Here is a 230686-nt window from a genome sequence, read left to right as displayed (position 1 = left end):
GAAAGTAGTAGCCATTGGGGCCCATCCGGACGACATCGAAATCGGGATTGCCGGCATGACGGCCAAATGGACGAAAGAGGAGATTGAAGTCGTTTACGTCGATTTGACGAAAGCGGAACTATCTTCTAACGGAGATGTTGAGACAAGACAACAGGAAGCGAAGGAAGCGAATTCGGTGCTAGGTGTACGCCGGCTCAATCTCGGATTTTCTGACCGCGGAATCGACGGGGGGGCTGAACAGCTGGCGGCAATCGTCACGCTCATTCGTGATGAACGTCCGACCCACGTGCTTTACCCGTATGAGGTCGATCGGCATCCGGACCATGCCGCTTGCGCGCACCTCGTGACAGAGGCGCTGTTTAATGCCGGTATCCGGAAATATTTGCCCGAACTTGAGGCGTATCGTCCGGAAAGCGTGTACCAATATATGATCAATGCGCACGTCGAGCCTGATGTGTGTGTGGACATTAGTGACACAATCGAAGTGAAGATGCGGGCACTTCAATGTTACGCGAGTCAGTTCACTCCGATGGACGGTGTGAAGACACCGCTCACAGATGCATACGTAGAACGTGTCATTGCCCGGGAACGTCATTTTGGAAGTTTAATCGGGGCTTCCTATGCAGAAGGTTTGAAGCGTGTACGGCCATATGTCGTGAAACAGGCAGGTGACCTCGCATGACGTATCGAATTGGGATTTTATGTTACCCATCGGTCGGAGGGTCGGGGATTTTGGCGACAGAGCTCGGGATGAGACTCGCTGACAGAGGACATGACGTCCATTTCATCACGAGTAGCATGCCGTTTCGTTTGAATGACTACCATCCGAATATTACGTTTCATCAGGTCGAGATCAACCAATACTCGGTCTTTCGGTATCCGCCGTACGATATGACATTGTCTGCAAAAATTGCGAGTGTGATCCAAACGTTCGGGCTCGATGTCATCCATGCCCACTATGCGGTGCCACATGCCGTATGTGCGGCACTTGGTCGAGAGATGGCAGGAGTAAAGACTCCAATCGTCTCGACGTTACACGGTACCGATATCACGGTACTCGGTGAGGATGAAGAGTTGAAACCGGCCATTTTATATGGGTTGCGCCAATCAAACGCAATCACGGCGGTCTCGCATAGCCTGAAACAAGAGACGGAAGAGCGCATCTCAAGAGATTTGAAAATCCAAGTCATCCATAATTTCATCGACGAATCCGTGTATGTCCCGCTACATGACCCGACGCTACGAGAGCGTTACGGTCTGGCGGAAGATGACCGTGTCGTCATCCATATATCGAATTTCCGCCCGGTAAAACGTGTCGACCTCGTCTTAGAGGCGTTCGAACTGATGGATGTCCCTCATAAGAAACTGTTGCTCGTCGGTGACGGTCCCCTCATGGGAGCGATGCGACGACTCGTGAAAGAGATGGGACTCGAGAATCAAGTCATCTTTGCCGGGAAGCAGGAACAAGTCGCGGCCCTCCTTTCCATTAGTGACGTCCATGTATTATTATCGGATAAAGAAGCGTTCGGACTCGTCGCACTCGAAGCGATGGCGACAGGCGTCCCTTCAGTCGTGAGCGATGCAGGAGGGCTTCCTGAGGTGGTGACGGACGGTGAGGACGGCTTCGTCGTTCCAAAAGGTGAAGCGACACGAGCCGCGATCGCGATGCAACAAGTGTTGACTGATCCGGGTTTACATGACCGCTTCCGTCTGAACGGATTCGCGAAGGCACGGCGTTTTGATTCAAAGGACATCGTGACACAATATGAACGTTTGTATGAACAGGTGGTGACATCATGACAGAATGGGAATATGCGAAACAAATCATCGAAACGATTGAACAACATGGCGGAGAAGCGTATATCGTAGGTGGGGCCGTTCGTGACTACGTACTCGGTAGTCTGCCCGACGATATCGATTTGGCCACGTCCCTTTTCCCTGAAGAGGTGATGATGCTGTTCCCGAAATCGGTTCCGACCGGGATCGAACACGGAACGGTCACCGTCATCATCGATCACCGTCCATTCGAGGTGACGACATTCCGTTCTGAAGGATCGTATTCGGATTCGAGACGTCCGGACAATGTCGCGCTCGGCGTGTCGCTTGAGGAAGATTTGTTACGTCGTGACTTCACGATGAACGCGATGGCGTTCCATGATGGACAAGTCGTAGACTTGTATGGGGGGCAGCACGATCTTGAAGAACGAATCATTCGGACGGTAGGCAGTCCATTCGAGCGTTTTAATGAGGATGCCTTACGAATCATGCGCGCGCTCCGATTCATGTCGCAACTCGACTTCGCCTTACATGGTGAACTGCGCGAGGCGGCGAAGGAACTCGGCCATAAGCTCGAGCAGATTGCGATGGAACGGATCGCAATCGAGTTTGAGAAACTGTTGACCGGACCCGCGTACAAAAAGGCTTTGGCTGAAATGGTCGACCTCGGCATACACCGCTACTTACCGAACGTGTCGACCGAATTGATGCGACAGGTTCAACAGGATGAAAGGACGCCGGTGGATGCGGCCAGTGGATGGGCGCTCTTCTTGCATCACGCGATTGACGATACATGGCTCGTCCCATGGAAACGTTCGAACGTCGTCAAACGGGAGGCGCGTACGCTCGCGCGGTTATGTGAGACAGGTCTGAACGAGATGAACATTTATGCGACGGACGAACATCTACTTTCAACTTATTTCAAGATGCACGGGGAAGAGGACCTCAGTCATGAACTGAAGCAATCACTCCCAATCCAGTGTCGGAAAGAACTGAAGTTTAACGGCCGGGATGCCCTTGAACTCGGTGCACGAGGAGAAGCCATCAAACAGTTGCTGGCCAACCTTGAGCGACGTGTCATCTTGCAAAAGTTACCGAATCACGAGACTGTATTGAGAGAGGAGGCGAAACGATGGCTTCAACGCGCGGGCGTGTCTTGACGCTTTTACAAGATGGTGAGGTATGGAGCGGACAAGAACTGGCACGACAATTAAATATTTCACGTACCGCTATTTGGAAACATGTCGAATCACTCAAACAAGACGGCCATGCGATCCAGACCATACCTCGAAAAGGATATCAGTTGCTTGAACAGAGCGACCGATATGATGAACCGGCGTTCGTTTCATTTCGAAAGGGTAGGTTTGGGCAAGCCGTCTATGCTTACGACCAAGTCGATACGACTCAGCGCATCGCACATGAACTGGCACAACAACATGTCGCAGAGGGGACGCTCGTCATCAGTGAGGAACAGACGGCCGGGCGCGGCCAACTCGGTCGCAACTGGCACAACCCGAAGCACGTCAATATCGCGGCAAGCGTGATCTTAAGACCGGATTTACCGATTCGGGACGCATCAAAGCTGACGTTGATGGCGGCAAGTGCGTTTGCGAAGGCGTTAAGTGCGCGACACCTCGACGTGACGATCAAATGGCCGAACGATTTATTGTTAAACGGTAAAAAAATCGGAGGCATCTTGACGGAAATGCAAACGGAAGGTGACCGCATCCAGGCCGTCATTTTAGGGTTTGGGATGAACGTGAACGGCGAAACGATTCCGACTGAGTTGGCGCATCGGGCGACATCGCTGTATTTAGAGACCGGGACGCGGTATCATCGCAGTGAGTTATTGGCAGATTTATTGGCAGAACTCGAGACCGAGTACGACCGATTCCTTGAATCTGGATTTGCACCGATTCGTTTGAACTGGATGAAACATGCCGCTTATTTAAATGAAACGGTCACGTTGAACGTCTCACGAACATCGCGAACAGGAATGATGCGAGGCATCTCTGACGAAGGGGCGTTGCTACTGGAGGCGGATGGAACGGTCGAATCGGTCTACTCTGCTGAGATCGCGGTGTGGAATGATTGATGAAAGCGGGACCATCGACTATACTTAATGTATCGGACGCTATCGATTGCTGAAGTGTACCGTGCTTGCAGACCGTCACATTTAATTGTCTGCCTTGATCATTTTGACAGGGACAGAAGGACACTAACTCATGAAAACCATGAACGTTGTTTTTCGTGCGCCTTCTTGCCATTTGTGTAAGAAGGCGTTTATTCTTTCCTGTCTCCACGTTTAGGAGGAGAAACAGATGCACACGATGACTTCATTGTTAAAAAAAATGAACGAAGAAGAAAAGCTCGTCATGTTAACGGCGTACGATTATCCGTCAGCCAAACTTGCCGAGGCGGCGGGGGTCGATTTAATTTTAGTCGGTGACTCACTTGGGATGGTCGTACTTGGCTACGACTCGACAATCCCAGTGACGATGGAGGACATGCTCCATCATTCAAAAGCGGTACGCCGTGGGGCGAAGAACACGTTCGTAGTGGTGGATATGCCGTTTGCGACCTATCATGGAGATTTTGATCGAACGCTTCAAGCAGCAGCCCGCTTGTTCCAAGAGGCACATGCAGATGCGATCAAACTAGAAGGTGCCGGAGACGTGCTCCATACGATTGAGCGCCTGACGCAAGTCGGGATGCCGTGTGTCGCCCATCTAGGGTTGACCCCTCAATCGGTCGGGGTGCTAGAAGGATATAAAGTTCAAGGAAAGTCCATCGAGGCTGCCGAAACACTCATACAAGATAGTTTGGCTGCGGAACGTGCCGGTGCGAAGATGCTCGTCCTCGAGTGTGTGCCGCACCAGTTAGCAAAACGCATCGCAGAAAAATTGACGATTCCGGTCATCGGAATCGGAGCCGGTGCGGATGTCGATGGCCAGGTGCTCGTCTATCATGACGTCCTAAAGTATGGTGTAGACCGCCTACCTAAATTCGTCCAAGCTTATGCGGATGTGAACGAGATGGCGACGGATGCGATTCGAACGTATGTCAATGAGACGAAAACCGGTCAGTTTCCTCTAGAACGCCATACGTTCACGATGGATGAGTCGTTACTCGACTCGTTGTACGGGGGGAAATGATGAAGATCGTATCAACCGTAAAAGAGTTACAACATGCTTTACCGCTTGAGCAAACAATCGGTTTCGTTCCGACGATGGGGTATTTGCATGAAGGGCATATGAGCCTTGTTGAGAACGCGCGATGTGAGAATGATTTCGTCGTCATGAGTATTTTTGTCAATCCGACACAGTTCGGGCCGAATGAAGATCTCGATCGTTATCCACGGGACTTTGAACGAGATGAGAAGTTGGCACGTGAGGCAGGAGTCGACCTGTTATTCTACCCGACGACAGAAACGATGTACCCACTCGATATGGCGCGCGTCACCGTCCGTCACGGGGCGGATGTGCTTTGTGGGGCAAGTCGACCGGGTCACTTCGATGGTGTGTTGACAATCGTCTCAAAATTATTTAATCTTGTGCGACCGACACGTGCTTACTTCGGTCTGAAAGATGCCCAGCAAGTGGCCCTGATTGAAGGATATGTCCGAGATTATTTCGTCCCGGTCGAAATCCGACGTTGTCCGATTGTGCGTGAGGAGACAGGACTTGCCAAGTCTTCCCGGAACGTCTATTTGACAGATGAAGAAAAAGAAGAAGCAAGTCAAATTTATAAAGCGTTGACGGTAGCGAAAGCATCGCTCGAAGCGGGGGATGACCCAAAGAAGGTCAAGCAACAATTGACGGACCGGTTAGACGAGATTCCGAACAGTCAAATCGATTACGTCGAGGTCGTTGACTACCCGACGCTCGGAGTCGTCTCAAACGACTCGACAGAACTATTGCTCGCGGTGGCCGTTCAGTTTGAACGGGCCCGATTGATTGATAATGTGATTTGGAAGAAGGGGTGAATCTGATGATTCGTACATTTATGCACGCGAAGCTTCATAAGGCAACCGTGACAGAGGCAAACTTACACTATGTCGGTTCAATCACGATCGATGAGGATTTGATGGATGCGGTCGGTATCATGGAAAACGAGCACGTCCACATCACGAATAACCATAACGGCGCACGAATCGAGACATATGTCATCAAAGGAGAACGCGGTTCGGGGGTGGTTTGTTTGAACGGTGCGGCCGCTCGTCACTTCCAGGTCGGTGACGTCATCATTATTATGGCGTACGGTCAAATGACCGCGGAAGAGGCAAAAACGCATCGTCCAAAAGTCGCTGTATTGAATGAGCAAAATGAAGTTGATCAACTTCTTTACGAAGAGATCGCTCATACGATTTTATAAAAGACTCGGGGATGTCTATAGAGGCATCCCCGTTTTTTCGTCGTTCGTTCTATGGTAAGATGAGACAGACAGAAAGCACGAGCGTGCCAAAGATGGGAAGGATGTTATGGACACGTATGTGATTGTGGATATAGAGACAACGGGTCATTCCGTAAAGTCCGGTGATGAACTAATTGAGTTTGCGGCGGTCGTCGTACGAGGTGGTGAAGCGATTGAGCGCTACAGCACCTTGATTCGGCCGAGTCGACCGATTCCACCCTTTATCACGCAATTGACAACGATTCGGGATGCCGATGTTAGTGATGCACCCACATTTGAAGAAGTGATTCCCGACATTTGGAACATATTAGATGGACGGGTATTTGTGGCACATAACGTTGCATTTGATTTAACTTTTTTAAACGAGAGTCTTGAACAAGCTGGGTATCTTCCGTTTCAAGGAAGGGCGATCGATACGGTTGAAATGGCTCGTATTCTTTATCCGACGCTTGAAAGCCATACGTTAGAAGCGTTGGCAGATACGTTCGACCTCATACATACAGATGCGCATCGAGCGCTTAGTGATGCAGAGGCGACAGCCGAGCTCTTCATTCAAATGCTCGATCGATTACGAGATTTACCGGTCGTAACGTTGAAGCGACTCCGCGATTTATCCGAATCATGGACGAGTCATATCGAACCGTTACTCGATGAGGTCATTGTGGAGGTAGGGATCCGTCCAGATGATGAATCACGGTTTGATATCCATCGGAAGATTGCTTTACATCGTCCGAATGATACGTTCGTCCCAGCAATAGAGCGTGAACCGTTCGAACCGTTTCTACATCGTACGATTGAAGAGACGCTTCCTGCGCTATTTGAACAGTTCGAACCGAGACAAAGTCAATTCGAGATGATGCGTCACGTGTATAAAGCATTAGATGACGAAGAGACGTTATTGGTCGAAGCTGGTACCGGAACAGGAAAGACGTTGGCGTACTTGATTCCGAGCGCGCATCACGCACTCGAGACGAAACGTCCTGTCGTCATAAGCACACATACAATCCAATTGCAGGAACAGCTACTGAATCGAGATTTGCCCGTGCTTCGACAGATTTTTCCTGAAATTGAATTCACTTTGCTAAAAGGAAGACGAAACTATATCGATTTACGTAAATTCGAAATGTTGCTTGACGAATCGAATGACGGCCTATTGGCGTCGATGTGTAAAGCGATGGTTCTCGTCTGGCTAACTGAGACAGAGACAGGAGATTTAGAAGAACTTTCATTCCCTGGGTCTGCAACACATGGACCGGCATCGTTCAAACGATTGATCCAGGCCGATTCCTCAAGTGAGTTTGGTCGTTTTGATCCATGGTATAGTCGTGATTTCTTCACAAAAGCTGTCTTACGCTCGAAAGAAGCCGATTTAATCGTGACGAATCACGCCTTACTGTTTTCTGATTTACAGCATCAGGCAGGTATTTTGCCGACTGATACACCTCTTGTGTTAGACGAGGCACATCAAGTTGAGGAAGTGGCCTCTCATCATTTTGGTATGACATTTGATGCGATTCAATTCGATCGGTTGTTTAAATGGTTCGGGTATGGAGCGGATGGTAAATTCCATTCACGTATCATTCAGTTGGCCGATTTGACATCTGTCACTGAAGAAGCAGAAGCGTTCAGTCAACAGATTGATGCATCGCTTACACGGGTGGAGGAAGAACTTGAAGATCTATTGACGGCACTCCAGTCGCTTACTAGGAAGAAAGAACCTCGACAAACTGTTCGTTTCGAACGGACTGGCGCTTCATTTAGACCGATTCGAGAGGTGGCAAATCGACTCGAAGATAAACTTCGGACGCTTCGGACGTCTATCAGACACCTCCATCGACTGTTAGATGAGCGTAAAGAGCATATGACGTTTAAACAACGTGCGCTACTAAGCGACTTGAAAACGTTGATTGGAGACGTTCGAGAGCTAGAGGGTGTCATATATGAAACGATGTTAGCCCAGGATGACGATTCAGTCAGTTGGGTCGAACTGAATTTAGGGAACCGAAAGTTGACATCGGTATATACGCAACCGGTCGAAATCGGACCTCTTCTACACGAGCGACTATTTAAAAAGAGACCGACGATTTTGACGTCGGCGACGATGACGGTCTCAGGGAAGTTCAGCTTCATGGAACGACGGCTCGGACTAGAAAACGAATCGGTCAGGAGGGTCGTGTTGCCTTCTCCATTCAACTATAAGGATCAGACGAAACTGTTTGTACCGAATGATTTCCCACTGATCAATGACGTGCCGCTTCCTCAATTTGTAGACCAGACGGCAAGGTCGATCGTTCAAATCGCGAACGTGACGAAAGGAAGAATGCTCGTCCTCTTCACTTCTAATGAATTGTTGCGTCTAACGTATGAGCAAGTGAAAGACCACCTAGATCCTTCTTATACGCTTCTTGCGCAAGGCGTCAGCGGAGGTTCCCGAAGCCGTTTGACGAAACAGTTCAAACGCATGGAACAATCGATTCTCTTCGGAACAGCTAGCTTTTGGGAAGGCGTCGATATACCAGGCGAGGCGTTGACGTGTCTTGTGATCGTCCGACTCCCGTTTGCACCTCCTGACCAACCTGTCATGCAAGCAAGGTCCGAAAAAATTGAATCGATGGGGAAGTCTCCATTCTTTGAGCTATCACTTCCTCAAGCGGTCATTCGATTCAAACAAGGGGTCGGTCGATTGATCCGCTCAAGCGATGATTACGGTGCCATTTTTGTGTTCGACCGTCGTGTCGAGACGACGCGTTACGGCAAACAATTTATCAACAGTTTGCCTAAGGTGGACCGGGTTGAAGGGTCTCTGGAAACGTCACTGGCAGAGTTGGAGCTGTTTTTAGATGAGAAGGAAAAGTCAGTGGCACGAAATGATAGATAACGCTAGGCATCATGATGTTATCGTTTTATAATGATACGTATAGTGTTTTTGGAGGAGGAGTCAATATGAACTCGAATATTGAGACGCTGGCGAGCGTACGCATTGAACCGACTGCGGACGTTTACAAGATTGTCGACTTATTGAATCGGACTTTAAAAAGTCAGGATTTAATGTTCGGTTTGTCACTAGAGAAAAAAGTGAATGATCCGAAGAAAGAAGAGATGGTCTTCACCATCTATCGTACAGAATGACGAAAAAGTCAAAATGGATCGTCTCTCTGCTGGCGGCACTTGTTGGTGTCGTCCTTGTCTTTAGCGTGATGTATCGATTCACCATCGGCCACACAGAGATTCAAAAAGAGAAGCTCATCGAAGCGGCGACGGAGCGACTGGCTGACGAATCCCCAAACCTGAAGGTAGGTCGAGGAGAACTATTCAACGGAACAGAAACGTACGTCGTCTTTACAGGAACAGACAAGATCTGGTTTGTTCCATTGAATGACAAGTTAGATATAGAGGAACGTGAGGTCGGTGAAGTTGGCGTGACGGATGTCTGTTCACGTTCGGTCGAAGAGACGGGCGGACAACTGGTCAGCTGCAAGGTCGGTTTTGACAAGAGAGCATTGATTGAAGTGGTCACAAAAACAGAGACGTCGTATACGTATTCATACTACACACTACAAACCGGGGAATATATCCGGCGCGTCCAATTGTCCGACCAAAACATATGACGAATCAGAGGGGGATTATCGTGGAACATCTATTAGCGAAACGTGTGAAGCAACTCACACCGTCGACAACATTAGCGATCACAGCTAAGGCGAAGGCGCTCAAGGCTTCAGGTAAAGATGTCATTGGACTGGGGGCAGGCGAACCAGATTTTAATACGCCAGATCGAATCATCGATGCAGCGTGTCAAGCAGCTCGTGAAGGTGATACAAAATACACACCTTCAGGCGGTACGGTCGCCTTGAAAGATGTCATTATAGAAAAGACGAAACGCGATAGCGCATTGTCGTTCGAGCGCAACGAAGTAATGGTCGCCTCTGGTGCGAAACATGCCCTTTATGCCTTGTTCCAAGCCATTCTAGATGAAGGGGACGAAGTGATTGTCCCGACACCATACTGGGTCAGTTATCCAGAGCAAATCAAGTTGGCGGATGGTGAGCCCGTGTTCGTCGACACGAATGAAGAGACTTCCTTTAAATTGACGCCGGAACACCTCGAGCATGCGATTACAAAACGTACGAAGGCCGTCATCTTAAACAGCCCTTCGAATCCGACGGGAATGATTTACACGAAAGAAGAGCTACAGGCACTCGCCGATGTCGTTCTTCGGCACGATCTCCTCGTCGTGAGCGATGAGATCTATGAAAAACTGATTTATGGTGACGCAACGTTCGTATCGATTGCGACACTCCCGAATATGCGTGAACGAACCATCATCATCAATGGGGTCTCGAAGTCTCATGCGATGACAGGTTGGCGGATCGGATATGCCGTCGGCGATGCAAAAATCATCAGTGCGATGACAAACCTAGCTTCGCATTCGACATCAAACCCAACGTCAGTCGCCCAAGCTGCTGCGGTGGAGGCATATAACGGATCACAAGATGATGTTGAGATGATGCGTCAATCGTTCGAGGAACGACTTGAGATTGTCTATGATCGTCTCGTCAACATTCCTGGGATCACTTGCTTGAAGCCACAAGGCGCCTTTTACTTATACGCCAATGCAAAGGTTGCCGCTACAAAGAGCGGTTTTGACACGGTCGATGCTTGGTGTGAGGCTGTTCTAGAGGAATCAAACGTGGCACTCGTCCCTGGTTCTGGTTTCGGGCAGGGCGATTATGTTCGATTATCATATGCAACTGAATTAAAACGCGTTTTAGAAGCGCTCGATCGAGTAGAAGACTTCATTACGAAGCGCACTCGATAAGCGAAAGGATGGAAATGAACATGACAACTATTTCGATTAACCAGTTTAAAGACTATGAAGGCCAAACAGTCCGCGTTGGGGCTTGGATCGCCAACAAGCGTTCTAGCGGAAAAATCGCTTTTCTTCAACTACGAGACGGGAGCGGTTTCGCTCAGGCGGTCGTTGTAAAAGCCGACGTTGCTGAAGAATTGTTCACTCTTGCCAAAGGTGTGACACAAGAAACATCTGTCTATGTCACAGGAAATGTGAAATCAGATGGCGGACGTACGCCACTCGGATTTGAGCTAGAGGTGACAAACCTAGAAGTGATTGCGGAGTCTGTCGATTATCCGATCACACCAAAAGAGCACGGAACGGAATTTTTGATGGACAACCGTCACTTATGGCTCCGCTCACGTCGCCAACACGCAATTATGAAAGTCCGTAATGAGATCATTCGGGCAACATATGAGTTCTTCAACAAAGAAGGATTCGTCAAAATCGATCCGCCAATCCTGACGAGCAGTGCGCCGGAAGGGACGACAGAGTTGTTCGAGACAGACTATTTCGGTCAATCTGCTTACCTCTCACAGACGGGTCAACTGTACATGGAAGCGGCTGCCATGGCGCTCGGTAAAGTATTCTCATTCGGCCCGACGTTCCGTGCAGAGAAATCAAAAACACGTCGTCACTTGATTGAATTTTGGATGATTGAGCCAGAGATGGCGTTCTTCAATCATGACATGAACCTTGAGATTCAAGAGCAATACGTCTCTTACATCGCACAGTCAGCACTTACGAACTGTAAGAACGAGCTTGAACTTCTCGGACGTGACCTTGAAAAATTGGCGCAAGTGAAGGCACCATTCCCACGTGTCCGTTACGAAGATGCGATCAAATTCTTGAAGGCAGAAGGATTCGATGACATCGAATACGGCGACGATTTCGGTGCACCGCATGAGACGGCGATTGCTAACGCACACGACCAACCGGTCTTCATCACGCACTGGCCAAAAGAAATCAAACCGTTCTACATGAAAGTAGATCCTGAAAATCCAGAACTCGTTCTTTGTGCAGACTTGATTGCACCAGAAGGATATGGAGAAATCATCGGGGGGTCTCAACGTGAAGACGACTACGATCGTCTGAAAGAAGAGATCATCAAAGAAGGTCTCGATGAAACAGAGGCATACGACTGGTATCTCGAACTTCGTCAATACGGTTCGGTCCCGCACTCTGGTTTCGGACTCGGCCTTGAGCGTACGGTCGCTTGGATCAGTGGAATCGAGCATATCCGCGAAGCGATCCCGTTCCCACGTTTATTAAACCGAATCCACCCTTAACGATTGATCGGGGAAGACATCATGTCCTCCCCGATTGATGTGTCTTAGAAAGGAAGTGCGACATGGATGCACATCAATTGATCCAATTATTCGAGCAAAGTCCGGTCGTCATTCCGCGAAAACTGTTCACTGATGCGAGACGACTCGATTTATCACCTGTCGAGTTCAGTCTGATCGTCCATCTTCTTGAAATGACCGGGGAAGGGATTGTCATGCCGCTCCCGAGCGAGTTAGGGAAACGGTTGAATATCTCTGAAAATGAGGCGAGGTCTGTGCTCCTCGGTCTGTTGCAAAAAGAGTTGATTGCCATTGAGGCTTCGAATCATGGGGAACGGTATAGCCTGCTGCCGCTTTTTGATGCGTTGCAAGGTGAGGAGAAGGTCTCTTCACAGCAGACGTTGAACGAAAACATCATCCATACGTTTGAGCGAGAGTTCGGGACAATCACCCCGTTTGAGATTGAACAAATCGTCGGATGGATGACCGAAGATGGCTTCAGTGAAGAGCTTATCATGGCCGCACTCCGAGAGGCAAAACTGCGAAATGTGCGAAATTTCAAATATATGGATAAAATCCTGCGCGTGTGGCAAGACCATCACGTCGAGTCGCTCGAGGATGTTGTGGAATATCAACGGAGGAACAAGTGATGTTGACGAGAGTACAATTACAAGAAGTGTCAGATACGATGGTGCAGATGTTCCCGGACGCTCATTGCGAGTTGACGCATCAAAATCCATTCGAATTGGTCGTCGCGGTCGCGCTTTCCGCACAAGCGACGGATGCGCTCGTCAACAAGGTGACACCGGGTTTGTTTGAAGCGTTTCCGACTGTCGAGGCGATGGCGGCGGCTGACGTATCCGAGATTGAGACATTGATTAAACGGATTGGTCTCTATCGGAACAAAGCAAAGAACGTGAAGGCACTCTCAGAAAAAATTGTGAACGAGCATGGGGGCATTGTTCCTTCTGACCGATCCTCACTGGAGGCCCTCCCAGGTGTCGGTCGCAAAACAGCGAACGTCGTCTTGTCCGTTGCATTCCACGAACCAGCATTCGCGGTTGATACACATGTGGAACGGGTGTCCAAACGTCTCGGCATTTGCCGATGGAAAGATAACGTCCGTCAAGTCGAGGATACGTTGATGAAGAAGTTCCCGCGGGATGAGTGGTCTCAACTCCATCATCAATTTATTTTCTTTGGACGCTATCATTGTAAGGCCCAGCGACCTGCCTGTGAGACGTGCCCGCTCCTTCATATGTGCCGAGAAGGAAAGAAACGGATGAAGTCCACAAAAATCACCTGAAAAAACGCATCGACACGTGCTGTGTCGATGCGTTTTTTAATGGTTCCAAGGATGGTCGCTCCACTCACGACGCTTTTTCGTGATTGGTACCTTTTTGAAGCCCCAGTTTCGGAAATCTTGGTCCGGACTTTCTTTACGGATGTAAATTTTGTCCTTGATGGCTTTAAAGATTCGGTTCTCGTCCCCATAATGGACGAACCGTGGTTTTACCTCGATGACACCTCGACGAACGCGTGAGAGTGGTAGACAAACGAGGTCTGCGATTTCTAGGCCAGATTGATACATCGTGTTCTGCTTTTCAGAAAAGATGAATCCTTTAATTTTTTGACGACTTTTTTCGACATCGAGATGGACCGTACCCGAGTTAAAAATATCAAAAAATGCTTTTTGAATGAGTAAGTTTTGATAATCATCTCGTGATTCAAGGACGACACGGGCACTGACCGCCTCAGTTTCTTCTAAAAACGCATAAAAGGACTTCATCAAGTGCGCGAATGCGACGACATACGGGTCCTTTGGCGTTGAATAAAAGTCGTGTAATTTCTGTTTATCGACTTCGACACTGACGATTGTACAATCGATTCCCCGTAAAAAATCAGGAAGCTTATCCCAGAAATCACGAAGCATATCAATCGTGATCCCATCTTCTTTCCCATAAGGATGCTCGGCCTTCAAAATCTCTTTTAAGTGCAATGGGATTTGCTCGGTATGAAAGACGTCTCGTTTGAACGTTCGAAGACGCCGCTTCAACTCACACGGTAATCCAGTCTCATCTGCATCGATTGAATATTTGTATTCCATCAGGACACCAGTCAAATTAAATTGTGTGTTTCCTTTCGGTGTGCCTGTCTCATCGACGAACATGACATACTTCTTTCCACTTTCCATCCAATCCCTCCAAAACGACTCTATATCAACGATTTCAAGTCACCCAATTTATTTCCAGACGGCATTTCCAGCTGTCCATTGCACACTCATTGCACACTTTATGAGGTTTACCAAGTGTGGAACTTGGTTAATCATAATAGGTGCCATTACTACAGAAAAACATCAGACGATTCATAACGAGAGCTTTTCAATTTGGATACACAATCGCTTACATACTAGTTTAACATACCGGAGTTTGGTACGATATGTGTTGCGGTAATTCCACATAAGTGTCGACCGACAGAAGTCGACAATCAGACCTGAGACGGAAGGAACGAGTGGACCGACCTGTTAATATGTATGTATGGGGTGACGACATTGTTCCATTATCCAAACGGTAAAAAGGCGAAAGTGACAAAGACAACAAAGGAAGAAGGAATTTCGAAACAACCATCGAATTCTCAAACCTATGCGAATCGCGGAATGAATTTGGAGACGCTATTGAATGAAACGAATGAGTTTTATCGGATTCATCATCGAGCTGTCATCCATAAAAAACCTACGCCTCTTCAAATCGTCAAAGTCGATTATCCGAAACGAAGTGCTGCCAAAGTGACGGAAGCGTACTTTAAGCAGGCATCCACAACCGACTATAATGGCGTATATCGAGGCAAGTACATTGACTTTGAAGCGAAAGAAACGAATAATAAAACATCGTTTCCGCTCGGAAATTTCCATGAACACCAAATTGAACATATGCGTGAGTGTGAGCGTCAAGGAGGGGTTTGTTTTGTCATCATCCGCTTTAGTCGCTATAATACGCAATATGTATTGACCACAGAGCAACTTGTTCAGTGGTGGGAACAACGATTGACGGGACGTAAATCAATTCCGCTCAGCTTTATTGAGCAGGAAGCGATTGAAGTTCCGACGAGAGCCTTACCGTCGATTGATTATTTGACGGTGTTAGATCAATGGCTCGATTGAATAGAAGGAGTGAACCATGAATGGAGCGAAGTAGGGTCGCACGTCGACAAGATTCGACGACGAATAAACGTAAAAAAGCTGGGAAACAGCCAAAGACGAAGAGTAAGAAACCGATGTGGAAACGCATCTTTTTATTAGGGTTTATCTTATTTATTGCAGCGGTCATCGCATTTGGTGCGTATACGGTATATGCGATTGCGACGGCACCCGAGCTCGACGAAGAGAAGCTCGTCGACACGTATCCAATTCAGTTGATCTCTGCTGAAGGGGAACCTCTTGAAGGGGCCGGTCAGATTAGGGAGTATGTCTCGATCGATGATATTTCCGAAGTGATGCAACAAGCGGTCGTATCGATTGAAGACCGTCGTTTCTACGAGCACAATGGAATCGACATCCGTCGGATTGGCGGTGCGGTCATCGCCAACCTGACGGACGGTTTCGGTTCAGAAGGTGGGTCGACCATCACGCAGCAGTTAGTGAAGCAATCGTTCCTCTCGCAGGACAAAAAGCTGAAGCGAAAGTTGCAAGAACAGTGGCTTGCGCTCAAACTCGAACGAGAGTATACGAAAGAACAGATTTTAGAAATGTACTTGAATAAAAACTACTATGGTACGGGTGGCTACGGTGTCCAAACCGCATCGAAACGCTACTTCAATAAACCGGTCTCTGACGTCAACTATCAGGAGGCGGCAATTCTTGCGGGCCTTCCACAGCGTCCGAGTGCGTACGATCCGATCAATGGTGACCAAGAGTTGACACGCTATCGTCAAGAACAAGTGTTGTCCGCCATGAAGCGTGACGGTCATATTTCGGAAGAAGAGTACAATGAGGCGCTTGATGTTGAGATTGCCGACGTCATCTCGCCGGGTGAAGAGACAGAAGAAGAGTCGTTCACCCGTGCGATTTACTCACGTGTCCTCTCAGAATTAGAAGACGACTATGGCCTTGAACAGTCAGATATTTATGGCACAGGGCTTAAAGTGTACACGTCGATCAATAAAGATTTGCACACGAAAATCAATAGCGACATTAAATCGAACAACGTCAACTTACAAACAAATGGTTTCCCTGAAGACTTGAGAATGGGTGCGACGGTTCTCAATACGCAGACAGGTGAGATTGTCGCAATCGTTGACAGTCAACAGGCGAAACAAGGTGACACGACGTATCGTGACTATTCAAATGAGAAATATCCGATCGGATCGACGGCTAAACCGTTCTTCGATTATGGTCCTGGAATTGAAAATGGGCAATGGTCAACAGGGAAAATACTTCTTGATGCCGAGTTGGAGGGCGTGTACCAACCAAACAACTATTATAATGGCTTCCGTGGTCCAAACACGATGCGTCAATATTTGAAGATTTCTGCGAATACACCGGCAGTTCGTGCATTCCAAGAAGTGCGGGATGAGTATGGACAAGAAGCGATTGAATCGTTCGTCAAAAATGTTGGCATCGAACCTTCATATTCTGGCGATCAATTAAATGAATCCAACGCACTCGGTACGGCTGAGGCAAGTACGACGCAAATGGCGGCAGCCTATGCGGCACTCGGTGCGAACGGGATGTATACGAAACCTCACTTGATTCAGAAGATTGAGTTCAATGACGGTTCGAGTATCAACTCGCCAATCAAAGCGAAGCAGGCGATGGAGGATTACACGGCATACATGTTGACGGACATGCTCCGTGACGTGGTAAGTGCCGAGGGCGGAACATATGTACCTGGCGCATTCCCTTGGGACGTGGCAGGAAAAACGGGAACGACGAACGAGCCGAACTCGACGAACCCGAAAGACAAATGGTTTACAGGATACTCATCGGATTACTCAATCTCCGTGTGGACAGGGAAAACAAAAGATTCGACAGTCGCTTCATTTGACCCGGACCATGCCCAATACTATTTCGAGTATATGATGCAACAAGTGACGAACGCGACGGGTCAACCCGATCGTTTCCAACGTCCAGACTCAGTCTTATCACTCGGGAATGAACTTTATGTCAAAGGGACGAAGCCAAAGGATCTTCAACCTGAGAAGTTGGTAGCTCCGACTGGGGCGAGCGTAAATTATGACGAAAGTTCACAGGCTGGTTCTGTCTCATGGTCATTCGATTTTGATGGTGCACAAGCAGATGGCTATTCAGACATCTCATTCACTGTGACGCAACAGTCAGCCGATGGTGGTGAACAAGTCGTTGGGACGACCGGAGAAACGAGTGTGGATATCTCGAACTTGCCAGAAGGAGAGACGACGTTCACAATCGTCGCCAAAGCGACGAATCCGCTGACGGGTGAACAGCAGTCTGCCCCAGCGCAAGCGAGCTATTCAATCGAACCGGAGGAAGAGCCGAAAGAGGAAGAAGAAAACACGTCTGAAGAAGGCAGCAACGAAGATGGGTCATCAGACGAAAACAATGGCAATAGCAACGAAGAAGATACGAATGACGATCAAAATTCAGATGAACCAGAGACTGATGGAGACACAGGCGAAGGGACAGATGAAACGGTTGAAGAAAACGATTCAGATGCCCCGTTAGAAGGACAATCCAATGACGAATCATCTGATACGAATCGTGGGAACGGCAATGCAAACAACGAAAACGACTAAAGGGAACAGGGCGACATTGTGCGCCCTGTTTTTCATGTGACTTTGTTATAATGAAAAGAAAGGGAACAGGATGGTGACACATGGTTCAACTCTCTTTAAAACGTAAGATGAAAGTATTACTTGTCATGGATCGGCTACAAGACGATGATTTTGGCATACCTCTTTGCGGACATCTCGGGTTAAAGCTCGCACATCAGTTGTTAGAAGAGTCCATACCATTCGGTCGTCTCATCCATGATCAAACCGTCGCTGAAGCGATTGGACATCCTTATTTAAAACGTATCGGTGTCGAAACGATGTTCACGGGTGATGAATCTTATTATCAGGATTTACTTCTTGGCAACCGTCAAACGTTATCGACAGATGAAGACTATTATAAAACGGTGCAACGTTATGCCAAACATCTATTAGCGGTTCATTCGAAATGCACGAAACTACATACCATTGTCTTGTTCGGTCGATCGACGCAGCGTCTGTTTTCAGACGTGCTCACCCGCCTTGAAGAAGAGAATGAGCATGTCGCAACAACGTTTCAAAACATGACGATTTTAAAAATGCCCGCTGTATCGAGGATGATACGAGATGAACGGATTCATCAAATCCGCCAAGTCGTCATAGAACTTGCACCTTCACATGTTTAAGGAGAGAAGGTGAAATGATGCGTAAATCGCGTTCTGTTGAAGAGATGATTCAAGAGTTGAGAGGAGACATGAGTTTTTATAAAAACGTTTCTCATTGGCACACGGTCGATGCACGTCCGGCACAATATGCACCTATTCCAGAGCAAGTACCGGATCAACTGATGAAAGTGTTGAAGCGCCGGGGAATCGAGCAACTTTATACGCATCAGGCCGAAGCCGTAAAACAAACGGCTGACGGTCACTCGACTGTCATTGTCACGCCGACTGCGTCAGGAAAGACGCTTTGTTATAACTTGCCCGTCTTGTCAAAGATGATTGAGAAACCGACTGCCCGCGCACTTTATCTGTATCCGACAAAAGCCCTCGCCCAAGACCAGAACAGTGATTTGATGGAGATGGTCGAGGCGCTCGAAGGAAACTTACGTTGCTTTACGTACGATGGGGATACGTCTCCTGCTGCTCGTACGAAAGTGAGAGATGCGGGAAATATCGTCATCACCAATCCAGATATGTTGCATTCGGGGATATTACCACACCATACGAAATGGATTCGATTGTTCGAAAACTTGGAGTACATCGTGGTCGATGAGTTGCATACGTATCGTGGCGTGTTCGGTAGCCACGTGGCGAACGTGTTCCGCCGCTTGAAGCGAATCTGTGCTTATTACGGGAGTCACCCGAAATGGATTATGACATCAGCGACCATCGCGAATCCACGTGAACTCGCTGAAGTGTTGACAGAAGAAGAAGTCGTATTGATTGACCGAAATGGTGCACCACAAGGAAAGAAACATCTCGTCTTCTATAATCCACCTGTCGTCAATGAAGCGCTTGGCATTCGTCGAAGTGCGACGCTCGAGACGAAACGCATCGCCTCAAAACTCGTTGAGGCGAACATTCAAACAATCGTGTTCGCACGGTCGCGTGTACGTGTCGAGGTACTGTTGACGTATTTGCAAGAATTGACACGTCGAGAGCTCGGACCAAAGTCGATAGTCGGTTATCGTGGCGGTTACCTCCCATCTGAACGCCGAGAGATTGAACGACGGTTGCGAAATGGCGAAATTAAAGCGGTCGTTTCGACGAATGCACTAGAACTCGGTGTCGACATCGGGCAACTTCAAGCGTGTGTCCTAAACGGTTATCCTGGAACGGTCGCCTCGCTTTGGCAACAGGCTGGGCGTGCGGGTCGACGTCAGTCTGAGTCGCTCGTCGTGTTCGTCGCCTCCTCCTCATCGCTCGACCAGCTCGTCGTCGAACAACCCGATATGATTCTAGATCGTTCGCCGGAAGCGGCCCGTCTTGACCCGAACAATTTAATCATCTTAGTAGACCATATCAAATGTGCCGCATTTGAACTGCCGTTTCATAAAAATGAACGGTTCGGGACGGTCGACCCAGAAGAGGTTTTGGAGTTTCTGACAGATGCACACGTGCTACATGAGCGGGCTGATAAATATTATTGGATGACGGATTCATTCCCGGCCCACGACATTTCGCTTCGTACGAGTGATCAAGAAAATGTCGTCATCGTCGATCAAACCGCAAAACATCAAGTGATCGGTGAAATGGACACGTTCAGTGCGATGACGCTATTGCACGATGAGGCGATCTATTTGCATGGTGCCGAGCAGTATCAAGTCGAGAAACTAGATTTTGAAGAGAAGAAGGCGTTTGTCCGTCGAGTTGATGTTGATTACTATACGGATGCGAACTTAGCAGTGGAGTTGAAAGTACTAGAAGAGAATAAAACGGATGGGGCGAAGACGTTTGGGGAAGTGTCGGTCATCGCGATGGCCACACTGTTCAAAAAGATCAAGTTTGGAACGCACGAGAATATCGGATCGGGTCCGATTCATCTGCCGGAGCGCGAACTGCATACGACGGCGACTTGGTTCACATTAGATGAACGATTCGCTTATTCGGAGGCAGACCTTGAAGATCAACTCGAAGCGGTCAGCGACTTATTCAGACGCCTCGCACCACTATATCTCATGTGCGATACACTCGATTTGTTCACGACCATCCAAATGAAGTCGACGCACACGAATAAGCCGACCGTTTATTTATACGATCGCTATCCCGGTGGCATCGGACTAAGTGAGGCACTTTACAAAGATGCGGACATGGTACTTGAGGCAGCAGAGCGGACGGTACTTGATTGTCCATGTGAAAGTGGATGCCCTCGCTGTGTCGGCATCGTTGGATACGGGGATTTCAAACATCAAGTCATCCGTCAGTTACAAGCCTTGAAAGGATCGATATGAAAGCAAAACTATCTAGACTAATCAAAACGAAAGAGCCTGTCGAATCATCACGTGTCACGTCACCCGATGAGGTGGAGCAACAGAAGTGGGTCGAACAAGGTGGTGAGATCTTAACGTTCGAAGGGGAATGGTGTGTCCGGATTCACAAGACGTATCCGCTCGACGAGGTGTATCACGACTTTGAGTTCGGTGAAGCGAGACAGATGATGCATCGGACTGAACATCCGTTCTTCACGGTCGACCTAGAACCGGAGCATGTCCTCTTTATGGATACGGAGACGACAGGGTTACGTGGTTCTGGTACGTCGATTTTTTTGATCGGATTTGCCAGAATTCGAGCGGAACAACTTGAGATGGTTCAATACGTCTTACCTCATCCTGCGTTTGAGACGGCCTTCTACTATCATTTTCTACAAGATATTGGAGATGAGGTCCGCTTCGTCACATATAACGGGAAGTCATTCGACTGGCCTCAAATCAAGACGAGGCACACGTTCGTCAAATCAAAGGTCAAGCAGTTACCTTCTGTCGGACATGTCGACCTGTTGCATGCGGCGAGACGATTGTTGAAACCGAGATTAGAGTCGGTCTCACTTAAAGCGGTCGAAGCATATTTTGGACATGGTCGAACCGACGACCTACCTGGTTTTTTGGCCCCGATGCATTACTTTCAGTATGTGAAGGAACGAAATCCAGAAATTTTATTACCTGTCCTTGAGCACCACCATGCGGATTGTCTGAGCCTTGTCTCCCTTTATACACGGCTCGGTCATCTCGTCATGACGCCACGAACGGATTACGGAGAGGAACGTGCGCATTGGCTTCACGACCTCGGGGAGCAAGAGAGTGCGCTGAAAGAGTTCGAGCAACTGTCGAGCCCTTCAAAGCGTGCTGTCATGCGTCAAGCGATGCTGTTGAAACGAACCGGGCGAATCGAGCAGGCCATTCCATTGTTTGAATCGCTGCATACAATCGAAGGCTATGTGGAACTTGCCAAATATGCGGAGCATAAAAAGAAGGATATGGCATTAGCGATCGATTATACGAGACGTGCCATGGAACTGCTCGAGCAAAAACGGGCGGTATTGCGCCAAACAATTAAACGTGAGCAAGACGAGCTGGAGCATCGTTTGGCTCGTCTAGAAAGGAAGCAATCATGAAAGTAGTAGCCGTCACAGGGTATCGTCCACATGAACTCGGCATCTTCAAGGCCGACCATCCAGGAATAGAAATCATTCAGGAAGCCTATCGGAAAAAGATACTTGAAGTGATCGAGCTTGGTGCGGAATGGTTCATTTTTAGTGGGACGAACGGTTGTGAATTATGGGCAGGACAAGTATTGTTAGAGTTAAGAGAATCATATCCGATTAAGATTGCTGTGTTTCCTCCGTTTTTGAATATGGATGAACGGTATAAGCCGTTTGAACAGGAGTTGTTTGTGCGATTGCAACTTGAGGCGGATTTTTTTGAACCGCTGACGAACCGACCATATGAAGACCCGAGTCAGTTACGCGCAAAAACGGCGTTCTTTTTAGATAAGGCAGAAGGATTGATTACGCTTTATGACGAAGAAACGGAAGGAAGTCCACGCTTTCTAGTGGATGGGGCACGACGTAAGCCCAACATGGACGTCTTTTTGATCACACAGGAAGATTTACGCGTCATCGAGGAAGAAAAACAATGGGAACAACAATGGGAGTGATACGATGCAAACAGAGCTAACCGCGGAAGCAATTTATAAACAAGAATTCAAAACGGCGCTGCGAGGTTATTCGCAAGAAGAAGTCGATCAATTTTTGGACGTGGTCATCCGTGATTATGAAAAAATGACAAAAGAAATCGAGCGTCTTCAAAAAGAAAATGATTCGTTGCGTCGGGAGCCTCTACCTGTAGCAGAACGTGCCAAACCGACGCAACCGGTCGCCTCAAACTATGACATGCTACGCCGCATTTCAAATCTCGAAAAAGCGGTGTTTGGTAAGCAAGTCGGGCCAAGCGAATAAAGAATAGGGGGGTGGAGTCCATGTTACAAGTGCTAACGGCCACAGAAAAACAACCTGTCAAACAACAGACGAAGAAATTGTTTCGTATGAAAGAAGAAGTAAAGCAAGCACCGATTTGCTATACAGACCGTCTCGTCGAAAACATCAGACAAACATGTCGTTTTGATTGGATGATGATTGAACATGTCAAACTCGGGGATGATCTCGTTCATTACGTGCTCGTCGGCCCGAAAGGTGTTTTCTTGATTCAATTGAACCGAACTCCAGCCCCTGTCCATATGACGAACCGGGAATGTCGGACGGAGACCTCGATGGGATGGAAACATGTTTATCCGCATCCTGTCACAGAATTAGAACGGATGACCAAGCAAGTCCGGTCTCGTCTAAAAAAAGAATGTGGTCATGTCATTCCGGTTTACTCTTTTTTAATTTTCCCTGAGACGGAACGGCTGAAGCTTGAACGGGTCAAGTCAAATTGTGGTGATTCATTCGTCCTTGTCGACCAAGTCATCAACAAAACGAAACTTGAGACTTTGACGGAACCGCTCGTTAAACAAATCGCCTACTACTGTTCAGAAAGACAAGTACATAAATAAAAAGATGGCCGAATTTGATTTTCGGCCATCTTTTTATTTTAAAAGCTCCCTCGCTTTTGCTGCATCCTCTCGATGGACGAACAAGGCGACGCGATCATCTAAATTTTTTGCGAGCGGTTTTAGCAATTTTCCTGTCGGAAGCCCTTGTTCTATACGACAAGTGATTCCTTGTTCTGTCAGGTAGTGATAATCCCCTAACAGTTCTTCTCCTTGTTTTCCGAACGCTTCACCGAAGCGCACCCATCTCAAGTTACGAATCGTTCGAATCGTGACCAAGATGATAAACAATGTTGCAAGTGCAATGATCAATAGTGTTTCCAATACGTTCAACCCCTTCTTTACATAAGTTTAATTGGGTGGAGAGTTGAAAGCAATATGAACCGAACGTTATACTGAAATGGAAAAGAGGGGATTTTATGAAAAAAACGATTCAGTCTAGACGAGAGGCAATCTCGCATCTTGAAAATCAACAAGTCCTGTTCATTCGGATTCAGAACGGTCAAACGGGCATGATCAAGTCCACAGAAGAAGGAATCGTCGTCGCCATTCCAAACGAAGAAACTGGGAAGATTGATTTTCGCAAATTAGAGGATATCGAAGCGTTCGAAGCGTTTTATGATTTGACACTTTCAAAACCAGGTATCTTATATGTGAACGTTGGAGAAGACAAGTGAAATAGAGAGCCTCCCAATTTTAGGTGAGGCTCTCTATTTCGAATGTTCAACGTGACGGTAGCCATGTGGATAGCTTGTCTTTTAACGGTTTCAACCGAACGTGATGTTGTTTGTGTAACAAGTAGCCATCAGGTCGGATGACCAAAATCCCTCGCTTCATAAAGAGCGATTTTGCGAGTTCGTTTCCTTGGTCGAAAAATGGACGACTCGTCCTCGACAAAGTGATTGTTTGAAAGAAAGGTTGATGCTCGTTTAAGTAGTCATAAACAGGCGTCAAATCACGTTTTCCATCATCGAATAAAAGTACTTGAAATCGTCCATCGGCGATCTCGGATATCTTCGTCCGAAATCCGTCATCTGCTCGTAAAATCTCCGTTTCAGGAAAGATCTTTCCTTCAGCTACGCGACGGAACGGGACGCGAAGTGCCTTCGGATAGGATAAGTGGAGCTGTGAGATGCGTTCCGTAATTTTTTGATTGACGAGATTGACACGCGTGAAGACGTCAGCCCCGATGGCTTGAAACGGCAATAACATCGGTAACGTCGTCTGAAGCATTTCGGTCGCAATGTTCGTCGTTTGAAGGACGTTACGAGCCACATGCTCCCGCTCATCTCGGTAAGTGGAGACGACTTGATGTGGTGCACCGGCTTTTAAATGTAACCATAGTTTCCATCCTAAGTTGAACGCATCTGCAATTCCGGTGTTCATTCCTTGTCCACCGACGGGAGAGTTGATGTGTGCCGCATCGCCCATCAGGATGATGCGATTATGGATGAAGGCATCCACCATTCGATTATGAACGCGAAACAGTGAAAACCATTCAACATCATGAATGGTGACAGGCATTAGACTTCGTTGTTCGACGAGTTCTTGAAGATCTGACTCTGTAAACGACTCGTCAGTTCTCAAGTTCCCGGTAATCCGAATCGTTTCGTCTGTGAGTGGAAACACTTCTAGTACGCCTTGGTTTGAGAAAAAAATGTGAACCTCTTCTTTAGAGATTGGCCAGTCTGCCTTTAAATCAGCAAGCACCCATGACTCTTTGAACGATTTTCCGCTGAACGGTAGAGCGAGCATGCGACGAATCGAACTATTCGCACCATCGGCCGCAACGACATACCGCGCTTCGACGGAACGATTCGACCCATCTACAGCTTTCAAGTGAGCAATCGTACGAGACGGGTATTGTGTAATGGACGAAAGTGTCTGTCCTCGTCTCACGGTATGACCATGCTTTTTTAAGGCGCGTTCTAATATCTGTTCTGTCTCATTTTGACGTAGCAACGTGACGAACGGATATGGACTGACGAGTTTTGAAAACTCGAGCTTCGCCGTCCACTGACCCGAGAAATATAGATTCCCTCGTTCAATCGTTCTAGCCCGTTCGAGTACTTCTTGAGCGACATCTAATCGAGAAAACACTTCGATTGTCCGAGGTTGAATGCCGATGGCTCGTGAGTTATCCGATGGGGTCGTTTTTTGATCGATAATTTGAAATGAAACACCATATCTCGCTAGAGTGAGAGCGAGCGTCAGCCCGGTCGGTCCCGCACCGACTATTAGTACATCTACTTGTTCCTCCACGATGATCAACTCCTATCATTAATAATGATATTTCCGACATTGGAAGCGACTAAACGAAAAGTAGGGTATAGAGAACGATACAAGATATTCAATGACGGAAGGTGAGTGAACATATTGCGACGATGGATCACGGAAGAACAGATTCGAGATAGTTTTACAATGGAGGAAGACTATGAGCAGACAGCTGCGGTGCTCATCCCGCTCGTGGAAATCAATCGCGAATGGCACGTCATCTTTGAAGTGCGTGCGCATACGATGCGTCAGCAGCCTGGAGAGATTTCTTTTCCGGGTGGGCGTCTTGAAAAGGGAGAGACACCGGTCGAGGCGGCTGTCCGGGAGACATGCGAAGAGCTTGAGATTTCCTCGAGTCAAATCGAGGTGATTGGAAAGTTGAAACCGCTCGCTACACCTCAAAGGCAACTGATTTATCCGTTTGTCGGCATCTTGTCGGAGTATCCGAGTGTTGAGGGGACGGATGAGGTAGATCACTTGTTCACGGTCTCTGTTTCGACGCTCCTTATGATCGATCCGTTCCACGGTGAGATGGAATGGACGATGAGTCCCGATCAAAATATTCCGCTTGATCGGCTAGCGAATGCTAAAGCGTATCAAAAACGGGTAATAAAAATGAAAGAACCATTTTATGAACATGAAGATTACATCATTTGGGGATTAACTGGTAAATTTCTGACACAGTTCATTAATCGGATAAAAGAAAACGTATTCAAACCGATATAATTTCGTTATAATGATAGAAACAAATTTAGATTGGAAGTGAATGGGTGTGTCTGAAGAGTTCCTCGTAGGTGATATCGTGAAGTCGACTCGTGAAGGATGGGTCGCTGAAGTGACTGCCGTACTGACCAATACCGTGATTGGAGACGTATCAATCATGGAAGAGTTTCAACAACTCGGACTTGAGTTTGAAAAACAAGTATTACTAAAATCAGAATTGGAACTGATTGAACGCGCCAGCTGATTTTTTTCCGAAAGGGATGATTCAGGTGTCCATTGACAAAAAGGTACGTGAATGGCAAGAGGCGGGTTTGTTGGACGAAGCGACCGGTAAGAGACTAGTCGACTATGAGTATGAACAGCGGGCGGCTAGTGAGCGACAAAATCACAAGCCGCCCGTTTTAATCATTGTCGGATCGATTTTATTGGCACTCAGTCTATTTAGCTTTGTCGCGGCCAATTGGCAGGTGATTCCTGACCTATTAAAAATCGGACTGTTCCTTCTATTTATGGTCGGATGTTATGCGCTGGCTGAACGAGTACGCTTGAAAGCTCCTAAGTATGTCACATTATTGAGGGTACTGGGATTTGCCTTCTTTGTTGCGACCATGGCCGTCATCTTTACGACATACCATTTGTCGGGCCAGGTGACACTTCTATTTTGGATCATCCTCGCGATGGCGATACTCCACCGTCTATTGTATAAACATGTCTTCTTCACCATCATTGCTGCGATTGCAGCATTTGTAGCCGTTACGAGTAGTTTTGATGGGATCGGATTCATATTGATTGTATTTGGTCTCATCGTTTCATGGGCATGGTTCCATTTCACCGAAGAGACATTCGATCGAACATTTGCATGGTTGACTGTTTATGGTCTTCTCAATTTGATTGGACAATATGCTGACTATGAAGGTAGGTTGTGGCCACTTTGGTCACTTGTCATCTTACATGTGTTCCTGTTGTTCTATCGTGAACGAGCCGCCTGGCAGGCAACCTACTTGTTTGTCGCAGCCGTTCTCTCCATCGGGTATTTGATTCATGTCACTGAGCGTTGGCTTTCTCAAAGACCGCCTTCAATCTTTGAGGCGACGCTTTTGTCGATTGCTTTCGTAGCCGTCTATTTGATTCATAGGCGAAGCGACCTTCTATGGGTAAGTTTTCTTGCGATCGTTCCGTTCGCATTATTTGAAGATACAGGAGTCTTACTAGCTATCATCATTGAGGTGATTGCTCTGTCTTACCTCATTCGTCAAGATATGACAAGGCAACCGACCACGTTCGCCTTTATCTACTTCTTAGTCGTTCAACTGACGATTTATTTCATTTATGTATGGGATCGCCTTGATATATCACTCTTCTTCTTTATCGGTGCGTTAATCGTCTTTGCGTTGTCGCTCGCATTATGGTGGCGTAACCGAACGAAAGGAGACGTGACGACATGAGACGAATTTCTAAATGGACGATCCCTGTTATACAAGTTTTTATCGCCATACTATTTGTGATCCTCGTATACGCTGTCTCATGGGTCGGGGAGACATATACGTTTGAGGGGACTTCCTATGAGCCGTACGATCCTTATTTTGGAGACTCTATCTATTTAGAGTATGATGCGCTCAAAGGACGACATGACGTCGATACGGGGACAGTTTACGTATCATTTCAACAAGGGGACGATGGCTTTGCAACGATTGATCGAATCGAGTCAAATCCGTTCTTTGGGGGCGTTCGGGCAAACTATTTCGATCGAGTCGTTTATATAGAAGAAATGAACGTGTATCGCGTATCTCAAGATGAGGTTGAAGCGGTCGAAGGCGAGCAGTCGTTCACGGTACAAGTCGATATCGCACCGTGGGGCATGCTAAGAATGTATGATTTAAAGTCAAAATAATAAAAGAATATGATGACAAGAAGATTACAGATTTGTTACACGCTAAGTTGTAACGATTCTGTAATTTTTTTGTGAATGCTATATATATCAACGTTTTTTTCAATTGTTACAATCTGTAACCACTTTTTTGGACATATGTCAGGAATGTTTCACTTCGATAAAATGACTACTTTGGTATTGCATGTCGTGGTAAATTAACATCTGTTCGTTACATAACGAGAAAGGTGATGACCTTACTACGATGAAATTAATAAAATATATGATGTTCTTCGGAGCCGCAATGATTGGCATGTTCACTTGCACTATACAAGCGGATGCTGCCCAAATCGGGATCGGAACGGAGCAGAAGATTGTACAAAACCCAATTGAGTTAGAACGACAGGCGATTGAAGAAGAGCGAAAGAAAGAAATCGCGCGTCAAAAAAAGATTGCCGAGGAGAAACGTTTAGCTGAAGCAAAACGCCTTGAAGCAGAACGTCTTCAAAAAGAGAAAGAGGAAGCAGAGAAGGCAAGACTTGCTGAACTTGAAGCGAAACGAAAAGCTGAGGCAGAACGTAAGGAAGAGGCGCGGGTTGCAGCCAAAAAGGCATCTTCAAATCAGTCGGTCAACGCGACACCGGTATCCACGACGACAAGCAAAAATGTGTTGACGGTTGAATCGACAGCATACTCGAATGATGTTGTTGATAATAAAACATATAGCGGTCGAGTTTTAACTGCAACTGGTCATGATGTGACGGATTCCATTTATTATAATGGGATGCGAATCATTGCGGTCGACCCATCGGTCATCCCGTTAGGTTCGAAAGTCCATATTCAAGGTGTCGGTGATGCCATTGCCTTGGATACAGGTGGTCGAATCAAAGGTCACATCGTTGATTTGTTGGTCGATTCTAAACAAGATGCGATTCAATGGGGGCGTCGACATATTCAAGTCACTCTCTATTAATTTGGAAGGTTCTCTAGTCATGAGAACCTTTTTTTGTTTAACATAGTAGAGAAACGGGCAAAATACTATTTGAATTTCCATTATTGGAAACAGTCGAGGAGGGATTAGGTTGATTGAGTTTCAAGATGTATCTAAACGTTATGAAGACGGGACATTAGCCGTCAAAGAGTTAAGCTTAACGGTCCAAAAAGGAGAAATTTTTGTGTTGATTGGACCATCCGGTTGTGGAAAGACCACGACGATGAAGATGGTGAATCGTCTCATTGACCATACTGATGGCAAAATACTGATTGATGGAAAAGAAATTTATCAATTCGATATTTACGAACTACGCCGAAACATCGGCTACGTTCTACAACAGATTGCCTTGTTTCCGCATTTGACAGTGGAGGAAAACATTTCAGTCGTGCCTGAACTGTTAAAATGGAAAAAGGAACGCACAAAAGATCGAGTGACCGAATTGATGAAGATTGCCGGGCTTGATTCGAAGTTGCGTTCTAAAAAGCCTTCTGAACTGTCGGGCGGACAACAACAACGAGTCGGTGTGTTGCGCGCATTAGCGGCAGACCCGGACGTCATCTTGATGGATGAACCTTTCTCAGCACTTGATCCAATCAGTCGTGGACAGTTGCAGGATGACATAAAACGATTGAATGATGAACTCGGAAAGACGATTCTCTTTGTCACCCATGACATGCAGGAAGCGATGAAACTAGGGGACCGGATCGCCTTGATGAGAGATGGGGAACTAATGCTCGTCGGGACACCAGAAGAGATATTAGCAAGTGACGATCCATTCGTTCTAGAATTTACACAACGCGGAAGAGGTGAGGTAGATGCTTGAGACGTTCCAAAATAGACAAGGCCAACTTGTCGAGGCGCTGATTGAGCACTTGCAGCTCTCGGTCGTATCGCTTTTGATTGCCGTACTAATTGCCGTACCACTCGGAATTTGGCTGACGCGGCGTAAAAAAATTGCTGAGACGGCAATCGGTGTCACTGCAATCATTCAAACCATTCCTTCTCTAGCACTCCTCGGATTGATGATTCCGCTTGTAGGAATCGGAGCGTTACCTGCAATCATTGCGCTCGTTCTATATGCGCTTCTTCCGATATTACGAAATACGTTCACCGGGCTGAACGAAGTAGATCAATCCTTACTTGAAGCGGCTCGAGCTTGTGGGATGAAACCGAATCAAAGTTTGATGAAAGTCGAGCTTCCTCTTGCTTTGCCCGTCATCATGGCAGGGATTCGTACAGCGATGGTACTCATCGTCGGAACGGCGACGCTTGCCGCCCTCGTCGGAGCAGGTGGTCTTGGTACGCTCATACTGCTAGGGATCAACCGCAATGATAATTACTTAATTTTACTTGGAGCCATTCCAGCCGCTATTTTGGCACTATTGTTTGATTTCTTGTTGCGTCAGATGGAAGGGGCAACTGCGACACGCAATAAGACAAAGTTGATTGCGGCCTCTACTGTGCTCGTGCTCATCATCGTCACACCGCTCGCATTCGGTCGCTCGCAAGAGACCGACCTCGTCGTTGCGGGTAAACTTGGACCGGAGCCGGAGATTCTCATGAACATGTACAAGCTGTTGATTGAAGAAGAGACGGATTTATCTGTATCCGTTAAACCGAACTTTGGGGAGACGACGTTCGTATGGGGGGCCCTCCAATCTGGTGATGTCGACCTTTATCCTGAGTTTACCGGGACGGCACTCGCCAGTCTCGTCAAAGAGACACCTGAGTCGAACGATGCCCGTGAAGTTTATGAGCAAGCGAGAGACGCACTTGCAGAAGACGGGTACGTGATGCTCGAACCGATGCAGTTCAATAATACGTATGCGCTTGCGATTCCTCGTGACTATTCAGAAGCAGAAGATATCACAGCGATTTCAGACTTGCGAAATGTCGAATCGGATATTCAGGCTGGGTTCACCCTTGAATTTACGGACCGTGAAGACGGGTATCCTGGATTGCAGGACGAATACGGGTTTGATTTCCCATCCGTCGTATCCATGGAACAAAAATTACGGTATCGTGCCATCTCTCGCGGAGATGTCAACTTAGTCGATGCCTATGCGACTGACCCTGACATTGCCGAAAATGATTTGGTCGTGCTCGAAGATGACCGTCAGTTCTTCCCGCCGTATCAAGGGGCACCACTTTTAAAAGAGGAAACACTTGAAGAGTATCCAGAAATCGAAGATGCGCTGAATCAGTTAGGCGGAAAAATTACTGATGAAGAAATGTCTGAACTGAATAGACGTGTCGCCTATGGAAATGAACGTGCTTACGACGTAGCGAAAGATTTCTTGGAGCAGGAAGGGTTGTTATGAGAGCGATGATCATATCAAACCCGAAGTCCGGAACGAGCGAAACGATGCTCGGTGAGGTCATCGGAACGATTGAATCGCTCTATGAAGAAATCATCATTAAGAAAACGCAACAAATCGGGGATGCACTCCGGTTTGCAAAAGAAAGTGGAACGTTCGACCATCTGATTGTCATCGGGGGAGACGGGACACTAAATGAAGTAGTAAATGGATTGATGACGTTAGAGCGTGCCGATCGTCCGACAGTAGGGATTATTCCTGCCGGTACGTGTAATGACTTTGCTCGAGCACTCGAACTGCCGATTCAACCGTCACAGGCTGCGGAAATCATCCGTTCGACTCACGAACAACATGTCGACGTCATTCAAGTAAATAACATGTATGCACTCAACTTCGTTGGAGTCGGTTTGATTGCGGATGCGTCCCGTCAAATCGATCCGGATGAGAAAGAATCTTTAGGGTCAATCGGATATTTTTTAGCTACGATTCGTCAGTTTCGCGAGGTGGATCCGTTTGAGATTGTTTTACGCCGAGGGAATGACATCCTATTTGAAGGGAATGTGAGTTTTCTTTATGTAGGAAACGGAAGTTACTTGGGGACAGTCCCGACAAAACTAGAAACGCAATCCTTCTCTGATGGACTGTTAGAGGTTGTGCACAGTTCGGCCATCGGTTTTCCGATGATCAAGCAATTGCTGACCCAACAGCTCGGCCTTGATCAAAAATCGACGGAATGGAACCATTTTCAGACTCAGCAAATCGAAGTAGGCTTAACAGAACCTCAAATCATTGATGTCGATGGTGAACATTTCGAATCTGATCAACTGTCGATCACCATTCAAGAGCAGGCACTTACATTTTTTACACCATAAAGCATCAACAGAGAAAAGTATTCAGACTTTTCTCTGTTTTTTGTTGTTCTGACCTTTGAACCGTGTTAGTATTTCACTATTATTATGAAAATGAAATGAAAAACAGGAAGTAGGGGTATTCATGGCGCAAAATTCATTCGCCTCAAAAATTGGATTCATACTAGCTGCCGCAGGTTCGGCAATCGGCTTAGGGGCGATCTGGAAATTTCCATACGTCACCGGGACGAGTGGAGGCGGTGCCTTTTTACTCATGTTTCTGGCATTCACGCTCTTACTCGGTCTCCCATTATTAATTGGCGAGTTTATCGTTGGTCGTTCAACTCAAAAGACCGCACTGCTCGCATTTAAAAAACTAGGACATGGACGTTGGTCCGTCATTGGTTATCTAGGTGTAACTGCATGTTTCTTGTTGCTTTCCTTCTATAGTGTCATTGGAGGCTGGGTCTTGATTTACATCGGACTTGGGTTGAGTGGCGCTTTGAACATACAGTCTGCAAGCGAGTTTGGTGAGGTGTTTGAACGTGTAGTATCGACACCGGAAATCGCCGTCCTCGGCCAGTTCTTATTCCTCTTAATCACGCTCCTCATCGTTTTACGTGGGGTCGAGGGAGGAATTGAACGAATGAGTAAGATTTTGATGCCACTATTGTTCATCAGTTTCTTAGTTCTTGTCATCCGTTCGTTGACGCTTGACGGGGCGATGGAAGGAGTTCGTTTCTTCTTACAGCCTGATTTCTCTGCACTGACCGGGGAATCGGTCCTATTCGCACTCGGACAAGCCTTCTTCTCCTTGTCGTTAGGTGTAGCGGCGATGCTGACATACGCGTCCTATATTAAAACGAGGGGGACGTTGAATCGCTCGGCGAATATGATCGTTTTATTAAACATCACAGTGTCAATCTTGGCAGGTCTTGCCATCTTCCCAGCAGTCTTCGCATCAGGACTTGACCCAGCCGAAGGTCCAGCATTGCTCTTCGTCGTGTTACCGGCTGTCTTCAATCAAGTGCCGCTCGGTGGATTCTTCATGGTCTTGTTCTTCTTATTGTTTGCATTTGCTTCAATCACATCATCAATCGCCATGTTAGAAGTTGTCGTCGCTGGCGTGACCGATCGCTTGAATGAAAAAGAATCAGCATGGTCAAAAAAGAAAGTGACAGTAGTCGCAACCCTTCTCGTTTTCATTGTCGGTGTGCCTTCTGCATTATCATTCGGTATTTTGAATGAGTGGCAAGTCTGGAATGGGCGTACGTTCTTCGATACGATGGATTATCTCGTCAGCTATATTTTGATGCCGGTCGGGGCACTATTGACGTCCATCTTTGTCGGATACATCGTCGATCAACGTATTTTGAAAGATGAAATTCAAACATCACAACCGGGAATGAAGCTTTATCCAGTTTGGCATGCACTTATGCGTTATATCATCCCTGTCACAGTAGCTATCGTCATGGTTTCGACGTGGCTGAACGTATGAGTATTGAACCGTAGGCTCTAGTAGTCTACGGTTTTTTTAGTCGTGCAACGGGAAAGTAGTCGATATAGGTACTTGATTTACACCTATGGACGGAGGGACCATGGATGATTGATATGCTAAAATGAATGGGATGTCGAAACTTTTTTTGACTGGTTCCGTAATGTACAATAGAAGTAACATGAGATGAGGTGAACAGAATGAAAACATGGATGAAATGGGCCCTGACAGGGGTGGTCATATATTTTGCCATCAGCGTATTCGATTTCTCCTGGTTATTCATTATCGTAGGTGCGTTCGTCTTGAATGAAATGTGGTCGACGAACAAGCGTAAACAACGTCAGCGAACTCCGACAATGGTCGCGAAGCGTGCAAAGAAAAAACTGTTGCTCGATGAGGACGAACCATTCTCTGGTTCAAGGATCTTAAAACCGATTGAAGAACCTGTATCGACACGCCAATTTGAAGCGACAGATGATTTAGAACTTCAGTTTTTGCAACGAACGATTGAACAGGGATATGAAAAGCTCCAGCAGATTGACCGCATCCTTCCCGACATTAAGGATGTCGAAGTCCGACGTGAAATGAAAGCTGTTTCGAAAGAAGCACACGACTTGTTCGAAGAGCTTTTCGAAAACCCACAGGATGCGAAGCATGTACGAGACTTGTTCACATTTTATCTAGACTCACTCGTCTCGGTCGTTTTGAAATTTAAAGAACTTGAAGGAAAACGGGTCGTCATTCAAGAAGAGACTCGGGAGCAATTAATCACGAATATGCGACTCATTGTCGATAAATTTAAAGAACAGCGCGGACGTCTCTTAGAAGATGACGCCGTAGACTTTGAACGTGAACTGATCATGATGGAACGAGTCTTGTCTGATCAGCCGGAAGGGAGAAAGAAACATGACTTCATCGAATGAAACGAACTGGCAGTCATGGCCGGAAGAAGAGTTGACATCTGATACGAAAACAGAAACAAAAACAGATACCGAGGGGTTTAGTGATCCGTCTGTGGAATGGTCGTCCGTTTCACAGACGCATGAGGTGCCAGCAATTCAAGCCAAACCGGACGTACCCCAGGAGCATCGTGAACGCATCACACGATTGGCAGAATCGATCGATATCAAGAAGACGGATTCGGTCATGTTATTCGGATCAAACGTCCAGCGTGAACTCTCGCAGTTCTCTGACCAAATTTTAACGGAAGTTCGGATGAAAGATGGTGGGGAAGCAGGGAAACTATTATCTGATTTGATGCAAAATGTACGAAAAATGGATCCAGATATGCTTCAACCCGAGAAGAAGAGCTTTATGGATAACTTGCCGCTCATCGGTCGGGCAAAGAAGAAAGCCGAAAACTATAAACTTCAGTTCGAAAAAATGAACGTTTATTTAGAAGAGGTCATTCATAACTTAGATCGCGCCAAATTCGGGCTCATGAAAGACATCACGATGCTTGATCAAATGTATGACAAGAATAAGCGCTATTTTGAAGAGCTAAACGTCTATATCGCCGCGGGCGAGACAAAGCTTGACCATGTCCGCGAAAACGAGATTGCACCACTAAGACAAGAAGTAGAAGTGTCTAAAGACCAATCGAAGCTCCAACAACTGAACGACATGATCCAGTTGGCAGACCGTTTTGAGAAAAAATTGCATGACTTGAAGTTAAGCCGTACGATTAGCCTCCAAATGGCACCCCAAATTCGAGTCATTCAACAGAACAACCAAATTCTTGCTGAAAAGATTGAATCAGCGGTAGTGAACACAATACCGCTTTGGAAGAACCAAGTCGTTCTTGCGCTCAGCCTAACTCGACAAAAGACGGCGTTACGGATGCAACAAGATGTCACAAAGACGACAAATCAGTTACTCGAGCAAAACTCGAAGATGTTGAAAGACTCCTCAATTGAGATCGCCGAGGAGAATGAAAAAGGAATCGTATCTGTGGAGTCACTGAAAGTCGCTCACGAGAATTTACTTTCGACGTTGGATGAGACGTTGCGCATTCAACAAGAAGGGAAACAAAAACGTCGTGACGCCGAGCGTGAACTCGACCGCATGGAGCATGAATTGAAAGAGAAGGTCATTGAGATTGCCTCGAAAAATAAAGAACTACCGAATGACTCAAGTTATTGAGGAAAGAAAGTCTGTGAACTCAGACTTTCTTTTTGTACGTCATATTAAGGAGGGGACTTCGTGGAAAAACAACGATTGTGGGATGAGACGTGGTTGTTGTTCGCAGATATGATGGCCGAGCGGCACTCAAAATGTGCATCTAAAAGTGTGGCCTGCGTCATCGTAAAAGATGAAAAGCCGATTTCGATCGGCTTGAACGGGACCCCGTCAGGTCATACGAATTGTAATGAAATTTATATGAAGCAAGAGGATGGGTTTTATAAACACATGGACTACGTGGCGTCGACTGATCTAGATATGATGAACGAGCCGGCACGACTCATTCGTGATGGTGTGACATATGTCAAATGTACAGATCCGTATGATCACCATCACTGGTCGAAACAACACGAAATTCATGCCGAAATCAATGCGATTGGAAAATTGGCTGCCGATTCAACGAACGCCTTTGGTGCAACAGCATATGTTACGCATTCACCGTGCCATGCCTGTTCGCTCGCCTTGATTGCCGCACGAGTCGCACGTGTCGTCTATGCGGTCGGTTATGAGCATGGCGACGGGTTAGAGTTAATGCGCGAAAGCGGGATTGAAGTGTTACATATGCCACTTGAAAAAGTGTACAAAAATTTATTGTAAACGTTTTCATTAAGTGATATATTATTAATGTACTGCCAATGGTGTTTTACTCTTCCATTATTCGCCCCTTCTCTAAGGGGCCTTTTTTTGTTCAATATGAAGTGAGACATATTTTACACATAATGTTCAATATTTCACAATATATTCTCTGAAATCTCATTTATAATGAAATTAGATTCAAGAGAGGGGAATTTGATTATGGAAAAACTCGTTCGTTTTACAGATGGTGCATATGAAGTAGAAGCCTTAATCACTTTGGAAGAAGTGTGGGAAGATAAATTCGCGATCGGCATGCATAAGGAATTGGCAGTGAAATCGTTGACGATCAACGGCAACGAAGTGTCTGAAATAAAGCATGTTCGTGCGTTACTCCGTTTCTATCCGACTCTTGGCGTATCAGGCATCTTGTTGGCACTTGATAAAGCGGCAGCAGAAATCGTTGCCTTATCGGACGATAAAGATCCGGCGCTTGAATATGTCGAGCTCGTGGCTCTCCAAATGGACGAATCAGCGACAAATGACTTAAAAACGTTATACGCAGCGATGTGATTAAAAGGGTGAAATCTTCACCCTTTTTTATTGCAACTATCATTTGATGTGGTATGATGTATACAGATGAAGAAATGGAACGCCATATCGTTGTCAACCATAGCATGGGGATCTAGATTGCTAGATCGCTGTCAAAAGCCACGTTCACAGGAACGTGGCTTTTTTTTGTGCAATGACATCGAATCCAGATGCAACATCGTTTGCGAGATGTGCGTCCGACCCTAACGTGAATGGAATGTGTAACTGATTGGCGATTTTTGCGAGACCTGTAACGTAAGCCTCACCGCAATCAGGCTTTCTTAGCCCGGCCGTATTGAAATCAAGCCCGAATCCTTGGTCGGCGATCACACGCAAGAGACGTTCTTCCTCTTGTTTTACTAGCGAACGATCCCAGTCATAGTTCTTTTGATATTTGATTGGGAGGTCAAGATGACCGATTCGAGCGACACGGATGTCTTCCCACGGGAAGACGAGACTACGTGCAATCGAGTCATAGTAAGCTTTCGTGACGTCCTCGAATGAACCGAGCGTTCGAACAAGGTCGTCAAACGTTTCAGCAGAATAATCGACGGGCATGTATAGATTATCTACATATAAGAAGTGTTGTGACAAAATGACTTCATCGAGTAACGGTGCGTACGGTTTTAGTAAATCAATCGTCTCTTCTTCTAGATGTGGCAACAAGTCGACCTCTAGCCCGACTTTTATGTCAATGGAATCCTTATAATGTTGTTTCATCTCATGCAACGTATCGAGGTAATCAGGAAGAAGGTCAATCGACATCGCTGAATCTTGATTCGGTACAGGGTCGCTGAACGCTCGGGGGAATGGCGCATGTTCTGTGAACGTCATCGTTTGCAGGCCTTTCCCGATCCCGACTTGAATATAGTGTTCAATCGGGTCTTTCGTGCCGTGTGGACAATACGGTGTATGCACATGACCATCATGGGTGAAGTTAAACATTGGTTTCACGTCCTTTTCAGTTCAATCGGTTGACAGCTGTGACTGTGTTTGATAAATTTAACACAATACTTTAGTTTGGTAAAGTGATAACAAGATAAAGGGTGGGTATTATGATTTGGTCTAATTCGAAAGGTTCGATTCCAGAAGGCTGGTATGAACTTCAATCAGGAGATGTCATCCGTCCGAAACGATGGATGTTGTCATTTTTAGAGAAGGCGGAAGCGAGCGGTTATGCAGTCATCGATCCACCGCTACTCGAATATTATTCTCATTATCAAAACTTGGCGCTCTTTGACGAGTCGGCTTATTATCGATTGTTCGGCAATGACGGGGAACTTCTCGTCATGCGGCCTGACTATACATTACAAATCGCAAGAAAGTTGGCAGACGGGGATCAACCGATGCGTGTCGCTTACGCTGGTGCCGTCTACCGTCGGACTGTCAAACATTCGGGACAACCGCATGAACGGCAACAGCTCGGACTCGAGTGGGTCGACGGAGAAGAGAGAGATAGTCATCTGATTGAATCTTTTCTCGATATGACAGAAGGAGTCCTGCCGAATGACCGATTAACAATCAAAATCGGATCTGCCTCTGTCATCTCGCTCATTGCGAAAGAAACGGGAATTCAAGAGCGGACATTCCGAAAGATATTGGCTCTCCGCAATTTGGAGTCATTACGTGAACTCGCTGAGACGTATCGCTATCCATTGATTGCGAAACTACCATTCTTGATTGGGAACTCTGCACTTGAAGAGCTGCAGGCTGACGCACCGGTATCATTAAAAGAAGCAATCGATGAAGTCGATGAGGCAGTAAAACATTTGCGTGCGATCGGATTGAGTGTGTCTTACGATTTCGGTCAGACCGGAGATTTTGACTATTACTCTGGTTTGACTGTGACAGGTAGTATCGAAGGGAAACGTGTCCTATCGGGGGGACGGTATGATTCGCTATATGGACATTTTGGACACTCAAGACGGGCGTTCGGGATGTCACTTGATTTAGAGCAGTTAGATGAGGTGATCAAATGAAAGTAGCGGTCGCGAAGGGACGAATCGAAAAGGCGGCCCGTCAATATTTCGTTGAACGTGATTTACCGGTATGGCCGGAAACACGTGGACGCGAGCTGACGGTACAAGTAAGGAATCATGAATTTATTTTCGTTAAAGGGGACGATGTCTATAAGTATGTGATGCACGGTGCGGCGGATGTCGGTATTGTCGGTGGCGATATTTTACGAGAGAAGACGCCTGGTGTGCTCGAGGTCGTCGATTTACCGTTCGGTCGCTGTCGGATGGCCGTATGTGGACCGATCGCGCGAAGTAACGGGACGAAAAAATTAAAAGTGGCGAGCAAATATCCAAACATCGCCATCTCACACTTCGCATCGAAACGACAGAATGTGGAAGTCATCGCGTTAAATGGTTCGGTCGAACTCGCACCGCTCACAGGGCTTGCCGATTGCATCGTCGACATCGTCGAAACAGGTGCGACATTGGCCGCGAACGACTTAGAAGAATATGAGACGATTTTTTCCATCAATGCAAAGTTCATTACGAGTGAAACGGCTTTAGCGGATCAACCCGACGAACTGAAGTCATGGATTCGAAAGCTCAGTCAGGGGGAGAATGTATGAGTACAGAAACGAATCGGTCACGGCGTGAGGCATGGTCAGAGGCGGTGAAACCGATTGTAGAATCAATCGAAGCGCGCGGGGATGAGGCACTTTTAGAATGGACGCGACAATTTGACGGTGTCGACACAATCGAATCAATCGATTTGTCCCGTTTTACCCCCCCACCAGCTTATGAAGAGTTGACGGAAGCGTTGACGCTGGCGGCTGAACGAATTCGAGCGTTCCATGCTCACCAAGTGAGACCAGATGAGAAGATCGAAGACACGATGTTTCGACTCGGTCGGCGATATATGGCACTTGATTCCGTCGGTGTTTATGTACCGGGCGGGACAGCCGTCTATCCATCGAGCGTACTCATGAACATCATTCCGGCGAAAGTGGCCGGTGTGAAACGAGTGGTCATGGTCACCCCACCTAAAAAAGACGGCATCGACATCTCCCTATTGATTGCAGCCAAAATCGCCGGAGCCGATGAATGTTATCTCGTCGGAGGCGCACAAGCCGTTGCCGCACTCGCATACGGGACAGAAACGATTCGTCCGGTCGATAAGATTGTTGGTCCCGGTAATGCGTATGTCGCGACAGCGAAAGCGCTCGTATCTCACATTGTCGGCATCGACTCGGTCGCCGGACCGTCCGAGGTGTTGATTATCGCCGACGAAACGGCGAACCCGAAATGGGTCGCTGCCGATTTGCTCGCACAAGCGGAACATGACGTGGAGGCGACGGCGATCGCACTCGTCACGTCAGAAATCCTCCGTGATCAAGTGGAGCAAGAGCTTGAGAGACAACTGACGCTATTACCACGCCAGGAGATTGCAAGAGAGTCATTGAAACGAGGTGGTGTCTCGTATCGGACAATCGAAGGAGCAATCGAGTATGCGAACACGATGGCTGCCGAGCACGTTCAGCTCGCTGTCAAAGATCCTGAGACGTTGATGAGAGCGATTCGACACGGTGGGTCATTCTTCCTCGGACACGAGGCTGCGGAAGCGTTCGGAGATTATATCGCCGGACCGAACCACGTCTTGCCGACGAGTGGGACGGCCCGATTCTCGAGCGGCCTGTCGGTTGACGACTTTTATCGTCGCCAAACGTTCCTCGAGATGAAAGAACTTGATGAGACGGTTACAAAAGCTGCGATTCGAATCGCCAAACAGGAACAATTAGAAGGACATGCCCGTGCGATGGCTGTTCGGATGGAGGACAAATGAGACGAAATTATGAGAACATCCCTCGTTATGTGCCGCATGCCGTTTCAGGATACGCGCTCAATCAAAATGAAAGTCAATATCCGCTACCAGAACGGCTAGAACTAGTGATTCGAGACGTGTCACTCGAAGCACTAAGCCGTTATCCGGTCGAAGAATTACTGGCTTTAAAAGCGAGTTATGCCAACTATGCGGGAGTTGAGGCGACACAACTGATGGTCGGGAGCGGTAGCGACGAGCTATTGGCCATCTTAAGTCAAGCCATTTTAGATACGGAAGAGCGTGTGGTCGCACCGGCTCCAGACTTCTCGATGTACGGCATTTACACACAAATTGCGAGAGGGCAGTTCACGCAGCCGAGTGAGAACGGTTTGAGTTACGAGTCACTCATCAAAGTCATTCAAACGACTGAGCCGAAGCTCGTCTTAATCTCGAATCCGAATAATCCGACCGGCAAGATGTGGACACTTGACGAACTGTCTGACATTGCGACACGTGTCCCTTACCTCGTCGTAGATGAAGCGTATATCGATTTTACGATGAAAGATTCATTTGTATCACGGTTGAACGAACATGCGAACGTCATCATTTTACGGACGTTATCGAAAGCGTTCGGTCTAGCGAACCTCCGGATTGGGTTCATGATTGCATCTGAAGAAATCATCGAACAGATCGACCGCTTCCGTTCACCGTTCAATGTGAGCGGACTCAGTGCTGCGGTCGCCAACGTTGTATTGCGTGATGAGACGTATATCCAAGAGTCGATTCGGTTCCATTCGGCGCAACGGGAGAAATTAACCGAGTTGTTACGACCAATCGGTGAGATTTTACCGAGCCGTGCCAACTTTGTCTATGTCAAAACCGATGACAGTGAGGGATGGGCATCCCGCTTCCTAGAAAAAGGCGTCCATGTACGTGCGTTTCCGGATGGATTACGTGTCAGTGCAGGGACAGATGAGGCGTATGCCTATATCAGACAAACGATTGAAGAGGTGAATTCTGTTGAGAACAGCTGAACTAAAGCGTGAGACGAAAGAGACAAAAATTGATATTCAATTAAATCTGGACGGAACCGGTGAAAGTTCGATCCAAACGGGGGTCGGCTTCTTCGATCACATGTTGACGTTGCTTGCCTTTCACAGTCAGATGGACTTAAGCGTGAAAGTGGAAGGCGATACGTGGGTCGATGCCCACCATACGGTCGAGGATGTCGGGATCGCACTCGGTCAGCTCATCGCCAAGTCACTCGGGGACAAAGTCGGGATCCGTCGCTACGGGTCGAGCTATATGCCGATGGATGAGACGTTAGCTCGAGCGGTCATCGATGTGTCAGGGCGTCCCTTCCTCGTCTATCAAGCGGACATTCGCAATCCGAAACTCGGTGATTTTGATACCGAACTCGCCGAAGAGTTCTTTCGGGCCGTTGCCATGAATGGTCGACTCACACTGCATCTAGCTGTCCTTTACGGGTCGAACTCACATCACATGATTGAAGGGTTGTTCAAAGCGTTCGGACGAGCACTTGCCGAGGCGGTCTCGAGCGATGGGACGAACCGTCTCCCTTCTACGAAAGGATGGATTGAAGGATGAAAGTAGCGGTCATCGATTATGGTATGGGAAACGTATTTAACGTCGAACGAGCGTTACAAGCCATCGGTTGCCACGTCGTGATCACGAACGATGCAAATCAAATTGAAGAGGCGGACGCGATTTTACTTCCTGGGGTCGGGGCCTTCCCACAAGCGATGCAATCACTCGAACAGACGGGGCTCATCCCGTTATTGCAAAAGATGGCGACGGAAAAACCGTTTTTAGGGATCTGTCTTGGGATGCAGCTCTTGTTTGATTCGAGCACGGAAGGCATGCCGACGAAAGGTCTCGGGTTGATTCCCGGAACGGTCGAGCGGATGCGTGCGAAGCGCCTTCCACACGTCGGATGGAACTCGATCCTTCGTGATGAGGATGTCTACTTTGTCCATTCTTATCATGCCGTGACAGATGATGCCTACATTGTGGCGGAAGCGGATTACATGGGTGAGAAAGTTCCCGCAATCGTTCAAAAAGGGCTCGTCATGGGCATGCAGTTTCACCCGGAAAAGAGCGGGACGTTCGGTCTCAGTTTACTTCAAGAATGGAAGGAGGCGGTCGAGCGTGAGATTACTACCCGCCATTGATTTGATTGGAGGCAAGATTGTCCGTTTGACAGAAGGCGACTTTTCAACTGAAGAGCAATATGGTGACCCGTATGAACTGTTAAAAACGTGGCAAGGGAAAGTCCCGATGATTCACTTGATCGATTTAGAAGGGGCCAAGGCAGGGGAGCCGCGTCACCTAGACGTCGTCCGCTATGCGAAGTCTCTTGGCTTCCTCGTTCAGACAGGAGGCGGGATTCGTTCAGAAGCGTCACTTGAGGCGGTCATGGAAACAGGTGCGGACCGTGTCCTGTTAGGGACGAAGGCGTTCACGGATCCTGACTTTTTAGACAAGGCGATTGAAAAGTATGGCAAACGAGTCGCTGTGGCACTCGATGCATATGACGGGAAGGTCGCCATCAACGGATGGCAGGAAGCGACAAAGCTCGATGACATCTCGGTCGCCCAAGACCTCGTCAAACGAGGCATTGAGACGATTCTATACACCGACATCGGGTCCGACGGAAAACTGAGCGGACCGAACGTTTCTCGAATGAAGGCGTTACGTCAAATCGTCGACGTCACCCTGATCGCTTCAGGCGGCGTGACGACCGAAGAGGACGTGAAGGAACTGAAGATGGCCAAAATTGATGAGGCGGTCGTCGGCAAAGCGCTCCTCTCCGGTAAAGTAAGTATCGATGAACTGATTGAATGGGAGGCGCGTTATGCTTAAACGCAGAATTATTCCCTGTCTCGATGTGAAAGAAGGTCGTGTCGTCAAAGGGATTGAATTCGTTCAATTGCGTGACATTGGAGATCCGGTCGAAATCGCACAATATTACGATGAGTCCGGTGCCGATGAACTCGTCTTTCTCGACATCACCGCAAGCACCGAGCGACGTCAGACGATGCTCGATGTCGTCAGTGCGGTGGCAAGGAAAGTATTCATCCCGTTGACGGTCGGTGGTGGGATTCGCTCACTCGAGGACATCTCGTCACTATTAAAAGCAGGAGCGGACAAAGTATCGTTGAACACGCTCGCTGTCGAATCCCCAAGTCTCATTCGGGAAGCGGCCGATCGTTTCGGTTCGCAATGTATCGTCGTCGCAATCGACGTGAAATTTGAAGACGGCGAATATTACGTGTACACATATGGTGGAAAACAGAAGACAGACCTGTTGGCAGTCGAATGGGCGAAACAAGTGGCCGCACTCGGGGCGGGTGAACTCCTTGTCACGTCCATGAACCAAGACGGAAAGCAAAGCGGGTATGACCTTGCAATTTTGGAGCGATTGCGTGAAGTCGTCGACATTCCGATTATCGCATCCGGTGGGGCAGGCAATGCCGAGCACGTGGTCGAAGCGTTAGAGAAAGTCGATGCCGCCCTTCTCGCATCGATCTTACATGACCGAAAAACGACAGTAGAAGAGGTGAAGCACGTATGCACGAATCACAACTTGCCGATGCGGTTCGTTACGACGAAAATGGACTGATTTCAGCCATCATCGTCTCGGACGAAGACGGTGCGGTTCTCATGCTAGGATATATGAACGACGAGGCCATCCGAAAGACGCTTCGTGAACGGGTCGTCACGTTTTGGTCCCGATCAAAGGGACGGTTATGGATGAAAGGGGAGACGAGCGGCAACACACTGGACGTCGTCAGCATCCACGTCGACTGTGACCAGGACGCGCTTCTCGTCCGTGTCCACGCGAACGGCCCGACATGTCATACCGGAAATCGAAGCTGTTTCTTCACGGAGGTGAGCGCATGATTCATGAGTTGGAGAAATTGATCCAATCAAGAAAAGATGAACCGAAGGAAGGTTCTTACACGACGTATCTGTTGGATCAAGGTGTAGAAAAAATTGCGAAGAAGTTTGGTGAAGAATCGTTCGAGGTCGTCATTGCCGCGATGACAGATGAAAACTTGGTCGAGGAGTCGGCCGACCTTCTGTATCACCTGCTCGTCTTATTGGCAGCAAAAGGTGTCCGTTTAGAGGACGTGGAGGAACTGCTCGCCAAGCGTCACGGGACGACAACACCGGCGAAACCTCGTCGAGACGTCACGGAATGGTAATCATATAGTCACAATGTTCAATTATTAAGTAGACGAATGGGTTCGCATAATCGCGAGTCCATTCGTCTATTGTTCTTAAGTTAAATGCCTAACGCTAACACGAGGTACCCCACGACAATGGCAATCACTGTGCTAGCTACTGTGATGACAAGGGCATCTTTTTTATTCGATGCTAAAAGTGGGAAAATCCCGTCCCCACTCGTGGCAATTGCAGATGCAATGAGTGCCGCGATTGGAAACTGATCGATGGTCGTGAAAGCAACGGCGACAGCGATCATCCCTCCGCAACCAGGTGTCGCCCCAATTAGCGCGGCGATGACTACGACAACGATTGCCGAAGAGGTCATCCATGACTCGAATGCGTCAGGTCCTACCAATACATCGATGATATAGTTTGCTACGAACAGTCCGATGAATACATATGTGACAACGAATGCGATGTCATAGACGGCATGTCTCAACGTGGACATGACTCCATCTTTTTTGGCACAGCCGATCCCTTTATACGTATATTTATACACAACGTAGTAGACAATACTAAAAATCGTCAGCGTCATGGCGACTACAACAGATAACTTGTCGAGCGCATCAATCCCGCCACCCCATAAAGCCATGACGGAACTCGGGATTAAAATCATGCTCATCAAAAGAATGAGATAAAAACCGTATGTTTCGATGAAACGATGTGTGAGTGTCATCACACCTTCTGCATGTTCACGTTCACGCGGTTTAGTTTCAGTAGGAATCGTCGCACTGTTGATTGAGATACCGAGAGCATCGATCGCGTAACCGATCGATATACCGACGACGAGTCCGACTGCGTTCACGATGATGAACGCCGATAAGTTTGCTGTGACACTTGCCTCGGCTGAAGCTCCGAGTAATACAAAAGACCCTTCGCCGAGCGTTGTGATGAATGCGGCAAATAGACCGCCAAAAGTTAAGTTCTTGTTTTTATACAGAGATGAAGCAACAATCGTCCCTCCACATCCAGGGATGACCCCAAGCAGACCTCCGATAATCGGTTGTGCCCAAACTGGACCGATCGGTTTTTCTCCATTTAGTTTTCCCCTCGAAGCATTCGTTAATAAAGCGATCCCGATAATCGAGATTGCGACGTATCCACCGATTGCTCCTGCAGCCTCGATGTTTTCAATCAAAAATGCCCATAAATCAAAAGTCATGGTGCTCACCTCAATCGCTAGTTATAATGACAGCCTTCATTACAACCGATAACGATTATCATTGTCAATATAAAACGTAATTGTTACGTTTTTGTTCACTTAAGATGATAAAAAATGCAAACAAAAAACTCGGGCAGTAGGCCGAGTTTTGGAAACAGAATGATTACCGATTGACCGAGGCAGCCATGCGAATGTATGTATGACGTCGCCCTCGAATCGCAATCGAGAGGGCTTGAATGTTATCCGGGACGGCAATCCCAGACAATCCGGCATCACCGATATGAACGATATCCGCTCCGCCACGCTTCGATGAGAGTGCGATGTCTCGAATGGTCGCAACGTCAGCCCCTTCTTGTGACGTTCCGATTGCCGCTAGCGTGAGGGCACCGAGCGCTTGTAGTTCTTGCACGAGTTCATGGAACGCCTCTTCACGAACACCGGGTACGGTTCCAGGTGCGGGTAATAAAATGATGTCAGCCCCGGCTTCGACAAAACGGATATAAGCGTCACGGTCCAACACATTTCCGACACCAGCCTGATGCATCTTCCCGGCAATGATGACGCCGACAAACTCCCGTCGTGCCTGAATGATCGCTTGTTCAATCGCTTCATTCGTGACCCCGGTATTCGGGTTGCCTGTCAGACAGACGAAGTCGATGCCGAGCTCTGATGCCTTTTGGAACGCCTCAATCGAAGCGAGTCTGCCACGCTTCACTTCATTCATCTCAGACGACTTTTCTGAAAAATCGACAGGTTCTAAGTTGATTCCAATCGGTAGGCCGACCAAACGCTTTAATTCGAGGATGGGATGGTCAGATATCTCTTCACCAGGCATCTCGCCGAACAACGCATGACTCTCTAGCCCTTTAATATAAGGGTGGAATACATCCACCATGTTCAGCAAAATCAAATCGGCCCCGAATGCTCGCGCGAGTTCCGCGTTCGTCACTTCCGGATAGAGCGGTTGCACCGTCGGGATGACCTCGGCCATGACCGTTCGTCCTTCCGCTTTTCGAATCGAATCGACTAAATCTTGACGATTGAACGTAATAAAATCACTTGCCCGACAGTCTAATATCCGTTTCATCACATCTACCTCCTTCTTCTCATCATAGTCTCTATTCCCTAAACCGTCTGAAAATCCTCTATACTAATTCATGAGGAGGGATATTGATGACAGAAAAAGAAAAGATGATTCGGGGAGAACTGTATCTCGCTAGTGATGAGACACTCGTCGAAGACCGAAAGCATGCCCGGCGGTTGATTGAGCGATTCAATCGTTCAGGAATCGACGATTTGAAAGAGCGAAAAGAGATTCTCGGTGCGTTACTTGGTTCGACGAAAGAATCGTATTATATCGAACCGAGCTTCAAATGTGATTACGGGTACAACATTCATTTGGGAGAACGCTTCTATGCGAATTTTGACTGTGTCTTCCTAGACATCTGTCCGATCACGATCGGGGATGACTGCATGCTCGCACCGGGCGTACATATTTATACGGCGACACACCCGATCGACCCGATTGAACGCATCTCGGGATATGAGTACGGAAAACCGGTGACCATCGGGAACCGGGTATGGATTGGCGGTGGGGCCATCATCAATCCGGGTGTGACGATTGGAGATGAGGCCGTCGTCGCGTCCGGTGCCGTCGTCACAAAAGATGTACCGCCTCGGACGGTTGTCGGAGGGAATCCGGCGCGTGTGATCAAGACGATCGACTGACAAAAACTCCTGAACACGAGGTTCAGGAGTTTTTGACGTTCGTGGACTTAATGTATTGCTGAATCGCTTCAAATGTACGAATGAGTGCCACCTCGTCACCGATTGTCACTCGAATCCCCGTCGGTTGTTTCGACGTATGTACGTTCAAGTCAGTCAAATGGGTCCACACCGCTTCAGGTTGCTCTAACTCGACATACAAGAAGTTCGTCGTGGCAGGGAGGACATGACCGATTGATTTAAAGGCTTGGGCCCACTTTTGCCGCATCTCGTCATGCCATTCGATTGTTTCTTGAAGATAAGTCGCATCTTTTAAGAAGATATTGCAGATTTTCGCACTCACTCCGCTAATGTTAAACGGGGGGATGAACTGGCGGAAATAGTGTGCGAGTTCGCTATTTGTCACCATGAATCCGATTCGTACGTTCGCCAATCCGAACGCTTTTGACATCGTGCGGAGCACGATGAGATTCGGAAGGGTGGCAATGAACGAAATCATGCTTTTATTTGGTGAGAAGTCCATGTACGCCTCGTCCACCACGACATACGGAACGAGAGAGGCGAGATGTGTCAACTCATCTACGGTCCACAGCTTCCCGGTTGGATTGTTCGGATTTGAAAGAAGGAGAAGCTTCGGATGATATGTCTCAATCGCTTCTACCATTCCTTCATACGATAAATCAACGGCTTGAATATGACGACCGTGTGCGATGGTCGTGAAGATTGGATACATCGAAAAGTCAGGTGCCGGAGACAAGACGATGTCATGTGGAGCGAGCAATGCTTGCGTCACGACATGAATCATCTCATCACTGCCGCAACCGACGAGTAGTTGCTCAGATGTGACGCCAACGTACGCAGCGTAGCGTTCGAACAATTCATTGATCGGTTCGACCGGATACTCGTGTAAGTCATCATACGTCACCGAGTCAAGCTGACTATTGATTCGGTCAGGTAACGGGAACTGACTCTCATTTTGGTTCAACCGATGTCCCGTCGGATAGACGACGGGATAAATCGGCAGCTCGACCTGTCTCATTCAGTCGGCTCCATCGAGAACCACTTTTTCACCAGTTCATCGATTTCACCTGACTCCATCATCTTGTTCAACTCTTCGTTGAACTGGTCACGTAACGCATCATCTAATTTGAAGGCAGCTGCCGATCCTTTTTCGCCATCCTCTTTCAGAGCGAATGTATAGAAGTTGTCATCTTGGTCCAAATATTTTTGTGCGACCGTGTCCTCGATGACCATCGCATCGATTCGACCGGTGTTCAATTCTTGAACGATTTCAGGAATCTTGTTCAATGATACGAGTTCAGCGTCAGGAGCTTGTTCTTTTGCGATGTTTTCTTGAATCGAGGCCGTTTGGACGCCGATTTTCTTCCTAGACAAATCTTCGATTGCCTGAAGGGACTCATCTTTTGTCATAATCAAGTTTGTCGCAGAAAGATAGATGTCTGAGAAGTCGGCGTTCTCTTTACGCTCTTCTGTTGGTGTCATCCCTGCCATGACGAAGTCGACACGCCCGCTGTTTAAGGCTCCGAGTAAGCTACCGAAGTCCATATCTTCAATCTTCAATTCGTAACCGAGGCGTTCTGTGATCGTCTCCGCGATTTCAATATCAAATCCGACAATCGCATCACCGTTTGCCGTATCGACAAATTCATATGGGAAATAATCGGCGCTCGTCCCCATGACGAGCGTTTTTTGCTCTGTCGCTCCACCTTCTGTCTCTTGACTACATGCACCAAGTAATGATGCGCTCATGATGAGTGTGCCTGCTAATAACCACTTTTTCATATGTATAATGCCTCCCTTTTGTAGATGAGATTAAGTGTATATGCATAATTATTAATTGTAAAGTATAAAAATGCAAAAAATCAAAAAGAGAAACGCTTTTGGAATGAAAGCGTTTCAAAATGATTTCAAGTAGTTTCTGACTGCCCGGGACGATTTCAAATGAATCAAATTCGGTTGCTTTGGATGTTGTTGAATTTTTTGTAACAGTTGTGGCCGTTGGATGTCAGGAAAGATCCAAACCCATTTCAGGAATGCCAAATCAAGTTTTTCCTCACAAGATTCGCCCATGTCAGGTCGGGTTCTACCACGATAACGGGCGACTCGCTTGAGGACGCGGTATATACAAACGAGGCGGGGAAGGTCAATCAAAATGACGGTGTCTGCTGCCTGTAGACGTAAGTCGAGCGTATTCCCGAAGTTTCCGTCAATGATCCATTCGTCTTTCTTCACGAGTTATCGTTGAATGTCGATTCGTTCTTCTATTGACGCCATCACCCATCCTGGTCTCCACATAAGGGCATCCAAGTGATAGACATCGAGGTGTAATCGTTCACCGAGTTGACGGGCAAGGGTAGATTTCCCCGCACCGCCAGAACCGATGATCATGATTCGTTTCATATCGACACTTCTTTTGACTTATTCATCCTCCAATACGTTCCATTTCTTTAATTGACCGTTCTCTTCGTAAATGACCCGAAACCCCATCTGTCCGATGACGAGGCGTTGTTCCGAGCTGAACATGACAATCGGATAGTTCGTGGAGACGGGTTTGTCCGTTTCAAAAACAGGACTATGTGCCTGCATCGCGTAATAGCCGTCCGATCTCGTGTTGGCTGCTCCTGCATCGATTTGTGTCACATGGTCAAACCCTCTCAGTCTGAGCACATAACTGTAAGATGTTCTTGCTCCCTGTTCGAGGCGCCATTCTTCGATAATCGCTGATTTGTCATTGATTGTTCGTTCTTCCATGACTTTTTGCGCCGTATACTCTTTTTCGTAAGGAATCATCTCTTGAATGTTGACAACGGTCATCGTTGCGAGCTTGAGTGAGTCTTCGGATGGTGGAGTAATCAATATACCGATAAAAATGAGGATTGGAATCAATAAATAAATCATGACACGACTGCGCATTTTCATCACCTTACCTTTTCAGATGAGAACTATTTCTGCATAAGAGAATCAGTTCCCTTTAAAAGAAATTAGGAATGTCAAAAACCGATTCATTTCTTCATTTCTTTAAACGAGAGGGTATGATACAGAGAGGAGGGATGTTCATGAAAATCGGGGTCATAGGTGGTGGCGTGGCGGGTTTAACGGCAGCTGCGCTCACACAGCAGGAAGGGCATGACGTAACCGTCTTTGAAGCATCACGTGAATGGGGTGGATGTGCCGGCAAGTTTCAACGGGGGGATTACTTGTTCCCGGCAGGTGCAACGCTCGGGATGGGATTTGAACGAGGAGGGGTTCATCAGCGGGTTCTCGCAAACTTGGGAGAATCGGTCGAGGTCACTTTACTCGACGAAGTGATGGACATTCATCTACCTGGCGTGTCCCTCACGTATTATCGTGATCGTAACCGTCTGCTTCATGAGCTCAGTCACGTATTCCCGGAGCATGATGAGGCAATCCATGCGTTTTTCCGTGAAGTGTGGGGAGACTTTGAGAAGATTCGCCCGTTGTTTCAGCAGTTACCTGCACTTCCACTTCGGACGACATCAGACATAGTTTACGCGCTGAAAGGTTTCCGGCCGAACCAATTCACAGCACTTCTGAAACTCCAGCGACCGCTCGGTGACACGTTAGAACGTCATGCACTGAACGGGACGATGTTCGAGAAGTTCATCGATGGCGTCCTGCTCGACAGTTTGCAGACTGGAGCGAAGAAATCGAGTCATTTACTCGGTGCTGTGGCGCTATCGGTCTATCATGAAGGAGCGTACTATGTGGAAGGTGGGCTGTATCAATTGGCTCATGCGTTAGAGCGCGCTGTCCGAACGTTTGGTGGCGAGACGAAGTTAGGGAGAGACGTCCAGTCCATCGAACGGGTGACAGATGGATGGCTCATCACCGATCGGAGAGGACGACTTGAAATAGTCGATGTCATTGTTTCCGCCATCCCGATTGAGCGGACGAGCGAACTTCTTAGAGGACAGGAACAACGACGCTTCAATCGACAGTATCGTAGACAGTTGAAGCAGTCGCAATGGGGCACGTTCAGCCTTTATCTCGTCTTGCCTGAAGAGGTGTGTCGACAGAAACCGCTGTTTCAACAAATCTATCATGAGCGATTACCGAGTGGGCATGCGTTCATTTCCATGTCCGCGCCGGATGACGTGTTGCGCACAGAAAAACCGGAACGAACCATCACGGTATCCACACATATCGATTTATCGGAATGGCGACATTGGAAAGACCGGGCAGCGTATGAGAAACTAGAACAAGATTGGACCGATCGTCTCGTCAACGTCGTCGCGACTGCGTTTCCCGCTTGGGACCGTAAGTCGTCACTACTTCTTCCTGGTGGACCTGGGGCATGGGTGAAGTATACGAAGCGTCCACATGGGGCGGTCGGAGGCTATGCCCAGACACCGAGTCAGGCGCTGTTCCGTGCTGCGAGTTATCGTACGGACTTACCTGACTTTTACGTGTGCGGGGATACTGTATTTCCGGGAGCAGGGACGATTGGCGCGATGACGAGCGGATTACATGTCGCCCGGGCACTCGGGGTGACGATTGATTAGGGGGATATTGATGAAGAAAAAAGCGTTTGATGAACTGACAACGATGGAATTGTATCGCTTACTGGCATTACGAACTGAGATATTCGTGGTCGAACAGAACTGCCCGTACCAAGAGGTGGATGGAAAGGATGTGGCAGCCATCCATTATTGGATGGAAGAAGATGGAGAGATTGTCTCTGCCCTTCGCGTGCTGACGGAAGCATCTCCGGTCGCCATCGGACGTGTCGTCACGAAAGCGACGCATCGAGGGAAAGGGTATTCCCGCCTCTTGATGGATGCGGCAATCATGGACTTCGGACACGAGACGCTGTACCTTCAAGCCCAGACGTACGTTGAACCGTTTTATGCATCGTTTGGCTTCAAACGGACGAGTGACGTATACGAAGAAGACGGGATTCCACATGTCGATATGTTGCGTGAATCCTCGAATCCCGCTAGTACCGTTTCCGAATCGTTCATGTTAGAATGAGAAAGAACATTCACGTGCCATTGAGCACGATTCCATCATAGACATAAAGGGGTTTACAATGGTGACCGATCAACAAGTAATTGCAAAAGCAAGAGAATTGGCAGACGTATTAGCACAAACACCTGAAGTGGCGCGTTTCAAGGAAGCGGAAGCGAAAGTGAACGGAAGTGACCGCGTACAGACGTTGATTAAACGAATCAAGTTCTTACAAAAAGAAGCCGTCAACTGTAAGCACTATGGCAAGACGGAAGCACTTGCGAAAGTCGAGCAAAAGATTGATAAAGCGATGGAAGAACTTGACTCGATCCCGGTCGTTCAAGCGTTCCAGGAAACACAAGTCGAAGTGAACGATTTGCTTCAATACGTGACGGTCACGCTCGCGAACTCCGTGACGGACCGTATCATCGAATCGACGGACGGCGACGTCCTTGCAGGGAAGACAGGGAGCGGCATGGCGGCTGAACAAGCACGCGGCGGCTGCGGATACTAAAACGACACAGCTGGCCGATGGTCAGCTGTTGTACTTTCTAGAGGTGAATCAACATGCAAGAAGTCCATCAGACACCAATGATAAAACAATATTTCTCCATCAAGGCAGACTATCCGGACGCCTTTTTATTCTATCGACTCGGTGACTTTTACGAGTTGTTTTTTGAAGATGCGCAAATCGTCGCAAAGGAGTTAGAGCTCACGCTCACTTCAAAAAATGGGAAGCAGGCTGAGCATCCAATCCCGATGTGTGGCGTTCCGCATCATTCCGCGGCAATCTACATCGAACAACTGATCGAAAAAGGATTCAACGTCGCCATCTGTGAACAGACGGAAGACCCGAAAGCGACGAAAGGACTTGTGAAGCGGGAAGTCATCCAAGTGATCACGCCGGGTACATACATGGCGTCACTTAGTGAAAAAGAGAACCGATATCTCGTCGCCATCTCGGACGTCACAGGCCGATTCGGAATTGCTCGCGGTGACGTCACGACGGGGGAATCATGGTTGACGACGCTCTCGTCAGAAGAGGCCGTCTTACGGGAAATCGAAGGATTGCTCCCGAACGAGGTCATCGTCGAGGATGAACGGTTAGCCGACTTGTTACGTCAGACCGGGATCCCTCTATCGATTCAAGTGGACAAGCGGGACAGTCCGCTCGCACAAGGTGCGAAAGACGATGCGCAACGAACGGCATTCGAGTTGTTGTTCGCTTATCTCACGAAAACACAGAAGCGGTCGCTCGACCACTTGCAACCAGCTGTCGCCTATGAGGTCGAGCAACATATGCAACTCGATGCCAATACGGCCCGAAATCTTGAGTTGTTCCGTTCAGCTCGTTCAGGGGAACGGAAAGGGTCACTCCTTTCACTCCTCGATGAGACGACGACGGCGATGGGTGGTCGATTGTTGAAACGTTGGCTCGAACAGCCGCTCTATACGGAGCAAGGCATCAAAGAGCGACAGGACGCCGTCGAGAACTTGGTGGACGACTTCATGTTGCGCGATCAACTACAAGAAGAGCTGAAGCGAGTCTACGATATCGAACGCCTTGTCGCGAAAGTCGGGTACGGGACGGCGAATGCGCGAGACCTCGTCCAATTACGCGACACACTCGAGCGGATGCCAGCCGTCCGGTCACTCTTACAAACGGTGAAAGCCGATCGCTTGCAGCAAATCGAACAGAATCTCGACTCGTTCGAGACGTTGAGTGAACAGCTTCGGGCTGCCCTCGTCGATTCACCCCCGATCTCGACGAAAGAAGGTGGGATGATTCGTCACGGATATTCGGAAGAGCTCGACGAACTGTTAGAAGCGAAAGCGAACGGGAAAACGTGGATTGCCAACCTCGAACAACAAGAACGCATCGCAACCGGCATCAAGTCGTTGAAAGTCGGGTATAACCGCGTATTCGGTTACTACTTGGAAGTGACGAAAGCGAATGCGAAGTTGCTCGAAGAAGGGCGTTATGAGCGGAAACAGACGTTGACGAATGCGGAACGATACATCACTCCAGAGCTGAAAGAGAAGGAAGCGCTCATCTTAGGAGCGGAAGAGAAGAGCTGTACGCTCGAATATGACTTGTTCGTCGCACTTCGCGAAAAAGTGAAGACGTACACGAAGGACCTTCAACAATTGGCCCGTTCACTCAGTGAGTTGGATGTTCTCCTCGCCCTTGCCGTCGTGGCCGAGAAACGAGAGTATGTGCGTCCGGTTACAGCGACCCATGTACAAATCGAACGAGGACGACACCCTGTCATTGAGACGGTCTTGCCACGAGGTGAGTATGTCGCCAATGACTTGACGCTTGACGACACACGTCAAATGTTACTCATCACGGGACCGAACATGTCCGGTAAATCGACGTATATGCGTCAATTTGCCTTGATAGCGATCCTTCATCAAATCGGTTCATTCGTCCCGGCAGAAGCGGCGGAACTTCCGCTCTTTGACCGTATCTTTACACGAATCGGTGCGGCGGACGATTTGGTGAGCGGACAGTCGACGTTCATGGTCGAGATGACCGAGACGCGCCAAGCCGTCACTGAGGCGACGGAACATAGTTTGATTTTATTAGATGAAATCGGTCGCGGGACGTCGACGTATGACGGAATGGCGCTCGCACAGGCAATCGTTGAATATATCGCCTCGTCAATCGGCGCGAAGACGCTCTTCTCGACGCACTATCATGAACTGACGGTGCTCGAAGATTCGATTCCGACACTTGAGAATGTACACGTCCGGGCGATTGAACGGGATGGACGAGTCGTCTTCCTCCATGAGGTACACCCAGGACGTGCCGACAAATCATACGGGATTCATGTGGCGGAATTGGCCGAACTTCCGGATTCATTGATTGACCGGGCCCGGACGATTCTGTCAGAGCTCGAGTCGGAAGCGACGAAACCGAGTTTGAACGAGCAACCTGCTCCACCTCCAGTGGAAGAGGTCAGCCAGTTGTCGCTGTTCGAGTCGAATGACGCCGTACGGGAGCAACTGCTTAAACTCGATTTGTTGGCAATGAATCCAATCGAAGCGATGCAGGCACTTTACGAACTGCAACAGACCGCAAAGAAAGGGTGAGTCGATGGGAATCATTCGAGAGTTACCGGAACAGCTCGCGAACCGAATCGCTGCCGGGGAGGTCGTCGAACGACCTGCTTCCGTCGTCAAAGAATTAGTCGAGAATGCGATTGATGCCGGAGCGACGAAAGTGGACGTCGACTTACAAGAGGCGGGCATCCGTCTGATCAAAGTCCGTGACAACGGGCATGGGTTCCATGAAGAAGACGCGGCGCGAGCCTTCTTGCGACATGCGACGAGTAAGATTCGGGACGAGCATGATCTGTTCCGGATTCGGACGCTCGGCTTCCGTGGTGAGGCACTCGCTTCAATCGCGTCGGTCAGTTACGTGTCGTTGAAGTCAAAGCGAGCAGATGAGGACGGCTTTGAGATGACGCTCGAAGGCGGTGTCGTCCAAGCGACAAATCCGGCGGCGACGAACGTCGGGACTGAAATCGCGGTCAGTCAGCTCTTCTTCAACACACCGGCCCGTCTGAAATATTTGAAGACGTCAGCAACAGAACTCGCGAGCATTACCGATACGTTGAACCGTTTGGCACTGTCTCATCCAGAGATTCGTTTCACGGTCTTCCATGAAGAGAAAGAGTTGCTACGAACGAACGGGAATGGGGACTTGAAACAAGTCATGCTCGCCATCTATGGTCGCCAAGTCGCCGCACAAATCGTCACGGCATCGAGTAAGACGAACGACTATACGTTGAGCGCGCATCTCGTGCGCCCGGAAGTGACCCGTTCGAATAAGCAATATGTGACCCTCATCTTGAACGGGCGAAGCATCAAAAACTTTGCACTGACCCAAAGCGTGCTCGAAGGCTATCATACGCTCTTACCGATCGGTCGCTATCCGATTGCCGTGCTCGAGGTGAAGATGGACCCGATGTTGATTGACGTGAACGTCCATCCGACGAAACGTGAAGTGCGCTTGTCAAAAGAAAAGGAACTATGTCAGCTCATCCGAGAGACCGTTCAATTGACGCTCCGGGAGCAACGTCTCATTCCGTCTGTGAAACAAGAGCCAAAGCCGAAACGAGAGACACCGTCTGAACAGTCGAAACTCGATTTTTCGATGGAGCCACAACCTAAACAAGCAGACACCGTTGAATGGAACTATCCGATTCCTCGGGAGCGGAAAGAGTCGCTCACGTCACCTTCCCAGTGGAACCCGGCGCCACTCGTTCATGAGCCGGAGGCAGAGATACTCCAGGCAGAACAGGTCGAGGAACGCGTTCGTCAGTCCGAACGTCTTCCGGCGCTTGACGTGATCGGGCAATTGCATTCGAGTTATATCATCTGTGGAGCGGAAGACGGGATGTACGTGATGGACCAACATGCCGCCCAGGAACGCATCAAGTATGAGTTGTTCTATGAACAGTTAGGACGTCCGGAAAAAGAGTATCAGCTCCTGTTGATCCCCTTAACGTTAGAGTTCACGCAAGAAGAGACGCTCGCCATCGAAGAAGTGCTCCCGCTGCTAGCGGATGCAGGCATCACGTTAGAACCGTTTGGCGGTAACACGTTCCTCGTCCGCGAGATTCCGACGTGGTATCCGCAACACGATTTAGAAGGCACGATTCGCGACCTGGTGGAGATGGCGATTCAACAGCGTTCGATTGACCTAGCAAAATATCGTGAGGAAGCATCAATCCTCATGGCGTGTAAACGATCGATTAAAGCGAATCATCCACTCAATATGGAGATGATGCGACAATTGATTGATGATTTAAGTCGTACGACGTCTCCTTTCACGTGTCCGCACGGTCGTCCGATTCTCGTGAAATGGAGCACGTATGAGCTCGAGAAGTTGTTTAAACGTGTCATGTAATCGTCTTGTTACCTCGTTTTAATGAGATGTAACGTTTATTCACGACTTCACATGGGAAAAGTATACACATGTCACGCAACGCATCGAGGTTGAGAGGTGGCTTTTTCACTGCCTCACCCTCAAGATGTCGACATGAAATGTATATCCATGTAGGAGGAAAAGAAAATGACGAACAAACTTCAAGTATCAAAACGAGAATTACGCCCACGCTCACTACGCACGAAGTTGCGTAACGAAGGAAAAGCGTTAGGTGTCGTCTACGGCTATAAAGTAGACAGTACGCCAATCGTGTTTGACGAGATGGACCTTCGTAAAATTCTTCGAGACCATGGTGACAACGCTTTGATTGAGCTCCATTACGATGGAAACAAAATCAACACGCTCGTGCACGGATCGGAAACGAACCCGTTCACTAACTTCTATCAGCACGTCGAATTCATGGCTGTGAAGATGGATGAAGAGACAGAAGTTGAAGCGGATATCGTCCTTGTTGGCGACGCGAAAGGCGTCAAAGAAGGCGGATATCTTGCCCAGTCACTTTATAAAGTGACGGTCGCTGCGACACCGGCCAACATCCCTGAACGTATCGAACTTGACGTGTCAGACCTCGAAATCGGTGATTCGGTGACGGTAGCAGATCTTCCGAAAGACAAATCGTACACGATTGTCTCGGAACCAGACATGCATATCGCAACAGTGAATGAGCCGGTTGCTTCTGAGGAAGAAGAGACGGAAGAAGGTTCAACTGAAAGTGAAGCGTCAGAAGTAGTTTCAGAAGAATCGACTGAAGATAAAGAATAAGAGTTGCGTTCGTGTCTATAATCGTGACACGACTCGATTGAGAGGAGCATTGTCCCAAAGAGGGGGCAATGCTCCTTTGTGTATGAATCAGGGCTGTTTACTGAACATTTTTGAGCAACCGAGTTTCAGGTGTCGGAACCACTTTTATTATTTCTTTTTAGGCTAGCTTTAAATGCGCCAATCATTTTTTTGAAGAAAATTAATAAAGTATATAGAAGAGCTAAATTAAACAACAGTCCAAATAGTTCAAAACTGTAATCTCCCTGTCCTAAGTTCCCTAACCAGCGGGCTGGAAATCCAAAATATTTGTATGGTCCCTCTTCTGTAATCCCGATTTGAGGAAGAAAAGAAAGGATCATTACAATAATAAAGCTTATAGAAAATATCTTAAAATTGAATGTAGATCTAGCTTTTATCATTTTCCAACAAAGCCCTTTCTGTTATTATTTGTAGTTCAATCATCCGTTTTTCAGCTTCCAAATCACACTAACATTGTACTGGAAAATGAATGGAATCCAAAGCTGTCACCATAAAAATGTATGAGAGACTCATCGAGGTATTTTATATTTACCTTTTTATGAAAACTCTAATTTCTCATAATTCGAGATTATACATTTCTCCCAAAAATCGAGGGATTTTTTATTTGTCACAAATCCGCCATATGTAAACGATTACGATATGAACACTCTGTCAATTCCTAAAAGAGAGGATTGCCAACAGAGACTGTACAGTTTATATTGTTAATGATTTCACATATTTGAACTATTACTTCCTATTTAACTATCAGAAAGAAGGGTTTGTGACATGGCATCAATGGAAATCCATGCACTCGAATCATTACGGAAAAAAGCGCAGGCTTCCTCGCAAATGATTCATTATCGCCCAATGGAGTATTTTTTACGGGCGATGTTAGCCGGAATCTTCATCGGGTTTGCATCAATCTTCACCTTGAAAGTCGTCAACGGTATGTATTTGGCGGAATCTCCGTTCACGACACTCATCGGGGGCTTCTCGTTCGGGATTGCGCTCGTCATGATCATCTATGGGGGAGCGGAGTTGTTCACGGGGAACACGATGTATTTCACAACGTCGACACTTCGCGGCTATACGACGCTCAGTGATACGATGCTCGTCTGGTTGCTCTGCTTCGTCGGGAACGCACTTGGTGGCATCCTTTTTGCCTTACTACTTGCACCGACTGGCGTCATCCAAGAACTCGGGATGAACAACTGGTTGTTCGCTGTCGTTGAGGGGAAAATGCATCATACGACGGTCGAAATTTTCTTCCGCGCCATCTTCTGTAACTGGATGGTCTGTCTCGCTATTTTCTTACCGAAACAAATGAAAAATGAGTTCGCTCAAATCTTCTCGATGATTTTCCTTGTCGCCGTCTTCTTCGCATCAGGATTTGATCACGTCATCGCCAACTTCGTTCTGTTCGCCTTGACGCTTGTCGTCCCACATCCTGAGTCAATCAGCATGGCAGGTGCAATCCACAACTTGATTCCTGCGACGTTCGGTAACATTATCGGTGGCGCCCTCTTCATGGGAGCGATCTATACATGGCTTAATTCGAAGGGTCTCCGTGAAGCACAAGAGTTGGAGGAAGAAGTCGAATTGAAAGTTGTGAAAGCTGTTAAATAAATGACGTTTGTCACATATAACGTAGAGCCTTGTCTTATCGAAGACGAGGCTCTTTTTTATCGTATGCGCACACGTAAACTGTCACAATATCGACTCGTGACCATCGAGAAAAAAACATGTCATAATCTATATATAGGATTTTAATTATGATTATGAATGTTTTGAATCCATATATAGTGAGGTGAACGGTTATGAAATTACTGCAGTTGTATGAGGATGTCTGCGTCTTACCCGACCAAGACTTGGTACAAGAGAATGCGAATGTGGACGGCAAGTCCCCGCTCGGGAAATTAGCACGACTCTCCTCAGAAGTGTCAAAAGAATTATCACAGACGTATTTAATGTCGGAGCGGTCAAAACAGGCCGTCACTGACAACTATCTATACGTGCACGATGCCGACTACTACATCACAGGCTCGACGACTTGTTGTCAAATTCCACTCGGTCAATTACTGAGAGGTGGATTCCATACAGGGCATGGGACAATTCGACCACCAAAGGACATTCGCTCCGCCATGGCACTCGCGTCGATCATCCTTCAAGCGAATCAAAACATGCAACATGGGGGGCAGGCATTCCCGATGTTTGACGTCGACTTGGCACCATATGTCGAGAAGACGTATGAGCGCCAGCTGAGCCGACTCCAATCCTTGCCTGTTGACTTGGACGAGGCGCAATTGGAGCAACTCGCGGAAGAAGAGACGATCTCGGCAACGTATCAGGCGTGTGAGGCGTTCATCCACAATGCGAACTCGATGCACTCACGAGGTGGCGGTCAAGTGCCATTCGTCTCGATTAATTACGGGACGGACACCTCAAAGTGGGGACGTATCCTCATTCGGGAATTGCTTCGTGCGACAGAACGTGGATTAGGGAATGGGGAGACACCGATTTTTCCGATTCAAATCTTTAAAGTGAAAGAAGGGGTCAATTTTAACGAAAATGACCCGAACGTCGATCTCTTTCGCGAAGCGTGCCGTGTCACGGGGAAACGGCTCTTCCCAAACTTTTCTTTCATCGATGCACCGTTCAATGCGACGTACTACGATGGCACACATGAATCTGAAGTGGCGTACATGGGATGCCGTACTCGGGTCATGGGAAACCGGCACGGAGAGGAGACGTCAATCGGACGTGGCAACTTATCCTTCTCCACACTCAACTTGGTGAAGATGGCACTCGTTTCGGAGTCGCTCTCTGACTTTTACCGCATTCTAAACCGATATGTCGACATCGGCATCGAGCAGTTAGTCGAACGCTTCGACTATCAATGCACGCGTCGCGCTGAAGAATTCCGATTCCTCTACACACAAGGCGTCTGGCGTGGAAGTGAACAGTTACATATGCAAGATGAAGTCCGAGACGTGTTGAAACAAGGCACGCTCTCACTCGGCTTCATCGGACTTGCCGAAACGCTGAAGGTGTTGACGGGTAGTACACATGCCGAGTCGCGTGAGGCTGAACGACTCGGTCTCGACATCGTCACGCACTTGGCCAATCGCATGCGTGTGGCAGCCGAAGCGTACGATTTAAATTTTTCGTTGCTTGCGACACCGGCAGAAGGGCTGTCAGGTAAGTTTGTCATGCGAGACCAAGATGAGTTCGGGATGATTGACGAGGTCACGAATCGTGCCTTTTACACGAATTCATTCCATGTGCCGGTCTATCAAACTGTATCGATCCGTGAGAAAATCCGAATTGAGGCACCGTATCATGCATTATGTGACGCCGGACACATCTCTTATGTCGAAGTCGATGGGTCTCTCGCCCACAATACGGAAGCGGTGGAATCGATTGTCCGTTTGATGCGTAAACATGATATCGGCTACGGTTCCATCAATCATCCGGTCGACCGTTGCGGAAATTGCGGGTTAGAAGGACTGATTGACGATGCCTGTCCGACGTGTGGCGAGGATACAAACATTGAACGAATCCGTCGGATCACCGGTTATTTGGTCGGGACGATGGACCGTTGGAATACGGCGAAGCGAGAAGAAGAACGAGCGAGGGTGAAACATGATGCGCATTCTATCCGTCGTTGAAGAATCTGTCGTCGATGGACCAGGGATTCGGACGGTCGTTTTTACTGCCGGATGTCCCCATCGCTGTAAAGGTTGTCATAACCCGTCTTCCTGGAATCCAGCGGGTGGCGAGGAAATCGAAGTCGAGGAACTCGTTCAACGTATCAAACTGAGTGGATGGGACGGGGTGACCATCTCAGGAGGTGAACCGTTTCTTCAACCGTCAGAATTGGCGAAACTCGTCATGGCGTGTAAGTCGCTCGGTAAAAATGTGTGGGTGTATTCGGGTTATACGCTTGAACAGTTAGAAGCGATGAACGATGAAGCGGTTCAAATGGTGTTAGATTACGCCGATGTCCTTGTAGATGGGCGATACGAACAGTCGTTACGTGACATGGGACTACGCTTCCGGGGATCGAGCAATCAACGAATCATTTTCTTGAACAAAGTGTAATCGAGGCAGAGATGTCTCGATTTTTTGTATAATAATGAAAAAGGGGGATTCTTGATGAGATGGTGTAGCTTTGAGATGCAGGAAGAACAACGAGTAGGGATTGTCGAAGGTGATTTCGTCTACGATGTCAGCAATCAAGTACATACGACAAATTTATTAGAAGTGATTGCGCGTGAATTCGAACCGGACATCGATTTGGACGTGGCGCCCTCACACCGAGTGACGGATGTGAAATTGCTCGCCCCGTACCGTCCGCTGAAGAATGTGATTTGTATCGGGAAAAACTATGAAGAGCACGTGAAAGAGATGGATACAGCAGGAGCCGGGAAACTCGTCATTTTCACGAAAGCACCGACCTCGGTCATCGGTCCTGAGGCTGTCATTGAGCGGCATCCAGAACTAACGGACAAACTTGACTATGAGGGTGAGCTCGCCGTCATCATCGGGAAGACGGGACGAGACATCGAATCGGTCGAGGAACACATTTTCGGTTACACGATTTTAAATGATGTGACAGCACGGGACGTGCAAAAAGAACATGTCCAATTCTTCCGCGGCAAGTCGTTCGATACGTTCTGTCCGATGGGACCGTTCATCGTGACGCCGGACGAGCTCCAGTTCCCTCTCCGAATCAAAACAAGTGTCAACGGGGAGACGCGTCAAGATGGGACGACAGCCGATATGATTCGTCCGATTGACGAGCTCATTCGGACGCTCTCGAAAGGCATGACGCTCGAAGCGGGTGACATCATCGCGACGGGGACACCAGCGGGGGTCGGGCACGGCATGACGCCACCGACTTACCTACAAACAGGGGATACGGTCGAAGTGGCCATCGGAGGACTCGGTACGTTAAGAAATGTGATCGTCTGAATGAAATGACGTAAATTGTGAAGAATCTTGTAATTCATTTATCATTTTATAAATGAGTGTTCCTCTTCGATATAGTAAGGGTAGAAGATAACACAGAGGAGATGAATCATTATGGATCGTCACGATCAACCTAACGAACACGATCAATCAAATAAACGTGATCAATTACATGACTCAGAACAACAACAAGATTGGTTAGATACAGAACTCGGTTCATCCAACCGGGAAGAGACAATGGTACGGACACAGACGAAACCATCATTCGGCAGCCATATGTTTCCAGGGTTTGTCGGCGGGGTCATCGGGGCAGTGTTGACTGGCGCAATCGCCTTCCCGTTCCTCGACCAAACCGCTACAAGCGTGAGTGACACGAATGTGACCTCGCAAGGGACTCCGGTCCAAACGTCATCGAACGTGTCTGATTCTTCGGTGACGAATGCCGTCGCGACCGCTCAGCCGGCCGTCGTGACCGTCAACAACTTCGCCCAAACCGGCTTCTCAAGTGAAGCGGTCGAGGCTGGAGTCGGGTCAGGTGTCATCTACAAAAAAGAGGGTGACTCGGCATTTATCATATCGAACCATCACGTCGTCAATGGGGCAGACAGGTTGACTGTCACCTTCAATGACGGCACGACGGCAGAGGCGACGCTCATGGGAAGCGACGCCACATACGACTTGGCCGTCTTGAAAGTAGACGCTGACAAAGTACCTGCTGTCATTTCAATCGGAAAATCGAGCGAGTTGAAACCGGGTCAAACGGTCATCGCAATCGGAAATCCGCTCGGACAATTCGAGAACTCCGTGACGCGCGGCGTCGTCTCGTCGACGTCACGTCTCGTACCGGTCGATACGGATGAGAACGGTCAGGCCGATTTCAACGCCGAAGTCATTCAAACGGATGCGGCCATCAACCCAGGTAACTCGGGTGGCGCGTTAATCAACGAAGAAGGACAACTCGTCGGGATCAACTCGATGAAGATTGCGACGGCAGAAGTGGAAGGGGTCGGATTCTCCATCCCGGTCGACATCGCCCTTCCGCTCATCAATCAAATCGAACAGACGGGAGAAGTGAATCATCCATCGCTCGGCGTATCGCTTCGTGACGTATCAGAGTTCCCCCCAGGTTACTTGACGGAACAAATCAATTTACCTGAATCGGTGACTGCCGGGACGATCATCGTGGAAGTCCAACAAAACAGTTCAGCCGCGAAAGCGGGTCTTGAGGCACGTGATGTCATCGTGAAAATCAATGACAAAGAGGTCAGCTCGTTCATCGACCTCCGCAGTGAATTGATTCGGGATACGGACGGAACGGTCGACATCGAATACGTCCGTGACGGAAAAACGGAGACGGTACAAGTCGAGATTCAAAACGCGAACGGTTCTGCATTGTAAATGGTGGGCATGATGCCCGCCATTTTTGCTATGCTTATACAAAAGGAGGATGAGATATGGTTCGAATCTTATATGGGGTGTTACTCTTCGGGGCAGGGATGTTACATTTTGTCAGAGAGAAGGCGTTCATGTCGATTGTTCCGAAGTCTTGGCCGTTCCGTCGGTTGATGGTCCAACTGAGCGGAGTCGTGGAAGTCGTCTTCGGCGCGATGCTCTTACTCAACAAGGGGACATCGTTCGTGAAACGGACGTTGCCGGCATTCTTTATCGCCGTCTTCCCGGCAAATATCAACATGGCTGTAAAACCGACTAAAATCGGTGGCAAAGTAATTCCGAAATGGATCACATGGGGCCGACTCCCACTTCAATGGGTACTCATCAAAGGTGTGAAGAAAATATAAAGGTGAGGTGATACATATGACAAGCGTATTGAAATGGTTTGAACATTTTCATGCCCATCCAGAAATCAGTTGGAAAGAAGTCGAGACGACGCGAACGATTGCATCTATCTTATCGGACTGGTCCATCCCACATCGGACATTTGAAGATGTGACCGGGGTGATCGCGGAGATTGGATCGGGGGAAGACGTGATTGCGGTCCGGGCCGATATCGACGCGTTATGGCAACAGGTAGATGGGGTGTTTCGTGCGAACCACTCATGCGGACACGATGCGAACATGAGCATGGTGCTCGGTGCGCTCGAACAGTTGAAGGACGAGCCGTTACAGAAGCGAATCCGGTTCATCTTCCAACCGGCCGAAGAGCAAGGAAACGGTTCGCTTGCCATGATTGAGCGGGGGGCGCTTGAAGACGTGACGCAATTGTTCGGGATTCATTTGCGTCCTCAAGAAGAGTTGAAGAAAGGGCAATATGCGGCGGCGATTCAGCATGGGGCTGCCTTCTTCTTGAAAGGAGAAGTGCTCGGAGATGATGCACATGGCGCGAGACCGCACCAAGGTCAGAACGCACTCGATGTCATCTTCACGATTCAACATATGTTAAAAAGTATTTATTTGTCGCCGTTTGAGCCGCACTCTGTCAAGTTGACAAAAGTCCACGCCGGGAGTGACAACATGAACATCATTCCAGGGAATGCGACGTTCTCGATTGACGTCCGTGCCCAACAAAATGAAGAACTGCTTGAACTGCGCAATCGTGTCGAGGACATGCTACATCATGTCGGACAACTTCATCGCGTGAAAATGGTGTGGGAATGGCAAGACTTCACACCGGGAGCCGTCGTCGGGGAACGCTCGAGTCAAATCGCTTCGCAGGCGATCGAAAAACGCTTCGGCGAGTCGGCTCTCGTCGAGAGAATCGTCACGTCAGGTAGCGATGATTTCCATTTCTATACCGTCGAGAAACCGACGCTAGACGCGACGATGATTGGAATCGGGGCAGATCTTGGACCGGGGCTTCATCATCCGCATATGACGTTTGACCGTGACGCCTTAACTGACGGGGCAATTGTGCTCGCGGATGCACTCTTGCTTGCGGCAACTAGATAAACGAGAGCCGGGCGCAATCGTAAATCGTTGTCAAAAGGAACAATCGAGGCCGAGGCTTCTGGACATACGATTGAGCGCATGGCGGTCATCGAACAGGAAGAACCTGTTGCGGCATATGCGGCTCAATAAAGCGATTCCCGGTCGTCAATCGACCGGGAATTGAAATTTATAGACGGTGCGCGGACGACCTTGGCTGTAGCTCATCTCTTCGCCAATCCGATGAACGAGTTTTGCATCAGCCATTTTTTTGATTATTCGCTCTGTCGTGCGACGTGTCACGTTTAAATGGTCGGTCAACTCTTTCGCTGTGAAATCGAGATGGTCCGTCGAAAAATGAATGAGCTTTTCGATGTTCGCCGGACTCATACCGGTCTGTTTCATCATGTCATAGACACGCGTTTGCGTGACGCGGAAATGAATCGGTGCCGGTTGCTCGGTGAACGTCATTCGTTTTGAATCATCAACGATTCGTATAGTGGCACTGCTTGTCGTATGAAGGGCAAGGTCGGCATGCTCAAAGGCGCGTTGATAATCTGACCCATATCCGATCCCTACATGACCAGGGGTGTCCTCTGACAAGATGAAACCGTTTGACATGGCGGATTCAACCTTTCCTTTATTTGATAAAAGGACGATACCGTCTTGGGCGGTCTCAATCAATCTACCGCCGAAACAGTGATGTTTTCTCACATGGTTGAGCGTATCTTTACTTGCATCCGAGTAGAGGAGCACGGCGAATTGTGACTGGTCTGATTTGTTCAAACGAATCTGTCGAATGAAATCATGGAAGTGGTGGAGAATCCTATCTTTTGGCTCAATCATGAGTTGACTAAAAAACCCATTTCCCACTAAGTGACGATGGACTCGCTCTACACTCGTCAAAGCGAATCGTGTCGTCCCATTTCGTTGATGCTGTTCATGAAACGCGATCAACTCTTCATAATTCATATACGGACTGAGTTCTTTCACTTGCGGTGGCGACATGTGGCTTGGAAATGATGCTAAAATCGATTCAAGTCGTGACGCATCAACGAGGTCGATGGAAAGCTCTTCGGTTCGGAGCTGCTCAGTCAACGTCACGTATAAGAGTGACGTCAACAACACGACATCATCTTGAACGACGTGATGGGAAAATGGAAGGGTCGCTTCCTCCGTCGCATACGTATATGGGAATGAACCGGAGAAGAACACCCCGTCAAAAAATAGGAGTTGCGTAGCGATGTCTTTCGTTTCTCGCGGGTCATCATATGGAAACCCTTCGATTCGGACATCAAATAGAGAAGAACCTTTCTGTATATGGTGTATAAACGATGATGAGCCGACGACGGCGATATGGATGGACATAAAAAATCCCCCTTGCAATTTAGCGACTATATAACGACAATATAGAGGAATGAGCAGTTGGAGTAAAGGAGTGATGAACATGAATATTCAAAAAATAGAAATTTTCTCGGTTCGCTTTCCATTAAAAGTACCATTCATCGTCAGTTATCACCGATATGATGATATGCCGTCTGTCATCGTCAAAATGACCACTACTTGTGGACTTGTCGGTTTTGGGGAAGCTGTGGCGGATGAACATGTGACAGGTGAGTCCATTGAGAGTACGGTCAGCGTCCTCCGTCATCTGCTAGGACCACTCTTAATCGGAAAAAATCCGATGCATCTAGAGCATATTCATGACGAGATGGACCGTGCGATTCGTGGTGTCCCAGCTGCAAAAGCGTCACTCGATATCGCGTGTCATGATTTGATCGGGAAAAAGCTGAATCAACCAATCTACGAATGGGTGGGCGGTCGGTATCATGAATCATTCCCGGTCACACACGTCTTAAGTATCGGAGAGCCGACCCATATGGCACAAGAAGCGCTCAGTCAAATCAATGAGGGCTATACGGCCGTGAAGATGAAGGTCGGGGTCGACGCACAAACGGACGTGGCACGTGTCAAGGCCGTACGAGAAGCCGTTGGACCAAATGTTCCGATTCGGGTCGACGTCAACCAAGGGTGGATCAACGCGGCCAATACGGTCCAAGCGATGCGTCTACTCGAACCGTACGGAATCGATTGGGTCGAACAACCGGTTCATGCGAATGATTTTGAAGGGATGCTCGAAGTGAAACAAAAAATCTCTGTCCCGCTCATGATTGATGAAGGGCTGAAAGACATTCATGATATGAGACGCCTTACGATGATGCAAGCAGCCCATAAAGCAAACATCAAGTTGATGAAGTGTGGTGGCATCTATCCGGCGAAGAAGTTGGTCCATATGGCAGAGATGTCTGGAATCGAATGCCAAATCGGTTCAATGGTCGAATCCTCGATTGCATCGAGTGCCGGGTTCCATGTCGCTTTCTCAAGTAAAATCGTGAAATCGGTCGAGTTGACGGGACCCCTCCGGTACGGGAAAGACGTCGGAAACTTATCATATGATTTACCGATCATCTCGCTGAACAATCGGCCGGGACTCGGAATAGACGTCGATGAGGACGTGTTACGTGACTTGACGACAGCATCATACGTGATTGGAGAAGAATCAAATGTGGCAAGGAGAGATTAAAGGTCTTCTAGTTCAAGTTCGCGAAATGAGCTTGTCAGATTTACCTGAACTGTTGTCCGTTCAAGAAGCGGTCATCCATGCGCTGGATGAACCAGAACATTATCAATCGCTATCAGTCGAAGAGTTCACAAAACTATTGACGGATCGGACGATCATCGGGGCGACGTCTGAAAATCGTCTGATTGCGTTCCGGGCCATGCTGATCCCACCGATTGACGATGAACATTTAGGACGAGATATCGATTGGGCGGGAGATTCGCTCGAGCGTGTCCTTTATCAGGAAGTGACAAACGTTCATCCGGATTTTCGGGGGTATGGGTTACAGACACATCTCGGAAAACGATTAATGGAACAGTGCGAGACCGATGAGCGCTTCGATGTCGTCTGTGCAACGGTCGCACCGTTCAATATTCCAAGCATGAAGGACAAGTTCTACCTCGGTCTCCGAATCGGGGCGTTGAAAGAAAAGTATGGCGGGAAACTCCGATACATCTTTTACAAGGAGTTGCATCGTACGTGGCAACCAACTTCTAAGTCGATGGACGTGCCGATGAAAGATCGGGAAAAACAAGTAGAACTTCTTCAGGAAGGTTGGCTCGGGACTGGCTTAATCAAGCGAGATCAATGGATCGTTCGATATGAGAAGTAAAGAAATCCTCGTCAACTTAGCTTGACGAGGATTTCTGTTACTCGAGGACGAATAGTACGTCATTCGCAAATTTTTCATACGTGCGGTCGCTCGGATGAAATTGATCGGACGCGAGATCTCTTGATAAGTCAGAGATATAAGCGAACGGGTCGATCACATCGATCGCTTGCGCATTAGCCAACTGTTTTGCTGAAGCGTTCCAGTCGAGGATGAGTTGATTGAAAGCTTGTCCATTCTCATCGTTTTGGAACGGGTTGTAAAGACCGATATAGACGATGGTCGCAGAGTCGTTCAGCGAACGGATTTCAGAAAAAATCGTTTCGAGATTCGTCTTCGCATCCGTGATCACTTGTTGGATGTCGACGGATTCAAAGTTGTCGACGTTCTCGCCACGGTTAAATAAATCATTTCCGCCGATAGTCAACGTGATATATCTGGCATTCTCGATTGTCCGGCGTACTTCCGGTTGCTCAAGTTGAACGAGCAAGTCTTCTGTACGTGCCCCAGACACGGCCAGATTTTGCGTTCGGATGGATTCTTCGAGGGAATCGCTGACAGGTTGGACATACCCGGCACCGGACGTCGAACCAACACCACGTGTCAATGAATCGCCGAGGGCGACGTAAGTTTCACCTTCAGGATCCGGTCGATTTTCTTCGCTCACGGAAAGTGTGCGTTCCGGCGGATTGACGATATCTTGATAACCAATCCAAAGACCGTATATGGCGATTCCCGTCAAAAGAACGGCGCCACTTAAAAATGCATACCATTTCGACTGTTTCATGGGCTGACCTCGCTTTCTATACAAACATCATATCAAAAATATAGCGATATGCCCTATGTGAATGTTCGAATAGGACAGATTCGATTTTGTTCGTTAGAATAAAAGAAGAGGTGAGACAATGGAACCGACGTTAAAGTTACATCAACTGACAAAAGTGATTGGAAAGAAGACGATCATCGATAACATTTCGTTAGACGTGTACCCTGGAGAGGTCTTCGGCTTTTTAGGACCGAATGGTGCCGGGAAGACGACGACGATTCGAATGGTCGTCGGTTTGATTAAACCGACGAAAGGAAACGTATCGATTTGTGGGTATCGTGTCGACAAACAGTTCGTCCAAGCGATGAATCAAATCGGTGCAATCGTCGAGAACCCTGAGTTGTACAAGTTTTTATCCGGACGTGAAAACTTAGAAGCGTTCGCTCGCATGCTACCCGATGTTAGTGAAAAACGGATACAAGAAGTGATCGACCTCGTCGACTTGACCGCCCGAATCGACGATAAGGTGAAGACGTACTCGCTCGGGATGCGTCAGCGGCTCGGGATTGCACAGGCGTTATTGAACAATCCACGCGTCCTCATCCTAGATGAGCCGACGAACGGACTCGATCCGATGGGAATTCGAGATTTACGACTTTTCATCCGTCGCCTCGTTGAAGAGACGGGATTGAGTGTGCTCGTGTCGAGTCACATCTTAGCTGAAATTGAACTGTTAGCGGACCGCGTCGCGATCATGTCGCGAGGGAAGTTAGTGAAAGTAGGGACCGTTCACGCCTTGATTGAAGAGCTCGCATCGACGGTCGACCTGCATGTCAATAACAGTTTTGACGTGTTGCCAATCGTTAAAGAATACGAAGGGATTGACCAAGCGGATGTTATTGACGAGCGAACGATTCGTATTTCAATGAATGTCGAGGAGACAGCGAAGTTGAATCGCTACTTGGTCAATCAGGACATCGAAGTGTTTGGCCTTGAAAGACGGGTACAAACGCTAGAAGACCTCTTCATTACGCTGACTGGTGGTGATCATATTGCCTAATCCATCTATATTGGGTCTCATACGTAACGAAGTGTTAAAGATTCATCGTAAACGCAGGTTGATGGTCGTCTCGATTATTTTGGTCGTACTCGTCTCGATGTTCACGTATGCGAACTATCGTCAAATCGAGAAGCAACGTGAGGAACAAGGAACGATTGATTGGCGAGTCGATCTCCAACAAGAGATTATCGATACGCAAAACCGGCTCGCTTCCGCGAACGTTCAGGACGAGTTCCGCCAAATCTTAGAGTTCCAAGTACAACAAAACCAGTATTATCTCGACAATGACATCAACCCGAACTACCCAGGGGCACCGACATTCATGCGTGTCTTCTTCTCTCAAGGAACGACGCTCGTCTTGCCACTCTTCATCATCGTGCTGATGGCAGATATCGTCAGTGGGGAACATAATGACGGGACAATCAAAACATTGCTCTCAAGACCGGTCAGGCGTTTTAAAATTCTGCTTGCCAAGTGGCTGACGACTCTTCTTTATACGTCCATTTTGATTTTTGTGACGGCCCTGGTCAGTTACGCCATCTCCGGTATCGTTCTTGGATGGGATGGATGGACCGCTCCGATTCTGACCGGTTTCCAAGCATCTCCGACCGGGACATTTTCGACCGATTTCGTGCATACGCTTCCGATGTGGGAGTACTTGCTCATGTCGATGGGGCTGTCTTGGCTCGTCGTCGCTGCGGTCGGTACCATCTCCCTCATGATTTCGGTCTTGGTAAAAAATACGGCGACCGGAATCGGTGTAATGATGGCAGTGCTTATTTCTGGTCCATTATTGACGTCGCTAGGGTCAAACTGGGATAGTTCCAAATATCTTGTCAACGTCAACTTCGGACTTCATACCTATTTGGAAGGTCAAGCTCCTCCTATAGAAGGGATGACGTTACCATTTTCTCTCATTGTCATTCTCGTGTGGTCGATGGCTGCACTAGCGTATGCGTTTTATCACTTTACACAAAAAGACGTCTACTGATTCGATAGTGCCACTCTCCTAAGTGGCACTATTTTTTTATGGTTAGAATGAGGATGATATGGAATATAGTGGTACAAATGATTCATTATTATGAATTGTCAAAATAATCAAAAAGATGGATACAAAGCACATGCGGAACTGTGTAAAGTAAGAATCATCACAAAGGAGGGAAACACATGAAAAAAGTAGTATCCACATCTTTGATCGCAGGTATCTTGCTCGTACCACAGTTGGTCGGGGCAACGGAGTTGAAGTCGGGCACATTGACGAAACCATCGGAAAACACACCGACGACGATTGTAAAGGAATACGTCAAGTCAAAAGGTGAGTTCAAAACGATCAAGTCCACATCAGATGAAGTCGGAAAGGTCGTCAAATTACAACAAACGGTTGATGGTATACCTGTATTCGGCGGGATTGTTGTAGGAGTTGTGAATGAAGATGGTCAATTGAAGACGGTTGTTGACGATACGAAACAGGTGAAAAACCTACATAAGTCAATCAAACTGAGTGAGAAGAAAGCCATTGCGAGTTATAAGAAGCTTGTCGGCCATGAAGGGGCTTACGAGCTCGAACCGGAAGCGGAACTAATCGTCTATCCGAATGGCGACAAATCGGTGTATGCGTACGAAGTGACAGGGACGATTCTAGAAGCGGATGAGCCATCTCGTTGGACGTATTTCATCGACGCCACAAACGGTAACGTTCTGAACAAGTTCAATCAGCTTGCACATGTGAGTGGAACGACGTATACAGGGACTGGAATTGATGTACTAGGTCAAAGTCAATCGTTTAAAACGACGAGAAGCGGTTCGTACTATTACCTTCAAGATTCGACGCGTGGCAAAGGGATTTACACGTATGACGCGAGAAATCGAAATATCCTCCCCGGGTACCTTTGGGCGGATGTCGATAACATTTTTAATTCATCGTACGATCGTGCCGCTGTCTCTGCGCACGTGAATGCTACAAAAACATACGATTTTTATAAAAACTTATACGGTCGGAACAGTTACGACAATTACGGGGCCGCATTGAACTCGACCGTCCATTATGGCAGTCGGTATAACAATGCGTTCTGGGACGGAAGTAAGATGGTATACGGGGATGGGGATGGCTCAACGTTTACTTCGCTTTCAGGAGCACTTGACGTCGTCGCACACGAATTGACACACGCCGTCACAGAGTATACGGCTGGATTGATTTATCAAAATGAGTCAGGGGCCATCAACGAAGCGGTGTCTGATATTTTTGGGACTGTCGCTGAGTATAGTGTCGGGTCAAACTTTGACTGGTTGATTGGAGAAGATATCTATACACCAGGTGTCGCCGGAGATGCGCTACGATCTATGTCAAACCCTGCGGCATATGGAGATCCTGATCACTATTCGAAACGCTATACGGGCACCCAAGACAACGGTGGTGTTCATATCAACTCCGGTATCGTCAACAAGGCCGCATACCTCTTAGGGAACGGCGGATCGCATTACGGAGTTTCTGTGCAAGGTGTAGGGGTCATCGCGATGGGAGATATCTACTACCGGGCCTTGACGGTTTACTTGACACCGAGCTCGAATTTTTCAAGTCTTCGCCAAGCGGTCGTTCAATCGGCAAAAGATTTATACGGTACGACGAGCCCGCAAGCGGTATCGGCTGCGAAATCGTTTGATGCTGTCGGAATTTATTAAGAATGAAATCCTTTCCGAGTCTCGGAAGGGATTTTTTCTGTCAGTTTGGGGTAAATCAAGTGAGAATGACGAGTGAAAAGGAGAAACAAGATGGAGACAAATGAATACATGGCTGCACCGAACACACATATACAGTTAAATGATTTCTTTACCCATGTCGAAAACAAACCTGATGATTCCAAATTGAGAGACGAAATGATTCCAAACAGTGTGGAACGGTTGAAAGAGCTACATTGGCGGCTCTACGCCGAGAGCAAGACAGGCATCATCGTCGTCCTTCAGGCACTTGATGCGGGTGGCAAAGACGAGGCGATCAGCTACATCTTCTCAAATCTGAACGCACAAGGTCTAAAGACAAATGTGTTCCAGAAGCCTTCTGATACGGAGAAGAAGCACGACTATTTGTGGAGAATGCATGACTTGTTGCCAGAACGTGGACAGGTCGGAATATTGAATCGGTCTCACTATGAAGAAGTGATTGCCCCTCGAGTGCATGATTTGTTAGGGGATGAGGTGCTACCGGATCAAGAGAATAAAGAAAAGGTATGGGAGATGCGTTACCGTCAAATTAACGATTATGAACTGTATCTGAAAGAGAACGGGTTTGAAGTCATCAAGTTCTTTTTCAATGTTTCGAAAGACAAACAACGTGATCGTTTGCTTGAACGACTAAAGGACCCGAAGAAAAATTGGGAATTCTCGTTTAGCGATGTGGAAGAACGTCAATACTGGGATGATTATCAACAGATTTTTGCGGAGATGATCACGCACACTTCGACTGACGTTTCACCTTGGTACGTGTTGCCGGCAGACGATGAGTGGTTCAGCAGATATATCATTTCATCGGTCATGATTGAAGTTCTCGAGCGCATCGCTCCACAATACCCGACTTTTTCAGATGAAGAACAAGAACGAATCGATGAGGCGATCAAAACACTTGAGAACGAGTAATGCTTGACGTTCTCGTGAACAATGAAAATACCCCTTGCGCTGAAAGCGAATTCAAGCTAAAGTGATACAGTAGATTAGAGGTCAGACATCTGTACAAAGGGGTAATGAATGTGGGTAACGTAAGTTTATTATTTGGTGGCGTCGCGCTATTTTTAAATAGTCTTGTCCTTTTAGGGAAAGTCGACATGAAGAGTGCCGGTGTGTTCAGCTTGTTCACCGGGATCTTGCAAACGTTTATCGCCACGTGGTTATTGATCGGGGCAAGTCCTGAAGAGCAGTTTGGTCTCGCAAGCATTTATCTGTTTTCATTCACTTATTTATACGTTGGTGTGACATTTATTTTGAATTTAGACGGTCGTGGAGTCGGCTGGTTCTCGTTGTTTGTTTCAATCGCAGCATCATTTTATGGGGTGATGGCGATTGCTGGCGGCGATTCAATGGGTGCGTTGACGTGGTTCTTCTGGTCGCTATTATGGGCGCTCTTCTTTTTCGGGATGGGACTCGGGAGACCGAACGAGGCCATCACGGCACGTGTCGCCCTCGTATTGTCGTGGTTGACGCTGATCGTCCCGGCGATGGTTGGCATGGCCGGCCTCATGAACGGATTGTATGACATGATCTGGTGGGCGGCGAGCGGTACGGCAGTCCTGTACTTCATCGTTTCTGTCAAACGTACGAAACAAGCAGTGGAAGTTACTTCATGATGAATAATATTTCGAGGTCATCGAGCGCGATTAAATCGTACCCGATGACCTTTTTTATGCAATGGAATATGATGAAAATAACAAAATAAATTCGTTATAAAATGAGGTGGATTAGATTGGTAGCACTCGAAGCGTTGAAAAGACGTCTTGTTAACGGTCGGCTCGAAGTACAAATGGAAGAAGGATATGTGGACACGTTACATTTTTCATTCAATGCGCCCGCGACGGAAATCGAGATCAAGCGATTGACAGAAAAGATGTCAAATGACGTTATTCAATTTTTGAAAAACCATAATGGCGCTGAATTGTTTGTCCATCCGACATACGGTGGAGGGATTCAACTCTTTAGTGTGGATGAAATCATCGAGTATCGTGAAGTATGGGAGTGTCCTGAACGATTCATCCCTGTCGGTGCCGGGAGAGATGGGGAATGGATCGTTTGCGAGGTCGTCAATGAACATGAAAACTACATTTGGGTCGGAGAATTTTTGACTTACACAGATGACATTGAAAAACTTCCGATGGATTATACACGTTGGTTCGATTATTTGATTGTCGCCCAAGGTGCTCACTTTTGGGATTGGTTCAGAGGTTAAAGGATCATGATTGACTGTATGATTTGAATCATCCTTTTATTGGCTCCGTCCTTGTAGCATCTTTCACGCAGCGGACATTGTTTACATAGCTCGATGTCGAAGAAGTGAGTCTCCACCTGGATCTGTCCGACATTTGAACGTCTGTCACGTATCTTCCGAGTCGCTATGTGTCCGATCGGCTTGTCGAGGAGTTCATCACTGTCCATGTGCTGACGAATTGATGACATCATCTTACGGCGCGAGGTCGGGCATCATTGGAATCGCCACCAGGATGTTTGGTTGCTGTCAGTGACCCAGACGTACAGTGTCGCCCCGAAAGGCACGTCGACTCCCAGGGGATTAGCGGGCAAAGGGAGACCCAGCAGCTGAAGGCGATGCGGCTCCCTGACCGCCCCCAGGAATGCGACGTGCCAAAGAGGGCGACAACAGCAAAGACAAGGAAAGTAGATGAGCGTCATTCTTGGGCGGGACGACGCTCATTTATTTACGAGTGTGCTTTTTTACAATTAAGTTGTGTCTAAAATGTGAAAAGAGGGAATGTGGAAGCTAAAGGAGGCGAAAGCAGATGAGTGATGGTCTCGTGTTATTACTCGGATTACTTTTATGTGGTTGGATGCTGTTTGCCATCGTATTTGATGATAGAATAAAAAGAAGAATTTGATGACCCGTCTCGCGAGGAGACGGGTTTTTAATTGAGGAGTGAGATGTATGAAAAAAACCCCTGTCGTCGTCATCGTCGGTCCGACCGCCGTTGGCAAAACGAAGACGGGCATCGAACTAGCAAAAGCGTTCGACGGCGAAATCGTCTCGGGTGATTCGGTTCAAGTATATCGTGGCATGGACATCGGTTCGGCAAAAGTAACGACAGAAGAAGCCGAAGGGATCCCGCATCATTTGATTGATATATGTGATCCGGATGACGCGATGAGCGTCGCGATGTTTCAGCAGTTAGCACGTGCCGCCATCGATGATATTTATGCCCGTGGCAAGTTACCGATTATCGTCGGAGGCACAGGTCTATACATTCGTTCGATTTTATATGATTATGAGTTTGTGGAACGACCTGTAGATGAGGGGTTACGGGCTGACCTCGAACGGATGGCAGAAGTCGAAGGACGTGAGGCACTATATCAGAAACTAGTGCAACTTGACCCGAGCCGTGCTGAAACGATTCATCCGAATAACGTTCGTCGCGTCGTGCGTGCGCTCGAGGTGGCGATGCAAGGCGATACGCAAACGATGGACAGTGCACCATCTGAACATTATGATTACCGGTTGTTCGTCCTTCATGCAGATCGTGAGCTATTATACGACCGAATCAATCAACGTGTCGATGCGATGATGGAAGCGGGACTTGTCGAAGAAGTCGAACGGCTGTTAACGAAAGGATATCGTGATTCGCAGGCGATGCGAGCCATCGGATACAAGGAAATCATTCCATTTGTCGACGGAAACATTTCGAAAGAACAAGCGACGGACTTGCTTAAACAGCACACGAGACAGTTTGCGAAACGGCAACTTACGTGGTTCAGACATCAATTTGATGGAATTTGGGTAGATATGGGTCGAAAATCATTTGAACTATCATATAAAAATATTTATGATGATGTAGAGGGGTTTTTTCGAAAATTCCGATTATTTTAAAGAGATAAAGACTAGGGGGAATTGAGCATGAAATCAAGCTACAACATCCAAGATCACTTTTTAAATCAACTCCGTAAAGAGATGGTGCCAACGACCGTGTTTTTAGTAAGCGGTTTTCAAATTCGAGGTGTCATCAAGTCATTTGATAACTTCACCGTCATCGTCGAGTCGGAAGGCCGTCAACAATTGATTTATAAACACGCCATTTCGACATTTTCACCGGCCCGTAACGTGACGTTATATGAGCCAGATGCAGTGGAAGTAACTGAAGGATGAGCATAAGAAAAGGAGCGGCCCGGGGACCGCTCCTTTTCTTATGCCGTTTTTGTCGTTCCCGGTTGTTTGATTGCCTCGAGAACACGCTGGATGGCGCATCCGCCGAGGAGTGAGTCCATTTGACCACAAATCTGGGCAGGCGTAGAGCGATGTAACAAAGCATAGGTTCGTTTCCATGCGCGCTCAGCTGATTGAACCCGGACGAGAAGGTCGGCGTGACTTAGTTCTTTTAACTTATCGATATTCAGTCGATTCGTGCGCGCGAAGGCTGAAAGGACAACTGCCTTTGCAAGCGGAGTCTGTAGTGGATAACCAGACAATTCAAGAGCAGCCATTGCTCCTTTCATCTCATGCTCAACGATTTTGTCAAGTGACTCATCTTTTGCATAAGGATTACCTGAATGGTGAGCAAGAGACTGTTCTAAGTCTTTTACTTCCACCGGACAACTAGACGCTTGTAAAACACGTTCGATTGACTGTTGCTCTTGTGCATAACGTGTCGCTTCCCCCGAGGCGATGAAACGTTCGTACGTGTCGATTAATGAAATCATTGTCGTTTCCCCCTTTATCGAACTACCTTTATCGTACCAAGAATCGTAAGCGCTTTCAATATGATGAACATGAATTTGGGACCTTACTAGAAAGTATGTTCGCCTAATAAGTAGAAACACGATACAATGTCAGAAGACGCGAGGAGGGAATGTGAATGAACTACTACCAACAAATTGATCCGGTCATCGGTTCATCTGCGAATCACGAAAGATTTCAAATACCGCAAATTGAAAAATCAAAGGAACGACTAGACCAGCTGCCAGACGGTGCGCCTGTCCAAACGAAAGCGCTCGTCAGCACGGTCGAGGTGAAAGAGGGCAAAAGTGGTGCGAAGTGGCTTCAGCTTACTGTCACGACATCGAACGGCATGATGCGTGCGAAGCACTGGCTCCGTGGGAATGAGAATGAGCTTCTCCCAATCTATGAATCGGGAGTCATCGAATTTTCTGGGAAGATTGATGTCTATCCAAAACCGGATGGTGCGAAGTCGATTACAATCGATCGCGTCCATCCCATCTCAAAAGATGAAGCCATCTCGTTGTTACCAGGGTTACCAGGTGATGAGACGATGGACCAGTTCGCTGCTGAACTGTTCAGTATCCTCGATACGTTGTCACCCGTCTCTCAACAAGTCGCATACGGACTGCTCGATCTTGTCTGGGATGATTTTGTTTTATCACCAGCTGCACTATACCATCATCATAACTATGCAGGGGGATTGTTGAAGCATACCGTTTGCATGCTTCGTCTCGGATATCGGATTCAAGAAGAGGATGATTATTTGGCAACTGTGTTTCGTATCATTAAAGAGGCCGAGCAGTTGCATAAAGTCGACCTTTGGAATACGATGAACGGTGTGAAAATTGAGCAGGCATATAAAGGAGCGTTCGAATCGATGTACACGGCCTGCGAAGCGATGGCCGAACGGAAAGAACCGTTGAACTGGGATGAGCTCGCATTAGGGATTCTCTTCCATGATATCGGAAAAATCTATGAGTATAGTCATCTGTTGTCGAGTCCGAAACGCTTTGAGAAGCTATCTCCAGTCGAAGGCACGAGTGAGACGACCGGTATCTCCATCAATCCGCTAGGGGCGCTGATTGGGCACATGCCATACGGTGGACTGTTATTCGAAGAGACGCTACGTCAGGCATCGACTCGCTTACCGGTCGACGTCCATCATCGAATCTGGCACATGATTTTATCGCATCACGGAAAACGCGAATGGGGTTCTAGTGTATTGCCGATGACAACGGAGGCTTGGATGCTTCATTTGATTGATTTATTAGATGCGCGCTATGAGAAATGGGCTCGCGCACACGAAGATTTGTAAGAAAAGGGTGGTATCATGATTCCAGTACAACTAGTTACCGGGTTTTTAGGAGCAGGCAAGACGACGTATTTGAATCGCTTACTCGCTGCGACAGACGAAAAAATCTGTTTGATCGTCAATGAGCTCGGAGCGGTCAACATCGATGAACAGTTGATTGTAAAGATGGACCAGGAGCAGATTGAACTCTCGAACGGGTGTATCTGTTGTTCCATCCAAAATGATTTGAGTAAGACGTTTTATCAACTCGTGGCGAAAAAAGAGACGTTTGATCGAATCGTCATCGAAACGACAGGTGTCGCCGATCCCGCACCGATTATTCAGACGATTTACTATGATGAATATTTGCGGCAACACTTCAAAATGAGTGCCATCTTGACCGTCATCGATGCTGGTCAGATGGATCGTGAGCTGTTCAAAGAAGGAATTCATCAAATCGCGTACGCCGATCTAATTTTGTTAAACAAGACGGATTTAGTCTCGAGCGAGGAGTTAGAGCACGCTCGTGAACGAATCACTCAAATCAACCCGACCGTCCGCATAGTGGAAACGGTCCAAACGGAAGGTGACTACGAACTCCTTGAAGACACGTTCCAGTTGTCACGTATCGACGAACAGACGCTAAGTCGATTGACGGCGACGAGTGAGTCGGTAGCCTCACTTCGCGCCATCACATTGAATGCCGATCGTCCGCTCTCTCGTGAACGGGTGACGCGATACGTGCGCGAAGTGTTGATGCATTATGAAGATGCGATTTATCGCATGAAAGCGATTGTCCGATTAAATGATGAAGACCGAAAGTTCGTCATTCAGGCGACGAATCAGTTGATGGGTGCGACGTTTGCGAATGAAGTGCACGAAGGTGACCGTTCTGTGTTCGTCTGGATTGGAAAGGAACTGGACAAAGATGCACTGGCAAGGGGATTAAAAGCATGTGAGGTGGAGCCTAATGAAGCTCATTTTAGTTGATGGATTTAATTTATTGTCACGATATTACTTTGCGACGGAGCGGAGACGGGCCCAAGACCCTGAAGTGACCGTGAAAGGATTGCTTCGAAAGGTGGATTCCTGGACGACGGACTTCACTCATATCGCCTTCTTTTGGGACGGGACGCGAGAATCTACACATCGTTATGCCTTGTACCCCGAGTATAAGGCGACCCGTAGCGGATTGCCCGAGCCGCTTTTTGATGACTATTTAAAAGTAAGGGCAGCCTTGGACGAACGGGGCATCCTACAGTCGGAAATGACCGGCTATGAGGCTGATGACCTGATGGGTGCGGTGGCGACGGCGTTTCCGGGAGAATCATACCTCTATTCGTCAGACCGTGATTTACTTCAGTTGCTGTCACCGAACGTGTTTCAGATCATACCGAAAAAAGGGGAAGAACAACTCGTCAACGAAATGACGTTCGAATCTATGTACGGTGTGAGACCGAAACAGTTCGTCGATGTGAAAGCGCTCCAGGGAGACACGTCTGACAACATTCCTGGCGTTCGTGGCATCGGACCGAAGACGGCGACGATTCTGATTCAGTGTTACGATACGATTGAAACGCTTTATGTGCATGTACAGAATGAAACGCTAGAAGCTCCACATCAAAAGTATGCAAAAAAACTAGACGGGCATGAAGAAATCGCGCTCTTATCAAAACGTCTGTCACAAATTGACATCTATGCACCTGTCAGTACGGATTGGGAGGCGTATCGGTTTGGTTCACATCTATTTTGACGCGGCGACCAACCAGACGACTGGAGACAACGGCATAGGGGTTTGGATGAAGACATCAGACGGTACGGTCTCGACGTTTAAACAACGAGTACAAGGGCTGACGAGCGTCCATGCGGAATTGGCAGCGTGTGCTTTTGCGCTTGAACAGGCTCATGCACTGGAAGGTGAGACTTCATTCATGCTCTACTCCGATGCCGAGGTGATCGTCCGTGCACTGGAGCAACGTTTCATGAAAGACGCTTCAGCGAAACCACTTTTTCTGAAAGCATTGATTGCGTACGATGAACTACCACACGTATTTATAAAGTGGATTCCGCGGGCAGAGAATCGGGCGGATTCGGTTGCGCGTGAAGCATTGAACGGTACGGTTTGAGCGACTAAGGTCATTCTTGGTCGCTTTTTTGATGGAGTCATTTCTTTTTAGATGGTTTTTCGCTAAAATGAAAGCGTAGTCAATTAAAGAGGGGGAATTTACAATGGATTATCGGATTGAACGGGACACGATGGGGGAGATTCAAGTTCCGGCAACTGCGAAATGGGGAGCTCAAACACAACGCAGTCTCGAGAACTTTAAAATCGGTTCGGAAAAGATGCCGCTTGAGATTGTATACGCTTTTGCCATCTTGAAAAAAGGCGCGGCTTTAGCGAACGCCGAACTCGGTGTACTCGATGAAGAGAAGGCGAAGGTTATCGCGGAAGTGGCGGATGAGATTATAGCAGGACAACATGATGCCGAGTTTCCTCTCGTCGTCTGGCAGACCGGATCAGGGACGCAGTCGAATATGAACGTCAACGAAGTCATCGCCCATCTTGCGAATGAAAAGTTACAGGCGCGTGGAGAATCAATCACGATTCACCCGAACGATGACGTCAATAAATCACAGAGCTCGAACGATACGTATCCGACCGCGATGCACATCGCAGCCATCCTGTCTTTACAGGACGACGTCTTGCCGGCGGTCGACTCGCTTTACGAAACGCTCTCACAAAAAGCCGAGGCATATATGGATATCGTCAAAATTGGTCGGACGCACCTTCAAGACGCGACACCGGTCACACTCGGTCAAGAAATTAGCGGGTGGGTAAGGATGCTCGAACTATCAAAACAGATGATCGAGCGGACGGTTGAACCATTGACCGAGCTTGCACTCGGCGGAACGGCGGTCGGGACAGGAATCAACGCACATCCTGATTTTGGTGACGTCGTGGCGAAGAAAATCTCTGAAGAGACAGGCAAGTCGTTCGTCACGGCCGTAAACAAGTTCCATGCTCTCACAAGTCACGACCAACTCGTCTTCGCACACGGTGCCCTCAAAGCGTTAGCGATGGATGCGATGAAGATTGCGAACGATGTACGTTGGTTGGCTTCAGGGCCACGTGCAGGAATTGGAGAAATCACGATCCCCGAGAACGAACCGGGTAGCTCGATCATGCCGGGTAAAGTAAATCCGACACAAAGCGAGGCGCTCACCATGGTTGCCGCGCAAGTGCTCGGTAACGATGCGACGATCGGTTTTGGTGCGAGTCAAGGGAACTTTGAACTGAACGTCTTCAAACCGGTCATCATGTATAATTTCTTGCAGACATGTCGTCTCCTGACAGACAGCTTACATTCTTTCAACGAGCATTGTGCAATCGGGATTGAGCCGAACCTAGATGTGATTGCAAGAAACGTCGAGCAATCGCTTATGCTCGTCACTGCTCTAAATCCACATATCGGCTATGAGAATGCAGCTAAAATTGCTAAACTGGCTCATAAAAAAGGTACTTCTTTAAAAGAGGCAGCTTTAGAAACCGGATTGTTGACCGAGGAACAGTTCAATCAATGGATTCGTCCAGAAGACATGACATCACCGAACTTAAAAGTGAATAAATAACATTTAGCGGTCGAAAGGCCGCTTTTCTTATGCCATTTTAGGTCATAAGACCTATGTATATGTAAAACAATAGAAAATAAATAAGGAAATAGTTGTATTTTTTGTTGAGAAGTCGCATAATCGAAACATAAGAGCATTCAGGGAGTACGGATTTAGGGGGGACGGATATGGAGCAAGGCCAACTCACTGAACGAATACATATGATTTTGAAAAGAGTATCGGAGTCAAGACAAATTCCAAAAAGCGATATCGAGTTCCTTCTTGATTGGATGAAGAAGGAAGTTCGGCAACGACGGTTAATGCACTTGTTAGAAATCTTTAGTCGTGTCGAGAATGACGTGAAGGAGTTGCCGAGTGTCCTTACGCAGTCAGAGGCACTGATCTTGATCTCCCCTGTGAAACGATATATCCATACAGTTCTAGGAATTGAACAAGAAGATGAAGATCTAGTTCTCATTTTATCAGCAAGCTTTTCGACATTTAGTCGCTATAAGTCGCGTGTTGAAAAACTTGGGGCGCGTCCTGTATTTTTGCAAACCCTTGAAGAGGCGGTCGAATATGATTATGAGGACGTTCCGAAAGCCATTATCATGGACGTTGAACTGTGGCCTCAGTTTAAAGAACGCGACATTCAATCATTTGTCAGCAAGATGAGAAAACTATACGTTCCACTAATCGTCATCGGAACGAATGAGCATTACCGCCTCGCAGCGTACTCGTATGGATTTGATGACTATTGGGAATCGTGGGTCCCGATGGAAGAACGATTAGTGCGACTTGGGTTACATATTGAAAAATCTCGATTGGTTTCGAAGGCGTTGCTCGTGGACGAGTTGACAGGGGCGTTCAATCGTAAATATTTGAAAGCGACCTTTTCACGTTTCATCTCGAGACTTGAACGCTCGGGGGAAAGCTTTGCGATTGCCTTGCTAGATATCGATCATTTCAAACAGTTAAACGATACGTTCGGTCATTCGTATGGGGATGACGTACTCCACCGCGTATCTGAAGAGATTCGTCACGCAATCCGGTCGAGTGATGAGCTCATCCGTTATGGTGGTGAAGAATTTTTGATTCTTTTAAATGTCTCTGATCGAGCCATCGTCGAGTCCGTATTAGAGCGGGTCCGGACGCGGATCGAAGAGATGGAGTTCCCTTATGACCATCACGTGACGGTATCGATCGGCTACACACGCGTCTGTCAGACAGGTTACACGCTCGGCGAGTGGTGTGCCTATGCAGATGAGGCATTGTATAAAGCAAAACGGGATGGTCGAAATCGGGTCGTCCGTTATTCCTCGGCAGTCCGTGAAGAGAAACGGCTCGCATACGTGACGATGTCCGCAAACAAATATTTATCACTCGCGGATCGACTTCCAAAAGAACATCGTCGATACGAAGTCGTTTACCGTCCGTATGAAGCATACTCGTGTAACAACCATATCGAGATGTTTGTCTTAGATGCTACCCGAGATCAAGAAGCGAGAGGGACACTCTCTGCGGTGAAGGAGCAACGGGGAAAATATAGCCATATTCTTGCTGTATCGAAGCGTACGGCATCTGAACTAGAAGCGATTTATGATGATTATGCAGATGAAGAACAAGATGAGGTCATCACAAGAAAAATTGAACAATGGCTTGAAAAATTGCCGGATTAAAAAGCAGACATCCATTAATCGATGTCTGCTTTGTCGTATTGTTTGAATGTGAAGGCATATGCGTGTCTCTCGTCTTGAGGGTGATCGGTCGTACTCGTGACCGTCCATTCCCCGGTCCGTTCAGGATAATACGTGTCTGCCTCAAACGATGCATCGACTTCTGTTGCGTAAATGCGACTCGTCATCGACATCGTCTGCTCATAAAGCGTAGCGCCACCGATGACAAACCACTCTTCCTGTTGACTTGCTTCAAGAAGACGGTCTAAATCGTGCCAGACATCGACTTGATCTGCTGAGAATGAGGCATCAGACGTGATGACGATATTACGCCGGTTTGGCAACGCTTTACCGATGGACTCAAACGTCTTTCTTCCCATCACGACGGTACCACCGGATGTGATGTTCTTGAAATGTTTCAAGTCATCCGGCAAGCGCCATAACAAATCATTGTCTTTTCCGATTTCACGGCCTTGCCCATATGCGACGACGTGTGAAATCATACGCTCACTTCTCCTTTAATATGTGGATGTGGATCATATCCGAGAATTTCGAAGTCCTCAAAACGGAAGGATTCGATTGACGGGACGTCCCGGACAATGTTGAGTTGTGGCAACGGACGCGGCTCACGGGACAATTGAAGTTCTACTTGTTCGAGATGGTTATGGTAAATATGTGCATCACCGAGTGTATGGACGAAATCCCCAACTTCAAGTCCGGTGACGTGGGCGACCATATGTGTCAGTAGTGCGTAGGAGGCTATATTGAACGGCACTCCTAAAAACGTGTCGGCACTTCGTTGATACAATTGACATGAAAGTTTCCCATCAGCGACATAAAACTGAAAGAGCAAATGGCATGGTGGTAGTGCCATCTCATCGAGCTGTCCAGGGTTCCATGCCGAGACGATCAATCGTCTCGAGTCCGGATTCGTCTTAATTTGATTGATGACTTGAGCCAATTGGTCAACGGTCGAACCGTCCGGACGGGGGAAAGAACGCCACTGCGATCCGTAAACCGGTCCGAGATTTCCTTCTTCATCTGCCCATTCGTTCCAAATGCGAACCCCGTTTTCTTGAAGGTAGCGCACGTTCGTCTCTCCAGAGATGAACCAAAGAAGTTCATGGATGATGGAGCGGATATGTAATTTTTTTGTCGTGATGAGCGGAAATCCTTCTTGTAGGTTGAAGCGCATTTGATAACCAAAAACGCTCGTGGTGCCGGTGCCGGTGCGATCTTCCTTCACCACACCTTGGTCGAGAATGTGTCGACATAAGTCGTGATACTGCTTCATTCGTGATGTACCTCCTTCTCAATCTTCTACTACTAAAGGTATCAATAGTAAGGAGGAAACACAAGATATAGTATGAGTGAATGAAATGAATCCATATTCTGAAAAAACAGTTATGCGTCTTCGTTTTCGCACTACTTCGTTTCGGGTATAATGAGGAATGAATAAAAGGAGGGGTATGATGAAACTACAAGGAAAGAAAGTCCTGCAACTTGTCAGTCATGACTTCGAGGATTTGGAACTTTGGTATCCGGTACACCGTCTTCGTGAGGAAGGCGCGCATGTGATCCTCGCCGGAGAGAAAGCCGAACACGCATATATCGGAAAGTATGGTGTACCAGCGAAATCAGATGTGGCGTTTGATGATGTGGATATCACATCGTTCGATGCGATTCTCGTGCCGGGAGGCTGGTCACCTGATTTGTTGCGCCGATTTGAATCCGTGAAAGGGTTCGTCCGCTATATGGACGAGCAAAAGCGACCGATCGGCCAGATTTGTCACGCTGGCTGGGTGTTGATTTCAGCGAATATTCTAGATGGAGTGAACGTGACGAGCACTCCTGGAATTAAAGATGATATGGAAAACGCCGGTGCGATTTGGCATGATGAGCCGGTCGTCGTCGATGGTCACATCATCTCGAGTCGCCGTCCGCCAGATTTACCAGACTATATGCGTGCGTTCATTGACGTGTTCGCAAAACAGTAATCGAACAATAAAGGAGCAATACAACATTGAACTTAAAATCGAACCCTTTACTGCGTAAATCAATGCAGTCTACAGCTATTAGTGCCGAACCGATGACGAAAGCGGGAACGTGGTCTAAAGTGTTTACGCTACTACTCCTTGTGACAGCGGCAGCCGGTGCGACGTGGCTTGTCGTCCCGACAATTGGGGAAGGACTTTTATTCCCGCTCATGATCGGGTCACTCATCCTCGGCTTTGTCTTTGCCTTGGTCATCACATTCAAACCGAATACTGCGCCTGTCGTCGCGCCACTTTACGGAATCGTCGAGGGTGTCTTCGTCGGAACGATCTCGTATTTCTTTGAAGCGATGGTGCCCGGTATTGTTGGCCGAGCTGTCATGACGACGTTCGTCGTCGCTTTTGTGATGTGGTTTGTCTACACGACAGGTCTGGTCAAAGTGACGCAAAAGTTCAGAGCCGGAGTCATGGCAGCCATCTTCACTGTCATGTTGTTGTACCTCGTACAAATCGTCATGAGTCTATTCGGTTCAGGTCTTGCGTTTATGACGGGTTCAAGCCCGCTTGCAATCGGTGTCCAGTTCGTCATTGTCATCGTCGCCTCGCTTGCGCTCGTTTTAGATTTCGACTTCATCGCACGTCAAGTCGAGGCACAGGCACCGAAACAATTGGAATGGGTGGCGGCGTTCGGATTAATCGTCACGCTCGTCTGGTTGTATATTGAATTGTTAGACTTGCTTTACCGTCTAGCGATGAGAGAATAAGAATCAGTCATCGATCCATTGGGTCGATGATTTTTTAACGAAAGGATGTGTCGATCTGTCTTGACATGACAGATTCATGATGATGAAAATTGTGATTATCGGTTCGGGAATCGTTGGGATTTCAACAGCGTATCATTTGGCTGGAAAGGCTGACGTGACCGTCATTGATCGTAAAGAAGAAGGGCGGGCAACGGATGCGGCGGCCGGGATCGTATGCCCGTGGATCGCACAGCGACGCAATAAAGCTTGGTACGCCCTCGCAAAAGGAGGCGCCAACTATTATCCTGAGGTCGTCAAAGATTTGGAGTCTGAAGGTGAAACGGACACTGGATACAAACGTGTTGGGACGCTTGCACTCCATGAAAAGTCAAAACTCGACCAGATGATGGAGCGGACCCTCATCCGCCGAGAAGAGGCACCGGAAATCGGTGAACTAAAACGATTGAATGCCGATGAAGCGCAACGTCGTTTTCCTCCCCTTTCAGATGAATGGGACGCGCTCTTCGTCTCAGGTGGAGCTCGCGTCGATGGTGGCCGCTTCCGGGCAGCGCTTCAGCGAGTCGCGAGTAAGCGTGGGGTGAAGTTTGTGTATGGCTCGGCACGTCTCCTTGACGGAGAAGAGATTGGTGTCGAGTGTGACGGTGTGTCCTTTGAGGCAGATGAAATTATATTAGCGACCGGCGCGTGGCTGCCTGAGTTGCTGCAACCGCTCGGGTATACTGTACGTGTTGACGGGGAAAAGGCACAGATTGTCCACGTTCAGTTAAAAGGAACAGATACCTCGGATTGGCCGGTCGTCATGCCGCCACGGAGACGTTATTTACTCGGATTTGCTGATGGGAAGGTCGTCATTGGCTCAACACATGAGAAAGGCAAAGCATTTGATGCCCGACCGACGGCGATCGGCATACACGAAGTGTTGTCTAAAGGATTGGAATCGGCACCAGGACTTGCGGAGGCAGAGCTGATTGAGACGAAAGTAGGCTTTCGTCCGGTCACACCGAACTCGATTCCCATACTCGGGAGAGTACCGGGGGCTGAAAAGTTAGTGGTCGCAAACGGGCTGGGCTCATCTGGGTTGACGGTCGGACCATTCATCGGGAAAGTGTTGGGCGACCTTGTCCTTACCGGTGATTCCGAACTAGATCTATCGCTTTATCCGATCGAGGAGTTTATATATAAAACGTGAGAAAGGGTGGCTGTCTGAAAAGTAGACAGTCACCCTTTTAGCGTTTGATGATTCCGTTCAAGAAGAAATGAAAATAATCTTCCATCGTTTCTTTCAAGTCCCCGACTGAAAAATGAGGGTCAGACAGGATTGCCTGTTGGATCAACTGAACGTAATGAAGATAGGATGCCGTAGACAACGTCGCATCAATTCTTCCTTGTTGCTTACCGTACTCAATCAACCGGGCAAAAGAATCGTATCCTCTTGCAGAAAGCTGTTCCCAACTTGGGTCTTGTTGAATCATTGCGGTGACGGTTTCGTCAAATAGGACTGCCATCTTGATTTTTCGCTTTAATATATCAACGAGTAACGAATCGAATGGAGCGTTCGACTCGATTGCTCGATCAATCCAACTCATCTGCTCTTCGGTCATGAGTTGTAACACTTCAATTATGACTTGCTCTTTCGAACCAAAATAATTATAGATGGATACGGGCGAAACCGTAGCTTGTTTGGCCAGTTCGTTGACTGTGAAGCGAGATTGTTTTCTAGCCATCAAATCGGATGCGGCGCGTAAGATCGCTTGTCTTTTTTCGTTCGTGCGCTTTGTAAATCCATTCATCTGTCGGCTTGCTCCTTTCCTTTGTTTTGTAACAAATATACCATTTCCATTTCAAAAAAGAACGTGATATACTAGTTTTGTAATCATTAATGATATATATTTCAAAAAAGGAGGGTTTAATTTGATTCATATACAGCAATTGACGAAAAGGTTCGATGCGACGCATGGCATCTTTGATGTGTCACTTGACGTATCACCAGGCATGATCTTTGGGTTCATTGGACCGAACGGTGCCGGAAAGTCTACGACGATTCGACACTTGATGGGTCTCTTGAAACCGAATGAAGGAAACGCATCAATTAATGGATTCGACTGCTGGCAGGAAACGGAGAAGGTAAAACAATGCGTCGGCTATTTACCAGGCGAGATCAATTATCCTCAAAACATGACCGGTGAAGAAATCATTCATTTGACGCGACATTTACACAAGACGGATGCGGAGCGTGAACGGAACCTTCGCGAACGCTTTTCATTTGATGAGGCGACGAAAGTTCGGAAAATGTCAAAAGGGATGAAGCAGAAACTTGCCATCATCACCTGTTTTATGAAAGATGTACCTGTCTATATTTTAGATGAGCCGACGAGCGGACTTGACCCGCTCATGCAGGAACGGCTAATTGATTGGTTGATTGAAGAGAAACAGTCAGGGAAAGCCATTCTCATGAGCTCCCACCATTTTCCCGAGATGGAACGGACGTGCGATCGTGCCGCATTGATTAAAGACGGACGGATCATAATCGAAGAAGATATTGAAGAGCTCCGGCAGCATAGTGTGAAACGGTATCGCATCGAGTTTTCTTCAGAGCCCGAAGCGATTCGATTCGCAGAAGACTCAGCAGTTCGAGACGGGTTGCAAGTTGAAGTGGTCATAACGAAACCGGAAGACTTGAACCGACTCATCCGAACGTTGGCGAACTACGAGATTCGGTCACTTGCAAGCGGTGCAGATGAGCTTGAACACCTATTCATGCAATATTACGGGGAGGCGACATAAATGTTAATTCGTTCCATGTTCAAACAGAATCGGAGCTGGATTCTTGGATATTCGATCGGGACTAGCGTATACCTGTTCTTTTTAGCTGCCATCTTCCCATCCATTCAAGAAACAGGCTTAATCGAAGCGAAACTAGAGTCATTACCAAAAGAGTTGCTCGACGTCTTCCAAATCGATGCAACGATGGCGATGGACAATATACTAAATTTATTGTCGAGCAACTATTACGGATTGATTTTCTATGTGCTCGCGGTTCTGTTCGCGCTGACGTTTGCCTCGAAGTTACTCGCAAAACCGGTCGATTCGGGAGAAATCATGCTTTATATGGCGGCGCCAATCTCTCGTGTCACATACATCATCTCAAGTTTTGTCATTCTTCTCGTGGCGGTCGGTCTCTTTGTCGGGCTGAATGGACTTAGTCTAATGATGGCAGACCTCTTGTTCGATCTTCAAATCGACTATTCCGTTTTATGGATGCTTCAATTAAACGGAGCGCTCATGCTGCTTGTATTAGGAGTCGCAGCTTACATGACGGCGAGTTTGTTCGATGATAGTAACAAATCGTATATGGTGACGGGTGGGATTTTCACTTTCTTCTTAATCGTGAACATCATCAATGGGGTAAGCGAACAGTTCAAATGGATGTCAAACATCTCTTTCTTCTCACTCTTTGATGCACCAGCAATCATGCGTGAAGAATTTTGGGGAGTGCATTTCATTTGGCTCTTCGGTTTACTGTTCATTTTATCTGCGTGTTCGTTCATCCGCTTCACTCGAAAAGATTTGACGATTTAGTTTTTCAAAATAAAATGTCGGGTATGATACAATCAGCTCGATAGAAGAATAGGGGGATGAACTGGATGTTATATGCTACGTTAAGAAACAAGGTGAAAATTCCGATGATTGGCTTTGGAGTGTGGCAAGTCGACAATGATACAGAGGCTCCGGCAGCTGTCGTCGAGGCCATTAAGACGGGCTATCGTCACATCGATACGGCTGCGATTTATAAAAACGAGGACGGTGTCGCAAAAGGGATTAAAGTTTCAGGGGTCGACCGCTCAGAATTGTTCATCACATCAAAAATCTGGAATGATGATATTCGTGAGGGGAAAACGAAAGAAGCGTTCGAAGATTCATTGGAACGTCTTCAAACTGATTACTTGGACCTTTGTCTACTCCATTGGCCTGTAGATGGATTCGTCGAGGCTTGGAAAGACCTGATTGAATTATATGAAGCCGGGAAAATCAAGGTGATCGGCGTGTCTAACTTCAAAGAACATCATCTTGAAGCGTTAAAAGATGCAGGACTGATGACTCCATTTATCAATCAAGTGGAACTTCACCCGCAACTGCCTCAACCTGATTTGCTGGACTATTGTCAGGATGAAGGCATTCAAATCGAGGCATGGAGTCCGCTCATGCAAGGGAAGTTCTTAGACATTCCCGTCTTTGCCGAGATTGCGGAGAAGCATGGCAAGACATCTGCGCAAGTTGTGCTGCGTTGGCACCTTGAATCAGGGCATGTCGCCTTGCCGAAATCGGTGACGCCACACCGCATCCGAGAAAATTTCGACGTGTTCGATTTTTCTCTCGATGCCGACGACTTGGAAAAAATTGATCAAGTGGCGACCGGTGAACGGCTCGGACCGGATCCTGACGATATTGACTTTTAATGAGAGGGCTCGCGCTTGCGGGCCCTTTTCTACGTGTAGAGTCACATAGATGCGGGTATTGAATATTATGTTACAAAAGGAGGTGTGTGATCTTCATATAGAAGATCGGAAATATGGACTTATCAAAATGGCCGATTGTGAACTGGGTCGCCTTTTTGGCGATAGTCGTCATCAATTATTTTGCGAGCGGTGATAACGCCGCAGTTTCAGACCGAATCGATATTTTCTTCAAGCCGGCGGGATATGCGTTCTCGATATGGGGTGTCATATACGTCGCCTTGCTCGTATGGCTCGTCCTGCAGTTGAAAAAAGGGACATCGGCGAATCGACAAGCCGAGCGAATGAAGGCCGGATTTTTAATCTCCTGCGTGTTGAATGGTTTATGGCTCCTTGCATTCACAAACGAGTGGTTTGTCACTTCGCTTATCATCATGGTCTCTTTCTTAGCTTCTCTTAGTTGGCTATACTACACGGCGTTCAGGACATCTACTAGTTGGCTCGATCGCTTCCCGTTCTCGATCTACATCGGGTGGGTATCGGTCGCGACAATCGTGAATGTATTCGTCGTCATGAAGACGGAGGAGATCACCTCGTTATTAGGACTCGATGAACTCGCCTGGGCATCACTCATGCTCATGGTCGGTGTCGTACTGGCCCTCGTCTTTATGTGGTGGCATTATGACTTCATCTATCCGCTCGTATTTGTCTGGGCGTATATCGCAATATTTGCGAGAATTGAAGAGGGTACATTGTATGTTGTAATTGTCAGTGCACTGACGCTACTCGCTATCGGATATATTGCCTTGATTTTGTGGAAGCGACCAAAATCATTTCTTCATCATCCACGAAAAACGGTAGAGTAACTGACAGAAAAGGATGTCGATACGGCATCCTTTTTTGCGTTCTAAAGAACCTATAAATAAATAATAATCATGGATATTTATTCTTTATCGAATATAACTAAAAACGAAAAAAACCATTAAAAAACCTTATGTATGCGCTTTCAAATTAATCGACTTGTATTTTTGATATGCAAAACTACATGCAACTCACTTGATTTTTCAGAATATTTAGAACAAAATATGAATTACGAAACTGTGAGTGGAAGGAGTCGATGATATGAGTCGAGTTGGTCTGTATGATTCAACATTTGAAAAAGATGCATGTGGAATTGGACTATACGTCAATTTACATGGACATAAAAAGCATGACATTGTTCAAAAATCACTCTCGATGTTATGTAAGTTAGAACACCGAGGAGGACAGGGTGTCATCGATGCAGGTGATGGTGCAGGTATCATGACTGAAATCCCACATGATTTATTCACACAAACGATGAACCTTCCGTCACCTGGTCAATATGCTGTCGGAATGGTTTTTTTTCAGCCGTCAGACAATCAGCTTCAAGAAAAGATTGCCATGATGGAACGAATGGCGGATGAACTAGATTGTTCGACGATCGAGTGGCGGCAAGTTCCTGTGGACCCGACTCAAATCGGAGAACATGCACGGGTGACGCAACCCGTCATTTATCAATGGTTCATCTCGTGTCCGTTTCTTCATGACGACTCAAATGAGCGTGTATTCTATGAACTACGTCGACAAATCGAAAAAGTCGAAACATTGAACTTGTATATTGCAAGCTTATCGACAAAGACGATTGTATATAAAGGTATGTTGACGCCCGACCAAATCAGTGCATTTTATTTAGATTTACAATCGCCCCATTATAAAAGCACTTTTGGCATCGTCCATTCGCGTTTCTCTACGAACACGTTTCCGTCATGGGAACGGGCTCATCCAAACCGAATGATTGTCCATAACGGGGAGATCAATACGCTTCGCGGCAATATTGATGCAATGCGTGCGAGGGAAGGCGTCACGTCTACTGATTTGTTCGAGGATGTCAATCATCTATTCCCTATTCTTCAAGAGGATGGCAGTGATTCTTCCATGCTCGATAACGCATTTGAATTCTTCACTCGAACCGGTCGGTCAATCGCGCATACGGCGATGATGTTAATCCCTGAGCCATTCGTTGAAGGGAACATGGAACCGTTCAAACGTGATTTTTATCAATACCATTCTTCGATTATGGAGCCGTGGGATGGGCCGACAGGTGTCGTTTTCACTGATGGCAGGCAAATCGGAGCAATTTTAGATCGGAACGGGCTGCGTCCGATGCGTTACGTCGAAACATTAGATGGGGAATTGATTTTGTCATCCGAGACTGGTGTCATCCCAGTTGATGCGGAAAACGTCAAATCGAAGCAACGTCTGAGACCTGGACAGTTGTTGTTGATCGACCTGGTGGAAAAGCGGTTGATTCCGGATCGGGAAGTTAAAGAGACGATTGCGAAATCGGAGCCATATCACAAATGGCTTAAACAAATGATGGTCACCGAAGACAGGGGCATTTTGGAAAAAGAACTACCAGAATTAGAGCGTGTACAACGTGCATTCGGATATACAAAAGAGGATATTGAGCAATATTTGGTTCCACTCATTAACGAAGAAAAGGATCCGATCGGGTCGATGGGACATGATCAGCCGATCGCCGTCCTCTCGGTACGTCCACGTTCGCTATTCCATTACTTTAAGCAACATTTCGCACAAGTGACAAACCCACCGATTGACGCATTGCGTGAGAAGATTGTCACCGCAACCTTCACATGGGTCGGTCCTCAAGGAGACCCGGTTCACACCGGGCGTGGTCATGCGAAACGTATTTGGTTGGAGCACCCAATCATTGACGGCGCAATTCTCGCTCAAATTGAAGAACGACTGAACGTCAAACGGATCGACACGACGTTTACTGTCAATCTAGAGTCATCGCTCCACGAACTATTGGAAGAAGTCAGTCAAGCTGTACGTTCTGGGGCAAACAGCATCGTCCTTTCCGATCGCTCCATAGATGCGACACGTATCGCCATGCCGGCCCTACTCGTCTTAAGTGCGGTTCACCAGCACTTGATTCGGGAGAACTTGCGATCGAACTGTAGTCTTATTTGTGAGAGTGGGGAAGTCCGAGAAGTGCATCAGGCAGCGACTTTAATCGGTTATGGGGCAGACGTGGTGTATCCTTATGTTGCCTATGCGACAATACAACGTTTGGTCGAACATGATCAAATTTCGCATTCACTTGAAGAGGCGGTCCGCTCGTATCAAAAAGCGGTCGTCGAAGGAATCGTCAAAATTATGTCGAAAATGGGCATTTCAACGATTCAAAGTTATCGGGGAGCCCAGATTTTCGAGGCGGTCGGATTGGATCGTCAGTTGATTGAAACCCATTTTCGAGGTACGACGTCTCAACTGTCAGGCATTGGATTTGAAGAGTTGGAAGAAGAAGCGAAAAATCTACACGATGCGGCATATGAGCTCGATCGTCCGCTTGAAGCAGGGAGTGAGTTCCAGTGGCGCGCAGACGGGGAAGAGCATGCGTTCAATCCGAAGACGATTCATTTGTTGCAACGGGCCTGCCGTGAGAATGAACGAAAGTACTATGATGCCTACGTGAAGATGCACGAGACATCGGGACAGTTCATTCGTCAGTTGTTTACGTTCAATACACAGCAATCAGTTCCGATTGAAGACGTAGAGCCGATTTCAGCGATTGTAAGACGATTCAAGACGGGTGCGATGTCATTCGGCTCGCTATCGAAAGAGGCGCACGAGACGCTCGCCATCGCGATGAACCGAATCGGTGCGAAAAGTAACTCAGGTGAAGGTGGAGAGCACCGATCTCGTTTCGTGGCGGATGAACACGGGGACGAGCGAATCAGTCGGATCAAACAAGTCGCAAGTGGACGTTTCGGGGTGACGGCAGAGTATCTTTACCATGCCGATGAGATTCAAATCAAGATGGCACAAGGGGCGAAGCCTGGGGAAGGCGGTCAACTTCCGGGCAACAAAGTATATCCATGGGTCGCTGAAGTGCGCGGCTCCGTTCCTGGTGTCGGTCTGATCTCACCACCCCCGCATCACGACATCTATTCCATCGAAGACTTGGCTCAGTTAATCTTTGACTTAAAGCATGTGAACCCGAACGCGAAAGTCAGCGTCAAGCTCGTTTCAAAATCTGGAGTAGGGACGATTGCGGCGGGTGTGGCAAAAGCGAATGCCGATACAATCGTTATCAGTGGCTACGATGGGGGGACGGGTGCCTCTCCAAAGACGTCGATTAAACATACAGGGCTTCCTTGGGAGCTGGGGCTTCTCGAGACTCATCAAACGCTTGCGTTGAATGGATTGCGGGGAAGGGTCACGCTCGAAACAGACGGCAAGCTCATGACCGGGCGAGACATCGTCATGGCTGCCATTTTCGGTGCTGAAGAGTTCGCATTTGCGACAGCCCCGCTCGTCGTCCTCGGATGCATCATGATGCGCGCCTGTCATTTAGACACGTGTCCGGTCGGTGTGGCGACACAAGACCCGATCCTTCGACAGAAGTTTATGGGGAAACCAGAACATGTCGTCAATTTGATGACGTTTTTGGCTGAAGAAGTGCGTGAGATTCTAGCGTCACTTGGGGTGACCTCACTCGACGAAGTAATCGGGCGAACGGACTTGCTCGAAGAGAGTGAGTGGAAGACGAGTCATCCGAAGGCGAGACGGTTGGACTTGACGCCGATGCTGTCGATGCCGACGCCTCTACCTGAACGTGTTGACCTACCCCATCCCGCGTACCGCTCTTATGACCATCGAAAACTCATTCCAGCGGTCTCCCGTTCGATCAGCTCGTTGCAGCCGACATTCTTTGTCGGTCGGATCCGCAACACCGATCGTGCCGTCGGGACACAGTTAGGGTTTGAAGTGACGAAAGTGCATGGTCAGGTCGGATTGGCGGATGACACGATCTCGCTTCGCCTCAGCGGGTCGGCCGGTCAAAGTTTAGGCGCATTCCTTCCGCGAGGGATCACCATTTCTGTCATCGGAGATGCGAACGATTATATCGGGAAAGGATTGAGCGGGGGGAAACTGGCGTTAATCGCTGAAAAGCATGCGCCATTCGATGAGAGTGAGCAGATGATTGCCGGAAACGTCTGTCTATATGGGGCGACAAGTGGTCAGGCGTTCTTCAACGGTCACGTCGGCGAGCGATTCGCCGTTCGAAATTCTGGAGCGACGGCAGTCGTCGAAGGGGTCGGTGATCACGGATGTGAGTATATGACCGGCGGGACCGTTCTCGTGCTTGGTCAGATCGGACGAAACTTCGCTGCCGGTATGTCCGGTGGTATCGCGTATATTTATGGGGAACAAGCGTATGACCGACTCGTCAACGAGGAACTCGTATCCGTCACTCGGGAAATGAGTGACGAAGACATGGAACAGATTTATGCGCTACTCGAAGCTCACCAGTTCCATACGGACAGTGTCAAAGCTCGGACGATTTTAGAGTCGTTCGAACAGTCGCGCTCTCAGTTTGTGAAAGTCGTTCCGAGAGATTATGCGAACGTTTTAGATGTGATGCGCCAAATCGAGGCTGATCGCCCGGAGTTGAGTGAGGCCGACCGAGCGCTTGAGTTATTCAGGGTTGTGACTGGGGGAGGTACCGTATGAAATATAACTTTTTGAACATCGCGCGAGCGACTTTACCGGAGCGTCAAGTCGATGAGCGAGTGAAAGATTATGAGGAATATGCGTCGCGACTTGATGATGAATCGGTCAAACAGCAAGCGGCGCGTTGTATGGATTGCGGCACACCGTTCTGTCATGTCGGGGATTTGATTGGACAAGAGACGATCGGGTGTCCGATTCACAACTATATACCAGAATGGAACAAGCTCGTGACGAAATCAGATTGGATGGGTGCGTATGAGCGGTTGATGGAGACGAACAACTTCCCAGAGTTTACAGGGAGGGTTTGTCCGGCACCGTGTGAGGGATCGTGTACACTCGGAATCAGTGAAGATCCGGTTGCCATCAAATCGATTGAGCGGACGATCATTGATCGTGCGTTCGAAGAAGGGTGGGTCAAACCGAGACCGATACATCGGAGAACCGGGATGACGGTCGCCATCATCGGGAGCGGTCCTGCTGGTTTGGCAGCAGCCGATCAACTGAACCAACTTGGACATTCAATCACCATCATCGAGAAGGCGGATGAAGCGGGAGGACTGCTCATGTATGGTATCCCGAATATGAAGCTTGATAAAGACGTCGTTCGTCGCCGCATTCGACTACTCGAACAAGAGGGAATCGTCATTCGGACGAATGTAGAAGTCGGTGACGACGTGACGGTCGAGTCGCTTCGGGACGATTACGATGCGGTGATCTTTGCGACAGGGGCTCAAAAGCAGCGTACGCTAGGGATCGATGGGGACGATGCACGTGGGGTCGAAATGGCAATGGATTATTTGACCGCATCGATGCGTGAACGAAAAGGATCAAACCTGGCTCCCGAGTATGATGCCAAAGATAAGGATGTCATTGTCATCGGTGGTGGGGATACTGGTGCCGATTGCGTGGCGACGGCGATTCGTCAAGGTGCAAAATCGGTCGTTCAATTTGGCAAACACCCATCAAAAGGATTGCTTCGCGCGCCTGAGAAACCTTGGCCGCTTCAACCCGATACGCTCACGACCGATTATGCGTATGCTGAATCACTTGCGGTCTATGAGAACGATCCGAGAACGTATTTGATTCGTTCAAACCAAATCATTGCGAAGGATGGACGTGTCACCGGGATTGAGACCGAACGGATGACGAAAGTGGTCAATCCGGATGGACAGGCGACATTTTTTGTGGAAGAAGATTCAGTGGAGACGTACCCGGCAGATCTCGTCCTCGTTGCAATCGGATTTGAACGACCAGAGCACGAACTACGGAAGCTCGGAGTCGAGAAGACGAAAGATTTTCAAACAGAAACGGATAACGTCTTCGTCGCCGGAGATGCAAAACGTGGTCAAAGTTTGATCGTATGGGCGATTCGTGAGGGCAGGGAAGTGGCAGAAGTCGTCGATGCGTATCTCGATACTTGCAAGACGGTATTAAAAACCTCATCATAAAAAGGAGCGACAGCCGTCGCTCCTTATCTTTTGTTTAGGAGGAGTTTTATGTTCACCGAAATCCTCATGTATACGGGAATCTGGTTCATCCTCATTTTAATTTTGTTAGGAACCGTCTATTCACGTCGGAAAAAATAATCAAAGGACCATCGCGGCAATGACACCAAACATGATGAGCGGAATGTTGTAGTGTAAGAACGTTGGCCAAACCGTCTCGCGTAAGTGGTCGTGCTGACCGTCAGCGTTCAATCCGCTCGTTGGACCGAGCGTCGAGTCACTCGCGGGACTACCCGCATCACCAAGTGCACCCGCAGTCCCGATGATGGCGATTGTCGCCTCTACAGAGAAACCATATTGTACACAGAGCGGAACGAAAATGGCCGCGATGATTGGGACGGTCGAGAAACTCGAGCCGATCCCGAGAGTGATGACGAGCCCGACGAGCAACATGACAAGCGCGGCAATAAGTTTCGAATCGCCCATCAAATCGCTCGCTCCATTGACGAGCGGCTCGATTGCGCCTGTTTCACGAATGACGGCCGCAAACCCGCTAGCGGCAATCATGACGAAGCCGATGAAGGCCATCATGCGCATCCCACTTGTGAAGATGTCGTCGGCCTCTGACCATGGGATCAGGCGGAAAATAGAAAGTAAAATCAATCCTGTCACGGCAGAGGCGATCATCGACTCCGTCTGCAATTGGACGACGAGGACGATGAGAACGACTGCGAGCGTCAATCCGATTTTCAATCCGCTCATTTGGCGAACTTCATAATCTGTCGGACCGAGGGCGATCGTTTCATACGTTCTTGGTTTCCGGTAGTGAATGAACGCCGCAATCAATCCGACGACCATCCCTAATGCCGGAATGCCCATAATCGAGATGATGTTGACATCTCCAACGGTCAAGCCATTCGTTTCAACACTCGAAATTAAAATCTCGTTCAAATAAATACCACCGAATCCGACTGGTAACAACATGTAAGGCGTTACGAGTCCGAACGTCAAAATGGTCGCCACGAGACGGCGGTCCAGCTTTAGTTCGTTGAACAGGACGAGTAGCGGTGGAATCACGATCGGGATAAAGGCGATGTGAATCGGCAAAACGTTCTGCGAGCTGATTGACAGCAATAAGAGAAGCGACAACAAGAACGCTTTCACAATCATCACGCGTTTTCCTGACACGTCACGACCTGACATGGCAATCAATTTTTCTGCCAAGACGTCAGGTAGACCCGTTTTAGATAAGCCGACGGCGAATGCGCCGAGAAGCGCGTAACTAAGGGCGATGCTCGCTCCACCTCCTAGCCCGTCACTGAAAGCGGTCAACGTATCGTTAAATCCGAGCCCTCCGACAACTCCCCCTACAAGCGCTGCCAATATTAGCGAGAGTACGATGTGCACCCGACTGATCGCAAGTGCGAACAAGACGATGACTGCGAGTAATACTGCGTTCATATGAATCCAACACCTTTCACATATTCTTTCTCTTGGTATCACTTTAATATGATAAAGACTTTTTGAAATTTAACATATGACGAGACGCTTGTCAAATAAATCATGAAAAAAGCGATAACCTGTGAAGGTTACCGCTTGGACGTCACATGTCGACATTGTGATACACTTGGCGAACATCTTCCAAGTCTTCGAGTACGTCGATTAATTTTTCAAATTGATCTTTTGATTCGTCATCGAGTGACACGTCGTTCTGTGGTAACATCGTCAGTTCGGCAACGGCGAAATCTTCGATCCCAGAAGCTCTGAACGCGGTCTGAACGGCATGGAACGCTTCAGGTTCGGCATAGACGATGACCGTCCCGTCCTCTTCGATCACGTCCCGTACGTCTAGGTCGTGCTCCATCATGAGTTCGAGGACATCATCTGCCGACATTTGATTGACACCGATGACGGCTGTCGCATCGAACATATAGGCGACCGAACCACTGACGCCCATGTTTCCTCCGTTTTTACCGAAGGCGGCACGTACTTCTGAAGCCGTACGGTTGACGTTGTTCGTTAACGTGTCGACGATAACCATCGCACCGTTCGGCCCGAATCCTTCATAGCGAAGTTCATCAAAGTTTTCCTCGTCGCCACCTTTTGCTTTGTCGATGGCGCGATCGATGATCGCACGAGGTACGTTATACGTTTTCGCGCGCTCCACGACGAACTTCAATGACTGGTTCAACTCAGGATCTGGTTCCCCTTGACGGGCGGCCACATAAATCTCGCGACCGAACTTCGCGTAAACGCGACTCGTGTTGGCATCTTTGGATGCCTTCTTCTCTTTAATGTTGTTCCATTTACGACCCATTACATGTCATCTCTCTTTCCATTTGTACGTAGATTCATAAGTGATTATATAAGAAGTTTCCTGAAATGACGAGTAAAGTTTTACTCGTCACCTTTGTCCATCTTCTCGACAATCTCGGTGAGTGTCTTCAAACTTTCGATTAGTCGGTCCGTCTCATCTTCGTTTAAAAAGGCAAGGCGTTCCTCAAAGAGACTCCGAAACGAGTCTCTCCGCTCTAGTAAAATACGCTCACCTTTATCCGTCAGTTGGTTCCAAATGACGCGGCGGTCCCGTTCGTCGGGTACCCGCGTGATGTAGCCTTCATTCAACAGTTTCGTGATGAGAGGGGTGACGTTAGGTGGTGCGATGGAGAGTGTCTCGCTGATTCGACCGTTCGTGACAGCTCCTTCGTCTTCAATCAACATCAACAGATGAAAATGAGAGAAGTTCAAGTTTGGGATTTGAGGAAAATCAGATCGACGTAACAGTTTACGACGAATTAAAGGTATCAGTTTGACAAACTGATCCGCTGCATCTTGTTTCGGCATAATAGATTCACTTCCTAGTCAGGTTCTATGTATATTATACACGAGTGAGGTGCAGTTGAACCTCAAAACGGGTTGGTGTGACGAATGATACATCATCAAGTCTATATAATCTTCACAATCAATGTAAGCGTTTACATCTATGAGGCGCTCGTTTTTCATGAAAACGCATACGATTTTACTGAGGAGTTCCATAAAAATCAAGGGCTATCAATAAAAGATAAAAAAATATTGTGAAAGAGTTCACATTGTTGTCACCCACAAATCCATGAAAACATTGTATTCTATGAATGTGAAGGAAAGCACAATCTCTTGTAACAGTCACCACATCGTGCTTCCATCAAGTCAATATGTTCATTAAAAGCTCTCACTTATGAGGAGGAACCTAACATGGCAGTCAAAGAGAAAGCAAAAGTGGAAACAACGGCAGAACAAATGGTGGATACACTCGTTTCGGGTGCTCACGCCGCACTCGATACGTTAATGACGTTCGACCAAGAGAAAATTGATCACATCGTACAAGCGATGGCGCTCGCAGGACTTGAGCAACACGTCGTCCTCGCGAAATTAGCTCATACAGAAACAGGTCGCGGTGTCTTTGAAGATAAGATGATCAAAAACATCTTTGCGACAGAATATATTTATAACTCACTCCGTGGAGAGAAGACGGTTGGCGTTCTTGAAGATGATGTTCAAAACGGAATCACATACATCGCAGAACCAGTTGGTGTCGTTGCAGGGGTCACGCCAGTAACGAACCCTACTTCTACTACAATGTTCAAAGCGATCATCGCGATCAAGACACGTAACCCGATCATCTTCGCGTTCCACCCATCTGCTCAACAGTGTTCAAGTGAAGCGGCACGAGTCCTTCGTGACGCAGCCGTAGCAGCAGGTGCTCCTGAAAACTTGATTCAATGGGTTGAAGTCCCGTCACTCGATGCAACGAAGGCGCTCATGAACCACCCAGGTGTTGCGATGGTTCTCGCGACTGGTGGGGCAGCGATGGTCAAATCAGCATACTCGACTGGTAAACCAGCACTCGGTGTCGGACCAGGTAACGTTCCAGCTTATATCGACAAAACGGCGAAAGTGAAACGTGCCATCTCTGACGTCATCCTTTCGAAAACATTCGATAACGGGATGATCTGTGCGTCTGAACAAGCAATTATCGTCGACCAAGAAGTATATGAAGAAGTGAAAGCAGAAATGACGGCGCTTGGCTGCTACTTCTGTTCACCTGAAGAAAAAGCGAAGCTCGAGACACTCGTCATCCGTACGGACACTTGCGCGGTCAACCCAGAAATCGTCGGGAAGCCGGCAGCGTGGATTGCAGAAAAAGCAGGTCTCAAAGTGCCGGCTGATACGAAGATCTTGATCGCTGAACTTGAAACAGTTGGCGCAACAGAACTTCTTTCACATGAAAAATTGAGCCCGGTTCTCGGTGCCTACAAAGTACAGTCACGTGAAGAAGGGTTCGCCATCGCTGAAAAAATGCTTGAAATCGGTGGTCTCGGTCATACAGCGGTCATCCACTCGACTGACGACGATGCCATCCTCGATTTCGGCCTCCGCATGAAGGCTTGCCGTATTATCGTCAACTCTCCTTCAGCACATGGTGGGATCGGTGACCTATACAACGAAATGACACCATCACTCACGCTCGGTTGTGGGTCTTACGGTAAAAACTCCGTCTCTGAAAACGTGACGGCGAAACATCTACTCAACGTGAAAAAGGTGGCGAGACGTCGCGTGAACATGCAATGGTTTAAAGTACCTGAAAAAATCTACTTTGAGAAAAACTCGGTGCAATACCTTCAATCGCTCACAACGAAAAAACGGGCGATGATCGTTACTGACGAAATGATGGTCAAACTCGGATTCGCTGATAAAGTCATCAAAAACTTGCCGGCAGGTGTCGAATACCGCATCTTCGACCAAGTTGAGCCAGATCCATCTGTTGAAACGGTCATGAACGGTGCCGAAGCGATGCGTCACTTCCAACCAGACATGATCATCGCACTCGGTGGTGGATCACCGATGGATGCCGCGAAAGGAATGTGGCTCTTCTACGAACGTCCAGAAGAGAAGTTCTCAAACTTACGCCAAAAATTCATGGATATTCGCAAACGGACGTACAAGTTCCCGTCACTCGGTAACAAGTCAATGTTCGTTGCCATCCCGACAACTTCTGGTACAGGTTCTGAAGTGACACCGTTCACTGTCATCACTGACAAGAAACGTAACGTCAAGTATCCGATCGCTGACTATGCGATCACACCAGACGTCGCGATTGTCGACCCTGAGTTTGTCATGACCGTCCCAGCTTCGATCACAGCAGATACAGGAATGGATGTTATGACGCACGCAATCGAAGCATACGTTTCAGTCATGGCGAACGATTACACGGATGGCCTTGCGCTCCGTTCAATCAAGATGATCTTCGACTACCTACCAAAAGCGTATGAAAACGGTAACGACGCTGAAGCTCGTCAAAAAGTACACAACGCTTCAACGATGGCAGGTATGGCGTTTGCGAACGCGTTCCTCGGAATCAACCACTCGATTGCTCATAAAATCGGTGGAGAGTTCCACGTACCACACGGTCGTACGAACGCAATCCTCATGCCGCACGTCATCCGTTACAATGCGACACGCCCATCAAAACTCGCGGCGTTCCCGAAATATGAGTCATTCATCGCTGATGAGCGTTACGCAGAAATCGCACGTTACCTCGGTCTTCCAGCAAGCACGACTGCTGAAGGTGTCGAGTCGCTCATCCAAGCAATCATTGAGCTCGGTCAACGTTTGAACATCAAACTCTCGTTCAAGGCACAAGGTATCAAGAAAGCAGAACTTGATGCGAAGATCGACAAGATGGCGGTCGACGCATTCGAAGACCAATGTACGACGGCGAACCCGAAAATGCCGCTCGTTGAAGAATTGAAAGAGATCATGTACGCAGCATACGAAGGCGTATAAAATCAACATTTACAAGTGGGCCCGTTCAACTCGAACGGGCTCATTTTTAGGCTGAAAATCAAAGGAAGTTGGCATGCGTTAACGGAGAAGGATACGTTCGAACGCCTGTCGGAAGATGGGTTAACGGATGCGGTCGATTGGTTGCACAGTTGGTTAACTGACTGACCGGATAGATGTCGCTGTCTCATTTGATGGTGACATATTTTTTTGAATGTCGGTTTCGGGTATGATAGTAATGGAGGCGATACGATGAAACAAGAGATGACGATTACGACAGCATACGGTACGATTGCAGGTACTTTTTTATCCCACGAGGAGCCTCGGGCGACCATCGTCATGTTGAGCGGGAGCGGACCGAGTGACCGTGACGGCAATATGGGTGGCGTTGGTTTTAAGACGTACGCTAAGTTGGCAGAAACATTGTATGACCATGGTTATAACGTGTTTCGGTACGACAAGCAAGGGATTGGGAAGTCCGATGGTGACTTCAATAAGGTTGGATTGCATGATTTAATTCATGACGCGATTCTCGTCGTACGTACCATTCGACAGTTAGCCGATGTGAATCGTTTATATCTGCTCGGACATAGTGAAGGTGCTGTTCTTGCTCCTGCCGTTCAGCTTGAGACGAAAGCCGATGGATTGATCTTATTGTCCGGTTTCCATGAGTCGTCCAAGAAAATGTTTTTATACCAGGCAGATGCACTGGCGAAAGACATTGAGCGTGTGAAAGGGTTGAAAGGGTTGTTTTATCGTATGACGGGAGTGGCGAGAAAGGTAAGGCAGCGTCAAGACGACTTACTGGAGCGGTCCTTACGAACGAACGTGTCATCTTTCAAGTATCGCGGGCAAGTCGTGAACGCGAAATGGATTCGGGAGCATGCCTCGTATGATGTGCGGGAACGGTTGGAGCATGTGACCGTTCCGGTGCTTGCAATTACAGGTGAACGTGACGTTCAAGTGCCACCTGAGCATGTCCATATGATTCAGACGAAAGGAGAAGTCACGTCTTCCATCATCGATGACATGAACCATCTCCTCGTTGAGCGGGAATCCCCGCATTCTCTCCTCACGCTCCATAAAGAGTATCGGGAGGCAATCGATGCACCCATTCACCCAAAACTCGTCCACGAAATGGTTGAATGGTTAAAAAAACAGTCATAAACACAAAAAACGGTCATTATATGACCGTTTTTTGTGTTATAATTGTGACAATTTGAATGAAAATGAATGTTTTTGAATGATTTTAGTTGTTTTTATAATGAAACCGCTTTATATTAAACATATGGAGGGAACAAGATGTTAACGAAACAACGACATCAGTTGATTTTGCAACGCTTATCTGAGAAAAAGGTCGTCAAGCTAAAAGAACTCGTCGATTTAACACGTTCGTCTGAGTCAACGATTCGTCGAGATTTAACGGATCTTGAAACGGAAGGGTACTTGGCGAGGGTGCACGGCGGGGCGACACTCATTTCGACTCCTGACGAAGAACCGACTTTTGAAGAGAAGCTAGACCGGTTCGTCGATGAAAAAGTTGCGATTGCCCAAAAGGCCGCCACGTTCATCGAAGATGGGATGTCCATCTACTTGGATGCCGGGACGACGACACAAGCGATGGTTCCATTTTTAAAAGGAAAGAAAATCGTCGTCGTCACAAACAGTCTACCGATTGCGAATGAATTATTTGATCTTGATATTAAGACGTTTGTGATTGGCGGAGAATTGAAGCGTTCCACTCAGGCACTTGTCGGGTACAACGCACGCGAGAGTATGATGAATTATCGCGTCGACCTCGCGTTTCTCGGAATGAATGGGATCGACCTTGACGCAGGTTACACGACCCCGGACCCGGAAGAAGCGCTTGTCAAAAAAACGGCAATCGAATTGGCACAAACCTCGTTCGTACTCGCGGACGCATCGAAGATCGGGAAACGAACGTTCAGCCGAGTCGCGACGTTAGATGCCGCACAATTGATCACATCAAGCGATGAATCAATGAGTTCCATCCAAACAATCACAAAGGTGGTGAATGCGAAATGATTTACACGTTAACACTCAACCCTTCTATTGATTACTACGTAACATTACCTGAAGTACATCTAGGCGAAGTGAACCGAATTGAAGAGACGACGGAACGCGCAGGAGGTAAAGGAATTAACGTCTCCATCGTTCTCCGGGAATATGCACAAGAAACGAAGGCACTTGGTTTCATCGGGGGGGCGACCGGTGACTTCATTAAAAAGTCACTCGTCGATCACGGTGTACACACCGATTTCGTAGAGGTGAATGGGAACACCCGGATCAACGTCAAGATTCGGGCGAAAGAAGAAACAGAACTGAATGCGAGCGGACCGAACATCACAGAGCGCGAGCTCGAACTGTTGACGGAAAAGTTCGATCAAGTTCAAGAAGGCGACATCGTCGTCCTTGCGGGTAGTATCCCAAGCAACCTACCAGACTCGCTATATCGGACCATTGCCGAATCGATTCGTGAAAAAGGTGCCGACTTTGTCGTCGATACGACGAAAGACGCCATGCTCGAAGTGCTCGCGCTCGAACCACTGATGATTAAGCCGAATCATCATGAGTTAGGTGAACTGTTCGATACAGAGATTCAGACATTCGAGGATGCCCTTCCTTATGCGGAACAGCTCGTCAAACGTGGTGCGAAAAACGTCATCATCTCGTTTGCGGGTGACGGGGCACTACTCGTCAATAAGGACGGAGCTGTCACAGCGAACACACCGGTCGGGAAACTCGTGAACTCGGTCGGTGCTGGAGATTCACTCGTCGCTGGATTTGTCGCGAACGTGAGAAAAAGGGGCGAACGAGAAGCATTTCGATACGCGGTCACGACAGGAAGCGCATCCGCATATACGTTCGGCTTATGTTCGAAACAAGAGATCAATCGCTTGATCGACCAAGTACGACTCACGCCACTCAAACGAATGGAGGAAACAACATGAAAATCACGGACTTGCTCCAACGCGACACGATTCAATTGAATCTAAGCGCGAGTTCTAAACGTGAGGTCATCGAAGAACTCGTCGATGTCCTCGACCGCGCCGGTAAACTATCCGACCGCAACGGTTATCGCGATGCAATTCTAAAACGTGAAAGTGAAAGCACGACTGGACTCGGTGAAGGGATTGCCATCCCTCACGCGAAGACGAGTGCCGTCAAAACGCCAGCAATCGCATTCGGTCGCTCGGAAGGCGTCGATTACGAAGCGCTAGACGGACAGCCAAGCCGACTCTTCTTCATGATCGCGGCAGGAGAACATGCCAATAACGAACACCTTGAAACGCTCTCAAAACTTTCCGTCTACTTGATGGACCCTGATTTCCAAGACCGTCTTTACGCAGCCGATTCTGAAAGCGATGTCATTCGTGCCATTGAAGAAAAAGAAGCGGCAGAGGAGAAGCCTGAAGATGTTAAGCAGGCGGACGAAGACGCACCGTTCATCTTGGCTGTCACGGCTTGTCCGACAGGGATCGCGCACACGTATATGGCCGCAGACAGCTTGAAGCAAAAAGCGGAAGCGATGGGTGTCGACATGAAAGTCGAGACGAACGGGTCAACTGGCGTGAAGAACGAGCTCACACGAGCGGATATCGACCGGGCGACAGCGATTATCGTCGCAGCCGACAAGGCTGTTGAAATGGATCGTTTCGCCGGAAAACGCGTCATCGAAGTACCGGTCGCACAAGGGATTCGTAAACCTGAAGAACTCATCAATCGTGCCGTCAATCAAGATGCGCCGGTGTATGAGGCTTCAAAAACGTCTGGTGCACCGAAAGAACAACGCACAGGTGTGTATAAACACTTGATGAGCGGTGTCTCGGCGATGCTGCCACTCGTTGTCGCTGGTGGACTCTTGATCGCCATTAGCTTCTTCTGGGGTATCAACTCCGCCAACCCGGATGACCCGTCTTACAATGAGTTCGCCGCACAGTTGATGACGATCGGTGGAGCGGCATTCGGCTTCCTCGTTCCGATTCTCGCTGGGTTCATCGCGATGTCCATCGCCGATCGTCCAGGTCTCGCACCTGGTCTCGTCGCAGGTGTGCTCGCAAGCGAAGGGAACGCCGGGTTCCTCGGTGGTCTCATCGCCGGTTTCTTGGCAGGTTATGTCGTCCTCTTCCTGAAAAAAGCACTTGCAAAATTGCCTGCTTCACTTGAAGGGATTAAGCCAGTCCTCTTGTATCCGTTACTCGGTTCGTTTATCTCCGGGATGATCATGTTGCTCGTCGTCAACGAACCAATCGCGGCACTCATGACATGGTTGATGGATACGTTGAATAGTATGAGTGGCGCAAACGCCATCCTTCTTGGAGTCATCGTCGGTGGGATGATGGCAGTCGATATGGGTGGACCGATCAACAAGACAGCTTACGTATTCGGTACGGCAGCCCTTACGGCCGGTAATCAAGAAGTCATGGCAGCCGTCATGGCTGGGGGAATGGTGCCACCACTCCTCGTCGCACTCGCATCAACCGTGTTCGCACGTCAGAAGTTCTCGAAACAAGAGCGTGAAGCTGGGAAGACCGCCTATATCATGGGTGCGTCGTTCATCACGGAGGCGGCCATTCCGTTTGCGGCTGCGGATCCGATTCGCGTTCTCCCGTCGGCTATCCTCGGTTCCGCGCTCGCCGGCGGATTGTCTGCATTCTTCACGATTCAATTGCCAGCGCCACACGGTGGAATCTTCGTCTTCCCGCTTCTTGAAGGAGCTGGAAACGTCGCGATAAGCATGGGGCTCTACGCCATTGCTATCCTAGCAGGTGCCCTCGTCGGTGCATTGCTCCTCTCGTTCTTGAAAAAACCGTTAACGACATCAACATCAGTTCAGTCCAAACATGTTGCATGATCAATGAAGAGACGTTGCCTCGTAGGAGGTGGCGTCTTTTTGCTTGAGAAACCTTCTAAAATAACACAATCTCGGATTGCAAGTTGGGGATTTGTGGTAAACTATTTGTAAAGCTTCGGGTAGGAGGGGGTCACATTGGACATTCGGATCGCCAAACCAGATGATGTGTATGGGATTGCGAGAGTGCGTGTGAACGGCTGGCGTACGACCTATCGGGGGATCGTCCCGACCGAGTATTTGTTAAAGGTGACGTCCGGTTCCATTGAATGGGCGGAACGATTGCGGACTGCACTTCGCCGTCAAGAAATAGCCGGTTTTGTGGCGATTGTGGATGATGAGATTGTGGGATTCGTTCTGTATGGAGAAGAGCGTACAGGTGAATACCCAAACTACACGAACGAAGTGTATGCCATTTATATTTTAGAGAACCATCAAGGGAACGGAATCGGTTCTGCTCTCCTTGAGCATGCCGTCCAATCGATGTGTGAGGCAGGACTATTGATTTGGGCGCTCGAGATGAATCCGTTCCGCACATTTTATGAGCGAAAACAAGGACAGGTCATCGACCAAAAAGATCGGGAGTTTGGTGAACTGTTACTCCGTGAAGTGGCGTACGGATGGGAGACGACCCGTCACGATTCGATTATGGGTGCCTAAGCTTAGAGACTGTAGAATATTCTATGGTCTTTTTTTGTATCAATTGGAGCTTTTTATCTACAAGCGATATATTCTGCTTTTGAGCTGCAACCATAAACATACATGAAAAATTTAATGCTTGGTTTTCTATGTTCAATAAATCATAGTATTGTAAATCTAGTTATAATAAGGCAATACATAATGCTACAAAAAGTGTTATGACATAAAAGTTGTCATATTACTTTATCAAATTTGAAATTTGGTTTTTATGGGGCGTAGAAAATGATGAACATCGAACAAGAAATTCAAAGGATACAAACTATGGCACGATCGTCAAAGCAACTTTACCTCGCGATTCAAGACGCCAAAAAATTAGTCAGAGAGTACCCAGACGAATTCATCGCCTGGACGACTCTCATTAGTGCTGAAATGGATACGCCGGAAGAAGACTATGAAAGTGCATCCAAACACTTATTCGAAGCATTTGATAAGTTTCCGGAGCATTCGATTTTCTTCGCCCTCGGCGTATATCTTGAATCAACTTTCGTCTGTCCAGTATTAGACGAAACAAAGATTGAGAAGATCGAGTCGATGCTCGATAAAATGGATGCTAAGTCAAAAGGGATCCTCTACTATTCAATGGCTAATCTACATCAATTCGAACGTCCAGATCAGTATGAACCGTATCTGTTAAAGGCGATAGCGGAGTACCCAGAATTTCCTCATTACTATCTTGATCTTGGACTTTACTATATCTCAAACGAGAATATTGAAAAGGGAAAGCTATATATAAAAGAAGGCTTGCTTAGAGTAAAAGAGTGTTTCAATGAAGCATCGCCCCTAGAATTTGAAATTTCTTTATATACGTTTATCGATGAAGAAATCGGTGGACTTTATATGTTCGATGAGTTTTACAAGGAATATAAAGAAATGTCCTCATGAATCAATTAAAAATAGTGTTGTTCCATTATTTAAACTCTTCTATACTGAATTGAACAAAAAATTCCAAATGAGGGGTTGGGAGACTTTGAACCATAGAAAAATTTGTATCAAGTTAAGCGGAGCCGCTCTAGCCGGTGACGGAACGAGTAATTTTGATGAGATGAGTCTCAGTATGATTGCAGAGGAAATTTTATCTCTCGCAAAGAGTGGGGTCGAAGTGTGTGTCATGGTCGGTGGGGGAAATCTCTTTCGAGGGAATCAAGCAGAAGCATGGGGCATCAATCGAGTGGAAGCTGACAGCATCGGGACACTCGGGACTGTCATGAACTCATTAATGCTACGTGGTATCTTAAAACGAGATACTAATCAAGAAGTACGCGTCATGACGTCGATTCCAATGCCTAGTGTCGCTGAACCATATATTCAACTTCGAGCAATCAATCATTTGAAAAAAGGGTATATCGTCATTTTCGCAGGCGGTAACGGTCAACCGTTCGTCTCTTCAGACTACCCGGCTGTTCAGCGTGCGATCGAAGTGGGTTGCGATGCCTTGTTCGTGGCAAAAAACGGTGTCTCCGGCGTATTTGACCGAGACCCTCGATTGGATTCGGACGCTCGTCAATATGAAACCCTTCACTATAACGATGTCATCGCTCATAATTTAAAAGTGATGGACCAATCGGCATTACTTCTCGCAAGAGATCACGGTTTGCCAATCCATTTGTTCGACTTCAAGGAGCCGAATGCCATCCATCGGATTCTCCAAGGAGAGACCATTGGAACGATGATTCATCACCATGACACGCAACTTTTGCAGAAATGAGGGGACGATATGTATAAAGTAACAGATGGTTACGTCGTCGGGACAAATGGAATACTTGTTCCATATTCGTATCTTCAGCCGGATTCGTCTTCTGACACACTCGTGATTTTGCTGCCGGGATATGGATATACGAATGATTCCCCGATGTTTCGATATACGACAGCACTTTGTTTAGAGAATGGGTTGAACGTTCTTGAGGTCAACTACAACTATCGGGATGAGCGGTATGATTCAGTCGATGTATCAGTGGCGATTGTTGACGATGTTCGTCTCGTCATCGATCAATTGCTGCAATCCCATTCATTTAATGAGTACATAATCATCGGAAAATCGCTCGGTACGATTGCGATGGCAAGTGAGCTTACCCGAAACGTGTTTCACGATGCTAAACTAGTTTGGTTGACACCTTTATTGAAACAAGACGACATATACGAAGCGATCTTGTCTCATAAGGGAAAACAGCTCATTGTTATGGGAACGGCGGACCACCATTATGCAGATGAACGAATTAAGCATCTTGATCGTCAGGCATTGACTGAACTCGAGATTGTCGAACAGATGAACCATAGTCTCGAGTACACAGGAAACACTTATCGGTCATTACGATTACTCGAGGTACTTCTCAAGCGAGTTGAGCAATTTATCACCACCACATAAATCGTAGAGAAGTAGCATGTAGTCACGATATCTTTTAGAAGGAACCAAATGAACTACGAGGAACTTGACGAACAATCGGCGTACTAAAGATTTGCCATACAAAAGGAGATGACGCGATGCGTCACCTCCTTATTTTTTTACAATTTTTCAATCACCGTCAACGGGTCGACCCGTTCTGTATAATCGGCAGGGACGTCACTGAATGAAATCGTTCCGTCTGATTGGATGATGAACGTGGCCGGTTTCGGCAACTGCCAATCCTCGTTCCCGTTGTGGGCGTCGACGTGAAGTCCAGACGCTTTATAAAGGTCGATCAAGTAATCCGGCATGTCAAAGACGAGGTCGAAATGACGTGCGATTTGATTGTCGATATCACTTAACACGTAATAATCAAGTTCGTTCTTTTCTTTCGTTGAAAGGGAATGATCCGGAGTTTCCGGACTGATGGCGACAAGTGTCGCTCCTTTTTCTTCAATCGTTGCCAACTCTCGCTGATAAGCGCGAAGCTCGAGGTTACAGTACGGGCACCATCCCCCACGATAGAAGGTGACAATCACTGGTCCCTTTTCAAGTAAGGACTTCAACTCCACCTTTGTCCCGTCCGCATGTGGCAGTTCAAAGAGCGGTGCCGATTCACCGACTGCTAATCCGGACGCCATTCCCGAATCTTTCAGTTCTTGTGTCGCCTGCGCCATCAATCGTTGCTTGTCAGCGGGTGCCTTTTGCTTGAATTGCTCTTTATACGATTTGATTTCATTCAATAATGTACTCATTATTTTACCCCCTTTTCCGATATGGTAACTTAATTGGATGTGAAATACGAGTCACAAGGGTTGGCTAACATAAAAATGATGAAACTCCATTTCAAAATATAAAAAAGATTGTTGATTACTTAAATCAATCATCAAAATATAATAATCTCAACCGATATGGTGTATACCCAAGGAAAAATAGTTTTTAATGATGAAAACTCCTTGGATACTTCATGATGACGATAGGAGATGCTACATGAAACAGAGGCGTACGATCAGTATCAAACAGAAGTTAATTGTATTATCAGTGGTATTATTACTTGTTCCAGCGACATTGATTGGTATAGTCGCATATACACAAGCGAAAGGTAAAATTGAGTCACAAATGATCCAGTCTGCCGATTCAGGTGTTGACCGCATGAATAACGAGGTGGCGAACCTGATCGAGCCGATTCAGACCGATATCTCGTTCTTTGCGAACCGGATTGATTCATCGATTTACGAAGAAGGAGAAGAGAATCAGGCGTTAGCAGAAAAATTTACTGAGTATTTAGAAACGCATCCTAAAGTGACAAATATTTATTTTGCCTCCACGGCAGGCACGATGACGATTTATCCCGTGCAGGAGTTGCCGGAAGGGTATGATCCGCGGACCCGACCGTGGTATGAAGCAGCTGAGTCGAGTGGACAAGACGTCGCCATTACGAATCCGTACGTCGATGCGGCCTCTCAAAAAATGATGGTCACAGTATCGAAACAGACAGCAGACGGTAGTGGAGTTGTCGCCGTAGACGTCGATGTGAATGATATTGCTGAAGTGGCCTCGACTATTCAAATTGGTAAAGAGGGCTATATCGCCATCTACGATCAAGCTCAGCAAGTCGTCACCCACCCGTCGACTGCTGTCGGTGAGAAAGTAGCTGAATCTTGGATGGAACCCCTTTTCGCGAAAGGTGAAGGAATCATGTCTGTCGATGAGAACGGGGAAGGCGTGGAGAAGGCATTCGTGACAAACCCCGTAACCGGTTGGAAGATTACCGGGACGCTCTATGACGGTGAGATTCAAGACGAGACGGTCGGAATCCTTTGGACGACAGTATTCGTCATCATCGGGATGTTCGGTATCGCCGCGAGTCTTTTATACTTCGTCCTTCGCTCCATCTTACGTCCGTTGCGTTTGTTGACCGAAGGTGCCGAACGAATCAAATCAGGTGATTTGACCGAACCAATTGCTGTTCAATCAAATGATGAAATCGGTCGTGTGTCGGATAGTTTCAACGAGATGAGCGCCTCACTCCGTATGGTATTGCTACGTCTTGACGATTCAATCAGTCAAGTGGCGGCCTCATCGCAAGAGTTGATGGCCAACTCGTCGCACAACACCGCTTCATCGGAACAGATTGCCCGTGCGGTTGATCAAATGGCAGTCAGTGCCGAAGGGTCAAAGAGCCAACTTGATGATAACGCGACATCTCTTCAAGCGATCACCTCAGGGATCATGCGAATTTCGGAAAGCTCAATGGACGTTTCTGAACTGTCTCGTGAAACGTCGAATGAGGCAGAGGACGGGTCAACGACGGTGAGGGAGAATGTGAAGCAGATGCAAGCAATCGATTCGTCTGTCGTGACGTTCGAGGGTGTCATTCATTCTTTGGCACATCGCTCGAACGAGATTGGAGACATCGTCACGGTCATCAACGGAATCGCAGAACAGACGAATCTGTTGGCGTTAAACGCAGCGATTGAGGCGGCCCGAGCTGGAGAGAACGGAAAAGGGTTTGCTGTCGTTGCGAGCGAAGTCCGTAAACTTGCCGAACAATCGCAACAGTCGACAAAACAAATCGCGTCATTGATTGACCGAATCAAACATGAAACGGAGCAGTCTGTACAGCTGATGCAGGAAGTATCCACTCACACGAAAGCCGGATTGGCATCGTCCGAGTTGACGGCAGACCGCTTCGAAAAAATTAAAGAACGAACAGTCGCAATGACGCCTCGTATCGAAGACGTGACCGCAACCGTCGAGGAGATCGCGGCGAACGTTCAGGAAGTTGCGGCGACCGCCTCGCAAATCGCCAGTATCGCCGATGAGAACTCGAACGTCTCGAAACAAGTGGCGGCGACGACGGACGATCAGTTGAGATCGATTGAGGAAGTGTCTCAATCTGCGAAAGCACTCGCGACGATGGCCGAAGAATTACAAGACCTCGTCTCGCGTTTCAAATTATAAAACGAATGAGGCAGAGCGCCCCGCTCTGCCTCATGTCGTAGTTATAAGATCGGACTTAGAAGTCGTGACACACCTTCTCGAGCGCGCACCGTCCATTTCCTGTTTTCATAATCTTCCATCGTATACGTCCGACTGACCGCAACGTCTGTCTCAAACAAGGAGATCAGTTCGAGGGCGACTCGTTCGTCAAAGATCAGCGCATTCACCTCGAAATTGAGACGGAAGCTCCGTGCATCTAAGTTCGTCGTCCCGACCGTCGCAATCTCCTCGTCGACGACGAGCGTCTTCGCATGTAGGAATCCTTCGTCATACAAGTAGACGTTCGCTCCATAATCGAGCAACTCACCGAGGAATGACAAGGAAGCCCACATGACGAACGGGTGGTCCGGTTTCCCAGGGATCATGATGTCCATCTGAACTCCGGAATAAAGCGCCATTTTACAGGCGTCCATAAAACTCGTATCGGGAATGAAATAAGGTGTTTGGATGATGACTCGTCGTTTAGCCGACATAATCATCTTGATCATCATGTTTTTCAAATGCTCGGTATCCGAGTTCGGACCACTCGTGACGATTTGCATCGGCGAGTTGTCTTGAATCTCATGTCTCGCGAAACAGAACGTGTTTTCTGGATCGTGTTTACGATGACCTGAATAGTTCCAATCGAGAATGAAACGATGTTGGAGATGGTAGACAACATCCCCTTCGACACGAAGGTGTGTGTCACGCCAATAGCCAAACTTTTCGACGAGCCCTAAATATTCCGTCCCGACGTTAAAGCCACCGACATACCCGACTTTCCCGTCGACGATGACGACTTTACGGTGATTTCGATTGTTCAGTTTAAAGTTGATCATCCCGAGTGTCGGTGGGAAAAATACGCGCACTTCCCCGTTATTGGCGATCAGTTCTTTAAAATCTGATGTACGGAGGCTACGAGAACCGACGGCATCATATAGGAGACGTACTTTGACCCCGGCTTTCGCACGTTCAATCAGTTCGTTCAAGAGCGCTTGTCCAAGGGCGTCCCGTTGGATAATGTAATACTGGATATTGATTTCAGTCTCGGCAGAGCGAATGTCATCCATCAGTGCCTTGAACTTCTGTTCACCATCGTGGAGGATGAGGGAACGGTTATGTACACTGATCAATGATTTTGCAGATTGTAGGTTCATTTGAATCAGTTGGTCGTACTTTTCAAACAGTGGCTGAGACAATGTTGTTTGACGCGTTTGGACTTGCTCGATTTGTGCTTCCACTTGTAAGGTGTGAAACGATCGCTCCTCTACACTTAAATTGTAGAAATTATCTTTTTTAAGTTGCCGTCCGAGAAACAAGTAAATGATGAAACCGAGCACCGGCAAGAAAAAGAGGACGAGTAACCAGGCCCACGTCGCCCCGACATCTCGTCTTTCGGCGAAAATGACGGCCAGCGCGAACAATATGTTCAATCCGAGGACGATGTAAAGCCCCCAGCTGAATAAAATGGACAAATCCAACAACATGCACCCCTTTATAATCAATTTGTAGCTTAATCATACATCAAATGAGGGAATAGGTTGCTATCAATTGAAATAGGGGGAAGAGAAGATGAATATGGAAGTCAGATGGAAACAGGGAATGGCGTTCGAAACGATTACGCCTTCTGGGCACACGGTCATCCTTGATGCATCAGAGGAGGTAGGTGGTCTTGATACTGGACCACGCCCGACAGAGATGTTACTTCACGCGACCGCATCGTGTACAGGGATCGATATCGTATCGATTTTGCATAAGATGCGTCAACCGCTCGATTCATTCGAGATGGCAATCGACGGGATTCGTGCGACAGAGCATCCTAAACGCTTTACAGCCGTTCATATCTTATATAGATTGAAAGGTGATTTATCGGAAGAGCGAGTCAGACGAGCGATTGAACTGTCTGTTGAACGATATTGTTCTGTCTCGCACAGTCTGAATGCTACGTTGACGTATAGTTATCAATTGAACGATGGCGAAGTCATACCTTTTGAATTGAAAAGTGAGCAAGATGGTTGAAAGGCGAAGTGTTCTCCGTTATATTTGTATTTCAAATACTGTATAACTAAAGGAGGACGTTATGATTCGACTCGCGACGAAGCGCGATGCTACAAGCATCGCGAACCTAATCGAACAACGAGCCGTAGCGCTAAATGAACAAGGAAGCGACCAATGGACCGAATATTTGGAACAGGACCTCGTAGAGCGTGTGCTCATTGACATTGCAACAGGCAATGTTTATGTTTTTGAAGAAAACCATCAAATTTTAGCTTCAATCGCTTTGTTGCCTCCTGATGAATGGGATGACAACTTATGGGACGATAGCGAGCGTGGACAATATATCCATCGAATCGTCGTCAGTGAAAAGTTAAAAGGTCGTGGTGTCGGTCAATTACTGATGAGACACGTTTTGAACGAAGCAGACGAAGACGAACCGATTCGGCTTGACTGTGTCGCTGACAATGAGTTTTTAAATGACTATTATCCACGTTTTGGTTTCGTTTATGTCGATACGTATAACGGTTACAATACGTTTGAATACAGAGTAGATGAGAGTATGAGTGCTTGAAGGGTCTTTTGGACCCTTTTTTGATATAATGACGTTAGCGAAGAGGAGGAGAGAGTATGATAAAAACTGTCTTGGTAGGGTTTGGATTCTCGGCAAACACGTTCCATCTGCCGTTCTTGAAGGCGATTGACTCATTCGAAGTAAGCGGAGTCGTCTCGACACGTCCGACCGAGGTCCATTCCGAGTTACCCGATGTAAGCGTATATGCGACATTAGACGAAGCGTTACAATCGGATGCTACATTGTTTGTCATTACGACACCGACCCATTTACATAAAGAGATGATTGTTGACTGTCTCAAGGCAGGCAAAGACGTGTTAGTTGAAAAACCTGCATTCCTGACAACAGCAGAAGGATATGAGTTGATGGAACTTGAATCACAGTCAAGGGGCCTCGTTAACGTCTATCAAAACCGTCGTTATGACGGAGATTTCTTAACGATCAAGTCATTGCTCGATTCGAATCAGTTAGGGGAATGGAAAGTAATCGAATCTCGTTTTGATCGCTTCCGACCGAACGTTCGCGACCGCTGGCGTGAAAATGCCGGACCAGGTGCGGGAATCTTGTTTGACTTAGGGAGTCACCTGATTGATCAGACGCTCGCCTTACTCGGAAAACCTGACAAGATTCAAGCAGATGTGATGATTCAACGGGAAGATGGACAATCTGACGATGGTTTCTATGTGACACTCTATTATGGAGAGAAACGAGTTTATCTTCGCTCGAATCCATTCATTGCTGGAGAAACCCCGCGATTCGAAGTTCATGGAACGAAAGGAAGTTTCGTGAAGTTCGGACTTGATCCTCAGGAAGAGGCACTGAAGCAAGGGAAGTTGTCGAGCGATGTGTTAGAGACTGGGATCTTATCGACGGATGAGAGCGAGACGATTCAAGTGGAGAAGGGTGACTACTTGATGTATTATCAACAATTAGCTGAAAGTTATGTGACACGACAACCTGTCGTATCACTGAAGGATGCGACACTCACAACGCAAATGATTGAACTTGCTCGACAATCGAGTGAATCAGGTGAAATGATCACGCTAAACTGATGATTAAAGCTCTGCTCATGTGGAGAGAGTGATGTCCACCGAAAACGATTATTGAGTTGACAATCAGAAAGAACATGCGATGATTTTTTTGTGAATGTGTTGATTCTATCTACTATCAAAGAAAAAAATCGATGCCGCTGAACAAACTGTTCGAGCGTGCATCGATTTTTTTATGCGGCATCTTCTTCTGTCGATTCAACCTTTTCGGTATGTCGGACAATCGGGAAGTTCTTAAAGAGGCGACTGCCGATCAGACCGAATCCAATTCCAAGGATGAAAAGAGCAACAGCTGTCAGTGTGACAGTTTGCCAGTCGTTGAAGCCATACATGACGAGCAGACCAGGTATGCCGGCAGCCGAACCCGGCGCATCATTGATCATTCCTGTCATCGCCACGATTAATCCGGCGAAGGCACCGCCTATGAAGTTCACGCTGTAAATCGGGATAGGATTCGCCGAGATCAGATCGGCCTGTGTCAACGGCTCGATCGCGACGGAAAGTTGATCTTTCTTCGTCCCAATCTTCAATTGACGGAACAACAAGTAGTTCATCGAGATGGATGCCGTCAATGCGAGAGCGGCGATCGCCATCGGTACACCTGTCAAGCCGAGCATCGCTGTCAAGGCCATCGAACTGAGAGGTGACGTCGATACGACGGTGACGATTCCGCCGAGCACAAGGCCCATGACGACCGGACTTTGTGTCGCCGCGAGTTCAATGACTGCACCGATTTGTGCGAGTGTATTTGAGACAAGTGGATCGATGCCAATTGCGAGGAGACGTGCGAGCGGCGCCATCACGATGACATAAAACATCATATCGACTCCAGTCGGGAGATAGCGGTTGATTCGTGTACCGACTAAAGCCAAGATATATCCTGCAAAAAATCCAGGAAGGATCCCGAATCCAGATACAGATAACCCGATCATCAAGCTATACACAGGATTGATTCCGAGCGCGATGGCAACGAGTGCTGCAGCGGCAGGACCCGATAACGAACCGGCTGCCTGCCCGACTTCTTCATATAAAGGGAGGGGGAGTAATCCTCCGATCGCATATGCGTTGAACGCTTCGACGAGGAAGCTTGCAATCGCCGCCCCTGCCAACGCGCCCATCGCTTTCATTCCAAACGGTGCCTTGTAACTGAATAGTGTGAACAAGGCAAGGATGAGTAATAAGAGTGCAACTCCTTGAATAATGACCATAAACGCTTCCTTCTTTCTACTTAAAATCATCTATAATTCATTCTATATTCAATCATAGAATCACTCCTGTAAAGCCATTTTCAACAGAAAAATTAAAAAAGACACATGATATCGCTTACAAGAGAAAACGAAAAATATGGTAGCGCTTTCTTTGAAAATGACAAGAATTGTACAAGTTTGGACGTGTCGAGCCGCATCAGATTGGGAACAGATAGGGGAAAGACTTTTCATAAAGTATTTGTCGAGGAGGTAAGAACATGCAGAACGAAGACAGGGAGTGGCATGCGCTCGAAGTAGACGAGGTTCAGTCACATGTGGAGACTGATATGGAGTCGGGTCTCTCGAAGGAGACGGTCACCAATCGGCAGGAGGAGTTCGGAAAGAACGTCCTACCTGAAAAGGAGAAGACGCCTGAAATCATAAAATTTTTAAGGCAGTTCAATGACATTCTCGTCTACGTCCTTTTGGGAGCGGCAGTTGTCACCGGTTTTCTAGGTGAATACATCGATACGATTGTCATCGTTCTAGTCGTCACGGTTATCGGCGTTGTCGGGTATCTTCAAGAAAACAAAGCGGAAGAGGCTCTTGAAGGAATTAAAAAGCTGTTAGAAACGAAAGCGACCGTCATTCGTAACGGTAAACAATACGAGATCGACTCAAGTGATCTCGTTGTCGGAGACATTCTCGTACTTGCTGCCGGGGATAAAGTGCCAGCCGATGCTCGGGTCACGCAGGCGGAAAAATTCAAAGTGGAAGAATCCGCCTTGACCGGTGAAGCCACAACGGTCGAGAAAAAACCAGATGTCGTCAAAGAAGAGGCCGTACTTGCTGACAGAAAGAACATGGTTTATTCAGGGACGAGCGTTGCGACTGGTAGTGCGAAAGCGATTGTTACGGCGATTGGCGAAGGTACAGAACTTGGTCAAATCAATGCTTCCATATCTGAAGTACAAACGGTGAAAACACCTCTCATTCGTCAGACAACAAAATTCGGACAAACCGTATCTATCGCCATCTTAATCATTTCAGTAGTCATTTATGCGTTCGGCTATTTCTTACGTGACTACGAACCAGTCGAACTGATGTTGACGACGATCGGACTTGCGGTAGCGGCAATTCCTGAAGGATTACCGGCCGTCATCTCGATCATCTTGGCGCTCGGTGTGCGAAACATGGCCGAACAGAAAGCCATCGTCCGCAGTTTGCCATCTGTCGAAACGCTAGGGGCGGTTTCGGTCATCTGTACAGATAAAACGGGTACGTTGACAAAAAATGAGATGACCGTCAAACAAATCGTGACAGCGAATCATGACATCGAGGTGTCCGGAAGTGGGTATGCGCCGAACGGTGATTTGGAGATAAATGGTCAGCCGTTCGACCTTGACGATGACGAGTCGATGATTGACTTATTGACCGTCGGTAAGACGTGTAACGATTCACAATTAAATGAAGAGGATGGTGACTGGGTCATAAACGGGGATCCGACCGAGGCTTGTTTACTTACTGTCGCCGAAAAGGCAGAACGTCCAATCGAGCGGCTCAAAGTGATCTCCAAAATCCCGTTCGACTCTGAGTACAAATATATGGCGACGCTCGTCGATTATAAAGGAGAGCGCATGATTTTTGTCAAAGGTGCGCCAGACCGCCTATTTGAGATGGCTTCGTCTAAAGACTTCACAGAAGAGTATTGGGACGAAAAACGGAAAGAAATTGCCGACCGAGGCCAACGTGTCCTCGGTGCCGGTTTCAAGAAAGTTGACAGTTCGAAACAATCGATTGACCATGAAGATGTCGAAAATAGTCTGACTTTCCTCGGGTTGTTTGGGATTGTCGACCCACCACGACAAGAGGCGATTGATGCGGTCGCCGCATGTCGTGAGGCGGGGATTCGAATCAAGATGATCACAGGTGATCATAAAGATACCGCCGTTGCGATTGCGAAAGAACTCGGGATGGAAGTCGAAGGTGCATTAGAAGGTCGTGAGCTTACCGACATGTCGGATGAAGAGATCAAAGAAGCGTCCGTTCATAATGACGTGTTCGCACGGACGAGCCCAAATGACAAGCTTCGGCTCGTCAAAGGATTACAAGAAAACGAACTCATCACTTCGATGACCGGAGATGGCGTCAACGATGCACCAGCATTGAAGCGTGCGGACATCGGCGTGGCGATGGGAATCAAAGGGACGGAAGTTGCAAAAGAGGCGTCTCAAATGGTTCTTGTCGATGATAACTTTAAAACGATATACAATGCCGTTCGGGAAGGGCGGCGCGTATACGATAACTTGAAGAAGACGATTCTTTTCTTGCTCCCGACAAACGGAGGACAAGCTTTGCTTGTAGCAATGAGTATCTTGCTCGGAGCAGCGGCTCCACTTAGCCCCGTTCAGATTTTATGGGTCAATATGGTCGTCGCGATCACACTTTCGTTGGCAATTGCTTTCGAACCGCTAGAAGAGAGTACGATGAAGCGGCCACCTCGACCGGCAAACGTACCGCTCCTCAGCCGTTATTACGTGTTCCGTGTCACGTTCGTCTCGATTATCATCGGGGGAGGTAGTTTATGGATTAACTACATGCTCGGTGACTTCGACTATTCGACCGAGAAACTGCAAACGATCACGTTGAATGCCATCGTGATGGCGCAGCTGTTCCACTTATACAATTGCCGAACAGAACTGCTACCTGCATTCAATCGTCATTTCTTTGACAATAAGATTGCCTTTCTCGTTTCAGGATTACTCATTGCGCTCCAATTGTTTATCACGTATGTACCGTTCATGCACACGTTGTTTGGTACTGCACCGCTTACGTGGGAAGATTGGATTTATCCGGTTGCATTCGGGGCAATCGTCTTCATCATCGTCGAAATTGAAAAAGCGATTTCAAGACGTGTGATTGGTAATCGAAACATTCATTGAGACGTTTCAGTTTATCGAAAAACGGATAAACAATGGGAGTAGACATGAAGGAGGGATACGATGAAACGTGATGAATCACAACCAGGGGTACATCCGGACCCGATACCAGATGATGAATCGAATCCAGCACAAAAGCCGGCTCCGACGCAACATCCTGACCCTGACCCAGAAGAAGAATCAGCAGAATAAATAATGAATCATCTATTAAAATTCCTCCTAATCCGATGGGTTAGGAGGAATTTTTTAACGCTTATGATTTTTGTTTTGATGAACGGCTGTTCTGCAATCGATTGAACTTTTTTTCATCTGTATGCTCGGTGACGACAAAATCACCGACTGGACACTCCCATTTTCCTTTGGCAACAACACATTCACGTAGCGTCACTTTGTCATCATACAAGTCCAGTTCTAACGTATCAGTTAGAAACTGATCGACTTTTTGGTTTGGAACTTTTACATACTCATTTAACTCAAGTTCTTCATTTTTGACAGTCACGTAAGACGTGACCTGAAAATAACGCATAAAAACGTCTCCTTTTTACTATGATTCGAAATCAACTCTTCATCTCCAACCGTTCACGTTTTGGAGGGGCTTCGTTGAAAGGTTTTCGGTGGCGGATCATGAGCCAGAATATTAAACCGAACAATGGGATGTACGGTAGTGGCCATAGGCTCATTTTATATCGTTTCGCATCTCGATTCATTAAGGTGATTTGAATGAATGCTAACAATAAGAAGTCGACCGTCATCGTTCGGACGAACTGATTCTTTTCAACATACGACAAGTACTCTGAAACATTTCCTGTATTTGCGGCTGCGACAAACAATCCAATCGTCACTAACAACAGAATGACACCGAGGATACGGGTCGGTAACGGTTTGACCGGTGTCGGATAAGGTGATTGTCTAGCGAATGCCAAATAGGGCGCGAGTAAAAATCCGCCGAGGAAAAAACTGCTGATGGCTGGTATGAGTGGATTTGGTTTTAACTGGTTGATTTCAGACCACAGAAGCGGAAACATCGCTAACGGGAATACACCTAAAATACTGAACAGAGAAAGCGAGTAGCCTTCGTATGCATCCGTGTTGTAGGTAAGAAAATCGAGAAGGAATCGTCCGTCAAATGGAACGTTCGGTCCGATGATGGCGAATGCGATGGCCAACCCCCATGGAATCAATAAAAATTTTCTTGTCATACGTTCACCTCGCCAATGATTGATAATAGTAGTATACCCTCTTTTAAGAACACGAAAAAATGAGAAAATGTATTACACATGTTCTCATTTGTTTTCGCGTGCATACGTTTTAATCATTGTGACAAGTTGTTGAGTTTCGTCAGCCTTTACGTCGAGCATGATTCCATAATCGTACAACGATCCCATCTGGCTACGATGTTTCACATGGCCAATCAATTCGAGTGGTGGAAGTGTCGGAACGAGTTCGAGGACGAAGTGGACCTGTAAACCATTCGAGAGTGGAAAAAGATAGTCAGAACGTAGTTTTAGTCCATGAGAGCTTATATTGATTAACTGGCCTTCTCCGTCATAAAGTTCTTTTTCTTCCCAAACGAGTCGATATGGAATCGTGCGTGGGTGCGGTAGGATATAACGAAAAGTTTCCTGTCGGCGATAACGCATCAATTCACCCCATTTCTCTACTTCCATTATCGGTAGTTGTTGAATTAAAGTGAAGAGGAAAATTCCGATTAACTAACCATCTACTCACTTTACAAAAATGAAAACGCTTTCTATAATGGTTATACGATTTGAATAAGGAGGGAATCGAATGAATGTACATGATTTACTCCGACGTTACTCCATTCAATCACCCATCATATATGAAAAGAAACATAACGGAGAATGGGTCAAACTCGATAGCTTGCCTGTTTACACCATTCTAGAAGTCGAATCAAATGATCAAACGATTGAGGCGATTGCGATTGACGCATTTAAAGCCATCACCGTATGCCGTGAGTCGACGTCGATTGAAGCCGCTCGACCTTATGCCGTGCGCATTCAAATTGAACGTACACGATGAAAGCGACAATATATGTTGTAGACATAAAAAGAGGAGGCCCGTCACCGCTTTATGGTGTGGACCCCCTTTTTTCTTTTTAAGCGGCGTCGCGTGCCGTCTCACTTGTTGGGTTCGTATGTTTTGCATAATACATGAACGGTGTTGCCATCCAGGCGATGACGAACTTCGCGACATAAGTCGTGATGAAGATGTTCCACCAAATGTCCCAATCCATTCCCCAAAACGCGATGATACAGAAAGTGAATGTATCAATGAGTTGAGAGAAGACGGTGGACCCGGTCGTTCTGAGCCATAATTTTTTTTCACCTGTTTTTGCCCGTATCTTTGAATATACAAAGACATCAAACAATTGTGAGACGAGATATGCGGCAAGGCTACCGATTGTGATCAATGGAAGCATTGAGAAGAGTGCCGCAAAACTCTCATGCATGAAGAGAGCTTCTTCAAACGGTTCATACAAAAGTGCATATTGCATAAGAATCGTCGAGACAATCAAAATGAAAAATCCGAGCCACACACCTTTTCGAGCAGCTGCCCTGCCATGTTTCTCGTTCAAGATATCGGTCGCCAAGTAAAGCGAACCGTATACGATGTTTCCTAGCGTGAAAATGTATCCGCCAATTACAATCTGTTGGGTGACTTGAATATTTGCGACGACTGACGCCATCGCAATCCAAGCATATAATCCGACCCGCCCAAACAATTTATAGCTCAAGACGAGTAATCCGAGTGTAAGGATGGCAGAAGGAATCCATAACCATTCGTTCAGCATGAATCATGCTCCTTCCTCTACTATTCAATGATTTCAACTTTTCAAGTTTATAGAGGATTAGAAATGCTGTCAAGGTGGTGGGTGGTGAGAAGAAACGGTTCGTACATCAATGGATTCACGTCACGTTGACGCTTCAGAAACAGACGGCCGAGACGTTCGGGGCGAGCGATCAAATGAGTAACAATCGTCTGACAAAGTGGTATTCACGACACGAAAAACAAGAAAGTGGGAACAAAGTGGGAACGGACAAAAAGAAAGCACCTCCTGTCATAAACAGGAAGTGCCCTAAACCGCGTGGTTGAGCGGTCTGTTTGATGCCTCCGACGAGAATCGAACTCGTGCTGCAGCATTACCATTGCTGAGGTCTGCCACTAACCTACAGAGGCGTTACATTCATTATCTTACACAGAATGTGCCTCGGTTTCAAGTTTTTTTAAAATAATATGTGATTCGAAAAGAATAGAATGTAACATCCATGCCGAGTCAGAAATGAGGGATACATTTCGAATGAGCGTGATTGACATGATACCAGTTAGAAAGATCATTGGCTTGTGCCCGAAACATCGATATAGCCATAATGAAACTTTGACGTCTTCCGTATAATCCGGGTGAATCCGAACCGCTCGAAAGCATCGCTCTCGAAATGAGCTTTTAAAACAATTCGTTTTTTCGCTACTCGAGATGCTTCATGCATCAATGCTTCGGAAAGTGGGGACGTGTCGGCGATGAAACGAAGCGGATTCAAGTGAACAGATTCGGAAATAGTTTTTTCAAACATCGGATCAAAGTAAATACAATCAAATGAATTTTCTTCACACGTTTTCAAATAGTCGAGAGAGTTAGTGTGAACGACCTCGATTCGGCGCATCGCCTCATTGACCTGTTCATCTTTTTCAATCCATACGGACATGCCTTCCCGAACGAGCTGTGCCGTGATGAATCGACTCTCAAGTCCTACGACGTGACCGGTTGGGCCAACGACATGGCTCATGACGATGCTGTCAGAACCAAGGCCGAGCGTACAATCCAATACACGATTACCAAAAGATGCGTTCAGCGCGTCAATGAGCGGGTCCCGCCCACCGCGACTCAATTGTTTGATTCGAAAGACGGAACTAGATGGATGAAAGAAAAACGGTTCCGTGCTGTTGAGTGGTGTGAATTCAACACGCCGCTTATCAAACACAAGTACATCATGATGGTGTCGACTTTTCAGCTCATCAATTGAATGTTTGCGTCGCTCGACAAATTTCATATTGTACTCTGCGGCATGCGTGTGTGCCCGAGACAATACATCGTCTGTCGGACGTAAACAAGTGGTTACAATATACATGATGTTGACTCCTTCATGAAAAATGAGACGCGTTGGCGTCTCATTTTTTCTTACTTAGTAGATCTGATAGTTCATCGATTAGTGCTTTGTGAGAAGCAAGTTCTTTCTTCTTCTCGTCATTGACGTTCATCGGACGTTTCGAACGGCTTTGTAACGCCTCAAGCGTCTGGTCAATTGATGACTTTAACGTATCTCGCTCTTCAGGCTTCAAAGATACTTCATGCGGATTTTCTCCAGAGGCATCTAATTCTCGCAGGCGTGCCATCAATTGTTTTGCTTCACGGTTCAAATCAATTAACAACCTGTCAATTTGTTCCAATCTCAACTTGATTCCATCTCGTTCTGTAAACATATGTTTCACCTCATTTTGCGGTTTAACCCTAGGGTCTCTTCTTGATTACTTTACCATAAATCTCGATAAACGAAACTACCGGGAATATATTCCATTTGTTTTGTGCGCAAGAAACAATTTTTCTCTATCCCCACACGAAGGTCGCTTGCTATACTTACTGAGCTAACAAGGAGGTGGGAGGATGGAGACGACAAATCATCCACCAAGAGCGCTCAAAGGGGCGATTGTATCAATCACAACTTATTTGGTCTTATCGGTAGTAAAAGTGTTCTTCGGATATATCTACGAGTCTGAGGCGGTGCTAGCAGACGGATTCAATAATACGACGGACATCATTGCGTCAGTTGCCGTTTACATCGGGATTCGGGTTGCCGCATTGCCACGGGACGCCGAACATAAATATGGTCATGCGAAGATGGAGACGATCTCTGCCTTGGTTGCCTCATTGATTATGATCGCAGTCGGTATCTTTGTTTTCTTCAGTAGCCTATCTAATTTAATCGAAGGCGAATATGCGGAACCAAATCCTTTGGCGGCTGTCGTCGCGCTCGTCAGCGCATTTATTTTATTTGGTGTGTATCGATTCAACTTGAACCTTTCAAGAAAAACAAAATCTTTGGCATTGAAGGCTGCTGCTAAAGATAATCTGGCCGATGCGTTAATTTCGGTGGGAGCGACGTTTGGAGTATTGTTCGCATACTTTAACATGCCTTGGATGGATACAGTCCTCGCCGTCATCATTGCCGGGATGATCATTCGCACCGCTATTCAAATCTTTTTAGATGCGACCCATCAACTCTCGGATGGTTTTCCACCACATCTCGTCGAGTCCTATGAAGAAACAATTGAACGTTTTGAACGGGTGAAGGAAGTACGTGAAATCAAAGGGCGACATTTAGGGAATCATGTCATGCTCGACGTGACGATTGCGGTCAATGGAGAATTGACGGTGGACGAAGCCCATGAACTCTGTGACGAAATCGAACGTGAACTAGATGAACGGCATGCGGTCGAGTCTGTTCATATTCATATCGAACCGATTTGAGTTTCGGTTATCTTTTGCGCTTCATGAAGACATTCGTTTATAATATGCAGAGAGATACTGAACTACAAATGAAGGAGGGCACGGGATGAACATCGTGCGTCAACCTATTCGTCAGATAGACCAAACTGAATATGAACATTTTCAAAAATATGGGGAGAATTCATACGGCGTTTCTGCCGAGGAGTTAAAAGGGATTCTTGAAGAGATGGGATCGGAACAACTGTATCATGCCGAGTCGCATAGTTATGGTGAGGATTTTTATTACGATTTGATGGTCGACAATCAACTCGTCGGTAAGGTGTTACTACTCAAACTTGCTCGGGTATATCAACTCGACCTGATGGTGTTCGATGAATTTAAAAATCGAGGGTATGCCACAGAAGGCTTGAAGCTCGCCTTACTGGATTCAAATCTGGTAGATGGACAAATCGTCCGCGCTGGCATTCCACCTACGAGTCCTCACCAGCAAGAAATGCATCACGTTCTTGTTAAAAATGGGTTCGAGAAGCGAAATGGCCTTTATTATTTGAACTTCAAGAGACGATATGTAGTGAACCATTAAGCTGACGGCGTTTCGCATGTCAGCTTTTTTCATATGGAGGGGTAAGGATGAAGCAAGTCACCATTAGAGATATTGCCGAGATTGCCGGCGTTGCGAAGAGTACGGTGTCCCGTTACCTGAACGGTGGCTCGGTCGGAAAGGCGACGAGAGAAAAAATTGACCGAGTCATTCGCGAAACGAACTATGAGCCAAACCAGTTCGCGCAGAGTCTCAAATCGAAGCAAACAAAAATGATCGGCGTGATCGTACCAAGACTCGATTCGTATGCTGCCTCTCGAACGATGATGGGGATTGATGAGCTGCTCACTGAAGTAGGGTATCAAATGCTCGTCGTCAATACGGCGCAACAAACAGAGCGGGAAATCGAGCAATTGTATAACTTGGCCAAACAAAAGGTCGCAGGCATCATTTGGCTTGGTACGACGGTTACTAAGCGTCACCTTGAGGCGATCAGTACAATCCAAATTCCGGTCTTACTGATCGGGCAGCAACACGACGATGTGCATAGTCTCGTCTATCCAGACCACGAAGCAGCCTATGCACTCGGTACACAATTCACGGAATGGGGACATCGAAACGTGGTCTATGTCGGCGTGTATGAGTCAGATATTGCCGTCGGACAAGATCGACGTGACGGTTTTTTAAAAGCGTTTCAAGAGTCGGGGGCACACGTAAGGGTCATTCAAACGACGTTTAAGATTGAGGACGCGATTCCAATCGGCGAACAGTTGGCAAGTGAGGCAGGTTCAATCTCTCTCATCGTCTGTGCAACAGACAATATAGCACTTGGCGTTTTGAAGGGACTGGCAAACCGAGACATCTCAGTGCCTAAAGACGTCTCTGTAAGTGGGTTTGGAGGATACGATTTCACGGAAGTATTCCATCCATCAATTACGACCGTCCAACTCCCGCATCGAAAAACAGGAGAAATGGCAGCGAATATGATTCTCCAACTTTTGCAAGGTGACACGGTGGCGATGAAAACGTTCACAAATTTCGAATTAAAAGTACGAGAAAGCGTTGACAATATAAAATAAATGATTTATATTCATGTTGCGGAACCGGTTCCGCAACATTTTTTATACTATTTTGGAACCGGTACCAATATTACTTAGAACTTATATTGATTCATGGAGGTGGACGATATGAACACCGTACATTGCATCGGCGAACTGTTGATTGATTGGGTATGCGAAGATGCCTCGAGCGACGTCGTCAACGGCACGACGTTCGTCAAGAAGGCAGGAGGTGCACCTGCGAATGTCGCCGCAGTCGTCAGTAAACATGGGGGACAATCAAGTTTCCTTGGACAGGTAGGCAATGACCCGTTCGGTCTCTTCTTGAAAGAGACATTGAGCGAGAACGGCGTCGGAACGGAAAATCTCGTGGAAGCGGGGGATACGACGTTCGCATTCGTGTCGATTCAAGAGGATGGAGAGCGCGACTTCACATTCCGTCGCGGAAGTGACGGGGAGTACGCATTTGATTCGATTGATTTATCGGCAATCAAGTCTGAAGACATTGTTCATTTCGGATCGGCGACAGCACTGCTCGATGGAAAACTGAAAGATGCATACTTCAAACTATTGCAATTTGCAAAAAAAGACGGATTATTCGTTTCATTCGATCCAAACTATCGGGACGCCCTCATCACGGATTTAGAGCAGTTCAAACAAGATGCGAGGCATTTCATCGCGGAAGCGGATTTCGTCAAGCTGAGCGAAGAAGAAGCATACTTGTTAACGGATGAAGAGCGACTTGAAGAAGCGGTTCAAGCACTTCTCCAACTAGGTGCAAAGCAGGTTGCGATCACACTCGGTTCTCGTGGCACGTGGATTGCGACATCTGATCACCATGAGATCGTACCATCGATTGCAATCGACAGTGTGGATTCGACAGGTGCGGGTGACGCGTTTGTCGGTGCCTATTTGTATCGTTTGGCGACACTCGGATTCGAACCGGAGCGATTACGTTCCGACATTGAATATGCGAACGTAACAGGGGCATTGACATGCACCGCTTATGGAGCTATTCCAGCAATTCCATCACGACAACTTGTGAATGAAACGTTAGGAGGGAACTGAAGATGGATTACAAAAAAGAAACAGCATCGATCTTAGAAGCGATTGGTGGAAAAGAGAACGTCGCGGCAGCAGCCCACTGTGCGACTCGCCTTCGCCTCGTATTGAACGACGAGTCAAAGGTCGATGAAAAGGCGCTCGAAGCACTCGATGTTGTCAAAGGAACGTTCTCAACGGGAGGACAATATCAAATCATTATCGGTCAAGGCACGGTCAACAAGGTTTACGCCGAACTATCCAAGTTGACTGGTCTCGGAGACATGTCGACGACAGATGTAAAATCAGCCGGGGCGAAAAAGATGAACCCGCTCCAACAGTTCGTCAAAATGTTATCAGATATTTTCGTGCCAATCATTCCGGCCATCGTTGCCGGCGGTCTCTTGATGGGAATCAACAACTTATTGACGGCGCAGGACTTGTTCTTTGAAGGGCGTTCATTGATTGAACAGTATCCAGGGATGGCTGATCTTGCAGCGATGATCAATACGTTCGCAAACGCCGCCTTCGTTTTCTTACCTGTACTCATAGGGTTCTCCGCGGCCAAGAGGTTTGGGGGTAACCCATATCTTGGAGCGGCGCTCGGAATGATCATGGTTCACCCGGACTTGATCAATGCATATGCTCAGGCGAGCGTAGAAGAGATTCCGGTATGGAACATCTTCGGTCTTGAGATTGAAAAGTTAGGTTACCAAGGACAAGTCTTACCTGTTCTCGTCTCGGCCTACATTCTATCAAAACTTGAAATAAACATTCGGAAATATATGCCGGCGTCACTAGACATTTTGCTCACGCCGTTGCTTTCGCTCCTTTTCACAGCGTTCATCACGTTCGCGTTCGTCGGTCCGATCACACGTGAAGCGGGTAACTTGATTATTGATGGGCTTGTCTGGACGTATGATTCACTCGGACTTGTCGGTGGCTTGATCATGGGTCTTCTCTACGCCCCAATCGTGATCACGGGCATGCACCATAGCTTTATTGCGATTGAGACACAGCTTCTTGCCGATATCGCTAAAACAGGTGGATCGTTCATCTTCCCGATCGCTGCGATGTCAAACGTCGCACAAGGGGCGGCTACGCTTGCGGTCTTCTTCTTGACTCGTGATAAGAAGATGAAAGGTGTTGCGTCAGCTTCAGGTATCTCCGCATTACTTGGGATCACAGAACCTGCCATGTTCGGGGTCAACCTAAAACTTCGTTATCCGTTCATCGCAGCCATCGTTGGTTCGGCCATCGCGTCTGCCTTCATCGTCGGAAACGACGTCTTGGCAGTAGCGCTCGGTGCTGCCGGGTTACCGGGAATCATCTCAATCGCACCTGGGTCAATCATCTCGTACATCATCGGTATGGCGATTGCGTTCGCCGTGACGTTTGGATTGACATTTATCCTCGCGAAGCGACAAGCAAAAAAAGAAGCGGTGAAACAAGCCGCATAAAGAAAAAGGAAGTGACACTATGAATTGGACGAAGGCCGAACGTTATCGTTCACTCCGAGACGTGAGCGCCCTCGATATGGAGGTGCTCCGGGCAAAGACGGCCGCATCCCCGTGGCGGTTTGGATACCATATCCAGCCGCCGACGGGCCTCCTTAACGACCCGAACGGCTTCGCGTATTATGACGGAGAATACCATTTGTTTTATCAATGGTTCCCGCTCGGGCCAGTTCACGGTCTGAAACACTGGTATCATGTCAGTTCAACTGATCTCGTCCATTGGACCGACCGCGGGGTGGCGTTAGTCCCTGAAACGAAGGAAGATTCCCACGGTGCCTATTCAGGAAGTGGTTTCGTCGTCGATGACGCCCTTCACGTCATGTATACCGGGAATCATCGCACGGACGATTGGACGCGTCACGCCTCGCAAATTATCGGTGTCTTACGTGACGGGGGAATTGAGCGACGTAATGTGGCGATCCCAGATATTCCAGCAGGCTATACGGAGCATTTTCGTGATCCAAAAGTATGGGAAGAAGATGGAACGTATTATACGATTATCGGCGCGCAGCGAACTGATGAGACAGGATGTGTCGTCTTATATCGTTCGACCGACTTGAATGAATGGACGTTTTTAGGTGAGATAAAGACCGGGCTCGAACAGTTCGGTTACATGTGGGAATGTCCGGACGTGTTTGAGTTAGATGGACGACATGTCTTGATCTTTTCCCCACAAGGGATCGAGGCGTCGGGACATCGGTACCACAACATCTATCAATCCGGATATATCACGGGCACGCTCGATTTGGAGACGCTCGTCTTCACACACGAATCGTTTGAAGAGCTCGATTTCGGTTTTGACTTTTATGCTCCGCAAACGACGGAACATGACGGTCGGCGTATTCTCGTCGGCTGGATGGGCTTACCAGAGATTGAATATCCGACAGACCGCTACGGATGGGCGCATGCGTTAACACTGCCACGTGAACTATCGGTAGAAGACAGTATGTTGAAACAACGACCTGTTCCAGAAATGAAGCAGCTCCGACAAGACCAATTTGTCAATGAATCAGGTACGCATATCGACTCTGTGTCGCCTGAACGCTATGAAATGGAACTGTCGACGTCCGGGGAAGATTTCGAACTCGAACTGTTGAAGAGTGATGAAGAGTCGCTTGTGATTCGGTACGAGAAAGAGAGGTGCGAGTTGACTATTGACCGGACGGATGCGGGTGAACCGTTCGCAACTGAGTTCGGCACGACTCGGACGAAAGTGCTCGACGTCACGTCCCTTCATCTGTTCGTCGATTCCTCAAGTGTTGAATGTTTCGTCAACGATGGTGACGCCGTGGCAACACTTCGCGTCTTCCCAGGTGAGGGTCAGAAACGGATCCGGTATGTCGGAAACGAGGCAAGTCTAGTCGGTTGGAAGTATGAATGAGTAAGAAAGCTGAGCGGTCGCTCGGCTTTTTTTATCGTCAAATTGTTGAAACCGATTTAATGGATATGACGTATAAAAGTTGAGAAGAGTGAAATGGGGGGATGAGGTCAGTTGATGCAGTTCGGATGATTATGAAACTAATTGGAGGACGAGAATGAAGAAGTCGATGCTTGGCTGATGATGAGATTGGTAGCACATATGCGTTCGACGACGTGATCTCGTTACGGTTTAACGAATTAGAAAAGCACCTCTTGTGGAGATGCTTTATGAATTGAAATGGATGAAGCGCTCGATTTGTCGTTCTGACTTTCTCGCTTGTCGTCCTACCCAAATCAGGTGACCAGGGCTGTTCAGAATCGTAAGCTGAGCATGCGGGATCAAGCGCTTCGCGTAGTAAGCGTGACGAACCGGGACGGCCTTATCATTTTTAGAGTGGACAATATAGGTCGGGCATGATACACCGAGTAATACTTCACTCGATACGCGCTGTTTTAAATCGAATTGTGCGCCCAAGCCGAACGCCATTTGATTGGCGACACGTTTGAGGAGGAAGATGTCATAAGGTGAGATTTCTTCCCGAATCGTCTCGAGTGCCAGTTTACTTGTCGATTCAATCATGCGAGCCGTCGCCTCGAACGGATGTTTTTCCATCGCCCTGGCGATAAACTGTTTCATGATGTATTGAAGCGCGATGAATGCCGGTTGGACGACGTTTCGACTGACCGTATCGCGATAAGGGAAATCGACCATGCTCGTCACGGCAGCGGCGAGTGTCAAACTGAGTACGTTTTGATTGAATGAGGCGAGTTCGATGGCTGTCGGTCCACCGGCAGAAATGCCATATACATGATATCGGTCAATCTTTAGCATCTGCATCAAATGATGGAGTTGCGTCGCAAACACTTGAGGAGATGCTGAGAAGGAGTAGGGCGTTTCTCCATATCCGGGTCGAGACGGGACAATGACCCGAAAACCAGACAAAACGAGTTGGTCCACATGGTATGGTTCTAAGCTCGAGGACTGGGTCCCATGAATCAGAACGATGACAGGTCCGTGACCGCGGTCTATATATTCAATTTTTGAGCCGTCGATATGTGCATAATATTTCATTTGAGATGGCGCCTCCTTAAACAGTTTGTAATGGAAAATACCTTTATTTCGTGGAAATAACATGATAATGTCTGTTTATACATAATTTACATAGAGAAATGAAAGGGGATAGAACCGTGAATAACCGAGAGCGGTTACTTGCAGTGCGACGTTTCTTTGAACGTTACACGGATGAGGCGAATCCAAAAACGTTAGAGGATCTGCTCGAATATTTATCTACGATCGGAGATACTTCTAAGTTAGCAAAAAAATCGGTGAAAGACGACATCCAAGCACTGGACAATTCGGGGTTTGAAGTACAAGATGACTTGGAGAAGAATGGGCTCGCCAAAAAGTATTGGCACTCGGCTCGTCTGTTTGAAATTCACGAACTTCGAATGATGGTCGATGCGATCGTCGCAGCCAAGTTCATTTCAGAAGACGTGACTGAGGAAATTGTTGAAAAGCTTCGCATGTTGACGAGCGAGCGAGAAGCGAAGACGCTACAATCCATCGTCAAGACACCGAAGAAAAAACACGGTCATATTCCCTATCATATCGACAGAATCCAGCGTGCCATTCATGAGCAAAAAGCGATTTCATTCCAATACACGGATGTCGTCGGATTTGACGTGACGAAGCGAACGTTTCCTCTCCGTCGTGACGGCGAACGCTATGTCGTCAACCCGATCGACCTACATTGGAATCATGAGCAGTACTACTTGATTGGCATCGACGAGTCCATCGGGGAGGTTCGGAACTATCGCGTCGACCGAATCGTCAACTCGGAGATTGTCGAAGACGGTATCATTCGTCCAAAACATCATTTACCGGATGACTACTATCAAAAGTCCTTCAACATGTACAATGGACTAGATGAGCAAATCGTCTTATCCGCAGATGAACGGGTACTCCCGGTCATTTTTGACAAGTTAGGCGAGGATGTTTCGATATCTGATCATGGAGAACGGTTCCTCATCCGTTTTGACGCGGCCGTATCTGACGGATTCATTTACTGGTTGCTTTCACTAGGTGCGCAAGTGGAAGTGGTCGAACCGCTCTCGCTTCGCGACCATATGAGAGCGACGATTGAGCAAATGGCAACTACTTATGAGCATACAAGCATTCATTCCTCCATCGAGTAAGTAGATGTGCTATACTGCTTGCGACACTTAATGAAGGGGGACAGGCGGATGTTGAATTGGATGCCATTGATCATTCCGATTGTCGCTGTCATTTTCGTAACGATCGTCGCAAGACGAGCCATGAAAATGGATAAAGAGAACTAATAGGAAGAGACATCGTCCAGGATTGGGAGATGTCTCTTTCGCTATGGAGGTAGAACGTGGATACGATTACACATACGTTATTCGGTTTGACGCTATATGGTGCAGCCGATAAACGTGACTTAAAGCAACATGAAAAACGAGCCTTGTTTGTCACGACCCTCGTCGGGAGCCAGATCCCGGACAGTGATGTGATTTCACGGCTATGGGACACGGAGGGCATGTATCAGATGTGGCACCGCGGCATCACCCACTCCATCTTTCTCGTCCCGCTCTTTGCCCTGCTCATCTACATACTCGTTCGCCTCCTCTTTCGGGTGACGGACATCCGTTATTTTTGGTGGGCATTGTTGTCTGTATTCATACACAATACGTCCGATTTGTTCAATGCGTGGGGAACGGGCTACTTCGAACCGTTCTCGGACGTGAGGATTACGTTCGGTGTGATTCCGATCGTCGATTTCGTCTATTGGGGTATTTTCTTGGCTGCCTGGCTCGTCGCTCGGAAGCAGGAAATTCGTTATAAGACGTATCGGTATGCTTGGGCAGCCCTCGTCCTATATGTCGCGATTCAAAGTGTGCAAGGTGCGTATTTATATGAGACTTATGCAGATGACTATGAGGAAGTGGCACTCTCGGCTTCATTTATCCCGACGCAGTTCACCGTCATCACAAAGACTGACGAGAACGTTTCGCTTTACAAGGACTCTATCTATCAAGATTCTACCTTGCAGTATGAACTGACGAGTGACGAGAAGGTGAATTTAGAACCGCTCTTCAAAGAAAATAATGAAGCACGCACTTTGGCCAAATGGTCGCCATTCGTCGTCATCGTGGCGGATGAAGAACGACTCGGCGTCTTTGACCCACGTTTTTATGACGGAGAGTCCTCATTTTTATTTGAATACATCGAAAGGTAGGGCAACGGATGGGACGTATACGTTATCTCTTTATCTTCGCATATGAACAGGCACTTAGTTGTATCTTCCCGGTCGCCATCTTTGGTGCGCTCGCCGTCACGAAATTTGTGGAGTTGCCGCTCCCGCGATATGATGTCTTACTCATCTGGTGTCTGTTCGTCCAAGTGATTCTTGTAAAGACTGGACTTGAGACGATGGAAGAAGTGAAGGTCATCAGCTGGTTCCATGTCATCGGTCTCGGACTTGAACTATTCAAGGTACAGATGGGTTCATGGAGTTATCCGGACGAGGCGTTCACGAAAGTGTGGGGTGTTCCGCTCTATGCAGGATTTATGTACGCGAGTGTCGGGAGTTACGTCGTCCAGGCATGGCGTCGCCTCGATTTACGATTCACGAAGATGCCGAACCCAATCGTTGCCTTCGGACTTGGGATTGCGATTTACTTCAACTTCTTTTGGCACCATGTTTGGCTAGATCTTCGGTGGCTGTTGATCGCGCTGATCTTCTTAGCGTTCGGTCGTTCGATTGTCTCGTATCGTTTGGATGACAGACGATTCGAGATGCCGGTCGTCCTATCGTTCTTCTTGATTGCCTGCTTCATCTGGCTCGCAGAAAATATTGTCACGTTTTATAACGGCTGGGCGTACCCAGACCAGATGAACGGCTGGGCCATCGTTGATTTAGGGAAACTATCGTCCTGGTTCTTACTCGTCATCATCAGCATCCTGCTTGTCGCTTGGCAAAAGCGAAAACTAGAATATGAAACGACTTAACTCGACTTGTGTCGAGTTTTTTGATTGAAAATAAGAATCGAATCCTTTTGTAGAGAAACTACGTAGTGAATATCGAGGTGATGGGGTTGTTGGAAATTGTTCTCACTTGGTTCATTGGATTATTGTGTTTAGGATCTCTTGTCATCTATTGGAGAGAGTGGCGGGAGACACGCAATTGTGTGAAATTAGGAAAAGTCTTTCTCGCTGTTTTCGCATCAGTTGCTATACTTGGAATGGCCGGGATGGAGACGTACGACCGTATGACGACGAATTACATCGTCGAGACAGGAGAATGTTACGTCGTGAATGATCAGTCTTCGAAGGGTTCGTCGAACGTGACGTTATGGTTCGGCGAGCGGGCATACGGCTTCAAGGAAATTCCGGATGTTGCGTATGGTCCGGGACAACTATTTTCATGTCGTGCGACGATGACGAAGCAGATGCAATCAGGAATCGATTATGAGTTGCGCTCACTTGACGGTGAGTTATTGTTTTCGACTGAATAAGATCGGAATAGAGATGACTTGTACTAGGACTAATCGGGTACAAGTTTTTTAATGACTTATAATCATTAAAGGCTCAAAAAACAGAATTATCAAAAAATATTGCCTGATTCTAAAAATTAGATATGGATAAAATATGAAAAGTGTTATATCTGATTGCTCGTGAATGGGGAATTCTTTGTGGGTGAGAATGTATATGTAATTCATCCAGATGTAAAGTAATACATGTTTTTGATTACAAATACATGATGACAAGCAAAAACGTGTTCAAAGCTATATTCATAGCTTCGAACACGTTTTCCTATCATTGACTCTTATATGTATGCCATAAAAGTAACATGACGAATATGAAAGCCAGGCCACCAATCAAATTTGTTACGAACAAGATGTATTGAGACGATAAAAAACGGAGAGCAGCCTGGTATATAAGCGACAGTGCAATCACGGCAAAAATGAAAATGCCAAAAGGATTGGAGAGGATCTCAAATAGTTTATAATCCACGGTCATGCACCAAGGGACCGGAGTTTCTGTAACGTACTACCAATCATTTCGATTGCATCATCCTTTTCCGCATCTCCTCTAAAAAGATCGGAAGAATATTCAAAAAGATCGCCGCGATCGTCAAAAACCATAACGCACGAGACATACCGGGTACGACATCCGTTATGGCACCCCAGTCTTTTGCTTCGACCCACATGTTGAGCAGGCTATATTCGGCGCATAACGTGAGAGCAACTAAGGATAGGGCAATCGCCATCGGCAACTTATAGTCCTTCTCCATCATGAATACGGTCAAATTAATAAACGTTGCCCCAATCGCCGCCAATCCAAAAATAATCCACATCCTTTAACCCCCTAAATATTTCTATAAACACATTGTATCATACAAATTAACCCAAATAGATTTCAGAAAATTGTTTCTATTCACATAATAAATATGCTAGAATCAGTGGGAAGTGTCTTTGGATATTATTCCCTTTAGAAAATGAACAATCGACCGGACATCCTCTCACACGTTTGATTGAGAGGTTGGCATTCAAAAGGAGATCGAACTATGACGTATATTGCCCGAAAATCACTTCATCTGATTGTCGCATTTTTTATCTTGATTGCGATTAGTGCGTTACCATCGCTCGTCGTTCAGACGGATTTTAGTCTGACGAACTATTGGACTGGCATTCAACAACAAATGGACCAATTACAGAAACTAGAGGACATTACATATTACAACATCACCGCGCAACGTTACTTGCCACTCTTGCCGGCACTTGGACCGCTCGTCAAAGAATCGGTCATTATTTTTACGACGGCACTCGCGGTATCGACCTCGCTAGGATTGATGTATGCGAACTTCTATTATCGGAGCGGGAGACGAGTTCGTACCGTCTTGCACCAAACGAGTCAGACGCTCGAGATGGTCCCCGATTTGTTTTGGTTAATCTTTTCACAGTTTCTTGCGATTACAATTCATAAGTCGACGGGGTTCGATCGCATTGAAGTTGCCGGAGGATTCGCAGAGTACATTCGGTTTCTCCCGATTGTCACCTTGACACTGACGACCTTATTCTTCTTTATCAAGTGGTTGACGATCCATATCCATGAACAAGAAGCCATTCCGTATCTCGAGCTCGCGCAAGCGAAAGGGATTCGACCGAGAGGACTGTTTTGGAAACATTTGTTGCCAAATATCATCTATCGCTTCTACCTCTTTTTCCGTTCGAACATCATCACCATCTTATCGACACTTCTAATTGTCGAATATTTATTTAACGTTCAAGGGTTATTCCGCTTCGCCGTCTACAACCCGCAGATGGAGATCTTACTCGTCATCTTATTCGTCATCTATATCCCGATTTTTCTGTTGGATCTACTGATTGAATGGATTATTCCGAATGCATGGAAAGGAGGGATTTGATGCGCCGAGTATTAATGCGTGACCCGATTTTCATTTTCTGTTTTGTTATCGTATCGGGTCTATTGTTGATGAGTTTTGGAAATACCGTGTTTCGTGATGGGAACGTAGATCAAACCCTCATGCTCTACTCTGATGAAGGGAGACTCATCGGAATCCCACCATTAGAACCGTCAAAATATCAATGGCTCGGGACGGACAATGCGGGATATGATTTATTCCAAATGCTCGTGGAAGGCTTTAAGTGGACCGTTGGCATCTGTGCGCTCGTCGCATTCGGACGGATGGTCATCGGATTATTGATTGGCATTCCCCTTGCTTTCAGGGGAACTCGCTTAAATCAATTCTTTAAGTCACTATTGGACGGCTTTTTGATTCTACCGATTTCATTGATCGCATTGATGATGTTGGTAGGGACACTGATCTTTTTTGATTCGACACAAGTGCCTCCATTATGGGATCGAGTAAAGATTGAACTAATCGTCTTGATCGTTCTCGGATTACCTGCCGTCACGTTATATCTCATCACGGAGATCCGACAATTGCTTCAACAAGAGTTCATGGTCGTTGCCGAGACGCTCGGTGGCAGTGTCTGGCATCGTGTGAGACTGCATCTTTTCCCGCATCTCGTGCCAACCCTCGTGATCGTCTTCATGCAACAGTTTGTTCAGACGCTCATGTTGCTCATTCATCTCTCACTGTTTGGGATTTTCTTCGGAGGAACGGTCATGTTACATGAAGGGATTATGCCGACCGTTTATGAATGGTCTTCGATGTTCGGGTATTATTTCAGACAGTTCACCGCGATGACATGGATGACGAATCACCTGTTTCTCGTCCCGGCCATGTCACTTGCTGCGCTTATCTTTATCTTCAACTTGTTGACGAGCCGTCTCGAGCGAGCATTTCAACTCAGACGTCAAGAACCGGTGGGGACCGAGGCAAGTCTAGCACAATCGGAAGCGGCAACTGCTTCCCTTTCAAATCCGTTTTCTCTCATTGATTCGAGTGTATCTGAAAAGAATGAATCGGATGATCTCTAAAGAGGTCATCTGGTTTTTTTATGTATCAAATCGACTGAACCCTCATGATTGCGGGAACGTATATAACAGAATAAGATAACTAGTCGAAAAAGGAGTGAATCAACGTGAAAGCTGCGATATGTACGGCGTATGGGGGACCAGAAGTATTCATCATTCAAGACGTAGACCGCCCGAAACCAAAAAGCAATGAGCTACTGATTCAAGTCCATGCATCGGCCGTTCACTCGGGAGATCGGCGACTTCGCGCATTGGACGTTCCTGCACTCGGAAAACTACCGATGCGAATGGTTATGGGGTTCAAGACACCAAGACAACCGATTCTAGGTGTCGTGTTGGCAGGTGTAGTGGTAGAGGTCGGTAGCGGTGTAAAGAGTTTTCAAGTAGGGGAGAAAGTCTATGCGCTCACGGGGATGCGGTTTGGTGGATATGCGGAGTTTGCTTGCGTGAACGAATCGAAATGTGTGGTTCAGATGCCCGCGCATGCCAGCTTTATCGAGGCAGCGGCGCTACCATTTGGTGGGACGACGGCATTACATTTTTTACGGAAGGCACGTATCGAGCGAGCGACGAACGTTCTCATTTATGGTGGAGCGGGTGCAGTCGGCTCCACTGCCGTACAGATTGCGAAGTACTACGGCGTACATGTGACAGCGGTCTGCCATGAGCGGAACGTTGAGCTTGTGAAGCGGCTCGGGGCAGATGTGGTCGTCGATTATTCGAGAGAAGGGTATGACCGTGAATTGGGCACGTATGATGCCGTCTTTGACGCTTCGGGGAAAATTGATAAACGACTAGCCAAAAAACACGTGGCAGAGAATGGTGCGTTCAGTTCCGTCGCGGGACAAGGACCGGCGAGCGAACGAAAAGAGGATTTGATGTTTTTAAATGAACTGTTTGAGGCAGGGGCGATACACCCCGTCATTGATTCGGTTTATTCGCTAGATGAGATTGTCGAGGCACACCGATATGTTGATCAAGGGAAGAAGAAAGGGAATGTCATCGTGGCGATCGACCATACATGACAATTTATAATTTCCACCAACATTACTTATTTCACATACCGGATTTTATTGTTTTTTGTAGTGAGAAAAGACTAGTTACACAATTATTAAATAAAAATGTGAGTACCATCATGCTGAAATCAAGGAGGCAAACATGAGAATCACAGAAGCCACCCTCTATACGAACCGGCTAGAGGAAATGAAACGTTTCTATGTAGAGAAGCTTGGACTATCCGTCGCTGACGAAAATTCGACCCGATTTCAAATCGATTTAGGGGAAGACACCCTGATCTTTCAGGAGGCGGTAACGGAGCAAGAGCGACAATACCATTTCGCTATCAATATTCCGGCTAACCGATTCAAAGAAGCGAAAGAATGGCTGATGTCACGTGTCCCGCTTTTAACCGAAGACGGGGAGGACGAAATTTATTTTGAAGGAATCGATGCATCATCGCTCTATTTTTATGACGCGGACGAGAATGTCGTCGAGTTGATTGCTCGGCACTCGGTTAATCCAATCAGCGAGGCAGGAGAATTTTCTTCCCATGAGTTTCTCGGAATCGGCGAGATGAGCTTGACTGTATCTGACCCGTCTTACGTCGCACAACAGCTCGCGGTCATTGGTGTCAATCGTAAGGATGGCAACCCAATCGATTCACATCACTTGAACTTCTTAGGCCCACATAACGGCAAGACATACATTCTTCTCGTCCCAAGCGGACGTGTTTGGCTCTTCTCACCAAAAGTGTCGATCCCGAGTCCGATTCGAATGCTCATCCATCAACGATACATCCTTGAAATCGATGAGAGAGAAGAGTTTCAAATCTATTCTATCAACAAATGAGTTCACGATTGAACTCATTTGTTACTCTTCGGAACTGAGAAAACTACGAATCTCCTCTAATCTCGTGTTTGCATGTTCAAGGTCTACCTCAAACGATTTGTCTGAACAGTTAATCGTAAGCGATTCACCATCTTGTCGGGAGTACTCGAGTAACATCGACTGGACCCGTTCGCGGACGACTTGTGCGTTCACGTCAGAAGTCTGAGGGAAAATTACGGCGAACGTGTCTCGAGCGACCCGGTATTTCTTATCTGTTCGTCGAGTCGCTTCGTGTAACTCGTCACTAAAATAGTCTAAAAACCATTCATACTCACTCGGACCGTATCTTTTTTTAAAATCGTTTAAGATCGGTAGAGTAATGAATGTGACGACGAACGTCTCGCCGTGACGAATCAAACGATTCCGTTCTGCCTCTACATCCATCAAAAAGCGATCACGGTTGTCAAAGCCGGTCTCAGGGTCGACAGCAATCAACTGATTGACTCTAGCCTCCGCGACACGCAATACGAATTGAGACTGAAATAGCATGACTTGAAGCAAGTACGCGAGTCCTGTCAATACAACACATTGAAGGATGACGAAGAGCTGGTCGATCGTGTCGAGAGAGTCTGGCATACTCAATAAAAAATAAGAGGAAAATGCCAGGAGAATCAGGCTGCCAGATCCTCGATGGACAATCAAAGTAGAGAGGAGAAGGATCGGGATAAACGCAGTCCACCAAAGTGGCAATTGATTCAAAATCAAAAACATAGAGAATAGTGAACTCATTGTCACGAAACCGACGATGAGTGCGATCAAACGTAGCGACAACGTTGACCAGTATCTCATAGATGTCCTCCCTTCAAAAAGAAATAATTTGCATCAAAAACACTATTATCCATTTGCCGAAATCACAAATTCTAAAACCAATTCAAGCACCTGATTCATTATAAGTGATTATATGAGAAATGAACCGCTCATTTTAGAAAATATGTGAATGGTCCTATACCAGTCTCTCTTACAATGAGAGGTTGTTGTTTGGGTTATAATGGAAAGGAGGTTTTTTTATGAACGGAAATCATACGCTTGTTGTCGGTGGGTCTGGCATGTTGGCAGAAGTCGTTACCTACCTGTGTAGGAAGTGTCAGCATGTGACGGTCATTTGTCGAGACTTTGACAAAATGAAAATCCTGATTGAACGACATCCGAAAACGTGCAATGCACTAATCGTTGACTATCGTGACGAGGAGGCCCTCTCAATCGGATTGAAGAAAGCGGTTCGTCAAAACGGTCCGTTCAATCAAGTCATCGCCTGGGTTCATCGTGATGCGGGGAAGGCGATGCAAGTCATTTTGGATTATTCCGTGCGTGCAGATGTTGTACATATTTTAGGGAGTCAAGCAAATCCCGAATATGAGAAAGAAATTTTATCTATAACGAGACAACAATCATATCGACAAGTCCAGCTTGGTGCAATCTTTGAAAAGAATACGAGACGTTGGTTGACACATGAAGAGATTGTTCGGGGAGTCATTGACGCGATTGAACATCCCGTCGATTATCGGGTTATTGGTCAAGTCGACCATAAAGGAGATTTGAGGAAATGAAACAGTCGAACCGGTCAGCTTTTGTGCTTCCTTACGATTTAAAAACTATTCGGAGGTATACATGAATTCATCCATTCTAGTAAACGGCTATGATATCGAATACCGGCTACTCGGTTCCGGGGAACGCCTCATCGTGATTATGACAGGAGTGGGAGGTTCATTCGAAGAGTGGGTTTCTCTCGCTGAACAATTAAGCGAGTCTTATCAAGTGTTGCTATATCATCGCTCTGGTTATGGTGAGAGTGAGCAGAACTTTCATTCGAGTCGAACGTCATCTCATGTTTTGGAATGTGTTGTGTTGATGGATGCCCTTCAGCTACATCAACCGATTGTATTAGTCGGTCATTCGTACGGAGGTCTGTGCGCGCAACAGATGGCGAAAGTGTTTCTCGATAGAGTAAGCGGCGTCGTGCTCGTCGATTCCACTTCCCATAACCTTTCAATATTAGATGAGTTAGAAACGCCTATAATGGATGGTCAGTATTCAGATGAAGATTGGCGGACGATGTGTCGCTCTTATTCAAATCTATCGAAAGAAGAATTAGAGCGACTCCATCAGCCAGAACTTTCACTCGAACAACAAGGCTTATCATCAGATGTACTCGCACGTCTCAAGCGTTTTTATCAATCTCCTCAGTTGTATAAAACGATGTTGGAAGAAGAATCGTTTTGGCATGACGATGCCTCAATCATCAATCAAATGGGTACCTTTTCATCAATCCCGTTAATTGTCATTGGTCGAGATTCTGAAGCAATGATTCAGGAAGGAATAAATGGAGGGTTACCTGAGGCTGAAATTCGCTTGCTAGAAGAGACGTGGCATGATCTGATCCATCAACAGTTGAGATTATCAAATCAATCGGAACTCATCATCGCAGAAAAGGCAGGACACCAAATTCATTTACAACGACCAGACACAATCATCGAAGCGATTCATCGAATCGAACAAGCCGGTCGCATAAAAACGACCGGCTCATGACTTAAGAAACTTCTTCGATTTGATTGTGAGAGAAATACTCCCGTTTCGAACGGTCGCGCATGACATGTATGGTGTAACAACCAACAAGGAAGAAGATAATCGAGAATGCGAGATAGACCGGGCGAATCCCAACCATTTCGGCAAGAAGTCCAATCCCAAATGTGAGTAGGATGACGAGTAGCGACTCTACCACATTGATGACGCCAGAGAACCGACCCATGATTTAGACCGGGACATAGTGCTGATAAAATGATAAGAATCCTGTATTTGCAAAGGCAAGCGCGAATGTCAGGACAAAAAATCCAACCGAGGCCATCATGAATGACGATGAACTTGCGAAAAGAAGATAGCCTACCGGGGTCATGATTGCCCCGAATCCGATACAAAACGATAAGGACAAGCGGTGACTCCATCTCGAATTGATGAGTGATCCAAAGATAATCCCAATCCCAGCGATACTGACGAGAAAGCCATATCGGCTTTCAGACAAGTGAAGGACTTGGGTCGCGAATGACGCCTCCAACGAATCGAGCCCAGACATGAAGATGGTCATGGCACAGAACAATCCATAAATGAGCGTCACGTATTTGGCATTTGATGCAAATCGTACGACCATTTTCCAATCTTCGATAATGATTTTTACAGAGAAAGGTTCAATCGACGCTTCTGTTCGATGACGAGACGGAAGGCGCGACAGCATACTGACCGAGACGAGGAGTGTGAACGCGTTCGCGAAGATCGCAAATGCCGGATTCCCGACTAGAAAGAGTAGTCCGGCAAGCGTCGGACCTAGAATAAACCCGGATGACTGTACAAAGTTCTTCATCGCATTGAACTTTTGTCGATTCGAAGCAGGTACGAGTCGCGTCATGTAGACCAGGCTCGATGATTCGAATAACGAGCTCATCACATTGAGAAGAAAGACGATCCCGTAGATGAGCCACAGTGAATCAATCCAGCCCAAGCTGAATACGAGGAACGCACGCAGACCATCGAGTAACATCATCAGTCGTCTCGTATCGACCCGGTCAATCAGGCTACCTGACCAAAGATTCGAGACGAGCGAGGCGAGCGGGACTAATACATAGAGAATCGAGACGGCGAAAGGGGATCCAGTCATCTCTAGGATAATCAAGTTGAACGCAATGAAGTATATCCAGGCACCAAGGTTTGAGATTCCGACACTAACGAGCAGTAGCGCAGAGGTTTTTCGAAACGAATTCAAGTCAATCACTCCTTAGATTTTTTACAACTTTCGGAACGCAAAAAAATCCCACCCCCAAGAACGAATTCTTGGGGACGAGATTCTCATCGTGGTGCCACCCCTGTTCGTCCGCACGTCACCGCACGAACCTTATTCGGTACTGCCGAATGAATCGGACTATACCTCAACTCTATAACGGGAGTTCCCGTCGCCACATCCCTCGGGGTGAGTTCCATAGCGCTGCTCAGAGGCTTGTTTCGATCAACGTTCTTTACTCCTTTTCACCAGACGGAGCTCTCTACGAAAGATTCATTGATGTACTGTTCTCTTCATCGCGTTTGTCAGATCATTTTTAAAAGGATAGCATATTGTGAAAATATAAGGAACAAAAATTATGGTTATAACCATAATATAGAAAATTAACGAAGAATCGAGGTACAGTGTTGATCGACTATAAAGAAATAAAAGAGACGAACGAAGTACTTGCGACTATTCATAAAATTGATTCCAATCAGTTAGATGGATTCATATCGAAATATTCAGCATTGATTGGAAAATATGATGAATACGTCACAAAGAGTTATATTGATGTACAGCGACGCAGCGATTGCGAAGAAGCAAATCAAAGACAACATCATGTTCAAACCGTTATAAAACCTGCACTCAATGAGCTGAAAAGACATGTTTCACGAATTATATTACAGTCTATTAAGGATGAGGATCACGTAACGCGCCTAATGCGAAATCGGATGAATCTTTATCATGAAGAGAATGTTGATTTATTGATCGAAGAGGATCAATTTATACAGAAGTATTTGCAAACAATCGGTCAATTGACTGACCCGACAGATCATTCTAAGTCGATTGCGGAACTTCATGGAGACCTATACGATGCTGACGAATCCATCCGTAAACAGGCTTTTACGCTCATTTATAAAGCGTATGTCTCAACAGAAGGTGACATCACTGAATGCTTGAGAAGTCTTATTCAAAATCGGGAACATCAGGCACAACGATTAAACGCTAAGAGTTATCGTGAACTAGCCTTTATGAAGCTAGGTCGTCTAGATTATGATGCAGAGGATTGTACACGATTTGCAAATCAAGTGAGTAAACATTTTGAGCCCCTTCGCCGCTCGTTTCAGCAGCTACAGACAAAGAAATTGAAGAAATCGAAACTTTCGCCATGGGATTCATTCATTTCTCCGTTTTCGGATGATCACGATCTATCCGTTTCGTCGAATGACTTAATCGATGGAACGGAACGAATCTTGAATGATATCGATCCTTACTTTGAAAAACTGTTTAGGGACATGTGTGCGAAGGGTCATCTCGATTTATCACCTCGACCGAATAAAGCGGAAGGTGGATTTTGTGAATCTTTACCCGACTCAAAGTCATCTTTCATTTTTATGAACCGTTTCGGTGGATTTGATGACTACATTGTTTTAATACATGAAATGGGTCACGCGATTCACCATGATCTCTCACAGCAACACTTATTTTTCGAAGCGCAGACCATTTCGTTTGAAGTCGGCGAATTCGCAGCCATGTCACTAGAGCTATTTTCGACGGACCATTGGACAACTATCCTTTCAGATGAACGAGCTTTCATTCAAGCTAAACTAGAACAGTTTCGATTGATCATCGAATTTTTACCAAGTGTTTTCATCGTGGACCAGTTTCAATATAATCTGTATGATTCAGAATATAACGTGGACGCATTTGATGAGTTATTCAAACGCTTAGTCGATCAATATGAGACTGATTTGATTGATTGGAACGATGTGAGTGACTTAAAAGGAAAACAGTGGCTGCGCGTGATTCATCTCTTTGAAACACCTTTTTACTACATAGAATATGCGATTGCTCAGATTGCTGCACTTCGCATGTATATGCAGTATAGGCAACATCCAGTCGACACTCTGAACAAATATAAGAATGCATTAGCTTTAGGTGGTACTGCTTCGATTCCTGATACTTATCGAGTAGCAGGCGTATCCTTGTTTCCATCTGAGGAAGAATTGGTCGAGTTGACTGATTTCTTAAATGCTGAAATTCAACATTTGTTGATGAAATTAAGTATGATTGATTAATTTAAGTGCAAACTAAATAAAAATTAATTGAACAAAGCTGAATAAGCATTACATGAATTAGGTAAGCTGCCCGCCGGCTCGATAAGCAGCAAAGTACAAGGATTGAATCAAGCGTGTGATAAAAATCGACGAGAGGACGAGTAAAATGATTGTTCCAATGAATCAACTGGAGTCATTCATAATGTTTGGGCTCAGCTAAAAGTAGACAATCGTTATGACGATGAGACTGAAAGCCATCATCAAATCTTTACGCTTTCGTGTCATCTGACACCTCTCGCTGATATTCCAACTTCGACCTTACCTGTTCGGCATCCTCTGCATCAAACGTGCTGTACCACCTCACATGGTTGAGATCGATAATCCGATAATGTCCGCTGATGATATTTTGTTGAAGGGTGTAATGTGGACCTGCCTCGATTGCATGCCAAAAGACGCGTCCGCCGAGTGTTTTTTCTTTCGGCTCATAAGTGTTCTCGGTCGCAATCAGTTTGACGAATTCGACGGGGTCGTCACCAATCAAGTGTATGAGAATCTCACTTTCGTTAAACAAGGCGCATAGCGTCACGATCGTCGACCAACTCGCTTCATTCCGCTCCTTCTCGATTTGGATGAGCGTTTTTTTGGATATGCCGAGTAAGTTCGCCATCTCTTCCTGTGAATGCTGGGATTCGATACGAATCAATTTCATTTTTCGAGAGACTTGTTCAATAAATTCGGATTTTTGCATAAGCGCTCCTTCCTGTTTGTCTGACTTACAACGTCGCCGAGCTAATGAAAATCAAGATCCACGAGATTCCGAGAAACACGATAAATAAGAGCAGGCAGACGATGATATAACAGCAAATGTATTGCCAGTAGGTCAATCGTTTTGATTGATAATAATGGTATGTAAAACTGAATGTCGCAATCCCGATGACTAAGAACGCAACGATATCCCAGATGATGCCAACCTTCAAGAACGATGGAGTCAGAAACGAAGCGATGAGTGCAAGCGCGACGGTCACTATCCCCGTAGAGATGGCAGCAGATGGCGTTGAAGTGTTTTCCAACGAATCACCTCCTAGTATATTACAAGTGTAATTTTACACTAAAAGTGGAAGATGTCAATTTCAGAATGTAAAAAACCTTTCCCTGAGAAAAGGTTCCGTCACTTGTCATGTTTATTCGTTAAATAGGTCGTCAATGGGTAGACACCGATGCTTTGTATGATCAGAGAGAGTAAAATGACGGCGAATGCGAGGGATATCATTTCGCTCGAGCCGTTAATGCTCTCTGCCTCTAGCCAGAGGACGAGGGCAATCGACATCGTCCCTTTGATGCCGGACCATGTAAGGAGAGAGGTCGCCGTCAAATCGTCCTGAAATTCCTTACGCCAGACAGGAACAGAATAGACGAGACCGCCAACGACGATGAACCGGGTCACGATTGAAAGTAAGAATAAAAGAACGGCGAACGTCCAAAGCGAGACAGACAAGTATTCCGTTGCCTCGATTCCAATCAATAAGAACAAGAGCGCAAGTAGCATCGGAATGACGATGTCCCAAAAGCCGTCCAAGTGACGCTGGACGGAGTCATAATCCTTTTTCAAACCTAATTCGTGCGAGAGCATCATGCCGGCTGTCACGGTCGCAAGGACACCCGATACTTCTAGCGCGTCGGCGAGATAAAAAGCCCCGTACGCGATGACAATCGTCAACATGACGAGCTCATGCTTTTTAAAGCTGACAATCATCAATTTTTTAAGTACAAATCCAAAGATGAAGCCGATGCCGATCCCTCCGGCTGACACAATTAAAAATTCAATTAAAAAGCTGAGCGTGGAGAATCGTTCTCCAGTCGCGAACATACTGAGGAAAATCGTGAAGATGACGACACTCGTCCCATCGTTCACCATTGATTCGCCTTCGACGATGTCCGCAATCCGTTTTTCCCCTTTACTCCGTTTTAAAATGGCCGTCACGGAAACGGGATCGGTCGGAATCAAGATGGACGCCAATAAGAAAGAGGCGGTCAGGCTGAGCGGGGTGAAGAGCTCGCTGATCCAAAACGTGCCATACCCCATCAAGATGGCGGTCAAGACAAGACCGACCGTACTCAATATCGCGATGATTCCAATATTGTCCTTCAAATCTTTGTAGTTGAACTGATAGGCAGATGTGAAGAGAAGGGCAGGCAAGAACACTTCGAAGATCATATCTTTTGAGATGAACACCGAATCAAAAAAGGCGATATACGAGAGACCGATCCCAATCATGACCAAGATGACCGGGACAGGGAAGTAATTGCGTTTGGAATCAATCAAATAAATGAAATAGCCGATCAGTAGTAATGTGATCACCTGTTGCGCGATCATAACGACATCCTCCTCTACGATCAATGTGCTATACACTATCTTCCCATTCAAGGTCTAATCAAACGAGAATTGTGGAATATAGGGGATAGTACATTCATTTCATAGAGGGAGGAATCGATATGGGAAACCCGATTGGTGATTTGTCGTGGACGTTTTATTCAGAGTGTGAGGTGCCGAGTGATATCACGGAGTCATTCATCGATGGGGAGCGGGCCGTCGCTGCCTACAAGACAGTACGTGACGTCGCCGTCTTTACGAACAAACGTCTGATTGTCCGTGACGCGCAAGGGCTTACGGGGAAGAAGATAGAGGTGTACTCGCTTCCGTACGACTCAATCAATATGTACTCGACGGAGAACGCGGGACGCATGTTCGACTTGAACTCAGAAGTCCAACTGTTCACGCGCGCCGGAACAATCAAAATTAATCTGAATAAAAAAGTGGACGTGCGTAAGTTCGACCGACTGCTCGCAGAAGCAATTTTGTAAAACAGTAGACCGAGAGTTCTCGGTCCTTTCATTTGGATTTTTCTGACAATCTCTTATCATACATGATACGATGGTACATAATGTGTGACGGAGGTTACGATGCGATTTATAACCCGACTATTGGTGGTCATGCTCGGCAGTTTGATGTTGGTCACTGGATTGATCCATCTGGCTCGTCTGTTTTGGGAAAGGTTTCACGACCCGGCAAAAGGTGGAATCGTGCTTCTCTTGTCTGGAGAGGACGGTGCCAGCAGTGATGAATATGGAGGGAAGTTTCGTCTGAAAGATGATGAGGATTTTCAATTCTTGAAGAATGACTTTTTAGACTACACGTTCGGAACAGGTGGGACGGTGACAGAGTCAGGGAGTTCATACTGGTTATGGTTTTTTGTTGGTGGGTTGATTGTTCTCCTGATTTTAAAGCTCAGCATGATACGGAAAAGAAAGCGTGTCGTCTCGACCATTGATTTCTCGAGTGACGCCGTAAAACGAAGAGGGAGAACGACTAAAGCAAAGGAAAATGTGGAACCCAAAGAGGTTTTATGGACCGATAATGCGATTCGGAATGCGCTCATCCAATTCAATCTGGACTTGCCGATTGGCTCAAGACATCAATCGAATGAGACGGTGTTGGATTGGTTCAAGCGAATCGGTGTGGAAGAGGTGGACCTCTCCCCATATTGGAAATCGAGATATATGGATGTAGTAGTGAGTGATGAAGAATCTAGACAGTTTCGAGAGGCATTACATACCAAGCGATCGGAAGACGGTAAGGGGTGATTGTGTATGAACGATAAAATAGAGGTGGTTGATTCAGATATGCGGAAGTCAATGGGTTCCGCTCGTTTGAAAAAGTCCAATCATCAATTCTACATTCATTGGGATGAGCTGGTCATAGACCTTAAACGACATGACTATGTCTCAGGTATTCGAATCATCGACGAGAATCACTTGTTCATCTGGGCGTTTACGTTAGAAGGAGAAACAATCAATGCGTGGGTGCTAGATGCAGCAGGCGATATCAAACATTCCTTTCACGCAGGTAACGCGATTGCAGCGGTTGTGATAAATGAAACAGGAATCTGGGTCGGTTACGGGGACGAGGGTATCTTTGGAGAAGGGATCTCGACCGAAGCACTCGTCTGCTTCTCAATAGGGGGAACCGTACGTTTTCGCTATAATCAAGAGGTCAGAAAGGGCCCGGTCCTTCATGACTGCGACGTGATGTATGCGTCAGAAACGGGGGTGTGGGTTGTCTCTTCAATTGACGGTCGTCTCGTCCATGTCCAAATGAACGGACGGATTGACTCCTATCCGATGCCACGTCATCTCCTTGATTGTTCATCGTTAATGATTAAAGACGATTTAGCCTATGTCGAGAAAGAGGATAAGATTTATCGTTGGCCGTTTAAGGAGAGGAGACGTGCCGAAGTCTTTCAGAATGAAACCAAATAATTAGATAGTATATTAGCTTTAAATATATTTCAAATACCGTATTTTTTTAATCATATATAGACAAGAATGAACTAAATGATTGTACCAATCAATACTAGAATGCAAGAAGACATTCGCAATTTTTTTGTTAAACATTGGGGTTCAACTCAAATGGTCGTTTCTTCGGGTACATACGATTGTGCAGAGCTCGAAGGATTTATCTACATGAAAACAAATCAAATTCACGGTCTTGTTACGTATGTTATTCGGGATGAAGAAGTAGAAATCATATCTCTTGATAGTCTGATAGAGAATAGTGGGATCGGCTCTCACTTACTCCATGCTGTTGAAGAAATTGGTATGCAGCACAGAGTTAAGCAATTAATCGTCATCACAACCAATGATAATTTGAGAGCGCTTGGCTTTTATCAACGTCGTGGCTATCGTCTAGAACGAATCATTCATGATGCGGTGACGCGGGCAAGAAAACTGAAAGCGACAATCCCACATGTCGGATATGATAAGATTCCTTTATTGGATGAAATTTTACTCATCAAAAAACTGATAGAACAGAAATGAGGAATTCACATGATCCGTTTTGGCATTATTGGTACAAACTTCATCACAGACTGGTTTATTGAAACCATCAATCAGTTGGATGACGTAGAAGTGACAGCTCTCTATTCGCGCACGGATTCGCGTGCTAACGAATATGCAACGAGTCACTCCATCTTACATACGTTCACGTCACTTGAAGAGATGGCGAAGAGTGATGTCATCGATGCCATCTATATTGCGAGTCCGAACTCACTTCACGCCGAACAGAGCATCTTATTCATGCAGCATGGGAAACACGTCCTCTGTGAAAAACCACTCGCCTCGAACGTCCAGGAAGTCACTCGGATGGTTGATGTCGCGAAGGAGAACCAGGTCGTCTTACTTGAGGCACTCCGTAATCTATTCATGCCGAACCTTGGACGGATTCAACAGGCAATGGAGAGAATCGCTCCGGTGCGGCGGGCTGTCTTCAATAAATCACAGTATTCTTCACGATACGATTTGTATAAACAAGGGAAAAATCCGAATACGTTCAATCCCGATTTTTCGAACGGGTCATTGATGGACCTTGGTGTCTATTTACTCGGTCCCGCATTGAAACTGTTCGGTCAACCGAATGATGTCCAGGCGAGCGGTGTCAAACTCGAATCTGGAGTGGACGGGAGCGGGACGGTCATCCTTTCCTATGACGACCTTGACGTAGTGGTCATGCACTCTAAGATCCATGCGACATCGGCGCCTTCTGAAATCATCGGGGAGAAGGGACGCATCATCATCGACGATATTGCGACGTGTAATGAAGTCCGTCTAGAGTTACGGGATGGCACGTCAGAAATCATATCAGACGCGCAGAATGCTCCGATGTCCTATGAGATCGAAGCGTTCGTTCGAGCAATCGAAGCAGGGACTTTAGAGAATGGAGCGCATTCAGCGGACGATATGGTTCGCCTCGCCGATTTGATGACGACCGTTCGAAAACAAGTTAGTGTCATCTATCCGGCAGACAAATAAGTATAAAACGGTCCTTGATGTCATGTGCACATCAAGGACCATTTTCATCATTCTTTGTTCAAATATAGATATCTTAGGAAGAGTCCTAAGACAATCGTCATGACGACGGCAGGGATCAGTCCAATTAGAAGTAGTGTGTTCATACCGTTTCCTTTCTGAGCGATTCGAGACGTTCATGCATCTCATCAAAGGAATGGTTGTCCGTCAACATGCTGAGCTCTGCATCGGCGAGTTCTGTCAGTTGAGTCGACCATTCTCGTTCAATATCGATTTCGGATTTCTTGATTTCTTCGTTGGCATGCTCAACTTGCTTCGTATGAATCGTTTCAAGACGCGACCGAATCATATCGCGAAGCAGTGAGGTCAACTCATCTTTCAGTTGCGTCCGTCCGTCTCCCTCGAAAAATTGACTCGCATTCTTATAGCGCTTCAACACCGACTGATAGGGTGATGTCTCGAGATGAATCGGTTCGACAGCCTCTCGTAGCCATGCCACGTCGAGTTCTCGGTCGAATTCAAGCGTCGGAAGGAGAGACGCTTGACGTTCTGTCAACCGTTCGATCAAGGCGACGAACTCGCGTTTAACGTATCGCTCCAACCGATACTGGAACACTTGGAGCTCTTGCTGGATGTCATAGGCGTATTTGTCGAGTGTCCGTCCGAGGGCACGCTCCAAGCTCTTCCTTGACCCATCGACCTCGACCGGATGGAACGTTTCCTTGACGAAGTCCGAGAGGCGGAGGAGCGAACGCGTCTCGAGGTGGGCGAGGAGTTCTTTCGCTTCCCGGTCAAACAAATCGATGAGTGCTGACACATCGAGTGCCGGTGGGTTCTCGAGTAAAGCAATCAACTGCTGGCGACGATGTTCTTTCGCCGACGCGTCTTCTTTCGCTTCATTCAAAACACGATCAAATGCAGCGAGTAGCGCTGTCGTTTCTTCCTGTATACGCATTGCGTTGGCGAGACGAAGGTCTTTGTCGACATAGCGTTCAAGTGTCGAGACGAATCGATCGAATCCTTCGTCATCCCCATGCATGGCGTTTCGGCTTGAGATGGGGAGAACGCTTGGTCTGCGGACACCGAGCGCGGTCAACTGTTGTGAGACATAGCTTGTGACTGCATCCCGCTCCTCGTCATCTGTCGCAAGATCAGAGGCGTTCACGAGGAAGAACATCTCGTGGTCTCCCGTCCCTTGGACCCGTCCGAGCTGAATGACGAGCTCCCGGTCCGCTTCCGTGAACGCATGATTATAATACGTGACGAACAAGACGGCGTCCGCGTCACGCATGTAGCCGAACTGTACCTCGCTATGACGATTGAACTGCGAATCGGCACCTGGCGTATCGACGAAGACGATGCCACGCCGTGCCCAAGGAGAGTCGAGATACAGTTCAATCTCTTTCACGATACAGCTTTTTTCTTCTTGTGCGACGAACGCGCAGAACGTGTCATAGTCGACGATTTCCGTTTGTCCGAGATAATCGAGCGGTGCCGCTTTTACCGCATTGACGAACGGGTGGTCGACATCGAGCGAGGTGAGGGAAGTCCCGTAACCTTGTAGCTCATCTTCAAGTTCATCTCGTGATTTGAAGGTGATCATCGCCGTTCGATTCGTCCGACCATCTGGCGGTACGATTTTTGTGATCGAAGCCGTCAATGGGTTCGGTGAGGTCGGTAGAACCGTCTCCCCGAGAAGGGCATTGAGGGTCGACGATTTTCCGGCCGAAAACGCACCGAAGATGGCGAACGTATATTGCTCATGCTTCGCGCGCTCGATTTTTTTGCGTAATGTCGAGACACGGGAGCGGAATAACGGATGCCCCTCTAATATTTCACATACCGCATTTTCATAAAGAAAATTAAAATCAAACAAATCATGATCATCTTCCAAAATCGATGTTGATGCAACCTCAGATTCAACAACATTCGACTGTTTTTCCGGGAGATACGTTGCATCGACATAGTTTCGAACTGCCAACTGATCCAATTGATTCGAATCGAGTTGGAACTCATCGTATTTTCGAATCGAGTCCAGGCGTTGAGAAAGACGAATACGCAACGCTTCCGTGTCGAGTGCATCATATAACTCGTCTTCTTCTGCCGAAAATTCTTTTAAGCGCAGGTCGACTTCCGCTTTCATATACGTATCCGTCGAATGTACCCAAGGTTCCGATACTTTCGTCACCCATGACGAGAGGGCATTTTCAATGTCCCGGCTGAACTGTAACACGGTGTCACCACTTAAGGATGCGCCGGACTTCACTTGTTCGGCGATGAGTGAGCTCGGCGCAACCGGGAGGACATCGCCTTTTGGTAGCAAGGTCTCCGGAAGTTTCAAATCTCGGATGATGTCTTCTGCGTATTTCATGAGGTGCGGACGTAAGTTCATATCAATCAGACGGTTGAACTCTTTGACCGTCATGTCTTCACGACGAGCTCGTTCTTGTTTCGTCTTCTCCTTCGAGAACAAAAGCCCGACCTTGAAAGAGGGAGAACAACTCTCGAGATAAGAGCGTAATAACTCACGGAACTCATAAGTCATGATGGGTGCACTGTCGACGATTGGTGCCTGATGTTGGAAGAATTCACGACGGAACGATGTCCACCATGCCCGTTTCTTCTCAAGGCGATGCAGGCGAGACTGCATTTCCTTCGGATTCTTCTCATAAGTCGGCAATTGATCCAACGTCGATTGAATCAATGTTTCGTTGCGGCGGACTAACGTATCAATCAATGCATCAGCATGCTCGACCTGTTTTTGTCTCGATTTCTCGATGACTTGACGGACATACGACCGTAAACGCTCGACTTCGTTATGAGGATGCTTTAAATCACGAAGTGAAATGTAGAACGTGTCATTTGGGACGATGTCATGATGACGGAATGCTTTCGTCAATGACGCCTTGAAGTCAATAAAGGAGAGCTCATCCTCGTCATGCTTGTCGATTTGGTTAATGATGATGGAGTAGGGACGACCTTCCCGGCTGAATTGTTTCATCAGCTCGATGTTTTGTTCAGACTGCACATGGTTGTAGTCCATCATGAAGAACAGATGATCGGCCAAGAAGAGCGAGCGTTCCGTCGCTTGGCGATGCCGTTCATCCGTCGAGTCAATCCCTGGCGTATCCATCAACACGACGTGTTCATCAAACGGGAACCGGTCGATCGTATACTCGACTTCCTTGATTTCCTCGACTTTGCAATAGTCACTGATATTCGATAGGGAAGACGGGTCTAATGAAATCCAATCCGTATCATTAATCGCGACGGATGCCGCTGATTCTCCACCACGTAACGTGACGATGTTGGCACTCGTCGGAATCGGGCTAGTCGGAAGAAATCCCTCTTCTAGCCAATCATTGAGCAGTGTCGACTTACCGGCTGAGAAGTGACCGCAGACGGCAATCCATACTTCTTCATTCGTTACTTTGTGTAGGGCGGTGCGGGCAAGTCGGGCCCCATCCGTCATTTCTTCATTTTCAAACGTCAAAGCGAGCCGTGCTAACTGTTCTCGTTGTTCATGCATGTTTCCCATCCCCTAATTATGATTCCGTCGTGATGCCGACACGATGTCCGACATATTCATCATTCGTTAAACAATCCATCACCAAATCGGCGACATCGTCCCTCGAAATCGGACCTGATTGTTTCGTGCCTAACACTTCTTTTGAGACGATGATATCTCCGTTCGATGGCTCATTGACCAGTTGAGTCGGACAGATGACCGTAAAGGCTAAGGCTGACTCCCGTAATAACTCATAAGCTCGGGCGTGATCTTCGGCTGCGGTTGTCATCGAACGTTTCGACTCACTCGTTTCAAAGCGATAGTTGTCGCTGTCGTGCGCCTTTAAGATGCCTGCGGTCCCGACTGTGATGATGCGTGACACATCAAACTGTTTCATCGATTCAATGACGAGTGGTGTGAATGTAGACAATACGTTTTGTTTATCCGTCCCTAACGCCGAGATGACAACGTCTGCAGATCGAACCGTTTCGAGTACTGCTTCTTTGTCCGTCGCGTCTCCAATCATTTCGTTGACGCATTCCTCGGAATCGATCGAATGTCTCGTTAAAAGTTTGACATTATGCCCTTGATTCAATAAACGCGCAAGTATTCGTTCCCCTGTACGGCCACTTCCGCCGAATAAAGCAATTGTTGACAAGTAAACCCCTCCCCATCAAGATGAAAGAAATATCCAACGTCATCATAACACGGGAGCGTTCACAAAACTGCCTGAAATGGTTCATTTTCACTTGAAAAGAGTATGGTACGTTTTAGAATTAAGGAAGAAGGCAAAAAATACATATGACAGGTGTAAGAAAGGAAGGCACCACCACATGAAATTTGGGGCTAGAACTATTAAGACTGGGCTGTCGGTCGCGATTGTCTTACTGATTGCCGAGGCGTTTCAATTCCAACAAATCGTCGTCCCGGCACTCGCCGCGTCGCTCGCACTCTTGCCGTCTGTCTATCAGACTGGGCTTCGACTAATCGAAGAGATGAAAGGGAACTTGATTGGGGCTTTGCTCTCCGTTGGCTCATTGTTGCTTACTCCGAACCCGACACCGATCGCCATCGGATTCGTTATCATTATCGCCATTTCGATCCTTCTCTTTTTGAATCTAGAATCGACGACGCGGACCGTCATCTTGACGACGATTCTCATCATGGAAGGGGCGAGCCAGTCCGATATGCCGGTTTGGCTGTTTGCGGGCGAACGTTATCTACTCATCATGATGGGAATCACGGTGGCGTTGATTGTGAATGCGCTCTTGTTCCCACCACGATATGAACGGAAGCTTGAAGAGCAAGTGACAGAAGTATTCCAAATGGTCGTTCGGATTGCCCGATTGTTCTCAGAAACGGAAGGCGGACGTTCCTCGTTCGAATCGTTACCTGAGACGAAAAAGTTGCATGGCGATTCAAAACAGACATTCGCTTATTTCGAAGAGGAAATCAAAGCGAATCGTTGGCTCGAGAAGAAGACACCAATCTTCCGTCGGGCCGTCATTAAATCAAAAATGATTGAGACGAACCGGGCTGCGCTCCATGTGATTGAAAAGCTCGCTCACGACTTTCATACGATTGAGCAACTCCCACCACAACTGAGTGACGAACTGTACCGTCACATCCGACACTTGTTGCGTCGACATGAGCGTCTGTTTTCAGCGTATGAGCTTGAGAACGAGCATCTCATCGACCGAGAAGAGGATCTCATCCATGAGAACTTTGACTTTGCGAAACTGATGATTGAAAAGATGCGCGAGGAAGAAGAAGAACTGATTCTCATCGTCGTCCCGCTCGTGGCAACGATGACCGACTGGGTCAAGGCAATGAATGAACTCGAACGCTACCTTGTGACAGAAATGAAGAAACACGGGGACAATTTAAAAGTGGAACCACGTAAGAAATGGTTTTTTGAAGACTGAGAAACGGGCCGATGTTCGGCTCGTTTCTTGTTTAGGTTCGTTATGAAACCTTTTTGCGACTCAAGCGTATACAATAGAGACAGATACATAAGAACGATAGGGGGATTCACCATGTCAGAAACAACATCGACACCAGAAGAAGGTGTCACACCACAACGAATCAGCGGCACACTTCCAATCGAGGCACGGACTGTCTTTCGGCTATCAAGCTCGATTTTTTATATCATCGGACTCCTCGTCACTGGAGCTTTGGTGGCTGCCGCATATTGGTTTGATTGGCCGACTTGGCTCCAAATCAGCTTCATCGTACTACTCGTCATCGATGTCGTCTATAGCTTGATCGATCTCATCTGGTTCCAAAAGTGGAAACAAGAACGATTCACGTATGACGTTCAGCCGCTCGAGATTCGGATTCATCATGGGATTATCACGACACATGATGTGCTCATCCCGATGACGAAAGTCCAATATGTCCATGCGGCACAGGGGCCGATTCTCCGAAAATTCGGGTTACAGACCATCACGATCGGGACAGCGGCCGGTTCTCACGAAATCTATGCGATCGAAGAGTCATTCGCCAAGACACTCCGTGAACAGATTGCCATCTATGCACGCATTGAAGAGGAGGATGTCGTATGACCGAGACTGCGTTAACATGGCATCGACTTCCGAGTCGCGTTTTGGTGCTACGTATTCTCGAGGTCATCAAGTCGTTCGCCATTCCAATCGTCTTACTCTTTGTGCTCAATAACGACTGGGACTCGACATTCGGTATCATCATCCGAGTCGGGATTTTGCTCTTCCTATTACTCGACGTTGTTCAGAAGTTCTTCGGGTGGTTAAACTTCCGATATGCCCTCGATGAAAAGACTGTCTATGTCATTGAAGGAAACTGGTTGAAAAAAGAAAAGTCGCTTCCACTCTATAAGATTCAAAGTGTTCATTCGAACAGTCCATTCCTCTATCGATTGCTAGGTGTGGTCGAATTGACGTTCGATACGAATGCCAACAGTGACGATGCTTCCTTCAAATTAGCAGGTGTCTTCCCGACTGAAGCGAAACGACTGGAAGAGATTCTCGAACAAGTCCGTCACCGGAAACAAAACGCACAAGCGGTGGATGACTCAGAAGAGTCGGATGAGACACCTGCACAGGCAGCACCGGTACCAACTCGCCTGTTGTACGCCTTGTCCACGCGTGAAATCGTGTTGGCTTCCGTCACGTCACTCTCTGTCTTCGCCATCTTCCCGGTCGCCTCGACCATCATCTCGTCAATCGACGACTTCATCAACTTAGATGGGGCGTTCAACCAAGTCGAAGATTATGTCGTACATGCATCTATCATCGTCATCGGTCTTCTCGTCATCGGGGTATTGATGCTGTCGGTCGTGATCGGCATGATCATCAACTTCTTGAAGTATGGGAACTTCCGGCTCGAGCGGAGAGGGGAACGCATTCGCGTCGAGAAGGGATTGTTGAACCGAAGCGCCAAAGAAATCCCGTATGAGAAGATTCAAGCGATTCGGATTAAGGAAACGTTCATTCGTCGCTGGTTCCACATCGTCGGGGTCGAACTCGTGGCGGCAGGGACAATGGATGAATTAAAAGATGAATCGTCGACAATTCTCCCGTTCGTCAGGCGTGACCGGGCAATGCGTGTCTTACGTGAGCATTTCTCTCAATTCACATGGTCGGACGATTTACATCGACTACCGAGACGTGCGCTAGGAATCAAACTGATGCGAATCAGCTGGTTCGGGATCATCTTATCAGGACTCGTGCTCTATTTCTTCCGAGATTATGCCTGGTGGCTCCTGCTCTTATGGGCCATCATCATCGGGGGACGCGTCCTCAGTTTTGTTACCACAAAATACGTCCGCACGGATCGATTCATCCAGTTACGGACGGGAGCGTTCAACGTCCGCTCGTTCTTGACGGACAAACCGCGGATCGAACAAATTCAAGTGAAGCAATCGCTCTTGCAACGTCGTTTCGGGCTATGTACAGTGCAATTCTCGACACGTGGAGGAATTTTGTCAATTGAGGTGATCGACGATATTCCGAAAAGTGAGGCGGACGCGATGCTAGCCTGGTTCTCCCGTTACGATGAGATAAACGAAAACCGCTCAGGCTGATTTTTCCTGAGCGGTAAGATTATTTGTGATTTTCGTGTCAAATGACGTTTCTCATACTGAAAACACGGATAAAGTATGGTATGATGCAAGTAGAAAGAGACCGGTGCTGGACACACCGACCTCTGGCTTACAGGCTACCACTTTAAGAGTGGTCCCAGCCGCCACAATGGTTAGTGAATCAGAAAGTGACCCATCTCATTGCGCCGAGGGGGTCATTTTTTTGTGCGTTCAGACGTTGCACGATCGGATGTTCGGTGAATCACCAAATGAACGATGATCGGAGCGAGGATTGGGATCATGACATAATCCCCAACCCAGGTCCAAAGTTGTTCCATCCGCACCACCGCCTTCCTCCATTGTGGACTTGGCGGCTGACCCCACTATTGCTACGTTAACCTGCCCCTTCATTATAACAGATTTGTTCGTAAAATGACGTTAAAAATAAGAACAAACGTTCTTGTTTTATAAAATGAATCTTTTGTTGGAATTGGTCTCATGAATAGGCCCAAAGAAGGAATTGAGTCGAATCGCTCTTGCTTGTTAGATGTCTGACAGGATATAATCGAATTCGTGTGTATACACGGGTGGGTGAGGGTGCCAATAAAGGATTGATTCCTATGGCAAAACAAACAGAATGGAAAACAGAAACATACGGGGGCGTGCTGAACTTTCTGGCGACAGCATACATCCCGGCCGTGCATGCGGCAATTTTGACACAAGCCGGACTCCCGTTCGAGGGGGCGCTCGTCGGAGCGATTTTGACAAGCATCATCGGGACGTTGATTGCGGGATTCTTCAATCTGCCGCTTCTCTTGTTACCGGGAATGGGGATTAACGCGCTCTTCACCTATACGCTCGTCTTACAGATGGGGTTGAGCTGGCAAGGCGCGCTCGCCGTCTCGTTCGTCTCAGGTGTACTCGTCGTACTGATGACGGTGACCAAAGTGGCGAGGAAATTGGCGAACGCGTTCCCACCGATCATTCATGACGGATTGACGGTCGGTCTCGGCCTCTTCCTCATCTTGATCGGACTCGAGGCGGCAGGGATCGTCTCAGGCGGGGGTGGGGCATTGCTTCACATCGGTGACCTCGGCGAACGTGACGTCCAAGTCGCATTCCTGTCACTCTTCGTCGCCATCTTACTGTTCTTGAAGATGGGACCGAGCAGCTTCCTTTGGACGATCGGTTTCGGTGTCGGACTCAGTGCCGTGATGGGAACACTCGATTGGACGGGAAGCTTCGCGTTGTCACCGTTCTTCGAGTCGTTCGGCACGGTGTTCGGGAACATCTCGTTCGCGGAATCTGCGTCTCCACTCTTTTTGGTCGCGGTCGGTGTACTGACGCTCGTCTTGTTGATTGAAAACATCAGCCTGATTCAGAATCAGACACGGGCAATCGGCAAAGAAGAAGAGGCGCCGAAAGGTCTCGTCGCACAAGGTCTCTCGACGATGGCCGGGGCCATGTTCGGTTCAAGCCCGACCGTCTCGACGGTCGAAGTGGCTGCCGGGATATCGGTCGGTGCACGAGGCGGGATCGCTTCATTCGTCACATCTGGATTGTATGTGGTATCGCTCTTATTGCTACCGCTCTTTGCAATCATCCCTGTGACGGCGATCGCACCGGTGTTAATTATCATCGGCATGATGATGTTCCAGAACGTGAAGCATTTGCCTCTCGATAACTGGGAGCATGCCTTCCCAGCAATCCTTGTCATCATCATGATTCCGTTCACTTATTCCATCGTCGATGGGATCGGACTCGGGTTCATCGCGTACACGATGATCGTCTTGTTCAAGAAGGGCTATCGGTCGCTCAGTCCGGTCGTCGGTGTCTTGACCGTATTGTTCTTAGTTTTCTTCTCATTACCAGTCTGGTTTTGAACTACCTCCACCTACGCTTCACTTAGAGGTGGAGGATTCCTGAGTTATCCGACCTATCGGTCAAAACCTGATCAGGCTAACCCCGTCGTCCCGACGGTTGAAGCAGCCAAGATACGTTCTGCTTCTTTTTTGAGATTCAGTCCTGCGTTCACATCGCGGTCGTGATGGACCCCGCAATTCGGGCATGTCCATTCACGCAGGCTTAGATGCTTCACGTCCTTGTGCCGATGGCCGCAACCCGAACACAATTGGCTCGAGGCGAAGGTCTTCCCGTACCAGTCGGCCTTGTATTCAAGCATGCGGAAGAACTCCGACCAACTCACCTCGGAGATGGACTTGCTTAATTTGCGGTTCTTCTGCATGTTCTTCACCTGCAAGGTCTCGATACCGATGACGTCGTGGTTTTTGACGATCTCGGTCGATACCTTGTGCAGGAAGTCTGTCCGCTTGTTGGCAATCTTCTCGTGGATGCGGGCGACCTTCCGCTTCTGCTTCTGGTAGTTCTTCGCCTCGGACAGTTTCACCTTCCTGTTCAAGGCGATGAGCTGACGACGGGACAACTTCCGCTGCTCGCGCGCCAGCTTCTTCTCGAGCGTACGGAAATAACGGTCGTTTTGGTATACGGTTCCGTTTGACAGGATAGCGAAATTCTTCAGCCCGACGTCGACGCCTACGGATGAGCCGGTCTTCGGCAGTTCGTCAATCTCCTGCTCTGCGAGCAGGGACACGAAGTATTTGCCCGAAGCTGTACGTCGGATCGTGGCGTTCAAGATACGCCCCTTGACCTGCTTCGAGTTGGCGAAACGAACCCACTTCAGCTTCGGGAGCTTGAGTTTGTTTCCGATGATCGAGATTTCGGGGATCTGATTATTCTTCTCGATATTCGTCTTGTATGATTGAACAGGGTTCCGTTTCGACTTGAAGCGAGGGCGCTCGTTCTGTTTCTTGAAGAAGCGTTCATAGGCGTCGGCCAGATGCTTGACGCTAGTCTGAAGGGAATGGCTGTCGACCTCTTTTAACCAGTCGAACTCCTGCTTCAGCAAAGGGATCTCTTTCGAACAAGATCCGTAGGAGAGTCCTTTACCAGTCGCTTGATAGGTTTCATCCCATTTCGCCAAGAAGTGGTTGAAGACGAAACGCGAACAACCGAACGTCTTCGCGATCAGGATCTCCTGCTTTTTTGTCGGGTAGATTCTGAATTTGTAAGCCTTGTGTTTCAGCATGATGTTCACCTCCTTGAAGGTAGTATACCCGAAAGGAGAGTGGGAGTACTCTCGCTTAATTTTGATAGAGATACGCACGGCATCGTTCATAACGAACGGTGCCGTTTTTTGATTTGAAAAGACTCGTTCGTGCTATAATCGCAGTAATTCAAAGCGAACGGGGAGGGGATTGGATGCAAGTTATTCAAGAATTCGCATCGTACACAGAATGGCTCAAGACGTTAGAAAAGCTGAGTGAATCTGATTGGAACAAACAGAGCGACTCGGAGAAGTGGTCCATAAAGCAAATCATCTTACATATCGCCCATTGGGACAATCATCTGTTGAATGTCATCATCCCATCGGTGAAGAACGGTGAAGGAATGATATTCCCTGACTTTGACTCGTTCAACGCGCGAGCGACGAAAAGGGCGGAGCAGTTATCAAGTGACGTCGTATTGAAGGAATCACTACAAAGTCGACGAGCACTCATCACCATGCTCGAGTCCTTAAGTGAGGAGGCGCTGACCTATAAAACGACAGCGAATGGCGTCTCCCATGATCCGCCTCAAGGTGTCCCCTACTCGTTACATGTGATCATCGAAGAATTCATCGAGCATGACCGGCACCATATGAAGCAAGTCGAGTCTATTCTCAAGAGATGAAAAAAATTTATGAGTCTATAGATCAACTGCTCGTTCAATGAACGGGCTTTTTCTCTTGTCTGAAAATAACTGAATATTCCGCCAATCCTTGTGATATGATCCATTTAATCCTATTTCCAAAAAAAGGATTTAGTCTATGAGAGGAGCCGTCACATCAGATGAAAACGATCAAACTGAATATACATAAGCGGAAACACCGATGAAACAAGCCAAAACGATTTTTGTGTCAGGAATTCTTTTCTCCTTGCTACTTGTCGCCCTCATCTCCTATTCCGGTCAACTGGGATACCGTTACTACCAATCATTAGATATCTCAGGGAGCGAGATTACGAGTTGGGTCACCGACTGTCATGACAAACGAAAGTTTTTAGGGATTTTCGAAGTGACGGATGTCGACTTTTGGTGTGGGGATGCGCCATATGAAGAACCAGAAGGGAACGGTCCAGACGGAGCAATGATTGACTCAGAAGGCGAGTCAGGTGGTACACCGAAAGAGCGGATCAAGGACCAATCCCCTTCTTACGGAAACCCGTCAGGAGAAGAGACGAGCGGCGTCTCCTACCTCCCATACATGATTACCGGAATGATTATCTTGCTCGGATGGTGGCTCTGGAAAAAACGACGCCCCTCGAAAAAACAAAGCGAGGAGGGAGAGTTAGATATCGAGGATCACTCGCTAGTGACTTCTGACAACGCGTCGATGCAGATAAACCGAACGGTTCATCCATTACCAGCATCGGCTATCCGAAAGCAGTTGATTCAATTCGAAGCAGCGTTACCTCCATATAAACGTCGTCGCCCAACTGAGACGTTGTCGACGTGGGCGAAACGAATCGAGCTCGATGCATCCCTACTTACCTATTTAGAGACACGTTATGATGATGGAAACATCTCACCACAACGTGAGCGAGCGTTCACCCAACAACTTGATGAATACCTACTACGCACACAAAAGGAGTCGAACTCATGACCATCCGACACGTATTGGACCAATTAGACCGCATTTACCTCGGTAAACCAGAAATCACAAAATTATGTTGCACAGCCCTATTGGCGAACGGCCATATCTTGCTAGAGGATGTGCCGGGGACGGGGAAGACGTTACTTGCGAAAAGCATCGCCAAAAGCTTTGAGGCAGACTTCGCCCGAATTCAATTCACAGCCGACCTGCTGCCTTCTGACATCATCGGTTCAGACTTCTTCAATATGCAGACCCAGACGTTCGAGAACCGCACCGGACCGATCTTCACGAATATTTTACTCATCGATGAAGTGAATCGCGCCGTTCCGAGAACGCAATCCGCCTTGCTTGAAGCGATGGAAGAACGCCAAGTTTCTATCGGTGGTGTCACCTATCAACTACCGAAACCATTCTTCGTCATCGCGGATCGAGTCGGCGGGAACGTTCACGCTACCGGACGCTCAACTCGATCGCTTCCTCATGTCTCTTCAAGTTGGGTATCCTGGGGCAGACGAAGAACGGAACTTGATTCTGCAGACGATTTCAAAGACGAGACAGACAGTGCATGCCTTGATGACGAATGAAGCTTTTTTAGAAGCACAAGAAGAAGTCGAGAATAACCGAATTCATGAAGATGTCGTCACGTATTTGCTCGCACTCATCCACGAGACGAGACAACACCCGTTAGTCGAAGTCGGGGCGAGCCCACGGGCGACGCTCGCGCTCGTCAAGGCCTCACATGCTTATGCGTACTTGAACGACCGTCAATTCGTCACGCCTGAAGATGTTCAAGCCGTTGCGCCACATGTCCTCTCGCACCGATTGACCCTCACCCTTGAAGGGGATATCAAATCGACGAAGCGACAAGTGTTGGTGGACGTACTCGAGTCCGTAACTGTCCCAGTCGAAAAGGTGTAACGATGCGACAGGTCGAAATCAGTACACCGTCCATCCTTCAGGACCAACTTTGGCCGGCTTATGTCAGTCTCGGTCTCCTCACCATGTGGATGCCTTATGTATGGCCCATCGCTTATGTATGCGGAGCATTATTAATCGTCATGTTCATCCGGAAACGAATCATTCGAACACTTTCAAACGAAGTCTCATTTTCCATTCGGCAGAAAGAAGATCTCTTGTTCATCGACGATGAGACATCATGTATCGTCCGTATCGATGGGTATGAGCGAATCATTGCCCTTGGTGTTCCGCTATTGATTCGACTAGAGGGTAATGAACGGATGGTATTCGAGGACGGGGCACAGGCATACGACACCAGGATCGAACAGGACATACATCATGTGAGCGTCTCGGCTGTGAAGCGTGGACCTGCTTCGATTCATATGTGTGTGATGCGTGTCACCTTACCGTTTTATTTAGGTACTCTTTTTTTCACGGATGAGGAGATGGATATGCCCTCATGGATTGTTTTACCTACCATCACGAAGTCACCAATCACCGAATCTCGCATGATTCGGATGGGTGATCGTATCGTCAAGCACTCCCCGTTGAACAATCCGTTGATGATTCAAAGTGCAAAACGATATGAGAAGGAACCGGCCAAACAGATTGACTGGGTCGCCACTTCAAAGGTCGGTCATGTACAGGCAAAAGTGTTCGAACGACAAAATCTCGACACGTTCACGATTTCCCTTGATTTGAGCGGTCCGCTCGGGAACGGGCTCCATGCGCAATATGAAGACTTGATTCAACAGACGGCGTATTGGGTCTCTTACTTGATCAAAGAAGATTGTAAAGTGGAGCTGTTAATCAACCGACTCGACAAAAACAACCAAGTCGACCGTGTTACACTGGGAGAAGGAAGAAAACAATTACGGCTCATTCTCGTCCGACTGGCGATGATCCACGAATCTGACGCGTTTGTTGCATCATCGCGATTCACGTCATATGTCAGTCGTCACAAACAGCCGCACGCCGAAATGATTCACATCAATCACGCGATGCTGCTGAAATCTTCAGGGTGATGAAGGGAGAAACACATGCGACGAATGACGGGCTTACTCATATGTTGTGTCGGACTACTTGCAAGCACGACAACCGTATCAGCCGAGATGACTGAATCCTCGGCGGAACGTTTTGCAGATGCATATTTTTATGACATTGTGATGGATCATATTCAGGGAGATGATCCGGCTAATTATCATATGACGGACAGTGAGAACATCACGTTCGGTCCGTTGTCGGAGACGTATATCCCGTCATCCTCTTGTTACAAAACAGGAGAAACATGTACGTTCGTCCCAACAAAAGAATATGTGGCGACCGTCTTTCAAGATGATGAACCGGTCAACGTGATCGGAACATATGAACAAGCAGCGGGTACATATGCGTTCTCAACGTTCGGTTCAGACAAAGAAACCCCGAAAGCGTTGACGGACGTAAAAGGCGATCTCGTGAAATACTCAGAAGCGTCGGCTTGGTTTGATTATGATGGGGACATGTTGACGGCGTTGACATCTAATACAAAACAGATGATTAGCGGAGATGAGATTTCAACTGAGGCGTTTCAAGTATTATTGGTTGAAGAGAATGAAAGTATTGAAGGGGATGCCGAAGAAGGAATGATAGGTGGAGCAGGCGACTCATCATCAGTCCATTCGGATAAGACAGAGTCAAACAAGCCAACATCGAATACCAACCGATTGATTGGCTTTACTGTGTTAGCGATATTGCCATTCGGATATTGGTTCCTCAAGAGACGGAAAGCAACATGATGTCAAAAGACTTATCCAATCATCATAATCCACTAGAATTAGTGGTCATACCGAGTCATGCATTGAGAGACAGAGAAGCAACCTACTTGATCTTTCGCCATTTGGAGAATGAACAGTTTCCATTACTTATAGAGCGTAAGCGGACTGTAAGGGATTCGAGAAAACGTCGCGTCTCTTTTAAAAGTCAGGAAGAAGAGCATGTGACGACCAAAACCATCAAAAATCGTGAAATGTTAGAGTCGGAATTGACGCTCTCTTCAAATGAGGTCATCGTCTTAAGAGGAGAGAGGGGTTGGATTCTGAGCTATTCCGAAGACGGGTTGACGCTTCAAGGAAACCAAGTGAGACGTGTCGCGACAACTGGTATTGTCCAAATGGAGACATTTTTTGAACATGTGGTTAGAGGTGCGTTTCCCATCAAATTGGCGTTTGGTTTAGGTGGGACGTTTGCTCCATTTGAAAACGTGTTTCGCTTTATATTGCATAACCCAGACTGGGAGGGATTGATTGAAGACGAGTTATTGCCTCAGCTTCAGATTCCGAAGGCGAAGAATGTGTGGCAGTCCCTTTCATATCCGACATACGAGCAGACGCTTGAGACGTTCACTATTGAATTTCATCCAAATATACTAGGAAATTTCATACTCGCACATGATGCTAACAATACGTACTATTTCATTGATCATGTGAATGGGGAGATCAAGATTTTTTGAGTAATCCATTTAGGTGTGAAGAAGCGTACATCAAAATCATGTCAATCGATTCAGTCCATCAAACTCAAATCCCGAATCAAACAGTACACCAGTTATGAGAAAGCAGGAATGGAAAATGAACTATTTAAAACATCTAGAAAAGCATTGCGGCACCTTCGTCAGCGGATTTGATATCCCTGACTTATTAGAAGATGCTGTACAAATCATCGAGCTTGAAGAGGAGTCCTCAAAATTAACAAGTATCTCTACATTAGGCCTACATTGGCATGCACTTCAATTCGAAGATGGCTCAACCGTACGTCAGGAATTATTGTTTCGTTTCATGCAACAGCATGCCAAAGAAGAGTTTGTTGAATTGATGTGGCAGCTGACCGATTATGCGTTGGGAACGCACCAGGCGTTCGAGTTGGGCGAACTCTACGAACTGCCAGAGGAAGTGCTTGAACAATATTCATTTTCTTCGGTCTATGTGACCGCTCCTTTTTACTCAGATGAGTCGTTCATCACATATGAGAACGAGGAGCAGAGCGTCCTAGTCGTCTGGTTTGTACCGATTTACCCTTCAGAAGAGCTGTTCATCGAAGAACACGGAACCGAACGGTTTGACGAACTCCTATATGAGACTGATCGCGAATTATTCGACTTGAACCGAAAAGAACTTGTCTAACGAACAACCCCTCATGCGCGCATGAGGGGATTCTTCACATATAGGGTCCGTTCGCCTGAATGACGAACTGGGAATGTGCGTAATGATAGGTGATCCGAGAATAGTCGAAAGGCTTCCCGTTCGTCAGATGAAAGATGGTTTCGATGCGAAGCGTCGGATCATTCTCTTGCAATCCGAGGTATCCCGCTTCACCTTCCGTCAATCGATCGACCTGAAGATACATGTCAGAAAACCCAATCGTGACGCCGAGTGCCGATTGCACGTAATCGAAAATCGAGTCCGCCACGATTTCTCGATTCAAATAAGGGACGATGGCTTTCACATAATAGGATTCCTCATGACAGAGCACTTCCCCGTCCACATATCTCACCCGTTCGACCCGGTACACATCGTCAGACACATCAATCCCTAGATTCTTCGCAACGGTTGCGTCTGGCTTCATGACAGACACATCAATCACATCAGACGTCAACACACGGTCTCCGAGATTGCTCTTGAATCCTTGGGTGGAGAAGAGGCTCATATAGCCAGGTCGATTATGTCGTCTGACGAAGATGCCGCTTCCCCGCAGTTGAAAGATGACCCCTTTTCGTTCGAGCAGCTCTAATGCTTTCGTGATGGTGCTCTTACTCACTGCATATTGACTCATCATCTGCTCCAGGACAGGTAGCTTATCACCTTGTTTTAATTGTTGCTCGTTAATGTATTGTTCGATTTCGTTCGCAATCTGTTGGTATTTTAGCATGGTCATTCCTCACTTTTTCGTCACTGATTTCATTATATCATGAGAAAACAAAAAATGTTTAAGTGTATCGACCTTGTTAAATTGTACCGGTACAATTATACTTAACGTGTATGATTCATGTGAAGGAGGAATTACAATGAAGCCATTACCGAACGATTTTCTATGGGGAGGCGCACTCGCCGCCCATCAATTCGAGGGCGGTTGGGACGCTGACGGAAAAGGGTCGAGCGTCGTCGATGTCTTGACAGCAGGCGCACACGGCGTCGCTCGCCGCATCACGGAAAAGGTCGAGCCGAACGAGTTCTATCCGAACCATGAGGCGATTGATTTCTATCATCGTTACAAAGAAGATGTGGCGCTTTTCGCTGAGATGGGATTGAAATGCTTGCGTACCTCGATTGGATGGAGTCGCATCTTCCCGAACGGGGGTGACGCAGAACCGAACGAAGCAGGTCTTCAATTTTATGACGACTTGTTCGACGAGCTGTTAAAGTACGATATCGAGCCGATCATCACGCTCTCGCATTTCGAGATGCCGCTCCATCTTGCCCGTGAATACGGTGGCTTCCGAAATCGTACCGTCGTCGACCACTTCGTCCGCTTCGCGGAGGTCTGCTTCGACCGTTACAGAGACAAGGTCAAGTATTGGATGACGTTTAACGAAATCAACAACAAGATGGACGTCAACAATCCGCTCTTTTTGTGGACCAATTCGGGTGTCCTCCTAGAGGAAGGGGAGAACGCGCGTGAAGTCATGTATCAGACTGGGCACCACGAACTGATTGCGAGTGCACTCGCCGTCGCTAAAGGGAAAGCCATCAATCCTGACTTCGAGATTGGGGCGATGGTCTCTCACGTCCCGATTTATCCGTATTCATCAAACCCGGACGATGTCATGCTCGCCGAAGAGATGATGCGTCAACGCTATTTCTTCCCGGACGTACAAGTACGAGGCTTCTATCCGAGCTACGCCTTGAACGAGTTCGAGCGGGAAGGGTACAACATCCCGATCCTTGAAGGAGACGAAGAAATCCTCCAGAACGGCAAGGTCGATTATCTCGGTTTCAGCTATTATATGTCGACGACCGTGAAAAGTGACGTCGTCGCGGACAATAGCGGAGATATCGTCAACGGTGGTCTGCCGAACGGCGTCGAGAATCCGTATATCCAGTCGAGTGACTGGGGCTGGGCGATTGACCCGGTCGGTCTCCGCTATGTGCTCAACCGTCTGTATGACCGCTACCAAATCCCGCTCTTCATCGTCGAGAATGGATTCGGTGCCGTCGATGAGATTGTCGACGGGAAGATTCATGATGCGGCCAGAATTGATTATTTGAAGGCCCATATCGAACAATTGAAACAAGCCGTCCTCTATGACGGGGTCGACTTGATCGGGTACACTCCTTGGGGCATCATCGACATCGTCTCGTTCACGACGGGAGAGATGAAGAAACGGTACGGGATGATTTATGTCGATCGTGACAATGAAGGGAACGGATCGATGGAGCGGATGAAGAAGGACTCGTTCGACTGGTATAAGCGGGTCATCGCGACGAATGGGGAAGAACTGAACAGCGAAGTTTGAGAATTTCAGCATACATTTGTATAATGGCGTTATGAAACCATTACACCATCCGTCTATTGACACCATACCGTATACGAAAGTCCTTCACGCACTTAGTGAACCGAACCGACTGCGCATCATCCGATGCCTCAGAGAATCCGGTGAAAACAACTGTTCCACTTATTCACTTGAATTGATGTTAAATAAATCAACGGTATCCCATCATATTAAAATCTTAAGGGAGGCTGGACTGATCAAAGGACGCATCGAAGGGAAAGAGCATTACTATTCACTCCGAAAAGATGAGATTGAGCAGAAGTTTCCTGGATTATTGAGTTCCGTTTTCGCAGTGAAAGATGAAGACTTATAAGCATGCGCTCGAGGCGCATGCTTTTTTTGTTGATCAAAATGCTTGCGAAGTATAACTCACGGTGATACGATACTTTTAGTTTGATGGTTATCGAACTATAAAACAGTTTCTGAAGGAGTTTTGAAAGATGAAAAACGTATTAGTAATCAACGGACATGAGTATTATGACTTTGCGAAGGGTGAATTGAACAAGACGATGTTCGACGAGATTGTTCAAACGCTCGACGGAGCCTATGAAGTGAAAACGACGGTCATCGATGCCGGTTATGATATCAAAGAAGAGCAAGAAAAATACAAATGGGCGGACATCGTCATCTATCAAACACCAATCTACTGGTTCTCACTCCCAGCGAAGTTCAAAAAATACATGGATGAAGTGTACGAATATGGTGTCTTCTTCGCAGGATCTGCTGAAGGGTATGGAAAAGGTGGATTGATGAAAGGAAAGAAATACATGTTCTCGACGACGTGGAACGCCCCTGTCACGGAATACAACAATGCTGAAGGGTTCTTCGCTGGCAAAGACTTTGAAGATTCAATCGCGCACCTGCATTATGCACAACAGTTCATTGGAATGGAACCATTGAAGAGTTTTGGGGCGCACGACGTGATTGCGAACCCGGACATCACTCTTTACAAACGTGAACTCCAAGCTCATTTGGAAGACGTGTTCGAAATGACAGCAAATCAGTCGTAAAAGGAGAGAGGTCACATGCTTCGGGAAGAATTAGCAGCGGTACGGGACCGATTCCTAGATCGTGCCCCTGCCCATGTTAAACAAAGTGTTGCGGAAGCGACAGCGTCATTGATTGAATCAGGAGTTGGTCAAGGGTTACAAGTAGGAGAAAAAGCCCCTGACTTTACGCTCGTCAATGCTACGGGTGAGAAAGTCACCTTGTCCGAATTATTGCAAGATGGAAAAGTGATTTTGAACTTTTATCGAGGGGGATGGTGTCCCTACTGTAATCTCGAATTGAAGGCGTATGAACGTATTTTGCCGAAAATCAAAGAGAAAGGGGCACAACTCGTTGCCATCAGCCCTCAAATGCCAGATGAGTCCTTGTCGACATCTGAAAAGAACAATCTGACATTTGAAGTGCTCAGTGACCCCAATCAACATGTAGCAGAATCTTATCGCCTACTCTTGGATTTTCCGGCTCATTTGATTCAAACATATGAAACGGACTTTGGACTTCAACTCGCGCATTATAATGGAGACGCTAATCCGTGGCGACTCCCTGTACCTGCGACTTATGTCATTGACCAGGATGGTACAATCCAATTTGCCGAGGCGGACCCTGATTATATGGTTCGACCGGATCCGGAGCGTGTGCTCGCTTCTTTATGAAAAGATAAGCCAAGGATTTCTCAGAAATGAGAGATTACTTGGCTTTTTTCGCTATAATGAAGAAAAATACAATATTGGAGGGAAGCCTGATGGAAGTGAAACAACATGGACCGGTGACGGCCGTTAGTGCCAAAGTAAAGAACGGTCCATTCGAGATGTCGATGTACGTCTATTATATCGACGGCATGATCATCGATACGGGGACACGAACGATGCTACCCGCTCTCCAACCCTTTTATGAGTCGGTCCCGATCGACCTCGTCAGCATCACCCACCCCCATGAAGACCATATCGGAACGGCAGCCTGGCTTGAGCGGACATACGGTGTCCCGATTTACATACGAGAATCTGCCAGGGACATGTGCCGGAAAGGTTTAGACATTCCTGATTACCGGGCACGTTTCTCAGGAGACCCGGAACCGTTTCAGCCGATCGCCTATCACGACAATCAGATCACGTCAGAACATCATACCTATCAGGTGATTCATACACCCGGTCATGAACCGAATCACGTCGTCTTATATGATGAGGAGAACGGTCGACTGTTCTCGGGTGATTTGTTTGTCCATCCGTATCCGAAAGTAATGATTCCAGAGGAGTCGGTCCCTGATCAAATTCGTTCGCTCAAACGGGTCCTGTCCTTCGATTTTGATGAGGTGTACTGTCAGCATGCCGGGCGTCTCGAACAGGGAAGGGAGCAACTGAGCAAAAAGCTCGATTATCTAGAACGTTTGACCGATGACGTGATAACGAAAACCGCAGCAGGCTATACGATTGACGACATCAATGCTCAACTCTTCCCCGAACCATCGCCGCTCGTCCGAATATCCAAGCGGGATTATGACTCTAAACATATGATCGCAAGCATTCTTCGAGAAATCTACGAACAACTTCGTTGACAGAAGGTAAAACACCTAGTATTCTTAGTACAGGATTAAACGTTTAAACTTTTAAACGGAGTGATGAATATGAAACGGACAGATGTTACACCCGAAGTATCGTTATCTTTATTTGAAGATGCGATTCCGTTGTTCCAAGTATTAGCCGACGTCAATCGTCAACGCATCATCGTCGAAATCGCTAAACATGAACGCTTGAACGTCAATCAGATTGATGAAAAGATTGAGTTGTCTCGACCAGCCATCTCACATCATCTCAAACTACTTCGACAAGCGGGAATCGTTTCATCGGAGAAAGTCGGGACAGAGAACTTTTATTTTCTGACACTTGAAGATGCGGTCGGACTGCTGAAGGCACTGACACGTGCGATTGAAGATGAATGTATCTTATAACCTTTCTTTTTGGAAACAGAAAGAAAGGATTCTTTTCCACTAATACGTTTAAAAGTTTAAACGTATAAACAATAAAGGAGAATGAATATGAAGCAAAAACAAACCATCGTCATCACAGGAGCATCGAGCGGAATCGGTCGGGCAACGGTCGAACTGTTCAGCAAACGAGGCTGGCATGTCGCCGCTACGATGCGAAGACCTGAAGACCATCAAGAACTGTCTAACCTAAAAGGGGTGTCGCTCTATCAGCTAGATGTGACGAACGAGACGAGTATTCGAGAGGCATTTGAACGAATCGTCTCGGATCATGGAACGATGGATGTGTTGTTGAACAATGCTGGATACGGAGCGGTCGGAATTTTCGAGGAAGCCTCTCCCGAACAGATTCAGCGGCAATTTGATACGAACGTATTCGGGGTCATGAATGTGATTCGGGCAGCGCTCCCATATTTCCGCAAACAACGGAGCGGACGGATTGTGACCGTCTCCTCAGTTGGTGGACAGATCACATTCCCGATCTATAGCTTGTATCACAGTTCAAAATGGGCGATTGAAGGATTCATCGAATCGCTTCAGTTCGAGTTGGCACCGTTCAACATCGACATGAAATTGATTGAACCGGGACCGATCAAGACAGACTTTTACGGCCGTTCCCAAGAACTCGTCTGTAACAAGCCGCTCGACGTTTATGATGACTATACACAGGTCGCGCTCCATAACACGAATGCCGCTGGTGCGAACGCCGAAGGTCCAGACGTCGTCGCCGAGACGATTTGGCGAGCTGCGACTGAACAGAAGAAACGACTCCGTTATCCATCAGGTAAACAAGCAGGACTTTTGATCGCGCTGAAGCGCTATCTCCCGAACCGGGCATTTTTCGCGATTGTCCGAGGCGTCGTTGAAAAGAGATAAATACGTATGAGCCAAATCCTTTTCGTTTTCGAGTCAAAATGAAAAGGATTTTTTGTGTTTGATAAGGTGCTTCACTTCACGACGATGTATCCAAAACATTGATGACTTTTGAATGCAGATAGACATGATTTCAGACGTATGATATTATTAAAAATAATAATATTATCACTTTTGATAACAATGAGGTGAGAACAATGAACGAAGACGTTTTAAAAAGTCTACTCAACCCGATTCGCATGAAGATTTTTCAGCATGTGCTCATGAACGAGGAAGTGACGACCGGAGAGTTGGCAAAGATCCTTCCCGATGTGCCCCAAGCGAGTCTCTATCGACATATCAACAAGATGGTACAAGATGAGATTATATCCATCGCAAGCGAGAACAAAGTACGCGGGGTGTATGAAAAAGTGTATGCGATTCAAAACAATCCGTTGACCGCCGTCAATCAAGTCGTCGAAGCGAAAGACCGTGAACAATTGTATAAAATTTGCTACACGTTCACGATGTCTTTACTCATGGATTTCGGCGACTACTTGAAACGGGACACAATCGATCTTGAAGGCGACAAGGTCGGGTTTCGGAGCATCCCGCTCTATCTGTCTGATGCTGAAAGTGATCGATTCCTAAAAGGGCTCTATGACCTTTTAGAGGGAGTGCTCGAGCATGAACCGTCCGAAGAGCGGACGTTGAGAAAATTCTCCTATGCCGTCATGCCGGTCGGAGAAAAGGAGGAAACGGAAGATGTATAAACAAGAAGAGGTTTTGATTCAAGGAGAAACGACGATAGCTGCCACCATAACGACTCCCAATCAGGAACAGTCGGCCTTTCCAGCCATCGTTCTCATCGGCGGAACAGGAGGGCTGAATCGAGACGGGAACGGGACAGGCTTCAAGTCGAACTTGTATAAAGACCTAGCAGAATGGCTGACGACACAAGGTTTCGTCACATTACGTTTTGACAAACGGGGGATTGGCAAGAGTGGTGGCAATCGACATAGCGTCGGTGTGACCGAACTTGTGGATGACGTGGCAACGATTATCCGTTATCTGAAATCGCTTGACCGTGTCTCTGAAGACATATTGCTACTTGGCCATAGCGAAGGATGTATCGTCGTAACGCTCGCGACTGAACACGAATCCGTATCCGGGATGATTCTATTATCTGGTGCCGGTGTCACCTTGAAGACGAGCATGCAGGAACAGGCACATGCTTTGCTCGAAGAAGTGGGACGTACGAAAGGAATCAAAGGAAAACTACTCCGACTTAGCTTGAACGAGAAGTCGGTCATCAGAAAACAACACAAACTGTTTGAACGCGTCACCGCAACGGACCAGGATACGATGCGAATCCAACTGATGAAATTTCCTGCCAAATGGTTGCGGGAGCATCTTGCTTACACAGACGAGTCGCTTCGGAAGCGATTGGTTCAGCTAAATCTCCCTACACTTGCCATAACAGGAGAACGGGATGTTCAAACGGACGCCAGGCATTTGGACGAACTCGATGCACTGCATGCGTTGAATATTGAGACAGTCAGAGTAGCGGACATGGACCATATGTTGAAACATTTTGACGGTGAGATGAGTATTTTAGACGTGAAAAAGCAATACCGGTCACAACACGGGGAGCCGCTCCATCCCGAACTCCAACACCAACTTCATAAATGGCTAATGCGCCACAACTGGATATTATGACGAACAAGACAGCGGATCGGCTCCCGCTGTCTTGTTACGTATGTAAGAACCGCTCGACGCTTTCCATCGAGAAATGGCGACTCCACTGAACGAAGTGTCCGCCTGATACGGCAATCAATTGTACAGAGGGATGAAGTTGTCGTTCCGCTCGTTTGACATGATAAAGCGTCCGTTTCGCCTCTTTCAAATCAATTCCCGTGAAATCCGCATAATACAGTTGTGTCGGGACTTGGACGCGTTGTAACAATTCCTTAAATTTCAGTCCATCGTATCCGAACAACAAATGTAAGCCACCGGACGACAGACGTGCCGGTCGCTCGAAAGATGTTCGAACGTTTGCAGTCGGTTCGACCCCGATCCGTCGACAGAACAGTTGGAACCGCTCTTCAGAAAACGTGGGGTCACTCTTGTTCATGCGAGCTTCAAACCAGTTTAAAAGATGTTGTGGAGAGCAGTGATACAGTAGTCGCAAAAGCGGGAAGGTGAAGCCGAAGATGCCGTGTTCACGATATGGGAGCACAGCATTCGGTTTATGACCTTGGTCGAGTAGTATTAAGCGCCTGACTCGGTCGGGATAATGGACCGCGTAGGCGAGAGCAATCGCGCCCCCCATCGAATGACCGATTAATCGAACAGCATCAAGTTTTCGAGAGATTCGATACGACTCGACCCAGTCCGCTAGTACTTTGGATGTGGCGTATGTATGTAGCCCCTCACTTTCACCAAATCCCGGTAAATCTAAGAGATGGACTTCAGATTTTTTATGTAGGGCTTCAACGAACTGTAATCCTTGCAATCCAGTGAAGCCCCCACCGGGAAGGTATAAAATCGGTTCACCTTGACCGTGAATGATTGCCTGAAATTGTCTCACGTCATCGCTCCTTTATATGAAATGGTTGCCATTCAAGTATAAAGATGATTGGAAATTAATTGAAGAACATTTTCTATATTTCTGAATGAGGACACTGACAAATGCGGGTATAACATAGTGACAGGCAGATTTCTGTCATCACGCACGACGTACGTTCTGACTTTCAAAGGAGGAATGATGAATGAAGCTCAGAGGGAGAACGGCAATCGTCACTGGTGCAGGTTCAGGCATGGGGCGGGCCATCGCGAAACTGTTTGCGAAGGAAGGTGCACGGATCGTCGCATTCGACTTAAATGAGGATTCTGTTCATACGGTGGTCGAAGAGATCAAGACGGGAGGTGGGGATGTCGTCGGTATCGCGGGTAACGTCACAAATCAAACGGATATCGACCGACTCGTCGACATGGCGAAAGACACGTTCGGTTCTGTCGATATCCTCGTCAACAATGCGGGAATCATGGACAACTTCATGACGGTGGGTGAGGTGACGGATGAACTGTGGGACCGCGTACTGGCTGTCAACCTGACTGGACCGATGAAGTTAGCACGTGCCACCATTCAAGAAATGGAGAAACAAGATGGCGGTGGGGTCATCATCAACAACGCTTCTGTCGGTGGACTGTTCGGGACACGCGGTGGGGCAGCCTATGTCGCATCGAAACATGCTTTGATCGGGTTGACGAAAAATATCGCCGCAACCCATGGGATGGACGGTAAGATTCGAGCGAATGCCATCGCACCGGGTGGCGTCAATACGAACATCGGTGCAACGATCACCGCACCGAGCGAACTCGGGATGCAGGCCATCCAAGGTGCCGGAGAAGCACCGATGGGCGAACCAGAGCAAATCGCGTTTGTCGCCCTCTTTTTAGCATCGGACGATTCAAGCTTCGTAAATGGAGACGTACTGAAAGCGGATGGTGGTTGGACGGCGAGATGAACGAAAAGAGCCGAAATCAATCGGCTCTTTTCGTTTGGTATTTTTTCCGATAGGCGAGCGGTGTAACATCGTGATGTGACTTGAACGTTTGGACGAAGTGACTGACGCTAGCGTAACCTAGACGAGTGCTAATGTTTGCGATGGGTTCAGATAAGTCTTCGAGCAAAGTGGCAGCCCGCTCCATTCTCTTCATTTGTACATAAGCGATCGGGGACGTGTCTCCAAAAGTCGCAAACATACGAGAACATTCACTTCGACTCACATTGCCCGTATGAGCGATTTGAGCTAACGTCGGCCTGTCTTCTATATGATCATCGATATAAGCGAGCATGTGACGAAGGCTCTCCCGTTTTTTCTCATTCTGCATCGATTCACCTTTTTGTTGAATCCAGTAGCGCCAGATGACCGTACACTGAAGCGTCGCATCCAACAAGGAAAGCGGACCATCCGCAGATACATGTTGAACGGCGCGCTCAATCGTCTGAATGATCGCGTGATGTCCCCGTTCATGTTTCAGGATATGTAGAGACCTTTCAGAAGTTAGGTATGGTGTCACATATCGCTTCGCCAACTCGGGATGGAACAAAGCGGTTGGATCAAACTCAAGTCGTCTCATACGCGACGATTCCCCGATCTGTTCCATCATGACACATTGTCCTCGTGACAGGAGGACGGCTTCTTTCGCATGAAGGTGGAGGCTCACGCCATTCACCCGAATCACGGTCGAACCGGACTCGCAAAATAGAACAGTGAAACAATCGGTCACGGTTAATGTCAGTGGACCGAGACGAACCAGCTCGATACTCTCCAAATTGACGCCCTCCTCATTTCGGTAATTTCCCGACAAATCATTTCAAAAGTTCACGGAGAAACATATTGAAACGAGAATGACTTGGGACGAATCCAACATTTCTTATCGTCATTCATCAATAGTTGTAATCAAGTTTCTTCAATATAATGCTCAAAAGAGGAGCCATCCGGTGAACGCGGCATGCACAAGGATGGCGACAGGAACCCCGATCCGGAATTTCGGCTTCAATGTCTTATGTCGGAAGATACGCATCGCCAAATATGCCCCGAACGCCCCACCGACCCATGCAATTGTCAGCAATGTGCGCTCAGAGATCCGCCAGGCGCCGACTCGAGAACGTCGTTTGTCGACAAAATATGACATAAACGCTAGTAAATTAGTCACAATGTAATAAAGCAGAAATAGTTCCAAAGACCAAAACCTCCTTATTTCTCTCCTCATTATATCTTAAAACCGCTCAACTAAGCCATTTATAAAGAATAATGGACAATCTTGATTCCTTTCAATCGACTAAGTTGCTCTGTAAATGAACTGATAACACTCTCATATCGTCCTGTAATCGCAGTGAAACATACAGATGTTACAGTAAGGGGGCGTTAGAAAAGGGAGGAATATTCTTATGAAAAAACCACTATTGACACTAACGGCACTCGCTGGCCTTAGTTTAGGAGTCGCTGCTCCAGCTTCGGCAGCATCAACACACACAGTTCAGTCTGGAGATACACTTTACCGTATCGCCGTGAACAACAACGTCTCTGTAAACGACATTAAACAAGCGAACGGCTTAAACTCAAATATGATCTACCCGAACCAAGTCTTAAAACTTGGAAAGGCAGAAGCAAAAACTTCTACTGCATCAAAAACGTATACAGTTAAGTCAGGTGATACACTCTATCGTATCGCATTGAACAATGGGATTTCGGTCAATCAATTGATGACTTGGAACGGTCTTAATTCAGACCTTATCTTCCCAGGTCAACAGTTTGCCGTGAAAGGTGCAGCTGCTGCATCGGTAGCGAATGATGCGAAAACATCAGCACCGAAGACTTCAACATCAAAACCTGTTACAAAAACAGCCTCGTCTACAACGCAAACCCAAGCTCCGGCTTCAGGTAAGACGATGACTGTTGAAGCAACAGCTTATACACCATACTGTGCTGGATGCTCTGGTATCACAGCGACAGGTATCGACGTTCGTTCGAACCCGAACCAAAAAGTCATCGCGGTCGACCCTTCTGTCATTCCGCTCGGCTCTAAAGTATGGGTTGAAGGATACGGTACGGCCATCGCAGGAGACACAGGTGGTGCCATCAAAGGAAACAAAATCGATCTCTTGATGCCGACACAAGAGCAAGCGCTCAACTTCGGTCGCAAGTCAATCACAATCAAAGTCTTGAACTAATTCAAGCTCATCAAGGACACTGCCATCGGGCGGTGTCTTTTTTGTGTTGATACTTATTCCCACGGATTCTTCACTTTCGTCAAACCGAGTCGTGTTGCGATCGGTTTGATTGTCAGTCCATGCAGAGTGACCGACAAAACGACCAGGCCGAGTGTGATTGGTAACATCCGCTCGGCATCTTCAATCCCGAGTTCGGCAATCTCTTGTGCGAAAAATCCGGTCACTGTCATGGCAACGATCCCACGTGGGGCGATCCAGCTGATGAGCGCACGTTCTCTCGTCGTCAAAGGTGAGTTCAGTAACGATGTTTGCACCGATACGGGGCGGACGAAGAATAAAATCCCGAGAATCGACAAAAGAAGCGGCCAGTCGAAGATGGCAAATAAACTCTCTCGCGTCAAGCTGGCGGTTAAAATGATAAACACGGTCGAAACGAGCAAGATGGAGATATTCTCTTTAAACTCGCGGAGCTGTTTCAAGATGTGAATGTGTCCATGTTTGGAATTGGCCATCGTCAATCCCATCGCCGTCACGGCCAACAGCCCGACCTCATGCATGACCCACTCACTGATGGAGTAGACGAGAAGGACACCAGAGAACGTGAGGGTCGTCCGCAAATATTCAGGAACTTTTTCATTACCGAACAAACGAATCAACAGATGCCCGGCGGCGATTCCAAAGGCGACAGCGACGATACAAGACCAAAAGAACGGCAAATGGCTCTCGAGCCCTTCGTTCTGATAAAAGATGAAGCCCACGCGGACGACGAAAAGTCCCATCAAGGCGCCGAGCGGGTCGACGATGATCCCTTCCCATTTCAAGACTTTAGCGGGACGTGGAGACAAATTGGCTTGCCGAAGTAACGGAATGATGACGGTCGGACCGGTCACGACGAAGATGGCACCGAGTGTGAGCGCCGGCAACCAATGAAAATCGCCGATGATAATGAGTAACACCGATGTCAAGATGAAGGAAATGAAAACCCCAACCGTGACGAGGCGGAAAATCGGCTTCCGCAAATCATCGATTTCCTTGAACTCCAGGCTGAGGCTTCCCTCAAATAGGATGAGTGCCACGGCAATCGAGATGAGCGGGCTATACAAATCACCTAATATTTGATTTGGTTCCAACCAACCGAATATCGGACCGACCAAAATCCCGGCAATCGTCATAATCAAAATGGCCGGGAAATCATAACGCCATGCGAGCAACTGTGAAAGTGCACCGATGAGGACAAGCAAACTGAATCCGATCATCATGTCTTCCATAAACTCCCCCCGTTTCATCACTTCTTCATATATGTATACCCAAATGACGAAAAACGTTTGCTAAGATTACCTGATTTCGGGTAAGAATTGAAAGAAAGGGAGGGATACGATGGAAGTAACGATCGGACTCATCATCGTCATATTGACATGGCTCATTTTACTACTCAATCTCACATTCGCTGTCACCATCATCTTTTTCGAGAGGCGAGACATCGGCACGACTTGGGCGTGGCTGCTCGTTCTCTTTTTCTTGCCGCTCATCGGCTTCTTCATCTACATCTTCTTCGGTCGACTAATCAAATCCCATAATTTTTACGAGGTGGAAGAAGAGAAGCGCGAAGCGTATCATCATCATGTCGAAGAACAGCTTGATCAACTCGATCGTTCTCTCGAACCGTTCGATCATCCGCTCCTCTTGAAATATCGCCGACTCGCTCGCTTGAATCTTGTATCGACGAATGCGATGATGTCCTTCCATAACGACATCGACGTCCTTCATGACGGCAAGATAAAATTCGACAGACTGTTTCAGGATATCGAACAGGCTGGAAAAGAAATCAACATCCAGTACTACATCATCCAAAACGATGCGCTCGGTCAAGCGTTGATTCGACTGTTGACCGAGAAGGCGAAACAAGGGTTGCGGGTTCGTCTACTTTATGATGCCGTCGGCTCAAGGGGGCTCAGGCGTAAACATTTCAAAGAACTGATTGCAAACGGTGGGGAGGTCAAGTCATTTTTCCCATCAAAACTCGGAATCAATTTCCGCGTCAACAATCGAAACCACCGAAAACTTTGCATCATCGACGGGGAGCATGGGTATATCGGTGGCTTCAACGTCGGGGACGAGTATCTCGGTAAAGACGAACATTTCGGCTACTGGCGTGACGTCCATCTACGCATCACCGGCGATGCCGTCAAGGAATTGTTAGAACGGTTCATCCTGGATTGGAACCGCGCCGTGCCGACGCGAGTAAGAGAAGAGAAAGACGCCTTCGTTTGGCCGTTAGAATTAAATACACGCCAAGCCTCACCGATTCAAGTCGTGACGTCGGGGCCGAACTCGTCGACCGAACATCTCAAGAATATGCTCGTCAAAATGATTACGCAGGCAAAAGAGTGCATCTATATCCAGACCCCATACTTCATTCCGGACGCAAGCTTTCTTGACGCTTGCCGAAATGCCCTCATGGCGGGTACGAAGATCAAATTGATGATCCCGAACAAGCCGGACCATATGTTTGTTTACTGGGCGACCTATGCGAACGCGGCGGAGCTCGTACGTTACGGGGCCGAGGTCTTTACGTATGAAGAGGGATTCCTTCATGCGAAGACGCTCGTCATCGATGGAGAGGTCGCCTCCATCGGGACGACGAACATCGATGCGCGAAGCTTCCGTCTCAACTTTGAAATATCAGCACTCGTCTTTGACCGAGATGTCGCACAGTCTGTCATCGAAGCATTCGAACGGGATGAAGCACGTGCGGAACCGTTGACGATTGAGCGATACGAGTCGAGGACCCGCTGGATTCGCTTCAAAGAGAGCGTGTCACGCTTACTCAGTCCAATCCTATAACGCGAAACATCCGGTAGAGGAATTCCTCACCGGATGTTTTTTAGCGTTTTTTTACTTGTTCGACGAGTCGGATGAATGAATCATTGATGTCTTGTGGGGCTTCCTTGTCTCCGTATTCCGCAGCCTCTAACCATTCTGCATAGAGCCTATAGTTCGTGAACTCGATTCGCTTAAGCCAATCGGTCACCGTCTCTTCCCGGAGACGAGGATGCCGCTGTTCGAGCTTCCGTCCCGTCTCAAGGAGCTGAATTTGACGAGGGGAACGGACGATTCGTTTATCCGAGAGTGTGGGATGATGAATACTCCTCGGGATCAAGCCATCTTCTTGGATGTCTTTCCGCTTTTGCAGATAGAAGAACAATCCTACACCGAGCATTAAGAGGACCACGAATATCCCGATGAAAAAAAACGAGTTGTTCGAGGCCGACTCGAGCAGTGTCTCCTGTGCCACCGTCTCCGCATCCAAGTTCGGGTTGTCCGGTATGAGGAATCGGTTCACACGGTCGTTCGGATCGAGCTCGATCCCATCAAACCAGCTACCCATCCATAATAAGAACGGACTGATCCATGCGACAAGATTCCCAAACAGTAACTCTTTAATCGTCCGGATGATGAGGGAGAGTGTTAAACCGATGCCTAAACCAAGGACCAGCATCATCACCATCCGCTTGTAATCGCGACGGTAATACAAGTTCCGTTGCCAAATCAAAAAAATGAACGGGAAGAGGACCATCGCGAGCGGTTGCGATGCCGGAGGGAACAACCAGTCCGCCACCAAAAATAAGACACTTGCCATCGCATAGCGGTCCGTCCAGTCCAACGTCCGAATGAATGCATGGACGTATGTGAAGACCAACAGGACTAGACTCATCTCATACGAGAAGTAGAGAGCGCTAATACTCATCACCGTCTGAACGATGAGTTGCGTATTCCGAGGGATGCGGAGCGTCAACAAAAAGAGGAGTGGAAATACATGTCCGATATAAAATGCAGCAAAGACCCACCATAACCATCTCATTGACCGTCACCCCCCAATCGTAAAATCGACTGATTGCCGCTATATCTGGCCACTTTTCGTTCAAACAAGGAACGGGCGAGCGGAAAATCGCTTTCTGACAGGCAAGCGAACGTCGTCATGATCTTACGGAAATGCACCTCGCCGCTTCCGGGTTGCAGGTCGTACGTGATTCCATCTTTTGTGAGCGTCGGTACGATCAGACCGTAACTCGCATTCTCTTTCTCAAAATCGCGACATAATGCGGCAGCTTGCGAGATGAGGCGTTCCATCTGATAGGTAAGGGCCCGTCCATCCTTTGTCAACAAGTCCAGGACGATGACGTACTCATTCGCTTGTACGGGTTGCTCGGTTCGGGCGAGCAGTTCTCCCGTCTTTGCATAAGCGGACCAATACAATTGTCGCATCGGCTGTCCATGATACGGGGTGACCGACTGGAACGTCTCCGGGTCACGATAGGCGCTATGCCGGACCATCTCTTCACCAGGGAGGGTAGGAGGGCGTTTCGGAATCGGATATGGCGAGAACTCGGGGAATACATGGCCGATGCGCGGGAGTGACTCCTCTTTGTATAGTGAGAACATGCGTAACGGATCTCGGATTTCCAATCCGATTGCTTCGAGACGGATCGGGCCACGTTTCTTCGCATGGAGCGGGATCGTGAAGTCGACGGTCGCGTTCGTCTCGACAAAGTTCTCTTGCCGCCAAAACGCATGACCTTCCGATTCGACGGTCGGATGCAAATAACCGGATAGCCTTACGACGCCGAGTGGCACTTTCGCCGTTGACACAAGTTTCAATACATAGACGGTCTCATCATTTGGAAACAGCTTCAGTTCTTCTGTGAGGTCGACATGGATATACTCCGCCAACCGAAACATGATTGAAGGCATGATCAGTGCGTATAGACTGAACCCGATCAATAGACTCGCAATCAAGACGTTGCCATACAGTGCCGTGAAGACCCCTACGACGAACAAGAGCCACATATAGCCGGACTCGAGATAGCGTGGGCTGACTAACTGCATCTCACACCTCTGATGGGACCGGGATGGTCTCGAGTACGGCTTTGATTAACTTTGATGGTTTCGTTTTCAATGATGCTTCGACCGTCAAGACGAGCCGGTGCCCTAAAATCGGAATCGCGAGTGCGCGAATATCCTCTGGTGAGACGTAATCCCGCCCTTCCATATAGGCATGTGCACGGGCTGCAATCGTGTAAGCGAGTGTCGCTCGGGGACTTGGTCCGACCTCGATGTCTCGGTGGTGACGAAGGGATTCCATCAAATCGAGTAAATAATCCTCCATCGCCTCGTGGAATCGGACACCTTGTACCTCTTGCTGCATGTTCAACAACTCGTCCTGTCGCAGAGAGAAGGATTCAGTCGCAAGATGTTCATTTCGAATCAATCGTCGTTCGGAATCTCGCGACAGGGGAGCGAGCGTCAACTTGAAGAGGAAGCGGTCTAACTGCGCTTGTGGGAGCGGGAACGTCCCTTGTCCGTCAAACGGGTTCTGTGTGGCGATCATAAAGAACGGATCCGGTAACTTGAGTGACACTTCCCCGAGTGTCACTTGACGTTCCTGCATCGCCTCAAGCAAAGCGGATTGCGTGCGTGGTGTCGTCCGATTGATCTCATCGACGAGTAAAATCGACGTGAAAATCGGTCCCGTCCTACGTTCGAATGCACCAGTCGTCGGATTGAATAGCTCCATCCCTAAAATATCACTCGGTAATGTGTCCGGAGTACACTGCACACGCTGAAACGTTGCCGATATAGAACTCGCTAGACTACGCGCCAAGGTCGTCTTCCCCGTGCCAGGACGGTCTTCAAGTAAGACGTGCCCCCCTGATAGTAACGCAATCGATGCGAGTTTGATTGCTTTCGATTGACCAATCACTTGATCATTTAAATGTGAAACCCATGGATGATTCATTCAAAAATCCCCCTATATTTTTCTGATAATTAAGAAAATCATAGCATAATCAGTTCGACAGATGTATCAAAAATCCATTTCACAAAAAAAGACCGACTGGCAAATGCCAGTCAGTCAGCGTTTCGGAGAATCCAAGTACCGTTCGAAATGTCGTTCGAGCCATTCTTGGAAAAACGACATGAACGTGCAGATGACCCAGTAGATCAATGCCACGACAATATAAACGGTCATGTAGTCAAATTCCCGCCCCCCGACAATCTTCGCCTTATTGAATATCTCGGGCACGGTGATCATCGCCGCAAGCGAACTCGCCTTGATCAAGTCGAGGAAGACGTTTGAGAGGGGGGGGAGGGCGATTCGTGTTGCCTGTGGCAAGACGACCCCTTTTAGCGTCAACCATTTTCCCATTCCGAGTGAGCGGGCCGCTTCTACCTGACCGTCATCGACCGCGCGAATCGAGGCGCGGATAATCTCGGCGATATAGGCGGCAGAGTTCAAACTAAACCCAAGGATCGCTGCCGTCAAGGCGGCGAACTCAATCCCGATGAAGGGAAATCCTGAATAGAGGATGAACAAGATGATCAAAATGGGCACGCCACGCATGAACGAGATATAGAAAGTCGACGGATAGCGAAGGAGACGAGTCGGAGACAGTTTCCCGAGCGCCAATAATAGACCGAGTACGAGTCCGAAAAACATGCTGACGAACGAGATCCAGAGCGTGTTCGGTAGCCCGCCTAACAGATAAGGGATTGATTTAATCGCCAGGTCTACGTCAAAGATGGCGTCCCATTTGATGTCTGAGAACGTCATACCAATCTTACTTCGTTTCGACGATCGTCGCGTCTACGTCAGGTTCGACAGAGACATCCGCACCATTATAAAATTGCTCGGATAATGACTTAATCGTGCCATCTTCAAGCATTTCATCTAATACCCGATCGATATTCTCTTGAAGTTCGCTATTTTCATTGCTCATCAAGAAAGCGACTTCTTGCGGGTTATAGGCGATATCTGGGTGGATCGTGATATCGAACTCAGGGAAGAAGGCTAGGGCAAGTGTCTGCAAATAGTAGTCGTTCAAGATGACGTCTGTCCGACCTGTCGAGACGTCACGTAAATATTGGTCGTTCGTCGCGTTATCGTAGATCACTTCTTCGGCATCGTACTGACGTGCCACGTCCATAAAGACGGTCGTCGCTTCCCCAGCGGCTCTCTTACCTTTCAAATCCTCAAGTGATTTGATTCCGGAAAGGTCGCTCTTTCGTACAATCGCTGTCCCGTACGTGTATTTATATGGTTTTGAGAAAGCGAACTTCTCTTTACGATCCTCTGTGACGGAGATATCGTTTGCGGCCACGTCAACTTGACCGTTTTGGACGCTCGTCAACATGTTGTCAAACGCCATCTCCTTGAACTCGATTTCAAGGTCGAGACGCTCGGCGACTTCTTTCATGAGCTCTACATCGAATCCTGTCAGCGTATCACTCTCTTCTTCACGGAAAGAGGCGGGGTAGAGCGTACCAGCCGTCCCGACCGTCAATGTTCCTTCTTCTTGAATTTCTTCCCAGCGTGTCGGATTTGCTTGATCCGTGCTATCATCACCACAAGCGGCGAGTGGGATTGCTAAAAATAAAGCTGCTGCCAAACCTTTTGTTGTTCGTTTCACAAGACTTCCTCCTTAGATGTTTCGTCTGTCTAAAAATAGCATGACTCCGGCGGTCTAGCAACTTTAAAGGTCGAGTTAAACAGGTTAAACGTTACTTTGAAACGTACATTCATAAAGCGTTATCATTAGCTTGAATTATGCGTTCAAATGAGTGATACAGGTATGATTACTGAATGGAACAGTACTGTGATCATAAGGTAATCAAACTCTCATTCCAGATTGATTAAACATGATCGTCAAAGAGAAAAGATGAATGGGAGAGAGGACAATTCATACGAAGACAAACTCATTTTTTCTTTTGGTTTACATAACATATATTATCAGTAAAAATAAACTCTCATCTCATTATCTTAGTATACTTATGATAGTGAGATGAGAGTTGAAATTAAGATGTATGTGTATAACGAATCAATGTGACACCGGGTTCTGGTTCAAACTCGGCACTCGGCACGAATCCAAGCTTCGTGTAGAGCCGCCTCGCAGGTCCATTATGTTTTCCTGTATGCACATAGATGAGTTTCCCTTCATGGATGTTCAGCATATGCTCGAGTAGCGTCGTCGCAAGTTTAGCACGGAAATATGTCGGGTCAATGCATAGTTTCGTGATCTCGACCGTCTTCTCTGATGTCTCTACCGTCACAAAACCAATCAATTGTTCCTCGGTATATAAGCCGTAGCTCGTTCCAGGCAAGTTTTGGATGACATCAATCGTCTCATAGCGCGCTGGGATTTCATCAAACCCGATCAGTTCAGCTTCGACGGCATAAGCATTTCGTTGAATCTCGAGCATCTTTTGGGCCTGTTCGAATCGATGATTTTGGATTTCTTTTAACTGCATCGTCTCATCCCCCATAATCTAGCGGACAAACTTCCTTGCCCGCTTTCGTTTCGCCCTTTTCAGAGCCAAATAGAGACGATGTGTCCCTTTGAGTGGCGAGCCATGCCCGACAAACGTAAGGAGCGGTGATAGATCCACTAACCGCTCCGCATTCTCTGTCGCCACCGAGCGGTTCCACGTCGCAAGTCCAGGAAGTGGGAACAATGGACGCACGTCCCCTGCCACAGCCGCACCGCCTTGTGATTGAAAAGCGTCCCCTGCAAACAAAACCCGATTCAATTCGTCATAAAACGCGATGGAGCCCGGTGTATGCCCGGCCGCATCAAGAACTCGTAAACCGAACAACCGCTCGCCGGGTTCAAGCAGCGTATCTGGCGTAGAGCGAATCGTCGGCAACGAACCACGAATTTTATTCTGTTCCGCCTCTTCGAGTGACCGGTCTCCCGTTAACAGCCGGGCGTCGCGACGAGAGATGAACAGGTCAGCGAGCGGATGCTCCGCTTTGATCGCGTCCACCCCACCGACATGGTCCGCGTGGGCATGTGTCAATAAAATGGCGAGAAGCGGTTTATCGAGTTCATCGATATAAGACAAGATTTGTGATGCATTCCGCTCGAGCGCCGTATCAATCAACACGAGCCCGAGTTCATGCTCAACGAGTTGAACGTTAATCGGTAACACAGGGGCAAAAAAGGTAAGTTGATGGATATGTCCGTATCGTCTCACTTTCATCGAATCGGCCTCCTAATCGAATAAAGTAGTCCAGTCTTCTTCTTGCCAGTGCGCTTCAAAGCACATATGAATCTGTTCGAGTGTATTACGGGCAAGCGAAAGTTCCGGCAAGTCGTCTCGTTCGAAGAACCCGACGTCACTCGTCTCCGTACCGGCTGCCCCTTCCCCGTCACCGATCAGTGCGCACTCGATAAACAGTTTGTAATAGTGTTCAGAAAGCGGCGGGTGTGGATGTTCGTGCATATCGAACAGTGCTAACAGACGCAATGGAATCACATCAAGGCCAGCCTCTTCCTCCACTTCTTTGATGATGTTTGAGGCAGGTGACTGATTCACTTCGCAGAACCCGCCCGGTAACGTCCACAATCCGTCCGAACGTTCTTTGACGAGCAAGAGGCGGTCCCCTTTGAAGACGACGCCTCGCACATCGAGTTTCGGTGTCGGATATCCGTTAACATGGACCAATTGCGAGATGGATTCATCCGATAAATCTGAATGTCGCATAAACATTTCTTTTGCAATCTCCTGTAACTCTTCATAACGTTCTCGGTCATATTGATCACGTGTGAACGTCAGACCGGCCTGAGACAGCGCCTGAATCCGTTTCGCCCACGTCAGCCATTGAGACATATAGATCCCCCTATCTTTTGTCCTACATGTTTCATTCGGCAAATCGTCGTGTTTTCCTTTTACAGTTCAAGTGATTTCGTCTAAGTGATGATGCAAAAAGACCTGTGAGCGGCAATCAGCCGGATTCACAGGTCCTTTGATTAGTCGAGATAGACATCTTCAATCTCGCCGAACGAGTCTTCGTCGAAGACGAACGACCCATTGGCATAGCGGTCGAGTAGCGTAAGCGTTTTTGTCTTCACTTGTTTTGCCTTCTCTTTCCCGGCGATATGCAATGTCTCATCCCCATGTACAGGGAGCACACGACGGATTTGGTGCGGTTTTGATTTGACCTCACGAATGAGCATCGTGCCACGAAGGTTGCGGTTCGTGCAATCGAACTGGTCTTCAAGTTTCATCTTCTTGACCGCCCCACGCTGCGTCACGAGGACGAACAACGGTGGTGTGAAGAAGGAGAAGGCATCGGCGACGACGTCACCGTCTTTAAGATTCATCGCCTTCACACCGGCCGCCCGCTGTCCGACGACCGGGACGTCGTCCTCTTTGAACCAGAGACCGTATCCACGCTCTGAGACGAGGAATAACTGCCCTGGACCGTCACTGATTCCGGCGAAGACGACCTCGTCATCACCTTTTAACTTCAAAGCCATGAGCGGTTTCGATTTCCGCTGCGCGTCATAGTCGCGTAACGGTGTACGCTTGACCATGCCGTCTTTCGTCACGAAGAGGCAATGGGCGTCCGTATCGAACGTCGAGACGACGTCTGCCGAGATGACCTGTTCCCCTTCAATCGGGACGAGGTTGGCGACATGTTGTCCGGCATCCTTCCACTTCGATTCAGGGATCTGATGGATCGGGATGAGGAGATAGCTGCCCTTGTTCGTCCAAACGAGCAAGTGGTCCGTCGTCATGGCTTGTGTCGTGAGAAGCGGACGATCCTTCTCTTTCATCTCTGGTAAGACGTCACTCGAGGCGCCATACGAGCGCATCGAGGCACGTTTGACGTACCCGTCACGACTGACGAATACCATCGTCTCCTCGACAGCAATCATGACTTCCGTCTTCAGTTTTAATTCCTCAACTTCCGACTCGATGACCGAACGACGGTCATCTCCGAACTCGTCACGCAATGCCGTAAGTTCTTTCACGATCAATCTACGTTTCGTCGCATCCACCTCGAGGATGTTTGAGAGGCGGGCAATCTCTTTTTGGAGCGCCTTTGCTTCTTTTTGCAACTCGACGATGTCCGTATTCGTGAGTCGATATAATTGGAGCATGACGACCGCTTCGGCTTGTCGTTCAGAGAAGGAGAACCGCTCCATCAGTTTTTTCTTCGCATCCGCCTTGTCTTTTGCGGAACGGATCAATTCGAGCGTCTCATCGAGGACCGAGATGGCTTGCTCCAAGGCATCGACGATTTCGGCACGTTTTTTCGCCTGTTCGAGCTCGAACGTCGTCCGTCGTGTCACGACCTCTTCGACGTGTTTCAAATAGGCGTCGATGATCGGGACGATCCCCATCTGTTTCGGTGTCCGATTCACGATGGAGACCATGTTGTAGTTATAGGCGAGCTGGAGGTCTGTATGCTTCAAGAAGAAGTGTAAGACACCTTCCGCGTCCGCTTCTTTTTTCAACTCGATGACGACACGAAGACCCGTCCGGTCCGTCTCATCACGCACTTCCGCGACCCCTTCGACCTTTCGATCGAGACGGAGCTCCTCCATCTTTTTGACGAGGTTCGCCTTGTTCACTTCATACGGGAGTTCTGTGATCGTAATCTGTTCACGACCACCCTTTAGTTTCTCAATCTCTGACTTCGCCCGAATGATGACCTTTCCTTTACCGGTCTCGAACGCCTTCAAGATGCCGTCTTTCCCCATGACCGTCCCTCCGGTCGGGAAGTCCGGTCCTGTGACGTATCCGAGGGCGTCTTTCGCCGTATCGACTTGGCCCTTCAGCCGTGCGATGGCAAGGTTGAGCACTTCCGTCAAGTTATGTGGCGGAATCTCCGTGGCATAACCGGCCGAGATCCCTGTCGTACCGTTCATGAGCAGGTTCGGGAGGAGTGACGGCAAGACGAGCGGCTCTTCTGTCGAATCGTCAAAGTTCGGTGTGTAGTCGACCGTGTTCTTCGCAATCGATGTCAGCATGACGCCCGCAATCTTCGAGAGACGCGCTTCCGTATAACGCATGGCCGCTGCCGGGTCACCGTCCATCGACCCGTTGTTCCCGTGCATGTCGATGAGCGGATAGCGGAGTTTCCAGTCTTGAGAGAGACGTACCATCGCCTCATAGACGGACGAGTCGCCGTGCGGGTGATAGTTCCCGATGACGTTCCCGACCGTCTTCGCGGACTTCCGGTACGGCTTTTCGTTCGTATTCCCCTCATGGTGCATCGCGTAAAGGATCCGACGCTGCACGGGTTTGAGACCGTCACGTGCGTCCGGCAAGGCGCGGTCTTGAATGATATATTTCGAATAACGCCCGAACCGGTCACCGACGACCTGTTCGAGAGATAGGTTTAAAATGTGTTGAATCGTCGACATCGTTACATCACTTCCTCAATCGCTTTAGTCACATGTTCATTGGCGATGATCGAATCATCTTCCTGGAGTCCGAAGGCGACGTTCTCCTCGATCCATTCCCGGCGATGCGTGACGTTGTCACCCATCAAGACCGAGACGCGTTTGTCCGCGACGGCCGCATCGTCGACCGTGACACGGATGAGCGTACGGGTGTCCGGGTTCATCGTCGTCTCCCATAGCTGGTCCGCGTTCATCTCACCGAGACCTTTATAGCGCTGGAGGATATAGCCCTTTTTATACACTTTGAGTAGTTTCTCGAGCGCCTCTTCATCCCAGGCATAGTCGAACTGCTCGGACTTGCCTTTCCCTTTCGAGACGCGATAGAGCGGCGGCAAGGCGACGAATACACGCCCCGCCTCGACGAGCGGGCGCATATAACGGAAGAAGAATGTGAGAAGGAGCACTTGGATGTGCGCACCGTCCGTGTCGGCATCCGTCATGATGATGATCTTGTCGAAGTTACAGTCATCCAAGTCAAAATCGTGACCGACCCCGGCACCGATCGCATGGATGATCGTGTTGATTTCTTCATTCTTCATGATGTCCTGGAGCTTCGACTTCTCCGAGTTGATCACCTTCCCGCGTAACGGAAGAATCGCTTGGAACGTGCGGTCACGACCTTGTTTGGCAGAACCACCGGCCGAGTCCCCCTCGACGAGGAATAGCTCGTTCTTTGCGGCGTTTTTTGACGTCGCCGGCGTCAATTTGCCGTTCAAGATGCTCGAACGTTTCTTTTTCTTCCCGTTCCGCGCCTCTTCACGGGCCTTACGGGCCGCCTCGCGGGCCTGAGCCGCGCGAATCGCCTTTTTGATGAGCATCGTCGCCATCTGCGGGTTTTCTTCTAGGAAGATTGTCAATTGCTTCGCCATGACGCTGTCCGCACTCGCTCGCGCCTCTGGAGATCCGAGTTTCGACTTCGTCTGTCCCTCGAACTGAAGGAACTCCTCAGGGATTCGGACCGAGACGATGAGCGTAAGCCCTTCACGGACATCGCCACCGTCAAGGTTCTTATCCTTCTCCTTGAGTAGCCCGTTCTTTCTTGCATACTCGTTCATGATCCGGGTCATCGCCGTCTTGGCGCCGACCTCATGCGTCCCACCGTCACGCGTACGGACGTTGTTGACGAATGAGAGGACGTTCTCGGAATAGGCGTCCGTGAACTGGAACGCGAGTTCAATCTCAATCTCGTTCTCCGTTCCTTCGAAATAGACGATCGGGTGGAGTGTCGCCTTGTCGTCGTTCAAATATTGGACGAACTCGGCGATCCCTTCCTCGTAATGGAACGTCTCTTGTTTGTCGGTACGCTCATCCGTGAGCGTGATCGTCAATCCTTTTAAGAGGAAGGCCGATTCGCGGAGACGTTCGGCGAGCGTGTCATAGTTATACGTCGTCGAGAAGATGGACGCATCCGGTTTGAAATAGACGCTCGTCCCGGTCTGACGTGTCTTGCCTGTCTCAATCAGTGTCGTCTGCGGCACACCGCCGTCCGCGAATGTCTGCTCAAACACTTTCCCGTCGCGATAGATCGTCACGACGACCTTGTTCGAGAGGGCGTTGACGACCGAGGCCCCGACGCCGTGGAGTCCACCAGACGTCTTATAGCCGCCTTGGCCGAACTTCCCACCGGCGTGGAGGACGGTGAAGATGACTTCAGGTGTCGGTTTTCCGGAGGCGTGCATCCCCGTCGGCATTCCACGACCGTGGTCACGGACCGTGATCGCATCCCCCTTATGAATCGTCACATCGATTTGACCGCCGAATCCGGCGAGCGCCTCATCGATCGCGTTATCGACGATCTCATAGACGAGATGGTGAAGCCCGCGATGGTCGGTTGACCCGATGTACATCCCCGGTCGTTTCCGAACGGCCGTGAGTCCTTCGAGCACCTGGATGGCGTCTTCGTTATAGTTAAATAAATCTGTTGACATAGCAGTCACCTCAATTTCGAACACACGTTCGTTTTTCTTCCCTATTGTATAGCTGTTCATTCATTCTGGCAAGTCTCCCTTGTCAGCTATCGCTGAAAAAAAGGAGACCTACCATGGAGGTAGGTCTTATCCGAGTAGACGAGCATGTTCCACGTACAGGCAGCGGTTCTCAATGTAATCGAGCCCTGCATCGCGTGCGATTTGCTCCGCCTCAGGACTTGAGAGACCGAGCTGATTGAAGACGAGCCCGACATCCCCATGCCGTACCGCGTCTTCTGCGACACCCGCCAAATATTCGTTGCGACGGAACACGTCGACGATATCGATTCTACCCGGTATGCTCTCGACGGAAGGATACGCCTTACGTCCGTTCCACTCTTCGAGCAACGGGTTGACGGGGATGACGGTATACCCGACGCGCAGTAAATACTCTGCAATCTGGTTGGCAGTCTTGTTCGGGTTGTCGGACACACCGACGACCGCGATGGTCTTCGCTTCAGACAAAAGTTGCGTCAAACGTTGATCATCCATCAAAAATCCCCCTTCGGTTTACGTTTACAGTGTAACGTTACCTTCCTCATTGTTTCAAGTCTTATTTTCATCATAAAGTATAATGATACATCGTTTCAATATAAAGACATCTGAATATGGTTTACATAATAAATTATTGTATACCTATTGTATTGCAGTAAAATCAATCAATCGATTAATAGTACCGATCGATTATCATTTTCGCATTTCATGAACCTTGCGTGAAATATCTATTTCACGCAAAAATAAATACGCAATATCGACACTTTTCGTCGTGATTTGAATAACTCTTATTCAAAAATGAATCCTCTTTCGATATAATGAAACAAAGGAGGTGTGAGATGGGGACGACATATGAATCTCGTCGCGGCACACTTTACAATGAGCGCATCACATTTTACGGAAATGTGATCGCTTGGCTGGTCCACTTCTTACTCTGTTTGATTTTTTGGAGATTGGATGTGACCTCTTTATTCCTATCAAACGCTTTGAGCGTCACCTACTATACGGTTTCGTTTTATTTTGTACATAAGCGATGGTATGGGATTTTCTTCGCCGGGCTCTTCATCGAAGTCATCTACAACGCAATCATCTCGACCATCATTCTCGGTTGGGGGATCAATATGCATTACTTCATCCTCATGATGGCTTACGGCGTCTTTTTCATACCGAGCGTGACTAGAGGTCAGCGTACTTTAGCCACTGTACTCGCACTGTTGATTTATAGCCTGCTTTTCATCAACGTATCGGACGGTATCGAGACATTGCCCGAACAAGTCGAGCAGGCACTCGGTCTCTTTTGTATCCTCTCGACCGTCATGATGATTGTCGGCCTCTCGTTCATCTTCGAGTCGGCAGTCGTCAAAGTGACGGACGAACTCGAGCTGTCAAATGAAAGACTCCAAATCCTCGCTTCGACAGATGGACTGACCGGGTTGTTGAACCGGAAAGTCGGACACGAACGAATTTCCGAGGCGATCGACCAGGCCGCACGTGACGGTGTCCCATATGCACTCGCACTTGGGGATATCGATCGATTTAAGTCGTTCAACGAGACATACGGGCACGACTGTGGAGACCGCGTCATCCAACAAGTCGCTACCACCTTATCTGATGTCGACGGCATCGCGGTCCGGTGGGGAGGAGAAGAGTTTCTCCTGTTCTTATCCGACCCGGCCTGTGACTTTTATGGGACGACGGAACGATTGAGACGCCAGGTCGAAGAAACGCATCTCGATTACGCAGGAGAGCGACTACACGTTACAATGACGTTCGGTCTTGCCATCCGCACAGATCACGATACGATTGAAGAGATCGTGAAAGAGGCTGATGATTATCTTCGTGAAGGTAAACAGAACGGTAAAAATCAAGTCAGGTCAACCTGAGAAAGGGGATTTTAATGAGTATATTCCGTCAACTTGGACAACGCCCCACCCTTACGACCGCAAAACGATTCGAGTTGAACGGGCTCCAACAGCTACCAACATTTATCCAACAGTTTTTCCATCATCTGGCCGCCAAACATTATTCGAAGCAGACGGCCCAACGCTATGTGTATGACATCTTGGGCTTCTTCCGCTGGGTCGAGCATGTGAGCGGGACCAAGTTAGAACCGGAGGCGATTGATTTAGAGGCGTTCACAGAAATCGACCATTCGGGAGCGGAAGCCTATGCGACGTATCTCGCCCTCGACCTCGAGAACTCCCCGAGTGTCATCAATCGAAAACTCTCGACACTACAATCGCTCTTTAACTATTTGATTGAATCAAATCAGGCGACAACCAACCCGTTCCAATCTGTCGAACGGCCAAAGCGAGGCAAACGTAATCCCGTCTATTTGACAGAAGCGGAATGGCTCGATTTTTCGACGCTCGTACGAAGCAATGTCGGCATGACCAATCGCGAGGCGAGTTGGTATGAAGCGAACCGCTCGCGTGACTTTTTAATCATTCAACTGCTCGGACTGACAGGAATGCGTGTATCCGAGCTCGTGGGACTTAACTGGTCCGATCTCGACCTCGAGACGGGAACGATTCGTGTCATTGGGAAGGGTGACAAAGAACGACTGATCCCGATGGCAGGGCCACTCCACCCTCTTCTTACAGAGTTTCGGAACACACGAGGCGATGGGGCTCTCTTCCAAAATGAGAAAGGGAGACGCATCGCCGTGCGAACAGTTCAACACATATTGAAGGGTCATATTGACCGACTAAAACCGTATCTACCTTTTTTATCTCATAAGCAAGTGACACCGCATAAGCTGCGTCATACGTTCGCAACACGACTAGCGATGAGTGGTGTTGACGTGTTGACGATTCAACAACTCCTTGGACATGAATCGGTGGCGACTACTCAAGTTTATGCCCATATCGGGGACGAACGGAAAAAACACGCCATATCAGGTTTACAATAATTCGTTATGTAAACCAATAACTCTAATTATAGCCACCACCTAAATAATGGGTGGTGGCTATAATTAAATGCTAGACATTGACAAAATTAAAATCGCTTCGTCGACGACCATATAATAAGCGTTCTCATAGGAGTGACGCTCTTCTGATTCTAAATCAAAAATGACGATTCCACTCATGAGCCCTTCCGTATACTCATGAACGAGAAAACGGCGACCAATGACACGTTCGAACGGTTCTACATCGATATAACGTGCACCCGTCGCAATATCGATCACCTCCGTATGCATGTCGCTCTCATCGACCTTTACAAAAATCGTCGAACCGATATCATCATATGTGAAATCAATCGGTTCATAAGCCCCCCAGTCAATGACAGACACTTCATGCAATACATCCGATGCTGTCAAATCATAGATGACTTCTTCGTTCAATGCGTCGACGAATGCTGAAAATCGGAGTGTGCCGTCCTTCTCTCCTAAATATTGAACCGTATCCCCTTCCCCCTGCAAGCGGATGATGTCGTCGAACGGTAGCTCTACCCGTTGATCCCACACCGCCTCGACCGCTTCCTCGAGCGGACAAATGAGGAGCGCCTCAGAATGGTCGATCGGATCGTCAGGAGAGATTCGTCCACTGTCGAGCGCATCATAATAATCGAACTCATCAAGTCTCGCGTTACAGACAATGAACGGGACACCTTCGAATGTGGTCGTGAACAAGTACAGTTCCCTGAATCGCTCCGTCTTCCCGACGAGACGCTCGTCACGAATACGCTCGCGCTGGCCTGTCACTCGATCGTATAACCACGCCTCATCAGATGACTCGAACGTCGTTAAAAAGAGGAAGTAACGATGGTCGAGCACCCAAAACAATGTACTGTTCCCTCTCTTTTCAAATGTTGAAACGACCTCCTCCGTTCCCGAAATGTATGAGAACGCAATCAGCTCCGTCTTGACCATACCTTTACCATCCGGCGTCTCGTTTAAGAAGTAGACGATTTCTCCATCGACGAAAAGCTTCGGATATCCATAATCCTCATAAGGACGTCGATTCAACTGTGTGATGACACCGTCCTCCTCGTCAAAACGATAGAGTGAGAAAGACGTCCTCTCCGACTTCTCCCGATAATAAACTGAGGTCGGTGTGACGGCAATGACGTCTTCATGATCAATCGGCATGGCACGGGCATCAACGATTCTCATAAGGCACCTCTTTCGTGTCCGGATTCAGCAGGTTCGACAGTAACGATTCCCGGTGGTCGATTCGGGAAGGTGATGCGAAGATGAGCATATTCAATCACTTGTTGATGTGGATGGTTTTTTTCAATCCAACGAATCCGTTGCTGATTCGCCAAGGCATGACCAATCCTCTCCTCCATCTGAAATTTAGAGATGTCCCGAGATGCGACTTCTTGAATATACGTCTCTTCATCGGTCTCAAACTGTTGCCAAATTCCCATGACGAGTTGCCCGAGCGCTGACACACGCTTTTCAGGAAGGGTGATCGTTCCCAATGTCCGATTCACTTCCTTCAAACATTCATTCGGATCGTCTGATACGGCGAACAGTCGCTTCGCTGTATTGTTCATGACACGATAGCGACGTTTCCCGCTTTCAAGTCTGAGCACCTGTGCGTACGGTTCGACTGGAACCCCATGGAAGAACGACTCGGTCCCACCCCAGGCGAATCCGAAGGACGGGTCGAACTTCCTGATCGTTTGCATGAATGACATCATGAAGTCCTCTACTTCCCTTCGTTCAAGTCGGAGCCATTCGGCAAAGGCGAGCGTTCCTTTCTCCTTTTGAATCCGATCAACAGGAAAGAAGAGCTCTCCGTCCGCCAACCGATGTGGTTTCAACTCGACACCGTCAGCCCGATAATCCGTTGACGGTCTTCCGCCCCTTCCTGCATAGATGACCCATTCGTCATCCGTGCTCTCGATCGCATATGCTTGGTGGGCCCAGGGCGGCGTGACGTATAAGGCAGGATACTCTTCAAACGTATCGAGGTGAATGTAAGAGCGGTCATTCCATAGATGGGCGATGAGTCGGACGACTTCTCCCGTCTCAGACTCTTTAGGCGTGATGTAGTTCCCAGTATCACCGATGAATGTCAATACATGAAACCCATATCCGCTATACATGTGACGCACAATCCGTTCGAAAACGGCGGTCACCATTCGCTCAAACAGCGGGTGGTCTTCGTTTCGGTCAAGAGTTGGCGAATCGACCGTACACATGAGCCACCCCATCCGCTCGTATAGACGGACACGCAATGGATAAGAGATCAATGGCGAAGAACTCGCATGAATCTCAGTCAAGCGAATATTGGACATGTTTTCGACTTGTAAGGTGAATCCACTTCGCCTCAACTGTTCCTCCATCTTTTTCTTCCAATTGATTGTCTCCATCCGATTCACTCACTTTCTCTCAACGTCTCATTGTGAATTTTTCCCGATTCTCGTTTTACACAAACGCCTTTCGCTCCAATTGTGTCTGAAGACGATGAACCGCCTCCTCTAACAGCTCACGGCGTGTCCCGATGTTCATTCGTTCAAACGTCTCCCCGGCAGGTCCGAACGGTCTGCCTGGCGACAAGAAAATTCGAACTTCGTCGTGAAGCCATGATTTCCGCTCCTCGGACGACATCGGGAGTTGTGAGAAGTCAATCCACAGCAAATAGCTCGCCTCCGGTCGTGTCGTATGGAGCATCGGTAGATTCGACTCAATCAAGTCGATGACCTCGTTCATTTGCTGTTCGAGTTCTTCACGCAACTGGTCGAGCCAACGCTCCGCACGAGTGTCCGTATATGCCGCGATGATGGCCGTGTTTGCGAACGGTGTAGGGAGGACGTGATGTTTGTTTTGCACTTTTGTGATTTGCTTACGCCATCCATCAACCGAACAGATGATATATGATGCGAATAATCCGGCGATGTTAAACGCTTTGGATGGAGCACTCACCGTGATGACACGTTGGTCGAGCGAAGCGATCGCGGTATGTTTTTGGGATGGGAACGTCAAGTCAGCATGGATCTCATCTGCGACGACGATCACATCATATTGATTCGCGAGCTCTACGACCTTCAACAGTTCCGTCTTCGTCCAGACTCGTCCGACTGGATTGTGTGGGGAACAGAGGAGGAAGAGTTTCGCTTGCTTCATCGCTTCCTCGAGCGCGACGAAATCCATCTCATAACGCCCTTCCGTTACCTTCAATGGGGCATCGAGCACTTGACGCTTTGAGCCATCAACGAGTTCGTAGAACGGCGGATAGACGGGCGACTGGATGACGACGCCATCCCCGACGTCAGTTAACGCCTCGACGATGTGGGTCAGTGCGGGCACGACCCCACTTGAGAATAGGACATGTTTTGGTTCAATATTCAAATCATGACGTCGACCGTACCAGTCACTCACTGCGTCCTGCGCTTCGGGTGCGAACAACGTGTACCCGAATTCCCCTTGAGCGGCTTTGGCGGCGAGCGCTTCAGAGATCGATGGCGCTGTACGGATGTCGATATCTGCTACCCATAACGGAAGCACATCCTCAGACAGACGGAACCATCGCCCCAACCCATCCCATTTCACTGAATTCGTACCTGTACGTTCTAGCTGTTGTTGTAAAATCGATTTCATGTTCATCCCTCCTCCCCTTACTGTATCAAAGTTGATTCAATTTCGTGCCGAAAAAACATGGCGGTTTTTTGCCGACTTCGATATACTCAATCGAGATAGAGAGGAGGGAATGGATGGACGTCAACATTGTCAGACAGAAACGAAGAAAAAAAGCTGCATTTTATGTCACATCAGACGGCATTGAACTACGCATTCCAGCCCGCTTGTCGAAACGAATCGTGGATCGTATTTTAGAAGAGCACGCCGTATGGATTCGTCACACATGGCACAACCTTCCGAAACAGACGTCTGTTCTCGATGACGGGCTTGTCTTTCACGGAATAACCTATCCGACTCAAGTGGATGATGGGGAGACGCTTCGCCATGACGGTACCTCGTTTTTAGTACCGAGAGCGTGGGACACCGCTACGCTCAGAAAGCATTACGAGACATGGTTGCGCGAACGTGCCCTTCGATACGTGAACGAACGGGCGGGAGTATATGAACAGCTTCTAAATGTCCGCGCCAGTAACATTCGTATCGGTCACCAAAAGACACGTTGGGGATCTTGTAGCTCAAACGGCAATATTTCGATTAACGTGCGACTCATGCTTGCACCGAGGGAGATCATGGACTACGTCATCGCTCACGAGTGGACACATCTCGTGCACTTTGACCACTCCACTTCTTTTTGGCGGACGTTACAGAACGTTTATCCAAAGTCCGACGACGCGAAAGAATGGTTGAAGAAAAATGGACATACGCTACAACTAAAAAAACCGACCGACCTTTGTTAGGCCAACCGGTTCATAGATTCGAGGTAAACGTCTCAGCCGTCTCGTGTAAATCTGCTGCAGCTTGCTCAAATGATTGGAAACGTTCGATTGTTTGAGCCATCGCCTTCGCACTCGATTGAATCTCTCGATTGGATTCAGTGACACCTTCGACGATTTTATGGAGCTCCAGATTCATCCCTTCCGTGTTCGCGTTGACGTCGACGACAGCACGTTCGACCATGCGTGACAGATTACGGACCTCTGTCGCCACGACGTTGAACCCAAGGCCGTGCTCACCAGCCCTTGCTGCCTCGATGGCGGCGTTTAAAGACAACAGATTCGTTTGAGCCGCGATTTCTTTTATCGAGGAAGCGATCTTAGCGATATCTTCTGCCTGACGTCGTAAATTTTGAAGGACGAACAGGTTGTTCTCAGCATCCCCGGCGAGCCGATTGATCATTTGACTCAACACTTGCGTATCGGCCATCCCAATTTTCGCCCGCTCATCGAGCACGTCGGTCATCGACTTGAATTGAAATGCGTACTGTTCAATCACTTGTTGACGCTCCGTGATATCCGAGGCAATCTTGACGACACCGACGATATCTTCTCCTTCATAAATTGGCATATAGGTCGCCTCGAGCCAAATCGTCTCCCCTTTTGCATTCTCGCGTTCCACTTTATCCGAGAAACTGAATCCGCTCCATAACTTTTCCCAAAATGCCGGGTATGCCGGGCTATTTACAAAAGAGGAAGGACAGAACAGATGATGTTGCATGCCTACCATCTCTTCACGTTTGTATTTCATCACTTTCGCAAACGTATCATTCACGTCGACGACCCGACGTTGACGATTAAATCGGATCATCGCCATATTGTTCTCGATTGATTGCAAGATATTGAGGGATGTGACCTCTTCCTGGTTCAAAGTACTCATTTTTACTACCGACCTTTCTTAGCAATAGGATATTCGTACGAAATCGTGAACTTTAGTGTAACGCATCGCACGAAAATCAAGGAACGGCTTTTTCTACATAAGGTCAATATCTTTATTTTGAATTATTTACCAATTGAAAAGACGCCTGATGGCGCCTTTCACTCATCTAAATCAGGGAAATAGGAGAAGAACGTTTCTGCTCCCGCACTGCTCAGTTTGAATGTTTGATCGCGTGATTCATCCGTCACATAGACATCCACTTTTTTAGAACGCTTCTTGAAGCTTAATTGAAATTCTTGTCCTTTCCATCCTTCGATGATGGTGAGGAGCGGATAGTCCCCGGTTTCCCCCGTTTGATCTACAGGCTCTGCCTCCTCAAATGCGTTCATCAAATCAGACATGTCGGTACCTGCCGCACGTAATACGTTCGGGTAATGGATTGACACTTCCCCATTCAAAGGAGACTTATGAACGAAAACGAACGGCCCACTTGGTACGTTCATGTTCGGTTCGATGTCTGCTTCGATTGATTCGTCCATTGCAAATTTGCCTGCTTCATAGGTGAGACGGACGTCTGCGGTCACACGTTCTCCATCCTCAATGAAAGAGAATGTGTAAATCGGCGTCTCGACCCCGGGTTTGAGTTTGTCTTCCTGTAATACCCGTTTAACCTGTAACCCTTCAAATCGCTTAGTTTGCCAATGATCATTTTCGGTCATCGTCACAAGCGGGTCGTAAGAAGTGAACCCACCTTCCGACTCAGCGAAAAAATAAGCCTCTTTCGATTGCTCGTTGTAGCCGAGTGCGATCTTCACTGTTCCCATTTGCGCATCATAAGGTTCAATGCGTGAAACTGGAAAGATGGCCCGATCTTCTCCAATGTTTAAATCGATATATCCATTCAAGGATGGGGTCACTTGAATCATCGTTTCTTCAATGAGATTGATTGGTACCTCGAAAATAGCAGAGTAATCGCTTTCCATTATGCTCTCTTCTTGTTCCCTCGTCCCAATCTCAATCGTCGGGACGCTCGGGACGGTAACACCATTTGAAGCGTTGATAAACGAAGGGAATTTTTTAATAAGTCCGACTCTAGGCTCTGGAGAACTACCGTCTTGACAAATGGCGTAGTTCTTGTCTCCCTCTACATACGTCACAAATTTATAGGCGTGTGCGTCGTAGTCTGAAATCATCGCTTTCCGATTCAACACGTACGTATGATAAACAGTGACGTCTTCATTGATTTGTGAGATCGGGGCACCGGTACATGTGTTGAGTAAATCGCTCGCCCACGTCTCCGGCCCAACAGTAAAGCTGTTCGAGTTCATGTCTCGTACATCCCATTGTGAAGGCATATGGTCCAGTTTGACGACCTCTACTTCTTCACCACCACAACCAGATAAAATTCCAACTGTACATAACGTGAATAGAAATCGTTTCATCATGATTTTTCGTACTCCGGGAAGATATCCAAGAACACTTCCGCCCCTTTACTAGATAATTTAAATGTCTGCTCGCGAAGCGGGTCTGTCAGATAGATGTCGATTTTTTTAGATCGTTTCTTGAAACTCAACTGAAACTCTTGTCCTTTCCATCTGTCGGTGATGGTCAAGAGTGAATAGTCCTTTACATCACCCGCACGTTTGACAGGTTTTGCATCACCGATTGCGCTTATCAGTTCAGACATCTCAATACCTGACGCCAAAAGAATAAATGGGTATTGAACTTCGATTGCCCCGTTTAGTGGTTTCATATGCAGAAAAACGAAGGGACCACTTGAGAGAGAAGAGTGTGACTTGGTTGTGTTCTCGATGGCAAACTCACCTTTCGTGTAAGTGAGACGGACATCTTCGGTCACACGTTTCCCATTTTGAATAAACGAGAACGTATAGAGTGGTGTTTCTACCCCTGTCTTAAGAGTGTCTGCCGATAACACCCGCTCCACTTGAAGGTCTTCCAAATGAATCGGTTCATGTCCGTGTCCCTCTTCCCAGACGACTAATGGCAATACGGAAGTCGACCCGTCTGTTCTCTCATAGAAAAAATAGGCCTCTCTCGATTTTTCGTCATATCCGAGCGCGATCGCCACTTCTCCCATATGGGCATTATACGGATCTAGTTGTGAGAGCGGAAAGAAACCTTGCCAATCTCCAATCGTAAAATTAATTTTTCCATGTAGCGACGGTTTCACATGGACCATCGTCTCTTCAAGGAGTCGGATTGGCTTGTCAAAGAAATGACCTTGGTCTTTCTGCTCCAAACTTTTCAATTCTTCCTCTGTCCCGATACGAATAGTAGGCGTGTTTATAACGTCAGTTCCTTGTTCTGTATTCACAAAAAAGGGGAATGTATCAATCTTAACCGCTCTTTCCTGATCAGTAACATTATCGTAGCAAACGGTATAATTATGACTGCCTCTCATGTACATCACGAACTTAAATGCAGAGTCATATTTCCGATTTATTTCATACGAGTTATAGATTGTCACATCCTCTTCAATTCGAGCGATTGGCTCACCGGTACATGCGTCGAGTAGATCACTCGCCCACGTCTCCGATTTAGCATCCATCCGGCCAGATATCATGTCCCTTACATTCCAGTGTTCCGGTAAGTGATCTAGCTTCACAACATTCGTGTCTCCCCCCCCCCACAACCTACTAATAAACCAACCGTACACAATATGAATGCGATCCGTTTCATCATGACTCCATCATACGCGGAAAGATATCTAGAAACGCTTCCGCACCTTCGCTTGATAGTTTAAACGTTTGTCCCCGAAGCGGATCCGTCAGATAAATATCAACTTTTTTGGATCGTTGTGTATAACTGATTTCGAATTCTTGACCTTTCAATCCATCGATTAACGTCACATATCGAAAGTCAAACGAATCTCCAGAACGTTTGACCAATTCCGCTTCCTCTAGAATCTTCACGACTTCTTTAGATTCTTTACTCGTTGCCTCGAGAAAGTCAGAATGACTTAGCGTCTTTCCGTCAAATGGTTCCCGATGAATTATGACTCTTGGTCCTTCTTCATATTCAGGCATCCAATCTTCAAACATCGGGGCAGGTTCGTCACCTTCTTTCAACAATGTCCCCGGGACGAATCGGACAGCCATCGTCTCCGTCACACGTTGTTCTTCCTTCATGTACGTGAGGGTGTATAAAGGGATAGACTCTTTCTCATGTAGCTCGCGAGATGTAGCGACAGTTTTCATGTCTAACTCGGGATAAACCTCGTTTTCAGTTGATTCAGGATCCTCTAACTCAGAAAACACGATTGGATGTGGCACGAAAAATCGACCATCATATGAATAGAGAACGTAAGGTCGAGAAGTCTCTTTTTCGTAGCCAATGGCAATCTGTTGATTCGGCATCTCGATTCCCATCGGTTCGAACTGGGCGATTGGGTGTCTAATCACTTTACCACCAAGTTCAATCTCAAGGTCACCGTACAAGGCCGGGGTAACCTTTAGTAACGTATGCGGGAACGGGGTAATCGGTTTCCCATCGAAGTCTAGTACGTCTGCCTCCGCTAACTGTTCCTTTAAAGATGGTGATGCCTGTTCGACGCTAGGTAATCGCGGTAGGCGAACGCCTTGACTCGTATCTACAAAAGTTGGGAACACATCAATCGTTTCCATCATCAACTGATGCGTAAAGGTTTCTCGACACACGACATAACGTTCGTCCCCCTCCATATAAGTGACCACTTTCATCGTATAAGGACTAATCGTCGAGACGAGTTCTTCTCTCCCAGCGATTACCGTTTGATATACAGTGATATCACCTTCTAACTTTGTCGTGCGCTTCCCTTCACAGGCTGACAGCACTTCTTTCGTCTCTGGAATCTGAACGATTTCCCCTTCTTTTGTGTAACTCTCGGCATTCCAATGATTTTCTATGTAGTCCAATTGAATGACTTCTGTGTCAGATGCTCCGCATGCACTTAACAAGGAAGCGCCAAGTAACATCGTCATACCACGTTTGAACATAAAACCCCTCCGCTCTTGGTTCTATTCCAATTTTACCATTATCTAACTGGTGATGACGAAAGAAATCCGTTTGACGACGTCATCATTCAAAAGAAACTGTATGTGATTTGAAACATAATTACACGACTCGACGTATAAAAAGAGATAATGGTAAGAATCAAACTGAAAAAAGGAGAAGTGGTTATCGTGACGGTCAAGGTATTCACGCATACGAGCTGCAGTTCTTCCAGAAAAACGATTGATTGGTTACGGGATCAAAAGATTCCCTTCATTGAAAAGAAATTGACAGACCAAGGTTTATCCTTTGGTGAATTCAAAGAGATGTTGAGTCTGACGGAAAATGGGACGACCGACTTGCTGTCGGTACAAAAAAGTGTGTACAAACAAGCCGCGGAGAAACTCGACGAGATGTCGATCCGAGAGCTATACAGCTTCGTCTCCTCGAATCCACACGTTCTGAAAAGTCCAATCGTCTTCGATCATGTTCGGATTCAGGTCGGTTTCAGTGAAAAAGAGATTCGGACATTCATTCCAAGGCACGACCGCATCGCTGAATTAAAACGTCTGCTCCATAACGCATAAATCGTGCCGCCACCGCGACACGATTCTTTTTATGCTCGCTTTATTTTTCAAGGTGAACATCTATTGAATCCTTTTCAAAAAACATTCATAGTGAAAGAGAAGAAAAAATTATATTTGTATGAGGAGATAGAGCATTGGAGCTTAATCGTCAACTTATTTGGAAACTGAGTGTAATCGGACTGATTTTACTCGTCTTATGGCGTGTCATCAGTGAACCGGATACCATCTCGCGTGTCTTACAGTACACATTTCAGCTATTGACCCCAATTATCATGGGGATTGCCATTGCCTTGTTACTAAACACTGTTCTCTCCTATATCGAAGAACGTTTTAACTTGAAGCGGTATCAAGGACTGCTCATCGTCTATATTACGTTCATCGGCATCTTGGCGATATCGGTCGTCACGTTGTTCCCACGGGTCTATTCGAGCTTGGTATCACTCATCGAGGAACTGCCGGTATACATTCGTCAGATTGATGCGTTTCTAGGCGATGTGAACAGTTATCTTAGAGATTACAACGAGACCATCGCCAAAGCGGTTGACCTTGCCCAATTCGAAGAGCGGTACTCCGGATGGGTCGAGACGGCTGTTCTCTCATCCGTCGGGTACGTATCGAGTTTCACCATGACGTTAATCAACTTCTTGATCGGAATCGTAATTTCGATTTATCTTTTGAAAGATAAAGAGATTTTCGCCCGGATGTTCAAACGCATCCTATATGCATTGTTGCCCGTTGGCACAGCCAAGACGACAATCGATATCTTCCAAGAGATGGATTACATCTTCAAACGTTATATCATCGGAAAATCACTTGACTGTTTAATCATCGGCATCTTGGCCGTCGTCGGTTTATTGGTCATCGGGGCCCCATACGCCTTACTTCTCGGTATCATCGTCGGGGTCTTGAACTTCATTCCATACGTCGGTCCGTTGCTCGGGATGATCCCGGCGTTCATCATCACCTATTTTTATGACCCGTTTACCGCACTTTTGGTATTGTTGTTCATCTTTCTTTTACAACAATTTGACGGGCTATGGCTCGGGCCGAAGATTTTGGGTGATAGTGTCGGCATCACCCCATTTTGGGTCATCACCTCCATCATCATCGGGGGAAGCTTATTCGGTCTCGTCGGTATGTTCGTGAGCGTGCCGATCACGGCGATGATTCAAGTTCTGTTGTCACGATTAATTGATTATCGACTGAATCATAAAAATTTAAACGAACTGCTTTGATTCTCTTCATGAATATATTGACACATTGACCAAATGTGTCATACAGTTGGAGGGAAGATTCACATTTCATAGAAAGGAGAGGTTCCCATGTCAGTAGTATCTTTGAAACCATTCACTCAAGTTCATACTGATCGGCAGGCGCCTCTTCGTTTGATTCATATCTGAGATGCCTGCCTATCGAGGCATGCATAAACAACGTGGGACGTCGTATGCCTTCATGCATATGACGTCCCTTTGTGTCTAAAATTAAATAAAGCAGGTGACCTGTATGCTTCAATCACTCAAACGTCTCGACCGCAACATTTGGATTCGTTTCTTAGGGGAGACGATCACGGGAGTCATGATGTTCATGATCGCCCCTTTCCTCGTCCTCTATTATAGCGACCAGTTAAACAGCTACCTCCAAGTCGGAATCATCATGGCGACGGGACCGATCATGGCCCTACTCGGTTCGATGATCGGAGGGCGGCTCGCAGACTTATATGGACGTAAACCGATCATGATGATCGCGATCATAGGGGATGCACTCGCCCTCATCGGATTCGCGTTCGCTGACTCGTTCTGGCCACTCCTACTACTGAACGCAATGCTCGGGCTGACGAACTCACTGTTCCACCCTGCCGCAAGTGCGATGGTCGCTGACGTCACAAAGCCGGAACATATGAACGAAGCGTTCGGACTTCTACGCATGGGTCATAACATCGGAGCGGCATTCGGACCGCTACTCGGGAGTGCCGTTCTATTCATCGACCGAGAACTGATCTTTTTCGCAGCGGCATTTATTTTTGGTTTATACGCAGTCGTTCTTGGCTCCTTTATCCGCGAAACCTTGCCCGAGTTCACTGAAGATGAGACGCCGAGCAATCGGGAAGTGTTGCGCGTATTCTATAACGACCGTGTGTTCCTCGTCTTCATCTTTGCGGGTATATTCATATCAATGGGATTCTCGGTCGTCGAGAGTATGTTGCCCCTCTTTTTAAAGGAATCGCTTCCGACGTATACCGCCCAAGAGAATCCGTTCCCGTATTTGTTGGCACTAAACGGAATCATGGTCGTGCTCTTTCAGTTCCCGATCGCCTCAAAACTTGGAAATAAACCGTTCGGGAAGGTCATGCTGGCCGGGGCGACCATATTCGGTGTCGGTATGATTTTACTGGCGATTGTCCCAAGAACATTATATGCACTTGAGACGCCATACGTACCTCTCGTCGGAATCTTGCTCGCCGTCTATGCCTTTTACACGTTAGGTGAGATGATCATGTCTCCTGTCCAGCAAACGTTTATCGCTTTGATCGCTCCTGAGAATATGCGCGGTGCATATAATGGGGCTGCAAGCGTCCAATGGCTGATTGGTGGGGTCACGGCTCCGATCATCGCGAGCCTCTTTTTTGACAATCGTGCCGGTCATATCGCCCTGATTTTAATCGGGGGTGCGAGTTGCTTGTCCGGTATCATTTATTGGCAACTCGGACGTCGTATACAAGCGACAGAAGCGAAACAGCAGACCGCGTAGCCTTAAAGCAACCACACTCTTTCATGTAGAGTGTGGTTTTTTATTTCTTTTCATATTTATTAAAATTTGAAATTATCTTTCAATTTCACTTTACAATCATAATAATCCTTTTTATGATAAAACGGTTAAGGAGGGATCTTTCATGGAAAGGATCGATAAACAGAAAATTGTGGAGAGTGTTCCACAGAAAGGTTTTTTAGGACAACCGAAAGGGTTGTTCACACTATTCTTTACGGAGTTTTGGGAACGTTTTTCGTACTATGGAATGCGAGCAATCCTCGTATTTTACATGTACTATGAGGTTTCCGAAGGCGGGCTCGGGCTCGACCGAAATGTTGCACTTTCAATCATGTCCGTATATGGTGCGCTCGTCTACATGTCTGGGGTCATTGGGGGATGGCTCGCAGACCGGATATTCGGTACGTCTCGCGCGGTATTCTACGGTGGTGTGTTCATCATGCTTGGACACATCGTCCTCTCGATTCCTGGGAGTGTCGTCTTCTTGTTCATCTCCATGGCGTTGATTGTCATCGGTACAGGTTTACTGAAGCCGAACGTTTCGAGCATTGTGGGCGACATGTACAGCGAGACGGATCGCCGTCGTGACGCTGGGTTCAGTATCTTCTACATGGGAATCAACCTAGGTGCGTTCATCTCACCACTCATCGTTGGTCAAGTTCAAAAAGACTATGGGTTTCATTGGGGGTTTGCTCTAGCGGCCATCGGCATGTTCATCGGTCTTGTCGTGTTCGTCTTGACACGAAAGACGAACCTCGGTTTAGCTGGTTCGTATGTGCCGAACCCGTTGACGCCTGATGAGAAAAAGAAAACAATTCGAATCGTCAGCCTTGTCACGATCGGAATCGCCATCTTGCTTGCGATTTTGATTCCACTCGGCTGGTTCACCATCAACACGTTCATCACACTCGTCGGGGTGTTCGGTATCGCGATTCCTACAATTTACTTCGTCCTCATGTATCGCAGTCCGAAAACGACAGAGGTGGAACGTTCGCGTATCCTTGCGTACATTCCGCTCTTTATCGCCTCGGTCATGTTTTGGGCGATTCAAGAGCAAGGGGCGACGATTTTGGCGAGTTATGCCGATACACGCACGGACCTCGAATTTTTCGGATTCACATTGTCACCGGCTTGGTTCCAATCACTGAACCCACTTTTCATCATCTTGCTGGCACCTGTCTTCGCCTGGCTATGGGTACGCCTTGGTGATCGTGAACCAAGTATTCCGACAAAGTTTGCATTCGGTATTTTGTTTGCCGGAATCAGCTTCCTGGTCATTTTGCTTCCTGCTTATTTCAGCGGTCCTGACGCACTCGTGAACCCGCTTTGGCTCGTCTTAAGTTACTTCATTGTCGTACTTGGAGAACTGAGCTTGTCGCCGGTCGGATTGTCAGCGACGACCAAACTCGCACCGGCTGCTTTCTCTGCACAAACGATGTCTCTATGGTTCTTGTCGAACGCTGCCGCGCAAGGAATCAACGCGCAACTCGTCAAATTTTACTCACCTGAAAACGAGATGCTCTATTTCGGACTGATTGGCGGTGCCGCCATCGTCTTGAGCTTGATTCTGTTCGCACTCGCACCAAAAATCAAAGTGTATATGCGCGGAATCCATTAATCATCAAAAATCGCCAGCCGATTCAACGGCTGGCGATTTTTTTATTTTCGTACTTGAATGAGTGACAAGTAGCGGTCGATCATATTGTGGTTAAAGTAATCATGGAAGTTGTCTTGTTTCAGCGATTGAATCGACTCATGGAATGTCGCAGGAAGTGATGCGATTCCTTGGCTTTCAATCTGTTTTGCCGAATATTCGAACAGGTCATCTTCATTCGGTGAAGATGGGACGAGCTGTTGTTCAATTCCTTCGAGTCCTGCATAGATGAGGGCGGCAAGTGCTAAATATGGGTTTGCGCTCGGGTCAGGATTTCGAACTTCGACACGGGTCGCACTTCCACGAGAAGCAGGGATTCGAATCATCGAACTACGATTCGATGGGCTCCAACAAATATTGACCGGTGCTTCAAACCCTGGAACGAGACGCTCGTATGATTCTGGAAGTGGATTTGTAAAGATTGCCGTGGCACGAGCATGCTTCAAAATCCCTTCGATGAAATGACGCGCTGTTTGAGAGAGTCCATAATCCGCATCCACTTCATCGAACGCATTGTTCGTCGGCTTGCCGGCTTCGTCATTCTTCCATACCGAAATATTTAAATGCATCCCAGAACCGTTTACGTCACGTAACGGCTTCGGTAGGAACGAGACAGATGCCCCTTTTTCTTTTGCTGCGATCTTGACGATTTCTTTGAAGAACTGAATGTTGTCTGCCGTATGGAGCGCGTCGTCATATTTGATCCCAATCTCATGCTGTGCCGGAGCGACCTCATGGTGAACCGCCTCGATGTTGAAACCGACATTGCTCAATCGGTTCGCGATGTGCTGACGCACTTCATACCCTTTATCTTCTGAGCGTGTCGAGAAATAGCCAGCCTCGTCGTAAAACTCCCCATTCTCATCAAAGATAAAGAACTCCGGCTCTGCGCCAACGAATACCGAGTAGCCATCACGTGCAGCACGTTCAAGGGCATCCTTTAGCACATTTCGTGGATCGTATTCGTATCGGTCTCCTTCAGGTGTACATACGTCACAGAAGAAAGCCAAAATATTTTCTTCTCCATCCTGTTCATAACGTGGACGATCTAAATCCGGTCTCAAGAATAAGTCAGAGTTTTTGATGGAAGAGAACCCGTTGATTGATGAACCATCAAACATCGTCTTTCCTTCAAAGACTTCTGGCAACAATTTTGCCGAAAGCGTCAAGAGTTTCAAATCACCGAGCACATCTGAGAAATAGAGATGAATTTGGGTAATATTTTTCTCTTGTACCGTTTTCTCAATGTCTTGTTGCTTCTTTGCTACGTCATCCTTGTCTGTTCCGAATAGATTTGCCATGATTCGTTAAAACCTCACTTCAATGTATTTGACAGGTTTGCTGTCGTTACGTACCGTTCGTACGCTTCTCTATAATTCATAACCGACTTCTATTTTTTCTAAACATTGAATTTCGAAAAAGAAGGAAAGTGGCTACATGGGCTAAGACTTGATATGATGGTTAAAGAATGTCACAGAGAGGGAGAACGCGATTGTATATATTCATGACTGGTGGTACTGGATTTTTAGGGGGGCGACTTGCCAAGGAGTTGATTTCACGAGGGCATCGCATCGGTATGCTCGCAAGAACACCTGAAAAAGTAAGGGCGCAGTTCACCGCAAAAGAACGTGCATCGATCGATGTGGTACAAGGTGATTTGACGGCACATGCGCTAGGAGTCGATCAACACTTCATTGATTCGTCCAAAGGTAAATACGATTTATTTCTCCATATGGCAGCGCTCGTCAAGTTTGACGAAGACCTACGGGATGAGTTGTTCGAAACCAATTTGACCGGAACAAAAGAAGCCATTCGATTGGCCAAGGCCATCGAGTGTCATCGTTTCTTCCATGTGAGCACCGCCTACACGCTCGGAGCAAAAGAAGTCGGCGGGGAGACGTTATACGACGTTTCACAATCATTTTTAAATCCATATGAAGAAAGTAAGGCGCACGCCGAACAGGCGGTTTGGCAGTCCCGTCATGAGCTCGATGTATCCATTTTCCGTCCGGCCATCATCGTTGGGGACTCAAAGACGGGAGAAGCCGATTCAAAGTTCACGATGTATGGATATATGCGTGCCCTTGAACTGTTTAAACGTAAACTAGAGCGTCGCGGTCATGAGTTTGAGTCGATTCGCCTCATCGGGTCCGCGTCAGGCACCTCGAATCTCGTACCGGTCGATTATGTCTCGGACGTGCTGTTGGCCGCCATCGAACATGCGAAAGCGGGCATGATCTATAATGTGACGAACGACGCACCTCCACGTAACGAGACGATGCTTGATTATATGAAAGAATCACTTTCGTTTCCGCATTTGACGATTACGGAGACTCCGTCTTCTACCCTCAGTTCAGTCGAGCAGTCCTTTAACGATATGGTGAAAGTGTTTAACCCTTATTTAAACCGAAACATCACGTTCCATGATGGGAACACGAAACAATTGTTGCAGGATGCTGGATATTCTCCTCTTCGCCTCGACCAACAATCATTACGTCGTATCGTGAACGCATACTATCAGGCAAAATAAAAATGGACCGGTAACCCGGTCCTAGCTTGTTGACTAACATGGGGATACTATTGCTCGCCTTCCCGGCGCCCACGCTTTCCGCAGGCAATCCCGGAGCCGCATCGCGACTTGGGTCGCTGCTGGGTCTCCGTTGGATTGCAATCCTTTCGGAGTCGGGGCGCCGTCGGGCGAGCAACGCAAACGGTCGTCATCTGGCGGCCGTTTGTCTTTTTCTGATGCCTCGATGGCCGAAGAAAACGTCCGGTGCATACTTCGAATCGATCTAAAAATGGAAAGGGCATGTAAACGCCAAGTCCGTCCTTCATCAAAAGGAGTAACCCGATATGTACCGCGTCAATCTGGTGGCAGTTACCGCGCAAAAAACGAAGAGACTGGTCAACCTATTAGCCAGAAAAAAACGTCTACATAGCATCGTGGGGCAGAATGCCTCAAGAGATTTAAACCTACAAAAAAGACGAACCAAATCGAAAGTACGATCTGGTTCGTCGTCAGCCTGGGACCGGTAACTCGGTCCATTTTCATTTATCGCAAACTAACACGATTTTCCCATCTTTAATTTCATGCTCGAGCGAGTCGACCATCTGTTTTGTAAGTCCGAGGCTCTCCATCTGCTCCATCCGGTCATCCGAGTTGCTCGTAAATTTCGAGAGAAGTGACTCGAACATCCCTTTTTCCGGTATACGATATGGTTGGACTCCGGCCTCAGCTGCTAATCGAACCGTCAACTCTTCGTCTTTGGCAAACAAATAGATGTGTTCGTTCGAACATCCCCCTGAAATCATTTCGTTTACCTCGTGGTCTACCGTCGTCATATCATTTACTACTCTTGTCTCTAACATGCCCCATCCTCCTAAGCGTTCGCTATCATGTCATTCACTGTTTTTGTTATTCCCGAAAAATGAGGGGATAAACATATATTTAGTTGGATGATTTAAGTCCCATCATCCCTCACGGACATTTGCTATCGTTTACTAATCGAGATGATATACTGAACATAGAGAAAAGGAGTGATTTCGGTGCCCAAACAAGATTTAAATACGATCATGCTTGAATATTTGAATGAAAAGGAAGAATACGAAGCGTTTGCCACAAAGATGAAAGCACTCCTCAGTGAACTGTTGACAGAAGCGGGGATTCAGTTTCATTCAATTGTTGCCCGAGCGAAAGAGGCAGATAGTCTTTACGCCAAACTGTCTCGTAAGCCATATCAATATCAATCTTTACGCGATGTCCAAGACTTGGCCGGTATTCGGATTGTGACATATTTTCATGACGACGTTCGGGCAGTCGCCCGAATTCTTGAAGAGGAGTTCACGATTGACCGAGAACAGTCAATCGATAAGTCGACTCTGCTCGATGCCAATGAGTTTGGTTATTTATCGGTTCACTATGTTGTCGAGTTGAGTGAGAAACGACTTGCGCTAGGTGAGTATCGCCGATTCTCCGAGAAAGAGGCGGAGATACAAGTGCGCTCGATTTTACAGCATGCTTGGGCGGAAATCGAGCACGACCTAGGATACAAAAATCCTAACGCCGTCCCACCAGAAATCAAACGCAGCTTTAGCCGTGTTGCCGGCCTTTTGGAGATTGCCGACTCCGAGTTCGTGAACATTCGAAAACAACTTCGGACGTTCGAACAAGAGACCGTCGAACAAATCCTCGATTCGCCAGAAAATGTGACTATCACACGCGATAACTTGAACTATTATATTTCCAACGATCGGACCGTTGAAAAGCTTGATCATACGATTTTCCAAAACGAGTGGTTGCTCGAGACCGACCTTTCTGCAATCGTTGAACTGACACGAATGTTTCACTATGCGGACATTCGTACGTTTAAAGATTTGAATGAGACGCTCTCGATTTACTTCGCCCAAGCGATCGAATGTGCAACCCTCTTGCCATCTTCCCTCTTGCCTAGACAAGGAATGAGTGTCGTGTATGCTGTCCTTGCCAAACTGCTTACAGAGGGCGATGATTCGCAGATTGAGTTTTTCTTTAGACGTTTTTACCCTGACTTGAAGCATTATGAAGAGATCATCCGCCAAATTCGCTCTAAAGAGGAACCACTATAACTTTACAGACAACATGTTTTTGATGTAGAATGTTTTTATGTTCTGAAGTATATATGAATAATATTATGGCTAGGAGGTAGTTTCGAGGATGACAACACCCGTACAGACTGCGTCACGTCGTCAGCTCGTCGCTGATGCCGAACGTGGAATTCGGATGAACTATCGCGGAGTGAAAAAAAATCTTCGTTCGATGTTCTCTCAATATTTGACCCGCAATGAATTCTTCATTCTACGTTCCCTTTGTCAACAGAGTCCTCAAATCGCCTCTGCTTTGTCAAATGAGTTTCAGTTCTCAGCATCAATGATCACTGCGCTCGCAGATGAATTGACAAAAAAAGGATTGATTTCTCGTGAACGAAGTGAACGGGACCGCCGTGTCGTTGAACTTCAGGCGACGGACGAAGGTCGTGAGCTTTTTCAAACGTTAGAAAGTATGAAGATTGAATACTTGATGGATGTCTTCACTGACTTTTCTGATGACGAACTCATCTTACTTTCAAAATTATTAGACCGCATGGATGCGTAATCCAAAGACAGACCTCAACCGTTACGATTGAGGTCTGTCTTTTCACTAAAAAGAGATGTGACCGACTCGGGTCACATCTCTTTTGCTTACGTTTCGATCAAGTGGGCCGTGACCACGAGACGATCACGATATCCTAGTTTTTCATCGTATGGCCCCGCGCATGTAATCAGTTGAATCCGTTTTGCTTGAGTTGCCGCAAAGATGGAAGCGAGCGGGACTTCTTCAAGGCGATAGCGGTTCACGCTGACTACCTCATACGTTGCGACCTGACCTTTCTGTTGGAGCGTCACCACTTCTCCAATCGGAAGTCGGTCCAAATTCGCAAAGATGGCGGGACCGTTCAGATCATCGAGATGACCCGATAAGACGACATTCCCCGTCGCCCCTGCCTTTGCCCCGTATCGGTACCATCCGACACGATCTTCATCAGACGGTGTATCCATACGTCCTACGTCATCTTTCCCGACTGCCTCAATGGATGCATCGACATCGATTGAAGGAATGAGGAGACGGGACGGGATGAAGCTGTTCGTATGAAACGATTGCCTGTCGACCTGTTCAGAAGTTAAAACGAGTGGTTCAGCAAACTCAGCGGTCGGCATGACGAACGGTTCGTCTGGGGCTTGTGCATGCGCGCTCCAAATGAGAAATGTGAGCGATCCTATAACGATGAGCTTAAGCGTCTTGCTTCTGACGACGAAAGACGTAGAATCCAGCTGCTGCCGCACCAACTACTGCTGCTGCGAACAACCAGTTCATTGAAGCTGTTTGGGCAAGGCCACCTTCTCCTGTTTCAGGTGCCATTGCCATTTCACCACCGTCAGCCGCAAGAAGTACTTCGAATGCAGGCTCTCCTTCAAGGAGTCCGATCGCGAATGCCGTATAGTTCATTCCACCTTCAAGTGCGACGCCGTCAAGTGCTTTGACAACATCAGTCGCTCCTGCTGGACGGACTTCAAGGTCATACGTACCAGCATCGAGTGTGCCGTAATCACTTACAGCTTTGAACTCGAGGTTCGAGAAGAGTGGGTCTCCACCTTTAGGTGCGACATCAACTGCTGGAGCGTCCGGTGCGAAGTGAGCGACACGGACTTTCGACTTACCTTCTTCGAAGTTTGCATCATCTTCCATTGCAGCAATCTCAATACTCTCGAGTTGACCGATTGCAGCGGCAGTATAGAATTTACCTGCCTCGATAGAAAGGTCTGCTGCGACGACGACTGTTTCAGCGTCACCTGCTGGCTTGATTTCAACGTTGTAATCCCCTGCAGGGAGTGTCAAATAGTCGGTAAGATCCTTAAATTCGGCTCCCTCGACCGCGACTTCCCCATCCACATACACGTCAACTGCCGGTGCATCAGGTGAAGCATGTAGCACACGGACCATCGCATTTTCGTGTCCATCGGCGCTAACCGGTAATACGAAAGCGAAAGCCAGTGCGAGTGTACCAAGTAAAGACATCAACTTCTTCATGTGAAATTTCCTCCTTTAATCTACGGTAACCAACGACTTGCGTACAACAAGTGTGTTGCGATGCTACATGGTGTGCTACATCTGATTGCTATGTAGCTCGGTGACATCTTAAACTTAAGACAATAAGACAGTGACGTAAAGGGGACATGATGTCCTGAATGTGCTCCGATGTGCCAACGAATAAAGCCCAACCTCTACATTACTGTTGATTCCCAATCTAGGTAAAGTAAAACCCCTTTAATATGCAACTAAAGGGGTTCACTCGCCCATTCGATATCGTTGACAAAGATGGCATCGACGTGATGTGCCAGGCAACGCTCGAGTTGAGCCTTCGATTTTATCGTATATGGTCTGACAGGTACCCCGTGTCGGTGTAACGTGCGAATCTCTTCATCCGTGATTCGATTGATATGAGGGTGAACGGAATCGGCTCCGACCGAGTCGAGATAACCGACTGTATCATATAGAGGATACGCGAGTAAGATGGCCGCCTCGATCTCCGGTCGCATCTGTTTCAATCGGTGAATCGTTCTATGATTAAAAGACGATAAGATTATACGGGACGGCTCAATACCGGATGAATCAATGCAATCGAGAATACGAGATTCAATCCCGTCATAGCGGAGGACGTCAGTTTTCACCTCTAAGTTCAACAGTACCGTTTCGTTTTGAACGAGTTCGAATAACTCAACGAGCGTCGGAATCCGCTCATCCAGACCATGCCGTATCCCTGCGTTAAACTGCCTCAACTCATTCAATGTATAGGAGGAAACTAGTCCAACTCCGTCCGTCGTTCTCTCTAGCGTTTCATCATGGATGAGAACGAGCTCACCGTCCTTGGTCATGTGGACGTCTGTTTCAATCCCGTCGGCGCCCGTCTTTAACGCTAGCCTGAATGCCGACATCGTGTTTTCAGGTCGATGTGCCATCACCCCTCGATGTGCGAATCGCTTCATTTGGAGACGGCCTGATATTTTTCCGTCAAATAACGGACGAGCGGTTGAACCGAGATTTCTTGACCTGTCACCTGTTGAATGATTTCGTTCGGCGTGAGTCGTTTTCCATATTGATGGACGTTTTCATGTAACCATGCTTTGATTGGCTCGATGTGTCCATCTTGAATCAACGTCTCGAAATGAGGAAGGTCCGACTTTAACGCTTCCGTCAATTGAGCCGCATAAATCAAGCCGAGGGCGTAGCTCGGGAAGTAACCGAACGATCCTCCTGCCCAATGGACATCTTGGAGAACGCCTTTGGCATGTGAAGGCACGTCGAGACCGAGATAATTCTTATATAGTTCATTCCAAGCACTCGGGAGCTCGTCGACAGATAACGTACCTTGAATCAACGCCTTTTCGAGTTCATAACGGATGATGATGTGGAGACTATACGTCAGCTCGTCCGCCTCGATTCGAACGAGGGACGGTTTGGCCTCGTTCACCCCGCTATAAAATGTATCGAAATCGATATCGGCATATGCCGGATGGAGCGATTGTAGTTTCGGGTAAACGCGTCGTAAAAAGACCTCGCTTCGACCAATGAAGTTTTCGAAGAAGAGCGACTGCGATTCATGAATCCCCATCGATGCACCGCTACCTAATCCGAGTTCGTCGAGAGTAGGGTCAATCTGTTGCTCATACGTCGCATGACCCGCTTCGTGCATCGTTCCGAATAAGGCATTACGGAAATCTTCTTCGTCATATTTTGTCGTGATTCGGACGTCACGGCGATTGATCGTGATTTCGAATGGGTGGACCGTCGCATCAAGTCGACCACGTGACAGGTCGTATGCGACAACATTCATCCAATCATGACAAATCTGTTCTTGGACGTCTGCTGGCATCGACCAATCCAGCGAGAACGTTTCTTTCGGGAGTTGCTGAATCAACGGGACTAATGCTTCACGAAGCGAGTCAAACAAACTGTCCAATAGCTCGACCGTCATGCCTGGCTCAAAGTCATAAAGAAGGGCATCATATGGATGTTTCTCATATCCGAAATATTCTGCGAACCGTTGCTGGAACTCAATGATTTTCTTTAAATATGGAGCAAACATATCCCAATCATTCTGATTTTTCGCTTTCTCCCACGCTGTCTCTGCTTCAGATACGAGCGTCACATAAGCTTGGTACTCATCGTGAGGAATTTTGGCATTCCGTTCATATTGCGTTTTAGCGACTTCAAGCGAGCGCATTTCGACACTAGACAACCCCTCCTCGTCTGACAGTCGCTCAAGTAGTGACGCAAACGATTCGCTCGTTTGTCGCTTGAACGCTTCGGTCGATAAATATCCGATTGTCTCTGCCCGTAACGGTGCAGACTGCTCCGGCATTTGAGTGCGCATATCCCAATACAAGAGAGAAATTGCCTCATCAAAGGCGCGAAGTTGTTTGAAATGCTCACGCCATTCGTTTTTTACTTCCATCTGTCATTCACCCCTATATGATTCTTTTTCTCTTTCAACCTTATTATAGCCATGCAGCTTCGCCTGCACCAGCTCATAGATCGTCTCGCTCGCTATAAGGAAGTGGTTTTGTCGCCGGACCTTCCAACACAGCTCCTTTCGCATCAAATCGAGACCCGTGACATGGACAGTCCCAAGACCGCTCTGCGTTGTTCCATTTCACAGTACATCCAAGATGGGTGCAAGTCAGATTGACAATATGGCAATGGTTGTCCAAGTCTCGGTACACGCCTTTAGTCTGATTTCCGATTTGAACGACGCCACCTTCATCCAACTGTAAATCTTGAACGCCTCTTCGTTCGAGTGCACGGTCGACGACTCCTTTCGTGAACTGTGCAGCGGTATCCAAATTTGTCGAGATGAAGGAAGTGACATCTGTAGGTTTGACCGTTTTCCGAAGTGGCGACACCAACTCAGAAAAACGGTTCGGACGACCCGTCAATCGATCTGCGAGCAGGATGCCCGCTCCGATCCCGTTCGTCATCCCCCATTTTAAAAATCCTGTCGCTACGAAGATGTCCGGTTCTCGCTTGAACATCTGACCTACATAGGGAATCCGATCCAATGTGATCAAGTCTTGGGACGACCAGCGATACGTCGCTCGTTTCACCTCGAAGTGATGCTGTGCGTCGCTTTCCAACCGATCATAACGGCTCCGCGTGTCCGTCACTTGACCAGCCGTATGTGCCTCGCCACCGATCAACAAGTAAGCCTTTCCGTCTTCTTCATATGAGCGGAATGAACGAGGTTTCTCGTCGACACTTAAGTACATCCCTTTCAACGAGGCACTCGTCATTTCGCAGGCGACGATATATGAGCGCTCGACTAAAAATCTGGACACATATAACCCACGAAGGTCATTGAATGGATAATGTGTCGTGATTACGACCTGATTGGCTTGCACCCTTCTACCTGATGATGTCGTGACGATGGGACGAGGCCCTTGGCTCACGTCTGTTGCTCTCGTACGCTCGTATACTTTCCCCCCTAGTTTAACGAAACGTTCTGCTAGCTCACGTAAATATTTGACCGGATGAAACTGGGCCTGGTCGCGAACCACTAACGCTTGCGTTATAGGAAATGGAAGCGTGTTCTGTACTTCATCGGTCGCCTCTCCTCCATCAATCTCTAGTCTCCGATAAGCGTCGAGCTCTTTTGACAGTTCGTCATTTGGTTCCGTTGCATACAAATAGGAATGTTCCGTCGTGTAATCACAGTCAAATCCCTCATCTATTTGACTTTTTAGGTAGGTGAGCGCCTCTGAATTGAACTCATAATAAAGACGTGCAATCTCTTCATTAAAATGTCGAATCAGCTTGTGATAGATCATCCCATGTTGAACCGAACATTTGGCCGTCGTATGACCTGTTGTTCCATGGCCGATTTCCAATGCCTCCAAGAGCGTCACTTGCTTCCCCCGCTTTTGGAGTTCATAAGCACAAACAAGCCCAGCGATACCTGCCCCGATGACGACGACTTCAGTCGACTCCGAAGTATCAAGCGGTGGATGTAACGTTCCTCGGTCATGTTGCCTCCAAATGGAATTTGTGAACGGATAACGATGCATGGCGCATTCTCCTCTCAAAAGTGGCATCTCTACCTTTATACCCAAAACTCGATTGCTTCATCGTCATTCAATCATTGACCTAGTTCTTTATTTTATTCGCGCAACAATCGAGTCTTTTCCATTATGTTTATAGAATAACGAGTTAGAGGAGGGACTTTTTTGACCCGTACAAAAAGACATCGTAGAAGAACGTACATCATGCGAAGAATGATTGCAGTCGTCGCGCTACTCGGAATCATTATCCTCATATCGACATTAGTAGGATTTAAGCAGGAGAAAGAACCGACGACACGCGTCATCGCGACACCAACCGCCGAACCGATGAAACAAGGGCCAACTTTTCCTGAAATTGAAATCGGAACATGGAGCCCGAATGATGAAATGATTCTACAGGATGATGAAATTTCTGTAGGCGCATTGACCTTTGTTGACGTAAGTAACGAGCAGGTTTTAATCGACAAAAATGCAAACAGTCGTGTCTTTCCGGCGAGCACGACTAAATTGATGACCTCTCTTCTCGCCTATGAAAAAGCCATAGCTGAAAATGAACTGGACATGCCTGTTGTCACAATTGAAGACTCCACGCTTGATATTCCATGGGATAGTCATATCGCTCACCTGGCAGTCGGGGATCGATTGACAGTACGACAAGCTCTATACGCTACTCTCCTTGAATCGGGTAACGATGCCGCAAACAGTCTGGCCGAATACACGAGCGGTACGATCGAGGCATTTGTTCAACTGATGAATGACCGTGCAAAGGCGATTGGATTAACAGAGACTCATTTCATGAACGCACATGGATATTCTGACCCGAATCATTACACGACGGCGAATGATATGGCCAAGATTGCTTACGTGTTCAGTACATATCCTGAACTTGTTGAGATCGCAGGGACATATGAGTTCAAAGCTGAATTTAAAGACCTGGATGGAAATGAAAAAAGACGATGGTGGTATCACCTCGGTTCATCGGTCAACGAACGCAGTATTCACTATTCACAATATGTAACTGCGACAAAAACGGGTTATACGGATGAGTCTGGTTATACGATGGTGTTCATCATGCAACATGAAGGTGATACATATATTCTCGTCACGATGCAAGCAAAGTCTGGACAGACGTTCCCGACAATGCGTCTCGTCGAAGAAATCATGTTTCAATAACTATGGGACAAGAGCGTGCACATGACGCTCTTTTTCATTTTTTTCTGAAAAGTAGCGCTTTAATATTACAAATATGTTACACGAAGAAGTCCTCCACATTTCAAATATTCAGAATAGTTAAACTTTAACGTGTCGATTTTAGTCGCTCAACCCCTGATGCGATAGGCTTTACGCTAGTTTTTGTGAATGTATGACAATTTGCAATCATTTCAAAGGTTCTGTAAGGTAAACCACAAGTTCGCCTTTTCAACTTTTGCTTTCGACTGTGTGATGACTTCACACAATCATGGGCGGGTTGATAAGATAGATTGCTTAACTAAATAGGAGGTAATTCAATGCTATGGCAAGAATGGGTATCAATCGCGCTTTATCTCGTGATGATGCTACTAATCGGATACGTCGCTTATAAACGAACGACCGATTCATCAGATTATATGTTAGGTGGCCGTAAAATGGGGCCAGGCGTTACAGCCATGTCAGCCGGAGCTTCGGATATGAGTGGTTGGATGTTAATGGGACTACCGGGAGCAATGTATGCAACTGGACTATCAGCAATTTGGTTAGCCGTTGGATTGGTCATCGGAGCTTACTTGAACTACTTGTTAGTTGCTCCACGACTTCGCGTCTTCACAGAGATGGCGAACGACTCGATTACGATTCCAGACTTCTTAGAGAATCGGTTCCGAGATCACTCGAACTGGCTACGGATCCTATCTGCATCCGTCATCATCATCTTCTTCACGTTTTATACGTCAGCCGGACTCGTTTCTGGCGGGAAGTTGTTTGAAAGCTCATTCGGACTAAACTATCAGACAGGTGTCATCGTCACAATTAGTGTCGTCATCCTGTATACCCTCTTCGGTGGGTTCACTGCAGTAAGTTGGACAGACTTCGCACAAGGTGTCATCATGTTCTTGGCACTCGTGCTCGTACCTTTTGTCGCTTTGACTGATATCGGTGGAGTAGACACTGCCGTCAACTCTGCAACGACAATCAATGCAGACTTGTTCGACTTATTCAAAGGAACAACGACACTCGGGATTATCGGTCTCCTCGCTTGGGGACTCGGCTACTTCGGTCAGCCGCATATCATCGTACGCTTTATGGCAATCCGTGATGTAAAATCGTTGAAGACGGCTCGCCGCATCGGAATGAGCTGGATGACTGTATCGATTATCGGTGCTGTCATGACAGGATTTGTCGGTATCGCATATTTCCGCGGTCAAGGCAATCCGCTTGGAGATCCGGAGACGGTCTTCATCCAGTTCTCTGAAGTATTGTTCCACCCGTTCATTACTGGGTTCTTATTGGCAGCAATTCTTGCGGCCGTCATGTCTACCGTATCTTCTCAGTTACTCGTCACGTCGTCCGCTTTGACAGAAGACTTCTATCGTAAGTTCTTCAACAAAGAGGCAAGTGAAAAAACGATGGTTCGCGCTGGACGCGTCGGAGTATTACTCGTAGGATTTGTGGCGACACTCATGTCACTCAGTCCATCTAGTACAATCTTGACGCTTGTCGGTTACGCATGGGCAGGATTCGGTTCTGCATTCGGACCTGCGATTCTTTTGTCGCTATATTGGAACAAGATGACTCGCCAAGGTGCTCTCGCCGGTATTCTCGTCGGTGCACTAACGGTCATCCTATGGATCGTAACTGGGCTCTCAACCGTCCTATATGAAATGGTTCCTGGGTTCTTCTTGAGTATGTTGGCGATTGTACTCGTCAGTAACTTTACGAGCCAAAAAGAACAAAAACGCATCAATCGTGAATTCGGTGAAATGGAAGCTGAATTGGCGGCTGCGAAAAAAGAGTAACGATACACTTAAAAACTCGGTCCCTTTGAGGGGACCGAGTTTTCAGCTTGTTGACGAACCAGGTCGCCTCTTGCGACCTGGTTCGTCCTTTTTTGTGGTTCTCGGTTTCTTGAGGCGTTCTGCCCCCATAAAATTGAAGAAATGCTATGTAGACGGTCTTTTCTGGCCAACAGATTGGCCAGCTTCTTCATGTTTTGTGCGGTGGCTGCCACCAGATTGGCGCGCTGGACCTTCTTGATCCCCCTGTAGAAGGTGAAACGGAGCCCGTGGAGCTCCTTCCCGTCGGCGAACGAGCGCTCGACCGTCTGTGGGCGGAGCCGATAGAGATATTGTCCGGAAGCCGAGAGGCGGTTCGCGTTCACCGCTTCGCGGTAGGGTTCGTCGATGTGTCGGGTGATGTCGCGACGGTGTGACTT

General features: G+C 47.5%; 223 protein-coding genes, 1 tRNA gene, 4 pseudogenes and 1 other annotated feature (1 of these 229 cut by a window edge). Of the genes and pseudogenes, 157 read left to right on the top strand and 71 right to left on the bottom strand.

Annotated features, from left to right (window positions below; genetic code table 11):
* The 14 genes from bshB1 to nth all read left to right on the top strand — a co-directional run.
* Nucleotides 1-682, top strand: partial view of a bacillithiol biosynthesis deacetylase BshB1 gene (gene bshB1 / locus KNP00_RS01135; RefSeq protein WP_215141476.1) — the 3' portion only. Its footprint begins 2 nt before the window's first position; 682 of the gene's 684 nt are visible here — the last part of the coding sequence; the start codon is cut by the window's left edge — 1 of its three bases falls inside, at nucleotide 1; the stop codon is at nucleotides 680-682.
* Nucleotides 679-1800, top strand: coding sequence for an N-acetyl-alpha-D-glucosaminyl L-malate synthase BshA (gene bshA / locus KNP00_RS01130; RefSeq protein ID WP_215141475.1), 1122 nt, complete (start codon nucleotides 679-681; stop codon nucleotides 1798-1800). The genes bshB1 and bshA overlap by 4 nt, the downstream gene beginning before the upstream one ends.
* Entirely contained in the window at nucleotides 1797-2936 is a 1140-nt protein-coding gene (locus KNP00_RS01125) for a CCA tRNA nucleotidyltransferase (protein WP_215141474.1), read from the top strand. The genes bshA and KNP00_RS01125 overlap by 4 nt, the downstream gene beginning before the upstream one ends.
* Nucleotides 2909-3871 (top strand): biotin--[acetyl-CoA-carboxylase] ligase, encoded by a 963-nt coding sequence (locus KNP00_RS01120; RefSeq protein WP_215141472.1) that lies wholly within the window; start codon nucleotides 2909-2911, stop codon nucleotides 3869-3871. The genes KNP00_RS01125 and KNP00_RS01120 overlap by 28 nt, the downstream gene beginning before the upstream one ends.
* 226 nt (nucleotides 3872-4097) lie before the next feature.
* Entirely contained in the window at nucleotides 4098-4931 is an 834-nt protein-coding gene (panB, locus tag KNP00_RS01115; RefSeq protein ID WP_215141470.1) for a 3-methyl-2-oxobutanoate hydroxymethyltransferase, read from the top strand.
* Complete coding sequence (gene panC, locus KNP00_RS01110; RefSeq protein ID WP_215141469.1) at nucleotides 4931-5761, top strand: pantoate--beta-alanine ligase; 831 nt, start codon at nucleotides 4931-4933, stop codon at nucleotides 5759-5761. Before panB ends, panC begins: the two co-directional genes overlap by 1 nt.
* A 5-nt stretch (nucleotides 5762-5766) precedes the next feature.
* On the top strand, nucleotides 5767-6150 hold the full coding sequence (gene panD, locus KNP00_RS01105; protein ID WP_215141467.1) for an aspartate 1-decarboxylase: 384 nt from the start codon (nucleotides 5767-5769) through the stop codon (nucleotides 6148-6150).
* 106 nt (nucleotides 6151-6256) lie between these two features.
* On the top strand, nucleotides 6257-9067 hold the full coding sequence (dinG, locus tag KNP00_RS01100; protein WP_215141465.1) for an ATP-dependent DNA helicase DinG: 2811 nt from the start codon (nucleotides 6257-6259) through the stop codon (nucleotides 9065-9067).
* A 65-nt stretch (nucleotides 9068-9132) separates the two neighbouring features.
* Entirely contained in the window at nucleotides 9133-9318 is a 186-nt protein-coding gene (locus KNP00_RS01095; RefSeq protein ID WP_015881492.1) for a YpmA family protein, read from the top strand.
* Entirely contained in the window at nucleotides 9315-9797 is a 483-nt protein-coding gene (locus KNP00_RS01090) for a hypothetical protein (RefSeq protein WP_215141464.1), read from the top strand. The genes KNP00_RS01095 and KNP00_RS01090 overlap by 4 nt, the downstream gene beginning before the upstream one ends.
* Before the next feature lie 20 nt (nucleotides 9798-9817).
* Nucleotides 9818-11005, top strand: a complete 1188-nt coding sequence (locus KNP00_RS01085) for a pyridoxal phosphate-dependent aminotransferase (RefSeq protein ID WP_338082246.1) — start codon at nucleotides 9818-9820, stop codon at nucleotides 11003-11005.
* A 20-nt stretch (nucleotides 11006-11025) separates the two neighbouring features.
* Nucleotides 11026-12327: an asparagine--tRNA ligase gene (gene asnS, locus KNP00_RS01080; protein WP_215141462.1), complete on the top strand. Its 1302-nt coding sequence runs from the start codon at nucleotides 11026-11028 to the stop codon at nucleotides 12325-12327.
* A 62-nt stretch (nucleotides 12328-12389) separates the two neighbouring features.
* The gene (locus tag KNP00_RS01075) at nucleotides 12390-12974 is read left to right on the top strand and encodes a DnaD domain-containing protein (protein ID WP_215141461.1); all 585 of its coding nucleotides are present in this window, start codon (nucleotides 12390-12392) and stop codon (nucleotides 12972-12974) included.
* Nucleotides 12974-13630 (top strand): endonuclease III, encoded by a 657-nt coding sequence (gene nth / locus KNP00_RS01070; RefSeq protein ID WP_215141460.1) that lies wholly within the window; start codon nucleotides 12974-12976, stop codon nucleotides 13628-13630. The genes KNP00_RS01075 and nth overlap by 1 nt, the downstream gene beginning before the upstream one ends.
* A 36-nt stretch (nucleotides 13631-13666) precedes the next feature.
* Here nth and KNP00_RS01065 read toward each other — a convergent pair whose 3' ends face one another.
* On the bottom strand, nucleotides 13667-14518 hold the full coding sequence (locus KNP00_RS01065; protein WP_215141459.1) for a DUF3800 domain-containing protein: 852 nt from the start codon (nucleotides 14516-14518) through the stop codon (nucleotides 13667-13669).
* Between the two features lie 339 nt (nucleotides 14519-14857).
* Here KNP00_RS01065 and recU point away from each other — a divergent pair, with 339 nt between their 5' ends.
* The 8 genes from recU to KNP00_RS01025 all read left to right on the top strand — a co-directional run bounded on the left by recU (nucleotide 14858) and on the right by KNP00_RS01025 (nucleotide 23600).
* On the top strand, nucleotides 14858-15484 hold the full coding sequence (gene recU, locus KNP00_RS01060; protein ID WP_215141457.1) for a Holliday junction resolvase RecU: 627 nt from the start codon (nucleotides 14858-14860) through the stop codon (nucleotides 15482-15484).
* A 20-nt stretch (nucleotides 15485-15504) separates the two neighbouring features.
* Nucleotides 15505-18093, top strand: coding sequence for a transglycosylase domain-containing protein (locus tag KNP00_RS01055; protein ID WP_215141455.1), 2589 nt, complete (start codon nucleotides 15505-15507; stop codon nucleotides 18091-18093).
* A gap of 80 nt (nucleotides 18094-18173) precedes the next feature.
* Nucleotides 18174-18734, top strand: a complete 561-nt coding sequence (locus KNP00_RS01050; RefSeq protein ID WP_215141453.1) for a hypothetical protein — start codon at nucleotides 18174-18176, stop codon at nucleotides 18732-18734.
* A 17-nt stretch (nucleotides 18735-18751) separates the two neighbouring features.
* The gene (locus KNP00_RS01045; protein WP_215142250.1) at nucleotides 18752-21001 is read left to right on the top strand and encodes a DEAD/DEAH box helicase; all 2250 of its coding nucleotides are present in this window, start codon (nucleotides 18752-18754) and stop codon (nucleotides 20999-21001) included.
* Complete coding sequence (locus KNP00_RS01040) at nucleotides 20998-22161, top strand: ribonuclease H-like domain-containing protein (protein WP_215141451.1); 1164 nt, start codon at nucleotides 20998-21000, stop codon at nucleotides 22159-22161. The genes KNP00_RS01045 and KNP00_RS01040 overlap by 4 nt, the downstream gene beginning before the upstream one ends.
* Nucleotides 22158-22703 (top strand): SLOG family protein, encoded by a 546-nt coding sequence (locus KNP00_RS01035; RefSeq protein WP_215141449.1) that lies wholly within the window; start codon nucleotides 22158-22160, stop codon nucleotides 22701-22703. Before KNP00_RS01040 ends, KNP00_RS01035 begins: the two co-directional genes overlap by 4 nt.
* A gap of 4 nt (nucleotides 22704-22707) precedes the next feature.
* The gene (gene gpsB, locus KNP00_RS01030; RefSeq protein ID WP_215141447.1) at nucleotides 22708-23004 is read left to right on the top strand and encodes a cell division regulator GpsB; all 297 of its coding nucleotides are present in this window, start codon (nucleotides 22708-22710) and stop codon (nucleotides 23002-23004) included.
* 20 nt (nucleotides 23005-23024) lie between these two features.
* A complete protein-coding gene (locus tag KNP00_RS01025; RefSeq protein WP_215141445.1) occupies nucleotides 23025-23600 on the top strand; it encodes an NERD domain-containing protein in 576 nt (191 codons plus the stop codon).
* 33 nt (nucleotides 23601-23633) lie between these two features.
* Here KNP00_RS01025 and KNP00_RS01020 read toward each other — a convergent pair whose 3' ends face one another.
* Nucleotides 23634-23921, bottom strand: coding sequence for a hypothetical protein (locus KNP00_RS01020; protein ID WP_215141443.1), 288 nt, complete (start codon nucleotides 23919-23921; stop codon nucleotides 23634-23636).
* A gap of 95 nt (nucleotides 23922-24016) precedes the next feature.
* On the opposite strand from KNP00_RS01020, the gene KNP00_RS01015 reads away from it, so the two are divergent.
* Nucleotides 24017-24274 (top strand): hypothetical protein, encoded by a 258-nt coding sequence (locus tag KNP00_RS01015; protein WP_215141441.1) that lies wholly within the window; start codon nucleotides 24017-24019, stop codon nucleotides 24272-24274.
* 46 nt (nucleotides 24275-24320) lie between these two features.
* On the opposite strand, the gene KNP00_RS01010 is transcribed toward KNP00_RS01015, so the two are convergent.
* A complete protein-coding gene (locus KNP00_RS01010; RefSeq protein WP_215141439.1) occupies nucleotides 24321-25859 on the bottom strand; it encodes an FAD-dependent monooxygenase in 1539 nt (512 codons plus the stop codon).
* Between the two features lie 114 nt (nucleotides 25860-25973).
* On the opposite strand from KNP00_RS01010, the gene KNP00_RS01005 reads away from it, so the two are divergent.
* The 13 genes and pseudogenes from KNP00_RS01005 to KNP00_RS00945 all read left to right on the top strand — a co-directional run bounded on the left by KNP00_RS01005 (nucleotide 25974) and on the right by KNP00_RS00945 (nucleotide 37443).
* Entirely contained in the window at nucleotides 25974-26597 is a 624-nt protein-coding gene (locus KNP00_RS01005; protein ID WP_240542643.1) for an NUDIX hydrolase, read from the top strand.
* Between the two features lie 40 nt (nucleotides 26598-26637).
* The gene (locus KNP00_RS01000; protein WP_012726121.1) at nucleotides 26638-26838 is read left to right on the top strand and encodes a DUF2187 family protein; all 201 of its coding nucleotides are present in this window, start codon (nucleotides 26638-26640) and stop codon (nucleotides 26836-26838) included.
* Between the two features lie 16 nt (nucleotides 26839-26854).
* On the top strand, nucleotides 26855-28039 hold the full coding sequence (locus KNP00_RS00995) for a DUF2157 domain-containing protein (protein WP_215142248.1): 1185 nt from the start codon (nucleotides 26855-26857) through the stop codon (nucleotides 28037-28039).
* On the top strand, nucleotides 28036-28485 hold the full coding sequence (locus KNP00_RS00990; RefSeq protein ID WP_215141435.1) for a GDYXXLXY domain-containing protein: 450 nt from the start codon (nucleotides 28036-28038) through the stop codon (nucleotides 28483-28485). Before KNP00_RS00995 ends, KNP00_RS00990 begins: the two co-directional genes overlap by 4 nt.
* A gap of 241 nt (nucleotides 28486-28726) precedes the next feature.
* Nucleotides 28727-29434, top strand: a complete 708-nt coding sequence (locus KNP00_RS00985) for a 3D domain-containing protein (RefSeq protein ID WP_240542642.1) — start codon at nucleotides 28727-28729, stop codon at nucleotides 29432-29434.
* Between the two features lie 109 nt (nucleotides 29435-29543).
* A pseudogene (locus tag KNP00_RS00980) lies at nucleotides 29544-30260 on the top strand (ABC transporter ATP-binding protein); the annotation flags it as partial.
* A 10-nt stretch (nucleotides 30261-30270) separates the two neighbouring features.
* Nucleotides 30271-31776 (top strand): ABC transporter permease/substrate-binding protein, encoded by a 1506-nt coding sequence (locus KNP00_RS00975; RefSeq protein WP_215141431.1) that lies wholly within the window; start codon nucleotides 30271-30273, stop codon nucleotides 31774-31776.
* The gene (locus tag KNP00_RS00970) at nucleotides 31773-32645 is read left to right on the top strand and encodes a diacylglycerol/lipid kinase family protein (RefSeq protein ID WP_215141429.1); all 873 of its coding nucleotides are present in this window, start codon (nucleotides 31773-31775) and stop codon (nucleotides 32643-32645) included. The genes KNP00_RS00975 and KNP00_RS00970 overlap by 4 nt, the downstream gene beginning before the upstream one ends.
* A gap of 121 nt (nucleotides 32646-32766) precedes the next feature.
* On the top strand, nucleotides 32767-34119 hold the full coding sequence (locus KNP00_RS00965; RefSeq protein ID WP_215141427.1) for a sodium-dependent transporter: 1353 nt from the start codon (nucleotides 32767-32769) through the stop codon (nucleotides 34117-34119).
* 197 nt (nucleotides 34120-34316) lie between these two features.
* Nucleotides 34317-35039 (top strand): 5-bromo-4-chloroindolyl phosphate hydrolysis family protein, encoded by a 723-nt coding sequence (locus tag KNP00_RS00960; protein ID WP_215141425.1) that lies wholly within the window; start codon nucleotides 34317-34319, stop codon nucleotides 35037-35039.
* Nucleotides 35023-36258: a toxic anion resistance protein gene (locus tag KNP00_RS00955; protein WP_215141424.1), complete on the top strand. Its 1236-nt coding sequence runs from the start codon at nucleotides 35023-35025 to the stop codon at nucleotides 36256-36258. The genes KNP00_RS00960 and KNP00_RS00955 overlap by 17 nt, the downstream gene beginning before the upstream one ends.
* Nucleotides 36259-36318: 60 nt before the next feature.
* Nucleotides 36319-36894 carry a deoxycytidylate deaminase gene (locus KNP00_RS00950; protein ID WP_215141423.1) on the top strand — a complete coding sequence of 192 codons (576 nt, stop codon included), beginning with the start codon at nucleotides 36319-36321 and terminating at the stop codon, nucleotides 36892-36894.
* 198 nt (nucleotides 36895-37092) lie between these two features.
* Nucleotides 37093-37443, top strand: coding sequence for a hypothetical protein (locus tag KNP00_RS00945; protein WP_215141422.1), 351 nt, complete (start codon nucleotides 37093-37095; stop codon nucleotides 37441-37443).
* Between the two features lie 144 nt (nucleotides 37444-37587).
* Here the strand turns inward: KNP00_RS00945 and hisJ are convergent, their stop codons facing one another.
* A complete protein-coding gene (gene hisJ, locus KNP00_RS00940; protein WP_215141421.1) occupies nucleotides 37588-38406 on the bottom strand; it encodes a histidinol-phosphatase HisJ in 819 nt (272 codons plus the stop codon).
* Between the two features lie 110 nt (nucleotides 38407-38516).
* On the opposite strand from hisJ, the gene KNP00_RS00935 reads away from it, so the two are divergent.
* The 9 genes and pseudogenes from KNP00_RS00935 (at nucleotide 38517) to hisIE (ending at nucleotide 45467) form a co-directional block, all read left to right on the top strand.
* Nucleotides 38517-39440, top strand: a complete 924-nt coding sequence (locus KNP00_RS00935) for an ATP phosphoribosyltransferase regulatory subunit (RefSeq protein ID WP_215141415.1) — start codon at nucleotides 38517-38519, stop codon at nucleotides 39438-39440.
* Nucleotides 39437-40045, top strand: coding sequence for an ATP phosphoribosyltransferase (gene hisG / locus KNP00_RS00930; protein ID WP_215141413.1), 609 nt, complete (start codon nucleotides 39437-39439; stop codon nucleotides 40043-40045). The genes KNP00_RS00935 and hisG overlap by 4 nt, the downstream gene beginning before the upstream one ends.
* Complete coding sequence (hisD, locus tag KNP00_RS00925; RefSeq protein ID WP_215141411.1) at nucleotides 40042-41259, top strand: histidinol dehydrogenase; 1218 nt, start codon at nucleotides 40042-40044, stop codon at nucleotides 41257-41259. The genes hisG and hisD overlap by 4 nt, the downstream gene beginning before the upstream one ends.
* Nucleotides 41256-42272: a pyridoxal phosphate-dependent aminotransferase gene (locus tag KNP00_RS00920; protein ID WP_215141409.1), complete on the top strand. Its 1017-nt coding sequence runs from the start codon at nucleotides 41256-41258 to the stop codon at nucleotides 42270-42272. The genes hisD and KNP00_RS00920 overlap by 4 nt, the downstream gene beginning before the upstream one ends.
* Nucleotides 42259-42846: an imidazoleglycerol-phosphate dehydratase HisB gene (gene hisB / locus KNP00_RS00915; RefSeq protein ID WP_215141407.1), complete on the top strand. Its 588-nt coding sequence runs from the start codon at nucleotides 42259-42261 to the stop codon at nucleotides 42844-42846. Before KNP00_RS00920 ends, hisB begins: the two co-directional genes overlap by 14 nt.
* The gene (gene hisH / locus KNP00_RS00910) at nucleotides 42843-43430 is read left to right on the top strand and encodes an imidazole glycerol phosphate synthase subunit HisH (RefSeq protein ID WP_215141405.1); all 588 of its coding nucleotides are present in this window, start codon (nucleotides 42843-42845) and stop codon (nucleotides 43428-43430) included. Before hisB ends, hisH begins: the two co-directional genes overlap by 4 nt.
* Nucleotides 43408-44121 (top strand): 1-(5-phosphoribosyl)-5-[(5-phosphoribosylamino)methylideneamino]imidazole-4-carboxamide isomerase, encoded by a 714-nt coding sequence (gene hisA, locus KNP00_RS00905; protein ID WP_215141403.1) that lies wholly within the window; start codon nucleotides 43408-43410, stop codon nucleotides 44119-44121. The genes hisH and hisA overlap by 23 nt, the downstream gene beginning before the upstream one ends.
* Entirely contained in the window at nucleotides 44114-44881 is a 768-nt protein-coding gene (gene hisF / locus KNP00_RS00900; RefSeq protein ID WP_215141401.1) for an imidazole glycerol phosphate synthase subunit HisF, read from the top strand. The genes hisA and hisF overlap by 8 nt, the downstream gene beginning before the upstream one ends.
* Nucleotides 44830-45467: pseudogene (gene hisIE / locus KNP00_RS14350) on the top strand (bifunctional phosphoribosyl-AMP cyclohydrolase/phosphoribosyl-ATP diphosphatase HisIE). The gene hisF and the pseudogene hisIE overlap by 52 nt, the downstream one beginning before the upstream one ends.
* A gap of 80 nt (nucleotides 45468-45547) precedes the next feature.
* Here the strand turns inward: hisIE and KNP00_RS00885 are convergent.
* Together KNP00_RS00885 and KNP00_RS00880 are read right to left on the bottom strand one after the other, a co-directional pair.
* On the bottom strand, nucleotides 45548-46651 hold the full coding sequence (locus KNP00_RS00885) for a putative manganese transporter (RefSeq protein ID WP_215141394.1): 1104 nt from the start codon (nucleotides 46649-46651) through the stop codon (nucleotides 45548-45550).
* 163 nt (nucleotides 46652-46814) lie between these two features.
* Nucleotides 46815-47738, bottom strand: a complete 924-nt coding sequence (locus KNP00_RS00880) for a DUF7916 family protein (RefSeq protein WP_215141392.1) — start codon at nucleotides 47736-47738, stop codon at nucleotides 46815-46817.
* 86 nt (nucleotides 47739-47824) lie between these two features.
* Between KNP00_RS00880 and KNP00_RS00875 the strand changes: the two genes are divergently transcribed.
* Nucleotides 47825-48379: a maltose acetyltransferase domain-containing protein gene (locus KNP00_RS00875; RefSeq protein ID WP_276312636.1), complete on the top strand. Its 555-nt coding sequence runs from the start codon at nucleotides 47825-47827 to the stop codon at nucleotides 48377-48379.
* 22 nt (nucleotides 48380-48401) lie between these two features.
* On the opposite strand, the gene KNP00_RS00870 is transcribed toward KNP00_RS00875, so the two are convergent.
* The 4 genes and pseudogenes from KNP00_RS00870 to KNP00_RS00855 all read right to left on the bottom strand — a co-directional run bounded on the left by KNP00_RS00870 (nucleotide 48402) and on the right by KNP00_RS00855 (nucleotide 51316).
* Nucleotides 48402-49415, bottom strand: a complete 1014-nt coding sequence (locus KNP00_RS00870) for a pyridoxal phosphate-dependent aminotransferase (protein ID WP_215141389.1) — start codon at nucleotides 49413-49415, stop codon at nucleotides 48402-48404.
* Entirely contained in the window at nucleotides 49412-50179 is a 768-nt protein-coding gene (locus tag KNP00_RS00865; RefSeq protein ID WP_215141388.1) for a transporter substrate-binding domain-containing protein, read from the bottom strand. The genes KNP00_RS00870 and KNP00_RS00865 overlap by 4 nt, the downstream gene beginning before the upstream one ends.
* A 114-nt stretch (nucleotides 50180-50293) precedes the next feature.
* Nucleotides 50294-50797: pseudogene (locus KNP00_RS00860) on the bottom strand (DNA topology modulation protein).
* An 18-nt stretch (nucleotides 50798-50815) separates the two neighbouring features.
* Nucleotides 50816-51316: a hypothetical protein gene (locus KNP00_RS00855; RefSeq protein ID WP_215141387.1), complete on the bottom strand. Its 501-nt coding sequence runs from the start codon at nucleotides 51314-51316 to the stop codon at nucleotides 50816-50818.
* A gap of 137 nt (nucleotides 51317-51453) precedes the next feature.
* On the opposite strand from KNP00_RS00855, the gene KNP00_RS00850 reads away from it, so the two are divergent.
* The 13 genes from KNP00_RS00850 to KNP00_RS00790 all read left to right on the top strand — a co-directional run bounded on the left by KNP00_RS00850 (nucleotide 51454) and on the right by KNP00_RS00790 (nucleotide 66980).
* Nucleotides 51454-52920, top strand: a complete 1467-nt coding sequence (locus tag KNP00_RS00850; protein ID WP_215141386.1) for a phytoene desaturase family protein — start codon at nucleotides 51454-51456, stop codon at nucleotides 52918-52920.
* A gap of 10 nt (nucleotides 52921-52930) precedes the next feature.
* On the top strand, nucleotides 52931-53389 hold the full coding sequence (locus KNP00_RS00845; protein ID WP_215141385.1) for a GNAT family N-acetyltransferase: 459 nt from the start codon (nucleotides 52931-52933) through the stop codon (nucleotides 53387-53389).
* A gap of 58 nt (nucleotides 53390-53447) precedes the next feature.
* Complete coding sequence (locus KNP00_RS00840) at nucleotides 53448-53879, top strand: YlbF/YmcA family competence regulator (protein WP_012726155.1); 432 nt, start codon at nucleotides 53448-53450, stop codon at nucleotides 53877-53879.
* Between the two features lie 53 nt (nucleotides 53880-53932).
* Complete coding sequence (mutS, locus tag KNP00_RS00835; RefSeq protein ID WP_215141384.1) at nucleotides 53933-56461, top strand: DNA mismatch repair protein MutS; 2529 nt, start codon at nucleotides 53933-53935, stop codon at nucleotides 56459-56461.
* 4 nt (nucleotides 56462-56465) lie between these two features.
* Entirely contained in the window at nucleotides 56466-58283 is a 1818-nt protein-coding gene (gene mutL, locus KNP00_RS00830) for a DNA mismatch repair endonuclease MutL (protein ID WP_215141382.1), read from the top strand.
* Nucleotides 58284-58448: 165 nt separating this feature from the next.
* Nucleotides 58449-59084 (top strand): 50S ribosomal protein L25/general stress protein Ctc, encoded by a 636-nt coding sequence (locus KNP00_RS00825; RefSeq protein WP_215141380.1) that lies wholly within the window; start codon nucleotides 58449-58451, stop codon nucleotides 59082-59084.
* Between the two features lie 813 nt (nucleotides 59085-59897).
* The gene (locus KNP00_RS00820; RefSeq protein WP_420828306.1) at nucleotides 59898-60728 is read left to right on the top strand and encodes a formate/nitrite transporter family protein; all 831 of its coding nucleotides are present in this window, start codon (nucleotides 59898-59900) and stop codon (nucleotides 60726-60728) included.
* 191 nt (nucleotides 60729-60919) lie between these two features.
* On the top strand, nucleotides 60920-62770 hold the full coding sequence (locus tag KNP00_RS00815; protein WP_215141376.1) for an anaerobic ribonucleoside triphosphate reductase: 1851 nt from the start codon (nucleotides 60920-60922) through the stop codon (nucleotides 62768-62770).
* Nucleotides 62748-63203: an anaerobic ribonucleoside-triphosphate reductase activating protein gene (nrdG, locus tag KNP00_RS00810; RefSeq protein WP_215142245.1), complete on the top strand. Its 456-nt coding sequence runs from the start codon at nucleotides 62748-62750 to the stop codon at nucleotides 63201-63203. The genes KNP00_RS00815 and nrdG overlap by 23 nt, the downstream gene beginning before the upstream one ends.
* A gap of 54 nt (nucleotides 63204-63257) precedes the next feature.
* Nucleotides 63258-64076, top strand: coding sequence for a fumarylacetoacetate hydrolase family protein (locus KNP00_RS00805; protein ID WP_215141373.1), 819 nt, complete (start codon nucleotides 63258-63260; stop codon nucleotides 64074-64076).
* Between the two features lie 111 nt (nucleotides 64077-64187).
* Nucleotides 64188-65471, top strand: coding sequence for a S1C family serine protease (locus KNP00_RS00800; RefSeq protein WP_215141371.1), 1284 nt, complete (start codon nucleotides 64188-64190; stop codon nucleotides 65469-65471).
* Nucleotides 65472-65527: 56 nt separating this feature from the next.
* The gene (locus KNP00_RS00795; protein ID WP_215141369.1) at nucleotides 65528-65872 is read left to right on the top strand and encodes a DoxX family protein; all 345 of its coding nucleotides are present in this window, start codon (nucleotides 65528-65530) and stop codon (nucleotides 65870-65872) included.
* A 16-nt stretch (nucleotides 65873-65888) separates the two neighbouring features.
* Entirely contained in the window at nucleotides 65889-66980 is a 1092-nt protein-coding gene (locus tag KNP00_RS00790; RefSeq protein WP_215141367.1) for an amidohydrolase, read from the top strand.
* A gap of 144 nt (nucleotides 66981-67124) precedes the next feature.
* Here the strand turns inward: KNP00_RS00790 and KNP00_RS00785 are convergent, their stop codons facing one another.
* Nucleotides 67125-68324 (bottom strand): MarR family transcriptional regulator, encoded by a 1200-nt coding sequence (locus KNP00_RS00785; protein WP_215141365.1) that lies wholly within the window; start codon nucleotides 68322-68324, stop codon nucleotides 67125-67127.
* Between the two features lie 79 nt (nucleotides 68325-68403).
* Between KNP00_RS00785 and KNP00_RS00780 the strand changes: the two genes are divergently transcribed.
* Entirely contained in the window at nucleotides 68404-69540 is a 1137-nt protein-coding gene (locus KNP00_RS00780; protein ID WP_215141364.1) for a mandelate racemase/muconate lactonizing enzyme family protein, read from the top strand.
* Nucleotides 69521-70189 carry a GNAT family N-acetyltransferase gene (locus KNP00_RS00775; protein WP_215141363.1) on the top strand — a complete coding sequence of 223 codons (669 nt, stop codon included), beginning with the start codon at nucleotides 69521-69523 and terminating at the stop codon, nucleotides 70187-70189. Before KNP00_RS00780 ends, KNP00_RS00775 begins: the two co-directional genes overlap by 20 nt.
* Nucleotides 70190-70226: 37 nt before the next feature.
* Here KNP00_RS00775 and KNP00_RS00770 read toward each other — a convergent pair whose 3' ends face one another.
* Entirely contained in the window at nucleotides 70227-70973 is a 747-nt protein-coding gene (locus KNP00_RS00770) for a GDSL-type esterase/lipase family protein (protein WP_215141362.1), read from the bottom strand.
* Between the two features lie 118 nt (nucleotides 70974-71091).
* Here KNP00_RS00770 and KNP00_RS00765 point away from each other — a divergent pair, with 118 nt between their 5' ends.
* The 8 genes from KNP00_RS00765 to hfq all read left to right on the top strand — a co-directional run bounded on the left by KNP00_RS00765 (nucleotide 71092) and on the right by hfq (nucleotide 78862).
* Nucleotides 71092-72012: an ABC transporter ATP-binding protein gene (locus KNP00_RS00765; protein WP_215141361.1), complete on the top strand. Its 921-nt coding sequence runs from the start codon at nucleotides 71092-71094 to the stop codon at nucleotides 72010-72012.
* Nucleotides 72005-73003, top strand: a complete 999-nt coding sequence (locus tag KNP00_RS00760; RefSeq protein WP_240542641.1) for an ABC transporter permease — start codon at nucleotides 72005-72007, stop codon at nucleotides 73001-73003. Before KNP00_RS00765 ends, KNP00_RS00760 begins: the two co-directional genes overlap by 8 nt.
* Nucleotides 73004-73179: 176 nt before the next feature.
* Complete coding sequence (locus tag KNP00_RS00755; protein ID WP_215141360.1) at nucleotides 73180-74691, top strand: M4 family metallopeptidase; 1512 nt, start codon at nucleotides 73180-73182, stop codon at nucleotides 74689-74691.
* Nucleotides 74692-74781: 90 nt separating this feature from the next.
* The gene (locus tag KNP00_RS00750; RefSeq protein ID WP_215141359.1) at nucleotides 74782-75642 is read left to right on the top strand and encodes a PPK2 family polyphosphate kinase; all 861 of its coding nucleotides are present in this window, start codon (nucleotides 74782-74784) and stop codon (nucleotides 75640-75642) included.
* Nucleotides 75643-75746: 104 nt separating this feature from the next.
* On the top strand, nucleotides 75747-76346 hold the full coding sequence (locus KNP00_RS00745) for an AmiS/UreI family transporter (RefSeq protein WP_240542640.1): 600 nt from the start codon (nucleotides 75747-75749) through the stop codon (nucleotides 76344-76346).
* Between the two features lie 116 nt (nucleotides 76347-76462).
* Nucleotides 76463-76942: an SMI1/KNR4 family protein gene (locus tag KNP00_RS00740; protein WP_240542639.1), complete on the top strand. Its 480-nt coding sequence runs from the start codon at nucleotides 76463-76465 to the stop codon at nucleotides 76940-76942.
* A gap of 708 nt (nucleotides 76943-77650) precedes the next feature.
* Complete coding sequence (miaA, locus tag KNP00_RS00735) at nucleotides 77651-78586, top strand: tRNA (adenosine(37)-N6)-dimethylallyltransferase MiaA (RefSeq protein WP_215141352.1); 936 nt, start codon at nucleotides 77651-77653, stop codon at nucleotides 78584-78586.
* Nucleotides 78587-78613: 27 nt separating this feature from the next.
* Entirely contained in the window at nucleotides 78614-78862 is a 249-nt protein-coding gene (gene hfq, locus KNP00_RS00730) for an RNA chaperone Hfq (protein ID WP_215141351.1), read from the top strand.
* Nucleotides 78863-78900: 38 nt separating this feature from the next.
* Here the strand turns inward: hfq and KNP00_RS00725 are convergent, their stop codons facing one another.
* Entirely contained in the window at nucleotides 78901-79413 is a 513-nt protein-coding gene (locus KNP00_RS00725) for a hypothetical protein (RefSeq protein WP_215141349.1), read from the bottom strand.
* A gap of 155 nt (nucleotides 79414-79568) precedes the next feature.
* Here KNP00_RS00725 and KNP00_RS00720 point away from each other — a divergent pair, with 155 nt between their 5' ends.
* The 6 genes from KNP00_RS00720 (at nucleotide 79569) to KNP00_RS00695 (ending at nucleotide 86011) form a co-directional block, all read left to right on the top strand.
* Nucleotides 79569-80747: an HD domain-containing protein gene (locus KNP00_RS00720; RefSeq protein WP_215141347.1), complete on the top strand. Its 1179-nt coding sequence runs from the start codon at nucleotides 79569-79571 to the stop codon at nucleotides 80745-80747.
* A gap of 15 nt (nucleotides 80748-80762) precedes the next feature.
* Complete coding sequence (locus KNP00_RS00715; protein ID WP_215141345.1) at nucleotides 80763-81713, top strand: CobW family GTP-binding protein; 951 nt, start codon at nucleotides 80763-80765, stop codon at nucleotides 81711-81713.
* A complete protein-coding gene (locus tag KNP00_RS00710) occupies nucleotides 81694-82476 on the top strand; it encodes a 5'-3' exonuclease (RefSeq protein ID WP_215141343.1) in 783 nt (260 codons plus the stop codon). Before KNP00_RS00715 ends, KNP00_RS00710 begins: the two co-directional genes overlap by 20 nt.
* Nucleotides 82457-82849, top strand: coding sequence for a reverse transcriptase-like protein (locus tag KNP00_RS00705; protein ID WP_215141341.1), 393 nt, complete (start codon nucleotides 82457-82459; stop codon nucleotides 82847-82849). Before KNP00_RS00710 ends, KNP00_RS00705 begins: the two co-directional genes overlap by 20 nt.
* 103 nt (nucleotides 82850-82952) lie before the next feature.
* Nucleotides 82953-84353: a class II fumarate hydratase gene (fumC, locus tag KNP00_RS00700; RefSeq protein WP_215141339.1), complete on the top strand. Its 1401-nt coding sequence runs from the start codon at nucleotides 82953-82955 to the stop codon at nucleotides 84351-84353.
* Between the two features lie 167 nt (nucleotides 84354-84520).
* Nucleotides 84521-86011 carry a GGDEF domain-containing protein gene (locus KNP00_RS00695; protein ID WP_215141337.1) on the top strand — a complete coding sequence of 497 codons (1491 nt, stop codon included), beginning with the start codon at nucleotides 84521-84523 and terminating at the stop codon, nucleotides 86009-86011.
* A 14-nt stretch (nucleotides 86012-86025) separates the two neighbouring features.
* Here the strand turns inward: KNP00_RS00695 and KNP00_RS00690 are convergent, their stop codons facing one another.
* Together KNP00_RS00690 and KNP00_RS00685 are read right to left on the bottom strand one after the other, a co-directional pair.
* Nucleotides 86026-86511 (bottom strand): dihydrofolate reductase, encoded by a 486-nt coding sequence (locus tag KNP00_RS00690; RefSeq protein WP_215141335.1) that lies wholly within the window; start codon nucleotides 86509-86511, stop codon nucleotides 86026-86028.
* The gene (locus KNP00_RS00685; RefSeq protein WP_215141333.1) at nucleotides 86508-87302 is read right to left on the bottom strand and encodes a thymidylate synthase; all 795 of its coding nucleotides are present in this window, start codon (nucleotides 87300-87302) and stop codon (nucleotides 86508-86510) included. The genes KNP00_RS00690 and KNP00_RS00685 overlap by 4 nt, the downstream gene beginning before the upstream one ends.
* 178 nt (nucleotides 87303-87480) lie before the next feature.
* Here KNP00_RS00685 and KNP00_RS00680 point away from each other — a divergent pair, with 178 nt between their 5' ends.
* The 3 genes from KNP00_RS00680 to KNP00_RS00670 all read left to right on the top strand — a co-directional run bounded on the left by KNP00_RS00680 (nucleotide 87481) and on the right by KNP00_RS00670 (nucleotide 89955).
* Complete coding sequence (locus tag KNP00_RS00680) at nucleotides 87481-88005, top strand: type 1 glutamine amidotransferase domain-containing protein (protein WP_215141331.1); 525 nt, start codon at nucleotides 87481-87483, stop codon at nucleotides 88003-88005.
* Between the two features lie 26 nt (nucleotides 88006-88031).
* Nucleotides 88032-88766: a Bax inhibitor-1/YccA family protein gene (locus KNP00_RS00675; RefSeq protein ID WP_215141329.1), complete on the top strand. Its 735-nt coding sequence runs from the start codon at nucleotides 88032-88034 to the stop codon at nucleotides 88764-88766.
* A gap of 79 nt (nucleotides 88767-88845) precedes the next feature.
* Nucleotides 88846-89955 carry an NAD(P)/FAD-dependent oxidoreductase gene (locus KNP00_RS00670; RefSeq protein ID WP_215141327.1) on the top strand — a complete coding sequence of 370 codons (1110 nt, stop codon included), beginning with the start codon at nucleotides 88846-88848 and terminating at the stop codon, nucleotides 89953-89955.
* A gap of 37 nt (nucleotides 89956-89992) precedes the next feature.
* On the opposite strand, the gene KNP00_RS00665 is transcribed toward KNP00_RS00670, so the two are convergent.
* On the bottom strand, nucleotides 89993-90556 hold the full coding sequence (locus KNP00_RS00665) for a TetR/AcrR family transcriptional regulator (RefSeq protein WP_215141325.1): 564 nt from the start codon (nucleotides 90554-90556) through the stop codon (nucleotides 89993-89995).
* A gap of 121 nt (nucleotides 90557-90677) precedes the next feature.
* Here KNP00_RS00665 and KNP00_RS00660 point away from each other — a divergent pair, with 121 nt between their 5' ends.
* From KNP00_RS00660 to KNP00_RS00635, 6 genes are all read left to right on the top strand, one after another.
* A complete protein-coding gene (locus tag KNP00_RS00660) occupies nucleotides 90678-91550 on the top strand; it encodes an ABC transporter ATP-binding protein (protein ID WP_215141323.1) in 873 nt (290 codons plus the stop codon).
* Nucleotides 91551-92345: an ABC transporter permease subunit gene (locus tag KNP00_RS00655; protein ID WP_215141321.1), complete on the top strand. Its 795-nt coding sequence runs from the start codon at nucleotides 91551-91553 to the stop codon at nucleotides 92343-92345.
* Nucleotides 92346-92410: 65 nt separating this feature from the next.
* Nucleotides 92411-93223, top strand: coding sequence for an aldo/keto reductase (locus KNP00_RS00650; protein ID WP_215142243.1), 813 nt, complete (start codon nucleotides 92411-92413; stop codon nucleotides 93221-93223).
* A gap of 113 nt (nucleotides 93224-93336) precedes the next feature.
* Complete coding sequence (locus KNP00_RS00645) at nucleotides 93337-94086, top strand: tryptophan-rich sensory protein (protein WP_215141319.1); 750 nt, start codon at nucleotides 93337-93339, stop codon at nucleotides 94084-94086.
* 256 nt (nucleotides 94087-94342) lie between these two features.
* On the top strand, nucleotides 94343-98782 hold the full coding sequence (gene gltB / locus KNP00_RS00640) for a glutamate synthase large subunit (protein WP_215141317.1): 4440 nt from the start codon (nucleotides 94343-94345) through the stop codon (nucleotides 98780-98782).
* Nucleotides 98779-100230 (top strand): glutamate synthase subunit beta, encoded by a 1452-nt coding sequence (locus KNP00_RS00635; protein WP_215141315.1) that lies wholly within the window; start codon nucleotides 98779-98781, stop codon nucleotides 100228-100230. Before gltB ends, KNP00_RS00635 begins: the two co-directional genes overlap by 4 nt.
* Nucleotides 100231-100368: 138 nt before the next feature.
* On the opposite strand, the gene KNP00_RS00630 is transcribed toward KNP00_RS00635, so the two are convergent.
* From KNP00_RS00630 to KNP00_RS00620, 3 genes are all read right to left on the bottom strand, one after another.
* Nucleotides 100369-101688: a Na+/H+ antiporter family protein gene (locus KNP00_RS00630; RefSeq protein WP_215141313.1), complete on the bottom strand. Its 1320-nt coding sequence runs from the start codon at nucleotides 101686-101688 to the stop codon at nucleotides 100369-100371.
* A gap of 142 nt (nucleotides 101689-101830) precedes the next feature.
* Nucleotides 101831-102544, bottom strand: coding sequence for a YebC/PmpR family DNA-binding transcriptional regulator (locus KNP00_RS00625; protein ID WP_215141311.1), 714 nt, complete (start codon nucleotides 102542-102544; stop codon nucleotides 101831-101833).
* Nucleotides 102545-102624: 80 nt separating this feature from the next.
* Nucleotides 102625-103071 carry a MarR family winged helix-turn-helix transcriptional regulator gene (locus KNP00_RS00620; protein WP_215141309.1) on the bottom strand — a complete coding sequence of 149 codons (447 nt, stop codon included), beginning with the start codon at nucleotides 103069-103071 and terminating at the stop codon, nucleotides 102625-102627.
* 387 nt (nucleotides 103072-103458) lie between these two features.
* Between KNP00_RS00620 and adhE the strand changes: the two genes are divergently transcribed.
* From adhE to KNP00_RS00575, 9 genes are all read left to right on the top strand, one after another.
* The gene (gene adhE / locus KNP00_RS00615; RefSeq protein ID WP_215141307.1) at nucleotides 103459-106050 is read left to right on the top strand and encodes a bifunctional acetaldehyde-CoA/alcohol dehydrogenase; all 2592 of its coding nucleotides are present in this window, start codon (nucleotides 103459-103461) and stop codon (nucleotides 106048-106050) included.
* Between the two features lie 249 nt (nucleotides 106051-106299).
* On the top strand, nucleotides 106300-107214 hold the full coding sequence (locus tag KNP00_RS00610; protein ID WP_215141304.1) for an alpha/beta hydrolase: 915 nt from the start codon (nucleotides 106300-106302) through the stop codon (nucleotides 107212-107214).
* Nucleotides 107215-107349: 135 nt separating this feature from the next.
* The gene (locus KNP00_RS00605) at nucleotides 107350-108093 is read left to right on the top strand and encodes a DeoR/GlpR family DNA-binding transcription regulator (RefSeq protein WP_215141302.1); all 744 of its coding nucleotides are present in this window, start codon (nucleotides 107350-107352) and stop codon (nucleotides 108091-108093) included.
* Entirely contained in the window at nucleotides 108090-109019 is a 930-nt protein-coding gene (pfkB, locus tag KNP00_RS00600) for a 1-phosphofructokinase (RefSeq protein WP_215141300.1), read from the top strand. Before KNP00_RS00605 ends, pfkB begins: the two co-directional genes overlap by 4 nt.
* Nucleotides 109016-110923, top strand: a complete 1908-nt coding sequence (locus tag KNP00_RS00595; protein WP_215141298.1) for a PTS fructose transporter subunit IIABC — start codon at nucleotides 109016-109018, stop codon at nucleotides 110921-110923. The genes pfkB and KNP00_RS00595 overlap by 4 nt, the downstream gene beginning before the upstream one ends.
* 135 nt (nucleotides 110924-111058) lie before the next feature.
* A complete protein-coding gene (locus tag KNP00_RS00590; protein WP_215141296.1) occupies nucleotides 111059-111580 on the top strand; it encodes a GNAT family N-acetyltransferase in 522 nt (173 codons plus the stop codon).
* Nucleotides 111581-111841: 261 nt separating this feature from the next.
* Entirely contained in the window at nucleotides 111842-112501 is a 660-nt protein-coding gene (locus KNP00_RS00585; protein WP_215141294.1) for a hypothetical protein, read from the top strand.
* A 67-nt stretch (nucleotides 112502-112568) separates the two neighbouring features.
* On the top strand, nucleotides 112569-113324 hold the full coding sequence (gene pyrH, locus KNP00_RS00580) for a UMP kinase (RefSeq protein WP_215141292.1): 756 nt from the start codon (nucleotides 112569-112571) through the stop codon (nucleotides 113322-113324).
* 9 nt (nucleotides 113325-113333) lie between these two features.
* Nucleotides 113334-113981 carry an alpha/beta family hydrolase gene (locus KNP00_RS00575; protein WP_215141290.1) on the top strand — a complete coding sequence of 216 codons (648 nt, stop codon included), beginning with the start codon at nucleotides 113334-113336 and terminating at the stop codon, nucleotides 113979-113981.
* Nucleotides 113982-114118: 137 nt separating this feature from the next.
* Here KNP00_RS00575 and KNP00_RS00570 read toward each other — a convergent pair whose 3' ends face one another.
* Complete coding sequence (locus KNP00_RS00570) at nucleotides 114119-114754, bottom strand: peroxiredoxin-like family protein (RefSeq protein WP_215141288.1); 636 nt, start codon at nucleotides 114752-114754, stop codon at nucleotides 114119-114121.
* Nucleotides 114755-114989: 235 nt separating this feature from the next.
* Here KNP00_RS00570 and KNP00_RS00565 point away from each other — a divergent pair, with 235 nt between their 5' ends.
* A complete protein-coding gene (locus KNP00_RS00565) occupies nucleotides 114990-116963 on the top strand; it encodes a methyl-accepting chemotaxis protein (protein ID WP_215141286.1) in 1974 nt (657 codons plus the stop codon).
* Nucleotides 116964-117004: 41 nt separating this feature from the next.
* Here KNP00_RS00565 and cls (KNP00_RS00560) read toward each other — a convergent pair whose 3' ends face one another.
* Complete coding sequence (gene cls / locus KNP00_RS00560; RefSeq protein WP_215141284.1) at nucleotides 117005-118468, bottom strand: cardiolipin synthase; 1464 nt, start codon at nucleotides 118466-118468, stop codon at nucleotides 117005-117007.
* Nucleotides 118469-118553: 85 nt separating this feature from the next.
* Here cls (KNP00_RS00560) and KNP00_RS00555 point away from each other — a divergent pair, with 85 nt between their 5' ends.
* The 3 genes from KNP00_RS00555 to KNP00_RS00545 all read left to right on the top strand — a co-directional run bounded on the left by KNP00_RS00555 (nucleotide 118554) and on the right by KNP00_RS00545 (nucleotide 120602).
* Nucleotides 118554-119000, top strand: a complete 447-nt coding sequence (locus KNP00_RS00555; protein WP_215141282.1) for an OsmC family protein — start codon at nucleotides 118554-118556, stop codon at nucleotides 118998-119000.
* A 61-nt stretch (nucleotides 119001-119061) separates the two neighbouring features.
* Nucleotides 119062-119550 (top strand): GNAT family N-acetyltransferase, encoded by a 489-nt coding sequence (locus KNP00_RS00550; RefSeq protein WP_215141280.1) that lies wholly within the window; start codon nucleotides 119062-119064, stop codon nucleotides 119548-119550.
* 56 nt (nucleotides 119551-119606) lie between these two features.
* Nucleotides 119607-120602, top strand: a complete 996-nt coding sequence (locus KNP00_RS00545; RefSeq protein ID WP_215141278.1) for a Gfo/Idh/MocA family oxidoreductase — start codon at nucleotides 119607-119609, stop codon at nucleotides 120600-120602.
* Between the two features lie 170 nt (nucleotides 120603-120772).
* On the opposite strand, the gene KNP00_RS00540 is transcribed toward KNP00_RS00545, so the two are convergent.
* On the bottom strand, nucleotides 120773-121807 hold the full coding sequence (locus KNP00_RS00540; RefSeq protein ID WP_215141276.1) for a PTS sugar transporter subunit IIC: 1035 nt from the start codon (nucleotides 121805-121807) through the stop codon (nucleotides 120773-120775).
* Nucleotides 121808-122064: 257 nt separating this feature from the next.
* Here KNP00_RS00540 and KNP00_RS00535 point away from each other — a divergent pair, with 257 nt between their 5' ends.
* Nucleotides 122065-124728 (top strand): cation-transporting P-type ATPase, encoded by a 2664-nt coding sequence (locus tag KNP00_RS00535; RefSeq protein ID WP_215141274.1) that lies wholly within the window; start codon nucleotides 122065-122067, stop codon nucleotides 124726-124728.
* A 60-nt stretch (nucleotides 124729-124788) separates the two neighbouring features.
* Complete coding sequence (locus tag KNP00_RS14265; protein ID WP_276312635.1) at nucleotides 124789-124917, top strand: hypothetical protein; 129 nt, start codon at nucleotides 124789-124791, stop codon at nucleotides 124915-124917.
* Between the two features lie 61 nt (nucleotides 124918-124978).
* Here KNP00_RS14265 and KNP00_RS00530 read toward each other — a convergent pair whose 3' ends face one another.
* The 3 genes from KNP00_RS00530 to KNP00_RS00520 form a co-directional block, all read right to left on the bottom strand.
* Entirely contained in the window at nucleotides 124979-125251 is a 273-nt protein-coding gene (locus KNP00_RS00530; RefSeq protein ID WP_215141272.1) for a hypothetical protein, read from the bottom strand.
* Between the two features lie 31 nt (nucleotides 125252-125282).
* Nucleotides 125283-125924: a hypothetical protein gene (locus tag KNP00_RS00525; RefSeq protein ID WP_215141270.1), complete on the bottom strand. Its 642-nt coding sequence runs from the start codon at nucleotides 125922-125924 to the stop codon at nucleotides 125283-125285.
* An 84-nt stretch (nucleotides 125925-126008) separates the two neighbouring features.
* The gene (locus KNP00_RS00520) at nucleotides 126009-126365 is read right to left on the bottom strand and encodes a PilZ domain-containing protein (RefSeq protein WP_215141268.1); all 357 of its coding nucleotides are present in this window, start codon (nucleotides 126363-126365) and stop codon (nucleotides 126009-126011) included.
* 148 nt (nucleotides 126366-126513) lie between these two features.
* Here KNP00_RS00520 and KNP00_RS00515 point away from each other — a divergent pair, with 148 nt between their 5' ends.
* Nucleotides 126514-126765 carry a hypothetical protein gene (locus KNP00_RS00515; protein ID WP_215141266.1) on the top strand — a complete coding sequence of 84 codons (252 nt, stop codon included), beginning with the start codon at nucleotides 126514-126516 and terminating at the stop codon, nucleotides 126763-126765.
* 76 nt (nucleotides 126766-126841) lie between these two features.
* On the opposite strand, the gene KNP00_RS00510 is transcribed toward KNP00_RS00515, so the two are convergent.
* From KNP00_RS00510 to KNP00_RS00495, 4 genes are all read right to left on the bottom strand, one after another.
* On the bottom strand, nucleotides 126842-127537 hold the full coding sequence (locus tag KNP00_RS00510; RefSeq protein ID WP_215141264.1) for a queuosine precursor transporter: 696 nt from the start codon (nucleotides 127535-127537) through the stop codon (nucleotides 126842-126844).
* Nucleotides 127538-127852: 315 nt separating this feature from the next.
* Nucleotides 127853-127923 (bottom strand) — tRNA-Thr (locus KNP00_RS00505).
* Between the two features lie 155 nt (nucleotides 127924-128078).
* On the bottom strand, nucleotides 128079-128870 hold the full coding sequence (locus tag KNP00_RS00500; protein ID WP_215141262.1) for a class I SAM-dependent methyltransferase: 792 nt from the start codon (nucleotides 128868-128870) through the stop codon (nucleotides 128079-128081).
* Nucleotides 128871-128910: 40 nt separating this feature from the next.
* Nucleotides 128911-129222 carry a hypothetical protein gene (locus KNP00_RS00495; protein WP_215141260.1) on the bottom strand — a complete coding sequence of 104 codons (312 nt, stop codon included), beginning with the start codon at nucleotides 129220-129222 and terminating at the stop codon, nucleotides 128911-128913.
* A gap of 181 nt (nucleotides 129223-129403) precedes the next feature.
* Here KNP00_RS00495 and KNP00_RS00490 point away from each other — a divergent pair, with 181 nt between their 5' ends.
* The 6 genes from KNP00_RS00490 (at nucleotide 129404) to KNP00_RS00465 (ending at nucleotide 135784) form a co-directional block, all read left to right on the top strand.
* Entirely contained in the window at nucleotides 129404-130267 is an 864-nt protein-coding gene (locus KNP00_RS00490; protein WP_215141258.1) for a cation diffusion facilitator family transporter, read from the top strand.
* 85 nt (nucleotides 130268-130352) lie between these two features.
* Entirely contained in the window at nucleotides 130353-130829 is a 477-nt protein-coding gene (locus KNP00_RS00485) for an N-acetyltransferase (protein WP_215141256.1), read from the top strand.
* 47 nt (nucleotides 130830-130876) lie between these two features.
* A complete protein-coding gene (locus KNP00_RS00480; protein WP_215141254.1) occupies nucleotides 130877-131866 on the top strand; it encodes a LacI family DNA-binding transcriptional regulator in 990 nt (329 codons plus the stop codon).
* A gap of 108 nt (nucleotides 131867-131974) precedes the next feature.
* On the top strand, nucleotides 131975-132913 hold the full coding sequence (locus tag KNP00_RS00475) for a carbohydrate kinase family protein (protein WP_215141252.1): 939 nt from the start codon (nucleotides 131975-131977) through the stop codon (nucleotides 132911-132913).
* A gap of 2 nt (nucleotides 132914-132915) precedes the next feature.
* Nucleotides 132916-134346, top strand: coding sequence for a sucrose-specific PTS transporter subunit IIBC (locus KNP00_RS00470; protein WP_215141250.1), 1431 nt, complete (start codon nucleotides 132916-132918; stop codon nucleotides 134344-134346).
* A gap of 19 nt (nucleotides 134347-134365) precedes the next feature.
* Nucleotides 134366-135784 carry a glycoside hydrolase family 32 protein gene (locus KNP00_RS00465; protein WP_215141248.1) on the top strand — a complete coding sequence of 473 codons (1419 nt, stop codon included), beginning with the start codon at nucleotides 134366-134368 and terminating at the stop codon, nucleotides 135782-135784.
* Between the two features lie 264 nt (nucleotides 135785-136048).
* Here KNP00_RS00465 and KNP00_RS00460 read toward each other — a convergent pair whose 3' ends face one another.
* Nucleotides 136049-136894 carry an alpha/beta fold hydrolase gene (locus KNP00_RS00460; RefSeq protein ID WP_215141247.1) on the bottom strand — a complete coding sequence of 282 codons (846 nt, stop codon included), beginning with the start codon at nucleotides 136892-136894 and terminating at the stop codon, nucleotides 136049-136051.
* 116 nt (nucleotides 136895-137010) lie between these two features.
* Here KNP00_RS00460 and KNP00_RS00455 point away from each other — a divergent pair, with 116 nt between their 5' ends.
* The 4 genes from KNP00_RS00455 (at nucleotide 137011) to KNP00_RS00440 (ending at nucleotide 140358) form a co-directional block, all read left to right on the top strand.
* A complete protein-coding gene (locus KNP00_RS00455; RefSeq protein WP_215141246.1) occupies nucleotides 137011-138018 on the top strand; it encodes a helix-turn-helix transcriptional regulator in 1008 nt (335 codons plus the stop codon).
* 200 nt (nucleotides 138019-138218) lie between these two features.
* Complete coding sequence (locus KNP00_RS00450; protein ID WP_215141245.1) at nucleotides 138219-139079, top strand: metal-dependent hydrolase; 861 nt, start codon at nucleotides 138219-138221, stop codon at nucleotides 139077-139079.
* Between the two features lie 8 nt (nucleotides 139080-139087).
* Nucleotides 139088-139852, top strand: coding sequence for a DUF817 domain-containing protein (locus tag KNP00_RS00445; RefSeq protein ID WP_215141244.1), 765 nt, complete (start codon nucleotides 139088-139090; stop codon nucleotides 139850-139852).
* A 179-nt stretch (nucleotides 139853-140031) separates the two neighbouring features.
* A complete protein-coding gene (locus KNP00_RS00440) occupies nucleotides 140032-140358 on the top strand; it encodes a hypothetical protein (protein ID WP_215141243.1) in 327 nt (108 codons plus the stop codon).
* A 542-nt stretch (nucleotides 140359-140900) separates the two neighbouring features.
* Here the strand turns inward: KNP00_RS00440 and KNP00_RS00435 are convergent.
* Nucleotides 140901-141200, bottom strand: coding sequence for a hypothetical protein (locus KNP00_RS00435; RefSeq protein WP_215141241.1), 300 nt, complete (start codon nucleotides 141198-141200; stop codon nucleotides 140901-140903).
* A gap of 210 nt (nucleotides 141201-141410) precedes the next feature.
* Here KNP00_RS00435 and KNP00_RS00430 point away from each other — a divergent pair, with 210 nt between their 5' ends.
* From KNP00_RS00430 to KNP00_RS00415, 4 genes are all read left to right on the top strand, one after another.
* Nucleotides 141411-142271 carry an ABC transporter permease subunit gene (locus KNP00_RS00430; protein ID WP_215141239.1) on the top strand — a complete coding sequence of 287 codons (861 nt, stop codon included), beginning with the start codon at nucleotides 141411-141413 and terminating at the stop codon, nucleotides 142269-142271.
* On the top strand, nucleotides 142271-143311 hold the full coding sequence (locus KNP00_RS00425) for an ABC transporter permease (protein ID WP_215141237.1): 1041 nt from the start codon (nucleotides 142271-142273) through the stop codon (nucleotides 143309-143311). Before KNP00_RS00430 ends, KNP00_RS00425 begins: the two co-directional genes overlap by 1 nt.
* A 104-nt stretch (nucleotides 143312-143415) precedes the next feature.
* Nucleotides 143416-144333 (top strand): NAD(P)-dependent alcohol dehydrogenase, encoded by a 918-nt coding sequence (locus KNP00_RS00420; RefSeq protein ID WP_215141235.1) that lies wholly within the window; start codon nucleotides 143416-143418, stop codon nucleotides 144331-144333.
* 133 nt (nucleotides 144334-144466) lie between these two features.
* The gene (locus KNP00_RS00415; RefSeq protein ID WP_215141233.1) at nucleotides 144467-145156 is read left to right on the top strand and encodes a glyoxalase; all 690 of its coding nucleotides are present in this window, start codon (nucleotides 144467-144469) and stop codon (nucleotides 145154-145156) included.
* Between the two features lie 21 nt (nucleotides 145157-145177).
* Here KNP00_RS00415 and KNP00_RS00410 read toward each other — a convergent pair whose 3' ends face one another.
* Nucleotides 145178-145984, bottom strand: coding sequence for a diguanylate cyclase domain-containing protein (locus KNP00_RS00410; protein ID WP_215141231.1), 807 nt, complete (start codon nucleotides 145982-145984; stop codon nucleotides 145178-145180).
* Nucleotides 145985-146202: 218 nt separating this feature from the next.
* On the opposite strand from KNP00_RS00410, the gene KNP00_RS00405 reads away from it, so the two are divergent.
* Both KNP00_RS00405 and KNP00_RS00400 read left to right on the top strand, forming a co-directional pair.
* Nucleotides 146203-146742, top strand: a complete 540-nt coding sequence (locus KNP00_RS00405; RefSeq protein ID WP_215141229.1) for a Rossmann-fold NAD(P)-binding domain-containing protein — start codon at nucleotides 146203-146205, stop codon at nucleotides 146740-146742.
* Nucleotides 146743-146803: 61 nt separating this feature from the next.
* On the top strand, nucleotides 146804-147721 hold the full coding sequence (locus KNP00_RS00400; RefSeq protein WP_215141228.1) for an alpha/beta fold hydrolase: 918 nt from the start codon (nucleotides 146804-146806) through the stop codon (nucleotides 147719-147721).
* Between the two features lies 1 nt (nucleotide 147722).
* Here KNP00_RS00400 and KNP00_RS14220 read toward each other — a convergent pair whose 3' ends face one another.
* Nucleotides 147723-147914 (bottom strand): hypothetical protein, encoded by a 192-nt coding sequence (locus KNP00_RS14220; protein WP_240542637.1) that lies wholly within the window; start codon nucleotides 147912-147914, stop codon nucleotides 147723-147725.
* A gap of 30 nt (nucleotides 147915-147944) precedes the next feature.
* Nucleotides 147945-148946, bottom strand: coding sequence for an MFS transporter (locus KNP00_RS00395; protein ID WP_240542636.1), 1002 nt, complete (start codon nucleotides 148944-148946; stop codon nucleotides 147945-147947).
* A 67-nt stretch (nucleotides 148947-149013) separates the two neighbouring features.
* Nucleotides 149014-149267 (bottom strand) — a binding site (T-box leader).
* Between the two features lie 101 nt (nucleotides 149268-149368).
* Here KNP00_RS00395 and KNP00_RS00390 point away from each other — a divergent pair.
* Nucleotides 149369-151021: a M3 family metallopeptidase gene (locus KNP00_RS00390; protein WP_215141227.1), complete on the top strand. Its 1653-nt coding sequence runs from the start codon at nucleotides 149369-149371 to the stop codon at nucleotides 151019-151021.
* Between the two features lie 247 nt (nucleotides 151022-151268).
* Here the strand turns inward: KNP00_RS00390 and KNP00_RS00385 are convergent, their stop codons facing one another.
* The 3 genes from KNP00_RS00385 to KNP00_RS00375 form a co-directional block, all read right to left on the bottom strand.
* Complete coding sequence (locus tag KNP00_RS00385) at nucleotides 151269-151748, bottom strand: helix-turn-helix transcriptional regulator (protein ID WP_215141226.1); 480 nt, start codon at nucleotides 151746-151748, stop codon at nucleotides 151269-151271.
* A gap of 25 nt (nucleotides 151749-151773) precedes the next feature.
* On the bottom strand, nucleotides 151774-152070 hold the full coding sequence (locus tag KNP00_RS00380; protein ID WP_215141225.1) for a hypothetical protein: 297 nt from the start codon (nucleotides 152068-152070) through the stop codon (nucleotides 151774-151776).
* 98 nt (nucleotides 152071-152168) lie between these two features.
* On the bottom strand, nucleotides 152169-153374 hold the full coding sequence (locus KNP00_RS00375; RefSeq protein ID WP_215141224.1) for a cation:proton antiporter: 1206 nt from the start codon (nucleotides 153372-153374) through the stop codon (nucleotides 152169-152171).
* A 119-nt stretch (nucleotides 153375-153493) separates the two neighbouring features.
* Between KNP00_RS00375 and KNP00_RS00370 the strand changes: the two genes are divergently transcribed.
* From KNP00_RS00370 to KNP00_RS00350, 5 genes are all read left to right on the top strand, one after another.
* Nucleotides 153494-153862, top strand: coding sequence for a PH domain-containing protein (locus KNP00_RS00370; RefSeq protein WP_031423744.1), 369 nt, complete (start codon nucleotides 153494-153496; stop codon nucleotides 153860-153862).
* A gap of 99 nt (nucleotides 153863-153961) precedes the next feature.
* Nucleotides 153962-154642, top strand: coding sequence for a hypothetical protein (locus KNP00_RS00365; RefSeq protein WP_215141223.1), 681 nt, complete (start codon nucleotides 153962-153964; stop codon nucleotides 154640-154642).
* A 6-nt stretch (nucleotides 154643-154648) separates the two neighbouring features.
* Nucleotides 154649-155317, top strand: a complete 669-nt coding sequence (locus KNP00_RS00360) for a hypothetical protein (protein ID WP_215141222.1) — start codon at nucleotides 154649-154651, stop codon at nucleotides 155315-155317.
* A 75-nt stretch (nucleotides 155318-155392) separates the two neighbouring features.
* The gene (locus tag KNP00_RS00355) at nucleotides 155393-155875 is read left to right on the top strand and encodes a GNAT family N-acetyltransferase (RefSeq protein ID WP_240542635.1); all 483 of its coding nucleotides are present in this window, start codon (nucleotides 155393-155395) and stop codon (nucleotides 155873-155875) included.
* A 9-nt stretch (nucleotides 155876-155884) separates the two neighbouring features.
* Entirely contained in the window at nucleotides 155885-156865 is a 981-nt protein-coding gene (locus tag KNP00_RS00350) for a Gfo/Idh/MocA family protein (RefSeq protein WP_215141220.1), read from the top strand.
* A gap of 139 nt (nucleotides 156866-157004) precedes the next feature.
* On the opposite strand, the gene KNP00_RS00345 is transcribed toward KNP00_RS00350, so the two are convergent.
* On the bottom strand, nucleotides 157005-160391 hold the full coding sequence (locus tag KNP00_RS00345; RefSeq protein ID WP_215141218.1) for a dynamin family protein: 3387 nt from the start codon (nucleotides 160389-160391) through the stop codon (nucleotides 157005-157007).
* Between the two features lie 16 nt (nucleotides 160392-160407).
* Nucleotides 160408-161028 carry an NAD(P)-dependent oxidoreductase gene (locus KNP00_RS00340; RefSeq protein WP_215141216.1) on the bottom strand — a complete coding sequence of 207 codons (621 nt, stop codon included), beginning with the start codon at nucleotides 161026-161028 and terminating at the stop codon, nucleotides 160408-160410.
* Between the two features lie 175 nt (nucleotides 161029-161203).
* On the opposite strand from KNP00_RS00340, the gene KNP00_RS00335 reads away from it, so the two are divergent.
* From KNP00_RS00335 to KNP00_RS00320, 4 genes are all read left to right on the top strand, one after another.
* Nucleotides 161204-162295, top strand: a complete 1092-nt coding sequence (locus KNP00_RS00335; RefSeq protein WP_215141214.1) for an FUSC family protein — start codon at nucleotides 161204-161206, stop codon at nucleotides 162293-162295.
* 111 nt (nucleotides 162296-162406) lie between these two features.
* Nucleotides 162407-162934, top strand: coding sequence for a PH domain-containing protein (locus KNP00_RS00330; RefSeq protein ID WP_215141212.1), 528 nt, complete (start codon nucleotides 162407-162409; stop codon nucleotides 162932-162934).
* Nucleotides 162931-164430: a PH domain-containing protein gene (locus tag KNP00_RS00325; RefSeq protein WP_215141210.1), complete on the top strand. Its 1500-nt coding sequence runs from the start codon at nucleotides 162931-162933 to the stop codon at nucleotides 164428-164430. Before KNP00_RS00330 ends, KNP00_RS00325 begins: the two co-directional genes overlap by 4 nt.
* Nucleotides 164431-165047: 617 nt before the next feature.
* Nucleotides 165048-166310 (top strand): NCS2 family permease, encoded by a 1263-nt coding sequence (locus tag KNP00_RS00320; protein ID WP_215141208.1) that lies wholly within the window; start codon nucleotides 165048-165050, stop codon nucleotides 166308-166310.
* 71 nt (nucleotides 166311-166381) lie between these two features.
* Here KNP00_RS00320 and tnpB read toward each other — a convergent pair whose 3' ends face one another.
* Nucleotides 166382-167533, bottom strand: a complete 1152-nt coding sequence (gene tnpB / locus KNP00_RS00315) for an IS200/IS605 family element RNA-guided endonuclease TnpB (protein ID WP_215141207.1) — start codon at nucleotides 167531-167533, stop codon at nucleotides 166382-166384.
* Between the two features lie 173 nt (nucleotides 167534-167706).
* On the opposite strand from tnpB, the gene KNP00_RS00310 reads away from it, so the two are divergent.
* From KNP00_RS00310 to KNP00_RS00280, 7 genes and pseudogenes are all read left to right on the top strand, one after another.
* Nucleotides 167707-168177: a DinB family protein gene (locus KNP00_RS00310; RefSeq protein WP_215141206.1), complete on the top strand. Its 471-nt coding sequence runs from the start codon at nucleotides 167707-167709 to the stop codon at nucleotides 168175-168177.
* Between the two features lie 199 nt (nucleotides 168178-168376).
* Nucleotides 168377-169147 (top strand): hypothetical protein, encoded by a 771-nt coding sequence (locus tag KNP00_RS00305; protein ID WP_215141205.1) that lies wholly within the window; start codon nucleotides 168377-168379, stop codon nucleotides 169145-169147.
* Nucleotides 169144-170056, top strand: a pseudogene (locus KNP00_RS00300) (AAA family ATPase). Before KNP00_RS00305 ends, KNP00_RS00300 begins: the two are co-directional and overlap by 4 nt.
* A gap of 2 nt (nucleotides 170057-170058) precedes the next feature.
* The gene (locus KNP00_RS00295) at nucleotides 170059-171120 is read left to right on the top strand and encodes a DUF58 domain-containing protein (RefSeq protein ID WP_215141204.1); all 1062 of its coding nucleotides are present in this window, start codon (nucleotides 170059-170061) and stop codon (nucleotides 171118-171120) included.
* 15 nt (nucleotides 171121-171135) lie between these two features.
* A complete protein-coding gene (locus KNP00_RS00290) occupies nucleotides 171136-171870 on the top strand; it encodes a hypothetical protein (protein ID WP_215141202.1) in 735 nt (244 codons plus the stop codon).
* Nucleotides 171871-172070: 200 nt separating this feature from the next.
* Nucleotides 172071-172583, top strand: a complete 513-nt coding sequence (locus tag KNP00_RS00285) for a hypothetical protein (protein ID WP_215141200.1) — start codon at nucleotides 172071-172073, stop codon at nucleotides 172581-172583.
* 115 nt (nucleotides 172584-172698) lie between these two features.
* Entirely contained in the window at nucleotides 172699-173250 is a 552-nt protein-coding gene (locus tag KNP00_RS00280) for a suppressor of fused domain protein (protein ID WP_215141198.1), read from the top strand.
* A 34-nt stretch (nucleotides 173251-173284) separates the two neighbouring features.
* On the opposite strand, the gene KNP00_RS00275 is transcribed toward KNP00_RS00280, so the two are convergent.
* A complete protein-coding gene (locus KNP00_RS00275) occupies nucleotides 173285-173995 on the bottom strand; it encodes a GntR family transcriptional regulator (RefSeq protein WP_215141196.1) in 711 nt (236 codons plus the stop codon).
* Between the two features lie 136 nt (nucleotides 173996-174131).
* Between KNP00_RS00275 and bglA the strand changes: the two genes are divergently transcribed.
* The 9 genes from bglA (at nucleotide 174132) to KNP00_RS00230 (ending at nucleotide 181176) form a co-directional block, all read left to right on the top strand.
* Nucleotides 174132-175580, top strand: a complete 1449-nt coding sequence (bglA, locus tag KNP00_RS00270) for a 6-phospho-beta-glucosidase BglA (RefSeq protein ID WP_215141194.1) — start codon at nucleotides 174132-174134, stop codon at nucleotides 175578-175580.
* Nucleotides 175581-175611: 31 nt separating this feature from the next.
* Nucleotides 175612-175929 carry an ArsR/SmtB family transcription factor gene (locus KNP00_RS00265; RefSeq protein WP_214749121.1) on the top strand — a complete coding sequence of 106 codons (318 nt, stop codon included), beginning with the start codon at nucleotides 175612-175614 and terminating at the stop codon, nucleotides 175927-175929.
* A 127-nt stretch (nucleotides 175930-176056) separates the two neighbouring features.
* Nucleotides 176057-176626 carry an NAD(P)H-dependent oxidoreductase gene (locus KNP00_RS00260; protein ID WP_215141192.1) on the top strand — a complete coding sequence of 190 codons (570 nt, stop codon included), beginning with the start codon at nucleotides 176057-176059 and terminating at the stop codon, nucleotides 176624-176626.
* Between the two features lie 15 nt (nucleotides 176627-176641).
* On the top strand, nucleotides 176642-177277 hold the full coding sequence (locus tag KNP00_RS00255) for a peroxiredoxin-like family protein (RefSeq protein WP_215141190.1): 636 nt from the start codon (nucleotides 176642-176644) through the stop codon (nucleotides 177275-177277).
* An 89-nt stretch (nucleotides 177278-177366) separates the two neighbouring features.
* Complete coding sequence (locus tag KNP00_RS00250) at nucleotides 177367-178176, top strand: MBL fold metallo-hydrolase (RefSeq protein WP_240542634.1); 810 nt, start codon at nucleotides 177367-177369, stop codon at nucleotides 178174-178176.
* Between the two features lie 69 nt (nucleotides 178177-178245).
* Entirely contained in the window at nucleotides 178246-178569 is a 324-nt protein-coding gene (locus KNP00_RS00245; protein WP_012726307.1) for an ArsR/SmtB family transcription factor, read from the top strand.
* An 87-nt stretch (nucleotides 178570-178656) separates the two neighbouring features.
* Nucleotides 178657-179481: an SDR family oxidoreductase gene (locus KNP00_RS00240; RefSeq protein WP_215141188.1), complete on the top strand. Its 825-nt coding sequence runs from the start codon at nucleotides 178657-178659 to the stop codon at nucleotides 179479-179481.
* A 194-nt stretch (nucleotides 179482-179675) separates the two neighbouring features.
* Nucleotides 179676-180230 carry a helix-turn-helix domain-containing protein gene (locus KNP00_RS00235; RefSeq protein WP_215141186.1) on the top strand — a complete coding sequence of 185 codons (555 nt, stop codon included), beginning with the start codon at nucleotides 179676-179678 and terminating at the stop codon, nucleotides 180228-180230.
* Nucleotides 180223-181176, top strand: a complete 954-nt coding sequence (locus KNP00_RS00230; RefSeq protein WP_215141184.1) for an alpha/beta hydrolase — start codon at nucleotides 180223-180225, stop codon at nucleotides 181174-181176. The genes KNP00_RS00235 and KNP00_RS00230 overlap by 8 nt, the downstream gene beginning before the upstream one ends.
* A 34-nt stretch (nucleotides 181177-181210) precedes the next feature.
* On the opposite strand, the gene KNP00_RS00225 is transcribed toward KNP00_RS00230, so the two are convergent.
* Complete coding sequence (locus KNP00_RS00225) at nucleotides 181211-182047, bottom strand: alpha/beta hydrolase (protein WP_215141182.1); 837 nt, start codon at nucleotides 182045-182047, stop codon at nucleotides 181211-181213.
* A 181-nt stretch (nucleotides 182048-182228) separates the two neighbouring features.
* On the opposite strand from KNP00_RS00225, the gene KNP00_RS00220 reads away from it, so the two are divergent.
* A complete protein-coding gene (locus tag KNP00_RS00220; protein WP_215141180.1) occupies nucleotides 182229-182987 on the top strand; it encodes a glucose 1-dehydrogenase in 759 nt (252 codons plus the stop codon).
* A gap of 16 nt (nucleotides 182988-183003) precedes the next feature.
* Here KNP00_RS00220 and KNP00_RS00215 read toward each other — a convergent pair whose 3' ends face one another.
* On the bottom strand, nucleotides 183004-183798 hold the full coding sequence (locus KNP00_RS00215) for a helix-turn-helix transcriptional regulator (RefSeq protein ID WP_215141179.1): 795 nt from the start codon (nucleotides 183796-183798) through the stop codon (nucleotides 183004-183006).
* Nucleotides 183799-183948: 150 nt separating this feature from the next.
* A complete protein-coding gene (locus tag KNP00_RS00210; protein ID WP_240542633.1) occupies nucleotides 183949-184209 on the bottom strand; it encodes a DUF1294 domain-containing protein in 261 nt (86 codons plus the stop codon).
* Between the two features lie 208 nt (nucleotides 184210-184417).
* On the opposite strand from KNP00_RS00210, the gene KNP00_RS00205 reads away from it, so the two are divergent.
* A complete protein-coding gene (locus KNP00_RS00205) occupies nucleotides 184418-185200 on the top strand; it encodes a LysM peptidoglycan-binding and 3D domain-containing protein (RefSeq protein WP_215141177.1) in 783 nt (260 codons plus the stop codon).
* A 53-nt stretch (nucleotides 185201-185253) separates the two neighbouring features.
* Here the strand turns inward: KNP00_RS00205 and KNP00_RS00200 are convergent, their stop codons facing one another.
* Nucleotides 185254-186468 carry a cation:proton antiporter gene (locus tag KNP00_RS00200; RefSeq protein ID WP_215141176.1) on the bottom strand — a complete coding sequence of 405 codons (1215 nt, stop codon included), beginning with the start codon at nucleotides 186466-186468 and terminating at the stop codon, nucleotides 185254-185256.
* Between the two features lie 109 nt (nucleotides 186469-186577).
* Between KNP00_RS00200 and cls (KNP00_RS00195) the strand changes: the two genes are divergently transcribed.
* Nucleotides 186578-188044, top strand: a complete 1467-nt coding sequence (gene cls, locus KNP00_RS00195; protein WP_215141175.1) for a cardiolipin synthase — start codon at nucleotides 186578-186580, stop codon at nucleotides 188042-188044.
* A gap of 40 nt (nucleotides 188045-188084) precedes the next feature.
* Here cls (KNP00_RS00195) and KNP00_RS00190 read toward each other — a convergent pair whose 3' ends face one another.
* The 11 genes from KNP00_RS00190 to KNP00_RS00140 all read right to left on the bottom strand — a co-directional run bounded on the left by KNP00_RS00190 (nucleotide 188085) and on the right by KNP00_RS00140 (nucleotide 199910).
* Entirely contained in the window at nucleotides 188085-189062 is a 978-nt protein-coding gene (locus KNP00_RS00190; RefSeq protein ID WP_215141174.1) for a hypothetical protein, read from the bottom strand.
* Nucleotides 189059-190087 (bottom strand): DUF58 domain-containing protein, encoded by a 1029-nt coding sequence (locus tag KNP00_RS00185; protein ID WP_215141173.1) that lies wholly within the window; start codon nucleotides 190085-190087, stop codon nucleotides 189059-189061. Before KNP00_RS00185 ends, KNP00_RS00190 begins: the two co-directional genes overlap by 4 nt.
* A 1-nt stretch (nucleotide 190088) precedes the next feature.
* On the bottom strand, nucleotides 190089-190997 hold the full coding sequence (locus KNP00_RS00180) for an AAA family ATPase (protein ID WP_215141172.1): 909 nt from the start codon (nucleotides 190995-190997) through the stop codon (nucleotides 190089-190091).
* Between the two features lie 114 nt (nucleotides 190998-191111).
* Nucleotides 191112-191810, bottom strand: a complete 699-nt coding sequence (locus KNP00_RS00175; protein ID WP_215141171.1) for an amino acid ABC transporter permease — start codon at nucleotides 191808-191810, stop codon at nucleotides 191112-191114.
* Nucleotides 191811-191817: 7 nt separating this feature from the next.
* The gene (locus tag KNP00_RS00170; protein WP_215141169.1) at nucleotides 191818-192666 is read right to left on the bottom strand and encodes a transporter substrate-binding domain-containing protein; all 849 of its coding nucleotides are present in this window, start codon (nucleotides 192664-192666) and stop codon (nucleotides 191818-191820) included.
* Between the two features lie 385 nt (nucleotides 192667-193051).
* The gene (locus KNP00_RS00165) at nucleotides 193052-193504 is read right to left on the bottom strand and encodes a GNAT family N-acetyltransferase (RefSeq protein WP_215141168.1); all 453 of its coding nucleotides are present in this window, start codon (nucleotides 193502-193504) and stop codon (nucleotides 193052-193054) included.
* A gap of 18 nt (nucleotides 193505-193522) precedes the next feature.
* Nucleotides 193523-194236, bottom strand: coding sequence for an MBL fold metallo-hydrolase (locus tag KNP00_RS00160; RefSeq protein ID WP_215141167.1), 714 nt, complete (start codon nucleotides 194234-194236; stop codon nucleotides 193523-193525).
* 12 nt (nucleotides 194237-194248) lie between these two features.
* Nucleotides 194249-194866: an NUDIX hydrolase gene (locus KNP00_RS00155; protein WP_215141166.1), complete on the bottom strand. Its 618-nt coding sequence runs from the start codon at nucleotides 194864-194866 to the stop codon at nucleotides 194249-194251.
* Between the two features lie 140 nt (nucleotides 194867-195006).
* Entirely contained in the window at nucleotides 195007-197412 is a 2406-nt protein-coding gene (parC, locus tag KNP00_RS00150) for a DNA topoisomerase IV subunit A (RefSeq protein ID WP_215141165.1), read from the bottom strand.
* Nucleotides 197413-197414: 2 nt separating this feature from the next.
* Complete coding sequence (gene parE, locus KNP00_RS00145) at nucleotides 197415-199379, bottom strand: DNA topoisomerase IV subunit B (RefSeq protein WP_215141164.1); 1965 nt, start codon at nucleotides 199377-199379, stop codon at nucleotides 197415-197417.
* Between the two features lie 126 nt (nucleotides 199380-199505).
* A complete protein-coding gene (locus KNP00_RS00140; RefSeq protein WP_215141163.1) occupies nucleotides 199506-199910 on the bottom strand; it encodes a CoA-binding protein in 405 nt (134 codons plus the stop codon).
* Between the two features lie 341 nt (nucleotides 199911-200251).
* Between KNP00_RS00140 and KNP00_RS00135 the strand changes: the two genes are divergently transcribed.
* Both KNP00_RS00135 and KNP00_RS00130 read left to right on the top strand, forming a co-directional pair.
* A complete protein-coding gene (locus KNP00_RS00135) occupies nucleotides 200252-201295 on the top strand; it encodes a GGDEF domain-containing protein (protein ID WP_215141162.1) in 1044 nt (347 codons plus the stop codon).
* A gap of 14 nt (nucleotides 201296-201309) precedes the next feature.
* On the top strand, nucleotides 201310-202323 hold the full coding sequence (locus KNP00_RS00130) for a tyrosine-type recombinase/integrase (RefSeq protein WP_215141160.1): 1014 nt from the start codon (nucleotides 201310-201312) through the stop codon (nucleotides 202321-202323).
* 63 nt (nucleotides 202324-202386) lie between these two features.
* Here the strand turns inward: KNP00_RS00130 and KNP00_RS00125 are convergent, their stop codons facing one another.
* From KNP00_RS00125 to KNP00_RS00115, 3 genes are read right to left on the bottom strand one after another with little or no spacing between them, the layout of a single operon-like run.
* A complete protein-coding gene (locus tag KNP00_RS00125) occupies nucleotides 202387-203526 on the bottom strand; it encodes a hypothetical protein (protein ID WP_215141159.1) in 1140 nt (379 codons plus the stop codon).
* Entirely contained in the window at nucleotides 203523-204734 is a 1212-nt protein-coding gene (locus tag KNP00_RS00120; RefSeq protein ID WP_215141158.1) for a hypothetical protein, read from the bottom strand. Before KNP00_RS00120 ends, KNP00_RS00125 begins: the two co-directional genes overlap by 4 nt.
* A 55-nt stretch (nucleotides 204735-204789) precedes the next feature.
* Complete coding sequence (locus KNP00_RS00115) at nucleotides 204790-205962, bottom strand: MalY/PatB family protein (protein WP_215141157.1); 1173 nt, start codon at nucleotides 205960-205962, stop codon at nucleotides 204790-204792.
* 113 nt (nucleotides 205963-206075) lie between these two features.
* Here KNP00_RS00115 and KNP00_RS00110 point away from each other — a divergent pair, with 113 nt between their 5' ends.
* A complete protein-coding gene (locus KNP00_RS00110; protein WP_215141156.1) occupies nucleotides 206076-206738 on the top strand; it encodes a M48 family metallopeptidase in 663 nt (220 codons plus the stop codon).
* Nucleotides 206739-206748: 10 nt separating this feature from the next.
* On the opposite strand, the gene KNP00_RS14260 is transcribed toward KNP00_RS00110, so the two are convergent.
* The 4 genes from KNP00_RS14260 to KNP00_RS00090 form a co-directional block, all read right to left on the bottom strand.
* Complete coding sequence (locus KNP00_RS14260) at nucleotides 206749-207654, bottom strand: methyl-accepting chemotaxis protein (RefSeq protein ID WP_215141155.1); 906 nt, start codon at nucleotides 207652-207654, stop codon at nucleotides 206749-206751.
* A 158-nt stretch (nucleotides 207655-207812) separates the two neighbouring features.
* Nucleotides 207813-209099, bottom strand: a complete 1287-nt coding sequence (locus KNP00_RS00100) for a hypothetical protein (RefSeq protein ID WP_215141153.1) — start codon at nucleotides 209097-209099, stop codon at nucleotides 207813-207815.
* Nucleotides 209096-210280, bottom strand: a complete 1185-nt coding sequence (locus KNP00_RS00095; protein WP_240542632.1) for a hypothetical protein — start codon at nucleotides 210278-210280, stop codon at nucleotides 209096-209098. The genes KNP00_RS00100 and KNP00_RS00095 overlap by 4 nt, the downstream gene beginning before the upstream one ends.
* Nucleotides 210281-210353: 73 nt before the next feature.
* Entirely contained in the window at nucleotides 210354-211649 is a 1296-nt protein-coding gene (locus KNP00_RS00090; RefSeq protein ID WP_215141151.1) for a hypothetical protein, read from the bottom strand.
* A gap of 186 nt (nucleotides 211650-211835) precedes the next feature.
* Here KNP00_RS00090 and KNP00_RS00085 point away from each other — a divergent pair, with 186 nt between their 5' ends.
* From KNP00_RS00085 to KNP00_RS00070, 4 genes are all read left to right on the top strand, one after another.
* Entirely contained in the window at nucleotides 211836-212231 is a 396-nt protein-coding gene (locus tag KNP00_RS00085) for a Spx/MgsR family RNA polymerase-binding regulatory protein (protein ID WP_215141149.1), read from the top strand.
* A 134-nt stretch (nucleotides 212232-212365) separates the two neighbouring features.
* The gene (locus tag KNP00_RS00080) at nucleotides 212366-213466 is read left to right on the top strand and encodes an AI-2E family transporter (RefSeq protein ID WP_215141147.1); all 1101 of its coding nucleotides are present in this window, start codon (nucleotides 212366-212368) and stop codon (nucleotides 213464-213466) included.
* 268 nt (nucleotides 213467-213734) lie between these two features.
* On the top strand, nucleotides 213735-214979 hold the full coding sequence (locus KNP00_RS00075; protein ID WP_215141145.1) for an MDR family MFS transporter: 1245 nt from the start codon (nucleotides 213735-213737) through the stop codon (nucleotides 214977-214979).
* Between the two features lie 142 nt (nucleotides 214980-215121).
* Entirely contained in the window at nucleotides 215122-216615 is a 1494-nt protein-coding gene (locus KNP00_RS00070; protein WP_215141143.1) for a peptide MFS transporter, read from the top strand.
* A 41-nt stretch (nucleotides 216616-216656) separates the two neighbouring features.
* Here KNP00_RS00070 and KNP00_RS00065 read toward each other — a convergent pair whose 3' ends face one another.
* The gene (locus tag KNP00_RS00065; protein ID WP_215141141.1) at nucleotides 216657-217952 is read right to left on the bottom strand and encodes a glutamine synthetase family protein; all 1296 of its coding nucleotides are present in this window, start codon (nucleotides 217950-217952) and stop codon (nucleotides 216657-216659) included.
* Between the two features lie 191 nt (nucleotides 217953-218143).
* Between KNP00_RS00065 and KNP00_RS00060 the strand changes: the two genes are divergently transcribed.
* Nucleotides 218144-219181, top strand: coding sequence for an SDR family oxidoreductase (locus tag KNP00_RS00060; protein ID WP_215141139.1), 1038 nt, complete (start codon nucleotides 218144-218146; stop codon nucleotides 219179-219181).
* Between the two features lie 518 nt (nucleotides 219182-219699).
* Here the strand turns inward: KNP00_RS00060 and KNP00_RS00055 are convergent.
* Entirely contained in the window at nucleotides 219700-220020 is a 321-nt protein-coding gene (locus tag KNP00_RS00055) for a YflT domain-containing protein (protein WP_215141137.1), read from the bottom strand.
* Between the two features lie 177 nt (nucleotides 220021-220197).
* Here KNP00_RS00055 and KNP00_RS00050 point away from each other — a divergent pair, with 177 nt between their 5' ends.
* Both KNP00_RS00050 and KNP00_RS00045 read left to right on the top strand, forming a co-directional pair.
* Entirely contained in the window at nucleotides 220198-221256 is a 1059-nt protein-coding gene (locus KNP00_RS00050; protein WP_338082244.1) for a GTP pyrophosphokinase, read from the top strand.
* A gap of 88 nt (nucleotides 221257-221344) precedes the next feature.
* Nucleotides 221345-221782, top strand: a complete 438-nt coding sequence (locus KNP00_RS00045) for a MarR family winged helix-turn-helix transcriptional regulator (protein ID WP_215141135.1) — start codon at nucleotides 221345-221347, stop codon at nucleotides 221780-221782.
* A gap of 86 nt (nucleotides 221783-221868) precedes the next feature.
* Here KNP00_RS00045 and KNP00_RS00040 read toward each other — a convergent pair whose 3' ends face one another.
* From KNP00_RS00040 to KNP00_RS00020, 5 genes are all read right to left on the bottom strand, one after another.
* Nucleotides 221869-222510 (bottom strand): class F sortase, encoded by a 642-nt coding sequence (locus KNP00_RS00040; protein ID WP_338082243.1) that lies wholly within the window; start codon nucleotides 222508-222510, stop codon nucleotides 221869-221871.
* On the bottom strand, nucleotides 222458-223255 hold the full coding sequence (locus KNP00_RS00035; protein WP_215141133.1) for a DUF4397 domain-containing protein: 798 nt from the start codon (nucleotides 223253-223255) through the stop codon (nucleotides 222458-222460). The genes KNP00_RS00040 and KNP00_RS00035 overlap by 53 nt, the downstream gene beginning before the upstream one ends.
* 248 nt (nucleotides 223256-223503) lie before the next feature.
* Complete coding sequence (locus tag KNP00_RS00030) at nucleotides 223504-224211, bottom strand: glycerophosphodiester phosphodiesterase (RefSeq protein ID WP_215141132.1); 708 nt, start codon at nucleotides 224209-224211, stop codon at nucleotides 223504-223506.
* Entirely contained in the window at nucleotides 224208-225680 is a 1473-nt protein-coding gene (locus tag KNP00_RS00025; RefSeq protein WP_215141131.1) for a carboxypeptidase M32, read from the bottom strand. The genes KNP00_RS00030 and KNP00_RS00025 overlap by 4 nt, the downstream gene beginning before the upstream one ends.
* 73 nt (nucleotides 225681-225753) lie before the next feature.
* On the bottom strand, nucleotides 225754-227286 hold the full coding sequence (locus KNP00_RS00020; protein ID WP_215141130.1) for an FAD-dependent oxidoreductase: 1533 nt from the start codon (nucleotides 227284-227286) through the stop codon (nucleotides 225754-225756).
* Nucleotides 227287-227445: 159 nt separating this feature from the next.
* Between KNP00_RS00020 and KNP00_RS00015 the strand changes: the two genes are divergently transcribed.
* Together KNP00_RS00015 and putP are read left to right on the top strand one after the other, a co-directional pair.
* Nucleotides 227446-228453 (top strand): D-alanyl-D-alanine carboxypeptidase family protein, encoded by a 1008-nt coding sequence (locus KNP00_RS00015; RefSeq protein WP_240542630.1) that lies wholly within the window; start codon nucleotides 227446-227448, stop codon nucleotides 228451-228453.
* 335 nt (nucleotides 228454-228788) lie between these two features.
* A complete protein-coding gene (gene putP / locus KNP00_RS00010) occupies nucleotides 228789-230270 on the top strand; it encodes a sodium/proline symporter PutP (protein ID WP_215141129.1) in 1482 nt (493 codons plus the stop codon).
* An 8-nt stretch (nucleotides 230271-230278) separates the two neighbouring features.
* Here the strand turns inward: putP and KNP00_RS00005 are convergent.
* On the bottom strand, nucleotides 230279-230686 hold a 408-nt coding region (locus KNP00_RS00005; protein ID WP_215141128.1), incomplete at its 5' end, for a transposase.

It is taken from the genome of Exiguobacterium qingdaonense (assembly GCF_018617855.1).
In the GTDB taxonomy this organism is placed as follows: Bacteria; Bacillota; Bacilli; order Exiguobacteriales; family Exiguobacteriaceae; genus Exiguobacterium; species Exiguobacterium qingdaonense.
This window is presented reverse-complemented; position numbering and strand designations above follow the sequence as displayed.

What these genes read in the sequence shown, in the direction of transcription:
- KNP00_RS00685 (WP_215141333.1), bottom strand. Translation starts at nt 87,302, where the DNA reads ATGAAGCAGTATCACGACTTATGTCGACACATTCTCGACCAAGGTGTG.
- KNP00_RS00240 (WP_215141188.1), top strand. Translation starts at nt 178,657, where the DNA reads ATGAAGCAAAAACAAACCATCGTCATCACAGGAGCATCGAGCGGAATC.
- KNP00_RS00665 (WP_215141325.1), bottom strand. Translation starts at nt 90,556, where the DNA reads ATGAATGGATTTACAAAGCGCACGAACGAAAAAAGACAAGCGATCTTA.
- nth (WP_215141460.1), top strand. Translation starts at nt 12,974, where the DNA reads ATGTTGACGAGAGTACAATTACAAGAAGTGTCAGATACGATGGTGCAG.
- adhE (WP_215141307.1), top strand. Translation starts at nt 103,459, where the DNA reads ATGGCAGTCAAAGAGAAAGCAAAAGTGGAAACAACGGCAGAACAAATG.
- KNP00_RS00055 (WP_215141137.1), bottom strand. Translation starts at nt 220,020, where the DNA reads ATGTTAGAGACAAGAGTAGTAAATGATATGACGACGGTAGACCACGAG.
- KNP00_RS00625 (WP_215141311.1), bottom strand. Translation starts at nt 102,544, where the DNA reads ATGGGTCGTAAATGGAACAACATTAAAGAGAAGAAGGCATCCAAAGAT.
- KNP00_RS00935 (WP_215141415.1), top strand. Translation starts at nt 38,517, where the DNA reads ATGATTTGGTCTAATTCGAAAGGTTCGATTCCAGAAGGCTGGTATGAA.
- KNP00_RS00360 (WP_215141222.1), top strand. Translation starts at nt 154,649, where the DNA reads ATGAACGATAAAATAGAGGTGGTTGATTCAGATATGCGGAAGTCAATG.
- KNP00_RS01095 (WP_015881492.1), top strand. Translation starts at nt 9,133, where the DNA reads ATGAACTCGAATATTGAGACGCTGGCGAGCGTACGCATTGAACCGACT.
- asnS (WP_215141462.1), top strand. Translation starts at nt 11,026, where the DNA reads ATGACAACTATTTCGATTAACCAGTTTAAAGACTATGAAGGCCAAACA.
- KNP00_RS00350 (WP_215141220.1), top strand. Translation starts at nt 155,885, where the DNA reads ATGATCCGTTTTGGCATTATTGGTACAAACTTCATCACAGACTGGTTT.
- KNP00_RS00265 (WP_214749121.1), top strand. Translation starts at nt 175,612, where the DNA reads ATGAAACCATTACACCATCCGTCTATTGACACCATACCGTATACGAAA.
- KNP00_RS00100 (WP_215141153.1), bottom strand. Translation starts at nt 209,099, where the DNA reads ATGATGAAACGATTTCTATTCACGTTATGTACAGTTGGAATTTTATCT.
- bshA (WP_215141475.1), top strand. Translation starts at nt 679, where the DNA reads ATGACGTATCGAATTGGGATTTTATGTTACCCATCGGTCGGAGGGTCG.
- KNP00_RS00535 (WP_215141274.1), top strand. Translation starts at nt 122,065, where the DNA reads ATGCAGAACGAAGACAGGGAGTGGCATGCGCTCGAAGTAGACGAGGTT.
- KNP00_RS00130 (WP_215141160.1), top strand. Translation starts at nt 201,310, where the DNA reads ATGAGTATATTCCGTCAACTTGGACAACGCCCCACCCTTACGACCGCA.
- KNP00_RS00115 (WP_215141157.1), bottom strand. Translation starts at nt 205,962, where the DNA reads ATGAAATCGATTTTACAACAACAGCTAGAACGTACAGGTACGAATTCA.
- mutS (WP_215141384.1), top strand. Translation starts at nt 53,933, where the DNA reads ATGCAAGAAGTCCATCAGACACCAATGATAAAACAATATTTCTCCATC.
- KNP00_RS00075 (WP_215141145.1), top strand. Translation starts at nt 213,735, where the DNA reads ATGCTTCAATCACTCAAACGTCTCGACCGCAACATTTGGATTCGTTTC.
- KNP00_RS00125 (WP_215141159.1), bottom strand. Translation starts at nt 203,526, where the DNA reads ATGAGAATCGTTGATGCCCGTGCCATGCCGATTGATCATGAAGACGTC.
- KNP00_RS00670 (WP_215141327.1), top strand. Translation starts at nt 88,846, where the DNA reads ATGATGAAAATTGTGATTATCGGTTCGGGAATCGTTGGGATTTCAACA.
- KNP00_RS00280 (WP_215141198.1), top strand. Translation starts at nt 172,699, where the DNA reads ATGAACTATTTAAAACATCTAGAAAAGCATTGCGGCACCTTCGTCAGC.
- KNP00_RS00960 (WP_215141425.1), top strand. Translation starts at nt 34,317, where the DNA reads ATGAAAACATGGATGAAATGGGCCCTGACAGGGGTGGTCATATATTTT.
- KNP00_RS00430 (WP_215141239.1), top strand. Translation starts at nt 141,411, where the DNA reads ATGACGTATATTGCCCGAAAATCACTTCATCTGATTGTCGCATTTTTT.
- KNP00_RS00820 (WP_420828306.1), top strand. Translation starts at nt 59,898, where the DNA reads ATGGAAATCCATGCACTCGAATCATTACGGAAAAAAGCGCAGGCTTCC.
- KNP00_RS00645 (WP_215141319.1), top strand. Translation starts at nt 93,337, where the DNA reads ATGGACTTATCAAAATGGCCGATTGTGAACTGGGTCGCCTTTTTGGCG.
- KNP00_RS00435 (WP_215141241.1), bottom strand. Translation starts at nt 141,200, where the DNA reads ATGTGGATTATTTTTGGATTGGCGGCGATTGGGGCAACGTTTATTAAT.
- KNP00_RS00245 (WP_012726307.1), top strand. Translation starts at nt 178,246, where the DNA reads ATGAAACGGACAGATGTTACACCCGAAGTATCGTTATCTTTATTTGAA.
- KNP00_RS00680 (WP_215141331.1), top strand. Translation starts at nt 87,481, where the DNA reads ATGAAACTACAAGGAAAGAAAGTCCTGCAACTTGTCAGTCATGACTTC.
- KNP00_RS00065 (WP_215141141.1), bottom strand. Translation starts at nt 217,952, where the DNA reads ATGGCAAATCTATTCGGAACAGACAAGGATGACGTAGCAAAGAAGCAA.
- KNP00_RS01050 (WP_215141453.1), top strand. Translation starts at nt 18,174, where the DNA reads ATGGTTCAACTCTCTTTAAAACGTAAGATGAAAGTATTACTTGTCATG.
- KNP00_RS00765 (WP_215141361.1), top strand. Translation starts at nt 71,092, where the DNA reads ATGGAACCGACGTTAAAGTTACATCAACTGACAAAAGTGATTGGAAAG.
- hisH (WP_215141405.1), top strand. Translation starts at nt 42,843, where the DNA reads ATGAAAGTAGCGGTCATCGATTATGGTATGGGAAACGTATTTAACGTC.
- KNP00_RS00185 (WP_215141173.1), bottom strand. Translation starts at nt 190,087, where the DNA reads ATGCAGTTAGTCAGCCCACGCTATCTCGAGTCCGGCTATATGTGGCTC.
- fumC (WP_215141339.1), top strand. Translation starts at nt 82,953, where the DNA reads ATGGATTATCGGATTGAACGGGACACGATGGGGGAGATTCAAGTTCCG.
- KNP00_RS00260 (WP_215141192.1), top strand. Translation starts at nt 176,057, where the DNA reads ATGAAAAACGTATTAGTAATCAACGGACATGAGTATTATGACTTTGCG.
- KNP00_RS00540 (WP_215141276.1), bottom strand. Translation starts at nt 121,807, where the DNA reads ATGGTCATTATTCAAGGAGTTGCACTCTTATTACTCATCCTTGCCTTG.
- KNP00_RS00570 (WP_215141288.1), bottom strand. Translation starts at nt 114,754, where the DNA reads ATGAGTACATTATTGAATGAAATCAAATCGTATAAAGAGCAATTCAAG.
- KNP00_RS00180 (WP_215141172.1), bottom strand. Translation starts at nt 190,997, where the DNA reads ATGAATCATCCATGGGTTTCACATTTAAATGATCAAGTGATTGGTCAA.
- KNP00_RS00605 (WP_215141302.1), top strand. Translation starts at nt 107,350, where the DNA reads ATGTTAACGAAACAACGACATCAGTTGATTTTGCAACGCTTATCTGAG.
- KNP00_RS00585 (WP_215141294.1), top strand. Translation starts at nt 111,842, where the DNA reads ATGATGAACATCGAACAAGAAATTCAAAGGATACAAACTATGGCACGA.
- KNP00_RS00620 (WP_215141309.1), bottom strand. Translation starts at nt 103,071, where the DNA reads ATGCCGAAACAAGATGCAGCGGATCAGTTTGTCAAACTGATACCTTTA.
- panD (WP_215141467.1), top strand. Translation starts at nt 5,767, where the DNA reads ATGATTCGTACATTTATGCACGCGAAGCTTCATAAGGCAACCGTGACA.
- KNP00_RS14260 (WP_215141155.1), bottom strand. Translation starts at nt 207,654, where the DNA reads ATGAGTACTTTGAACCAGGAAGAGGTCACATCCCTCAATATCTTGCAA.
- KNP00_RS00140 (WP_215141163.1), bottom strand. Translation starts at nt 199,910, where the DNA reads ATGGATGATCAACGTTTGACGCAACTTTTGTCTGAAGCGAAGACCATC.
- KNP00_RS00790 (WP_215141367.1), top strand. Translation starts at nt 65,889, where the DNA reads ATGACAAGCGTATTGAAATGGTTTGAACATTTTCATGCCCATCCAGAA.
- miaA (WP_215141352.1), top strand. Translation starts at nt 77,651, where the DNA reads ATGAAAAAAACCCCTGTCGTCGTCATCGTCGGTCCGACCGCCGTTGGC.
- KNP00_RS00815 (WP_215141376.1), top strand. Translation starts at nt 60,920, where the DNA reads ATGAAATTACTGCAGTTGTATGAGGATGTCTGCGTCTTACCCGACCAA.
- hfq (WP_215141351.1), top strand. Translation starts at nt 78,614, where the DNA reads ATGAAATCAAGCTACAACATCCAAGATCACTTTTTAAATCAACTCCGT.
- KNP00_RS00230 (WP_215141184.1), top strand. Translation starts at nt 180,223, where the DNA reads ATGTATAAACAAGAAGAGGTTTTGATTCAAGGAGAAACGACGATAGCT.
- KNP00_RS00480 (WP_215141254.1), top strand. Translation starts at nt 130,877, where the DNA reads ATGAAGCAAGTCACCATTAGAGATATTGCCGAGATTGCCGGCGTTGCG.
- KNP00_RS00975 (WP_215141431.1), top strand. Translation starts at nt 30,271, where the DNA reads ATGCTTGAGACGTTCCAAAATAGACAAGGCCAACTTGTCGAGGCGCTG.
- KNP00_RS00655 (WP_215141321.1), top strand. Translation starts at nt 91,551, where the DNA reads ATGTTAATTCGTTCCATGTTCAAACAGAATCGGAGCTGGATTCTTGGA.
- KNP00_RS00965 (WP_215141427.1), top strand. Translation starts at nt 32,767, where the DNA reads ATGGCGCAAAATTCATTCGCCTCAAAAATTGGATTCATACTAGCTGCC.
- KNP00_RS00510 (WP_215141264.1), bottom strand. Translation starts at nt 127,537, where the DNA reads ATGCTGAACGAATGGTTATGGATTCCTTCTGCCATCCTTACACTCGGA.
- KNP00_RS14265 (WP_276312635.1), top strand. Translation starts at nt 124,789, where the DNA reads ATGAAACGTGATGAATCACAACCAGGGGTACATCCGGACCCGATACCA.
- KNP00_RS01120 (WP_215141472.1), top strand. Translation starts at nt 2,909, where the DNA reads ATGGCTTCAACGCGCGGGCGTGTCTTGACGCTTTTACAAGATGGTGAG.
- pfkB (WP_215141300.1), top strand. Translation starts at nt 108,090, where the DNA reads ATGATTTACACGTTAACACTCAACCCTTCTATTGATTACTACGTAACA.
- KNP00_RS00120 (WP_215141158.1), bottom strand. Translation starts at nt 204,734, where the DNA reads ATGGAGACAATCAATTGGAAGAAAAAGATGGAGGAACAGTTGAGGCGA.
- KNP00_RS00290 (WP_215141202.1), top strand. Translation starts at nt 171,136, where the DNA reads ATGCGACGAATGACGGGCTTACTCATATGTTGTGTCGGACTACTTGCA.
- KNP00_RS00555 (WP_215141282.1), top strand. Translation starts at nt 118,554, where the DNA reads ATGAATATGGAAGTCAGATGGAAACAGGGAATGGCGTTCGAAACGATT.
- KNP00_RS00470 (WP_215141250.1), top strand. Translation starts at nt 132,916, where the DNA reads ATGGATTACAAAAAAGAAACAGCATCGATCTTAGAAGCGATTGGTGGA.
- KNP00_RS00330 (WP_215141212.1), top strand. Translation starts at nt 162,407, where the DNA reads ATGTCAGAAACAACATCGACACCAGAAGAAGGTGTCACACCACAACGA.
- KNP00_RS00090 (WP_215141151.1), bottom strand. Translation starts at nt 211,649, where the DNA reads ATGTTCAAACGTGGTATGACGATGTTACTTGGCGCTTCCTTGTTAAGT.
- KNP00_RS00020 (WP_215141130.1), bottom strand. Translation starts at nt 227,286, where the DNA reads ATGCATCGTTATCCGTTCACAAATTCCATTTGGAGGCAACATGACCGA.
- tnpB (WP_215141207.1), bottom strand. Translation starts at nt 167,533, where the DNA reads ATGCTGAAACACAAGGCTTACAAATTCAGAATCTACCCGACAAAAAAG.
- KNP00_RS00335 (WP_215141214.1), top strand. Translation starts at nt 161,204, where the DNA reads ATGAAATTTGGGGCTAGAACTATTAAGACTGGGCTGTCGGTCGCGATT.
- KNP00_RS00310 (WP_215141206.1), top strand. Translation starts at nt 167,707, where the DNA reads ATGCAAGTTATTCAAGAATTCGCATCGTACACAGAATGGCTCAAGACG.
- KNP00_RS00995 (WP_215142248.1), top strand. Translation starts at nt 26,855, where the DNA reads ATGATTCAGGTGTCCATTGACAAAAAGGTACGTGAATGGCAAGAGGCG.
- KNP00_RS01045 (WP_215142250.1), top strand. Translation starts at nt 18,752, where the DNA reads ATGCGTAAATCGCGTTCTGTTGAAGAGATGATTCAAGAGTTGAGAGGA.
- KNP00_RS00445 (WP_215141244.1), top strand. Translation starts at nt 139,088, where the DNA reads ATGGGACGTATACGTTATCTCTTTATCTTCGCATATGAACAGGCACTT.
- KNP00_RS00770 (WP_215141362.1), bottom strand. Translation starts at nt 70,973, where the DNA reads ATGAAACAGTCGAAATGGTATGCATTTTTAAGTGGCGCCGTTCTTTTG.
- KNP00_RS00305 (WP_215141205.1), top strand. Translation starts at nt 168,377, where the DNA reads ATGAAACAAGCCAAAACGATTTTTGTGTCAGGAATTCTTTTCTCCTTG.
- KNP00_RS00235 (WP_215141186.1), top strand. Translation starts at nt 179,676, where the DNA reads ATGAACGAAGACGTTTTAAAAAGTCTACTCAACCCGATTCGCATGAAG.
- KNP00_RS00385 (WP_215141226.1), bottom strand. Translation starts at nt 151,748, where the DNA reads ATGCAAAAATCCGAATTTATTGAACAAGTCTCTCGAAAAATGAAATTG.
- KNP00_RS01090 (WP_215141464.1), top strand. Translation starts at nt 9,315, where the DNA reads ATGACGAAAAAGTCAAAATGGATCGTCTCTCTGCTGGCGGCACTTGTT.
- KNP00_RS01040 (WP_215141451.1), top strand. Translation starts at nt 20,998, where the DNA reads ATGAAAGCAAAACTATCTAGACTAATCAAAACGAAAGAGCCTGTCGAA.
- KNP00_RS00885 (WP_215141394.1), bottom strand. Translation starts at nt 46,651, where the DNA reads ATGACTTTTGATTTATGGGCATTTTTGATTGAAAACATCGAGGCTGCA.
- KNP00_RS00985 (WP_240542642.1), top strand. Translation starts at nt 28,727, where the DNA reads ATGAAATTAATAAAATATATGATGTTCTTCGGAGCCGCAATGATTGGC.
- KNP00_RS00750 (WP_215141359.1), top strand. Translation starts at nt 74,782, where the DNA reads ATGGAGACAAATGAATACATGGCTGCACCGAACACACATATACAGTTA.
- KNP00_RS00525 (WP_215141270.1), bottom strand. Translation starts at nt 125,924, where the DNA reads ATGACAAGAAAATTTTTATTGATTCCATGGGGGTTGGCCATCGCATTC.
- KNP00_RS01065 (WP_215141459.1), bottom strand. Translation starts at nt 14,518, where the DNA reads ATGGAAAGTGGAAAGAAGTATGTCATGTTCGTCGATGAGACAGGCACA.
- KNP00_RS00520 (WP_215141268.1), bottom strand. Translation starts at nt 126,365, where the DNA reads ATGCGTTATCGCCGACAGGAAACTTTTCGTTATATCCTACCGCACCCA.
- KNP00_RS00475 (WP_215141252.1), top strand. Translation starts at nt 131,975, where the DNA reads ATGAACACCGTACATTGCATCGGCGAACTGTTGATTGATTGGGTATGC.
- KNP00_RS00865 (WP_215141388.1), bottom strand. Translation starts at nt 50,179, where the DNA reads ATGAAAAAGTGGTTATTAGCAGGCACACTCATCATGAGCGCATCATTA.
- KNP00_RS01015 (WP_215141441.1), top strand. Translation starts at nt 24,017, where the DNA reads ATGAAAAAAACGATTCAGTCTAGACGAGAGGCAATCTCGCATCTTGAA.
- recU (WP_215141457.1), top strand. Translation starts at nt 14,858, where the DNA reads ATGTATGGGGTGACGACATTGTTCCATTATCCAAACGGTAAAAAGGCG.
- KNP00_RS01125 (WP_215141474.1), top strand. Translation starts at nt 1,797, where the DNA reads ATGACAGAATGGGAATATGCGAAACAAATCATCGAAACGATTGAACAA.
- KNP00_RS00610 (WP_215141304.1), top strand. Translation starts at nt 106,300, where the DNA reads ATGAAACAAGAGATGACGATTACGACAGCATACGGTACGATTGCAGGT.
- KNP00_RS00405 (WP_215141229.1), top strand. Translation starts at nt 146,203, where the DNA reads ATGAACGGAAATCATACGCTTGTTGTCGGTGGGTCTGGCATGTTGGCA.
- mutL (WP_215141382.1), top strand. Translation starts at nt 56,466, where the DNA reads ATGGGAATCATTCGAGAGTTACCGGAACAGCTCGCGAACCGAATCGCT.
- dinG (WP_215141465.1), top strand. Translation starts at nt 6,257, where the DNA reads ATGGACACGTATGTGATTGTGGATATAGAGACAACGGGTCATTCCGTA.
- KNP00_RS00870 (WP_215141389.1), bottom strand. Translation starts at nt 49,415, where the DNA reads ATGAGACAGGTCGAGCTGCCGATTTATCCCGTCGTCTATCCGACGGGA.
- putP (WP_215141129.1), top strand. Translation starts at nt 228,789, where the DNA reads ATGCTATGGCAAGAATGGGTATCAATCGCGCTTTATCTCGTGATGATG.
- KNP00_RS01000 (WP_012726121.1), top strand. Translation starts at nt 26,638, where the DNA reads ATGGGTGTGTCTGAAGAGTTCCTCGTAGGTGATATCGTGAAGTCGACT.
- parE (WP_215141164.1), bottom strand. Translation starts at nt 199,379, where the DNA reads ATGTCAACAGATTTATTTAACTATAACGAAGACGCCATCCAGGTGCTC.
- KNP00_RS00800 (WP_215141371.1), top strand. Translation starts at nt 64,188, where the DNA reads ATGGATCGTCACGATCAACCTAACGAACACGATCAATCAAATAAACGT.
- KNP00_RS00495 (WP_215141260.1), bottom strand. Translation starts at nt 129,222, where the DNA reads ATGTTTACAGAACGAGATGGAATCAAGTTGAGATTGGAACAAATTGAC.
- KNP00_RS00375 (WP_215141224.1), bottom strand. Translation starts at nt 153,374, where the DNA reads ATGATCGCGCAACAGGTGATCACATTACTACTGATCGGCTATTTCATT.
- KNP00_RS00725 (WP_215141349.1), bottom strand. Translation starts at nt 79,413, where the DNA reads ATGATTTCATTAATCGACACGTACGAACGTTTCATCGCCTCGGGGGAA.
- panC (WP_215141469.1), top strand. Translation starts at nt 4,931, where the DNA reads ATGAAGATCGTATCAACCGTAAAAGAGTTACAACATGCTTTACCGCTT.
- KNP00_RS00400 (WP_215141228.1), top strand. Translation starts at nt 146,804, where the DNA reads ATGAATTCATCCATTCTAGTAAACGGCTATGATATCGAATACCGGCTA.
- gpsB (WP_215141447.1), top strand. Translation starts at nt 22,708, where the DNA reads ATGCAAACAGAGCTAACCGCGGAAGCAATTTATAAACAAGAATTCAAA.
- KNP00_RS00595 (WP_215141298.1), top strand. Translation starts at nt 109,016, where the DNA reads ATGAAAATCACGGACTTGCTCCAACGCGACACGATTCAATTGAATCTA.
- KNP00_RS00795 (WP_215141369.1), top strand. Translation starts at nt 65,528, where the DNA reads ATGGTTCGAATCTTATATGGGGTGTTACTCTTCGGGGCAGGGATGTTA.
- KNP00_RS00275 (WP_215141196.1), bottom strand. Translation starts at nt 173,995, where the DNA reads ATGCTAAAATACCAACAGATTGCGAACGAAATCGAACAATACATTAAC.
- KNP00_RS00550 (WP_215141280.1), top strand. Translation starts at nt 119,062, where the DNA reads ATGATTCGACTCGCGACGAAGCGCGATGCTACAAGCATCGCGAACCTA.
- hisD (WP_215141411.1), top strand. Translation starts at nt 40,042, where the DNA reads ATGAGTACAGAAACGAATCGGTCACGGCGTGAGGCATGGTCAGAGGCG.
- KNP00_RS00045 (WP_215141135.1), top strand. Translation starts at nt 221,345, where the DNA reads ATGACAACACCCGTACAGACTGCGTCACGTCGTCAGCTCGTCGCTGAT.
- KNP00_RS00805 (WP_215141373.1), top strand. Translation starts at nt 63,258, where the DNA reads ATGAGATGGTGTAGCTTTGAGATGCAGGAAGAACAACGAGTAGGGATT.
- KNP00_RS01075 (WP_215141461.1), top strand. Translation starts at nt 12,390, where the DNA reads ATGGATGCACATCAATTGATCCAATTATTCGAGCAAAGTCCGGTCGTC.
- KNP00_RS00745 (WP_240542640.1), top strand. Translation starts at nt 75,747, where the DNA reads ATGAATGTGGGTAACGTAAGTTTATTATTTGGTGGCGTCGCGCTATTT.
- KNP00_RS00775 (WP_215141363.1), top strand. Translation starts at nt 69,521, where the DNA reads ATGTGGCAAGGAGAGATTAAAGGTCTTCTAGTTCAAGTTCGCGAAATG.
- KNP00_RS00695 (WP_215141337.1), top strand. Translation starts at nt 84,521, where the DNA reads ATGGAGCAAGGCCAACTCACTGAACGAATACATATGATTTTGAAAAGA.
- KNP00_RS00135 (WP_215141162.1), top strand. Translation starts at nt 200,252, where the DNA reads ATGGGGACGACATATGAATCTCGTCGCGGCACACTTTACAATGAGCGC.
- KNP00_RS00155 (WP_215141166.1), bottom strand. Translation starts at nt 194,866, where the DNA reads ATGTCTCAATGGCTGACGTGGGCGAAACGGATTCAGGCGCTGTCTCAG.
- KNP00_RS00945 (WP_215141422.1), top strand. Translation starts at nt 37,093, where the DNA reads ATGGAAAAACTCGTTCGTTTTACAGATGGTGCATATGAAGTAGAAGCC.
- KNP00_RS00250 (WP_240542634.1), top strand. Translation starts at nt 177,367, where the DNA reads ATGGAAGTGAAACAACATGGACCGGTGACGGCCGTTAGTGCCAAAGTA.
- KNP00_RS00295 (WP_215141204.1), top strand. Translation starts at nt 170,059, where the DNA reads ATGCGACAGGTCGAAATCAGTACACCGTCCATCCTTCAGGACCAACTT.
- KNP00_RS00465 (WP_215141248.1), top strand. Translation starts at nt 134,366, where the DNA reads ATGAATTGGACGAAGGCCGAACGTTATCGTTCACTCCGAGACGTGAGC.
- KNP00_RS00415 (WP_215141233.1), top strand. Translation starts at nt 144,467, where the DNA reads ATGAGAATCACAGAAGCCACCCTCTATACGAACCGGCTAGAGGAAATG.
- KNP00_RS00785 (WP_215141365.1), bottom strand. Translation starts at nt 68,324, where the DNA reads ATGTCCATCCATATCGCCGTCGTCGGCTCATCATCGTTTATACACCAT.
- KNP00_RS00025 (WP_215141131.1), bottom strand. Translation starts at nt 225,680, where the DNA reads ATGGAAGTAAAAAACGAATGGCGTGAGCATTTCAAACAACTTCGCGCC.
- KNP00_RS00160 (WP_215141167.1), bottom strand. Translation starts at nt 194,236, where the DNA reads ATGAAAGTGAGACGATACGGACATATCCATCAACTTACCTTTTTTGCC.
- bglA (WP_215141194.1), top strand. Translation starts at nt 174,132, where the DNA reads ATGAAGCCATTACCGAACGATTTTCTATGGGGAGGCGCACTCGCCGCC.
- KNP00_RS00565 (WP_215141286.1), top strand. Translation starts at nt 114,990, where the DNA reads ATGAAACAGAGGCGTACGATCAGTATCAAACAGAAGTTAATTGTATTA.
- KNP00_RS00035 (WP_215141133.1), bottom strand. Translation starts at nt 223,255, where the DNA reads ATGAAGAAGTTGATGTCTTTACTTGGTACACTCGCACTGGCTTTCGCT.
- KNP00_RS00780 (WP_215141364.1), top strand. Translation starts at nt 68,404, where the DNA reads ATGAATATTCAAAAAATAGAAATTTTCTCGGTTCGCTTTCCATTAAAA.
- KNP00_RS01055 (WP_215141455.1), top strand. Translation starts at nt 15,505, where the DNA reads ATGGAGCGAAGTAGGGTCGCACGTCGACAAGATTCGACGACGAATAAA.
- KNP00_RS00845 (WP_215141385.1), top strand. Translation starts at nt 52,931, where the DNA reads ATGAAGAAAAAAGCGTTTGATGAACTGACAACGATGGAATTGTATCGC.
- gltB (WP_215141317.1), top strand. Translation starts at nt 94,343, where the DNA reads ATGAGTCGAGTTGGTCTGTATGATTCAACATTTGAAAAAGATGCATGT.
- KNP00_RS01025 (WP_215141445.1), top strand. Translation starts at nt 23,025, where the DNA reads ATGTTACAAGTGCTAACGGCCACAGAAAAACAACCTGTCAAACAACAG.
- cls (WP_215141175.1), top strand. Translation starts at nt 186,578, where the DNA reads ATGGAAGTAACGATCGGACTCATCATCGTCATATTGACATGGCTCATT.
- KNP00_RS00825 (WP_215141380.1), top strand. Translation starts at nt 58,449, where the DNA reads ATGACGAACAAACTTCAAGTATCAAAACGAGAATTACGCCCACGCTCA.
- KNP00_RS00715 (WP_215141345.1), top strand. Translation starts at nt 80,763, where the DNA reads ATGATTCCAGTACAACTAGTTACCGGGTTTTTAGGAGCAGGCAAGACG.
- KNP00_RS00175 (WP_215141171.1), bottom strand. Translation starts at nt 191,810, where the DNA reads ATGACGTTCTCAGACATCAAATGGGACGCCATCTTTGACGTAGACCTG.
- KNP00_RS00530 (WP_215141272.1), bottom strand. Translation starts at nt 125,251, where the DNA reads ATGCGTTATTTTCAGGTCACGTCTTACGTGACTGTCAAAAATGAAGAA.
- KNP00_RS00410 (WP_215141231.1), bottom strand. Translation starts at nt 145,984, where the DNA reads ATGAGATACTGGTCAACGTTGTCGCTACGTTTGATCGCACTCATCGTC.
- KNP00_RS01035 (WP_215141449.1), top strand. Translation starts at nt 22,158, where the DNA reads ATGAAAGTAGTAGCCGTCACAGGGTATCGTCCACATGAACTCGGCATC.
- KNP00_RS00165 (WP_215141168.1), bottom strand. Translation starts at nt 193,504, where the DNA reads ATGCAGTTAAAAGAAATCCAAAATCATCGATTCGAACAGGCCCAAAAG.
- KNP00_RS00425 (WP_215141237.1), top strand. Translation starts at nt 142,271, where the DNA reads ATGCGCCGAGTATTAATGCGTGACCCGATTTTCATTTTCTGTTTTGTT.
- KNP00_RS00635 (WP_215141315.1), top strand. Translation starts at nt 98,779, where the DNA reads ATGAAATATAACTTTTTGAACATCGCGCGAGCGACTTTACCGGAGCGT.
- KNP00_RS00545 (WP_215141278.1), top strand. Translation starts at nt 119,607, where the DNA reads ATGATAAAAACTGTCTTGGTAGGGTTTGGATTCTCGGCAAACACGTTC.
- KNP00_RS00850 (WP_215141386.1), top strand. Translation starts at nt 51,454, where the DNA reads ATGAAAATCGGGGTCATAGGTGGTGGCGTGGCGGGTTTAACGGCAGCT.
- KNP00_RS00710 (WP_215141343.1), top strand. Translation starts at nt 81,694, where the DNA reads ATGAAGCTCATTTTAGTTGATGGATTTAATTTATTGTCACGATATTAC.
- KNP00_RS00840 (WP_012726155.1), top strand. Translation starts at nt 53,448, where the DNA reads ATGGTGACCGATCAACAAGTAATTGCAAAAGCAAGAGAATTGGCAGAC.
- KNP00_RS00955 (WP_215141424.1), top strand. Translation starts at nt 35,023, where the DNA reads ATGACTTCATCGAATGAAACGAACTGGCAGTCATGGCCGGAAGAAGAG.
- KNP00_RS00320 (WP_215141208.1), top strand. Translation starts at nt 165,048, where the DNA reads ATGGCAAAACAAACAGAATGGAAAACAGAAACATACGGGGGCGTGCTG.
- KNP00_RS00200 (WP_215141176.1), bottom strand. Translation starts at nt 186,468, where the DNA reads ATGGAAGACATGATGATCGGATTCAGTTTGCTTGTCCTCATCGGTGCA.
- KNP00_RS00255 (WP_215141190.1), top strand. Translation starts at nt 176,642, where the DNA reads ATGCTTCGGGAAGAATTAGCAGCGGTACGGGACCGATTCCTAGATCGT.
- cls (WP_215141284.1), bottom strand. Translation starts at nt 118,468, where the DNA reads ATGTTGTTGGATTTGTCCATTTTATTCAGCTGGGGGCTTTACATCGTC.
- KNP00_RS00970 (WP_215141429.1), top strand. Translation starts at nt 31,773, where the DNA reads ATGAGAGCGATGATCATATCAAACCCGAAGTCCGGAACGAGCGAAACG.
- KNP00_RS00500 (WP_215141262.1), bottom strand. Translation starts at nt 128,870, where the DNA reads ATGTATATTGTAACCACTTGTTTACGTCCGACAGACGATGTATTGTCT.
- hisJ (WP_215141421.1), bottom strand. Translation starts at nt 38,406, where the DNA reads ATGTTTAACTTCACCCATGATGGTCATGTGCATACACCGTATTGTCCA.
- KNP00_RS00325 (WP_215141210.1), top strand. Translation starts at nt 162,931, where the DNA reads ATGACCGAGACTGCGTTAACATGGCATCGACTTCCGAGTCGCGTTTTG.
- KNP00_RS00460 (WP_215141247.1), bottom strand. Translation starts at nt 136,894, where the DNA reads ATGAAATATTATGCACATATCGACGGCTCAAAAATTGAATATATAGAC.
- pyrH (WP_215141292.1), top strand. Translation starts at nt 112,569, where the DNA reads ATGAGGGGTTGGGAGACTTTGAACCATAGAAAAATTTGTATCAAGTTA.
- KNP00_RS00690 (WP_215141335.1), bottom strand. Translation starts at nt 86,511, where the DNA reads ATGATTTCACACGTCGTCGCATATGGGCAAGGCCGTGAAATCGGAAAA.
- KNP00_RS00485 (WP_215141256.1), top strand. Translation starts at nt 130,353, where the DNA reads ATGAACATCGTGCGTCAACCTATTCGTCAGATAGACCAAACTGAATAT.
- KNP00_RS00205 (WP_215141177.1), top strand. Translation starts at nt 184,418, where the DNA reads ATGAAAAAACCACTATTGACACTAACGGCACTCGCTGGCCTTAGTTTA.
- KNP00_RS00990 (WP_215141435.1), top strand. Translation starts at nt 28,036, where the DNA reads ATGAGACGAATTTCTAAATGGACGATCCCTGTTATACAAGTTTTTATC.
- KNP00_RS00490 (WP_215141258.1), top strand. Translation starts at nt 129,404, where the DNA reads ATGGAGACGACAAATCATCCACCAAGAGCGCTCAAAGGGGCGATTGTA.
- KNP00_RS00920 (WP_215141409.1), top strand. Translation starts at nt 41,256, where the DNA reads ATGAGACGAAATTATGAGAACATCCCTCGTTATGTGCCGCATGCCGTT.
- KNP00_RS00355 (WP_240542635.1), top strand. Translation starts at nt 155,393, where the DNA reads ATGATTGTACCAATCAATACTAGAATGCAAGAAGACATTCGCAATTTT.
- hisF (WP_215141401.1), top strand. Translation starts at nt 44,114, where the DNA reads ATGCTTAAACGCAGAATTATTCCCTGTCTCGATGTGAAAGAAGGTCGT.
- KNP00_RS00880 (WP_215141392.1), bottom strand. Translation starts at nt 47,738, where the DNA reads ATGAAACGGATATTAGACTGTCGGGCAAGTGATTTTATTACGTTCAAT.
- KNP00_RS00875 (WP_276312636.1), top strand. Translation starts at nt 47,825, where the DNA reads ATGACAGAAAAAGAAAAGATGATTCGGGGAGAACTGTATCTCGCTAGT.
- nrdG (WP_215142245.1), top strand. Translation starts at nt 62,748, where the DNA reads ATGCGCATTCTATCCGTCGTTGAAGAATCTGTCGTCGATGGACCAGGG.
- KNP00_RS00345 (WP_215141218.1), bottom strand. Translation starts at nt 160,391, where the DNA reads ATGCATGAACAACGAGAACAGTTAGCACGGCTCGCTTTGACGTTTGAA.
- KNP00_RS00575 (WP_215141290.1), top strand. Translation starts at nt 113,334, where the DNA reads ATGTATAAAGTAACAGATGGTTACGTCGTCGGGACAAATGGAATACTT.
- KNP00_RS00855 (WP_215141387.1), bottom strand. Translation starts at nt 51,316, where the DNA reads ATGAAAATGCGCAGTCGTGTCATGATTTATTTATTGATTCCAATCCTC.
- KNP00_RS00630 (WP_215141313.1), bottom strand. Translation starts at nt 101,688, where the DNA reads ATGAACGCAGTATTACTCGCAGTCATCGTCTTGTTCGCACTTGCGATC.
- KNP00_RS00070 (WP_215141143.1), top strand. Translation starts at nt 215,122, where the DNA reads ATGGAAAGGATCGATAAACAGAAAATTGTGGAGAGTGTTCCACAGAAA.
- parC (WP_215141165.1), bottom strand. Translation starts at nt 197,412, where the DNA reads ATGTCGACGATTCAACACATTTTAAACCTATCTCTCGAACAGGTCGTC.
- KNP00_RS00650 (WP_215142243.1), top strand. Translation starts at nt 92,411, where the DNA reads ATGTTATATGCTACGTTAAGAAACAAGGTGAAAATTCCGATGATTGGC.
- KNP00_RS00365 (WP_215141223.1), top strand. Translation starts at nt 153,962, where the DNA reads ATGCGATTTATAACCCGACTATTGGTGGTCATGCTCGGCAGTTTGATG.
- KNP00_RS00110 (WP_215141156.1), top strand. Translation starts at nt 206,076, where the DNA reads ATGGACGTCAACATTGTCAGACAGAAACGAAGAAAAAAAGCTGCATTT.
- KNP00_RS00720 (WP_215141347.1), top strand. Translation starts at nt 79,569, where the DNA reads ATGAACTACTACCAACAAATTGATCCGGTCATCGGTTCATCTGCGAAT.
- KNP00_RS00220 (WP_215141180.1), top strand. Translation starts at nt 182,229, where the DNA reads ATGAAGCTCAGAGGGAGAACGGCAATCGTCACTGGTGCAGGTTCAGGC.
- KNP00_RS00190 (WP_215141174.1), bottom strand. Translation starts at nt 189,062, where the DNA reads ATGAGATGGTTATGGTGGGTCTTTGCTGCATTTTATATCGGACATGTA.
- KNP00_RS00515 (WP_215141266.1), top strand. Translation starts at nt 126,514, where the DNA reads ATGAATGTACATGATTTACTCCGACGTTACTCCATTCAATCACCCATC.
- KNP00_RS00370 (WP_031423744.1), top strand. Translation starts at nt 153,494, where the DNA reads ATGGGAAACCCGATTGGTGATTTGTCGTGGACGTTTTATTCAGAGTGT.
- KNP00_RS00755 (WP_215141360.1), top strand. Translation starts at nt 73,180, where the DNA reads ATGAAAAAAGTAGTATCCACATCTTTGATCGCAGGTATCTTGCTCGTA.
- KNP00_RS00030 (WP_215141132.1), bottom strand. Translation starts at nt 224,211, where the DNA reads ATGAAGCGATTCGCACATCGAGGGGTGATGGCACATCGACCTGAAAAC.
- hisG (WP_215141413.1), top strand. Translation starts at nt 39,437, where the DNA reads ATGAAAGTAGCGGTCGCGAAGGGACGAATCGAAAAGGCGGCCCGTCAA.
- panB (WP_215141470.1), top strand. Translation starts at nt 4,098, where the DNA reads ATGCACACGATGACTTCATTGTTAAAAAAAATGAACGAAGAAGAAAAG.